Below are 230,686 nucleotides of genomic sequence, written 5' to 3'. Positions count from 1 at the left end.
TCAGCAGCGATACTTCGTGGAGCAGCAGGTCGACCGCGCGCTCCGCTTCCTTGAAGCGGCGGACCGCCTCGATCTCCTCGAGCTTCGCCTCGGCCGCGTAAACTTGGTCCAGCGCCTCGTTGTAATCCGGGTGAAAATGACCGAACCGCTCGCACTCGCTGAACTTGTCCTTGGCCTTGAGAAACTCGCGGATCCGAAGCTGCGCTTCGCCGCTGCGCTCCACGGAGCGCTTCCAGTATACGTAATTCTCCGTCAAAGCGGAGTGCTTTATCAGATCTCCCAGCTCGAAGGCGCGTGCCGCGATCGCCGTAAGGTCGGCCGCGGGATCCGGCGAATAGCCGACGGACGCCTCCGCCGCAGGGAGGGATTTAACCATGGTCAAGACTTAACCACCTGCCCCTTATGCGCTTGGGATACATAGTCTATCATATCACATATTCGCATCGAGGGGGTCAAGTGATCGGCCGGTAGATCTCGGCATGCTCCGCTTCCGGAAGCGAGATCATGAGCGTACCGATCTCTAAGGCTTCGAGGTCGACCGGGTTTTCGGCGAGCACAGGCTTGCCGCTGCCGGCCTCCCGGACGAAGGGCCGGCCCCGGACGCGCCAGCCGCCATGCTCGTCAGGCACGACGCGCTCCGGCACAAAATCTATCCAGGCGCCGTCCTTGCTCAGCCGCAATCCGGCGCGCCAGCCGATCGCCCGCTCCACGATCTCTTTGCGCGTCGATGCATGATAAGCAGCCGGCTGCCGCAGCCAGCCGGGCGGGACGCCATCCGCGCCGGGATAAAGCCTGCGGGATAGGATCGGCGCCTTCGCATCCCAGGACCTGGCTGGACCTGCTCCGTCTATACGCGCGGCCGCATCGGCGCACCCGAAGAAATCGCCGTGGGTCGCCTCGTCATGGCTTTCGTCACGCCGTACAATCGGCCGCTCCACGCTCAGTACCCGAAGCGGCGATTTATCCGGCGGCGGCGTTTCAGAAGGCCGTGCCGGCTGCCCAGCCGAGTTCGCGGGCGCTGCGTGAAACCAGTCTCGCAGCGCGATGTCGACGGCGCCGGGAAGCGGCGCGCCCGAGCCGCGCTCCAGCGCGGAGCGTGCCTGTTCGAGGCTCGTCCCGTCCGCTTGCGCCCGGCGGCAAGCGCCCGCATCGATCCGATAGACGGCCACGACGTCCTCCGACAGGCGGCGCGCCAACAACTCGAGCTCCCATCTGGCGCCGGGCGGCACCTCCGGCGGCACGATCGCCTCGAGATCGGGCATAAGCTCGTAGCGGTCGTAGCCGTCCGCCGACGCCATCAGTCGCCCGGGATTCGGCTCGATGATCCAACGCAGGGCAGCGCCTTCCGCGCCGCTCCCCGTCTCCATCCACCCGGCTGCGCGAAGGAACCGGATCCAGGCTTCGGCAGCCCCGGCGGCCTCCTTCGTCGGCAGCGCCTTCGCGATGTCCGCAGCCAAATACCAGCGCATCGGCGCCAGATCGCGCAGCGATTCCGCGGCCAGCCAGGCGCCGGGCGCTCCGGCCGCAAGCAGACTGTCCGCAGCTTGCTCGAGCAGGCGAAGCTCCGCTTCGGCGGCAGGCAGCGCGAGCCAAGCCTCTGCGGCCTTGTCCGGCTCCGCCGCGATCGCCTGTCCGCGCCGTTTCAGCATGCCGATCGAGCGGCCCAGGAGGAGCGCCAGAACTGCGGATGCGGGGAGCGCTTCCCATGCCGGCGGAACGGTAAGCGGCGGGATGTCCTCGGACGCAAGGCGCATGGCGGCCGCAAGCTTGGCGGCATCCTGCTTGCGAGGCGCTCCCTTGGCCGTGAGCGTCAGGCCTGACCTTCGGATCGCCGACCATGCGGCGACCAGCTCATGGGACAGCGGCGAAGCGGCGGCATCGCAGCTGTCCATCCACGCCCCTTCGGGCAGCGGCGTTACGCGCAGCGGGAGCAGCAGCCTGCGCCATACCGCGCACATGTCCGCGGGCACGAGGAGCAGCCTGTCTCCCCACGGACGGTCCAACGCGAATACGATGCCGTCGCGCCGAAGCAACTGGACGGCGAGCCGGAGCTCCGCCCCCGTCCAGCCGAACGGCGGCCTGCCGCCTTCCGGCGCAAGCTTTTCCTCCGGGAACGGCGCGGGACCGAAGCGTTGGACGATCAGCGCGAGCGTGTCCCGCGCGAGCGGCGGCGCCGCCTCGGCCCACTCGGCCGCGCGGGACGGATCGGCCAGCGCTTCCGCGAGGCTTCTCCCATGGGCAAGCCTACCGGCCGTCCATGGGCCTTCCCTCAGCCAAGCCAGCGCTCCCTTGGGCAGCTCGGCGACGATGTCCCGCGTCTTCATCGCGAGCTCTCCGCAGCCGGCCGATCCGCCGCGCTCCCGTCTTCCGTCCAGCGCCGCACCTCGTAGCGGTAGCCCTGCTGGACGAGAAATCGCTGCCTTCGGCGGGCGTACTCCACTTCGTCCGTGTGTTCGCTGACGAGCGAGTAGAACGAAGCGCCGCCCCCGTCCGCCTTGGGCCGCAGGATGCGCCCGAGGCGCTGCGCTTCCTCCTGCCGGGATCCGAAGCTGCCGGAGATTTGAACGGCCACGGCGGCGTCCGGCAGGTCGACCGCGAAGTTCGCGACCTTCGACAGCGCCAGCGCGCGCAGCTCGCCCCGGTTGAAGCGGTCGAACAGCGCTTGCCGCTCGCCGTGCGGCATATCGCCGGTCACGAGCGGCAGCCCGAGCTCCCGGGACACGCGGCGGAGCTGGTCGAGATATTGGCCGATCACGAGCGCCTGCTCGCCCTCGTGGCGTGCCAGCAGCGCGCGGACGACCTCGGCCTTGCGCGGATTTTCGCCCGCGATCCGGCTGCGGGCGCGCGCGGGGGCGTCCGCATACCGCTCGGCGCAGTCCGGCTCCAGCGGCACGCGCACTTCGCTGCAGGAGGCTTCGGCGATCCAGCCGGCCTCCTCCAGGCTTTTCCACGGCGCCTCGTATGCCTTCGGCCCGACGAGCGCGAACACGTCCCCCTCCCGGCCGTCCTCGCGCACGAGCGTCGCGGTCAGCCCGAGCCTCCGCGTCGCCTGCAGCTCGGCGGTCAGGCGAAACACCGGAGCCGGCAGCAAATGCACCTCGTCGTAAATAATGAGCCCCCAGTTGCGGTCTTGGAACAACGGCCAATGCGCGTTAGTCCCGCGCTCGCCGCCGCGGCTGGACAGCACCTGGTAGGTGGCGACCGTCACGGGCCGCACCTCCTTGCGGTCCCCGGTATAGGCGCCGATCTGATCGTCCCCCAGCGTTGTCGCGCGGCGCAGTTCGCGGATCCACTGGGTGACCGACACCGTGTTCGGCGTCAGAATGAGCGTCTCGCAGCCGAGACGTGCGATCGCGCCGATGCCTACCCACGTCTTGCCGGCGCCGCAGGGCAGCACGACGACCCCGCTGCCGCCCGCGGCGGCCGGAGCGGTCGATTCGGCAGTCGCTGCTCGGGCGGCTTCGCCTTCCCCGCCAAGCAGCGCGTCCACGGCCGCTTGCTGATAGTCGCGCAGTCCGGTCAATCCGCCGGAGCTACGCAGCGCCAGCGGCAGCGGCTCCCCCGCTTCGATAACCGGCATCGTCGATGACCGGGTAGCCGGCCAGCGCCAGTTCGCGCTTGAGCCAGCCTCGGGCATCGGGACGAACGACCGCGTAACCGCCGTCCTCGGACAGTCGCATCCAGCCGGACACCCCCCTTCAGGGCGGCAACTGTCGCGAGCAGCGCGGGGTCCTTCGCCAGCAGACGTAGCTCGCCGTCTTGAACGCCGAGGCGCAGCTTGCCGTACTTGGCGAACTGCGCGGCGAGATCCCGCTCCAGCGGTGCCGGCACGCCGTATCTGGACAGGGCGCGCAAGATGCCAAGGGCGCGCGGGGCGGTCCAGCCGGAAGCGGCCGCGTTCCAGACGGTGACGGGCGTGATGCGGTAAGTATGCAGATGGCCGGGGCGCTTCCGAAGCTCCGCGATCGCGCGCAGCAGCGCCTGCGCTTCGCCGAACCCCGGCAGCCGATCGTCCAGCAGCAGCGTGCCGTCCGATTGGGCGATGATCGGCGCGGCGGTCGTGCGTGACAGCGTCATAGGGCGGTCGCCTCCTTTTTATACCAAGGATGCCCCGAACCTCGTGTTTATAAGCGCTGATCCATGCAGCTCCCGCTCAACCCGAACGCAAAAACAAGCCGCCCCATTCGCTTAGCGCGAAGAAAGAGCAGCCTGTTTGTCCCGACGACGGTTGACCCGCCTCGACTTTACGCATTCGTCTATACAGGCGATCCGTCTGCCTGCCTGCATGCGCTACGCTTGCTGTACATCCGCCGCGGCATCGTCCGCCACCGCGATCAGCAGGTTGATGGCATGCCGCAGCGCGCGCTCGTCGATGTCGAAGCCCGGATGGTGATGCGGCGCGGACGATCCGTCCTCGCGGCCTGCGCCGACGAAAAAGAAGCAGCCCGGCCTTTCCTTCAAATAATAGGAAAAGTCTTCGCCGGCCATAATGCGTTCGCACTCGCGCACCTCGCCTTCGGCATGCGCCTGCGCCGCGACGCGAAGGACACGCGCCGCTTCATGCGGATCGTTGACGACCGGCGGATAGCCTTCGTAAAATTCGAACGTATAATCGACGCCGTGAAGTCCGCAGGCATGCCGAATGATGTCTTCCATCCGGCTTCGCACGAGCTCGCGCACGCGCGGATCGAAGCTCCGCACGGTGCCGCTCAGCTTGCAGCTGTCCGCGATGACATTGCGCGCAGTGCCGGCCTGGAATTGACCGATCGATAGCACCGCCGCCTCCAGCGGGTCGACGCTGCGCGAGACGACAGTCTGCAGGGCCACGACGAGATGGGCGCCCGCGACCAGCGCGTCCTTCGCTTCGTGGGGCAATCCGCCGTGGCCGCCGCGGCCGCGTATCTCGATCTCGAACTCGTCCGGTTCGGCCATGAGCGGACCCGGCCGGGTCGCGATCGTGCCGACCGGCAGCGGGGTCCACAGATGAATGCCGTAAACGACGTCCACCCCGTCCAGCGCGCCGTCCGCGATCATGCCGACCGCGCCGCCGGGAAGCACTTCTTCGCCGGGCTGGAACAAAAAAGACGCGCGTCCCCGCCGTTTCCTTTTGACGGTCCGCATAATATTTGGCCGCGGCGAGCAACTGCGCCGTATGTCCGTCATGTCCGCAGGCGTGCATGACCCCCGGCACTTGGGACGCGTACGCGACGTCCTTGGCGTCCTGGATCGGCAGCGCGTCGATGTCGGCGCGCAGGGCGACGGTCCTGCCAGGCAGCGCGCCTTTCAGCCTCGCGACGACGCCCGTACCCGATACGCCGCGCCTGACGTCAAGCCCCCACGCTTCGAGCAGATCGGCGATCATCGCCGCGGTGTTCGTTTCCTTGAACGACAGCTCGGGATGCTTGTGCAGATGCCTGCGCCATTCGACGGCTTGCCCATGCAGCGACAGTAATTGTTGTTCTTCGATGCCCATAGCGTCCGTCTCCTCTCCATGGCTCTTCATTGTTTCTTATTGTAACAGATCGTCGCCCGATCCGACACGGCGCCGAACCGTTCCGGCGCCCGCGGCAGCGCGGAAGAACGCTTGCAGAAGGTGTCCAAACCGTCTATGATGGAGGGTGGAAAGAAGCCTTGCCGCATTTTTTAAAGGAGGAACTTGGGATGTTAATCGAAAATACCGGATTGAACGGAACGCAAGTTGATCTGGCCACGTTGGACGAGTCGGCCGAAAAAGTGGGCTTCATCCGCTGGCAGTGGGAATATACGCGCGCTACATACGATCTGAAGCTTACCGATGCAGGCACGAACAGCGACTACTTCCTGCGCTTCAGCACGCGCGCGGTCGAAGGCCGGCTGGAAAATCCGGACGCGATCCTGGCGATCGAGGCGGTCTATATCGGACGCGCCACGTTTCCGCACGGCATGGAGTACGAATCGCCGGTACCTCAGCCGATCCTCAACACCGCTACCCTGCGCCTGAACGAGCTCAGACAGCTGCTCGCTTGACCTTCCGGAGCGACAGACCATGAAGACCTCCGAAGGCTCGCGGGGCGCGCCCGACTTTCTGCTGATGATTTTGACGCTGGCGCTGGTCGGTTTCGGTCTGGTCATGGTTTTCAGCGCGAGCTCCAGCATGGCGGGGGCAACGGAGAAGTTCGGCAACGACGCGTTGTACTTTACCAAGCGCCAGTTCGCTTGGGCGGGACTCGGCACGTTTCTGATGCTCGTCATCATGAACGTGCCGTACGCCAAGTTCAAGAAGCTCTTTCTGCCGCTTATGCTGTTCACGATCATGCTGCTCATCATGGTGCCGTTTTTCTCGGCGATCAACGGCGCGAGCAGCTGGATCCGCTTCGCGGGCCTCGGCATCCAGCCCACGGAGCTTGCCAAGCTCGCCGTGATCCTATACCTGGCGGCGATCATCACGAAAAAGCAGGACAAGTTCCGCGAATTCAAACGGGGCCTGCTTCCCGTCATGATCGTCGTCGGCTTTATCGTCGGACTGATCATCTTGCAGCCCGACTTCGGCTCAAGCGTCATCCTGATGCTCACGGCGGCGATCATCATCATCGCGGGCGGCGCCAACCTGAAGCAAGTGCTGTTGTCCGCCGCCGTCCTTGGCGGATTGGCCGCGCTCGTGCTCAGCATCTACTTCCTCGCTACCGGCCATGACGGCGGTTATCGGATGGAGCGGATCACCGCCTATCGCGATCCGTTCTCGGATCCGCAAGGCAACGGCCTGCAGCTGCTTCGCTCGCTCGAGGCGTTCGGGCACGGCGGCTTCTGGGGCGCCGGTCTCGGCAACAGCGTTCAGAAGCTGTTTTACTTGCCGGAGGCGTACAACGACTTTATTTTTTCGGTCATCGCGGAAGAGCTCGGCTTTTTCGGCGTGACGCTGTTTTTACTTTTTTTACATGCTGTTCCTCTGGCGCGCGCTGATCGTCTCGCTGCGCTGCCCCGACATTTACGGTACGCTCGTGGGCATCGGCCTCGTATCGCTCATCGGCATTCAGGCGCTGATCAACATGGGCGGCGTCAGCAACGCGATTCCGATGACGGGAGTCACGCTGCCGTTCATCAGCTACGGAGGCTCTTCGCTATTGTCGTTAATGATCGGGATGGGCATTCTGCTCAGCATCTCCAGAGAATACAACCGGGTCGGCGTCCAACGCCCGGAACCCGCAAAAAAAGCGCGTCGCTGCACGTATGAGCAGCAATGCGCTTTTTTTGTTGCGGTTATTTTTGTCGCCTTTATGTATGCGCCGCGTTCACTTGACCCGAACGGTGAGCGCCTCCTCTTGTTCTGTGCCGGCTTCGTCCTTGAAGGCGACGCCTTCGACCTTGACGTTCACTTCGACGACGCGAAGGCCCGTCATATTCTCGACGGCTTCGCGCACGTTCTCCTGAAGGCGGCGGCCGACTTCCTGAATCGGACTGCCGTAGAGCACGACGATACGCAGATCGATGGCGGCTTCCAGCTGGCCGACTTCGACGGATACGCCCTTCTGCGCGTTTTTGCCGCTCAGGCGCTTAGCCAGGCCCTCGGACATCCCGCCGGACATTGCGGCGACGCCGGGCGTCTCCAGCGCGGCCAGGCCGGCGATCGTCGCGACGACGTCGTCGGAGATTCGTATGAGGCCTTCCTGCATTTGTTCCGTCATCCGCGGACCACGCTCCCGTTAAGATATTGACTACATTGTAATGGAAGATGAGGATGCGTGCAACCAATTGGGTATTGTACAAGAAGGGCCGCATTGGATATATTAAGAAATGCCGGTTCGATACATATTTTTCCGACTCGAGGTGTTCAAGGTTGAAAAAGCTGTTTTTCCCGCTCTTGGCCGTTTTTTTCGTGCTGAGCGCCATTGCGCATTACGCGCACATGAACACGGTGTTCCAGTTCGTCGTATCGGCGATTGCGGTCGTGTTCGTCGCCGGATTCCTCGGCAAGTCGACCGAGGCCGTCTCCCACTATGCAGGGCAGCGGCTCGGGGGATTTCTGAACGCCACCTTCGGCAATGCGGCGGAGCTCATCATCGCCATCTTCCTCGTCAAGGAAGGCCTGTTCGAAATGGTGAAGGCAAGCCTGACCGGCTCCATCATCGGCAACCTGCTGCTCGTCCTGGGCGCCAGCGCGTTCGCCGGCGGGCTTAAGTTCAAGGAGCAAAAGTTCAACGTCCACTTGGCGGGGCAAAACGCTTCGCTGATGCTGCTCGGCGTGATCGCGCTGTTCGTCCCCGCGATCTTCGTCAAGACCGAGCATATCGGCGACACCGACGCGTTCAGGATGAGCGAGATCGTGTCCGGGCTGCTCATCGTCGCTTATGTCGGATGGCTGATCTATTCGATGATCACGCACAAAAGCTTTTTTGGAGGACCACGCGGACACGCAGGCCGATCACGGCGAAGTCCCTACCTGGTCCAAGAGCCGTTCCATCCTGTTCCTGGTCGTCGCCACCGTGATGGTCGCCTTCGTGAGCGAATGGCTGGTCGGCACGCTTCATACGTTCACTGCCGATTACGGCATGTCCGAACTGTTCGTCGGCGCGTTCATCGTCGCCATCATCGGCAACGCGGCCGAGCACAGCGCGGCGATCATGCTCGCCATGAAAAACAAGATGGGCGCCGCCGTGGAGATCGCGGTAGGCAGCAGCCTGCAGATCGCCTTGTTCGTCGCTCCCGTCCTTGTCTTCGTCAGCTTGCTGTTCACGGAGCAGATGGACTTGATCTTTACCACCGTCGAGATCGCGGCGATCGCCGTGGCGGCGCTGATCACGACCTCGGTATCCCGCGACGGCTCCACGACCTGGTACGAGGGCAAGCTGCTGCTTCTCGTCTACATCATGCTCGGCGTCGCTTTCTACTTTATCTAAGCGCAAAGAGGAAGAAAAGACCTTCGCTCGCGGCTGCTGGCCGCAAGCAAAGGTCTTTTTTTTTTGCGCGGGAGAGTCAGGCCTCGAGCTCCGCCTTCTGTGCCAACGCTTCGTATAACAGAGCCAGGTTGCGCTCCAATTGACTGATCAATTGCTTGCCTTCCGCTTCTTCTACGAGACCCGCCCGTACCGCAAAGTCGACCGCCCGAGAAAAGCCGTACATCTGAGTGTCCAGCACTTCTTCATAGAGCGGGCATTTGCGGGTGGCCAGGTTCTCCATTTGGATGGCGATCAGTTTCTCGATCTTGCCGGCGTCGTCCTGCAGGAGGCGAAGCGCCTTCTCGTTCAGATTCAACATGACATCCGATGAAGCCATTCCCACTCCCCCTGTGCCCATCATGCCGATTCAATTCATACGGCAGAGCCGCCTCTTGTACGCGATATAATGCTTCACTATTCATATTAGACGAAAAGCGGCCCAAGCACAAGGACAGGAACGAGAAAGAAGGCGGCAAGCGCGAGCGCATAACCGCCTCACCCGCTATTTCGCCGGATCGAATAACGCCGAAGAAGAAGCAGCGCTCCGCCCATGCCGACGATCAGCAGAAACGCCATCACCGCTTCGCGCTGAACGAACAACGCGCTCTCCCGCCAGTGTTCCCCGAGGAGCACGCCGAGCAGCTCGAACATACTCGTCCAGGCGAGCGCGCCCAGCGAAGCGTAGAACAGGAACGGTCTGAACGGATGCTTGCCGAGACCGATGAACAAAGCCGTCATATGCCGAACGCCCGGCACGAAGTAACCGACGAGTACGAGGACATGCCCCCATTTGGCAAAACGCTCCTCGTGCCTAGCGAGCTTGTCCGGCGTCAGGCGCAGCAGCGGCCCGAACTTCGTCAGCAGCGGGCGTCCGAGCCATCTGCCGAGCAAATAGCTCAGCGACATTCCGGTCAAGCTCCCCCGTGATCGCCGCCAGCATCGTGAAGCCGAGCTTCAGATGCCCTTGCGCCATCAAATAACCCGCCGCGGTCAGCAGCGCTTCGTCGGGCACCGGGATGCCGATCAAGCCGAGCGCCATCGCAAGAAACAATCCGACGTAGCCGTATTCGAATACGAGCCCAAGCAATGAATCGGTCATGGATCTTCTGCATCTCCTGGTGAGGGCAGCGCGGTGCCCGGATATGTATCGCGAATGCGCAAGGTCCCCTGAAGACAAACACCCCGTCCGAATGGACGGGGGAAGCCGATATGGGCAATGCCTGGCACCGTACGCCCGCAGGCGTCAGTCTACGATCGTGACGTTCAGGCTGTGCTTGGCGAACACTTCGCCGAGCTCCTTCTTCGCCTCGTCCGCATCGGGACCGTGAACGTGAAGCTCATAAGCATGTCCGCCCACAAGCGTGGTGAACAGGCCCAGGATGCTTTTCACGTCGATGTACTTGTTGTCGGCTTGAAGAACGATCGAAGAACGGAACTTGTTCGCAGTTTGTGACAATTCCACGATTGCAGCGTTGTTAGTCAAGGCAATCCCTCCAAGAATTAGGGTTCACGATTTCATTACCCATCATACTCTGTATCGCGGAACGGTGGCAAGGGGTAAACGCTTCATTTCAGGTTGTCCGGATTTAATCCTTCCAGCTCGGGCAGGACGAACAGTCCGTCTTTGCGTATCAGGACGTCGTCGAAATAGATCTCTCCGCCGCCGTATTCGGGACGTTGGATGAGGACGAGATCCCAATGGATGGCCGAGCGATTGCCGTTGTCGCAATCCTCGTAAGCCTGGCCGGGCGTGAAGTGCAGGCTGCCCGCGATTTTCTCGTCGAACAGCGTGTCCTTCATCGGGTGAAGGATGTACGGATTGAAGCCCAGGCTGAACTCGCCGATATATCGGGCGCCTTCGTCGGTGTCGAGCAGCGCGTTGATCCGCTCTTCGTCGTTCGCAGCCGCTTTTACGATTTTTCCGTTTTTGAACGTAAACGTGATATTTTCATAAGCGAATCCGTTATATACGCTTGGCGTATTGTAGGCGATCGTGCCGTTCACCGAATCTCGAATCGGACACGAGTACACCTCGCCGTCCGGTATATTGCGGGCGCCGGCGCATTTTTTCGCGCCGATGCCTCGGATCGAGAAAGTCAGCTCGGTGCCTGGCCCCGTAATCCGTACCTTGTCGGTCTTCTTCATCAGTTCGTGGAGCGGGTCCATCGCCCTGTCCATTTTGGCGTAGTCCAGATTGCAGACGTCGAAATAAAAATCTTCGAAAGCTTCGGTGGAACGTCCCGACAGCTGCGCCATGGAGGCGTTCGGATAGCGGAGCACGACCCACTTCGTATGCTTGACGCGCTGCTCCAGATGGATCGGATGACGGTGCACGCTGTCGAAAAGCGCCATTTTATCCTTCGGGACGTCGGACAGCTCGTTCACGTTGTCACCGGAACGGATGCCTATATAGCCCTGCATGCGCTTCATCCGGTCCATCTCGTAAGCGGCCCACGTCTCGACCATCTCGGGACGCGCATGGCGCAGCAGCTCGCGCGTGACGGAGCGATCCTCGATCTCCACGTGCGGATACCCGCCCCGCTTCGCGACCTCCTCGACGAGCGCCTTGAGCAGCTCGCGCTCCGGTCCGATCATCTCGATCAGCACATGTTCGCCCGGCTGCACGTTAACGGAATATCCGGCCAGGTTGGCCGCCAATTGTTGAATACGCGGGTCGCGCATCGATATGACCTCCGATTGTCTAGTCTTGTGCGTGTAAACATTGTACCACCACGGGTATCGTAATCAAAAATCCCGCCACGCAAAAAAAGGACAAGCGGAGTCACCCCTCCCTTGTCCTCGGCAAAGCATCGCGTTCAGCCGACCATTACGCAGTTGCGGCCCTGATGCTTGGCTTCGTACAGCGCCATGTCCGCGCGGTAAAACAGCGATTCGACGCTGATCCGTTCGTCGCCCGACGACCACTCGGACACGCCGCACGACACCGTGACCTTAGGCGCGGTCTCTTCCTCCACGCGGCTGCGGATCCGCCCGGCCACCTTGAGCGTCTGCTCGAGACTCAGCTGCGGCAAGTAAATGGCGAGCTCCTCGCCGCCCCAACGCGCCGCGATATCGCTCTCCCGGATCGCGCTGCGGATGATGGAGCTGACTTGGATGAGAATGGCGTCGCCGACTTGGTGGCCGTAAGTGTCGTTGATTTTTTTGAAATGGTCGATATCGACGACGATGAGCGAGCCGGATGCATCCTTCTCCTGCTTGCGCTGAATCCGCTCGTTCAAGTAGTGACGCGCATACAGTCCCGTCAGGTTGTCCGTGATGACCATCCGGCGTACCTCCGCGTGCAGCGACGAATTCGACACCGCGAGCCCGATATGCGCGGACAGCACCTGAAGCAGCTTGTAATTTTCGTAGGAAAAATGGTTCGGCTGCCGGTGCGTGACCATGATCGCGCCGATCACTTCGCCGTTCAGCAGCAGCGGCGACGCGATGAGCGAACGCGAGCGCGTCGATTCAATCAGTCTGGATCTCACGGGCGTCGCCGAGTGATAATCCGACAGGATGATCGGCTCCTTGGTCGCCAGCATGACGCCGCAAAAACCGTAATCGATCGTAAAAACGTCGTTGTTCAGTTCGGGCACGTTGGAAGAGATGACGTTGAAATGATTCGACTGCATGTCGAGCTGCAAAATAAAGCAGAAATCCGCGTTAAAGATCGTCATCAGCTCGGACGTCGCGAACTGAATCGTGTCGGACAGCCGCAAACTGCTGTTAAGACGCTGCGTCAGCTCGTTGATGAGGCGCAGCTCGCCGATCAGCACGTTCGCCTGCTCGTGCATCCGCGCCTTCTCGAAGGCCGTCCCCGCCCCGCTCGTAAGCGTCGAGACGAAGCGGAGGTCGAGATCGTCGAACGGCTCGCCCGCCAGATCGAGCTGCAGCACGCCATATACGCCTTGCTTGCCCGCGAGCGGAAAAGCGATTCGGCGAAACTCGCCCGCGCCGTCCTCGCGCCGTTCGCCGTCCATGAACGCTCTCCAGCACAAATCCATGTCCTGGTGATGAAAAGCGAGCGGCTGCACGCGCTCGTTGATGCTGCTGTAATCCTGGGACAAAAAGAGATTCGTCCTGCAGGTCGGATACATCTGTTCAAGGCTGCTGAACACTTCGGCCAGTACGTTTTCCACGTCGATGTGGTCGTTCATTCGCCGCATGATCTCCAACAGCCGGTCCTTGCGCCGGTCCTCTCGGCTCGCTTGGGTTGCCGCATGCAGCTGGTCTTCGACGAACAGATGCTCGAAGCGCCGGTACAGGCAGCTCTTGAAATGAAGGGCCGCAGCCTGCAGCAGCTTGAGCTCCCCCCGCGCCCGCCGCGCCGGCCGGCGCCGAGCATACGATCGCCGCGAACACGAACCCGGTCGAGCGGCTGAAGATCGGGACGGCCAACGTGTCCCGGCTCCTTAGCGCAGGATGCTCGTGCTCCTCCGCGCGCATGAGGGCGGGCCTGCACGATTCGAGCGCCATACCTGCCGCGGTCGGACCCGTCGATTCGCGACGCCACGAGACCGGCAGCCCTTCATTCGCAGCTGCCCCCGAGACGGCGACTTCGGTATAATCGGGATGAAGCAGCACGATCGGCCATCCGGACAGCCACGGAAATCCCTCGCTCTGCTCGATCCAATCGTCGAAGCTTGTTTCCAACAGCAAATGTATGTAAGGAAGATCGGCTTCCGTTAGATCCTGTCCCGCTATCCAAGACGGCAGGTCATCCGCAGCGCGCCTCAGCCCTGTAGCCGCACGAGGATGTCGAACCGAGTCTAAATTTTCCCTTGGCTGAACCATCCCGGACCCTCCTCGCCGCGCTTCTATTATTAACTATACAATGGACTCGTGATTTTTGCACTAGAAAGCGAGCAAATATCGGGACTTGTGTCTTGCGTCTCGACACTTATATATCTTACTTATTTTCCGAAAAAAGCAAGCCCCATTTAAGTTGTCCAGCTGTAAGCTTGCGGACCTTGACATTCGCCTAGTTTTTCTTATAATATCTATAGTTGAACATTGGGCTCATTGTTTGTGTCACCCTCACGAACGGTTCCCTCGGCGGGCAGCGGCTGAACTTCTTGCCGGGAAGAAGAATGGTAGATCCATCTCGACTTTATGGAATGCGTTCGGCGCAACGACAACCCATTTTCAAAAATTCCCTTTTGAAAAAGGAGTCACACATTCATGTCCAGATATACCGGTCCTAAATTTAAACTGAGCCGCCGCCTCGGCATTTCCCTGAGCGGAACCGGCAAAGACCTTAAGCGCGCGTTCCCTCCGGGGCAGCACGGCGCGAACCAACGCCGCAAGATCAGCGGCTACGGCCAGCAATTGCTCGAAAAGCAAAAGCTTCGCCATATGTACGGCCTGAACGAAAAGCAATTCCGCAACCTGTTCGACCGCGCTTCCAAGCTGAAGGGCAAATCGGGCGAAAACTTCATGTTCCTGCTTGAGAGCCGCCTGGACAACCTGGTCTACCGCCTCGGCTGGTCCAACTCCCGCGCAGGCGCGCGCCAACTCGTGTCGCACGGTCACGTGACCGTCAACGGCAAGAAGGTCGACATCGCTTCGTACACGGTACAAGTAGGCGACATCATCGGTCTTCGCGAGCGCAGCCGCGGCCTGAAGGCGATCAAGGAAGCTTCGGATTCCCGTCACCACATCGCCGGCTACCTGGACTTCAACCAAGCCGCTATGGAAGGCAAGTACGTTCGCCTGCCTAGCCGCGAAGAGCTGTCCCAAGATATCGACGAGCAACAAATCGTCGAATTCTACAGCCGCTAATCGTTCTGTCATCGCAAAGGATGCGCTCCGGCCCAGCCGGAGCGTTTTTTTTTAGCGTGGAACTTAGCGGAAGACGCCATGCGCGGTAAGCGCGGACGGACGCAAGGCGAAGCGAAGTCATCATTCGGGCATTCACTCAAACGCAACGAGCCCGTCCGCTGGCGCGGACGGGCTGCTTGACGTTCAAATCGACTGACGGAAAAGTACGATTAAACTTGGCTACGCGTTCGAGCCCTGCGAACCGTCGCTTGGCTGCGACAGAACGACCGGCGCGGGTGCCGGCGCACGCGTCGACGTAGCCGATCCCGGCTTGGTCAGGCGCTGGATGAGCTGTCCGATGTCGATGCCGGATACGTTCTTCAGCATCTCCGGCGCGGTCGCCATGAGCGACGTCACGTAATTGCTGACGCGCGCTGCCCCTTCGCCATGGCCGGTGTCGACGACGGTGAGCTTGTCGATCGCAGAGATCGGCTCCGCCACTTTGCCGGCAAGTTCCGGCAGCATCTTCACGATGATGTCGAGCACGGCCGCCTCTCCGAACTTCTCGAACGCTTGCGCGAGCTTTTCCTTCGCTTCGGCTTCGGCCAGACCGCGCAGCCGCACGACTTCGGCATCGGCCGTACCTTTCGCCCTTGCCGCTTCGGCCTCTGCCAAGCCATTCAGCCGCTTCTGCTCGGCGTTCGCCTTCGCCTCCGCCTCGATGCGATACTTCTGTGCGTCGGCTTCGTTAATTTGCCTGGCCTTGTCGGCTTCGGCCGCCTGAACGACCGCATAGCGGTCCGCGTCCGCCTTCTTCTTCACCTCGGCGTCATACTGCTTTTCGCGACGCAGGATCTCCTTCCCCCTCCAGATCGATCTCCCGCTCCTTGCGTACGATCTCGACCTGCATCTGCTCCTCGACGACGCTCTGCTTCGAACGCGCTTCCTGGATGGAATAGGCCTGGTCCGCTTCGGCCTTCGCCACGTCCGATTCCTTTTTAAACGAAGCGACCTTCAATTCCTTTTCCTTCGTCGCCTCGGCGACGTTCGTATCGCGCAGCAGCTCCGCCTTCTGGCCCTGCTCCTCCGCCGCGGCCTTCTGAATCCGCGAGTCGCGGATCGCTTCGGCTTCGGCGATGTCCGCGTCCCGCTTGACGGCCGCGATCCGCGGCTTGCCGAGCGCCTCCAGATAGCCGTGCTTGTCGCGGACGTCCTTGATCGTGAACGAGACGATTTGCAAGCCCATCTTCTTCAGGTCGCGCGCCGCTTGCCCTTGGACTTCCTGCGCGAAGCGCTCGCGATTACGGTATACTTCCTCGACCGTCATCGTGCCAAGTATGGCGCGCAGATGGCCCTCGAGCACCTCTTGGGCTTCGCTGCGCAGCGCTTCCGTCGGCTTGCCCATGAACTGCTCGGCCGCCGTCGCCACGTCCTCCACCGCGCCGCCGATCTTGATGATCGCGACCGCGTCGGTCAGCACCGGCACGCCTTGCTCCGTGTACACTTCCGGCGTGCTTACGTCGAGCTTGTGCGACAGCAGCGAAAGAAACTGCGCCTGCTGGAAGATCGGTAAAATGAACGCGCCTCCGCCGCGCACGATTTTGATCCGGCGGCCCGATTCGTCCACCGAGACGTTTTTGCTGCCGAGGAACGAACCGGTCACGATCATGGCCAAGTCCGGCGCGACCGTCTTGTACCGCGCCCAAAATGCGAGTCCGAGCACGAGCAGCACGGCGACGACGACGATCGGGATATAAAGCGCTTCATTAATCGATTCCATTTGCATTCTCCTCTACGCACAATAGTATGAATTCAACTTGCTAATCCAGCCGCGATACGCCGAGCACGTCGTCCTTCACCCGCACGACGACGACCTTCGTTCCTTCCGCGAGCGCCTCTTTCTCGAAGCTCTCCGCGATGTGGTTGGCGTTCCCCGCTCCGACACGTACCAGCACTTCGCCGAAGCCGGCGGCTGGAATGGACGTGATGACCTCGGCCCGCTTACCCTCCAAGTCCCGAATCGAGTACGCGACCGAATTTTCGCTGTTCTTCATCGGTCTCACGTATACGAAGTGCATCGCCAGGCCTCCGAGCGCGGCCGCCGCCGCGGCGCAAGCATAAATGCCGCCGGGCTGAAACGCCGAGTAGCGGGCCAGAAGCAGCCCCGCACCGCCGAAAATCGTGATGCCGCCGGCCAGTACGACGGGCTCGAACAGATCGTGAGGGAGAAAATCGAACGCGCCTCCGAGATCGCCGATGAACAGCGTCGCCAAAGCCATAAGTACGCCGAACGCCAAACAGCTCCAGAATAAAATCTCCACGCTTCCCTCTCCTTCTGCGTTAAAATCCGTTATCGTCGACAGTAATACATACGACAAGCATTTCCAAAAGTTTCTCGACAGGCCCCCCGATATTGTCCATCCAGAGAAATAATTGGAAGCGCTCGTCCTATTAACGTCCGCGAATATGCTCGAAAGGAGAAGCGAGAAGTCAAACAATCGCCTATTGTGGTATAATAAATCTGTTTTGTTGAAGGAGGAATACATAAGATGAGCGATACCAAGCAGCCTTCCAAGAAGCCGAAACGTAAAAAACAATCGCCATGGGTCATGGCCGCCAAATTGTTCTCATTTACCATATTGTGGCTGGTCTTCTTTGCGGTGCTGGCAGGCCTGGCAGCGGGCGGGGCTGTAGGCGGATACATCGCGGCGCTGGTCAAGGACGATCCCGTCAGGTCGAGAGCATTAATCGAAGAAAAGATAAACGAGAACAATGCAACCGGTTTCGTCTATTTCCGCGACGGAACGTTGATCGGCCAGCTTCGAACCGAAGAAGACCGGCAGCCGATCACCTACGACAAGATCCCCCCAGGTCATGATCGATTCGGTCCTGTCCATCGAGGACAAAAATTTCTACAATCATGTTGGCGTCGACACCAACGGGTTGTTCCGTGCCGTCAAGCAGCAGCTGTTGAACGAAGACGTTCAGACCGGCGGCAGCACGATCACGCAGCAGCTCGCGCGGCGCGTATTCCTGAGCCTCGACCAGACGCAAAGCCGCAAAGCCAAGGAGATCTTCCTGTCGCTGCGGCTGGAGCGATTTCTCGGCAAAGAAGAGATTCTCACCGCTTATCTGAACAAGATCCCTTACGGCAACGGCGCGTCCGGTTATCAAGTATACGGCATCAAGGCCGCCGCCAAGGGAATATTCGGCATCGAAGACCTGAGCAAGGTCAATCTGGCGCAGGCGGCTTATCTGGCCGGGCTGCCGCAGCGTCCATCCGCCTATTCCGCCTTTACGGGCAAAGGCGACTTTAACGAAGCCAACTTCAAGCGGGCGCTGGCGAGACAGAAGCTCGTCCTCCAGAAAATGCTCGAATACGGCAAAATCGACCAGCAGCAATACGACGAGGCGATCGCCTTCGACGTTTACAGCTCGCTCGCCAAACCCACGGAGAAAGCTTATAACACGTATCCGTATCTGATGCTCGAGGTCGAACGCCAGGCCGCCATGCAGCTCGTACTGCAGCAGAACCCGACGCTGACCATCGACGACCTGAAACACAAAGAAAACGCCTCTCTGATCGAAGACGCGCGCGAGCAACTCCTGCGCGGAGGCTACAAGATTACCACTACCATCGATAAAAAAGTGTACGATACGATGCATGCGGTCGCGGAGGATCCGAAAAACTTCTCGCCGGATAGCAAGACGAAGGGCGTCGAGCAAACGGCCGCCGTCATGCTGGACCATAAAACGGGCGCGATCCTCGGCATGATCGAAGGCCGCGACTTCCACATCGAGCAACTCAACTTCGCCACCCAGATGGAACGGCAGCCCGGTTCGGCCATGAAGCCAATCGGCGCCTATCTGCCGGCGATCGACAAAGGGCTCATCAGCCCGGCCAGCATTTTGGACGACGCGCCGATCATCTTGAAGAACGGCAGCGCCGGCATGCATATCCCGAAAAATTCGAACAATCGATATTCGGGTCTCGTCACGGCCCGCTACGCTTTGAACAACTCGCTCAATATTCCGGCGCTCAAGGTGTTCCTCGACAAGGTCACGATCAAGGGAGCCTGGGACTTCGCGCGGCAGCTGGGCATCACGACGCTCGTTCCGGAAGACGATTATGCGCAGACCGGCGTCATCGGCGGACTTAAGTATGGCGTGACGGTCGAGGAGCTGACCAACGCGTACGGCGCCATTGCGAACAAAGGCGTATTCAACGATGCGTACCTGATCGAAAAAATGAAAGATTCTTACGGCAACATCATCTACGAGCACAAAGCGGCGCCCAAGCGCGTCGTATCAGAGCAATCCGCCTACTTGATGACCGACATGCTGCGTACGGTCGTCACGGACGGAACGGCCAAATCGGTCAAAAACGGCTTTAAAAACTACGGCAAGATCCCGATCGTCGGCAAGACGGGAACGACGCAAAACTACGCGGACGTCTGGTTCGAGGGCTTCACGCCGGATATTACACTCGGTGTCTGGGCCGGCTACGAAAAGTCGGTTAACACGCTCTCCACCGACGGACATGCGCGCGCCAGAGAGATTTGGACCAAGGTCATGAACGAAGTGACCGAAGCCAGGCCCGAGCTTTTCCCGACCAAAGCATTCGAAAAGCCGGACGGCATCGTCTCGATGACGGTATCCAGCGTCAGCGGCAAGCTGCCGACCGAGCTGACCCGGTCCGCGGGCAAGCTCGTAACGGATATTTTCAACAAAAAGTACATTCCGACGGAGGAAGACGACGCGCTCGTCGCCGTCAAGTACATCTCCTACAACGGCGTGAACTATATACCTTCGCCGGAGACGCCGGAAGACATGCTCCGCGAATCGGTCATGACGAAGCGGGAGAAGCCGCTCGACGAGCTCATCGAGGAGCTGAAGGCCGCGCTCGACAAGGTTCCGGCTTCAAGCCGGAAGCCGCTGTCCTATTATTTGCCGAAGGATGCGTCCGGCGGCGCGCCGTCGAAGCCGGATCCGCGCGTCGACGACGGCTCGGCGCCGAGCGCGCCGGGCAATATCGCAGTCGAACAGCTCGGCGGCGGCAAAGCGCGCATCTCCTTCACCAAAAGTCCGCAAGCGGACGTCGTCGGCTACCGTCTCTACCGTTCGGTAAACGGCGGCTCGTACGTTAAGACCGGCAACTCCGTGCTGACGGGCGAAGATACCCGTTTCATCGATTATTCGTCCTCCGGCAGCGTCCGGTATGCAGTCACGGCCGTCGACGTGGCAGGCAACGAATCCAGACGCAGCGAATCCGCTTCTTCCGGAGGCGACGGAAGCGACGGAGGCGGCGATACCGCGCCACCTGATCAAGAATTCCCGCCGATGGGCGGCGGAGACGCCGGCGGCCAGACCGATCCGGTCACGGACGGCGGCGCGCCGTCGAACGATCCCGGTCAGGCGCAGCCTCCTGCGCCTGCAGCGCCGTCCGCGCCGAGCGGTCTCGCCGCTCAGCCTTCGGCCGGCGGCGCTTTGCTCAGCTGGAACGCCAATCCCGACAGCGATAAAGTCACGCGCTACGAGGTGTGGTACAGCGCCAGCGAGCAAGGCAATTACCGGCGCGTCGAGTCAACGCAGTCGACCCAATACGAGGTGTCCGGCACTAACACGGCCGGGTGGTATCGCGTGCGAGCCGTCAACGATACCGGCGCCTCCGATGCCTCGCCATCCGTAGAGGTCAAAAATAGCTGACCTTCTGCAAATTAAAAAAAGAACGCTTCGGCCTCTTCAGCTGAAGCGTTCTTTTTTCGTACATCAAATGAAAGGCCGCCCTCTCGGAGAATCGCTTCTCCGGAAGAGCAGCCGCATTGTCTTCAATCTTCGATCGTGGACAGATCGCCGGTCGGCAGATTCAGTTCCCAAGCCTTAAGGACGCGTCGCATGATCTTGCCGCTGCGGGTCTTCGGCAGCTTGTCCTTGAACTCGATCTCGCGCGGAGCGGCATGCGCGGACAGACCGACCTTGACGAACTTCGAGATGTCCGCCTTCAGTTCCTCGGAAGGCTCGAAGCCTTCGCGCAGCGAGATGAAAGCCTTGATGATCTCGCCGCGGAGCGGATCCGGCTTGCCGATAACGCCCGCTTCGGCAACGGCCGGATGCTCGACCAGCTTGCTCTCCACCTCGAACGGGCCGACGCGCTCGCCCGACGTGTTGATGACGTCGTCGATTCGGCCCTGGAACCAGAAGTAGCCCTCTTGGTCCATGTACGCGGAGTCGCCGGACACGTACCAGCCCGGAATCCGGAAGTATTCTTCGTACTTCGCCGGATTGTTCCAGATCTTGCGCATCATCGAAGGCCACGGCGTGCGAATCGCCAGGTTGCCCATCCGCATCGGCGGCAGCTCGTTGCCCTGGTCGTCGATGATAGCCGCTTGAACGCCGGGGATCGGCCGGCCCATGGATCCCGGTTTGATCTCCATGCTCGGATAATTGCAAATGAGCTGGCCGCCCGTCTCCGTCATCCACCACGTATCGTGGATGCGCTGGTTGTACACCTTGAGGCCCCAACGGACGACTTCGGGGTTCAGCGGCTCGCCGACGCTAAGCACATGGCGCAGGTTCGACAGATCGAACGGGCTGACCGCGTCGTCGCCCGCGCCCATCAGCATGCGGAAGGCGGTCGGCGCGCTGTACCACACGGTAACCTTGTACTTCTCGAGGGTGGAATACCAGTCCTGCGGGCTGAAGCGTCCGCCGCGAATAACGTTCGTCACGCCGTTCAGCCATGGCGCGAACACGCCGTAGGACGTGCCGGTAACCCAGCCCGGGTCGGCCGTACACCAGTAAACGTCGCCTTCCTTCAGGTCTAGCACGATACGTCCGGTATAATAATGCTGGATCATAGCGTTTTGCACGTGATAGACGCCCTTCGGCTTGCCCGTGGAGCCCGACGTATAATGCAGGATCATGCCGTCTTCGCGTCCAAGCCATTCGATCTCGGCCGTCTCCGACGCCTTTTCCATCTCTGCCTTGAAGTCAACGACGCCATCGCCGGCCGCGACGTCATCGCCGAACACGATCAGATGCTTCAGCTCCGGCAGCTCCGCGCGCGAGATGCGGGGCAACAACGCCGGCGTCGTCACGATCGCCACGGCGCCGCTGTCTTGCAGGCGGTCCCGGACGGCCGTCTCCATGAACGCTTCGAACAACGGTCCGACGACGGCGCCGATCTTCAGCGCGCCGAGGAGCGCGAAGTACAGCTCCGGCGTGCGCGGCATAAAGATGAAGACGCGGTCGCCCTTGGCAATGCCGAGCCCGCGAAGCACGTTCGCGAAGCGCGCGGACTGTCTCGAGAGGTCGGCGTACGTATAGCTCTCGTCCCGCTGAGCGTCGCTATAGTGCAAAGCGACCGTATCGCCCCTGCCTTCCTCGACATGGCGGTCAATCGCCTCGTACGCCATATTGACCTTCCCGGTCTTGGACCAGGAAAAATGATTTTCGATGTTCTCCCAATTAAAGTTGCGCACCGCGTCCTCATAAGAACCGAGATTTGCGGTTGTCGCCGTTACGGCCAATTTTTCATCCTGACTTAACGTCATTACCGATCACCTTCCCGTTGATTTGCTGCAAACCCGATGCTAAGTATACGAATGCGCTTACACGAAGAACAAAGCCCTTTGGGCTTGCTTTTGCCATTATACCATGCGTCCGACATACCAACGCAACCGAAGGAGGGAAATTTTCTCCAAGACGAGGGCAACAATGGCAAAAAAACGCGCGATATCGGCTTACCTGTATAATGCTGTATAATAAGAATCGTCGAAGTCCGTCGCGCAAGACGTATTCGATTCGGCAAAAGGAGCGTGCGGCATGGAACATTACAAGCGCTATCAGCGCGTCCAGAAGCCCGGGCGGACGGTTCCGCTCGTTATCGAGGGCCCGGTCGAGCCGGCGCGGCTGAAAGGCTACCGGCTCCACGACAAGCTCGACGCCTTCCGAAGGCCGCGAGAGCAGCATGAGGCGCTCGTCGAGATCGCGGGTCTGCCCGAAGGCCGGGTCATCATCGCCCGCGAGGAAGACACGATCGTAGGCTATGTCACCTTCCACTATCCCGATGAGCTCGAGCGCTGGTCCGAAGGCGGCATGGACGATCTGATCGAGCTTGGCGCTATCGAAGTGGCCGACGAGTACCGGTCGCTCGGCCTCGGCAAAGCGATGATCGTCGCGGCGTTCGCGGAGGAGCAACTGGACAACGCGATCGTGTATACGACCGAATATTATTGGCACTGGGACTTGGAAAAAAGCGGTTTAAACGTCTGGCAGTACCGCGAGATGATGGAAAAATTAATGAAGTCCGTCGGCATGGTGTGGTTCGCCACGGACGATCCCGAGATTTGCGCGCATCCGGCGAACTGCTTGATGGTGCGCATCGGCAAGGACGTGCCGCTGTCGTCGGCCGAGCAGTTCGACCGCGTGAGATTCCGTCAGCGGTTCATGTATTGACGAAAGGCAGGCGACCCCTGTGTCATCGAAAAGCGATCACGCGCGCTGGATCGACTGCAGCGCCGTACGGCGGTACTCGTTTCGCGAAGATCATCCCTTTCATCCGATCCGGCTGGCCTTGACCGAGGAGCTGCTCGAAGATTGCGGCGCGCTAGGGCCGGCAGACAAGCTCGCGCCTACCGCGGATGGCGCTGCCGAAGCCGTGGAAGCCATCCACCGGGCCGACTATATCGAGACGGCGCGCGCGCTTAGCGAAGCCGCTCCGGCCGTGTCTTATCAGGATCTGGCCGAGCAGTTCGGCCTCGAAGAAGACGGAGACACGCCCTACTTTCCCGGCATGCACGATGCCGCGCTGGCCGTCGTCCAAGGCTCGCTTACCGCGGCCGAGGCGGTCATGTCGGGGGCGACGCGGCATGCGCTTCATCTCGGTGGCGGCCTCCATCACGCCTTCCGCGAGCGGGGCGCGGGCTTCTGCGTCTACAACGACGCCGCATGCGCGATTTCCTGGATTCACCGCAAATACGATGCCAAGGTGCTGTATATCGATACCGACGTGCATCACGGAGACGGCGTCCAATGGAGCTTTTATACCGAGCCGGACATCTTTACTTATTCGATTCACGAGACGGGCAAGTTCCTCTTCCCGGGAAGCGGGTTCGCGCATGAGCGCGGCGAGGGCGGCGGCTACGGCGCCTGTCTCAACATTCCCGTGGAACCGTATACAGAGGACGAATCCTGGCTCGAGAGCTTCGAGAGCGGACTCGCGCAGGTTATGCGCGCCTTCAAGCCCGACGTCGTCGTCAGCCAGCACGGCTGCGACGCTCACGCGCTCGATCCGCTCGCGCACGTTCACTGCAGCATGCGGATCTACCGGGAGATGCCACGCCTCATTCATCGGCTCGCGCACGAGCATACGGACGGACGCTGGATTGCGCTTGGCGGAGGCGGCTACGAGCATTGGCATGTCGTACCCAGGGCGTGGAGCCTGCTGTGGCTGGAGATGAGCGACCATCCGCTGCTCGCGTCGATCGACGCGTCGCCAGACGGCGGACCGCTCCCGGCCTCATGGCCGCGTTTATCGTCCCCAAGCCGTCCCGCTGACCTGCCGCGGACCTGGCTCGACGACACGTCGTTATGGGCGCCGATGCCGCGCAGAACGGAGATAACCGCCAAAAACCGCGAAATCGCCGCGCTCGCCATGCAGCATCTGGGTTAATGGCCGCTCATATTGGTTTCGTCCTTACAAACCTATTGAAAAGCAGAGGGTGTCCCGCCGGCTTGACCGGACGGAACACCCTCTGCGCTGTCGTTCATTGTGGTTAGCCCAAATGCTGCAGCATCTCGTTAACGATCGCGAACGACCGGTTGGACGCCGTCACCGTGAACGCCGCGAAATTCACGTCCGCCGAACCGTCCGCCTTGTCCGAAATGGACCGGATGACCACGTACGGCACCTCGTTCATCGCGCATACCTGCGCGACGGAAGCACCCTCCATCTCTACGCATGAGCCGTTAAGCTCGTCCCTGAGACGGGCGACCAGGTCCCTGTCGGCGATGAATTGATCGCCCGACAATACCTTGCCCATCTTCATATGGCCGGGGAACAGCTTGTCTCCCGCCTCGCTCGCCGCCTGGACGAGCGCTGCGTCCGCCGCCCAATCCGAGGTGTCCTGATAGGGGATAACGCCCTTTGCGAAGCCAAGCGCGGTCACGTCGATATCGTGCTGCAGACTGCTCGTGGATACGACGATGTCCCCGATCTCCAGATCGGGATCGAGCGCTCCCGCCACGCCGGTAAATATCACCTTGTCCACGTTAAAGCGATCGATGAGCACTTGCGTGCAGATCGCCGCGTTCACCTTGCCGACGCCCGACTTGCATACGACGACCTTGCGGCCGTGAAGGCTCCCCCGCTACGTAGCGAATGCCTGAACGCTGCATCTCCACCGCGTCCTCCAAGGCGCCGAGCAGCAGGTCGATTTCTTCCTGCATCGCGCCGATGATGCCGATCATAAGCATATCCCCCTCGATTCGAATAAGAAGCCCCGCAGCGGGCGATGAATATCCCGCGCAGGGCGATCAACCTGGCTATGGATCGGTCCGTACCGAACAACGGCGATCAGCCGCGAGGCGCGACCGAATTGCGCACGATCAGCTCGTGATGCAGCGTTACTCTTGCCTGCTCGACGTTTTCTTTTTTCATCAGCTTGGTAAGCAAGCGCATCGAGACGGCGCCGATATCGTACATCGGCTGGGCGACGGTCGTCAGCAGCGGACGCACCATCGAAGCCAGGCGGATATTGTCCACGCCGATAACGGAAATATCGCCCGGCACCGACAGTCCGGCATCCTGGATGCCGTGAATGGCGCCGATCGCCATCTCGTCGGTAGCCGCGAACACGGCCGTCGGACGCTCCGCCAGCTCGAGGAAGTACTGGACCGCCTCGATGCCGGATTCGTACCGGTAGTTGCCGACGCGCACGAGCGACTCGTCGAACGCGATGCCGCTCTCCTCGAGCGCGCGCTTGTAGCCTTGGTAACGAGCGAAGCCGTTCGCCGGATCCTGGAGCGTACCGCTGATCATCGCGATGCGCGCATGGCCTTCGGCGATCAGCTTGCGGACCGCGTCGTAAGCCGCCGTCTCGTGGTCGATGTCGACGGACGGCATCGTACCCTTCTCGTCGGTCGTCGCGCAAAGCACGATCGGCACGTTGGACGTATTGAACGCCTGGATATGCTCGTCCGTCACGACGCCGCCCATGAACAGGAGCCCGTCCACCTGCTTTTCGAGCAGCGTGTTGATGACGCGGATCTCCTTTTCCTTGCGTTTGTCGGCGTTGCACAGAATGATGTTGTAATGATACATGTTGGCGATATCTTCGATGCCGCGAGCGACTTCGGCGAAGTTGGCGTTCGCGATATCGGGGATGACGACGCCGACCGTCGTCGTCTTCTTGCTGGCCAAGCCGCGAGCCACCGCGTTCGGCCGATAGCCGAGGCGCTCGATCGCTTCGTACACTTTTTTCCGCGTCTGCGGCTTCACGTTAGGATTATTATTGACGACGCGGGATACCGTCGCCATCGATACGCCGGCCTCGCGGGCTACGTCATAGATCGTTACCGTCACATCTCACCGCTCCATTTGCTCATGTCAGGTCTTTGTCCGATTGAAGGACCTGTCCATGGTATATTAAGGTAATGATACGACAAAAGGGGCGTTTCCGCAATGGCAAACCCCGACATCCGTCGCGCTTTTTAGCCTTCCGAACCGACGCGTTCGTTCAGAAAATCCGAGGTAATGCGCCAGTGCGATTCGTCCCATACGGGGCGCCCGTCGCGGACCAGAATCGCCTGAGGCGACTTGTGCTGCACCTGCAGCGCTTCCGCGATCGCGTTGCTCACGGGGCGCTCTTCGATAACGTGCACGATGGCGACGTCTACGGGCAATTCGCCCCGTCCGCCGACGAAGCGGTCCAGCTCGTCATGCGCGCCCGCGCTGATCGGGCAGGAGGTGCTGTGCTTGAAGACGAGCAGGGGTTTGTCCGACGAGTTCTTAAGCGCTTCTTCCCACTGTTCGACGGTCTGCAGTCTCTTCACTTCCGACATCTCATGCATCCTCCTTGAAAAAAGTTTCATTGATTTTCATGGTATCAGAAATGAAAAAGTTTCGCAAAAAAAAGAAAAGGAGCGCGATCGCTCCTTCATCGTTCAACTAGGCTATGTATTGTCCGTTAAGTTGAGAAAGCCGGCCCTCAAGCTCGCGCTTCCACGCCGCATCTTCCAGGGAAGCGGCGATCAGCAGCAGATCGAGCAATTCGTTCGTTCTTTCCTCCGTCAGCTTGGCGATTCCGGCGGCACTGAGCGGCACGCTTGCGGAGGCGGCCCGATGCAGCATGCCCGCCCACTCGTGCACTTCGTCGAAGCGAATCTCCCGCGGCAAAGGCTTGGCGCCCAGATCCGACAACAGTCGGCTCAAATCCGACTTGACGCCAGGATAAACTTCGTTGCGCGCGCAATGCCCGCAAGCGTAAACGGGCACGCCCGTAATGCTCACCGTCTTGGAATAAAAGACTTTGCGGAGACCGAGCGCCATCGCTTCCCCGCATATACACCGTTTAAACAAACTGACTCTCTCCTTACGCGCCGCGCGCGCGGTTCCAAAATCCCCCGAGAGGGACGATGAAAAAGTATATTCGCCGATCCCTCCAATAACTCCTTCTTAGCAAACGGCTGTAAATTATGGAAGCGAATCGGTATTAAAAGGATACCGGCATCCGGATGAACGCGCCGGATAATTGTGCTAGGATAGAAGATATTTATGCGCGCCAGCGCCTATGAAATGCCGACTGGGAGGAATCGAATTGACCGAAGCCAAACGCATCATCTGTCTGATCGACGACGAATTCGAAGACTTGGAATTGTGGTACCCGGTATATCGCGCCCGCGAAGAAGGAGCGGTCGTCCAGTACGCCGGTCCGGAGAAAGGACGCAAGCATATCGGCAAATACGGCGTGCCTGCCGTCGCCGACCTCTCCTACGAAGAGTTGGACGCCGAGTGCTGCGACGGCCTGCTCGTGCCGGGCGGCTGGGCGCCGGACAAGATCCGCCGCAGCGAGCGCGTGCAGGCGTTCGTGCGCGAGATCGACGCCGCGGGCAAGCCTATCGGCCAAATCTGCCACGCGGGATGGGTGTTGATCTCCGCCAAGATCCTGCAAGGCCGCAAAGTCACGTCCACGCCGGGCATCCGCGACGATATGGAAAATGCGGGCGCCCTCTGGTTCGACGAGGCCGTCGTCGTAGACGGCAACCTGATCTCCGCTCGGCGTCCGCCGGATCTGCCCGAATACGCGAAGGCGTTTTGCGACGTATTGTACGGCAGACAGTCCTAACCGCTCGATCGGCCGACAAAAAAAAGATCCGCTACCGGTGCGAGTGCCGCCCGTTTTGCGGATCTTTTTTTTGCGCGATTACAACCCCGTTCTACCGCTTGCCCGGATAAAGCCGCTCGTCATGCACGGCAGCCCCGGCGTGGAACCGCTCCAACCGCTCTTTGATCTCGGCGGCCGTGCCGAGCGCGAACAGCTCCTCCGTCACTTTTTTGCAGGCCATGGCGTTCGTGCGCAGCATCGTCGCTTTCACCGGCAGCACCGATTGGACGGACATGCTGAGCATCTGGATGCCGAGGCCGACCCAAAGCGGGATCGCGCGTACATCGCCGGCCATCTCCCCGCATACGCTGACGGGAACGCCGTTCCTGGCAGCCGACTCCGCGACGGTGCGGAGCATGCGAAGCACGGCGGGATGGTAAGGTTCGTACAGATGGTTGATCTGGTCGTTCATCCGGTCGACCGCGAGCGTAAACTGGATCAAGTCGTTGGTGCCGATACTGAGGAAGGATACTTCCTTCGCCAGCAGATCGGCGATCATGACCGCCGCGGGCACCTCGATCATCGCGCCGGTTGGCAAGCCGCCGCGGAAAGGCAGCCCCTCCGCCTCCAGCTCCCGCTGGGCTTCGGCCAGGAGCGCATTGGCCGCCCGGACTTCGTCGACCGAGGCGATCAACGGGTACATGATGCGAATGTTGCCGAAGACGGCGGCCCGTAAAATCGCGCGCAGCTGCGTCTTGAACAAGTCGCTCCGGTCCAGGCTGAAGCGGATGGCGCGGTAGCCGAGAAACGGATTGTTCTCTTCGGGCATATCGTAGTAATCCAGCTGCTTGTCTCCGCCGATGTCGAGCGTGCGGATCGTGAGCGCGGCGCTGCCCAGACGTTCAGCCGCAGCCTTGTATACCTCGAACTGCTCATCCTCCGTCGGAAAACGCGAGCGGTCCATGTACAGAAACTCGGTGCGGAACAGGCCCACGCCGTCCGCGCCTCGCGACAAAGCCGCGTCCAGCTCCTTGACCGAGCTGATGTTGGCCGCCAGGTACAGCCGCTCGCCGTCGGGCGTGACCGACGGCACCTGGACGAGCTCCTGCAGCCGCTCCTTGGCATCCAGATGCTGCTTGCGGAGCTCCGTATATCTGCCGACCGTCTCCGCGTTCGGCATCACCGCGAGCGTGCCGGCGCCTCCGTCCAAAATGAGCAGATCGCCCGTCACGATCGGCTCGGGCAGCTTGCCCTCGACGCCCATGACGAGCGGGATGCCGAACGCCCTCGCCATGATGGCCGAATGCGAGGAGGCGCTCCCGATCATCGTCACGATACCGAGGACGACGTCGGGCTTGAGATGGATGAGTTGAGACGGCGTCAGCTCCCGCACGACGAGAATAAACGGCTGGGCGTCCGTGGGCAGCGCGATCTCGGGGGCGCCGAGCAAATGCTTGAGCAGCCGGTTGCCGACGTCCTTGATGTCGAGCGCCCGCTCCTTCATGTATTCGTCGTCGAGCAGGTCGAACATCGTCACGAAGTGATCGATCGCTTCTTTTACCGCTACCTCGGCCGCTTTGTACTGGCGTTGGATGATGCCTTGAATCTCGTTCATAAAGACGGGGTCGTCCAGAATCGCCAGATGCGCGTCGAATATGCTGGCTTCCCCCCGCGCCGACCGCTTCGTCGAGATCGTTTTTCATCTGGCGGATCTCGGTCTTCGAACGCTTGACGCCCTCGTACAGCCGTTCGAATTCGAGCGCGAGGTCCAGCGCGTCGATCTTCTGTTCGGGCAGCTCCCATTCCCAGTTGGGCAGCACGAACGCCTTGCCGATGGCGATGCCCTCCGAGCCTCCGATCGCTTGGATCATAACTCCGCCCCCCCCGTTTTCTCTCTCTCTTACGACAACCGACATAACCGCGGCCTGACCCTTTTTTGACCGCCTTGAACGGCGCGAAGCGCCAGGAGCGGACGATATCCGAATTGGTGATGACCATCGGGGTCGCCAGCGACTTGGCATGCGCTTTAAGCGTGGGCAGATGAAACCGGATGAGCGGCTGTCCGGGCATGACCTCGTCGCCCTCCTTGATGAGCGCCGTGAATCCTTCCCCGTTCATCTGGGACGTGTTGATCCCGATGTGGAGCAATACCTCGAGCCCTTCCGGCGTCTCGATTCCAAGCGCGTGCTTGGTCGGGTACAGGTGAATGATCTTCCCGCGCACCGGCGCGACCAGCTCGCCTTTTTCGGGAATGAACGCCACGCCCTTGCCCACGAGCTTCTGCGCGAAAATCGGATCGTCCACTTCCTCGAGCGGGATCATGCGTCCCTGCAGCGGCGCATGGAACTGGACCTGGTGCACGTCGAGCTGCATGAGCTTGACGATCTCGCCGCGGATCAGGTCCGAATAGGTGCCGAACACGACCTGCACATGGCCGCCGCCCAGCCGGATGACGCCGGCGGCGCCCAGATGCCGCAGGCTTTTCGCGTCGACCCGCTTATCGTCGTTCAGCGTCAATCGCAGCCTGGTGATGCAGGCCTCGATCCGCGAGATGTTGTCCTTGCCGCCGAGCGCCTGCAGGACGAGCGGCGCTCGGTACGGAATATCGCCGCCCCAATCGTCAAGCCGCGTAGAGTCCTCGCGTCCGGGCGTCGACAGCTGGAACCTGCGAATGCTCCAACGGAACAGCACGTAGTAGACGACGCCGACCGCCAGGCCGATCGGGATGATCAGCCAGCCTCGCTCAGATAGCCTGAAATTGATAATATACTCGAGCGCCCCCGCGGAGAAGGTGAACCCCTCGCGGATGCCCAGCTCGTACGTGAGCCACATGATGCCGCCGGACAGCAGCGCGTGCACGATAAAAAAGATACGGCGCCACGAACAGAAAGGCGAATTCGACCGGTTCGGTCACGCCCGTGACGAATGCCGTCAGCGCCGCCACCCTGAACTGCTTGGCGGTCTTCGGCTTCAAGTCTTCGCGCGCCTCGTGGATGATCGCGAAGGCAATGGCCGGCAGGGCGAACATGATGACCGGATAGAGCCCGGTCATATAGACGCCGGCGGTCGGATCCCCGGCGAAAAATCTCGGCATGTCTCCGAAGTATACGCTGCCGTCGGGTGCCGTGTAGTCTCCGATCTGGAACCAAAACAGATGATTAAGGAGATGATGCAGGCCGAAGGCGACCAGAATGCGATGCAAGAAGCCGTATAGAAATATGCCGAAGCCGCCTGCGGAATTCACCAAGCCGCCGGTCGCGCCGATCCAGGCGAGCAGCCCTTGGCCGATCCCGATCATGAGCCACGCGAAAAAAAAGGCGAAGGCGCTCATGAAAATCGGCACGAAGCGGGTCCCGCCGAAAAACTGCAGCGATTCGGGCAGCTGGAACGATTTGAAGCGCTCGTTGGCCCAGCCGGACAGCATGCCGATGACGACGCCCGCGAACATGGAGGGCTGGACGCCGCCGGGATCGAAGGCCTGCGTCACCGCGCCGAAAATGATCATGCCGACCAGGGACGCCATGCCGGCGTGCACGGACTGGTTCGACAAGCCCAGGGCGATGCCTACTGCGAATACGTACGGGACGTAGGCGAAAATCGCCATCCCCGCCGCATGCAGCAGCGACGGCGCCGACTGCAGGCCGACGGCGTCCCAAGGCAGCCGCGACAGCATGAGGAAAATGGCGGCCGCGGGCAAAACCGTCATCGGCAGCATCATCGCCCGGCCGAGCCTTTGCAAATAGCCGATACCGAACATGCGAGGATTCCCTCCTCCTCTCCCGCGGTTGGTCAAACGATCTAACGGTCAAACGATGCCGTAAAGCTCAACGGCAAAAAGAAAGGACGGACCGACCGCAGCGCTTATGGCTTGAGGCGCGGCCCGTCCGCGAGACGCGAAGCCCGGTCAGCTTTTCCCGTGGGGAAGCAGAATCGAATCCTCGACCTTGATGCAGCGGTCCATGACGACGGTCAGGCCGCCGTCCGCAGCGATCGAAGCCGCTTCTTCGTTCACGATGCCGAGCTGGAGCCAGAGCACCTTGGCCCCCGCGGCAACGGCCTCCGCTGCGATCGGCGGGGTGTGCTCCGGACGGCGGAATACGTTGACGATATCGATCGGCTCCGGAATGTCCGCCAGCGACTTGTAGCATTTCTCGCCAAGAATCTCGGCTTCCTTGGGATTAACGGGGATGATGCGGTAACCCTTCGCCTGCATGGCGGCGGACACCATGTGGCTGGTCTTGTCCGGATCGCCCGACAGGCCGACGACGGCGATGTTTTTGGTGTCCTGCAGGATGCGTTTGATCTCGTCGCGGCTTGGATTTTCGAACGGCATGCTCATCTACCTCCGTAGGATAAGATAAACGCTTGCCCGGCGGATGTCCGGCGGTTTATTCGGTCCAGCGCACGTTGGCGCCGAGCGCGGTCAGATGGTCGAAGTAATTCGGATAAGACTTGGCCACGTGATGCGCGTCCTTGATCGTCAGCGGCGCCTTCGCGCGGAGCCCGACGACCGTGAGCGCCATGATCACGCGGTGATCGAAATGCGCGTCGATCGTCACGCCGCCTTCTACGCCCTCGGGGCGCCCGTGAACGATGATCTCGTCCCGCTTCTCCTCGACGTTCGCGCCGGCCTTGCGCAGCTCGGCCAGGTAATCGGTAATGCGGTCGCATTCCTTGAAGCGGAGATTCTCGACGTTGTAAAAGCGCGAGGTGCCTTCGGCGAACACGGCCGCGGCCACCATCGCGAGCACGCCGTCCGTAAATTCGTCGCCGTCGAATTCGACGGCGCGGAGCTTGCCGTTACCCTGGACGTGAACGACGCCGTCCTTGTGCGTAAGCGGCGTTCCCATCGCCTTCAGCACGTCGACGACGGCCCGTTCGCCCTGTTTGCTCTCTTCGAGCAGCCTGTGAACGGTGACGTCGGACTCGGTGACGGCGGCAGCCGCCAAGATCGCGGCCGATCCCGGGTAGTCGCCTTGAACGACGTATTCTTGCGCGCGGTAGCGCTGGCCGCCCGGCACCTTGAAGCGCATCAGATCTTCCGAGGCTTCGACGACGATACCCGCCTGGGCGAGCACTTCGAGCGTCTGGCCGACGACGACCTTCGACTTCAGGTCGTTCAGCACTTCGATCTCGCTGTCCTCCGCGAGCAGCGGCGTCAGGAAAAGCAAGGCGCTCAAAAATTGGGAGCTGACGCTGCCCGATACTTGAATCTTGCCGCCGCGCACCGCATCGCCGCCGCGAATCGTGATCGGCAGCTTGCCTTCGCGGTGCTCGACCGTCGCGCCCATGCGCTCGAGCGCGCGAATGAGATCGTCATGCGGACGCTTGCCGAGCGATTCCGGGTATTTGTTGACGAACGTCACCTCGGGCAGCAGCGCCGCCACGGCCATCAGGAAGCGAAGCACCGCGCCTGCGTTGCCGACGTCGAGCTCCTTGACCGGCTTCGGACGGCTGCCGAAGCCCGTTACGACGATCTTCTCGTCGTCCTCTTCGAGGACGGCGCCCAAGTCCCGCACGCAGCGGCGCAGCGCGTCGCTGTCCTCGCTGTGCGCCGGATAGCGGATGACGCTCGTGCCCTCCGCCAGCGCGGCGACGAGCAAATACCGGGTCGTATAGTTTTTGGACGATAAGGCTTGAATCTCTCCCGCGAGCCGCGGGGTCGGCGTGACGATCATATCCATTTGGCAGCGTTCTCCTTCCGTGAATGAGGGGAATCGATTATGTAGGTCGTTCATACGCCGCGCATGTTGACTGCGCCGCATGGTGTCCGTATGATGGGACTGAAGCCAATCGAGCGATGGAGGACAATCCAGATGAACACATATGATACGACGACCGTCGAGCAGTTGAAAGCGCGGCTGGATGCCGGCGAAAAGCTGAACTTGATCGACGTCCGCGAGGACGAAGAAGTCGCGGCCGGCATGATCCCCGGCGCCAAGCACATCCGTCTCGGGACGCTGCCGGACAGGCTGTCCGAGATCCCGAAGGACGAGGAAGTCATCTTCATCTGCCGAAGCGGCGGACGGAGCGGCAGAGCCTGCGAATACTTGAGCGAGCTCGGATACGGCCGCACGGTCAATATGGTCGGCGGCATGCTGGCCTGGAACGAGCTTTAAGCCGTCGGGAACATGTTGGGACGCAGGTCGCGCGGCAGCGCGGCCTGCGTCTTTTTTGTCGATTCCGGGCTTGCAAGCGAATGCCTCGCCCTTCATCATAGCATATTCGGCGCATTCCTACCCGCAGTCCGTCGCGGCCGCATATTGCAGGGACGGCCGAAGGAGTCCCGCACTAGATGGGCTCGATCGGCCGTCCTGAAAACGTCTATGCGGGCTTCGCTTTAATTATGCAGCCAGTTGTGGTGGAACGTGCCTTCCTTGTCCAGCCGCTTGAACGTATGCGCGCCGAAATAGTCGCGCTGCGCCTGAAGCAGGTTGGCCGGCAGCCGCTCGGAGCGGTAGCTGTCGTAATAAGCCAGGGCGCTCGCGAACGCCGGTACCGGAATGCCGAACTTGACGGCCGATGCGACGACTTCGCGCCATGCGTCCTGGTAGGACTCGACGATGTCCTTGAAGTACTCGTCGAGCAGCAGGTTGCGAAGGCCCGGGTCGCGATCGTAGGCGTCCTTGATGTTCTGCAGGAAGCGCGCGCGGATGATGCAGCCGCCGCGGAAGATCATCGCGATGTTGCCGTACTGCAGGTTCCAGTCGTACTCCTCGGACGCGGCGCGCATTTGGGCGAAGCCCTGCGCGTAGGAGCAGATCTTGCTCGCGAACAGCGCCTTGCGGACGCTCTCGATGAAGGCGGCGCGGTCGCCGGCGAACGCCGTCTTGGCCGGTCCCTTCAGCACCTTGCTGGCTGCGACGCGCTCTTCCTTCATCGCGGACAGGAAGCGCGAGAAGACGGATTCGGTGATGATGGACAGCGGCACGCCCAGGTCGAGCGAGCTTTGGCTCGTCCACTTGCCGGTGCCCTTCTGGCCGGCCGAGTCGAGGATGACGTCGACCATCGGCTTGCCGGTCTCCGGATCCTTTTCAGCGAAAATGTCGGTCGTGATCTCGATCAGATAGCTGTCGAGCTCGCCCTTGTTCCACTCGCCGAAAATCTCGTGAAGCTCGTCCGGCTGTACGCCTAGAACGTCCTTCAGCAGCTGGTAAGCTTCGCAGATGAGCTGCATGTCGCCGTACTCGATGCCGTTGTGGACCATCTTGACGTAGTGGCCTGCGCCGTCCGGACCGATATACGTACAGCACGGATCGCCGTTCACCTTGGCGGAGATGCCCGTCAGGATCGGTTCGACCAGCTTGTACGCTTCTTCCGGACCGCCCGGCATGATCGACGGGCCCTTAAGCGCGCCCTCTTCGCCGCCGGATACGCCGGTGCCGATGAAGTGGAAGCCGCGCTCGGTCAGATCATTGCTGCGGCGCTGCGTGTCCGGGAAATAAGCGTTGCCGCCGTCGATGATAATGTCGCCTTTATCGAGGTGCGGCACGAGCGATTCGATCGTTGCGTCCGTGCCCGAGCCGGCTTGGACCATAATCAGGATTTTGCGAGGCTTTTCGAGCGAAGCCACGAACTCCTCGACCGTGTATGTAGGCACGAGGTTCTTGCCTTTGCCGTCCGTGTTCATCAGGTCGTCCGTCTTCTCCCGCGAGCGGTTGTAGACGGCTACCGTAAAGCCGCGGCTCTCGATGTTGAGCGCCAGGTTGCGTCCCATGACGGCCATGCCGACGACGCCGATATTTGCATTAGACATGTTTCGATTCCTTTCTCCAAGCCGTTAAGCCGTTATTTTCTGCGCGTTTTCAGCCAGTCCTTATTGTACTCTTTTTGGCTGAAGATGAAAACCGGCCGCCCCGAGGCGCGAAAATCGGCGGCGCGGCGCGTTTTTCGGCGTTATTTACGCCTTTGCCTCGCCGTCCCACGAGAAATCCAGCGCGTCCAGGAACGCCTTCGCCAAAGCGATATGGCCGGTCGCGCTCGGATGGACGCGGTCCCAAGCGATCGCCGCCGGATACACATGCGCGAGGATCTTGTCGAACGCGGCCTGCGTGTCGACGAACAGCGTGCCGTGGTTTTCCGCGATCCGCTTTACGATGCCGCCGTACAGGTCCATCGTAGCGCGCATCGCGTCGCTCCGGTTCGGCTCGAGATAAAACGGCGTCATGAGCACGATTCCTTTTACGTGCGTAAGCGTCTTTTCGACCAGCTCGCTAAGCGTCTCCTCGTATTCTTCCGCGTATACGTGGGACTCCTTGATGTACGGCTGATCGTATTGCCGCCAGACGTCGTTCGTGCCGATCATGACGGATACCCAGTCCGGGGACAAATCGAGCACGTCCGTCTGCCAGCGCCCCGCCAGGTCGCGGACGGTGTGCCCGCTCGTGCCGACGTTGACGATCCGCACGGCAAGCTCCGGATAGACGCTCTGCAGCAGCCCCGCCGCTACCGAGACATACCCCGTGCCGAGCCCCGCCCCGAGTCCTTCGCCGAACGGCCGGCCCCTTCCGCAATCCGTAATCGAGTCGCCGATCATGACCAGCTTGTCATTTGAAGATAGCTTCATTCGAATATCCTCCTCCGGATTCGTCCCATGTCATCCTTATTCGCGCTCGTTGCTATGCCGCGTTCGCGACGTCATCGTAGCCATCCCACATTTTAACCCGTTGATGCGTCGCAGGACAACACCAATCAAGCAATTAAGCCGTAAAAAAGACGCTCCTCCCGGAGCGTCCTTCATCCATGCGATATCGTCCATATTAAAGTTCGAGCTGAAGGCTCTCAAGCCTCATCGAAGCGAGCTTCGCCTTGGACGCTTCGACCCCCTCCGCGTCGCCCGACTGGATCGCTTCGTGCAGCACGGCCAACTCGTAGTCGATCTCAAGCCGCAGCACGCCTGCGCGCTGCTCGGCACGCCTCGATTTGTAAGCCTGAATCATATCTTCTACCGTGATCTGAGGGCGCTTCTGGAATATAATCCGATGCTCCATGCCTGACACCTCCACGAGACGTATGATTTCGCCGAACATAATATTCTCTATCAACAAGTGACGGTCCCGAAAACGCTTGACGACGGCATGACCTCGCGAATCGTTGATCAGCTTCTCCAGCCACAGCGCGAACTTCTCGTCCTTGACCAAATAATCGCCGACCATCTTGTAGCGTCCGCTGGTTCGCTGAAAACGCAGTTTCAGCAGCTTCCTCCCCGTGCGCACGGAAACGAGAAAAAACGACTCGCTCTCGTTCCAGTACAGGGAATAGCCTTCTTGGATCAAATCCCGAATCAAACTCTGAATCTGTCCGCGATCGAATCGAAGCTCCAAATTGCAATATTCGACTTCATGGCTGCGGTTCACGGCCATCCCCCCCCTCCTGCGGTATGGGCAGCGATCGAGTTGTTGACCGAATGTTCAGACAATTTGTTCTTACCCTTATCTTATACTTCATCTTATGTTATGGCAACTTGGTTTCTTGACTATTTTCCGGTATAGTGAGGGCAAAAAGCAAAGCGAAATTTGCCTCTGAGGTGACTAGCATGTCCACACGAATAAACGCCGGATTCGCGGGTTTTACGGATTCGGACTTCGACGCCATGCGCGTCCCGGGACTCGAAGGCCGGATGGAAGCGATCATCCGTCAAGTACGGCCCAAGCTTGAGCGCCTCGGGAGCGAACTGGCTCCATATCTGGCCGAACTGTGCGCGGAACCTATGTATCCGCACGTGGCCAAGCACGCCAGGCGGTCGGTCAATCCGCCGAACGACACTTGGGTCGCGTGGTCGCGTCATCCCCGCGGCTACAAAGCGCATCCTCATTTTCAGATCGGATTGTGGTCCACGCATCTGTTCATCCAGTTCGCTATCATCTACGAAAGCGGCAACAAGACGGTATTCGCGGAACGCGCGGCGGACGAGCTCGATTCGATCCGCGCGGCGATCCCCGCTTCGTTCGTCTGGTCCAAGGACCATATGCTGCCTGACGGCGTGCCGCATGCCGAGCTCTCTGCCGAATCGATGACCGAGTGGCTGGCCAGGCTCAGAACGGTCAAGGCGGCGGAGATCACCTGCGGCCTCCATATCGCGCGCGGCGACGAACGCCTGCGAGATCCGGACAGCCTGCTGCGGACGGCCGAGGATACGTTCCGTCGGCTGCTGCCGCTGTACAAACTATCCTTCTAGCGGAAGCTTGGGCCGCCGTCCGCCATACTCATTCATACACCAAATTTCGCCAAAGCCAAACAGCCGACAACGCAAAAGCAGCCCCTCCGGGACCCGGAGGGGCTGCTTGGCGCTTGCGGCGGATTAGGCCGCGGCCGATTGGCTCGCCGCGCGCCGCTGGCGCTTCGCCTTGCGGAAGTGCAGCAGCTCGTAGACGCAAGGCACGAGCACCAGCGTCAGCAGCGTCGCGACGATCAGGCCGCCGATGACGACGATGGCGAGACTCTGCGACACGATGCTGCCGCTCTCCGACGAGCCGAACACGAGAGGCAGCATGGCGCATACGGTCGCGATGGCCGTCATGAGGATCGGACGCATCCGCGTGCCGGCCGCTTCGATCAACGCCTCGCGAATCGGCATGCTCGCTTCGTTTTTCTTGACGCGGTCGATCAGCACGATCGCGTTGGTGACGACGATGCCGATCAGCATGACGATGCCGAAGATCGCGGTGAAGTCTGGCGTCACGCCGGTGACGATCAGGCCGAGCACGGCGCCGATCGGCACGAACAGGATCGAAGCCATGATCGCGAGCGGCGCCCGCAGCGTCTTGAACGTGAACACCATGATCAAGTAGACGATGCCGATCGAGACGAGCATCATCATGAACAGGCTCGCGAAGTCCGCGTTCTGGTCGGCGGACGCGCCGCCTACGTACAGCTTCACGCCATCCGCCGGCTTGACGTCCTTCATAGCGTCCGAGATTTTGCCACCGACGATCGACAGCTGCGCCGGCTCGACCGTGGCGCTGACGCGGATATACGTCTTGCCATCCTTGTGGTAGGCTTCGGTCGGCTGGTCGCTCTTGACCCATTCGGCGATCTGGGACAGCTTCTTCGGACCTTCGTCCGTCGCGACGGTCAGATCGTTCAGCTCGGCGGAAGCGCCTGGCTTCAGCAGCGGCTCGAGCGAAACCGGCAGCAGCTGGCCTTCCTTGACGACGTTGCCGAGCGGTACCGCGTTCAGCATGCCCTGCAGCTGGGAAGCGATGTCCGATGCCTTGGCGACCGCCGGGTCGACCTGGAGCGTATAGACGGTTTTGCGCTCCTGTTGATTGCTAGCGACCTTGAGCACGTCTTCGATCGGCTTGATCTTGGCCATGACGACGTCGGCCGTCTTGGTCAGCTCATCCGGATCGTCGCCGACGATGTCGACGAATACCTGGCTGCCCCCGCCGCCGAACATCAGCGAGCCCGCGGATGCGGACAGCTCGGCGCCGGGATAGTTCGCGCGCTCGGTCTTGACCGCTTCGATGATTTTTTCCGCGTCGGCCTTCGGCTTCATCTGGATCGTGTAGTCGACCTGGGTAGGCGACTTGACGTTGCCGTACATGGCGCCGTCCGCGCTGTTGCCCATGTCCATGCTCACCCACTCTTGGCCTTCTTGCTTCAAGAGGAACGCCTCGAGCTTTTTGCCGTTCTCGAGCACGTCGCCGACCGGCGTATCCTGCGGATAAGACAGCTGTACGTTAATGTTCGATGCGTCGGACGAATCGATCGCGCCCTTCGGCAGGCTGAAGTAAGTCGCGATCGAGCCGACGAGCAGGATCAGCGCGACGAGCAGCGGCAGCCATTTGTGCTTCAGGTTCCATTCGAGGAAGCCGCCGAAGCGCTTGGAAGGCTGGTGCTCCTTGATCTCGGAACGCTTCAGCAGTCCCGCGCTCATGAGCGGGATGACGGTCAGCGCGACGAGCAGCGAGGACAGCAGCGAATAGGTGACCGTCAACGCGAAAGGCAGAAGGAACGACTGCAGGGAGCCGCGGAGCAGGCCCATCGGCAGGAATACCGCAACGGTCGTGAGCGTCGAGGCGGTGATCGCCGTGGACACTTCCTTGGTCGCGTCGATCACGAGCGAGATGGAGAACTTCTCCTTTTGGAGCCTGCGGAAAATGTTCTCGATGACGACGATGCTGTCGTCTACGAGCCGTCCGACGGCGACGGCCACGCCGCCCAGCGTCAGGATGTTGAGGCTGATGCCCGACAGGTCGAGGAGGTAGAGCGTCAGCCCGAGCGACAGCGGGATCGATACGATCGTGACGAGCGTCGCCCGCAGGTTGCGCATGAACAGCAGAATGACGACGGTGGCGAAAAGCGCGCCCATCAGCACTTCGCGCATCATGCTGTTCACGGAGTGAACGACCTGGTCAGAGGTGCTCATGATAACCTTGAGCTCCATGTTGCCGTCCTCTTTCATCAGGCGATCGGCCGTCTTCTCGACGTCCTTGCCCACGCTGACGGCATTGGCGTTCGCGCCTTTGGAGACGACGATCATAAGCGCATCCTTGCCGTCGATGCGGCTCACGCTCTCTTTGTCGTCGGATTGCGTCACGCTGGCAACATCGGACAGCTTCACGCCCGGCGCGACGGGCAGCTTCGCGACATCCTCGGCGCTGCCCAGCTCGGCGCTCACGTTCAGGTTGACGGCCTCGCCGTCAAGCACGGCCGCGCCGACCGACGCCGACGCGGTGCGTCCTTGCAATACCGCGTACAGCGCCTGTACCGGCACGCCCTTGGCAGCGAGTTTCGCGGCGTCCGGCTTGATCGCGATGCTCGGGCTCGACTTGCCCGACAGCTGGACCTGGCCTGCGCCGTCGATCGCCCGGAAGGCGTCTACCGCGCGCGCTTCGGCTTTGGCCTTCTCCGCGTCGCTTAGTCCGTCCTTGAACGTCAGCGACAGGAACGAGATCGGAATCATCGACGTGTTGTACTGGATGACGTAAGGCTTCGATACGCGTTCGGGCAGTTGCACGGCTGCCGCCGCCTTTTCGACCTCGGCCTTCGCCTCCGACATGTCGGTTTTCGCGTCGAAGTTCAAGTTGAGCTGCGAATACCCGTCTCCCGACGTCGACAGCATACTCGTCTTGCCCTTGATCGCAGACAGCGCCTGCTCGAGCGGATCCGTCACCTCCCGCTCCATCGTGGCGGTGTTGTAGCCCGGACCGATGACGCTGACGGTCACCTGCGGGTTGTCGGCTTCGGGCAGAAACTCCATGGGCAGCTTGAAGTAGCTGAAGACGCCCAGGCCCAGCGTCATCACGACCAGGATGACGACCGCCGCCTTGTTTTTGAATACGCCTTGAATGAATGAACTCACGTTAAAATAGCCCCTCTCTCCTCTTGCTTGCATCGGCTACGATCAAGCATAAAGGAGAAGGGGCTAGAGGCAACAACGGCCAGAGACCGGATCTTCTCTCAGACTTAAGTCTGAGAAGGAATCAGACCCGGGCCGCTTCCAATGTCTTCCTGAAGGCAAATGAAAACCGCCCCTTATAGAGGAGGCGGTCCGACTGAGGAGGCGGTCCGACGATTGGCGCCGTCAGGCTCGCTGCGAACGCGACGAGGCGCGATCGGAGCTCCGGTAGCCGGCGAGCAGGCCAAGCGCGCCAAGCGACAGCAGGCCGGACACGATAAAAGGAAGCCCGGCTTGCGCGGCCAAGAGCGCGGCGCCGAGCAGCGGTCCGACGATCCGGCCGAGGCTGTCCATGGAGGAGCTGAGGCCGGAGGCGACGCCCTGGGAAACGGTCGTCTTCTGCGTGATCAGCGAGGTGACGCACGGCTTGATGAGCGAATTGCCGACGCCGAAGATGCAAAGGTACACGGAAGCGGCGATCCAGTTCTGCGCCGTCAGCAGCAGGAAGAAGCCTGCCGCAGAGATGACGAGCCCGACCGCGATATAACGGCTCTCCTGCCCCTGCTTGACGCGCCGCCGCACGATCCCGCCCTGCACGAGCGCGCCGACCAGGCCGCAGAAGAAGAACATGAGGCCGATCTTGCGCGGCGTGACGTCGAACTTGTCGATGCCGTACAGCTGCAGCGTTCCTTCCAATATGGCCAGCGAGAACGTGACAAAAAAACGCGAGCACGTACAGCTGCTTAAGCGGTCCTTGAAAAGCGGTCCAGCGGGACTCGCGCTTGCGCAGCCTGGCCGCTTCGCGCTTGTCCGCCGTGAGCGATTCGGGAAGCTTGAGCCAGGCGGCCAAAAACGTGAGCAGCGACAGCGCGGCCGCGGCGAAAAACGGCGTGTTCAAGGAAAACAGATGGCTCAACTCGCCGCCGATAAACGGGCCGAACGTAAAACCCATGCCGATGCTCATGCCGACGACGGCCATTCCCTTCGTACGGTTCTCTTCGGACGTAATGTCCGCGACGTAAGCGACGATGCAAGCGGTGACCGCGCCGGAGAACAAACCGCCGAGCAGCCGCGACGCATACATGATCCACAGATTCCCGTCCGCGAGTCCGAACATCAGGAAGCTGGCGGCGAAGCCGAGCACGCCGATCATGATGACCGGCCTGCGTCCGATGCGCTCGGAGACGCCGCCCCATACGGGAGACAGCAGGAACGACACGAACGAATAGAGCGACAGCATGCCGCCCGTATGCCAGTTCGCCGATTCCGGGCTGGCATTTGTCACCAGCTGCGGCAGGATCGGGATGATGATGCCGAATCCTACGAATACGGTGAACAACATAAGTCCTACGATGATCAGCCTGCTTTTCACGTTTTTTTCTCCTTTAACCCTATTAAAGACCCGCGCCCGCATCGATCGGGAGCCGGCCTTCATCTATACCTCATATGGTAGCACAACGCCAGGGTCGTTCCAAATGAAAGCGCATGACGTTTTCGTGACAGCTTGGCGCGCGCGCCCCCGCGTACGATAGGCTCGGGCAGCCGGTCCCGGCGACGTTTTTCGGCGGTTGCAATCCCCCCGCGGTTTTGCTATACTCATGCTTGTTCGCATTCTATGTTCGGCATTGAAAGGCAGTGAGGTTAAAGTGGACCATTCCCGCACGCCCTTGTTCGATGCGCTGCTGCGCCACAAGGAACGCAATCCCGTCCAGTTCCATATCCCCGGCCACAAGAAGGGCGCGGGCATGGATCCCGAATTCCGCAGCTTCGTCGGCCAGAACGTTCTGGACATCGACCTGATCAATATCGCGCCGCTCGACGACCTTCACCAGCCGGTAAGCGTCATTCTCGAAGCGCAGCGGCTCGCCGCGGACGCCTTCGGCGCCGATGCGACTTTCTTCTCCGTCCAAGGCACCAGCACGGCGATCATGGCGATGATCCTGTCCGTCTGCGGCCACGGCGACAAGATCATCGTCCCGCGCAACGTGCACAAGTCGATCCTGTCGGCGATCATCTTCGCCGGCGCGCGGCCCGTCTTTCTGTCGCCCGCGCGCGACCGGAATCTCGGGATCGATCACGGCGTGACGACACAATCGGTACGCAGGGCGCTTGAGCGCCATCCCGACGCCTCCGCGGTACTCATCATCAACCCAACCTATTACGGCGTGTGCGCCAACCTGAAGGAGATCGTCGATCTCGTTCACGAGTACGACATCCCGGTGCTCGTCGACGAAGCGCACGGCGCGCTCATTCACTTCTCCGACGAGCTGCCGCTGTCCGCGATGGCCGCAGGCGCCGACATGGCCGCGACGAGCGTGCACAAGCTCGGCGGCTCGATGACGCAGAGCTCCGTGCTCAACGTCAAAGGCGCGCTCGTCAACATCCAGCGCGTACAGACGATTCTGAGTCTGCTGACGACGACGTCGACCTCTTACCCGCTGCTTGCCTCGCTGGACGCGGCTCGCCGTCACCTGGCGACGAACGGCAGGGAGCTGGCGGCGAACGCCGTCGCAAGAGCCTCGCAGGCCCGCGTGGTGATCAATTCGATACCGGGACTGTACTGCTTCGGCGAGGATATTCTGGGCGAGGAAGCGACCTTCGATTACGACCCGACCAAGCTGACGATCCATGTCCGACATCTGGGCATCACGGGATACGACGCGGAGAACTGGCTGCGTGACCAGTACCGCATCGAGGTCGAGCTCAGCGACATGTACAATATTTTGTGTCTCGTGACGCCGGGCGACGACGACACCTCGATGGGCATCCTGCTCACCGCGCTGCGCGAGCTGTCCGATACTTACATGGGCAAAGGCGAGATCAAGGAGCTGGTCGTCGAGATTCCGCAGATTCCGCACCTCTCCCTCACCCCGAGAGACGCCTTCTACGGAGAGACGGAGATCGTGCCGTTCCGCGCGTCGGCGGGCCGGATCATCGCCGAATTCATCTATGTTTATCCGCCGGGCATTCCGATCCTGCTGCCCGGGAGGTCATCTCCCAGGACAACATCGACTACATCGTCGACCACCTCGAGGTCGGGCTGCCCGTCAAAGGACCGGAAGACCGCAACGTCGAATTCGTCAAGGTCATCGTCGAAGAGACCGCCATCTCTTAAACGGACACAAAAAGAGCCAATCCTTCAAATGACGGCTTCGTCGCCCATTTGATCGGATTGGCTTTTTTGCGCGAGCGTTCAGTCCGCTTCCTGTGCGGCCAGCTCCTCGTACACCTTCATGACGCGTTCCCATTCTTCGTCGTCTTCGATGTTGACCAGGACTTCGTCCTCGCCGTCTTCCTCGATCCGGAAGATGACGCCGTCGTCGTCCGGGTCGTTGCGGTCGAGCAGCACCGCGTACGCTTGGTCCCCGCTCTCGAACGTATACACCAGCACCATCTCGTGCTCGTTGCCATCCTCGTCGGTCACGACGAATACGGCTTCGTCGTGCTCGTGATCGCAGTTTTCGTCATGAACATGGTCGCTCATGGGAGAACCTCCGTTCATCGGTTAAATTAGTCTTCGCCCTATCCTATCACTAACCCCGTACCGGGTCAAACGACGCGCCAAAAGCCGCGATCCAGCTTCGCGGCTCGTGCAGGGTCCCGCGCCCGGCGCGGATTATTTGGCGAATACGGTCTTCTCCGACACGACCTGATACGCGCCGCTGTCAGCCGCCTTCATCCAGAAGCGGATCGTGTACTTGCCTACGCTGCTGAAATTATAGGCGTATTCGCCGCTCGTGAACCAAAAGTTGTCCTTGTCCGTCGGAAAGTCGCTCTCCTTGCTCGTGTGCGTCTCGATCTCCTTTTCGTCGCCGTAGGGGTCCGCGATCGTCACCTTGAATGCGTTGATCGATACGGTGAGATTGTCCACCTGCGAAAACACCTTGAAGCTCTTCTTGCCGCGCTCCACGCCTCCGAACGGCTTGCTGCCGTCCATTAAAAACATGTGCACGTTCGGCTTGACGATCGATACCTTCTTCGCGGAGTCGTCCCAAATGACGAGGGCCTTCATCAGGTCGGCCAGGCTGCGGACGCCTACGTACGCTTTGCCGTCCTCAAGCATGCCCTGGTCGTCCAGCTCCTGCTTGTTAATGACGATCCGCACCTTCTGCGCGATCGTGTCCGCGTATATGGCGGAGCCGCCGACCAAAGATAGCGCTACCGTCAATATCAGAAGCCTGCGCAGCTTCATAAAAAAATCCCTCCGTTTTACCCGTGAGTTGACAAACGCCATTTTTCTTGTATGTAAACGTATATACCGCGCTCGCGCGCAAAAGTTGCGGTAAGGGGAGAGATTAAAGTTTCGGGACGATTCGACCGATAATCCGAAGTGTCGGCAAGGCGGGTCGGATCATGCGGTTGCCCGGGAAATGCTCTCCCCTTCCGTTTATTTCCCCGCTCGCTTCATCCCTTTTTGGGAAGCGTAAGGACGCAGGGAACGCCCTTGCCGAGCGCGCCCGGCTTCATCATCCTTTCGAGGTACGCGATGCCCCGCGCGCAAGGCGTCTTGCACACGGCGCATACGTCCGACAGAACGACCTTCATCTGAGGCTGGACATGCTCGGCGTGCGCTTTTTTCTTCGTCCCGCCCTTAGCGCTTTTGCTCTGGCTTGCTGGCTTGCTCATCTCGCGCTTCTCCTCCGGCGGCCCGTGTGCGGAGCGCCAGAATAATTTATGCATGCGGAAGCCCGGACGCCACTGCCGGTCCGGTACGTGAATTACATCTTCTGCAACTTTATAAATTATGGTACAGTAATTTAGAATTTACGGTCGGGGGCTCGTATGGGCTTGGTCACGGGAGGCTGCTGATGGATATTCGGATGCTGGGCTGCGGAAGCGCATTCGCCAAGGAGTTCTACAATAATAACGCCATCGTTTACGCGGGAGGCAAAAAGCTTCTGCTCGACTGCGGGACGACCGCGCACGTCGCCATGCGCAAGCTCGGCATCGCCCTGCCTGAACTCGACGGCGTGCTGATTACCCATATTCACGCGGATCATGTCGGCGGACTGGAAGAACTCGCTTTTCAAATGAAGTTCCAGTTCAAACGACGGATCCCGCTATATATCGCGGATACGTTGACCGGCATTTTGTGGGAGCATTCCCTCCGGGGCGGCCTTGAACAAGAAGGACTGCTCTCGCTGGCCGATTACTTCGACGTCCGGCCGTTGAAGGAAGGCACGCCGTTCGAGATTCTCCCGGGACTTACGGCAGAACTGGTGCGGACGCCCCATATACCTGGGAAGCTGAGCTATTCCATTCTGTTTGGACCGTCTTTCTTCTACTCGTCCGACATGATATTCGAGCCCGAGCTGCTTAAGCGGCTTGTCGCGGAACGCGGCGTGGAGACGATTTTTCACGACTGCCAGCTCGAGGCGCCGGGCGTGGTGCATACTTGCCTGCCGCAGCTGCTCACGCTGCCCGAGGATCTGCAGCGCAGGATTTACCTCATGCACTACGGCGACGCGCAGCCTGAATACGTTGGCCGCAGCGGCGCGATGAAGTTTGTCGAACAGCACCGCCTGTACAGCTTTTAACTTGCTGCGCGGTCCATGCATATCGATTCGTACATTTAGGGAGGCGAAAAACTTGACAGGCTTGTGGATCGGAGCGGCGATTATCGTAGCCGTCATCATCTGGCTGACGATATGGGTAACGAAAAAAGCCTACTCCAAGAAATGGGAAGGCGACAACGACGAATAAACGTCCTGTCCGACGGACGGCGCATAAACCGTCGTCAGCACGGGGGCCGTATCCTCGGGCTTCGGAAAAAGGCTGCAGCCGGCAAGCGTTACGGTCGCTCCGGCGATGATCAACAACTTGGCCGTACCGCGCGTGCGGTCCTGCTTGCGAACGTTCATCGGGGATTCCTCTTTCTTCTCTCGGATATCCCCAGTTTGTACCGATTGCGCCACTTCTATCCTTCGCGATCGAGCAGTCGAACGACCGCGAGCAGCACCGCGCCGATGAGACCGAACAGCAAGACGAGCCAAAGCGTTAACAACGGGATATTGTCCATTCCCGGGAAGCGCCTCCGATTCTGTCTATACTTACCTTAGATGCCGGTATTCTCAGTTTACGCGGCGATGGGCCGAATCATCCCGAACGGGCGAAAATTTCAAGAAAATCTGCTGTTGACGCGGATGGCTTATCCTGCTATTATATAAGAGTTCCTTCCGATACGATCTGATAGCTCAGCTGGGAGAGCACTACCTTGACAGGGTAGGGGTCACAGGTTCGATCCCTGTTCAGATCACCATACTTATCCATGACAGAAGCCTCGCATCGCTAGGCTTCTTTTTTATTTGCGCTTGCCCCCTCCTATCTCGTGTCGCGACCTGCGCTCGACTCGTTTTTTCCTGTCATTTCTTTTCACCCCGTTTAAAGTCATCCTCTCCTGCTCACAATAACATCCGAAGGAGGGAATTCACCATGTTAAAAACTTCTCGCCGCAACGCGCTGCTCGCAGCGACGCTGCTGCTGGCTCTTGCCTCCCCGACGATGGCGGGCAAGGCGAGTGCCGAAACGCCGGCCGGAAACGAGACTTCGGCCGCCGGGCAGGTTCAGACGCCCGCTGCAGCCGCGCCCGTGCCGAACGCAGAACGCGTTCACCGCGAAGGCTATCACCACGGCCGCAAGCATCAGCGCCGCCTGAACGATACCGCCGAGGTGCTGGGCATGACGCCGACGCAGTTGATCGACGAGCTGAAGAAGGGCAAGTCCATCGCGCAAATCGGGAAATCCAAAGGCATCGGCGAGGACCAGTTGATCGGCAAGCTGCTCGAAAAGGAACGCGTTCATCTAAAGGAACAAATCAATCGTTCCTGGACGGCCGAAGCCAAGAAAAATACGTAAAGCGATCGGGTCCGAATCGACGGGTCCGCGATCAGGCGGCTCGCCGATTTGGTCCATCTATTTTTTTCGAAAAACACTTTACACGGCGTTCATCTTCCTCTATAATCAATCAAGTCGCCACCACACATGATCTGATAGCTCAGCTGGGAGAGCACTACCTTGACAGGGTAGGGGTCACAGGTTCGATCCCTGTTCAGATCACCATACTTAACTTTCCGGAAGCCCGCGAGGGCTTCCTTTTTCGTTTGCTGCAACCTTTCCGCGCGCGCTTGCGTTTGAGTGGTTGACCGTTCGGGAAAAACAATCCATACGAGGAGGACTCGATCATGAAAAAATCGTACAAGAGCTTGTTCGTTCTACTCGCCGCCTTGCTATTCAGCCTGACCGCAAGCGGTTCCGCGTTCGCCTTCAACGATATTCAAAAAGGACGCCGGAAAAAGCTACATCGAGCAGCTTCAAAAGAAAGGCTTGATCAAAGGCGACGGCAGCGGAATGTTCAAGCCGAAAAGCGCGCTCACCGCGCAATCCGCAGTCTTGCTCATCGTAAACGGCTTCGGGCTCAACATCGACAACATTCGTTTTATTAAGGAGCCTAAGGCGAGCGACTACTATACGAAGGTCAAGGACGACGCTTATTATGCCAAAGCCTTCATCATCGCGAACCTGAACGGTCTCGAGATCCCGCGCGACATCGACCCGAACGGCAAAGTCACGCGAGAGCAATTCGCGCACTGGATCTTCAAGGCCATCAGCAAGAAGGGCGACTATGCGTGGATCGAAATGTACCAAACTTTCAAGGACGAGGATAAAGTCACGCAAGGCTACATGGACAGCGTCCAAAAGCTGTTGATCGGAAAAATCGCCTCTCTCGACAACGGGAAATTCCGTCCGAAGGATGCGATCACCCGCAGCGAAGCGGCGGTCATGCTCGCCAAAGCGCTCTCGTTCGTCAAAAACACGCAGCCCGTACCGCCGGCGCAGCCCGAGCAGCCGGTCTCTCCGCTGACCGAAGTGAAGCTGACGAGCGAGGCTTACGGCAGCGAAGCGCTGAAGGTCACCGTATCCGCCCAAGCGCCGCATCCGGGCTACGGCATCGAGATTGCGAACGTCGCGTTCAAGGATAAGCAAGCGATCGTGACGTACCGGATCGTGAAGCCTGATCCGGCCGCGCTTTATCCGCAAGTGATCACGACGGTCAAAGCGTCCGTCTACGTGAGCAACGCCTACACGCCCGTTCTTGGCGGCGAGGCCCAATAACCGAATGCACTTGCAGAAGAGCCGCCGGGGATCCCCCCCGACGGCTCTTTGTTTTAACGCAATACACCGTTCATCCCCGTCCATTCGAATCGGGTCCCTCCGCCGACGCGGCGGTCTCTTGGCGCATACGCGCTCGCTCTCCTGCCGCCAGCTCGGGCACGCACCAATCGATCGGCTTAAGGCCGGCTTGCTTCAGGTAGTCGTTCGCGCGAGAGAATGGCCGGCTGCCGAGAAATCCGTTGTGGGCGGACAACGGACTCGGATGCGCCGATACGATGACGAAATGCTTGCGTTTATCGATAAAGGACGCCTTCTTCTGCGCATGGCTGCCCCACAAGATAAACACAAGAGGATCTTCCCGCTCGTTCAGCGCCGCTACGACGGCGTCGGTGAACCGCTCCCACCCTATTCCCTTGTGAGAGTTGGCCTCGCCTTCCCGCACCGTCAGCACCGCGTTCAACAGCAGCACGCCCTGCTTCGCCCAATGCGACAAATTGCCGTGACTCGGCACCGCGCATCCGAGATCGCTCTGAAGTTCCTTGAAAATATTGCGTAGCGACGGGGGCTGGCGCACGCCGGGCAGCACGGAAAAGCTGAGGCCGTGCGCCTGTCCGGCGCCGTGATACGGATCCTGGCCCAAGATGACGACCTTAGCATCCCGACAAGAAGTCAGATGCAGCGCCTCGAAAATATGATTCATGTCCGGATAGACCGTCCGCTCGCGGTATTCGGCGGCCAATTGCGTTCTCAGCGTCTTATAGTAGGGTTTGTCCAGTTCGGGTTGTAGCAGGGGCTCCCAATCGTTTTTAAACACCGCTGGCATGAGGCACGCCTCCTGATTTATGATAGCTATGAAGCGATTCTATTATAGCAGAATCGATCTGTTCGCCCAAAGAGCAAAGGAGACGCGTCCATGACTTCGATCTATTGGCACGACAACGCATTCCTGCCCGAGGAGGAAGTGCGAATCTCGCCGCATGACCGCGGCTATAATTTCGGCGACGGCATCTACGAGGTATTCCGCGTGTATGGCGGTGAATTGTTCGAAGCCGAAGCCCACTTCGAACGACTGCGGTTGAGCGCAGAAGGACTGAAACTTGCGTTGCCCTGGGAAAACGACGGACTGCATGCGGCAATGAAGGAATTGGTGGAGCGGAACGCGCTTGCCGAAGGCACCGTCTATTTGCAGATCTCCCGCGGGACGGCGCCCCGCAACCATCTCTTCCCCGCCGATGCAGCCCCCGTCGCGCTCGCTTATACCCGCGAGGTCGGGCGCCCAGTTCAAGCGATGGATCAAGGGATATCGGTCGTCACGCTCGAAGATATCCGCTGGCTGCATTGCAATTACAAGACGCTGAACCTGCTTGCCAACGTGCTTGCGAAGCAGGAGGCGGCGGATCGCGGCGCGGCGGATGCCGTTCTGCACCGCAGCGGCATCGTCACGGAGAGCAGCGCGTCCAACGTCATGATCGTCAAAAACGGCACGCTGATCACGCATCCCGCGGACAACCTGATTTTGCACGGCGTCACGCGCGCCGTAGCGCTTCGCCTGGCGCGGGCGGCGGAGATCCCTACGGAAGAGCGGACCTTCACGCTGGACGAGCTGTACGCGGCCGACGAAGCGTTCGTGACGGGTACGACCGTCGAGATCACGCCGATCGTCGCCGTTGACGGACGCGAAGTGAACGATGGCAAGCCGGGTCCGATCACGCGCAGGCTTCAGCGCGAATTCGCAGCCGTCATCGGGCTCTAGATAGGGACAATAGAACGGCTCCGGATGCGCAACGCGCGCGACCGGAGCCGTTTCATCGTATGAATTATTCCACTTCTATGCTGAACACGACATACCGGTTCAGCTGCTTTTCTTCCTTCTCCGCCTTATCTACGACCCTATAAGAATCAGAGCCCTCTTCCTGAACGACGAAGTACGAACGATCATGCTCCCTGTACAACTTTTTGGCCAGATCGATCGCGTACTGCTTCATCATGCCGTAACACCCCATTCAGTCTTCGCTCTGCACGATGGCCAGCTTTCGATGCTTTCATTTTCAATTCAATTCAACGCCGACCGCCGGAATTCCTGCCCGAAGGCTATGTATAAACGGCCGACCGCCTGAAAAAGCAAAGCGCCGAATGCGGAGCCCGCATCGGCGCTTTGAAGTCGATCTATTTTACGGTTGCTTGCAATCCTTCGCGATGGATCTAGAGATCAGGAGCGTCCGCCTTTGCGGCCGGCCTCTTCGCGGCTCATGCCGCCGCGGTCGTCGCTTTGGCCGCGGTTGTTGCTGCCACCGCGCGCTTCGCCGCCCTTTTCGCCGATTTCCTGGTAAAACGCCTTGTCATGCGTCCTTGCCGTAGCTTCTCCACCCATGCGTCCTGCTTCCTCGCGGCTCATCTTGTTGTTGTCGTCGTTGCGTGCCATTCAGAATCACTCCTTTGGGTTTGTCGGGCTTGCCTGCCCACGGTATATGTACCCGCACCCGATGAGCGTAAACGGCAATGAGAGCTTTCTCATATCATTTACTTCTGAAGACGGTTCGACAAGCTCCGAATCTCAATGCCATAGAAAACTACATATCGTTTTGTTCTCTTAATACATGTCAAAGTTTAAGTCCTCAATGCTAGATTAGTATCGATATCTAAGAAATGGAGGATTATATGAATGAAAAAATCGCTTTATCGGCAATTCACCTTTGCAGTGATTGCGCTAATCATGGCATTTTCGAGCCTTCCACTCGCCGCGAAGCCGGCAATCGCCTCGCAAACAGAAACACCGATGTTTAAAGACGATTTCGAAGGAACGAACGCGGGGGCTTGGACAATCAACAGCGGCACTTGGGGGATCGAGGATGGCCAGAACGAACCCTTGTTCTCGGACGACTTCGAAAATGAAAACGCCACCAAGTGGACGAACAACGGAGGCTCTTGGTCTTCGGTACAGAACGGCAATTCTTACGCCTACGGGCAAACCGCAGGTGGCGCTTCAGAATTGGTCGCAGGCGACTCATCATGGACCAATTACGTATACGAGGCAGACGTCAAGCTCGTAAACGGCGCGGGAGCGATGATGGATTTCCGCTATCAAGACAGCCTGCACTTTTATTATTTGTACATGAGCGAGACCTACATCAGGCTTATGAAGCAGAACGGAAGCGCACAGGACTGGATCTCGGCATACGACGGCCCGTCGCTTCAGACTACGGCAAGCGTGCGGATTAAAGTCGAAGCGATCGGCAATCAATTCCGGATATATCGTAACGGAGAGCTTGTTCTCTCGGCATCGGACAGCTCAAATCCGTACTTAACGGGGAAAATCGGACTCGCCACATGGGCGACATCGGCGGAATACGATAACGTATCAGTGGCCAACGCAACGGCCAACCATGTTTTCGTGCAATCCGACAGCAGCGGAGGGGAAGCCACTGCGGGCGAAGACGCATGGTCTAATTATTCTGTTCAGACACGTCTCGCGCTCTCCTCGCTCAGTACGGACGGTTCCGTGGGCATTCGCCTGCGACATCAAAATTCCGGCGACGGATACAGCATGCGCTACCTATCCGAAGAAGGCGCGCTACAGATCATAAAGACGATAAACGGCGCGGACACCATTCTCGCCGAGGCGCCATTCGCCATGCAAACAGACCGCTCATACGTTTGGAAAGGCATCGCTGCTGGGAATCATTTAGACATTTACATGGATGGAAGCAAACTTCTATCCGCCGCGGATTCAACCTATGCGACCGGGAAGATCGCATTGTCGCTATCGAATGCAACAGCAAGCTATGACAATGTGATCGTCGAGCGGGTAACGGTGCCTGTCGTATCCGATGGCAATACCGTATTCTATGTAAGCTCCGGCATGGGCGACGATGAAAACGATGGATTGAGCGAAGCGACCGCTTGGAAGACTTTGAATAAAATCAACGGGGCCGCTTTTCAAGCCGGCGACAGCATCCTGTTAAAGGCCGGCGACAGCTGGAACGAACCGCTCGTTCTGAGAGGCTCGGGCTCGGCCGATCGCCCGATTACGGTCGGCGCTTACGGCACAGGCAACAAGCCCATGATCGCCTGGAATGCCCCGAACGGAGGAAGCGTCGTATCCGGAATTAACTTAAGCAACTGGGTGATTCAAGGGTTGGCCGTACGGATTATCCCCTCCTTGACCCAGTCGTGGAGCAACGTTACGGCAGGCATTCAGCTCCTTTACGATAGCTCAGACGGTCGAGGGAACGTACGGATTGACGGCAATGAGATCTACAGTTCATCTTATGACAGCAATACGAACGGGATCGTCGTCTCGGCCTCCGTTCCGGGAACGGACAACAAGGAAGTGGCAAGAGACCTGACGATCTCCAATAACACGGTTCACGATATCGGCTGGTACGCGATAACGACGACAGGCTGGGATACAAATAAGAACGAAGAATTGCGTTCGCAGCTGCTGTACGGCAACGTCAAAGTTTCCGCCAACGAAGTGTACAATACGGCCAGCCAAGGGATTGTCGTGCAGAATGCGCACAACTCGGTCATCGAACGGAACGTCGTACACGACGGAGGACTTGGCACGGATACGTGGGGGCCGGGAGGATTATGGTTTATCGCCTCTCGGGATTCGGTCATTAAGTTCAACGAGATTTATAATATGAAAGACGCCCATTCGGGGTTTGACGGGGCTGGGCTGAACATCGATTGGTACTGCGACAACATCACCGTTCAATACAACTATTCGCACGATAATAAAGGTAACGGCATCACGACGATGAGCAATTACGGCACCAAGATTATTAACAACAAAGTGGGAGGCAATAAAGCGCAGCAGTCAAACGGAAATGGCCAGATTGCGCTCGGCAACTTCACGGGGAGACCGGATCTCTCTTCCGGGCTTCACCATGTGGAGGTCGCGAACAATACGATTCTCGTGGACGTCAACGGTACTTCGGCGATCAACAGCGCATCGAATCCCTATGGAACGTGGACGGGAATAACGATTTATGACAACAACGTTGTGATCGGACGAGAAACGTCGGATACGGGCGTGTTCGACATTGCGCCGAATACGAATATAAGCGCCATCGACAGGAACCGTATTTATAGCGATTCATCCGGATTCCGTTCGATCCTGAATGGGACGGTCTATACCAGCTTAGCCTCATGGCAAGCAGGTACGGGATACGATCTGAATACGCAATTGCTTCCGACGGATCATACCATGCCATCCTCTGTCTCTAACGTTACCGCGGCATCGGACGGCTATGTGCAGCTTGCCTGGGCATCCGCCGGGGACGAAGGCTCCGGGATCGCACACTATAATATTTATCGAAGCGTGACGCCTCAGTTCGAGTTGACCTACGCCAACATGGTCGGCGAATCTGCAACCTCTTCGTTCGAGGATCGAGAGGATCTGCAGGCGAACACGACCTATTATTATCGAGTGGAAGCGGAAGACCGGAACGGCAACGTCGGGCTCGCATCGGAAACGGCCAGCGTAACGACCGGGGCAACCGTCCCGACGATCGGACAGCCGAGGCGGGTCGACTTCATGACGCCTCGCGATGGCGATATCGTCAGCGTAGCAAGTTTCCTCGCGAAGCCTTACCTGTCGGGCATCCCGAATGTTCAAAGCGTTCAATTATTCGTAGACGATCGGATGGTGCAGGAATCGACCTCGTTCCCGTACGCCTTTAATCTCCAGGGATTGAAGAACGGCAAGCATCGCTTGCAGTACAAAGTGCATGATACGAACCATGACGTCGCCGAATCGGCGCCGATCACCATCGACAAGCAAGTCGTCGCCCTCCGAAGTCTCTACGCGACAACCGCTCCGGTCATAGACGGCGATCTGTCGGATTGGGGAAATGCGGACTTCCGCATGGATCAACGCGTGCAGGTTAAAAACATCGAGAGCGGGTTCTCCGATCGTTGGACACCGGAGACGCTGAAAGCGGCAGGCTTTACGCATTGGGACGATGCGAATTTATACGTGGCCGTCTCGGTCACCGAAAACGAGCACCATCTGGCCATTGCGGACGCCGCCGATCTGTGGAAAGGCTCCAGTGTTCAGATCGCGATCGATCCCGATCGGGGGGAACGCCCCCGGCAGCAAAGGCTATACCGAGTTTGCGTTTGGCCTCTCGGACGACGGTAGGCCGCTTGCCTATCGCTACAATGCGATCGGCGGCCAATCCGCCGGCGCTTATGCTGCGGGGCAACTCTCGATTACCCGCAACGAGTCGACCAAACTGACCAACTATGAAATCGCCATCCCTTGGAACGAGATCGTTCCTGCCGGCATCCCGATCGGAGACGGCTCTTCGCTCGGCATTTCCGTGCTCGCCAATTATAGCGACGGCAGCCGATCAAATCCGGCATCCGGGGATGCGCGGAACGGTTGGATCGAATACAATAGCGGCATCGGCGCGGGGAAAGCACCCGGTTTGTTCGGCTATTTCATACTCAGCCATCATCCGCTAGCCGCCCCTGCGATCCGCGGAACGGCGATGACGGGAGGCAAGGTCTCGTTGGCCTGGACCGAAGCGGCCGGGGCAACCGGATATACGTTGAAATACGGCACGGCCAGCCGTAACTACACCGATACCGTCGAACTCGGCGATACGACATCTCTTGAGGTTGAAGGACTGTCGATCGGAACGACTTATTACTTCGCGATCGAGTCTTACGATGCATACGGAGTCAGCGAACTCTCCGACGAGCTTCTTCTTACTCCTCTTGCCGACGAAGTGGCGGTCCCGTCAGGAGCCCAAGGGAATATCCGTCCACCCGATCCGACGACTGCCAACATCCCGGTATCCGCAATCGGAGATAAGCCGCTTATGCTCGAAGTCGGACAAGCGACGATCATTTTGTCACCGTCCTTGCTGAAGACGCTGCGCGCACAGTCGGAACGGCTAGAGGGGGGCGACCATCGAATTACGGGCTCTTACCGTTTCCGATTCGACGAAGCCAAGCATTCCCGGCTCCGATGGCCGGGCCATCCTACAACCTGCAAGTCAAATAATCGATATCCGAGTAAGCCTGATCGCCTCTGATGGACGTAAGTTAGCAGTAGAACCATCCGACGGCGACATCACGCTCTCGCTTCCGTACGAAGCAGATGCGAACGAAGAATGGCTAGGCATCTATCGGTACGATGAAGCCGAGAAACGTTGGGAATATATCGGCGGCGCCACCGATCCGTTGCACCATCGCATAACCGTCGCTTTGTCGCACGCCGGGCTCTACTCCGCTATTGCGTACAAGATGACGTTCGATGACGTCCCTTCGGGGCATTGGGCAGCTCGGGCATTGCAAGCGCTAGCCGCCAAGCATATCGTAAAAGGCGTAACCGATTCGAGGTTCTATCCGGCAGAAGCAACGACCCGCGCCGAATTCGTCACGCTCCTGGTCCATGCGCTGCACCTGCAAGCATCCGGAACCGACGCCACATTCACCGACGTACGATCGGATGCCTGGTACGCGGACGCTATCGCGGCAGCCGTGAAGGCCGGCATCGTTGCAGGCAAAGACGCCAATCGATTTGCGCCGGAAGAACGAGTGACCCGCATGGAGATGGCGGCGATGATCGTCCGTGCACTGGGCCTGTCGAAGTCTAGCGGCCCCGCAACGTACGCCGACGCTGACGACATCCCGCAATGGGCAATGCCCTATATCGCTGCCGTATCGGAAGCACGCTATATGCAAGGCAGATCTGACAACCGGTTCGCGCCGAGGCAAGAGGCCACGCGCGCCGAAGCTGCTCAACTCGTATACAATTTGTTGAACGACAACCGCAAATAAACACAAAAACCCTTCTCCAACGTCGCAAGAGGCTGGAGAAGGGTTTTTGCTATCGATACTGCGTTGCCTACTCTTTTATGATCCCGCACGCCTTCAGCCAATTCATCGCCATGAGCCAATTCCCGGTCGAATTCATATGCACTTGATCGACAGTGAGCGTTTTCCCCTGCTGTTCCCCTAAATAAGACGTGAATAACCGATTCTGCGGCACGAGTATCGCCCCGAACTGCTGTGCGACCTCCCTGATCACTTGATTATACGGCAGTAAGCGCTCGTTTTTACCATCGTGCGGATTTTCCGATAGGATCGTCGTCTCCATCAGGATGAACGATGCCCCCGTTTGCTTCTTCGTCTTCTCCATCAGTTCGCAATAGGTGTCCCGATACTGAGCCACGCCGACCTCCTTCCATTCGTCGTTTATGCCGATCGACACCGATACCCAATCGGGCTGCAGTGCGATCACGTCCTCTTGCCAACGTGATTGCAGGTCGAGTATCGTTTCCCCGCTTACGCCCCTGTTCTCGATCTGCAAGGAAATCGCCGGATACGCGACCGAGAGGTAATCCCTCGCCATCCGCACATATCCGCCTCCGAGTCCTTCCGGATCCTCTTTCCGTCCGCTATCCGTAATGCTGTCTCCGATGAATAGGATCTTCTGTCCATTCTTAAAAATCACGGTCCATTCTCCTTAGCAACGATTGTTTTCGAACCTTCCGAAGGCGAAAAAACAAGGGACTATCCGCAGAGCCTTGCACCTGGAATAGTCCCTTGATGAAGCTCGTCAGCGTACGCTTAACGCCCTTCCGCTACCGCTTCCTTATTCGTTTCTTCAATCACCTTGGTGCCGCCTTTAGACAACCAATTTTCTTTGAACTTCGCGAAATCCGCATTGACATCCTGGGAGTTGACAATGAGCTTGACTATCTCTTCGTTCACGTAGTCATTCAACTGATTCGGAATGCTAGGGTCCAATGCATCCTCGCTAATGTTCAAATACGCCAGCGCATTCGGAACGGCATAATCGCCCGTAGATTTGGACAAGGCTACGATTTCCTCTTTGTTCGGCGTGTTCTCGGGCAAATAATCCGTGTTCCAAGATACGAGCGCCTTCAGGTTGAATGCCTTATCTTTGGACTTTTGTTCAGCCGACATCAGCGGAACGATCTTCTCCCCCTCTTTCTTGTAATGAACGCCTTCGACGCCGTTAAGCATCAGATTCTGGCCTTCATCCGAAAGCAAGTAATCGAGCAGCTCCAACGCTTTCTTCTGTTTTTCTTCGGAGATGCCCGCATTGATAGAGGTTTCGCACCAGAAGTTATTGAAGCCGTCCATTCGCTGATTGCCCGATTTTCCTTTTAACGTTCCGATCCAAGTGAAAATAGACTTTGGATCCGCTTCAGGCGCCGCCTTCTTGAATTTATCAAAAATATCGTTGTAGAAAGTAGCATTCGCATTGTGAATAATCATGCCGACTTTCCCCGTCACGAATTTCTCGATTTTCTTGTCGTCCGTGTTCAGCATGAATTCAGGATCGAGAATTTTCTCTTTATACATCCCGTTCAAAAACGTTACGGCATCCTTGGTTTCATCGGATATGACTTCCGGTGTCCATTGTCCGTCTTTCTTCTCCCAACGTTCCGTGCTTGTATCGAACGCATTAAAGATCGGATATTGCCACCATACGCCGCCGGAGCTGGACGTATAACCGTAAGTATCCCTCTTGCCGTTGCCGTCAGGATCGTTCTCCGAGAAGGCCTTGGCGACCGCGTAAAAATCATCGATCGTCTTCGGCACCTGCAGGTTCAGCTTGTCCAGCCAATCTTTGCGAATCAGGATGTTATGCCCGCTTACCGCGTCCTTGCCGCTGCCCGCTTCGTTGAAAATCGGCAAGGCGTATTGCTTATCTCCCGTCGTCTTGGCCAGCACTTCGAAGTTAGCTAACGAATGCTTGATATTCGGGTACTGGTCGGCATAATCGGATATCGGAAGAACCATGCCTTCCTTGATCCATTGGCGATATTGAACCGGACGGTCGATCCCATAGGAGATAAAGACATCAGGCATTTCCCCAGAGGCGATCATGACGTTCAGCTTTTCTTCCCAATCGTTCCAAGAAGCCGTAATCGGCTTGATCCGGATGTTCAGTTTGTCCTGCAGTTGTTTGTAAATAACGGAATCCGGCGCATCCGCACCCTCGAACATCCAGCTGAATACGCTCAGTTCAACCGGCGCTGACGACTCTTTATTCTTGACTTCAGGGCTGCCGCTCGCAGGTTCGGACGCGGCATTCGTTACCGAGTTTGAAGCCCCCCTCGTTATTTTTGCTGCTGCAAGCCGCGATTGCGCTTCCAAACATTAACGCCACCGACAGTGTCAATACGAATTTATTTCCTCTGTTTAACATGCCAACCAACTCCCCTACTTTAGTTAGATTACAAATTTCTCGCGAAAGGCTCAACTCTTGATCGAACCGATCATCACCCCTTTCACGAAGTGCTTCTGGATGAAGGGATAAACGACGATAATCGGAACGACAGAGACGATGACGACCGCGTTCTTAATCGTGTCGCCGAGCATGAACTCCTCGCTGACGAAGCTTCCGCCTCGGGTAAGCTCCATATTGTTATTGATCAGGATATCCCTTAAAACCATCGCAAGCGGCCATAACGCCTTATCGTTCAGGAACAACATCGGGGTATACCAGTTGTTCCATTGGCCTACCGCAATGAACAAAGCAATCGTAGCCAGCGCAGGTACGGACAAGGGAATAATGATCCGAAAAAATATTTTCATATAACCTGCGCCGTCTATTTTCGCCGACTCTTCCAGCTCAAGCGGGATGTTCTGAAAAAAAGTCTTCAGGACAATCATGTTGTACGTACTGATCGCAGCCGGCAGGATCATAACCGCGAGACTGTTGACCATCCCAAGACTCTTGATCAGCAGGTAATAAGGAATAAGCCCTCCTCCGAAAAACATGGTGAAGATGATGAATAAAAAAATAGCCGACCTTCCGGGCAGATCCTGCTTAATCAGCGGATAAGCCGTGATCGCTGTAATAAAAAGCTGATACAAGGTACCTGCGACCGTGACGAACAAGGAAACCAGCAACGACTTGATGATCGTATTCTTGGAAAATACAAAGTCGTAGGCCTCGAAAGAAATACGCTTGGGAAACAAATGCAAGGTCGATTGAATCGCCTCTTCGTAAGGAATGACGGAACCGACCAGCACGTACCAAAAGGGATACAGCGTAATCAGCGCCATTACGATCAATAAGAAGTAATTCGTAGCGTCGAACAATTTACCGGATAGACTTGTAGACTTCACCATGGTTGTTCACCCCCTTTAGTAAATGCCTTGCCCGCTCATTCTCTTCGAGACGCTATTAACGACGATAAGCAAAACGAAATTGATGACGTTCAAAAAAGAGCCCGATCGCCGTGGCGATGCTGTACTTCCCTTGCGTCAATCCGATCCGGTAAACGTACGTATCGATGATGTCGCCGCTTTCGTATACCATCGTGTTGTACAAGTTGAATACTTGGTCGAACCCGCCTGTCATCATGCTGCCGAAATTCAGAATGAGCAGAATCGAGATAATCGGGAGTAAGCTTGGCAGCGTTATGTAAACGACTTGTTTGAACCGGTTCGCTCCGTCTACGGTGGCCGCCTCGTACAAATCCGGATTAACGCCCGCCAGTGCGGCCAAATAAATGATGGTGCCCCAGCCGACTTCTTTCCATATGCCAGAGAGGATGAGAAGCGGCCGGAACATGGCGTTGCTCGTCAGAAAATTGACAGGGTCTCCGCCGAACGCCGCAATGATTTTATTGACAAGCCCTTCATTGGAGAGGAGCGAGAAAATAATGCCTGAGATCGTGACCCAGGAGATGAAATGGGGCAAATAAACGATCGTCTGGATCGATCGCTTGAACCCTTTTTTGACGAACCTCATTCAGTAAGATGGCTAAGAGGATCGGGGCCGGAAATCCAAATACGAGACGCAGCAGGTTGATCTCGATCGTATTGCGGAACACTTGCCAGAACTTATCGGTCTCGAACAGCTTCTTAAAATGATCCAGCCCCACCCAAGGGCTTCCAAATATACCTTTGGTGATCCAGAACTCCTTGAATGCGATCGTCGCCCCATACATCGGGATATAATTAAAAATGAACAAGAATACGATCGCCGGAAGCAGCATGACATATAGCATTTTGTATTTCATCATTCGCTTCAAAAGATCGCTTGACGCACGCGGATTTAGCGTCCTGGCTTCATTTGCCCCATTCCCAGCCATGTGGGCGTTCACCTGCTTTCATTGGCAAAACCGATATTGTCGCGTAAAGCGACGTTTCGGCTCGTATTCGGTTCGATATAGATATGGCTCTCCAATGTGGGAATAAGCGATAGTCTTCGGTTGTTTTCGATGTAAACTTCATTGCAGTGGCTGGCCATGAGACTGCCATGGTAATAATCGCGATTGGCGACACAATTGTCATCTCCGTCTTGCTCCGTCTTTAAAGGTCCGGCATTCGGGTTCAGCAGCACGTTGTTCCGAAGGATTACCCGCTCGCAGGAAGATACATATATCGCGAGCTGCGGACAATTCACGATCGTATTGTTCTCGATACGGACATCTTCGAAGATCGGATAATTCGTTCTACCTTGGTCTAAATAAACACCCATATAGATGACGGCCATGTTCCAATGGTTCACATCGCTGCTCTCGATCTGGTTATCGCGAATCACCAAATTGCGTATGCCGAAGCCCTCCGCCCATCGCGCTTCCGCGCCGCATTCGATTTGAATCGCGGATCCTTGATTCATATAGAAGTGGTTATGCTCCACTAGGCCGTCTCCGGCATGAAGCAAGATGCCTCTGGCCCGATTCTGATGGAAGAAATTATAGCGTACGATGTAGTGCCCGGAATCGTATCTCCGATTAAAAAGAATGGATTGTTCGGCCAGCCCGACAGGAAGCTCGCTTGCGAATTCAATCACGCATTGCTGTCGCTCTTCGTCCCATTGCACGGCGGCAACAGGGGCTGCGATTCCGGTTGGCGACAAATCCGCATGACGGAACTCAATGGGATCCCCCGGGCCAAAAGGATTGCGCCAAGCGTGCACGCGGTTTAGCCTTATCGTCCATGCATCGATCCTCTGAAAGCCATGAACGGAATTGTCGTGAATGTTCAAGCAATCGTCGCCGTTGTAGCTGAAATCGCAGTGCTCGATGATAAAATAGCCCTGCGAATTACTAATGTGGCATCCATCCGCCGTAGCCGTTATGCAGCGGGTCGTGCCGGGTCGCTTCACGATTCTGCACCGCTCTAGCTTCCAATGATGCTGATCTCCCGTTGAAACGAAGGCATGACCGGGAGCGGAATAGATCGTCAGATTAGAGAGGGTCAAGTGTGCATTGCCGTGCAGCTCGATCGCATTCGCGTCGTAGATGTAATGGCGCACGATGTAAGCTTGGCCTCGCTTCAGGAAACGAAACGATTCGGGCGTCGGGAGCTCGACGCGTACGACGTTGCCTCCCATGGAGCTCGTCTCGCCAATCTGGATACCATTGAACTCGCGCCCAAGCTCGCAACCGGGCGTGAGCGTGGCCGGGTTCATCGCGTTAAACGTCCGAAGCGGGAACGCGTCGGGAACGGCTTCGTATTCAGGGAAGGCGAGATCTACGTAACGTCCGTCGCCTGCGACTTCCCGTACGATACCGATGCTGGCAAGCGGCCCGCACTCCCAATCCCAATCGACCGTAAAATTCCGAAATTCGGATCGCGCGCAGTGCTGGATAACGAAAAAGGCTTTCACCGAGGAAAAGATAAATTCGGATCCGCCTCCGTCGAAGCGAAAATCGCTTAGTCCATCGAACGTCGGGTGGTTGCCGTCGCTGAAATAATACAGGCCTTTAGGCACGACTAGTTCCGAGATGCCTTCGTGCTTGCAATATTCGATCGCGCGTTGGAATGCCGCTCCATTGCAGCGCTTCCCCTCTGCTTGAGCTCCGAAATCCGTCACGCTGACATTCTTGTATGCCTTCCATGTCGGACTCATAATCTCGATGTCCGGTGTAACCTTACTCTCATTGATCCATTCGCCGGCAAGCTCCATGCAATCACCCCTTCTCCTTCGTCGCGTTAACCTAGTGGCTAATCCTCTGTTTTTATTGTGCCACAGCGCGTTTCGAGGTCACATGTGCTCAGTTCGGAACAATGATTGTCGTTTGTTACGAAGTTGAATAGAATGAGGGTTGCAAGCAAAAACGCCTCGCGCACGGCGAGGCGTTTCCCGACTTTCTGTTACAGCTCGATCACCTGAACGTTATCGAACAAGACGGTTGCTTGATAAGTTTCCAATCCGACCTTGCCTTTGACGAACGAAACCCCTCCGTCCGCGGCGCTTAATTGCAGATCGCCGTCGATATATAGCTCGATTTGATTCCCGCTGACGACGACTTCGGCGCGGTAGGTCGTATTGATGCCGATCGCAAAAGCTTTGGACGCCAGCTCGGTCTGAACGCCGGCAACCATTTTTTTAATGGCGATCCCCTGCGTATCGCTCAAATAAACGAAGTACTTATTGTTCGCGTCCTTTAGCCGGAAATTTAAGTTGGCGAACCCGCCCCCGCTTCCTGAGCTTGCGATCTTCACATCGCTTATCATCCTGTAATTGCTCCATGAGGCGCTCCCCGCCGTCGTTAAACCTGCTGCATTCCCGGTTTGCTTTAACTTCTGGCTGTTGCCATCGGTTACGACAGACCAGCCTCCCGTTAGAGACGACCATCTTCCTGCACTGCCGGATTCGAAATCATCATTCAGAAGATCGGTTCGTAGATACTGAACGGAAGGGTCCCATTGCACCGTATCGTACAACCCGTTTCCATTCTGGTTGGCGACGAAGCGTACCTTATCCCCCCTTGACGACGTTAAGCGTCATGTTCGGCGACAGGACGGGGGCACCGTAAATAACCGATTGCCAGCCGCTTGACGGCCATATTTGGGTGCTATTCTTCATTACTTTTACCCGTACGCCATCCGCTCCGCTACCCGAATTGACCATTTGTATAGCACTGCTCGCACTTAGCGCAATTTGACCGTCTTCAGGCGCGATCCACGTCCGAACCGCATCGCTGCCTTCCGGCGCTTGAACATTCTCTCCTACTCCCAAATACGTCGTGCCATTCCGCCACATTTTCCAAGGCGCATACGTACCCATCAGCTTCGTGTACGCGCTCCCGTCTGCCCTTTCATACTCCCATACCGGTCCTTGGGCGATGATTCCGAAATCCCTGGAAGCTTCGTACTTCCTCGGCGCGACGGATACCGTTCCGCTCGTTGCATTTGCGGCGGCGTAAACCGGACTCACGTTACCGTTTCGATCCTCGGTTTCGATTTTATAATAATAGGTCGTTTCGCTCTGAAGCTCCTGCTTGTCGTTAAAGCTTGTCGTCTCAGCTTCGCCGACCATGTAGCGATAGGAGGGAACGAAGGTTGGGCTCGTCGAACGATAGATGTTGTAGTGGCTGATCCCCGATCCCGAATCCGCCGCCCCGTTCCAACTCAGGGAGATACCGTTTAGGCCGCCGTTCCATGCTGCCGTTCCGCCTGTAGGTGCCGTCGGGGCGGTCGTATCCAGTACGCCGAGAATCGTATCCGTATCCGATCCCGTCGCGGTGCGCCAAGCCGCCAGCGAAGTATAACGCGTACCATACCGCGAAGCCTCGAAGGCGGTGCCGCTTCCGCTGTATATCCGGTTTGCGTTTATCGTATCGATCTCGGCGCCGGTGCCGATCGCATAAGTCTTTGTGCCGGCCACTCCGTTCGCCAGAACGATTTGATTATTTTGAAAGGCATTTCCCGACCAGTTATCACCCATGGAGGAGTCTATACTGTTAATTGCGCTTGTATTCACTTTGTCCACGACGATCAGATTTTTCTCTATGACCAAATTTTTTGTACCCGAGTATCTGCCCGTATCGACCGTAAAATCGCTGACGGCGATTTGGCCGACTCCGATCGAACTCCCGCCCCGATTGCCCTTCACGATGTTGTTCGTGATTCTCGAATTGATGTTCGCCATCGTTGTAATTCCGTTGCCTTTATTATCGTGAGCATAATTGTATTGCAGGTTGATGTACTCATTGGACCAATCGATATTTAATCCCGATCCGTCAAACCCTGTGTGGCTATCGGACATGTTGTATACTTCGTTGAACATGACATCCATATAAGAGCTCGCTACGGGCCAGATCCCTCCCGGTCCCCATGTCACTCCCGTTCCCGTGTACTGCCCTCCGTCGTGAACGATATTCCATTTTATCGCGCCATGATTGCCGTTACCGATCACGATCCCCTGATTGCCGAGCAGATACGCCGTATTGTTCAATACCTTCACATTGTAAAACAATGCCGAGCTCTTTAAGTTGTCGGACAGCGCCGTATCCCATCCGCCCGTGCCAATCGCTCTCCACCCCAAATTATAAATCTCGTTATCGCGAATCACGATATTCCTCGCAACCTCGCTATGCTTCTCCGTGGGATACTCCGCAGAGATTAATATTCCTTCCGAATTGCTGTTGATCCCGGGTCCGCGTACGCGATTTCCCTCGATAATCACGTTAGACCAGGTGCCCTCGCTGTTATAGGACACGACAATCCCACGGTTGATCGGCTCCGAACTAACTAACGGATTCGTCGTCGTACACTCGATATCCAAACCGGAAATCACCCATCCGCCCTCATTCTGCAAACTGACGACGGCCTGCGCGGAGGATCTGACCAATGGTTTGTTCCCGCTTCCGTAAGAAGACATCTTAATCGGCTGAAGCGCGGTCCCCGAACCGTGCAGATAAACATTTTCATTCCAGGTGTCCCCTGACTTCAATAAAATCTGGTCGCCGGGATTAAACGTATAGGTCGATACTTTGGCCAATGTCTTCCACGGCGACGCGGAGCTTGTACCGTTATTGCTGTCGTTGCCGGAAGAAGAGCTGACGTAAAATGTCGTTGCCGTCGAGGCATACGATTTCTCCGGGAGGACTAATGAACAAAAGATCAAGGCTAACGATAGGAAAAGCAATAGGGGACTTTTCAGCAACTGAACTCCTCCTTAGATGAGATCACTTCATTGCAAGCGCTTGCAAAACGTATTCTGACATACCTGCTCTCGTTTTTCGATGTGTTAATCCACCTTTGCAGCATGTCTTATTTTGCGTTGTTTGTAATCGACGGGGGGATTGTCCGACATGCTTCTTAAACAACTTGCTGAAGTGGGCATAATCGTCGTAGCCGACCATTCGCGCTACTTCATAAAGCGAGATGTCTTTCTCCAGCAATGCAATGGCCACATCAAGCCTCTTCTGAATTAAATAGTTGATGAAGCTTAATCCTTTCTCTTGCTTGAACAGATGGCTTAAATAATTCGGACTGATAAAATACTTTTGCGCCAGCTCCTTCAGCGATATTCGATGCGCATACAGACGGTCCAGTTCTCGCGTGATCTCTTCGACGATGAGATGAGCGTTCGAATCGTCCGGTTTTTTCTTTTGTTCAGCGATCATCATCGCTATATCTTCAAGAAGATCGTGCGGATTCCCGTAATGCAGAACGAATTCTTGCGCCGAATTGGAATCTATGGCGTCAACGTCGTGCAAAGACAAGTTCGCGATCGCCGACACGAAGAGATTATAGAGTTCGGCAAGACCGCTGAGGTGAATGCGGCCGGTGTCGATTCCTTTATGGACGTCGATCAACGCTAATTCTAAATGTTCCAGCCTCGACGCTTTCCCGATTCGCTCTCTCAATGCGGGGATATCGGCATTTACTTGAACACGATAACGGTACACGCCGACTTTTCCATTCAAAGCGGACGTTTCGGACATCATGTTCGATTGATGATACAATCGACTCACTTTTCCAGCCGAATCGCTACATACGCTTAAACCGACATCCCATCCGCGCGCCTTCGTTCGGCGAACGACGTCTTTGTATACGCTGCAATAGACGTTCGGGCTTAGCTCCGGAACCCCTAACAGATATCCCCATTTTGATGGACTGAATTGCCCGCTCCTGAAGGAGACCCCATATTGCAGCAACATAGATTGAAACGGTTGAAGCGCTTCGGCCGCGATCTCTGAACCGCTCTTTATAATCGCGAACATAAAGCGATGGTGCTCTTGGAACGGCAACCCGAATCCCGCGAAGCCTTCGAGCATGCGCCGAATCGTGTAATCCTTTTCGATTCCTTCCATGAACCTCATAGACTGATCGGCTACGATTCGGGCTTCAAGTTCTTTTGCCTTCTCCGCCAGACTCCGCAGACATCTTCCCAGCGTCAGCTGGAGCTCTTCTACGTTAACCGGCTTGAGCAAATAGTGGAAACATCCCCTTTCAATCGCTTGCTGCGCATAAGAGAACTCGCTATAAGCGCTCATAAACACAACTAACGTGTCGGGAGAAACCCGCTTTACGAACGACAAGAGATCAAGTCCGCTTTTCCCCGGCATTCGGATATCGCTGATCAAGACGTCTATTTGATGGCGTTTTAATAGGCTCTCGGCCGCGTATGCATCGTTAACCTTTGCTATAATACGAAAGCCAGTTTCTTCCCAATCGATTATCCTTTCCATGTCTTTTAAAATCCATGGTTCGTCGTCTACAAGCAATATGTTATAAATGGCCGTCATCCTCCCTGATGCTGAGCGGAACTTTAATCGTCACGACAGTGCCTTTGTCAATCCAACTCTTCATGGTTAATCCGTATTGCTTGCCGTAATAAATTTGAATTCTCTTATGAATGTTGACTAAACCGATTCCTTGTCCCAGATTGCCGCCATCGGATGCCGAAGACGTCGTTTCGCCCGATAGCGTGGCATGCAATCGTGCCAATTTCTCTTCGTTCATCCCCACTCCGTTATCCATCACTTTGATGAGAATTTCGTCCCTATTCGTCCTTATGGCATGGATCTTGATGATCCATCGTCCGTTTTTTCCCTCAAGACCGTGGAATAACGAATTCTCTATCAACGGCTGCAAGATCAACTTCACGATGTATTGACTCCTAAGAATCGGTTCCATCGCTATTTTGAACTGCAGCCGATCGCCAAACCTAATTTTTTGAATAGCGATATACGTGTCTAAGTGCTCGAGCTCTCTAAACAGAAGAACGTATTCGTCGGTACGGGTTATGTATCGGAAATAAGAAACGAGATTGTCGATTGCTGCAGCCACTTCTTTTTTTGGCATTGGACAATGACATCCCCCCGAATGGAATGAAGGACATTGTACAAAAAATGCGCATTGATCTGGCTTTGCAGACCATTGAGTTGAAAGAGCTGCTTGTCCATTTCGGTTTCGTGAAGCTGCTGCTGCGACTGAAGCAGATGCTCCGTCAGCTTTTTGATCTGATCCAACATGTTGTTATAGTGGTCCTGGATGACGGTGATCTCGTTCTTATAACCAAATCTCAATTTGGCGTCAAAATCGCCGCTCGCCGCGCTGTCGAAAGCATCCGCTATTTTGGTAATCGGATGCGTCAACCGGATATTAAAAGATACGACAATGAGAATGACGATAAAGATCATCAGGACGATCGCCCCAATTAAGGTATAGGGGATCACCGTCGCTCTTTCCACCAACTTATCGGTATTGATCAGGGCAATGAACTTCCAGCCCAGACTTTTGATTGGAATCGATCGATACAAGTATTTCGTTTGATCGATGCGGATGTTGGAGACGCCCTCGTCTGTCATTTTCGCCGAAAGCGATTGGATCTTCGAATAATCAAGCTGACTCGTCGAGGAACCGATCAAATCGTCGTTCTCGTTCACGATGTAAAGATACGCTTTATCCTTCCAGTTTCCCGTTTGCAAAATTTGACGTATCCAATCAATATCGAGCTGCATAACCCCAATGTATAGACCTTTCAGATAACTATTTTGCTGCACCGATTTGATTTGCCTGAAGGCAAGCAGTGCCTTCTCGTCTTTTATCGTTTCGAGAGGTGGGGATATTTGGATCTGGGACTTCACTAGATTGGCTTGCTGCTTGTTGCGAATATAATCCATCATCGTCCCGGTCATAAGTTGGCCCGTAGAGACGATTCGAAAATCTTCGGAGTTAATCATTCCGACGCCCCTGATCGTCGGATCCAATGACATGTACGCGTTTAAGTTCCGGAGCAGCGCATCCGATTCTTGCCATGATAAATTGTCGAGCATGATCTGTTGTACGTTTCGGTTATAAAAGATGGACTTGGACAACAAATCCACCCTATTAAAATACTCGTCAAAGCGGTCGTTGGTTTGAATCACGAACCGATCAACGCCGTCGAGCGCATTCTGCTTCATGATATGGATGTACGAGAAATAGCCCACCGAGCCTAACAGGATAATGGGCAATACGGCAATGCAAATATTCGTCACGATCATACGGTAACTCAATCTATATTTCTGGGTATAGGAGATGATCTGCCTGAACACCAAAGCCTCCGATTGTCGATCATGAGAGATGTTGGTTTCTGTAACCGCCTTCATCCTAACATATTTACATCGCCTCTCCCATGTATAATTTACCTGAGAAAGCTTGTCGTTTTGTGTGAATCACCTTAACGAACATAGAAACGTGTTAACTCGAAACTAAATGCCGGCGAGAATAGACGCAATTGGAGAAATGATGAAAAAAGGCTCCAGCCCTTAGGAGCTGGAACCCTTAAAATCCTTAATCGTAATGGTGCCGAGGACGGGGGTCGAACCCGTACGATGGTCACCCATCGCAGGATTTTAAGTCCTGTGCGTCTGCCAATTCCGCCACCCCGGCATGTTTTCCGCATGAACATGCGGTTTTAAACGATTCGTTTATAGCGAGGTTTCTCGCCTCAGCGTACGGGACGCCGTATAAAGATCACGTTGCCCCATCCGCAGTCGTTTTAAGCTATCTCGTTAAGTCGACGTTTTTCATTGTACTATGCGCGAGGCGACGCGTCAAACGTAAAATAAAAAAAGCACAAAAATAGCCGACTATAGGTTTGTCAGAATTCCAATGAGTATACCAAGTATCGCACAAGCTATGCCGCCAACCATTAACGAAAACCCGGCAACGTCACGTTGATATTTCTTTTTAACAACGTAACCAAGGATGACCGCGACCGCTCCGAAAAGAATCGGAACAAAGACTAACGACACCGCAGCAGCTGCCCATCCAATAATAAGGCTCGCAATTGGCGGCGATTTTTCGCGCGGCATGGCTGCGGGCTCATTAACGTTCGCATCTGTATTCAATGGATAACCCTCCCGTTTATTTCCAGTATAAACGAGAATATCGCCCTTCGACAAGATTCAACGTAAACCAACCTATAACAAAAACGCCCCTTATCATCATTTTCGACCGATTGGACGAAAAAAAACGAAAGGAGACGTAAATTACTTCGATATGTATTGCTCGCGAAGATCGGCGTACAAGCTGCTGCTAAATTCCTCGCTGTGGTGGGCCCTGAGGGACTCGAACCCCCGACCAATCGGTTATGAGCCGACAGCTCTAACCACTGAGCTAAGGGCCCTCGTCATGATCCTACGAGGAAGCTAAAATTGGTTGCGGGGGCAGGATTTGAACCTGCGGCCTTCGGGTTATGAGCCCGACGAGCTACCGGGCTGCTCCACCCCGCGTCGTTAAACGATCAAGTGTCCCTCAATGGCGACAAGAATTAATATACCGCATAAAGAGATCATCCGTCAAGGAAAAATCGCTATTCTTTTTGATTTTTTTCCGGATTTTTCAGTTGCTCCGTCTCCGAAGCGGCACCGGCTTCCTTCTCTGCCATCTCTGCGAGCTTTTGAAGCAAGATATGCTGCGGCATATGCATGAGATGCTCGATCGGCACCTTCAGGTGCGCGGCCAGCTTTTGCGCGGTATCCGCGGACAGCGGCGTTCTCCTCATTTGCTACCCCTCCAGTCCTATGAACAGGTTACATCAAGCGGATGGTAACCGCCATCCTTTGTCGACGATAACACAGCAAGAGGACCCGCCGCAACCCTCGCCTGCTACGGGTCCTCCTAAACGCGGTTATGGCATATACCTAACGCCGAATTTTCCTTTTCTCGAACGGTACACTTCGACTTCCCGCGGCATTTCGACGCCGAACAACCAGCCGTCGTTTTCGATACGGCGCACGAGGCATCCCGCCTGGAATTTGCTATCGTAGAGCCGCGACCAGTACACCCACTTCATCCCTTATCCGTCCCTCCGGAATGTGGTCGTTATGGGTATAGGATGCTCGTTTCGAAAGCGATTTAACCCCGGGCGTGCCGGCTAAGCTCCGCCGCTTATTCTCCCGCGGCAGCCCGGAGGATGTTTTTCATGCCCGATTGAGCGGCGTCCCGGTAGGGTTGCAGCTCGCCGGACAGATCCCCCCTTCGGATTCTGCTTGATCTTCTGCAGCAGCTCGTTGCCTTTGCGATCCCATTCAGCGAGCGCCTCGTCGATCGTCTTCTTTCCGTCCGCAGCCTCCTGAAACAAATAACTGCCGAGCTCCGAAATGAGATTGAGGTTCGGGCGTTCGCGGTACAGCTCCTGATCGGCTTCGCTGACCTCGTCGGTATACGCCTTCACGTTGGTAAACGCCTCGATCCGGTAGGTCGCTCCGTCCTTGGGCTGGATGAACTTTTGACGGACGCTCAGCTCGCCTTGGCTCCTTGCCTTGAACTTCGCCACTTCTTCGCTATTCAGATGCTTGATGAACGCCCATGCATCGTCCGGGTTCGCGCTCTTGGCATTGATCGACGCGAGATTGCCGAGGTACAAGCCCCCCTGAATTTCCGCCTTCGGCCTGCGGCGCCGTGACGACGTCCCAGTCGACGGCTTTGGCATCTTTCATCCTGCTTACGTTTTTGTTGTAATTGATCAGGTCGTTAACCATGTAGTAGCTGCCCACCGTCATGGCGATCTTGCCCCCCGATAAATCCGTTGCCTTGATAAGGGTTGTAGGCGGCGACGCTTCCGTCGCTCGATGCCATGGCGGCGCTAGCCTGCACGTCTTCCGCGTGCGGGATCACCTTGTCTTTGTACAGCTGAATCGGCTTGGCCCACGCGTCCGACCAGGCCTTCGTATGCACGGTCATCTTCTCGCCGGCGGCATCGAAAATGCGCATCTTCGAGGCGCCCCCGTTAGAGGCTTGCACGTCGTAGAAGCTGACTCCGCCTCCGTAGTTATTGAACGCAAATCCGTATATGGCGTCCTTATCCTTGCCGCTCTTCAAGGACTGAGCGAGCGAGAAAATCTCGTTCCAGGTCATTCCGTCGGTGGGCGGAGCGATCTTGGCGTCGGCGAACAATTGTTTATTGTAAAACAATGCGCTGCTCGAAAAGGTCGGGGCCAGCCCGTAAATTTGTCCGTCCCCTTGGGATTTGATCGTATCGATAACGGCCGGCAAAAAGTCGTCAAGGTTCATCTTGTCCTGCTTGATATAATCGTCGAGCGGCTTGAGCAGGTTTTCCGAAGACAACTTTTTCATCGAGACGATATCGGTCATGACGACGTCGGCGGGGTTGTCCCCCCGTGAGCAGCTCCTTGAATTTCGCTTGCGGGTCGATATCCTGCTTTTTGCGCTCTTCTTCGGTCGCGAACTGCATATCGGTATAGTCGATTCCGTAAACGAACTCGATGTCGATATTCCCGTGGTCTACCTCGAACATGTCGGTCATCTGCTGCCGGTAATAGGATTCGCTCTCCTTGCTCCCGTACATCATCCCGATCCGCAGCGTTCTGCGTTCCTTGTCGTTGCTCTCCGGCCCATCCGTACAGGCGCCAAGCGCGGGTATGGCTACCAGCAGCGAAGCCAGCGCGAAACCCCAGCTTTTGTTTAATTTATTCCTCATTGTTTAGTCCCCCTTCTGTTCCCTTAAGCGGCAATATATTCCGTCCATGGTCAAAAAAAAGCGCGATCAGCTCTTCGATGACTGATCGCGCAAAGTTAGTAAGTCCTGATGGAAAGCGAAAGTCGCAGCATAAAAGATGATTTTAAAAGTTCAAGTCAGTCCAGCGGTCTTACTACTCCGCCGCCGCCGTATACGTCGCCGCCGATGCCGGGATCAAACTGGCCTTTCGGGTTCAGCTTGATTTTCTGCAGCATGTCGTTTCCTTTTTCCTCGTACTCCTTGAGCGCTTCCTTTACGGAGAGCTTGCCGCTCAGCACCTGCTGGAATTCGGAGCTGCCGAGTTGGTTGATAAAGTTCAGGTTCGGACGCTCCTGCAGAAGCTTGGCGTCGGCCAGGGATTGCTGCGGCGCCGGCTTGAGCTGCGTGAAGGCGTCGATGTTGTAGCTCATGCCGTCGCGCGGCTTGATGAACGACTTGCGCGCCGTCATCTCGTAGCTGCTGCGGGACTTCAGCTTCGCCCAGTCCTCGCCGTTCATGAACTTGACGAATTCCCAGGCATCGTCAGGGTTGGCGGCCTTCGCGTTGATGCTCGTCAGCGCGCTTAGCGTGATGTTCGTGCCGATGCCGGCCGCTTCGTTGACGAATTGAGGCACCGTCACGACGTCCCAGTCGAGCTTCGTCATTTTCAACTTTTCATAGTTTTTGTTGTACGTTTCGAGATCGTTCAGCATGTAGTATTGTCCGAGCACCATCGCCATTTTGCCGGAGAAGAAAAGCTGGTTCTGGTAAGGATTGTAAACCTGACCGCCGTCGCCGCCGACGACGACGTCTTTGCTTTGCGCCTCGTAAATTTTTTGCATGTCTTCCTGCGTCGGCACGACATGCTTCTTGTACAGGTCGGCGATCGTCGTCCATACCTTTTCCCATTGCGGCGTATTGACGAGCATCTTTTCGCCCTTCTCGTCGTATACGCGCAAGCCCAGCGGCGCCGCATACTGCGTCATGTCGGAGAAGCCGTCGCTCGCTCCCCATTGGTTAAAGGAAAAGCCGAACGTCGCGTCCTTGCCGCCCTTGCCGTCGCCGAACCGCTTGGCCAGGCTGATCACTTCGTCCCAGCTCATGCCGTCGCGAGGCGGCTCGATATTGTTTTTCTGGAACAGCGTCTTGTTGTAGAACAGCGCCGAAGGCACGAAGGTCGGCGTCAGGGCGTACAGCTGATTGTCGCCGACTTCCTTGATGCCGTCGATGACCGAAGGCACGTAGTCGGTCAGATCGATCTTGTCTTCCTTAATGAGCGGATCGAGCGGTTTCAGCATGTTTTCCTGGACGAGCTGGCTCAGCATCGCCGTGGAGTCGACGATCATGACGTCGACCGGATTGGCGCCCGTCATGATTTCTTTGACCTTCGCAAGCTGGTCGACGTTTTGCTGCTTGTCGGGCGCCTCGAACTGCTGCTCCGTCCAGTCGATCGCGGGGACGAGCTCGATATCGATATTTTTATGCGTATATTCGAATAGGTCGGTATACTGCTGGCGATAGTACGATTCGTCCTGGGAGCTGCCGTACATCATCCCGATACGCAGCGTACGGCGGTTGTTCGGGTCCTCCTCGTTCTTGTCGTTGCACGCCGCCAGCAGCGGCACGAGCAAGCTCAGCGTCAGGCCGCCGGCCACGACGCGTCTTACGGTTTTCTTTCTTTGGTCCATCATGCGGATTCCCCCCTCGTTTGATTTGGGCGCGCGGATGACGATCTTGTCTCCGTCGAACTCCATCGTTGCCTTGTCTCCGATCTCGAGCTGCTTCAAATATTCCTTGGGCACCTGCAGCCGTCCGACGCGGTCGACGACGACGAACGCTTCGTGCACGTCGTCGTTCACGCCCACGCCGCTGAGCGGCGGCGCGCCGTCCAAGTTCGGATTGCGCTTGATGAACTCGGTGCTCGTCAATCCGTCGCGGATCGCGACGACGCGGTCGACCTTGCCGGCGAGCGACAGGTCGTGCGTGACGATGACGATCGTCAGGCCCATCTCGCGGTTGAACTTGCGGAAAATGTCCATGATGATGTCGGACGTCCGCGAGTCGACCGAGCCCGTAGGTTCGTCGGCGAGCAGCATCTTCGGGCGGTTGGACAGCGAGATCGCGATCGCGACCCGCTGCTGCTCCCCGCCCGACAGCTGCGTCAGCTTGTTGTGCATCCGGTCCTTGAGCCCGACCCACTCCAGCAGCTGCTTGGCATAAGCCCGGTCGACCTTGCCGTTGAACATCATCGGCATTTCTACGTTCTCGAGCGCCGACAAATACGGCAGCAGATTGCGCGCGTTGTTCTGCCAGATGAAGCCGACGGTCTCTCGCTTGTACTTCACCAGATCATGGTCGGACACCTTGAGCAAGTCCCAAGGTCCGACCCGCACCTGGCCGGCGGACGGCCGGTCCAGTCCGCCGAGGATGTTGAGCAGGGTCGACTTGCCGCTGCCGCTGTTGCCGATGATCGCCATCATCTCGCCGTCCTTGACGGACAGGTTGAGCCCCTGCAGGGCGACGACCTCCAGATCGTCGGTCTTGTAAATTTTGACGAGTCCTTCGCAATCGATCATGGATTAGCGCTCCTCTCCCAGCTTGACGGCCTGATGGACGCGCAAGCGGCGGATATGGGTAACCAGCATCAGGATGCCGATCAGCATCATGAAGGCGACCACGATATACAGGCGATAGGTGTCCGTCTGCTCGAAAATGACGCGGAACGGAGGCACCTGGCCGGCCGTATTGTCCGTGGTCTGCAGGAACGGCAGGAACAGCAGACTCGAAAGCTTGCCGATACCGATGCCGAGCCCGATCGACAGACCGGCCGTGAACACCTGCTCGAGCAGCAGCATGCCGGTCAACTGGCGCCTGGACAATCCCATCGCGCGCAGGATGCCGATCTGCACGATCCGCCCCGACAGGTTAAAGAACCAATAAAGGATGTAACCGGACAGCGTGACGATAATCGTGACCATGAAGCCGAGGCTCAGGATGCCGAACACGCCGCCCCGGGCCGGATGCTTGCTCTGCGCGATCAGATCGCTGCGGGCGTCGGAGATCGACGCGATCTCGACGCCCTTTTCTTGCAGCGCCGGGATGAGCGGCGCCGTCTTGGCGTCGGGCTCCATCTTGAGCCAGACGTCGTAAGGCATGAGCGGCATGTTGTCGTACAGGTAATCCAGATTGGCGACCAGGAACGGAGATTCGTCCGGGTACTGCGCCGGCCAGTAAGGGAGCGACGCCGCGATGATGAACGGGATCTTCTGGTCCTGCAGGATCGCGTCGATCTGGTCGCCGGGCTTCAGGTTGTATTTTTTGGCCAGGTTGCTGGAGACCAGGGCGTAGCCCGCGGACCTGCCCATGACGGCCAAGTACTTGTAAAAGCCCGCCGGGTACAAATCTTTGCGGAACCAGGCGACCCGCGCGAAGTCGACGTTGTCGATGCCGACGACGGTCGCTTGGCCGGCGGTTCGGTCGGCGACCGTGAGGCTCGCCTTCGCCTGAAGCACCCGTGCCGCATGCACGACGCCCGGCAGTTCCCGGAACGTCTCGAACGGCGGCTCGTTGTAATTGATCTTGGTCGGCAGCGGGCGCGATTGCCCGCCGCCTCCGCCGCCGGAGCCCCCGCCCGATCCCCCCGCCCGATCCGCCACCGGAACCGCCGCCGCTTCCGCCGCCCGATCCGCCGCCGGACGGCTGCGACACTTCGGCATTGCCTTCCCAGGCGGCCGAGATGACGACGTCCGCGCCGTGCTTGTAGAGGATTCTCTCCTCCGAGTTCAACCCGATCGTGCGGGCCGCGGACGCATTGTACACGCCGAGACCGAGCGTCAGGATGAGCAGAATCATGAGCGGATAATACGACTTGGCGGACCGCGACAGCTGCGTCAGCGTCAGGTAGAGCGGCACGGGCAGGAACGAACGGCCCAGCCAGCCGAATAGCGCCAGCAGCAGCGGAAACAGCCGCAGGAACACGAGACCCGCCGCGAAGATGCTGATCGCCGGCACGAAGAACAGAAACGGCTGTACGTTGAGCTGGTCGGTCGTCATGCCTGTCTTGAACGAGATCATCTGCCGCTCGTTGAACAGGTACCAGCCATAAGCCGCCACGCCTACGAGCACGACGTCGAGGAACCAGCGCTGCCAGAAGGGTCTTCGGTCGCCGCGCGCCATCTTGCGCTTGTAGTCGACGATCGACGTCCGGGTGAATACGAGCGCCGGGATGACCGCCGCGCCGATCGCGACGATGACGGCCGCCGCGCCGGCCAGCACGCTGTCTGACGAGAAGCCGACCGGGATCGACTTGCGGTTGACGAACTCGAGAAACCCGCTCGCCGAACCGATGCTCTTCGCCATGTACCAGCCGATGAACGGCCCAGTGACGAGCGCGACGACGCCGAGCAGGACGCCCTCGAGCAGGAAGAGCAGGAAAATCTGCCGCGTCCCCGCTCCCCGGCTGCGTAGCACCGCGATGTCGGAGCGCTGCTTTTCGAGCGACTGCTGCGCGTTCATCGTGATGAAGTAGAACACCATCGCGATCATCGGCGCAGCCAGCGTGAACAGCATCGTCTGAAGCTGTACGCTCTGCTTGCGGAATTCGCTCAGCATGTCGGCGAAGGAGATGATGACCTGCGTGTCCTTGAGCAGTTGATTCGCTTCGATGTCCGCCCGCGACAGCGTATGCGCGAGCGGCGTCAGCTGGCTCGTCTGGATGTTCCGCAGGTCGTAGGCCGAGTACCAGGCCGCGATCTGCAGCGGGATTTTCTGCTTCGCCACGAGATCCTCGAGCATGGCCGGCTCCGCGATGAACAGCGTGCCGAGCAGCGTATCGAGGCCTTGGTACCAGTACGCGGCCGAATCGGCCTTCGGCTTGAAGCTGCCGACGATCTCGACGCGCAGCGTCAGATTCAGGCCGCCGTAGATCGGGTAGAGTAGCACGTCGCCGACATGCAGGTCGAGGCGAAGCATCGCCTCCTCCATCATGACCGCCTGGATCGTGCCGTCCGAGCCCGCGCGGTCCGCGAACCACTGTCCGCCGGCCATCTCCACCTGATCCTTCAGGCCGCCGAAGGCCGAGATCGTCATCTTGCGCGTGCGGCTGGCGTCGACCTTGCCCGGATCCTCTGGCTGCACTTCGGCCGATTTGATCGTCAGACTCCGCTGGTCGGCTTCTTTGGGGAAGCCCACGCGCGCAGGCACGTCTTCATTAATATAGCGGTCGACCGCGGCGAAGTTCGCCGGATCGGTCTTGCCGTCGCTCGACTGGTAGCGGAAGAGCAGCGAGCCTGCCGGCAGCCCCTGGCTATTCTCCTTCAGCGAGCTTGCGACGACGCGCTTGAGCGCGCCGTCCGCGTACATCGGGATGCTCGTCGTGAAGGCGACGGCCACGAGCAGGCCCGCCAGCGTGCTGAGCGTGAGCCAGCGGGTGTTCCACATTTTGCGGAATAAAAACCGGATGAGCGCCATAGCTTAAGAGCCTACGACTTTCTGTCCCGGCGTCAGACCTGACAGCACTTCGATGTCGGTCGCCGTCTGCTGGCCGACCTCGATGTCCACCTCGCGCTTGCTGCCGTCGGCTTCGGCGACCTGCACGTACGTCCGCGCGCCCGCCGTTCGAAGCGTCGAACGCGGGATGACGACCGCATTCACCTTGCGGTCGACGACGATGGAAAAGCTGAGCGGCGTGCCGCGGGCCGCTCCCGCCGGCAGCTTCGCCACCGAGATCAGCAGGTAGTCGCTAAGATTCGTGACCTTCGGTCCCTGCGCGCCGCCGCCTCCATTCCCATTGTCTGCTTTGGGTACGGGCAGCGACTTGATCTTGCCCTTGACGGTGCCGGCGCTGTTGATATCGACGGTCGCCTCCATGCCGACCGCGACCTGCTGAAGATCGTCGGAAGCCATCTCGCCCGCGACGATCAGGCTGCTCGGATCGGCAAGGACGCACAGCGGATCGTATACTTTGATCGCCGCGCCCTCCTGGACGCTGACCGATACGACCGTACCGGAGAACGGCGCCGTCAGCACCGCGCTCGCGATGTCGGCCTCCAGGTCGCTGATTTTCTGCCGCGCCTCCTCGAACGCGATCTGCTTCTGCTCGAAGTCGATCGGGTCCATCTCGTCCTTGTCCCGCAGCGTCTGCTTCATTTGAAGCTCCTGCTGGCGGAACTGCAGCCGCTGGTCGCGCAGCTGCTTTTTCATGTCCTCGACGTCAAGCTCCGCAACGGTCTGGCCGGCCTTTACGACGTCGCCGGGCTGTATGTACAACTTTTTAAGACGCATGCCCTCCATCGCCTTGGCGGAGTAGTACAGCGTCTTCTCCTGCGTGGACAAAATTTTGCCCGAACCGGACACCGTCGTCTCGAGCGTCTTGGTCGTCACCTCGTATTCGGGCTTCTTCGAAATCTCCGGCAGTTGGATCTGCGACAGATCCTCCTCCTCGGGTTCGTCCGGCAGCAGCGAGCAGCCGGCCACGGCCGTGGACAGGGCGACGGCTGCCAGAATGCCCGCAGCGCGGCGCATGCCGCTTTTCTTTTTTAGCCTGCGACGAAGACGCCGTCCACCATTTCATAGACATGGTCTGCAACCTCCATAATCGTGGTATCGTGCGTGGTCATGCAGATCGTGACGTTTTCCGTGCGGACGATCTCCCGGAATACCGCCATGACCTGCGCCGCCATCTGCGAGTCGAGCTCCGCGGTCGGCTCGTCGGCCAGCAGCAAGCTTGGCCGATGCGCGATCGCCTTGGCGATCGCGACGCGCTGCTGCTCGCCGCCCGACATCTCGAAGGGCCGGTGATGCATCCGCTTTGCCAGCCCCACGAGCTCGAGGCAAGCGGTCACCCGGGACTTCCATTCGCTACGCGGCTTTTTTGGCCATTCGCAGGGACAGCTCGACATTCTCGTAGGCGGATAACAAAGGCATGAGGGCGTAGGCTTGGAAAATAAAGCCGATATCCTTGCGGCGGACCTCCGTCCGCTTGTCGTCGTTCCATTGGTGAAACGGCTTGCCTTGGAAAAAAATCTCTCCCTCTGTCGGCCTGTCGAGGCCCCCCATCAAATTCATCAGCGTCGTCTTCCCGGAGCCGGATCGGCCCTTCAGCATGATCAGCCGGTTCGGCTCGAGGGTCAGATTAATGCCCTTCAGCACGCGCAGCTTCTGTCCGCCGACGTCGAAGGACCGTTCCACGCCCTTGACGCTGAGGAGCGGCTGCCTCTCGGGAACATCCATTGCCTTTCCTCCCTCGGTCTTCCATCTTACAGTTCAACATTATAACGAGAGGTTTCGCGAAAAAGTTACGTCTTTAGATTAAATTTATGAGAAATCTGAAAAAATGCTGAAAGTTTTTTCGCCTTGTCGCGTTCGCGTGGCCCGCCTTCGTTTTTTTGCCCAAAGACTTTATAAGGAAGGGTATAATTGTGTATCATGAAGAAATAACCTGCAGCATAGAAAGGTCGGGTCGCCGTGGACAAAGCCGCCGAAACTAAAACATCATCTTCCAACTTCATTAAAAACATCGTCATCGACGATCTGGCAGCGGGCCGCGTCAAGGAAATCGTCACTCGCTTCCCGCCGGAGCCTAACGGCTATCTGCATATCGGCCATGCCAAGTCGATCTGCCTGAACTTCGAGCTCGCCGACGAATTCAAAGGCCGCACGAACTTGCGGTTCGACGACACGAACCCGGTCAAGGAAGACGTCGAATACGTCGAATCGATCAAGCAGGACGTCAAATGGCTCGGCTTCGATTGGGACGGCCTTTTCTTCGCGTCGGACTATTTCGGCGAAATGTACGAGCGCGCGCTCCTGCTGATCCGCAAGGGACTTGCCTACGTGGACGATCAGTCCGCCGACGAGATTCGGGAATCCCGCGGCACGCTGACCGAGCCGGGCAAGCCGAGCCCTTACCGCGATCGCTCTCCCGAGGACAATCTCGCGCTGTTCGAGCGTATGAAGAGGGGCGAGTTCGCGAACGGGGAAAAGGTGCTGCGCGCCAAGATCGACATGGCGTCGCCGAACGTCAACATGCGCGACCCGGTCATCTACCGGATCGTGCACGCGCACCATCACAATACCGGGGACGCCTGGTGCATCTATCCGATGTACGCCTTCGCGCATCCACTCGAGGATGCGATCGAGGGCGTCACCCACTCGATCTGCACGTTGGAGTTCGAGGATCAGCGGCCATTCTACGACTGGGTCGTCGCCGAGTGCGAGATGCCGAGCGTGCCGCGCCAGTATGAGTTCAACCGCCTGAACCTGACCAACACGGTCATGAGCAAGCGCAAGCTCAAGCAGCTCGTCGACGAGAAGGTCGTGGACGGCTGGGACGATCCGCGCATGCCGACCATATCGGGCCTTCGCCGCAAAGGCTATACGCCCGAAGCGATCCGCGCGTTCTGCCGCGAGATCGGCGTCGCCAAGAGCTACGGCGTCGTGGACGAGCGCATGCTCGAGCATTTTATCCGCGAGGACCTGAAGCTCAAGGCGCTGCGTACGATGGCCGTCCTTCGGCCGCTTAAGGTCGTCATCACGAACTATCCGGAAGGGCAGACCGAATGGCTTGAAGCGGAAAACAATTCGGAGAACGAAGAAATGGGCAGCCGCAGCATTCCATTTTCCCGCGAGATCTACATCGAGCAGGACGACTTCATGGAGGTCCCGCCAGCCAAGTACTTCCGCTTGTTCCCGGGCAACGAGGTTCGCCTCAAGCACGCTTACTTCATCAAATGCGAGGAAGTCGTGAAAAACGAGGCCGGCGAAGTCGTCGAGCTGCGCTGCACGTACGATCCGGAGACGAAGAGCGGCACCGGTTTCACAGGCCGCAAGGTCAAGGGCACGATTCACTGGATCGAAGCGTCGCATGCCGTGCCCGCCGATTTCCGTCTCTTCGAGCCGCTCATTCTGGACGAAACGGACGAGGACGCCGCCGAGGACAAGACCTTCCTCGAACGCATTAATCCGCAGTCGCTCGAGACGCTGTCCGGGTTCGTCGAGCCCGGCATGAAGGAAGCGGCCGCGCAGGAGAAATTCCAGTTTTTCCGTCACGGCTACTTCAACGTCGATCCGAAGGACAGCGCGCCGGGGCGGCCGGCGTTCAACCGGATCGTATCGCTCAAGAGCTCCTTCGACGCCGCCAAAGCCTGATCCGTTATGCGGTCTCTGGCCACTCCATAATCCGATTCAGCCCCTTCGCCGCCTTTGCGGCGGGGGCTTTTTCACTCCGCCTGACCTATATCAAAGGAGGTTCATTATGTCCCGCGACAAAGTCGTCCGCAGCCCGCTGTCTCTCCCGCTTCAATCGCTGCGCGCCGTAGCCATATCCGCCGCCGCGATCGCGCTTCTGGCCGGCTGCGGCGGCCCTTCCGGGTCCACCGCAGGGACCGCGCCGGCAAGCTCGTCGGTTTCCACGCCGGCGGCGACGCCCAGCGCTTCCCCGTCCGCCTCTCCCTCCGCCTCGGATTCGGCCGCGCCTTCGCCCGGCGCATCCGCTTCCGCTTCCTCCTCTCCTTCCGCGTCCGCTTCGCCTGCCGCCAATCCGACGGAGGGTTCCGCTTCTTCCGATTCGATCAAGGATCGGATCGCAAAAATGAGCCTCGAGGAGAAGATCGGACAGATGATTCTTGCCGGCTTCGAAGGCACCGCGGCGCCCGATGCCTCGACGCTGCGAATGATCCGGGAAGACCGTATCGGCGGCGTCATTCTGTACAAGGACAACATCGCCGACGCGTCGAAGACGGTCAAACTCATCAACGCGATCAAAGCAGCGAACGCCAAGGCGGGCAACGTGCCCATTTTCGTCAGCGTCGACCAGGAAGGCGGCAAGGTCAGCCGCCTGCCGTCCAGCTACAAAAAGATTCCCGAAGCGGCCGTCGTCGGGAAAACCGGCGACGAAAAGCTGGCGACGCGCATGGGCGAGCTGCTGGCGCGCGAGGTAAGCTCGGCCGGTTTCAACGTCGACTTTGCGCCGGTGCTCGATATTAACAGCAATCCGGACAACCCGGTAATCGGCACCCGCTCGTTCGGCACCACGGCCGATATCGCAACCCGGATGGGTCTGGCAGCCATGCGCGGCCTGCGCGAGGAAGGCGTCGTTTCCGTCGTCAAGCATTTTCCCGGCCACGGCGATACGGCGGTCGATTCGCATCTGGACCTGCCGGTGTTGAACAAGACCGCCGAGCAGCTGGCCAAGCTGGAGTGGGTGCCGTTTCAGGCGGCGATCGGAGAGCAGGCGGACGCCGTCATGGTCGCGCATATTTTGTTCCCGAAGATCGATCCGGACGCGCCCGCTTCGTTCTCTAAGGTGATCATCGGAGATCAGCTGCGCGGCAAGCTCGGCTACAAAGGCGTCGTCATCACCGACGATATGACGATGGGCGCGATTGCCAAGCACTACGATCTGGCGGACGCCGCCGTCAAGAGCGTGTCGGCTGGCAGCGACATCCTGCTCGTCGCGCACGGCTACGACGTCGAACGCAAAGTGTACAAGGCGCTGCTGAACGCAGTAAAGGGCGGAAAACTGACGGAGGCGCGAATCGACGAGAGCGTAACGCGTATCCTGACGCTAAAGTCGCGCTACAAATTAAGCGACGCGGCGACGGCGATGCCGGAGCTGCAAAAGCTGAACGCGGACATCGGGTCTTGGCTGGACGACGTGGCGAACGCGAACCGCTAGCAGAGGATGCCGTGCGACGGCCAAAAGTAATTTAAACAATCCGATTCGAAAAGGAGGCTCCGGCCGCATGTACCGCATCATGATCGTCGAGGACGACGAAAAAATCGGCGCACTGCTGCGGGATTACATCGGAAGGTACGGCTTTGAGACGCATGTCGCGAGCCGGTTCCGCGATCTCGCCGCCGAGTTTGAAGACGTCCGGCCTCACCTGCTGCTGCTGGACATTAACCTGCCGTACTTTGACGGCTACTACTGGTGCAGACAGATTCGCCTGCGATCGAATGTGCCGATCATTTTTCTGTCCGCGCGGTCCGGCGAGATGGACCAGGTCATGGCGATCGAAAACGGCGGCGACGACTACGTCGCGAAGCCGATCCCGCTCGATCTGCTCATGGCCAAAATCAAAAGCGCGCTGCGGCGCGCCTACGGCGAATACGCCGTCGGGCAAGCGCAGCCAGTCGGCGACACGGTCGCGGCCGGCAGCCTCGCGCTCGATATCGGCCGCAGCGAGATGTCTTGGCGCGGCGCGCGCGTGCCGCTCTCCAAAAACGAGCGGCAGCTCGCGCACGCCCTGCTTCGACAGGCCGGCCGCATCGTCTCGCGCGAGGAGCTGCTCGAGGCGCTGTGGGACGACGTCCAGTTCGTGGACGACAACACGCTCACGGTCAACGTCACCCGGCTTCGCCGAAAGCTGGAGGAGTTGGGCCTAAGAGACGCGATCGATACGATCCGGGGCCAGGGCTACCGCTTGCGGCCGGAGGCGGATTCGGACGATGAAGCCGGATCGGCGGCCGCCCATGACTGAGCGCGGCGGAGACGACTTACGGCCTTATACGTTCCGGGACTATTTGATCGACCGTCTCCCTCATATCGTCATCCTCGTCGTCGCCGTCCTGCTCGCGCTGACGTTCGTCCAGCTGTTGCTGTGGAACGTCGGCCTGCCGCTCTCCTGGGCCGACGCCGCCTACATCGCGCTGCTCGTCGCGCTCGTCGTCGCCGCTTGGCTGGCCGCCGGCTGGCTGCGTCGCAAGACGTTCGCGCGCGAGCTGGCCGAAGCCTGGCGGCAGGCGGCGGCGGGCGATGCGGCGGCTTCGCTCGCGCTCGCTTCTCCCGTTACGCGAGAGCAACGGGCGATGGCCGCGCTTATTGAGCGGCTGTACACGGTCCACGCGAACGAGCTGAGCGCCCTTCGCCGGCAGCAGGAGTTCCACCGCCATTTCACGGCGCGCTGGGTCCATCAGATGAAGACCCCGCTGTCCGTCATCGAGCTGCTCATGCAGCGGCATCCCGATCCGGACGGCGCGGCCGGACCGCGAGATACCGAACGCAGCGTCATGGAGGAGACCGACCGCCTGCGGCACGGTCTCGATATGATGCTGCACACGTCGAGGCTGGACAAGTTCGAGCTGGATGCGTCGTTTCGCGCCGTGTCCTTGTCCGACATCGCGCGCGCGACGCTCGGCGAATACAAGCGGTCTTTTATCCGGCGCTCGATTTTTCCCTCGCTCGAAGGCGACGCCGCGGTGGAGACGGATGCCAAGTGGCTCTCGTTCATTCTCGGCCAGCTCGTATCCAACGCGATCAAATACGCGAAAAAGGGCGAAAGCCCGCAGCGTCTCCTGATCCGGATCGAACAAAACCCGGACGGGTCGGCGCTTCTTCGCCTGACGGACGAGGGGATCGGCATCGCTCCCGAAGACCTGCCCCGGCTGTTCGAACCGTTTTTTACCGGGAGCAACGGCAGGCTGACCGGCGAGTCGACCGGCATGGGACTTTACCTTGCCAAGCAAGCTTGCGCGCGGCTCGGCATCGGCCTCCGCATCGACGCCGAACAGGGCGTAGGCACGACGGCTACGCTTGACTTTCGACCGTCCGGCATTCACCGCCTGACAGAAGAGCCTAACCGAACGTGACAACTTTGTAAGCTAAAGGCGCCGAAATTGAAAGCTAATTCGATGGGCCGGCCCTCCCGACGCCGCTATACTTGAGTCATACAGACAACAGGCAGGAGGGTTCACCCGCATGCAAGTGCTCAAAACGCAAGGATTGTCCAAAGTATACGGCGCCAAGGGCGGCGTCGCCTATCACGCGCTCGACCAGATCGACCTTTCCGTGGACAAAGGCGAGTTCGTCGGCATCATGGGCCCGTCGGGGAGCGGCAAAACGACGCTGCTTAACCTGCTCGCCACGATAGACAAGCCGACGTCCGGAACGCTCGAGATCGGCGGGACGAATCCCGTAAGCTTAAGCGAGCGGGATATCGCCTTGTTCCGCCGGCGCGAGCTCGGCTTCGTCTTCCAGGACTTCAACTTGCTCGATACGCTGCCGATCAAAGAAAATATCATCCTGCCGCTCGTGCTCGAAGGCGCGAAGCCGGCGGTCATCGAACAGAAGCTGCGCCCGATCGCCGAGCTGCTCGGCATCCAAAACATTTTAAGCAAGCGGACCTACGAAGTCTCCGGCGGTCAGAAGCAGCGGGCCGCAATCGCTCGCGCGATTATCCACGAACCTTCGCTGCTGCTCGCGGACGAGCTGACGGGCAACCTCGATTCCAAGTCCGCCAAGGACGTCATGAGCGCGCTTCAGGATCTGAACGATCGCCTGTCCGCGACCGTGCTGCTCGTGACGCACGATCCGTTCTCAGCGAGCTACTGCAAGCGCGTCCTGTTCATCAAGGACGGCAAGCTGTTTTCGGAGATTCGCCGCGGCGTGAACCGGCAGGCGTTTTTCCAGCAAATCTTGGATGCATTGAGCGTGCTGGGAGGGAATTTCGATGACGTTCCGTTCGCTCGCGCTTAGCAACGTCCGCGGCAATTGGCGCGCGTACAGCGCCTTTATTTTGAGCAGCGTGTTTTCCGTCCTGATCTTTTATCTCTACGCGGCATTTCTGTTTCATCCCGACGTCCAGAGCGGCGAGATCAAAGGCGCCCTTCAGGTGAAGCAAGGCATGCTGGCCTGCGAAATTCTCATTATCGTTTTCTCGTTTTTCTTTGTCCTCTACTCGAACTCGGCGTTTATGAAGACGCGCAAAAAAGGAATTCGGTCTGTTCACCCTGTTCGGCATGACGCGCAGTCAAATCCGCAAAATGGTGCTGTACGAGAGCGCGTTCATCGCGGCGGTGTCCATCGCGGCCGGCATCGGTCTGGGCATGCTATTCAGCAAACTGTTCTTCCTGGCGCTCGGCGCGCTGCTGGCCGCCGGCGAGACGATTCGCTTCGCGGTGTCCCCGGCGGCCTTATGGGTGACGGCGACCGGCTTTTTCGCCTTGTTCATGATCATCACGGCGTTGACGCTCTTCCGGGTCGGCCGCTCGGAGATCGTGGAGCTGCTGCGCGAAGCGCGCAAGCCGAAGCCGGAGCCGCGCCTTTCCGTCTGGGCTGCCGTCATTGGCTTCCTGACGCTTGGCGGCGGCTACGCGCTCGCGATGACGATGAACGCCCGCACTTTCCTCGTCCTGACGCTGCCGGTCGTCGGCCTCACCGTCGTCGGCACCTACTTCCTGTACGCCCAGGGCAGCGTCGCGATTTTGCGGCTCCTCATGAGGCGCAAACGATTTTACTATGATCGGACGAACATGCTGACCGTCTCCCAGCTCGTCTACAAAATGAAGGACAACGCGCGCCTCCTGTTCGTCATCACGGTCATGAGCGCGGTCGTCCTGTCGGCTTCCGGCACGGTCTACGTGCTGCAGCAGCTTCAAAAATCGCAAATACTCGACCATGCGCCGTTTGCCGTCGGCTACGTCGAACGCGGAGAAGGCGCGCATCAGGTTATCGATCCCGCCAAGGTAGAGCGCATTATCCGCGAGGACGGCTTGCGCGTCACCCGGCAGCAGAAGCTGTCCGGCCTGCTCGGCGAACATCTCGCGAAAGACGGCGCGACCGCCGGCAAAAGCGAACTCGAGGCGATGATCGTGTCCGAGAGCGACTACAACCGCGAGGCCAAGCTGTTCGGCCGCAAACCGGCAGACCCTGCCGGAGACAGTGCCGTGATGATTCTCCCTTATCAAGAAATGGAGAGTTATCGCCCGATTCAAAACGGCGCGGTACGCCTCACGCTGGGCCATGACACGGTCAAGCTGCAATTGACCGACCAATACGCAGGCGCCGTCACGAGCCCCGTATCCTTCGCGACCTACCTGCTAGTCGTCGACGACGCCCGCTTCGAACGACTACGCGCATCGGCGCCGGCCGCAAGCCGGCTCGTCAGCTACGGCTACGACTGGTCGAACTGGGAGCATAGCGCGTCAACGGTCGACAAAATCGCGAAGGCGATCGATCCGGACTTCGAATCGCAAGCGCAGACGTACCGCGTCCCGAGCTACGTCTCCACCAACCAGTCCATCTCGCTGACGCTGTTCATCGGCCTGTTTATTTCCCTGCTGTTTTTTATCGCGATGGGCAGCCTCATCTACTTCAAGCTGTTCACGGAGCTGCAGGACGACCAGGCGCAGTTCAAAGCGCTGTCGCGCATCGGCATGACCGCCGCCGAGATCCGGCGAATCGTCGTCACGCAGGTCGGACTCGTCTTCCTCATCCCCTGCATCGTCGGCAGCGTCCATGCCCTGTTCGCCATTCAGGCGCTGGGCAATCTGCTCGGCAGTCCGATCCTCAAGTACGCGGCCGTCGTGTTCGCGATCTATCTCGTCATGCAAGCCGCTTATTTCGCCGTCACCTGCGCCACCTACTTGCGGAGCATCCGCAACGGCGGCCGCACGGCGACGGAATAATACCGACGCCGCAGCGCCCCTCCGGATCATCGTCCGAAGGGGCGCTTTTTAATTTCGCATCGCCATCGCATTGCCGGACGCATACCGGGCGAGGCCCGCGCGGAACAGCAGCGCGCCGCAGGCGGAGAAGATCGCGGCGGCGCCGAACGAAGCGGCCGCAAAGCCCGGCTCGAAGTCGCGCATGAGACCGATCGGCATATATCCGATGAAGCCGGCTGGAACGACCGTAAATAGGATGACTTTGGCGGCGCCGCGGAAAATGCCGGTCGGATAAAGGGTCAACGATATGAAACCGCCGAACACCTGGTTTGCAATGCCTTCCGCATTGCCGATCCAAAAGGCGAGCGAACCCGCGATGACCATGACGGCGATAAAAAAGGACGCCCGAGACCAATAGCGCGCAGGCGAACAGCAAGCAGCCTCTCGGCGTGAGATCGCCAGCCCACAAAAAGACGATCAGGCCGAACGCAAAATCGCCCGCGCCCGTCACGGACATGCGGCTGGCCAGCACGTTCAGCAGCACCGGCTTCGGCTGCGACAAATACACGTCCAGCTGGCCCGAGGAGACGATCGTCGCGATGCGCGGAAAGTTGCCGAACAGCACGCTCGCCCATCCGAAGCCGCCTGCGGAGACCGCCCACAGCAGCATGACGTCGCTCATCTCCCAACCGCTCACGACCGGAAACCGGGCGAAAAACAAATACCAGAAAAACAGCCAAATCGTATTGTTGACGAACATCATGCCCGCGAGCAAAAAGAAGCTGAGCCGATATTCCAGCGCCGAAGCGAGGTTGACCTTCCAGCTCGCGAGCAGGAAGCGGAGCGTGCCCGACATTCTTTTATCCCCCGTTGACATGGAGCTTCCCCCACTCCCCCTTCTGAAAATGAAAGCGACGAGCAGCGATAGCGCGGCGATCCATGCGAGCTGAAGCGAGCAAGCCCGCAGCATCTGTTCTCCGTCGAATCGGACGCCCAGGCGAGCCGGCAGGTACAGCGCCGCTTGAAACGGCAGCCAGGCGCACACCCGCTGGAGCCATTCGGGCATGAGATCGATCGGGATCAGCAGGCCGCCAGCCGTGAACGTCAGCTTCTGCAGCACGAACTCCAGCCCGCGCGTCTCCTCTACCCAGAACGCGCACAATCCGACGGCAGCCGTCATCAAAAACGACAACGTCAATCCGAGCATGGCGAGCGGCAAATAGGCCGGCAATCCATAGCCTATCGCTGGCGGACCGACCGACAGCCAGGCGACCAGCCCGCCGGCAACCAGCAGCACGAAAAACCGCAGGGCGCCTTCTCCGAGATACGAGCCGTAATGATAGCCGACGTAGGAAAGCGGCCTCGTCAAGCGAACCGCGATGTCCCCGTTCTTCACCTCGTCCTCGATTCTTACGCCGACAGGCGGTCCGGCCATCGTGATCGCTTCCGTAAATACGAGATACCAGACGATCTGCCGGAGCGTGAAACCGCCGATCGCCCGGTCGTAGTCGCCCGCATAGGCGGCGCCGTACAGCTGCCCGAGAATGTACAGCAGAAGCAGCAGCAGACAGGCTCGGAGCAGGAAATCCGTCTTGTACGCCCATTGCTGACGCAGGGCGATCCGCACGACGGCCAGCTGCTTGCGCCCGGCGCCCGCTATCAAACCGAATGTTCGACTCAAGTCCGCTCGCCTCCCTTCGTCTTTTCCATGCCATAGATGTGCTTGATGATGTCCTCGAGCGTCGGGTCCTCCACGGTCAAATCCGCGATGCGCGCCGCTTGCGTCAGCGAGGCGAGCAGTTGGTTCATGTCCGTCCGCGCAAGGTCGACCGACAGACGAACGCGTCTCCCTTCGATCCCCGCCAGCTCGACGCCTTCGGGCAGCGGCGCCCAGGCGCGCCGGCCGAACCATTCGGCCGCCAAAGCCGGATCCTCCGTATCCGCCAGCGTAACCGTGACCGTCTTGCTGCTGAGCAGCTCCCGCCGCAGATGCGCGACCGGGCGGTCGACCAGAACGCCTCCGTGATGGATGACGATCGCCCGCGAACATAGTTCCTCTACGTCTCCCGCGTCGTGGGACGTGAGGAATACCGTCGTCTCCTCCTCGCGGTTGCGTTCGCGGATGATCTCGCGGATCCGCTCTTTGACGACGACGTCGAGACCGATCGTCGGTTCGTCGAGGAACAGAATCTCGGGACGGTGGAGAAAAGATGCGGCGATCTCGCAGCGCATGCGTTCGCCGAGCGAAAGCTTGCGCACGGGGGTATGCAAATACGGCCCGAGCTCGAACCGCTCGACCAAGCGGTCCCGGCGCTTCGCATAATCCCCGCGTTCGAGCTCGTAGACCCGGCTGATCAGCTCGAACGTATCGATGGGCGGGAGATGATACCACAGCTGAGATTTCTGCCCGAACACGGTGCCGATCCGGTAGGCCAGCTTCGTCCGCTCCCGCCAAGGCGTCAGTCCCGCCACGGTCGCCTCTCCGGCGGTCGGATGCAATATGCCGGTCAGCATTTTGATCGTCGTCGACTTGCCTGCGCCGTTCGGGCCGAGCAGCGCGACCGTTTCCCCGGCCGCCACGGATAGATCGATGCGGTCGACCGCGGTCTTTTCCTTCCATTCCGGCGCGAACAGCGACCTCAGGCTGCCGCGCAGTCCCGCCCGCTTTTCCTTTACTCTGAATGTCTTGCCGAGCGCTCTTGCCTCGAGTGCCAGTTTCATCTCGGTACCCCCCTTTTTCCGAATCGCGCATCCAGCTGTCAAAGCAAAAAAGACCCGCGGCAAATCCGCCTCGTGGCGGAACTTGCCGAAGGTCTTTTATCCCTACGGTGTAAGGAGGCTATCGCCTCTTCGGTCTCGCTCGGTTCGACCGCTCCGCTGGCTGCGAGGCGTCGGCTCCCTAGAAACCCTTCCGTTTGATGATAGATATTACCAGCGCTCCGGTTTTCAAACAACGCTTTTGGCGTTATTTTCGGATGAAGGGTATCGATGGCGGGCATCGAAAATTTTCATCGGAGCGGTCGAGACATCCGAAACGTCGGATCGGCTGCATAGCGCTGCAAAGCGCTGCATACAAAAAAACCTTCGGACATCGTCCGCTGTCGCAGCGGAAGGCCGAAGGTCTTTTACTTAAGCGGTAAACAGCAGATCCTCCATCATCGTCATCAGACGGTGACGCATCCGGATGAGCTTCTCGATCGCTTTGGTACGGAACATCTCGCTCTCGCCCATCCAGCGCAAGCTGCTGATCATCTCATGCGTCTGGTCCATCTCGATAATTTCGTCGGTGTGAACCATGTCGCGGTCGTAAATGCGTACCCGATAAAGCAGATCTTCGGTTTCGGTCAGCAATTGTTGGTAGATGTCGGTGTTCATGATTAAAATCAACCTCTCTTTGTCGTTGTTATCTATTCGTTCCAGCGTCTCGTTTGCACCGTATTGATCTTCATTAACCCGGTGAGCGCGGATTGAATCAACGAAAAGGAAAGCGGCGCATTAACAATTTGTCATCCGTGGCTGCCAGGCCCGATTGATGGCGAAAAGCCCGGCTTCTCGTCCGATCGGACGAAAGGCCGGGCTTATTTTTGCCGAGCTCGATTAAGCCCAGACGAACGCCTTCGGGTCCCGGCGCCATTCCTGCAGCAACGCCACGTCCTGCTCCCGGACCGCGCCGCGCGACAGCGCGACATCGATCAGCGCGCTGTAGCTCGACAGCGTGTCGAGCGGCACCGACTCGGCGGCGAACGCGTCCAGCGCGCTCTGGAACTGGTACGTGAAGATCGCGATGACGCCCTGCACTTCGCAGTCGGCGTCGCGCACGGCGACAGCCGCTTTGAGCGAGCTGCCGCCGGTCGAGATCAGGTCCTCGATCAAAACGACCTTTTGCCCCGGCTTGAAGTGACCTTCGATCTGGTTCGTCTTGCCGTGTCCCTTGGCTTTGTCGCGTACGTACAGCATCGGCAGGCCGAGGATGTCTGCGATCCAAGCCGCATGGGGAATGCCGCCGGTCGCGATGCCCGCGACGGCCTCGCAGTCCGGATACTTGTCGCGGATGACGGCTGCGAAGCCCTCCGCGATCGTGCGGCGGATCGCCGGGTAGGACATCGTCAGCCGGTTGTCGCAGTAGATCGGCGACTTGATGCCGCTCGTCCAGGTGAACGGGTCTTGGGGGCGCAGCGATACGGCGCCGATGTCGAGCAGCGCGCCAGCGATGACGGACGGCAGCTGCGCAAGGTTTACGGATTCGCTCATGATTCGGTCAGCTCCTTCAAAATGGATTCGAGCGCCTGCGCCGGGTCCGGCTCAGCTACGATGGGCCGGCCGATGACCAGATAATCGGTGCCGCCGTCTACCGCTTCCCGCGGCGTCGTCACGCGCGCCTGGTCGCCAAGCGCGGCGCCGGCCGGGCGAATGCCCGGCGTCACCGTCAGAAAGCCCTCGCCGCAGGCGGCTTTGATCGCCTCTACCTCGAGCGGCGAGGCGACGACGCCCTGCAGGCCGGCATGCTTCGCGAGCACGGCGTAGCGCACGACAGCCTCCTCTACGCTGCCCGCGATGCCGATCTCGCCGTTCAACGTCTCCCGGCTCGTGCTCGTCAGCTGCGTGACGGCGATGACGAGCGGCGCGGACTGCGCTTCGCCCGCTTCGACGGCGTCGTTCACGCCCTGCATGGCCGCTTGCATCATCGCGCTGCCGCCGGCCGCGTGCACGTTGAACATATCGACGCCCATGCGCGCGATGCTGCGCGCGCCGCCGCGCACCGTGTTCGGGATATCGTGCATTTTCAGGTCGAGGAAAATCTTGAAGCCAATCTTCTTCAGTTCCCGCACGATCTCGTGTCCGGCGGCGTAGAACAGCTCCATGCCGACCTTGACCCAGCAGCCCGTGCCTTCTAGCCGGCTGGCGACTTGCAATGCGGCTTCGGCGTCGGGCTTGTCCAGCCCGACCATGATCTTGGCCGCCGCTTCCTTGCGCGTCAGCGATAACGTCATCGTGTTCATCCGCCTTCCCGTTTCGGTATTGGACTCGTTTCTACGGGTTTTTCCCGCCTTTCGCCCATATAGAAGCCCGATCCGCCGCCGATGAAGCTGGCGGAAGACCGGGCATGGCGCGCTATTATTAATAGACCGGCATCGGTTCGCTGGAGAAGCGCAGCGCCTGCAGCATGTGCAGCAGCGCGCTCACCGTGTCGAGCGACGTGAGGCACACGACGCCGTTCTCGACCGCCTCGCGGCGGATGCGGAAGCCGTCGCGCTCCGGCGTCTTGCCCTTCGTCAGGGTGTTGACGACGAACTGCGCCTGGCCCGTGCGGATCAGGTCGACGATGTTCGGCGAACCCTCGCTCAGCTTGTTGCACCGCTTGACGCGCATGCCGGCCGCTTCGAGCGCGTCCGCCGTGCCGCCAGTGGCGATCAGCTTGTAGCCAAGGTTGTAGAAGCCGCGCAGGATGCCGATCGCTTCTTCCTTGTCCTTGTCGGCGACCGTCGCGATGATCGAGCCCGACTGCGGGATTTTCATGCCCGAGCCGATGAGACCCTTGAACAGCGCCTTGGCGAAGTGGCGGTCGCGGCCCATGACCTCGCCCGTCGACTTCATCTCCGGCGTCAGCGTCGGGTCGACGCGGCGCAGCTTGGCGAAGGAGAACACCGGCACCTTGACCGATACGTGCTCGTCTTCCGGCCACAGGCCGTCCTTGTAGCCCAGGTCGGCCAGCTTCTCGCCGAGGATCGCGCGGGTCGCCAGGTTCGCCATCGGGATGTTCGTGACCTTCGACAGGAACGGCACCGTACGCGACGAGCGAGGGTTGACCTCGATCACGTATACCTTATCCTGCCAGACGACGAACTGGATGTTGACCAGGCCGACCGTCTTCAGCGCCTTGGCGATGCGGATCGTGATGTCGACCGCCTGCTGCTTGATGTCTTCCGACAGCGTCTGCGGCGGATAGACCGCGATCGAGTCGCCGGAGTGGACGCCGGCGCGTTCGACGTGCTCCATGATGCCCGGGATGAGCACCGTCTCGCCGTCGCAGATCGCGTCGACTTCGATTTCCTTGCCTAGCATGTAGCGGTCGATCAAGACCGGATGCTCCGGATTGATCTTGACCGCGACCTTCATGTAGGCGAGCAGTTCTTCGTCGGAGTATACGATCTCCATCGCGCGTCCGCCAAGGACGTACGATGGACGAACGAGTACCGGGTAGCCGAGCTCCTGCGCCGTGCCGACCGCCTCGTCGACGGAAGTGACGGTGCTGCCCTTCGGCTGGGCGATCTCGAGTCCGCGCAGCAGCGCTTCGAACCGCTTGCGGTCCTCGGCTTCGTCGATGCTGTCGAGCGAGGTGCCGAGGATGCGCACGCCGGCTTTGGACAGCGGGCCCGCCAGGTTGATGGCCGTCTGGCCGCCGAATTGGACGATGACGCCGAGCGGCTGCTCCTGCTCGATGACGTTCATGACGTCTTCGAAGAAGAGCGGTTCGAAGTAGAGGCGGTCCGACGTGTTGAAGTCGGTCGATACCGTCTCGGGATTGTTATTGATGATGACGGCTTCGTAGCCCGCGTTGCGGAGCGCCCATACCGCATGCACGGTCGAGTAGTCGAACTCGATGCCCTGGCCGATGCGGATCGGGCCGGAGCCGAGGACGATGACCTTTTGCTTGTCGCTCGGAATCACTTCGTTCTCGGTCTCGTACGTCGAGTAGTAGTAAGGCGTCGTCGCCTCGAACTCGGCCGCGCATGTGTCGACCATCTTGTACACCGGCTTGAGACCCTGGGCTAGACGGTGCGCGCGGATGTCGGCTTCGACCGTCAGCGCGGCGGACGAGCCCTGGCCCTCGCGGCGCAGCTCGGCGATCGCGCGGTCCGTGAAGCCCATGCGCTTGGCCTTGTACAGCGTCTCTGGCGTCAGGCCCGGCTCGCGGCGAATGACGTCCTCGAACGAGACGATGCGCTCGATCTTGTCCAGGAACCACCAGTCGATGCTCGTCGTGTCCTGAATCTTCTGCAGCGCCCAGCCGCGACGGAACGCTTCGGCGATCAGGAACAGGCGCTCGTCGTCGGCCTTTGCCAGACGCGTCGTCAGCGTTTCTTCGTCTAGCTCGTCAGCGCCCTTCAGGAACAGACGGTGCACGCCGATCTCGAGCGAGCGGACCGCTTTGTGAATCGACTCCTCGAATGTGCGGCCGATCGCCATCACTTCGCCGGTCGCCTTCATTTGCGTGCCAAGCTTGCGGTTGGCGTCCGTGAACTTGTCGAACGGCCAGCGCGGGATCTTGCTTACGATGTAGTCCAGCGTCGGCTCGAAGCAAGCGTAGGTCTGGCCCGTGACCGGGTTGACGATCTCGTCGAGGGTATAGCCGACCGCGATCTTGGCCGCCATCTTGGCGATCGGGTAGCCGGTCGCCTTGGAGGCGAGCGCCGAGGAGCGGCTGACGCGCGGATTAACTTCGATGACGTAGTATTGATAGCTGTGCGGATCGAGCGCGAACTGCACGTTGCAGCCGCCTTCGATGTTCAGCGCGCGGATGATCTTGAGCGAAGCCGAGCGCAGCATCTGGTACTCGCGGTCGGACAGCGTCTGGCTCGGCGCCACGACGATCGAGTCGCCCGTATGGACGCCGACCGGATCGAAGTTTTCCATGTTGCAGACGACGATGCAGTTGTCGTTCGCGTCGCGCATGACTTCGTATTCGACTTCCTTCATGCCTGCGATAGACTTCTCGATCAGGCACTGGCCGATCGGGCTGTAGCGAAGGCCGTTCGCCACGATCTCGCGCAGCTCCTCTTCGCTGCCGGCGATGCCGCCGCCCGTGCCGCCCAGCGTATAGGCCGGGCGCACGATGACCGGATAGCCGATCGTGTCGGCGAATTCGACGGATCCCTGCACGGTCGTGACGATCTCGCTCTCCGGCACCGGCTGTTCCAGCTCCCGCATCAGCTCGCGGAACAGGTCGCGGTCCTCGGCTTTTTCGATCGCGGTCAGCTGGGTGCCGAGCAGCTTTACGCCTTCGGCTTCAAGCACGCCCGCGCGAGCCAGTTCGACGGCCATGTTGAGGCCAGTTTGGCCGCCGAGCGTCGGCAGCAAGCCGTCAGGACGCTCCTGGCGGATAATTTGGGAGACGAACTCGAGGTTGATCGGTTCGATGTATACCTTGTCGGCCATGTTCGTGTCGGTCATGATCGTAGCCGGGTTGCTGTTGATCAGGACGACCTCCAGGCCCTCTTCCTTCAGCGCTTGGCAAGCTTGCGTGCCGGCGTAGTCGAACTCGGCCGCTTGGCCGATGACGATCGGACCGGAGCCGATGACGAGAATCTTTTTAAGTTCATTATTTTTGGGCATACTGCAGTTCTCCTCTCAGCATCTCCGACAATTGCGCTTGCCGCGGGCGTTCGGGGTTTTTCAGCTTGTGCTCGCGGATCATGTCCAGGAACTGGTCGAACAGATAGCTGCTGTCGAACGGGCCGGGAGCGGCTTCCGGATGGTACTGGACGCTGAAGGCCGGGTGCTTGGCGTGCTTCAGGCCTTCGATCGTCTTATCGTTGTTGTTGATATGCGTCACGACGAGGTCGGTGCCCGCAACGGACTCTTCCTTGACGGTGTAGCCGTGGTTTTGCGAAGTGATGTAGCAGCGGCCGGATTCGAGCTCCTTGACCGGGTGGTTGCCGCCGCGGTGGCCGAACTTCAGCTTATCCGTGTCCGCGCCGCAAGCGAGCGCGAACAGCTGATGGCCGAGGCAGATGCCGAAGATCGGATATTCGCCGAGCAGCTGGCGGACCGTCTCGACCGACTCCGGCACGTCCTTGGGGTCGCCGGGGCCGTTGGACAGCTGGATGCCGTCCGGATGCAGTCGGCGGATCTCGTCGGCCGTCGTGTTGTGCGGCACGACGATGACATCGCAGCCGCGTTGCGTCAGCTCGCGCAGGATGCCGCTTTTCGCGCCGTAATCGATCAGCACGATGCGCTCCTTGGTGCCCGGGCTCGAAAATACGTTTTTCGTGGACGTCCAGGCGACCTGGTTGCGCGGCAGCGGCGTCGTGCCCATGCGCTCTTGCAGCTCCTCGACGCGCTCGCTTCCCGTCGTCAGAATGCCCTTCATGACGCCGTGGCGGCGAATGATCCGCGTCAGCATGCGGGTGTCGACTTCGCTGATGCCGATGATGCCGTATTCCTTGAGCAAGCGGCCGAGGGAATCCTGGGCGCGCCAGTTGCTCGGCACTTCCTCGTAGCGGCGCGTGACGAAGCCGTGGATGAACGGCCGCACCGACTCGAAGTCGTCGCGCGTGATGCCGTAGTTGCCGATAAGCGGAAACGTCATGGTGACGATTTGCCCGCAGTACGACGGATCCGAGATGACCTCTTGATATCCTGTGATGCCCGTATTAAATACGACCTCGCCGACCGACGCGCCTTCCGCGCCGAACGATTGTCCCGTAAACAGGGTGCCGTCTTCAAGTAATAGTCTCGCTTGCATCCCGATCACTCCTCGCTGCTCTTAAGTATGCCTTGCTCTTCGCTCCAGACCGTATTGCCTGCGACAATCGTCAGTGCTGGCCAGCCCGACAGCTTCCAGCCCGTGAACGGCGTGTTGCGTCCTTTTGTCAGGAAGCTCGCCGGATCGACTTCGCGTTCGCCGTCCAGATCGATCAGCGTGATGTCCGCCGGCGACCCGACTTCAAGCTTGCCCGTCTCCAGCCCGAACACCCGGGCAGGATCGCTCGTCATCCGGCTCAGCAGGAACCCCAGCGTCCAGCGTCCGGTCTTGACGAACTTCGTGTACAGCAGCGGGAACGCCGTCTCGAAGCCGACGATGCCGAACGGCGCGCGCTCCATGCCCTTCGCCTTCTCTTCCTCGCTGTGCGGCGCATGGTCGGTAACGATGATGTCGATCGTTCCGTCCTCGAGCGCTTTGATGCAGGCTTCCACGTCGCGCGGCGTGCGCAGCGGCGGGTTCATTTTCCAGTTCGCGTCCATGCTGTCCGGAATATCTTCGTCAGACAGCAGCAGGTGATGCGGACAAACCTCCGCGGTGACGTTTACGCCGACCGACTTGCCCAGCTTGATCAGCCGGATCGACTGCTCGGTGCTGACGTGGCACACGTGATAGTGCACGCCCGTCGCCTCCGACAGCAAAATGTCCCGTCCGACGTGAATCGCTTCGGATTCGTTCGGAATGCCCTTCAAGCCGTGACGCTTCGCAAACGCGCCCTCGGACACCGCGGCGCCGACGACGAGCGAATCGTCCTCGCAGTGCGCGATGATCGGCATGTCGAGCGACTTCGCCAGCGCCATCGCGTTTTTCATCATTTGCGCGTTTTGCACGCCGACGCCGTCGTCGGTGAACCCGATGGCGCCTGCGCTTTTGAGCGCCGCGAAGTCGGTGAGCTCGCGGCCAAGCTCGTTCTTAGTGATCGCCGCGTACGGGAGGACGCGCACGCCGCAAGCGGCCTCGGCTTTGTCCAACACCAGCTTCACCGTATCCGGCGTATCGATGACAGGCCGCGTGTTCGGCATGCAGGCGATCGTCGTGAAGCCGCCCTTCGCCGCCGAAGCCGTTCCGGAAGCGATCGTTTCCTTATGTTCGAAGCCCGGCTCGCGCAGGTGCACGTGCATGTCGATCAATCCGGGCGATACGAGCTTGCCGGCGGCATCGATGACTTCGGCTCCGCCGACGTCCGGCGCCGCCGATCCGTCGAGCCATTGCGCGACCAGGCCGTTCTCCAGCTTCAAGTGCTTTTTGACCGTATTTCCGGTCTCGGTATCGATCGTAAGTCCGTTAAGTATCCAGGTCGTCGTCAAAGGATTTTCTTCCTCCTTTTGCTAGTTGGGCAGCACATCCATTACGAAGTGCTTAGCCGCCCACTTCCGCTTCTCGCGGATGCTTGATCATCACCCGGTCGTCGCCGTCGATCTCCGTCAGCGACACCTCGATCTGCTCGTGCTTCGACGTCGGCACGTTTTTGCCGACGTAGTCCGGCCGGATCGGCAGCTCGCGATGCCCGCGGTCCACGAGCACGGCCAGCTGGATCGACTGCGGCCGTCCGCAATCCATGAGCGCGTCCATCGCCGCCCGGATCGTACGGCCCGTGTAGAGCACGTCGTCGAACAGGATGATGCGCTTGTCCTTCACGTCGAACGAGCGGTCCCCGTCGCTGCATACGACGCCTGCGGATACCGTATCGGCAAGCGGGCGATCGTCGCGGTAACGCGTGATGTCCAGCTCGCATGCCGCGATCGGGCTGCCTTCGATCTCGCGAATCCGCTCGGCGATCCTTCGGGCAAGGTAGACGCCCCGCGTCCGGATTCCGACGATCGCGCAGCCCTCGATCCCTTTGTTTTTCTCCAAAATCTCGTGCGCGATCCGCGTCAGCGCCCTGCGGATGGCAGCCTCGTCCATGATGATGTTCGGGGATTCCTGCACGGGTGCGCCTCCTCCTCGGTAAGACGGCATCAAAAAACCTCCTTGGCTAGCCAAGGAGGTCGGGACATACGAAGATGATGACGCTGTGAACCGGACCGCATAGCCGGTCCAAGTACGATCCGCGTCGGATCTCATCCGTAGTATTCGCGCCACCTTGCCAGTTCTCACGGGACTGAATTAAAGGTACGGTTTCATTGAGGCCTATTATCTCATTTTCGACAGGGTCTGTCAACAAAGAGCGGGAGCCTGGAGGCCCCCGCTGGAACAACGATTAAAATTCGAATTCGACGTCCGTCAGTCGGCGCTTGATCTCGCCGATGACGCGGCGTTCTTCTTCCTCGCCGGCGGCAAGGAACGTGACGGAGAAGCGGACGAACTGGCCTGCGTCATCCCACGGTACGGAGGAGATCAGCTTTTCGCGAATGAGGAACTGGGAGAAGTCCTCGCCCGTCGCGAAGCGCTGGCCGCCCTTGATGCCCTTCGGCGCTTCGACGTACAGGAAGAACGAGCCCTTCGGCTTTTCGGCCTTGAAGCCGATCTCGTTCAGCGCGGCGACCAGCAGGTCGTGACGGCGCGAATACTTCTGGGCGATCGCTTCCGTGATCGACGGATTCGCAAGGCCGTATGCGGCAGCCTTTTGAATCGCGATGAACTGGCCGGAGTCGTTGTTGTCCTTGATGTCGCTGAACGCCTTCACGATCAGGGGATTGCCCGCGACGAAGCCGATCCGCCAGCCGGTCATGTTGTAAGACTTGGACAGCGAGTGCAGCTCGACGCCGATATCCTTGGCGCCCGGTACGGACAGGAAGCTCAGCGGCTTCACGCCGTCATAGGTGAGCGCGGCATACGGTGCGTCGTGCACGACGACGACTTCGTTTTTCTTCGCCCATTCGACGACTTCCGCGAAAAACGCTGGGGTAGCGGCCGCGCCCGTCGGATTGTTCGGGTAGTTCAGGTACAGAAGCTTGGCGCGCTTCGCAATGTCGGCCGGAATGGCGGACAGGTCGGGCAGGAAATTGTTTTCCTTCGTCAGCTTGACGTTGTATACTTCGCCGCCGAGATACTTCGTATGCGTGCCGAGCACCGGATAGCCCGGTACGGTCATGATCGCGACGTCGCCCGGATTGATGAACGCCGAAGGCATCATCGCAAGCGCGGGCTTGGAGCCGATCGAGTGGACGATCTCGGTGGCCGGGTCGATGCCGTCTACCGAGAACACTTCCTTCAGGTACTTCGCGGCCGCAGCCTTGAATTCGGGAATGCCGTTGTCGGCGTAGCCACGGTTCTCCGGCTTTGCCGCTTCTTCGGCGAGCTTGGCGATGATGCCGTCGTCGGCCTTCTCGTCGGGCTCGCCGACGCCGAGGTCGATCAGCTCGATATCCGGGAACGCAGCCTTAGCCGCAGCCTTCGCGCGCTTGATTTTTTCGAACTTATAAATGTTCGTATCCTTGCCGTAGTTCGCGCCGCCGATGCGGTCCGCGAATTGCTGTTGAATGAAGGTGCCTTGATATTGTTCGACGCTCACTTGACGACACTCCTTGTCCGATGGCGGACGTGTGATGGGATCGCTTGCTATGGTACCAATATGCCTTAAAAAGGGCCCCTGCCGCCATGGACAAATCCGTCGATCATTTGCAGAAATTCTAGCGGGTGCGGAGCATGTACAGCGCATGCTCCATATCCTGGGGCAGCGGCGCCTCGAACAGGAGCCGCTCCGCGGTGCGCGGATGATCGAAGCCGAGCACGCCCGCGTGGAGCGCTTGACCCTCCATGCCGAGCGTTCGGCCGGCGCGGCCGCCGTAGAACGGGTCGCCCACGATCGTATGGCCGATGTATTTCATATGCACGCGGATCTGATGGGTGCGCCCCGTCTCGAGCTGCAGCTCGACCAGCGTGTAATCCCCGAAGCGCTCAAGCACGTTGAAATGCGTAACGGCCCGTTTCGCGCCCTTTTCCGTGACGGTGAAAAGCTTGCGGTCGCTCGTGTCGCGTCCGATCGGCGCGTCGATCGTCCCGCGATCATGCGGTACGTTGCCGTATACAAGCGCCGTATAGCGCCGCGTGACGGAGTGGTCCTTGAGCTGCTGGGCGAGCGAGGCATGCGCCAGGTCGTTTTTCGCCGCCATGAGCAGGCCGGACGTATCCTTATCGATGCGGTGCACGATGCCGGGACGCAGGCTTCCGTTGATCCCGGACAGGTCGCGGCAGTGATGCAGCAACGCGTTTACGACGGTGCCCGAAGCGTGCCCCGGGGCGGGATGAACGACGAAGCCACGCGGCTTGTCGATGACGATGACGTCTCCGTCTTCATAGACGACGTTCAGCGGGATGTCTTCCGGCTGCGCCTCGATCGGCGCCGCGTCGGGCATGTCCAAGGTCAACGCGCTGCCCGCTTGCAGCTTGGCGTTCGGCTTCACCTTGATGCCGCCTACAAGCACATGTCCGTCGCGGATCCAATCCTGGATTTGCGAACGCGATACGGACTCGCCTTCGATCGCGGCGGCCAAGAACTTGTCGACGCGCTGTCCCGCGGCTTCCTCGCCGATCTCCCAGGACAGCGTGCCCGACGCGCTCTCCTCGTCTTCTTCGGGCAGAACGGGCAGTCGCTCCCAGTTCGGGGGCGACGTCATGGTTGAATCCTCTTTTTCAGACCGGCTGGCGTTCGCTCGGTTCGTTGTGTTTTTCATTCTTGGTCTCCTGTGTCGGTGTGGGCGTGAGCAGCGAATCGAGAATGATCAGACATACGCCGACGACGATCGCTGAATCGGCGATATTAAAAATCGGGAACGTATAAGATCCGAAGTTGAATTGCAGGAAATCGACGACTTGTCCGTAAAACGCGCGATCGAGAAAGTTGCCGAGAGCGCCGCCCAAAATCAGCGACAGCGCGGCGAGCATCAGCCTTCTGTTGTTCCGGTGCGACCGGTTCAAATAGATGACGATGGCGCTGACGACGACGACGGTGATCAGCAAGAAAAACCAGCGCTGCTCCTGCAGGATGCCGAAAGCCGCTCCCCGGTTGTGAATAAACGTGATGAGGAAAAAGTTGCCGATGACCTTGATCTGCTCGTTCAATTCCAGGTTGTGCTCGATGAGCTTCTTGGATACGTAATCGATGGCGAATACGACCGCAGCCGCGAGATAGTACACCCATAAGCCGATTTGACGTCGTTGCATGTCCGGATTGCCGCCCTTCCGCGAATGATTCTGACCGCTTTGGCCGAATGCACTGATTTTAACATACCGCCGGAGCGGGCGTCCAACGTCTTTCGCCAATTCACGGCAGCGTCTCCAATACATGTTGTCCCCCGCCCGACATGATTCTTCGCCCATGCGCGCAAACTAGCTGTCGTATGGAACGCCATGAACGCTTCGCGACAAAATCAAGGAGGGATCGGCATGCATCGTACGTTGTCCGACAGCTTCATGTCCGAGCAGCGCCGGCGGCTGCTGGATCTTCGGGCCGATATCGAGCGCCGCGTCGGCGCGAACGGTCACTTCGGCCTGACGGATAGCTACCGCGACGCCACGGGCGAACTCAGCGGCATCGATAATCATCCCGCGGACGCCGGCACGGAGACGTTCGAGCGGGCCAAAGACATCGCCCTGCTTGAACGCGAAGCGCTGACGCTGGAAAAAGTAGAAGCGGCTATCCGCCGCATGGATACGGGCGAGTACGGCATTTGCGAGGCTTGCGGCAAATTCATTCCGGCCGAGCGGCTGGCGGCGATGCCGACCGCGGTGTTCTGCGTAGAGCATGAGCCGGTTCAGGCGGAAAAAGAAGGCCGGCCGGCCGAAGAGCTGTTTTTGCATCCGCCGTTCGGGCGCACCAGCATGGACGAAAGCGACGAGCAAAACGGCTTTGACGGAGAGGACGCCTGGCAAATCGTCGAATCGTGGGGCAACTCCGACAGTCCGGCCATGGCCGAAGGGAACAACAACGACGATTACGGCGCGCTCTATATCGAATCGGATGAAAACGACGGCTTCGTGGAGCCGATCGAGAGCTTTCTCGCAGCGGATATTACCGGTCGCTCGAGCGGAATCGTGCGCAACGGCGCCTATCGTAGATACCTCGAATCGCACGAAGGCGAAGGCCTGCTGGAGCCGGACATTTGGTCCGACGAACAAACGACCGATTAAGAAGACGCCTGCCTTCGGGCGGGCGTCTATTCGTATTCGTGTTCGTCGCCAGCGAATCGGCCGCCCCTATTCAATAATGTTCGATCTCCAGCTGCCGCTGGACGATCTTCACGATCTCGGCGATGTAGTCGCCGATGATCGGCAAGTTCAACGCGCCGAGGATTTGAAGCAGCCATACGATCGTAGCCGCGAAAAAGGTAAAACCAAGCGCAATGCCGATGCCTCTGGCGATGCCCGACAGCCAGTTGCGCCAAATAAGCTGCCACGGCCTGCTCATGAGATTCACGTAATCTCTTAGCTGCGCCTTTTCCATCTGCACCGCCAGCTCGTCCAGCCGCCTGGACAACCCTTCGAGTAAACGCCTCAGTGCGCTCGCTTCCTCCGCCAGCGTCTTCATCCGCGCGTCAGATCCCCCCCGGCGGGCTTGTTCTCGCTCATGAAGCTCCCCTGCCTCCCGCGCGAAAAAAGAGCCCTGCCGCCGGAACGCCTGGCCAAAAGGCCTTGCGTTCGCTTGCGGACAGGACTCGTTATCGCTTCCTGCTTTTATTCAGGTTGGCTCAAATCGCGGCGGTTCATACCCTTGCGACGCGAGACAGCCTTAGGCTGCCCGAGCTTCGCCGGTGTTTAACCGGCAACGATCGCGATGCCGATGCGAAGCTCGCCGGCCTGCACCGTCTCCGTCGCGTCGGTGCGTCCGAACGATACGTCATTGACAAGCACGTTGTCCCGCAGCACGTCGTCGAAGGCGCGCAGCGCCGCTTCGGTCTCGGCATCCGCCTCGAGCACGAGGCCGACTCTTTGCTCGATCGGCAGATCGAGCTTCTTGCGCTGGTCCTGCACGGCGCGGATCACTTCGCGCACGATGCCTTCCTGCACGAGCGCAGGCGTCAGCTCGGTGTTGAGCGCGACGGTGACGCCGCCGCCCGAGGCGGACGCGAAGCCGGGCTTCGCCTGCTTTTCGACGAGCAGTTCGTCCAGTGTCACCGCGAGCGCCTCGCCTTCCGGCGAAGTATAGGCCAGCTCGCCGGACGACACGATCTCGCGCGCTTCCTCGGCCGACAGCGACTTCAGCTTGCCCTGGATCGGACCGACGTGTTTGCCGTACTTTTTGCCGGCCAGCTTCAGGTTCAGCTTGAGCGTGTAGTCGACGAATCCGCTGTCCTCGGTCACGAGCGTGACGGCCTTCACGTTGATCTCGTCTTTGACGATCTCCTCGTATTCGGCGGCGTCAAACGGCACGCTCAGGGCGACGAGCAGCTCGGACAGCGGCTGGCGCGTCTTCAGTCCCGTTTCGTTGCGCACGTTGCGCGCGAGCTCGACGATACCGCGGGCCGTCTCCATGTCGCGCTCGAGCGCGGCGTCGATCGCGCCGGCGTCCGCTACCGGATAATCGGCCAGGTGAACGCTGCCCTTGCCGCCGAGGTTGCCGTACAGATCTTCGGCAAGGAACGGCAAGTAAGGCGCGATCAGCTTCGCCAAGGTCAGCAGCACGCCGCCGAGCGTCTGGTAAGCCGCGACTTTGTCTTCGCCGAGACCGCTTCCCCAGAAGCGGTCGCGGGAACGGCGCACGTACCAGTTGGACAGCTCGTCGACGAACGCTTCGATGCGCTTCGCCGGATTCAGGAAGTCGTTGGCGTCGAGACCTTCGACAGTCGCGCTCACGAGCGAGTTGAGCCGCGACAGGATCCAGCGGTCCAGCTTGTTGGCCGACGGCTTCGCGGCATGTTCTTCCGGCTTGTAGCCGTCGATCGTGGCGTACAGCGCGTAGAACGCATGCGTGTTCACGATCGTGTCGACGACCTTTGACTTCGCTTCTGCGACGATGCCCTTGGAAAACCGCTTGCTGTTCCAAGGCGCGCTGTCGGCGAGCAGCGCCCAGCGGAAGGCATCCGTGCCGAACTCTTCGATGATGTCCCAAGGGTCGATGACGTTGCCCTTGGATTTGCTCATCTTCTGCCCGTTCTCGTCCAGCACGTGCCCTGTCGAGATGACCGACTTGTATGGCGCCCTGCCGTTGTACAGCGTGGAGACGGCCAGCAGGCTGAAAAACCATCCGCGCGTCTGGTCGATTCCTTCGCAAATGAAATCGGCGGGGTATTGCTCCTCGAAGCGCTCCTGGTTCTCGAACGGATAATGCTGCTGCGCGAACGGCATCGAGCCGCTGTCGAACCAGACGTCGATGACCTCCGGCGTCCGGTGCATCGTGCCGCCGCATGCGCAGCGCAGTTCGATCGCGTCGACGTAAGGCTTGTGCAGCTCGATATCTTCGGCTACCTCGCCCACGGCCGCCTCGCGGAGCTCCGCGATGCTGCCCGGCGATTTTTCCGCGCCGCAGTCGTCGCAGGTCCATACGTTAAGCGGCGTGCCCCAGTAGCGGTTGCGGCTGATGTTCCAATCGACCAGGTCCTCGAGGAACTTGCCGAACCGGCCGTCGCGCAAATGCTCCGGATACCAGGCGATGCCTTTATTGTTCTCGATCAGCTGATCCTTGACCGCCGTCGTCTTGATGAACCAGCTCTCGGTCGCGTAGTATAGCAGCGGCGTCTTGCAGCGCCAGCAGAACGGATAGCTATGCTCGTGCTTCTCCTTGTGATACAGCAGGCCACGCTCCGACAGCGACTTCACGATGTCGATGTCGACCTCCGGGTCCTTGACGAAGCGTCCTGCGAAGCCCTTCACCTCGTCCGTGTAGCGGCCTTGGCCGTTCACGAGCTGCAGCATCGGCACGCCATGCTCGCGGGCGACGCGATAGTCGTCCTCGCCGTGCGCCGGCGCGATGTGGACGATGCCCGTACCGCTCGAGTCGGAGACGAACGCCGCGTCGATGACGCGATACGCGCCGTCCAGCGGACCGCCCGCATAAGGGAACAACGGCTCGTAAGCCAGGCCGACGAGCTCCTTCCCTTTTAAGGTGCCGAGCGTCTCGTACTCGCCTTTCATGACCTTTTCGGCCAGCGTGCCGGCCACGATGTACGTCTCGCCGTTTTGACTGACGCGTACGTACTCGTTATCCGGGTGCACGGCCAGCGCGACATTGGACGGCAGCGTCCATGGCGTCGTCGTCCAGGCAAGGACGAACTCGCCGCTGTCCTTCAATTTGAACTTTGCCGTCGCGGTCAAGTCTTTCACGTCTTCGTAGCCTTGCGCGACTTCGTGCGAGCTGAGCGTCGTCTGGCAGTCCGGACAATACGGGCTGACGCGGTGGCCGCGGTACAACAGCCCTTTGCCGTGAATCGTGGACAGCAGATGCCACACGCTCTCGATGTACTTGTTTTCCAACGTGATATACGGATTGTCGAGATCGGTCCAGTAGCCGATCGCCTCGGTCAGTTCTCTCCATTGGCGTTCGTACTCGAACACGCTCTCTTTGCACTTTTTGATAAAAGGCTCTACGCCGTAGTTCTCGATTTCCTGCTTGCCCGAGATGCCAAGCTGCTTTTCGACGCCGAGCTCGACGGGCAAACCGTGCGTGTCCCATCCGGCCTTGCGGGTGACGCGGTAACCGGACATCGTCTTGTAGCGGCTCACGAAGTCCTTGATGACGCGGCCGAGCACGTGGCCGATGTGCGGCTTGCCGTTCGCCGTAGGCGGGCCCTCATAGAAGACGAAGTTCGGCTTGCCGTTGCGGTTCTCGATGGACCTGCGGAACGTATCCTCGGCCTTCCATTGCTCCAACACGCGCAGCTCGCGGCTGCGGGCTTTTTCTTTAACGTCCACGCGACGCATGACCATCATTCCTTTTCTCGTAAGTTGTCGTTGCATTCGGGTCTGAAAATAAAAAAAAGCCCGTCCCCGTAAAAAGGGACGAGACATCTCTCGTGGTACCACCCTTGTTCAGCCGCAGTCCCTCGAATAGGGCAACAGCGGCGCTCAAGCCGGACGGCCGGCATGCGCAAGGCAGGCGGTCGGACCGGTATCCCGTAACGAGGGAAAGATCGGCCGGTCTTAATGATCCGGCACAGGCGCCGGACGTTCGGATCGGCGTCTCGGGGAGGATGGGCGTAGCGGCGTCCAACGTTGGCTCGCAGCAGCCGCCAACTCTCTGGGATGGTTCATCCGCACGCCGTTCCCGTCATCGACGTTAACGCGTATAACCCATTTATACGGCGAAGACGCCGATTTGTCAAATCGGCGTTCGCCCATCCTATTGCGGTTCGATATCGACTATTCGACGATCTCGCGAACCCGCTCGTTGTCCCTTGCGCGGGATTCCGGCGGTTCGAGCTTCTCCCAGCCGTCCTGCGTGAGCAGGTCGAGCTGCGTTTCGACGAGCGTGCGGAAGCGCGCGCGGTAGATCGCCGCCTGCTTCTTCAGCTCTTCCACCTCGAGCGCGTACTTGCGCGACTTGGAGAGCGATTCGTTGATGATGCGGTCGGCGTTCTTCTCCGCTTCCTTGACGATGAGCTGGGCTTCCTTCTTCGCATTGTTCTTGACCTCGTCGGCCGCTTCTTGCGCGACGATGATCGTCTTGCTCAGCGTCTCCTCGATGTTCGCGAAGTGGCCGAGCCGCTCCTGAAGGCCGGCGATTTGATTCTGGAGCTCTTTGTTGTCGCGGATCATCGCTTCGTAATCCTTGATGATCTGGTCGAGGAACTCGTTCACTTCGTCTTCGTCGTAGCCGCGCAATCTGCGCCCGAATTCCTTGTTATGAATATCCAATGGCGTTAATGGCATTGGTCGTTCCTCCCGTGCATCGTGTACTGGACTCGCGACAGACCGCAAGATCGCTATCTAAGGCAGATTCGACGCGAGACGCGGAATTCCTGCTTGATTCTACACATATTTGCCTATGCGCAGACGAACACGTCCGCTTTTAGAGACGCCTTGGGCCTCCAGCACGCGGAATCTTCCGAAACCTTTGAACGACACGATGTCTCCTTCGCGCAGCTGCACGGACGGATCCTCCACCGTTTTGAAGTTGACCCGGCAGCGCCCCGCGCGGATCGGATCCATGATCTTCGCGCGGCTGACGCGCAGCACGTCGCTCGCGATGCCGTCGAGGCGCATCGAGGCCACGGAGATCGAGCTCTCCTCGAGCTTCACCGGGACGGCAATAAGCCGTTCGAGCGGCAGTACGGAAGCCGAAGTCTCGATCCGGTGCACTTGCTTCAGATGCGAACGCAAAAAATCTCCGATCTCGGTTGCGATCAGCACGTGGCAGCCATCCTCGCGGACATGGATGTCCCCGATCTTTTCGCGCTTGATGCCGAGACCGAGCAGCGCGCCGAGATAATCGCCGTGGTCGAGCTCGGATTGACGGCGGTCGTCGCTCGCGATATCGAGCACGGCGATGCCCGCGTCCTCGTCTTCGAGCGGCCGGTAGTCCGGCGCGATCAGCGCCCTGACCCGCTCCGCGCCTTCATAGCCGCCCGCCAGACGGATCGCGGCGTCCGGGTGTCGATTCGCCAACGCATACAAAATATGCGCCTGGCGCGGATCGAGAAAATCGGTTCGCCGGAGCTCGTGCTGCTCGGCGGCCCGCTCGACCCACTCCCAGGCGCGGTCCACGAAGGACTTTTCGTCAGGAAGGAAGTGTGCGTAAATGTCGCTCTTGCTCATGCTGGTTCGATCCTTTCCGATTAGGACACGCCGACCAGGCCGGCGAGAAAACGAATGACCTCTTCAAGGCCTCTCACCAAAAATTTCAGCGCATACCAAGCGACGATCGGCGAAATGTCCAGAACGCCGCCGATTGGAGGTATAATTTTGCGAAAAGGCTTCAGATAAGGCTCTACGATCTTGCCTAGCAGCTCCCCCGATGTAGCTCTGCCTGACGTTAGGCAGCCAAGACATCAGCACGTAGATTAGGATAAGCCAGCTGTAAATGAGCTGCAAACTATACAGGTAATCAATGACCCGATCCAAAGCCGTCAATGCTGCTGTCACCTCATTTTAGTGTAATCGGCATCCTCCGCGAGAAGCTCCGAGATCGTCCCCGTGATTTCGACCGAGTCCGGCGTGCACAAGAAAATATTCGGACCGAGCTTGGAAATGTGTCCGCCGAGCGCGTAGACCGTACCGCTCAGGAAATCCACCATCCGGATCGCCTGGTCTCTGCGCACCCGCTGCAGGTTCACGACGACGGATCGTCTGGACTTCAAATGATCCGCGATTTCCTGCGCTTCGTTGTCGTACGTCCGCGGCTCCGTCAAAATGACCCGAACGTTTTTCTGGGAATGGATGCTCACGATATTATTCTTCCCCGTAGGTTTACGCGGCTCGAAGGCCGAAGTTTCAACTTCCGGCTCATCCTCGTATCCCATCGGTTCTTCCCGCTCCCGGTCCTGTTCTTGTTCGTCCTGAAGGCCGAGATAGTTCAAGAACTTGTTAACCACGCCCATCATGATCCCTCCGTTATCCGTCGTTCTCTTCGTGTCCGACTAGGACGCTGCCCAGGCGCACCCAAGTGGCGCCTTCTTCGATCGCGACTTCAAAGTCGCCGGACATGCCCATCGACAGTTCCGTCATCGGCTCGTCCAGCAAAGACAAGCCATTGAGCTCGTCCATCAGCTTGCGCAAGCCGGCGAATACGGGCCTCGTCTCCTCGGCATCGTCTGCGAGCGGCGCCATCGTCATGAGCCCGACCGGCCGAATGCCGGACAGCTTGCCGAGCGAGGCGACGAGCGCAGGAACGACTTCCGGCGCAAGACCGTGCTTGGAATCTTCGCCGGATACGTTCACCTGCAGAAAGCAAGGCACCCGGATACCTAGCGCTTCGGCACGCTTATGTATCTCCTCGGCGAGCGACAAGCGGTCGAGGGAATGAATATAGTCGAATTTGCCGACGACGTCCCTGACCTTCCTGCTCTGAAGCGAGCCGATGTAGTGAAAAACGGCCTGTCCTTCGAGCAGTCGCCACTTCTCTTCCGCCGCGGGCCAGCGATTTTCGCCGATATGCCGCATTCCGGCCTCGACCGTCCGCTTGGCCGTGCCCGCGGACACGTACTTCGTCACGGCGACGACATTCACGCTCCCGGGATTCCGGCCGCTTCTCTCGCAGGCTTGCGCAATGCGACGCTCTACGTCCTTAAGCCGCTGCTCCAACGTCATCGCGGCATCCACCTCTATTTCTTCTTACCCAGCCAGCTCATCATTCGCCCGGTTTGTCCCCGTTCCTTGCGGTGGGAGAAAAACAAATCCGTGCTGCAGCTGGTGCACCACCCAGACATTTCGATGCGGCTCGGCAATATTCCTGCTTTAATCATAAGATGCTTGTTGATTTCTTTCAAGTTTAGCCGAGATTTGCCTTCGGAAGACGGAACATGGAATCTTTCGTCATCGTGCACGATCCCTCGTACGCGGTTCATGACGATATCGTCCACTTCATAGCAGCAGGCGCCGATCGACGGACCGATCGCCGCGTACAATTCCGACGGCTTCGTGCCGAAGGCGTCCGTCATGGCGCGAATCGTCGCGGCGGCGACGTCGGCGACCGTTCCCTTCCAGCCCGCATGAGCGAGACCTAAGGCTCCATGCTCCGGATCGTAAAAATATATAGGCACGCAATCCGCGAAGTACATCGCCAGCAAAACGTCGGGCTCGTCCGTAATCAGCGCATCCGCATCTTGAATCGCGCTATCGCGCGACAGTCTCCCCAGGCCCCGCTCAGCGCTCGTAATCCGAACGACGCTGCTGCCATGCACTTGCTCGGCGCACGTCCATGCCTCGAACGGCCATCCCAGCGCTTCAGCGATCGCGAGGCGGTTGGCGATGACCGCATGCTCGTCGTCGCCCACATGGAGCGCCGTGTTCAAGCCGTCTCTCGGGGGCAGGCTGCGCCCGCCCAAGCGCGTAGAGAACCCGGCGGTCAAACCCTCGAATCGCGACCAGGGCGCGAGAGGCAACAATCCGGGGACGCGACGCCCGGCGTTCGTTGATTCGATTGTATTTGCGAATGGTTCCATATTGCTCCACCTCCGCACCAAGTTTAACATAGGGACGCCGCCTAGGCGATCTCCGTAGGCGATCTCTGTCAGCGCCCGCCGTTTTCCGCCTCGAGGCTCTTGTACGGCCTCGCCTCCTCCAGCCGGACCAGCACGACGTCGGTTCCGATCTTGACGATGCTGCGCCAAGGAATGACGACGTCTTCTCCGCCGCCGAAAATACCGAGCACGCGTCCGCCCACCGGTACCACGATCGCGTCGATGCGGCCTTGCCTGAGATCCAGCTCCAGATCGGCTACGTGGCCTAACTTTTTGCCGTCCACGATATTAATAACGTCCTTCGCCTGAAAATCCGATATTTTCATGCCGGCGCTCCCCGCTTTCCGCGGCCCGGGACGAATCAAATCGCTGGACCCGGTCAACCGCCCATAATTCAATATATGAGCCATGCCCGAAAATGTTGACCGGCGGGATATGCGCCGAGAGACGCTGGAGTAAACGTCAAAAAGACCGGAGTCGCCTCCGGTCCCGCAAGCTGCTTAGGGCTTACCATCAAGTCTTTACGTGCTTTTGCATTTGCTGGATCGCCGACTTTTCAAGCCGGGACACCTGCGCCTGCGAGATGCCGATCTCATCGGCCACTTCCATTTGCGTCTTGCCTTCGAAGAATCGCATGGACAAGATCATTTTCTCCCGGTCGTTCAGCTTGCGCATCGCTTCCCTGAGCGCGATCTCCTCGATCCATTGAATGTCCTTGTTCCGTTCGTCGCTGATCTGATCCATCACGTAGATCGGGTCGCCCCCGTCGTGATAGATCGGTTCGAAGAGCGATACGGGGTCCTGAATGGCGTCTAAGGCAAATACGATATCTTCCTTTGGAACGCCGAGCACTTGCGATATTTCCAAAATCGTCGGTTCGCGGGAATGACGGTTCGTCAATTGATCCCGGACCTGCAAGGCTTTGTAGGCAATATCGCGCAGGCTTCGGGACACGCGGATCGGATTGTTGTCCCTCAAGTATCTGCGTATCTCGCCGATGATCATAGGCACGGCGTAGGTGGAAAAACGGACGTTTTGACCTAAATCGAAGTTGTCGATGGCTTTCATCAGGCCGATGCAGCCGACCTGGAACAGATCGTCCACGTATTCGCCGCGGTTGTTGAACCGCTGAATCACGCTGAGCACGAGGCGCAGGTTGCCGTTGACGAGTTTTTCCCGGGCTTCGAGTTCACCGCGGGTTTGCAGAGCTAGGAACAGTTCCCTCATTTCGGCATTGGTGAGGACGGGCAGCTTTGAGGTGTCCACTCCACAAATCTCCACTTTGTTGCGGGTCAAGTTGTTTCCCTCCCGGGAGCAGCATTACTGTAAAGTATCTCCTGGGATGGGCTTTTTTATTCCGAAGCCCGGTCGGTTGGCAGCCGATCATACCATCTTGTTGAACTCCTTGCGGAGCCGCTTAATGATTCTTTTTTCTAAACGGGAAATGTAAGATTGCGAAATGCCGAGCAGATCGGCAACGTCTTTTTGCGTCTTTTCTTCGCCGTCGGCCAAGCCGAACCGCAGCTCCATGATCGTGCGTTCGCGATCGGCCAGCTTGTCGAGCGCTTTATGCAGCAGCTTGCGATCGACCTGCTCCTCGATATTGCGATAGATCGTATCGTTCTCGGTACCGAGCACGTCGGACAATAACAGCTCGTTGCCGTCCCAGTCGATATTAAGCGGCTCGTCGAAGGACACCTCGGTCCTGGTCTTGCTGTTGCGGCGCAGGTACATCAAAATTTCATTTTCGATGCACCGCGAGGCATAGGTGGCGAGCTTGATTTTCTTTTCCGGATCGAACGTGTTGACCGCCTTGATCAGTCCGATCGCCCCGATCGAGACGAGATCCTCGATATGGATGCCGGTGTTCTCGAACTTGCGGGCGATGTAGACGACCAACCGAAGATTGCGTTCGATCAGCATCGCGCGGATCGCTGCGTCGCCGGACGGGAGACGCTCGAGCAGGTACTCCTCCTCCTCCCGCGTCAGGGGAGGCGGGAGCGCTTCGCTGCCGCCGATATAATACACTTCTTCGCTTTTCCAGCCCAGCCAGAACAACAGGCGATAGTACGTCAGCTGATACATCAATTTCAATTTAACGGGCACTTGCACAACCTCCTGTTAAGCGGTCTGGGTCGATGATGCCGGCACCTCGGGGCTCGCGAGCGTCAGATCGGAATGGACAATCGCACGATAAGCCCCCTCCGAGGACAACGATCCCCCCATCGAGTCCGACCAGGACCCGGCGTTGGATGCAAGGCGCTTCTTTTCCGGCAGGATCCGTGATCGTGACGCTGTCCGGCTTGACGGCCAGCATCAACTTCGAGTTCCCACCGGCAGCCCTGTAGGGAACGAGGCGATACCGGTCCCTGAAGGAGGACATGCCGCCCTCGGCTTCCTCCAGTTCGCCGATAAGCCGGTCCGCGGATTCGGATCGCAAACGGTCTGCCCAGCCGTTCGGCAACTCGTCGCGCCAAAGGGACGCCTCCAGGATCATGACCGGAATGCGAGTAAGCGGGTCATAGAGACGGTTGCCCGTATCGACGAGCCCTCTGCACGACCACTCCCGATCCCCGATACGAATACTCACGTCGACGACGAGTGCCTCCAACCGTTTCCTGCTTTCCCTGCTCGCCGCCTCGCTTCTGTACAACCAGATCGCCACGCTCAAGGTCAAGGCAAGCATGACGGCCTGTACGTCAAACGACAGTACCATTCCCCCCATCGTCCGTAAAGGCGATTCCTCTCCAAGGCGACCCGGACCATTTGGCCAGCGATGAGATGCCGATCACCGCGCCGAGCGTCGCAAAGTTCACCAGGTAGAACGAGCCTATCGTCCTTGCGAACCTAAGAGGCCCACCGTAGCCGAACGTCAGATAAACCATAAAAGCGGAAATCATGAGTTTGGCGCCGAACGAATACAGATAAGGTACGGACGTCACGAACATGGCGGCCGCATATGCCGCCCCGACGCTGGCAGACAGCGCGACACGCCTTCGGCGAGGTCGAAGATGCCTCACCTTCGCCGTCGTCATCAGAATGGACGCGTCGATCGTCAGATTGGACAAAAACACCAAGTCCACATAAACCGTCAACCGCGCCACACCCTTCCATGCAAACCCATCACTAACGTTTGTCCCGAGGACGAAATGGATTGCTCTCAGTATAAGATGGCGCCTGCGAGGTGTCTGTCTAAATGCGCCGCAGGTTCGGCTGTTTTTTTTGTCGAGCAAAATCGGGCTGCGTTATTAGCAAACTGGCTCTTTCGGTGCTGTAAAATCATCCCACGTCAGCGGTACAACAAGGTTCCCGGCGCGTTTACGGCCTTATCCCGTTCGCTCACTTTGGCGTAATATGTCATTAAGCTACCCGATATCGCTTTTTTTCTCATATGGATCGGTCCTCAATTAATGCGAGAATTGAAAGAAAGGGTTAGCGTTTAGAAAAGTGAATCTGGAGCAATTGATTTTAGATGAGGTAATGCGAGGTGGTCGTGATTCATGAATCTGCCTTATCCCCTTTGCTCAATAAAAGCGAGCTCTGAGTATATACAATTAACGGGAACTGACTAACTAACTTGCCTAGTAAGCTTGCGGTACGTTATCCTATCGCTTGTCGCACATAAACGAAGCAAGTAGGGCACAACTTTCGAGTCCTTTTTTTGCAATATTAAATACGAAAGATTGATGATTTAAATAAGCCTGCAAATGCTTAGGCCCGATGCCTTGAAGCGTATGATCTAACCATCGCAGCGTATGCATCAATGCAGCCGACAAAGGCGCCAGCTTATTCATGCCAAAGTAAGGAAAGGATCTAACTGCCTTTACCTGCTCCGATACGTGAAAGTCCGAAAACGCCATCTGCGCAATGCGGCTTATTAAACGGGAGTTCCCTGCCTCACGCTTATTCAGATGTTCCATTTTAATCTCGCGGATTTCCTTGTCTCCCTCCATTGTCCCGCCAATAGCTACCGGCTGATCCATCGGCTCCATGATCAGGCTGCTGGAGGCCCTCCTCCATCCATAGATTCCGCCGGTAACCGCGACTAAGCCGGACAAATATTGCTCGTTCGCTTCTTGAGTCAATGCATCTCGAAGCTTGTGACCGATGAGCCAAGCCGTCTTGTACGTAACCCCCCAATATATCGGACAGTTCGACTGAAGTGGCTTCCTCGACGAGCCAAATCATGGCCCTAAACCACATTCGGAGCGGCGTCCGCGTCCCATGAAATACAGTGCCTGCGGTAACGGAAGTTTGATGTCGGCAAGATGAACAAACATACAGTGGATACTTGCGTGAATTTATGACCGAGTAATGCGCGCACGAACATCTTGGGCAACGGAAACCATCGGGCCAACGCGCTTTGAATAAGGCTTCCACGCATTGTTCTTCTGTCCAAGTTTCCCATTGACCTTCAGGAAGATCGAATAAACTCACATTCCAACCCCCCAAAAACAAGAACGTTTGTTCTTATTTTAAGATAGAGATTCGAACATGTCAATCTTTACCTGAAGAAAAAGTGAGCAAATGGGATAAGGTCGATAAGGCGATAAACAACACAATGAGCGAAAGGGATAAGGTTTGAAAAAGGAGATTGAGCACTGCTCGACTGCTGATAATGAGCGAAGGGGATGAGGTCAGTAAAGCAAGAAAAGAATGATATCACACAGCCCGATTGAGCGAAAGGGATAAGGTCGATAAAGGGAAAAATGAGCGGTAATATACCTTCCTTCATGCAGCAAATAAAAAAAGCCTCCGCCGTAAGCGAAGGCAAACTGCATTCACAACATGAACTTAAATGAGTTTTGGGAGCCATTCGTCCATCGACAAGAATTGGATATCTTGTTGCGACAACTCTCGAACGCGCTGCATCGTATCCGCGGGGAGCTTTATGAAGGCTTCCACGACCGCCGGACAAAATTGGGTGCCCGCAAATCGTTTTATTTCCTCGACTGCCGTCTCGTGGGATTTGGAAGCGCGATATGAACGATCGGAAGTAATGGCATCGTAGGTATCGCAAACGGCGAAAATTCTGGCGCATATGGGAATCTCTTCACCACGCAAGCCGTTTGGATAACCCAGGCCGTCCCAGCGCTCATGGTGGCAGCGGACGACGTCCAGCGCCGGCCCTAAAAATTCGATATGCGCCAGCATTCGCACGCCCATGTTGACGTGCGTTCGCATGATGGCCCATTCCATCTCGTCCAAGGGTCCATCCTTGCTCAGTATAGCGTCCGGAATGCCGATCTTGCCGACATCGTGTAGCAGCGCGCCGCGATAAAGCATTTCTAATTGTTCGCCTTCGATGCCCATTTGTCTGCCCAGTAAACAGGCGTAGGCGGTGACGCGCAGAGAATGACCTTGCGTCTCGTTGTCCCTGCTGTCCAGCGCGCTGCTCATCGCCTGCAACGACTCATCATAGGTACGGTGCACACGCTCGAGCATCTCGCTCATTTCTTTGTTCTGGCGCGCGATGACGCGCGATGAACGCAGAAAGATTAGACGCAGGCTAAAAAAAGAGCAGCGTCATCCCTGCTGCCAGCAAGACGATGATGGTCAAACTGATTTTGAGTATTTTTGCGCTCTGCGCGGACCAATCTTTGGACACTTCGGCTGCGCCGATCAAAGTCCCATCGTCAGAAGAGATCGGAAGCCACAGATTCAGGTCTGAGGACGTTTTATCCGCCAGCATCTTCCCCGCGTGCATCGCTCTATCGAATCTCTCTCGTTCGCGACCGGTTAAAGTGTTTCCTGTTTTTAAAGGATGGTAGCTAAACCCCACTCGACCGTCGAGATTCACGAAACGAACATCCTTAATTCCATAAGGATCGAAGGCCGCGCGAATGTCAGCCAATAGCCGCTCTTCTTCAGTACTGGAAGGGCCATCCTCGGCCGCGCTTCCGTCGGCTTGATCAGGGGAAGAACCATGAGGTGCAGACTGCTCGAACAGTTTCTTCGCGTCAGGCAAAGACTCGATATAGGTTACGACCGCATTGCGCGTCAGGCCGCTCGTCTCTCGGATCAGCTCATGAGAGATAAACCAATAGGAGACGGCAGAAAGAAACACGCCGAAGATGACCACGAATGCCGCCAGCATAGTTGTAAAGGAACGATATGGATTGGACATCATGTGCCTCCTGTGCGGATCCTGCTAAGCTGTGCTGAGAGAGTTCGACAGGCAAATGAAGATTACCTTCTTCGCGAAGCCAAAAAAAAGAAGACCGCATCATTAGCCGGTCCTCGACATCGCTTGGTGCTATTAAGGTCTGAATGCGCCGCGGTATCGGATTCGATCCGAATATTAACGGTCGCCGCGCGGGCGATTCCGCAAAAACGCCGGAATGTCCAACTGCTCGCTGGAAGTCGAACCGCCGCCGAACGGACGCAGATTGTGGCCGCTCGCGCGGTTGTCCTGGTGCTCGGTCTGCGAAGCCGGATTCGATTGAGGCGAAGAAGAAGTGATCGGCCGGCGAACCGGGCCCTTGTGCTCAAAGCCAGTCGCAATAACCGTGACTTTGATATCGTCCTTCATGCTGTCGTCGATGCTGGCGCCGAAGATCATGTTCACTTCGGGGTCTGAGGCCGAAATGACGATTTCTGCCGCTTCGTTGACCTCGAAGAGCGACAGATTCGAGCCGCCCGTAATGTTCATGATAATTCCGCGCGCGCCTTCGATCGACGTCTCGAGCAGCGGGCTCATGATCGCCTTGCGCGCCGCGTCCATCGCGCGGTTTTCGCCGGAGGCGACGCCGATCCCCATCAGGGCGGAGCCGCGCTCCGTCATGATCGTCTTGACATCCGCAAAGTCGAGGTTGATCAATCCGGGCACGGCGATCAGGTCGGAGATGCCCTGAACCGCCTGGCGAAGGACGTTGTCGGCTTCGCGGAACGCTTCCATCATCGGCGTCTTCTTGTCGACGATCTCCAGCAGCCGGTCGTTCGGGATGACGATCAGCGTATCAACCTTTTCCTTGAGCGCTTCGATGCCCAGCTCAGCCTGTCCGGAGCGCTTGCGTCCTTCGAACGTAAACGGCCGCGTTACGACGCCGACGGTCAGCGCGCCGCATTCCTTGGCCAGTTCGGCGATGACCGGCGCAGCGCCCGTGCCCGTGCCGCCGCCCATGCCGGCGGTAACGAATACCATGTCCGCGCCTTTGAGCGTGTTCATGATGCCGTCCCGGGATTCTTCCGCCGCTTTTTTGCCGACGTCCGGGTTCGCGCCCGCTCCGAGTCCGCGAGTCAGCTTGTCGCCGATTTGCAGCTTTTGTTCGGACTTGGTCAGGTGCAGCGCTTGCGCGTCGGTATTAACGGTAATGAACTCGACGCCCTTGACGCCGTTTTCGATCATGCGGTTAACTGCGTTGCTGCCTCCGCCACCGACCCCGATGACTTTAATTTTCGCGAGCGGTTCCATTTCAAAATCAAATTCCAACATATTTCAATACTCCTCCTCGCTTCGCTGGTGAATCTTCGTCAGTGGCGGCTTATATGAATTCCTTGAACATATTCTTAAACCACTCCATGACGCCCGTCTTGCTTGCCGGCGCGCTGGCCGCAGCCGCTTTGCTCTTCGCAGGCCGCTTGGCCGGCGGAGCTCCCCGGGTTCGCACGTACTTCATCACGTATTGGATCATGCCGACGCCGCTGCTGTACGATGGATCCCGCACTCCGATAAAATCGGGAACCGCGATCCTTACGCTTGCTTCGAGCTCGATCTGCGCGAGAGACAGGACGCTTGGCATGGATACGGAGCCGCCCGTCAGGACGTAGCCGTTGAGCTTGTCCAGATACCCAAGACGCTTGACCTCTTGACGGATCATATGGAAAATCTCCTGCATGCGCGGCTCGATGATATTGGCCAGATCAACCTGTGAAAATTCCTTTTCCACGTTGCTGCCGACCCGCATCACCTTGAAGCGGACGTCGTCCGCCGCCTCGTCTTGGCGCGCGCATCCGTACTTCAGCTTAATTTTCTCGGCGTGCTCGGTCTGCGTCTTGAGACCGTAGCAGATATCGCTCGTCACGTAGTCCCCGCCGATCGGCAGCGTCGATACCGCGGCAAGGCTGCCGCCTTCGAATACAGCGATCGTGGTGGAGCCGGCGCCGATGTCGGCCAGCACGGTCCCCATTTGCTTTTCGTCCTTCGTTAACGCCATCATGCCCGAAGCAAGCGACATCAACACGATGCCGGAAATACGCAAGCCGGCCTTCTCGACGCAGCGCATGAGGTTATGTACGGCAGCCTTCGTCCCGGTAATGATCGTGCATTCGACTTCGAGCCGCACGCCGATCATGCCGCGCGGATCCTGGATGCCCGCCAGTCCGTCTACGAGAAACTGCTTGGGCAGCAGCCCGATGATCTCCCGCTCCGGAGGCAGCGCGACGACCTTGGCCGCCTGCAGCACGCGCTCGATGTCGTCTTCCCCAATCTCCCTGTCTTCGTTCGAGACGGCCACGACGCCGTGATTGCTCTGCAGCGCGATATGGTTGCCCGCGATGCCGACATACACTTCGCCGATGGTGATGCCCACCATGCGCTCGGCATGGTCCACGGCGTTGCGGATGGATTGGACCGTCTGATCGATGTCGACGATGGCGCCTTTTCGGATGCCGTCCGAATCCGCCGATCCGACGCCGATGATATTAATCGCTCCGTTGCTTATTTCTCCGATAATCACCCGAACCTTAGAGGTTCCGATGTCCAGACTGACGATGAGGTCGTTGTTGCTCAACCGGTGGCACCTCCCGTAAATACATCAAAACTTTGCAATCCGGCCGTCCGGCCATTCGTTAGTTTGGTCGCGACTTATTGAAATCCGTTACGGAATGAGGAGTTGTTCAAGGGGTTCCGAACGAAGCCAAATCGGTACACATTCAGTACTTATTCAACGCAGACGGGATTTTCCCTCTTTTTTTCAACAAAAAATTTAGTTCCCTCATTCTAGCAATTTTGCCTGATGCGATGACTCGCTCCCGTTATGAACGCGGCGAATGCATACGAAAATTCTAGCATTAAACCGCGCGATTGAGTAGAGCCCTTTTCCTTAAGTTACGGGGCTTCTTCGTCGCCGGACGGGTCCGTTTGTGCCGAATAAGGCGAGTACGTGTCCGAATCGAGCAGGACCACCGTTCCCGGCTCCCTATTCTCCACCAGCTCGCTCAGTATCGCGATCTTGTCCTTGAGCTTGCCGACGGTCGTCAGCACGTCGAACCCGGAGCGCGTGAAAATGCGAATCCTGTCGGGATATGCGCTTGAAGGATCCGGAGAGATCTCCGAAAAGTCTTCGATCCCTTCGGCAGTCAAGCCGCCCAGCGCCTGGCACAATGCCGCCCGCTGCGGGTCGTTCTTCCTCCAGCCCGTAAGCACGGGCTTGGCCGGAAGCGCGCTGCCGGCAGCAGGCTGCACGCCGATGCCATTGGCCAGGACGACGGATAGCCCGCCTTTGCCGTCCAATTCGATCGCCACGGGCGCATACTCCTGTACCCTAACTTCGAGCTTGCCTGGAAAATGCTTTGCGACCCGGACATCCTTGATCTGAGGCAGTCGCTTAACCCGCTGAGCCAGCTTGTCCGAAGCCGGCATAAAAAAAGAATCTCCGATCCCTACGCCGAGCTGGGCGCTGACCTGGTCTTGGTTCAAATAAGTCAAGCCCTGAATCTCTATCACGCTGATGCGGGATAAAGAGGATCTGAAAAACAATACGATCAACACCGCGACGAACAAGGCAATGACGATCCACAGCAGCTTCCCCCCCCGCGTCGTCTCGTCCCCGCCTGTTCCCGCGGCAAAGCGGGAATTCGCTCTATCATCTTGCAAACGCTCTCCTCTCGACAGCCGGCGGAAACGCATAGCTTGTCCCAAGTCCGAAAAAGCAAAGGCGGCCCGCCCGGGCGGACGATCGAAAGCGAAAATCCCCGCTCCCCCCGCCGGCCCGGAAGCGGATAAGCAAAATACGCTTATCCCTCCCGGTCGATCGTCGCTTCATTTGTCTAGCTGTCGGAGACGCGAGAGATATCGCCGCCCAAGCTCCCGAACATGCGCTCGATCTCGTCGTAACCCCGGTCGATATGATGAACCTGCTCGACGGTCGTCCTGCCCTGCGCGGCAAGCCCCGCGATCACTAACGCGGCGCCGGCGCGAAGGTCCGTAGCTTCGACCGTCGTCCCGTAGAGCCTTGGCACGCCCCGGACGATCGCGGAATTCAAGTCGATGCGAATGTCGGCGCCCATGCGGCATAATTCGTCTACATGCTTGAAGCGTCCCTCGAACACCGTCTCCTTAATAACGCTGACGCCGCCCGCCAGCGACAGCAGCACCATGAGCTGCGCCTGCATATCGGTCGGAAAAGCGGGATAAGGAGAAGTGACGATGCGGTCGACCGCTCGCGGCCGGCCCTTGGCGCCGACTCTTATTATACCATCCCCGGTCTCGATGTGAACACCGGCGCGGCGCATGACGTGAATAAGAGAGATCAAATGCGCGGATTCCGCGCCTTCGAGCGTGACCTCGCCGCGTGTCGCGGCGGCCGCGACCATCGCCGTGCCGGTCACGATCCGGTCAGGAATAATCTGAAAATCGCAGCCGCCAAGGTTCTCCGTACCGTCGATCGTGATCGTGTCCGTGCCCGCGCCCCGGACCTTCGCGCCGATCGCGTTGAGAAACCGCTGCAGGTCCTGGATCTCGGGCTCGCGGGCGGCGCCGATGATCGTCGTGCGTCCGTTCGCCATAACGGCCGCCATCATAATATTTTCAGTCGCGCCGACGCTTGGAAAATCCAGGCTGATCTCCGCGCCGGTCAAGCGGACCGCTTTGCATACGATGCGGCTGCCCGTCTCTTCGATCTCCGCCCCCAACGCGGCAAGCCCGCGAAGATGAAGATCGATCTTGCGTTCGCCGATCGCGCAGCCGCCCGGCTGATAGACCTGCACCTCGCCGAATCTGGCGAGCAGCGGTCCCATCAAAAAGACGGAGGAGCGCATCAGGCGCATCAAACGCTCGGGTACGTGCGAGGAGCTCGCGACCGTGCCGTCGATCGTCACCACGTCGCCGCGGCGCAGCACGGCGCAACCGAGATCCCGCATGATGTCCAGCATGACTTCGATATCCAGCAGCTTCGGAATGTTGCGAAGAGTTACCGGCTCCTGGGCGAGCAGCGTCGCGGCCAGGATCGGCAGGGCGGCGTTCTTGGCTCCATGGATGCGGATGGTGCCCGAAAGCGGTTTGCCGCCTTCAATCACCAGTTTGTCCAAGGAATTCACCTCCGGAATTACCGCTCGCCCATCAGGAGCACCTCGGGTGCGAGTAATATTCCGAACCGTTCGTTTACGGTCCGTCTTACGCGTTCCATCAAGGCGAGCACGTCTTCGGCCGTCGCATGGTCTTCGTTAACGATGAAGTTGGCGTGCAGCTCCGACACGACGGCTCCGCCCTCCCTGGCGCCTTTCAGGCCTGCAGCCTCGATCAGTCTCGCGGCGTGGTCTCCCTCCGGATTGCGAAATACGCTGCCCGCGCAGGCAAGCTGCAGCGGCTGCGTGCGCAGTCTCCGATCCTTGTAGGAAGCCAGCATGGCGGCAATCTCCTTGCGGTCGCCGGGCTCCAGGGCGAACACCGCCTCGGTCACGATGCCCCTTTTTTCGTGCAAAATCGAATGACGGTAGCCGAAACGCATTTCCTCGTTGCCGTACGTCCCTCTCGAACCGTCTTCCCAGACGATGTCGGCCGACTTTAAGATGCGCGAAACGTCCGAATGATGCGCCCCCGCGTTCATATAAACCGCCCCGCCTACGTTGCCGGGAATGCCGCTGGCGAATTCAAGGCCGGTAAGCCCTTCTTTGCCCGCCATGACCGACAGCTTGATGAACGAATACGATCCGCCCGCGAAAACGAGGTTGCCCTCAAACCGCGCCGCGTCGAATCCGCCGCCCAGCTTGATCACCGCGCCTCGGACGCCGCGGTCGGCAACGAGCGTGTTGGAGCCGCGTCCGAGGACGGTCCAGGGGACGCCGTGCCGGCCGAGCACGGCGATGGCCGAAGCCAACTGCTCCGCGTCTGCCGGTACGAGGAACAAGTCGGCGGGGCCGCCGATTTTCCAGGTCGTATAGGGCGCCAGCGGCTCGCCTTGCTTGACGACCCCCGAATACGACCGTTCCAGGTCCGCGATCAACTGCTCCATTCAATATCTCCTCCAATTCATTCTAAGGAGCTGCGGGTTTTATACGAAGGCGCCCGGCTCATCATTGCGGACAGCCGCGACCACACCCTATCGTATGTCGCGCCGCCCGGCATGGTGACAATCGCCCAGTTTGCCGTCGACGCCGTCGCGTCAGCGGCGGCTCCGCAGTCCTTCTATGCTAGTCAAGTCCGCGCGCGGCGGACGATTCGTTGCAATTGGTCGTAAATAACGCCGGCCGCCTCGGGCATGCCGATGGACTTCGCCGCTTCCGCCATTTTGACACGGCGGGATTCGTCGCCCATGATGCCGGCGACCGCCTCGTACAGCTTGGCGCCGGTAAGCTCGCGCTCCAGGATCATCATCCCGCCGCCGACGCGGACGACGCTCTCGGCGTTGGCTTGCTGATGGTTGTTCGTCACGTTCGGTGAAGGCACGTAGATCGCCGGCACGCCGAGCGCAGCGAATTCGGCGATAAACGAAGCGCCGGCGCGGCCGACGACGAGCGACGTCGCCGCCAGCACTTCCGCCATATTGCTTATGTACGGCTTGACGTGGAGCCGGCTCGCGACGGCCGGATCCGCGATCCGGTCGATCTCCGCCTTCAGCTCCTCATAATACCGCTCGCCGGAGGCAAACACAAAATGCACGTCCGGCAAGCCGACAAGCTTGGCCGCCGCTTCACCGGCCGCCCGGTTCAGCGTTTGCGCGCCCCGGCTGCCGCCGACGATCAGCACAAACCGCGTGCCCGGCGAAAGTCCCAGCGAGGCGTAACCGCGAATGGGGTCGCCCCCGAGAATGGCCGTCGCGCAAGGATTGCCGGCGTATTCCACGCTTTTGACTCTGGCGAAATGCGGCTTGGAGTCGGCGAAGCTGACGGCGACCGCATCCGCATAGCGGCTTAAAAACTTGTTCGTCAGGCCGGGAACGACGTTTTGCTCGTGCAGCAGCGTCGGGATGCCGAGCTTCGCCGCCGCATAGACGACAGGCCCGCATACGTAGCCGCCTGTGCCGACGACCGCGTCGGGCCTGAATTCCCGCAGCAGCGATTTGGCGCGCCGCACCCCGCGGACGAACCGGAGGGCGGTGCGAACATTTTCCAGGGACAACGATCTTCGGATGCCGGTAATGTCGATGCTCTCGAAGCGCACGCCCCGCTCGGGTACGATCCGGCTCTCGAGCCCCCGCTTCGTGCCGATGTACAGCAGCTCGCTGCCCGGATCGCGCCGCTCGGCCTCGCGGCCGATGGCGAGCGCGGGATAAATATGGCCGCCGGTTCCGCCGCCGGTCAACACGATACGCATAGCGTCACCTCGCAAATCTGGATAAGTTAAGTAAAATGCCGAGCGCCGTAAGCAGCAACGTCAGCGACGAGCCGCCGTAGCTGACGAGCGGCAGCGTAATGCCCGTCACGGGCATGAGTCCGATGACAACGCCGATGTTGATCAGCACCTGGACGGCGATGATGCCCACGATGCCCGCCGCCAGGAAGCTGCCGAACGGGTCGTCGATGGCGATCGCCGTCCGCATGCCGCGCCAGATGAGCAGCAGGAACAGCACGAGCAGCAGGCTGCCCCCGATAAAGCCGAGCTCCTCGGCCAAGATGGAGAAAATAAAGTCCGTTTGCGGCTCGGGCAAATAATTGTATTTCTGCCGGCTCATGCCGAGGCCGAGCCCGACGAGTCCGCCCGGACCGATCGCGTACAGCGACTGGATCGATTGATATCCCGCGCCCAGCGGGTCCTGCCAGGGATCGAGAAAGGCCGTGATCCGCTGCAGCCGGTACGGCGCCGCGGCGATCAGGCCGACGAGTCCGACGACGCCGATCATCGCGAGCCCCCCCCGAGATGTCCGATCCGGGCGCCGGCCGCATAAATGACGAGCAGCGCGGCGCCGATCATGACGGCGCCCGTGCCGAGGTCCGGCTGCATCATGATCAGCCCGAACGCGCCGAGCAGAATGCCGAGCGGCGGCAGAAGCCCTTTCGTAAACGACACGAGCTTTTGCTGCCGTTCGGCAAGAAACCGGGCAAGGAACAAAATCATCGCCAGCTTCATGAACTCGGACGGCTGGATGCCGAAACTGCCGATGCCGAGCCAGCTGCGCGCGCCGCCGCGCACGACGCCGACGCCCGGCACGAGCACGAGCAGCAGCAAGCCGAAGCACAGCAGCAAGCCGGGCAAGGCCCAGCGCCGCAAGCGGCTGTAGTCTACGTTCATCGTGACGAACATCATAAAAATGCCGAGCGCGGCGAACAGCAGCTGCCGCTTCACGTAATAAAACTTGTCGCCGTAATCGTGGAAGGCGGCTACCGCGCTCGCGCTGTATACCATCACGATGCCGACCGCCAGAATGCCGAGCGTCGCCGCGATCATCCAAATATCGGGGGCCTTGCGGACCTTGGCCATAAACCGGACACCTCGCCAAACGAAGAAGTGGGGACGAGCCCCCTTCTTACAGCGTATGCGCCGATTGCTTAAAAATGCGCCCCCCGTACCTCGTAGGATGGGAACATGTCCCAGCTTGCGCAAGCGGGCGAGAGCAGCACGATATCTCCCGGCCCCGCCATGGCTGCGGCTTCCAGCACGGCTCTCTTCAGCGTCTCGGCGGCATCCTCTACAGGTTCGACGACCGCGACGTTCGTTAAACCGGCTTCCTCCGCGACTTTGCGAATCTTTTCACGCGTCTCCCCCGAGCGTCACGATGCCTTTAAGGCGATCGCGGAAAAGCGGGATCAGCTCGCGATAATCGGAGCCCCTGTCGAGTCCCCCCCGCGATCAGCACGAGCGGCGCAGGCAGCGAGGAAACCGACATGATCGTCGCCGTCGGATTAGTCGCTTTCGAATCGTTGTAGTAGCGCGCTTCGCGGAAAGTGCCGACGTATTCCAAGCGGTGCTCGACGCCGTTGAACCGCTCGAGCGGTTCTCGCAGCGTCGATGCCTCCGCGCCCGCGGCCAGCGCGATCGCGACAGCCGCCAAAGCGTTGGCGCAATTGTGCCGTCCGGGAATGCCGAGCTTGTCGACGGCTATAATACGCGTATCCGCGCCGCTCCCGTCGCGCGCGACGATCCAACGCTCGGCGAACTGCGTCACAGACGATTCACCATCGGCTTCCGCCGGAAAAGGAGGCTCGACAGACACGCCGACCGCAAGCCGCTTGGTGAGCGAAAACGGCCAATGGCGTCCGGCCGACGCTTGACCGATCTCCGCGCAGACGGCGTCGTCCGCGTTGAAAATGGCCGTATCCCCGTCGCTCAGATTGGCGAACAGCTTCGCCTTGGACGCGACGTAGTCTTCCATGGTGCCGTGATAGTCGAGATGCGTCTCGGCTAGATTCAACAGACAAGCGATCCGCGGATGAAAATCGGTCGTTCCCTTGAGCTGAAAGCTCGACAGCTCTGCCACGAGCCAGCCTTCGGGCCCGATCTCCTGCGCCGCGTCGACCAACGGGCGTCCGATATTGCCGGCGACGATCGGCGACAACCCCGCCGCGGTCAGCAGCTCGCCCGTCCACGTCGTCGTCGTCGTTTTCCCGTTGGAGCCCGTAATGCCGACGATCGGCGCCGGGGACAGCTGCCCCGCCACCTCGACTTCCGTCACGACCTCGACGCCGAGCGTCTCGGCCTGCCGGATCGGCGCCGCCGAGTAAGGAATGCCCGGATTTTTGACGAGCAGCGCCGTGTCCGGGGTCACCAGATCGTCCGGATGTCCGCCGCAAACAACAGAAATGCCCAAAGCCTCGAGCTCCGAGGCTTCGGGACAGGCGTCTCTTTCCTTGCGGTCGTTCGCCGTCACGACGCTGCCCGCCTGATGGAACAGCTTCGCGGCCGCGGCGCCGCTGCGGGCGAGGCCCAGCACGACGACCTTGCGGCCGCGGTAATTCGCCAGTGGCATCATAGGTTCCCAATCCCCCTTATACAGAATCAGACCGATCGCGGCAAAAACGAGCCCGGCCAGCCAAAAGGTCGTCACGACGCGCCACTCGGACCAGCCGGTAAGCTCGAAGTGATGATGGATGGGACTCATCTTGAATACCCTTTTGCCGCGCGTCTTAAACGACCCGACCTGAATGATGACCGACAGCATCTCGAGCACGAATACGCCGCCGATGACGATGAGCAGCAGTTCGGTCTTGGTCAGGATCGCGACCGCGCCGATGCCGCCCCCAAGGCCTCAGGGACCCCGAATCGCCCATGAACACTTTGGCCGGATGCGCGTTGTACACGAGGAAGCCGAGCACCGCGCCGACGACGGCCGCCGAGAAAATGGCGGATTGCTGCTGCGTCGCCTGAAGCGCCACGATGGCGAACGCGCCGAACGCGAGCGCGCTTGTCCCCGACAGCAGGCCGTCGAGGCCGTCGGTAAAGTTTACCGCGTTGGTCGCGGCGAAGAAGATGACGACGACGAGTATGTAATACGCCCAGCCGAGATCGAGCGACCAATCCGTCCCCGGCACGCCGACGGCGGTGCTAAGGTCCATCCGGTGGATGATGAAGCAGAACGCGATCGATACGACGAGCTGTCCGAAAAGCTTCTGCTTGGCCGTAAGGCCCAGCGAGCGCTTCATCGCGATCTTGATGAAGTCGTCCAGGAAACCGACGAGGCCGAAGCCGAGACTCGCGACCAGCAGCGCCCAAAACGGCCAGCCGCGGTCCGAAAATTTAAGGAATGCCACGGTCATCGCGAGCAGGATAATGATGCCGCCCATCGTCGGCGTGCCGCTCTTCTTCAGATGGGACTGCGGTCCGTCGTCCCGCACCTGCTGCCCGAACTTCAAGCGGCGGAGCATCGGAATGCATAGCGGGCCGAGCAATACCGCGAGCAGGAAGGAAACGCCGAGCGTCCATAGCGTTGATGCGTAATCCATCAGCGTAACTCCTCCTTCCCTGCCGCCAGTCGCCGCACGATCTCTTCGAGCCGCATGCCGCGCGAAGCCTTCACCAGCACGAGATCGTCCGGCTCGACGAGCGCCATTAGCGCTTCGGCCAGTTCGTTTTTGTCGGCGAAATGCCGTACCGATCCGGCCGGGAGCGCGCGCGAGGCGGCTTCCGCGGTATGGGCGGACAGCGGCCCGTACGCCAGCAGCCCGTCGGCTTGACCCTGCGACAGCTCGCGTCCGATGGATGCGTGGTATTCGGCCTCCTCGGGTCCGAGCTCGAGCATGTCGCCGAGCACGAGCCATTTGCGGCGGTAGCCCTCGAGCTGCGCGACGAGCGAGATCGCCGCGCGCACGGAAGCCGGGCTCGCATTGTACGCGTCGTTCAGGACGAGCGCGCCGTTCTTCGCTTGAACGCGCTCGATGCGCATGCCCGTCAGCTTGGCTTCGGCCAAGCCGCGGGCGATGTCCGCGTCGGCGACGCCAAGCAGGCGGGCGACCGCGATCGCAGCCAACGCGTTGACCGCGTTGTGCCGGCCGGGAATCGGCACCGCGAAGCGGGAACCCTGCGTCTCGGCCGCTTGCGCACGCGAGTTTGGAGCTGAGTCGCCGTCGCCTGGCGAGCCAGCCGAGACGCGGGACGACGCAGCGAACGTCGCGCGCTCCGCGTCCGTCGCGATATCGAGCGCGCGCAAATCGCACGCCTCGGATTCGCCGAACGTAATCGTCCCGATCGCGTTCGAGGGCAGCGCCAGCGCCGCCAGTTCCTCGCGAAGCAGCGGCTCGTCGCCGTTATAAATCAAAGTGCCGCCGTCCTTCAGCCCTTCGACGACCTCCAGCTTCGCCTGCGCGATGCCGCGCCGCGAACCGAGATGCTCCAGATGGGACTCGCCGATGTTCGTGATGACGGCGACGTCCGGCTTTGCGATGCGGGAGAGCAGCGATATCTCGCCGAAGCCGCTCATCCCCATCTCCAGCACGAGAACCTCCGTATCGCGGTCCGCCCGGAGGATCGTCAGCGGCAATCCGATATGATTGTTATAATTGCCTTCGGTTTTCGCCGTCCGGTAGACGGTGGAAAGCGCCGAAAAGATCAAGTCCTTGGTCGTCGTCTTGCCGTTGCTGCCGGTCACGCCGACGACCTTCGGCTTCCAGCTCGCCAGGTAGGACTCGGCCAGCCGCTGCAGGGCGACGAGCGTATCGTCGACGAGCAGCAGCGGCAGCCCGGCAGCGGCCGGCAGCGCGCGCTCGCGCTGCCACAGCGCGGCTACCGCTCCCGCGCTGGCAGCCGTCTCTATGTAGTCGTGTCCGTCGAACCGGTCTCCCGCGATCGGCACGAACAGTTGCCCGGTCCCGATCGACCGCGAGTCTGTCGATACGCCGGCAATCTCAGGCTCCGCGCCTGCCTGTATCCCATGAAGCTCCGCGCCGCACCATGCGGCCACTTCGCTAAGCGTCGCTCTTATCACAGCATCCTGCTCCTTATCGCGTCGCGCGCCGTCAGCCGATCGTCGAAGTCGTGCGTCACGTCGCCGATAATTTGATAGGTTTCATGCCCTTTGCCCGCTATCAATACTACATCCCCGGGGCCGGCCATTTCAACCGCTTTGTGAATGGCCGCGCCGCGGTCCGGCTCGAGCTCGTAGCGGCCCGGATCGACCGCGTCTTCCTTGAGTCCCGCCTCGATATCCCGCAGGATCGCGAGCGGATCCTCCGAACGCGGATTGTCGCTCGTCACGAGCATGACATCGGCTAGCGCCGCCGCGATCTTGCCCATGATCGGGCGCTTCGTCCGGTCCCGGTCGCCGCCGCAGCCGAACACGCAGATGACTCGGCCTTCCGCGATCTCGCGCACGGCGCGCAGCACGTTGTCGAGGCCATCCGGCGTATGCGCGTAGTCGACGACGACCGCGTACGGCTGCCCTTCGTCTACGGCTTCGACGCGTCCCGGGACGCCCGGCACCGCCTCGAGGCTCGCCACTGCCGCGTCAAGCCCGATGCCTTCGCAAAGAGCAGCCGTTAGCGATGCGAGCGCATTGTAGACGTTAAATTTGCCGACCATGCGCAGCTGCACGCTTTTGGAACCGCGGAACGTCTCCACGTCGAACGACGTGCCGCGGGACGATATGCGCACGTTCTGGGCGCTTACGTCCGCCTCCTGCTCGATGCCGTACGTGACGACTTCGGCAGCGGTCAGCTTCGCAAACTTGGCCGAGACGGGATCGTCGGCGTTCAGCACGGCGAACGAACGATCTTCGGGGCCGGCGCCGTAATCGTTGCCCAGCCTCGAAAAGAACAGCCCCTTGGCGTCGGCGTACGCCTCCATCGTCACGTGATAGTCCAGGTGATCCTGCGTCAGGTTCGTAAAAATGGCCGTCCTGAACCGGGTTCCCCAGGTCCTGCCCTGTTCCAGCGCATGCGAGCTGACCTCCATGACGGCCCGCTCCGTACCGGTCTCCGCCATAGCGCCCAGCAGACGCTGCAGCGGCAGAATATCCGGCGTCGTCCCCGACATCGGATAGCTCGCGCCCGCGTATCGCGCTTCGATCGTGCCGATGACGCCCGGCGATATGCCGGCATCGCTCAGGATCCGCTCGATCAGATACGTCGTCGTCGTTTTCCCGTTGGTGCCGGTCACGCCGATCGGACGCAGCTTATGAGACGGGTGCCCGTACCAGCTGTCGGCCAGCACGGCGAGCGCCCGCCTCACGTCGGGCACGACGAGCTGCGGCGCGGACAGCGGCAGCTCGCGCGACACGACGAGCGCCGCGGCGCCGCGTTCGAGCGCCTGCGGCGCGAAGTCGTGGCCGTCAACGGTATGCCCCGGCAAGCAGAAGAACAGCTGTCCCGCCTCCACGGCTCTCGAATCCGCCTCGATTCCTTGAATATGGACGCCGCCATCGCCGACAATCCGATGCAGCAGCAGTTCCTTGGCTAATTGATTCAATTGCATCGCATGTTCAGCTCCTTGGACTACAGCAGAGTTGCTCATCTTGCATAGAGAAGATATGAGGATTGATTGATTTTCCTATGCGTACATTATCCGCCAGGACGACTTTTCAAACAAGGGCTAGGAAACACTTGGCAGCCGGACTACAATCAATCTTCAGACAACCGGCCAATCAGGGAACGCTACGATAAAACGCCCCTTCTCGTCGTCGCCCCCCAGCTCTGTTACCCGATTATTTCGATTATCACGCCGCCCTCTACCTCGTTAACCGCTTTTGCCGCCTATAACTCGGCGCAGCTGACAACGCCACTGTCGCTTTGGTTCAATCCGCGCCTTCATCCGCGGGGGCCTGCTCCCCGTCGCTTCCCAGATAAATGCGGATGACCGAGCCCTTCTGCACCCGCTGGCCCGCTTCGGGCGCCTGGCGCAGCACCGTGTCCCCCTTGCCGGAGGCCGACAGCTGAAAGTTCATGTTCATGTCCTCGTACAGATCCGCGACCGACTTGCCAACGAGGTTCGGCACGTTCACCATCGGCAGCTCGCCGAGCTTGTATTCCTTGCCGATCTGGTCCTTGCGCGGTTCTACGCCGAGATACGGCAGCGCGTCGGCCATGATGTTGCGTACGATCGGCGCCGCGACGACGCCCCCGAACTGGATGCCCTGCGGATTGTCGACGGCGACGTAGACGATCAGCTGCGGGTCGTCCGCAGGCGCGAAGCCGATGAACGAGACGATATGCTCGCTCGCCGAGTATATGCCGTTAATGACCTTTTGCGCCGTCCCCGTCTTGCCGCCGACCCGGTAGCCGTCCAGAAACGCGTTGCCCCCCCGTACCCTGCGCCACGACGCTCTCGAGCGCTTCGCGCACCTGCTTGGACGTCTCCGGCGAGATGACCTGCCGCACGAGCTCCGGCTTGATCTCCTGCAGGGTCTCGCCCGTATCCGGGTTGACCCACGCCTTTGCGACATGCGGCTTGAACAGCTTGCCCCCGTTGATCGCGGCGGCCACCGCCGTGATCTGCTGGATCGGCGTCACCGACACGCCTTGCCCGAATGCCGTCGTAGCCAGCTCGACCGGGCCGACGTTCGCGAGCTTGAACAGGATGCCGTTTTCTTCCCCGCCGATATCGATGCCGGTTCTTTTGCCGAAACCGAAGTTTTTAATGTACTCGAAAAGCTTCTCCTTGCCCAGACGCTGTCCCAGCGCCACGAAGCCCGGGTTGCAGGAGTTTTCGACAACTTCCAGGAACGATTGGCTGCCGTGTCCGCCCTTCTTCCAGCAGCGCAGCCTCGCGCCGCCGACCTCGACGTATCCAGGGTCGTAAAACGATTCGTTTTTTAAATTGACTTTGCCTTCCTGAATGGCCGCCGACAGCGTGATGATCTTGAACGTAGAACCCGGCTCGTACGTCATCCAGATCGGCAGATTGCGATTGTACACTTCCGGCTCGGCTTCCTGATAGCGGTCCGGCTGGAACGTCGGCCGGCTGCCCATCGCCAGAATCTCTCCCGTCTTCGGGTCCATCGCGATAGCGATGACGTCCTTCGCCTGATACTTCAGCATCGCCTGATCCAGCTCGCGCTCCACGATCGACTGGACCTTCTGGTCGATCGTCAGCTGCAGGGTCAATCCGTCCCGCGGCGGCTGGTAGGCTTCGGACGAATTGGGCATCTGCCGTCCGGCCGCGTCCGTCAGAAACGAAATGTTTCCACGGGTGCCTGACAGCAATTGGTTGTATTGCTTTTCCACGCCGGTAAGGCCGCTGTCGTAGCCGGTGATGCCGAGCACCTGCGCGGCCATCGGGCCGAACGGATAAAAGCGCTTGTTGTCCTCCGCCACGTAGATGCCGGGCAATGCCAGATCCCGAATCTGCTGGGCCAGCTCCAGCGTAATCTTGCGCCCCCCCGGGACGAAGATTCACGTTGCTGGCTTTCTTTTTCAGCATCTCCAGCACTTTGTCCTGCGCCATGCCGATGAGCGGAGCCAGCTTGCCCGCGGTCCCTTCCTTGTCCTTCACCTGCGCCGGCACCGCATAAACGGTGGGCGAGCTGACGTTGTAGGCGAGCTTGATGCCGGTGCGGTCCGTGATCGTCCCTCTCTTAGCCTCGAACGGGATCTGGCGGCGCCACGATTCCTCCGCCTGTTCGGCCAGCTTGCCTCCCTTGACCAGCTGTACGTATGCGAGGCGCGCGATGAGCGCCATGAATCCGATCCCTACCGCGAGCAGCGCCAGCAGCAGGCGCCGCCTCACCGTCACTTGCGAGATTCTCACGCAGGTCAGCCCCCTCCCCGGAATATCGGTGCGTTACTCCCACCCTATTCCATGGAGAAGGGGCTTAGAACAAGCTATGCCTGTCTAGCCGGACAAAGCCTTGGCGAAAGACGCTTCAATCGCCCGCGTCCGCCACCGCGCTATTGTCCACGTCCGCTGCGCCGTCGTTCACGTCCGCCGCGCCGTCGCCGCCGTCTCCGGCTTCGACTTGATCTTGTTCGCCTGCCGATGCCTTGGCGGCAACAGATTGGACGGTCGTGCCGGCAGGCGGCGCAAGAGCCAGCGCGATCGACAGCTTGGTGCCGTCCCGGGTCGCCTGCTGTCCGGACACGTAGCCCTGTCCGCTCGCCGTGCAGGAAGCGCCGAGCAGCGAGCACATGTCGAGCGCGTCGCGGAGCGACAAGCCCTTCATGCTCGGCACGCTGCCAAGCGTTTTTTCGGTCATGAGATATACGTGCTGAGAGGTCGGAAGGACGGCGCCCGCATTAGGCAGCTGCGAGACGACTTTGTCGCCTTTGCCGAGCACGATCGCATCGAACCCGCTGTTCCCGAGCTTGCTTTTCGCCTGCGAAGCCGTCATGCCCTTCACGTCGATGACTTTGGCGGTCACCGGCGCGGGCGTCGCCGCTTCGCCATCCTTCTTCTTGGCTTCTTCCGAATCCTTCGACGGGTTCGGCAGGACGCCGAGATGAAGCAGAGACTTCTGCATAATCTCCTTAAAAATCGGCGCAGCGCCGGAACCGCCGCCGAGCGTCTTGTCTTCGGGCTCGTCGACGAGCACGTAGAGGACGATCTTCGGATCCTCGACCGGCGCATAACCGATAAACGACACGACGAATTTGTCTTCGGCATAAACGCCGTTGATTACTTTTTGCGCCGTGCCGGTCTTGCCCGCGATCCGGTAGCCGTCGATGTAGGCGTTGCGCCCCGTACCGATGACTTTGTCGCTGACGACCTGCTCGAGATACTCGCCGACCTTTTTGGACGTTTGCTCCGAGATGACCTGGCGGACGACCTTCGGCTCGGTCACGACCTTTTCGCCGGTGTTCGGGTCCGAGATCGACTTGATGATATGCGGCGTCATCAGCTTGCCGCCGTTCGCGACCGCCGCCACCGCGGCGACCTGCTGGATTGGCGTGACGGAGACCGCTTGGCCGAACGTCGCCGCCGCGTAGTCGCGCTCCCACGTCAACTGCGTCGTACCTGCGATCTCGCCCGCCAGCTCGATGCCCGTTTTTTGGCCGAAGCCGAAGTTGTCGATGTATTGCTTGAATTTGTCCTTGCCCAGCTTCTCGTAGCCAAGCTTGACGAAGGCGACGTTGCTCGAACGCTTCAAGCCTTCCAGGTAAGTGATCTCGCCCCAACCGCCGCGCTTGATATCGTTGACGGGCTTGGACTTCGGGATCGCCACGCTGCCGGACATGTATTTGTCGTTCGGGTTGAACAGCCCTTCTTGCACGGCGGCCGCAAGCGTCATGATCTTGAACGTGGAGCCCGGCTCGTAGATCGACTGCACCGCGTTGTTTTTGAACGCGGATTGATCCTTCGCATAATCCCAGTAATTATTCGGATCGAAGTCCGGCAGGCTGACCATGCCGAGAATGTCCATCGTCTTCGGATCGGCGGCGATCGCGGTCATGCTGAGCGGATGGTACTGCTCGTAGGCCGTCTTCATCGCCTGCTCCATGTAATACTGGATGTCCCTGTCGATCGTCAGCGTGACGTTTTTGCCGTCCACCGCTTGCTTGGCCTCGATCTCCCCGTCGGCGAGCTGCGTTCGCTTGCCGTCCTTCTCGTATGTAATGGAGCCTTCCTCGCCCTTCAGTTGTTCGTCGAGCGTCTTCTCAAGCCCCATTTTCGCCGCGCCCTCTTTGCTCACGTAACCGAGAATTTGCGAGGCGAGCGAGCCGTTCGGATAATAGCGCTTCTTGTCTTCGATGAGGTAAATGCCGACGTCCTTTTTGCCGGTCAGAGAGCGCAGCTGATCGCGGAAGGCGGTCAGCCGGTCGGCGACCTCCTTGTCCATTTTCCAGCCCTCGGGCTGCACCTCGCGCTGCACGTAATACACGCCTTTGTCCGTCTTGGCGTCCATGATCTTGCGGAGGTCGGCTTCCGGCTTGCCCAGGATATTGTTCACCTTCGAAGCGATCTGGTCGATCAGCTTCCACTCGGGGTTGCCGGCATCCAGCTGGTGAATGACCTTGGGGCTTAGCGCGAGCGTGTAAGCCGCGGCGTCCGAGGCCAGCACGGTGCCCGTCCGGTCGGTGATCGTCCCGCGATCCTGGACGAGCTTCTTCGTCGTGACCCAAGTATTGCGCGCCTGCTCCGCCCAGAACTCGGCATGCGCGACCTGCACCCAGTAGATTCGCCCCCATAAAGCGAGAAACAGGAGGGTGATTACCCCTCCCGCCAGCAGCGTGCGCAATTTAATTCGTTTCGTCATGTCCCTCACCTTCCGTTCAATCTCGGGCGACCGCCCTCGTTTCCATTAGTCTCCCTTAGTGGACAGCGTGATCGGCTTTTGACCGTTTGGTTGGACCAAACCTTGTTCTGCCGCGAGCTTTTCGATTCTGGCAGGATCCCGCAGCTTGTCCACTTCGCGCTGCAGCTCCTTCGATTGATCGGCGCTCGTCTCGTACTCGCTCGTAATCTTCTGTATGTTGCGGTTCATCTCGTACAACCCTGCATTGCGGTACAGGATCAATCCCGCTATGGCGACGCAGACGAAAACGGTGAGCAGATACAACAGCTTCTCCCCCACCGGTATGCTTTTGCGGCGAACCTGGGACGCCGTCTGCGGCGCCGCGGCGCGCTGTTGTTTTTTTTTGCTCCGGCTGACGCTCCTCGCGAACTGCCAAATTGCCATAGTAACGCATGTTCCTCGCTCCCCCCCGCGCTTGGATGTCTCAAGCTTGTCGATTTGAATTGCGGCATTCGATCGTTCAAGGACCTGATGCGGTTTTTCACCCGGGCTCTCCCGCTGCGTCCGGATCCAGCTTTTCGGCGATTCTCAGCTTGGCCGAGCGTGCCCGGTTGTTCAGCTCAAGCTCGGCGTCCGAAGGCACGATCGCCTTGCGGGGCGTGAGCTTCAGCCTGCCTTCTCCCCAGACCGTCACCGGGAATCCCGGCGGACTGATGTTGGCCGGCACTTCCTTGACGAACGTCTCTTTGCAAATTCGGTCCTCTAACGAATGAAACGTAATGACCGCGATGCGTCCGCCCGGGGCGGCGCAATCGATCGCTTGCTCCAGCGCGTCGCGGAACGCCTCCAGCTCGTCGTTGACCGCGATGCGGATCGCCTGAAAGGCGCGCTTCGCAGGATGGCCGCCCGTACGCCTTGCGGCGGCGGGAATCGCGGTTTTGACCAGCTCGGCGAGCTGCGCGGTCGTCTCGATGGGCGTCTTGGCCCTTGTCTCTACCAAATGGCGGGCGATTTTGCGCGCGAACTTTTCCTCGCCATAGTCGCGCAGGATACGCGACAGTTCCCGCTCGTCCCACTCGTTCACGATCTCTCGCGCGGTGAGCGGCTGCCCGCGGTCCATGCGCATGTCGAGCTCCGCGTCATGATTGTAGCTGAAGCCTCTGTCGGCTTCGTCCAGCTGCGGGCTCGATACGCCCAGATCGAACAGGATGCCGTCTACCTGAGGCACGCCGTCTTTTTCCGGTACGCCCGCTTGCCGCAGCGCGTCCGCGAGATGCCGGAAGTTGCTTTTCACCAGCGTCACGATGTCGCCGTACGGGGCCAGTCGCTCCCGCGCATGGGCGAGCGCGGTGTCGTCCTGATCCAGACCGATGAGCCTGCCCCCGGGGGCGAGACGCGAAGCGATCAACTCGCTATGCCCTGCGCCTCCCAAGGTGCAATCGACATAGATGCCGTCTTCGCGGATATTCAGACCTTCTACCGCTTCTTCTTTAAGCACGGTGATGTGGTGGAACAAAGTATGGCCTCCCGGCAACCCTCGCGGTCATGCTGTCGGTTGCTTCTGTCTATGTAGTGGTGATGTGTAAACGTACTTCACGGCTGCGCGGCGACGTCCTCTGCGATCAGAAATGAAAATCGAAATCGACCAGCTTCTCCGCGATCTCGTTGAACGATTCCTCGGAGGCATGACTGTAGGCTTCCCAAGTCGCCTTGTCCCAAATCTCCACTCTCGTGGATACGCCGATAATCGTGCATTCCTTGTCCAGCTTGGCATAGTCTCGCAGGTGGTTCGGAAGGTTGACCCTTCCCTGCTTGTCCCACTCGCCCTCGGAAGCGCCGGAGAACAGCAGCCGGGAAAAAGCTCTCGCGTTGGCCGCCATGGACGGCAGCGCGCGAAGCCGCTGCTCCAGCTGCGCCCACTCTTCGCGGGGATAAACGAACAAGCAGCTGTCGAGTCCGCGGGTGACGATAAAGTCGGTGCCCAGCGCGTCGCGGAATTTAGCGGGAATAATGATTCGGCCTTTGTCGTCGATCGAATGCTGATATTCCCCTAAAAACATGACCGCTGCACACCCCCTCCATATTCCACCACTTGGCCCCACTTTAAACCACTTATGATGACTATTCGCGCAAAAAAAAAGAAATCCTGCTTTGAAAGCAGGATTTCCTCAAAATATTTTAGGTTATTAAAAAATCGTCATTATTCGTGCCCGGCCCAGCTGTCCAGGTACGATTTTTGCTCTTCGCTCAGCGTGTCGATGGAGATGCCCAGCGACTCCAGCTTCGATCTCGCCACTTGTTCGTCCAGCGCGTAGGGCACCTTGACGACTTGCTTGCCGATGGACTCGTAATTCTCGTTGACGTAACGAAGGGAGAGCGCCTGAAGCGCGAACGTCATGTCCATGATCTCCGCAGGGTGGCCGTCCCCGGCAGCCAGGTTCACGAGACGCCCTTCGGCGAGCACGTAAATCTTGCGGCCGTCCTTCAGGCGATATTCCTCGATGTTGCGGCGCACGGTGCGCCTCGACACCGACATCGCCTCGAGCTCGACCAGGTTGACCTCTACGTCGAAGTGGCCCGCGTTGGACAGGATCGCTCCGTCTTTCATTTGCGCGATATGCGCGCCGGTGATGACGTCCTTGTTGCCCGTGACGGTGACGAAAAACTCGCCGACCTTGGCCGCTTCTTCCATCGACAGCACCGTGAATCCGTCCATATACGCTTCGACCGCTTTGATGGCGTCCACCTCGGTGACGACGACGTTCGCGCCGAGCCCCTTCGCGCGGAGCGCCACGCCTTTGCCGCACCAGCCGTAGCCGTTGACGACGACGGTCTTGCCCGCGACGACCAGATTGGTCGTCCGGTTGATGCCGTCCCATACCGATTGACCGGTGCCGTAGCGGTTGTCGAACAAGTATTTGCAAAAGGCGTCGTTGACGGCCACCATCGGGAATTGCAGGGAGCCGTCTTTTTCCATCGCCTTCAGGCGCAGGATGCCCGTCGTCGTCTCTTCGGCGCCTCCACGGATGCCCGGCAGCAGGTCGCGGCGCGTCGTGTGCAGCATCGTGACCAGGTCGCCGCCGTCGTCGATAATCAGATCCGGCTTCGTCTCGAGCGTCCGCTCGAGCAGGCCGTGATACTCTTCGGGAGACGGATTGTACTTGGCGAACACGGCGATGCCGTCCTCGACCAGCGCGGCGCACACGTCGTCCTGCGTGGAGAGCGGATTGCTGCCGGTGATCGCGACTTCGGCGCCGCCTGCCTGGACGACCTTCGCCAGATAAGCCGTCTTCGCTTCCAGGTGGAGCGAGATGGCGACCTTCAGTCCTTTGAAAGGAAGATCCTTCGCGAATTGCTCGCGGATCCGGTTCAATACCGGCATATGGGCCTCGACCCAATCGATCTTAAGCTTGCCCTCCGGGGCGAGCGACGGATCCCGGATAATGCTGGACAACGTCGTTTTCATGAACAACAAACCTCCTGATGTCGGCCGCCGGGCTCGGCCTGCTTTTGGGCCATCAGCCGATGGCCGCCCGTAACGTCGAACGGAATGCAACGGAGAGCGGAGAGCCAGCCCATGCCGTAGCGGTTAATAAAATGAACGATGCCGTACACGCGTTCTTGCGGCTGCTCGAGCGGATGCAGCGAATGCAGCATGCGGTCCCACTGCCGCAGCGAGGATTCGTGCCGCCCCGCCAGCGCGCCGGTCGTGCGCTGCTCGAGGTACGCGATCTGCTCGAGAATGAGCGTCAGGTTGCTCTCGCCCAGCTTGACGAGTCCCTTGTCCACCTGGGACACCGTCTCCAGCACCGGCGCGTACAGCTCGCCGAACCGCGCTTTGACGTCGGCGAACCGGCCGCCGATGTCCCAAGTGTCCTGCGCGGCGAGCCATTCCCGCTTCAGCCGTTCGCCGTCCGCGGCGATTTGCGCCGCGGTGACGCCGTACTTGGCCAGCAGCTTTTCGACCTGCGGCTCCAGATAAGTGAAAGACTGCCGCGGCACGATGACGGGCATCTCCAGCCCGAAGGCCGCGAAGGCCGGTCCGAGCGACGCCCAGTAGGCGATCTCGGAAGGACCGAGCACGGTGGCGAGCACGGGGAGCAAATAATCCTGCATGAGCGGTCGCGAGAGCGCGTTGTTGCTCAACTGCTCCGGACGTTCTGCGGCCATTCTCAGCAGCTCGTCCCTGTCGTATGCGAGTCCGCCCTTGCGGTCCTCGAAGCGGTCGCCTTGCCTGAAGAGCAGCAAGCGTCCCTGCTCCGCGTGCACGAACAGGTTGGCGCCGTCCGGCGCGGACTCCGCCTGGATCGGGTAACCGAGCCGCTTGACGGCCTCCTCGCCGGCGGCGAGCGCGTCGCTCAGGCGCTCGCTGCCCGCGACGAGCTCTCCGAACAAGCCGCCTTCGAGCCGGCGAATCGCGGGATCGTCCGCGTCCATGAGGACGAGGCCGTCGTCCGCGAACCACTCGGAGAGCAGGCGGGCAAACGCCAGCGTCAGCGTAGGCGCGTCGCTGGCGTGCATCCTGATTTGACGCAGCAGATTCGGTTTAAATTCGGTATCAGGGAGCGTCAGCGCAAGCTCGGTCAGCGCGACCTCCCAATCGACCGCGGAGAGCGGCGTTCTGCTCACGGCATGGCGAGGCCCTTCCGGCCGGCCCAGCTTGACCTTGCGCGGTTCGCCCTCGCCCGGGGAAACGTATAAATGATTGGCTTCTTCGAAATCATGGTCCTCGCCGGCGATCCAAAATACCGGCACGACCGTCCGGCCCAGGCTGCGCGACGCGTGCTTCGCGGCCTGAATGACGGTCAGCGCCTTGTAGGCGATCAGGAGCGGACCTCCGAACAGCCCCGCCTGCTGGCCGCCGACGACGGCGAGCGCGCCTTCGCCCGCGAGCGCTTCGATGTGCCGCAGGGCGAGCGGGCCCGGGCTCAGCCGGCGCTGATAATCCAGCAGCGCCTCGCCGAGGCGCCTTCTGTCGACGCGGCCGCCAGCGCCTTGATCGAGCCGCGCGGCCCGCTTGCTCCAAGCTTCTATATCTTTGCAGTGGGCGCTTCCGAAGAGCGCCGCGACCTGGTCGTCGCCGCGCCTATACGCTTCGGAGAGAGACTGCGCCGTCCCGTCATTAAAGGGAGTCGTATTCATCCCGGACATCCTCCCGTCCGAATGGTGTCATTCTCGATTGTACATGAAGCGGCCGGATATCGTCAAAGAAGAAGGAGGAATAAATATGCCCTTGCATTGGCGCATTCTGAACGCGGCCGGTTGGCTCGGCGTCGTCTCGGTCAACGCGGCCGCCGCAACCGGCGGACTTTTCGGCAGGTCGTCGGGTGAAATATCGGACAAGGTGCCTACGCTCGTCACTCCCGCCGGCTATGCTTTTTCGATCTGGAGCGTCATTTATTTGCTCGCGCTCGGGTACGTCGTCGCCGCCTTTTTGCCAAGCCGCCGACACGACCAGACGATGAGGGCGACGGCGCCCTGGTTTTTCGCGAGCTGCCTGTTCAACGTCGGCTGGCTCTTCGTATGGCACGCGGAGCGCTATACGGCGTCCGCGTTCGTCATATCCGGCCTGCTGCTGACGTTGATCGCCTTGTACCTCTCGTCCCGCCCCGCCGCCCGCGCGGCAGGCGACCGGTCCGGTTTCTTTTTGATCGCGCTGCCCTTCTCGATTTATCTGGGCTGGGTAACCGTCGCGACGATCGTCAATATCTCGGTCGCGCTCCGGGCGGGCGGCTGGGACGGCTGGGGCGTGCCGGACCGGACGTGGGCCGTGGCCCTGTTCGTCGTCGCAGCCGCGCTGTCCGCCGTCGCCGCGTTCAAGGACAGAGATCCTTGGTTCCCCTTGACGGTCGCCTGGGCGCTCATCGCGATCGGCGTGAAGCAGCAATCCGCCTCGCAGCTGGTCGCCGTCGCCGCCTGGACGGCTGCCAGCATCGCGATCGCTGCCGCCCTGTTCAAGCTTCGCGGCATCGCTGGCCTGAAGCCCCGGAGAATGTGACGTCGCCGCGCGAATGCGGCGCCATCTTGACGGAAGACCCGCCCCTCGCATCGGCGAGGCGGCGGGTCTTCCGTCTGCGCGCGGTTATTCCCACTCTCCGCCGGCGAGGAACCGCACGATCTCGATCAGCATGAGTAGCACGTACAAAGCCGCCAGCCCGAAAAACGACAGCCGCCAGATCGCCCTGAATAGCTTGAGGCCGTCTACCTTGCCCCGAAGCCGGTATTGCGCGTTGCCGATCAATCCCGCGCCAAGCAGCATGAATAGAAGAATCATATAAAAACCCATATGCATGCCGAACGCCCGATTGAGCAGCACGCTCACGATGCCGATGAGAAAAATCGTCGTCATGTCCATGGCGAGCCCCATCGCGCGCTTCTTGTCGCCCGTCTGCATGGCGGAGATGCCGTAGACGGCGGCGAACGGAATCACGGACCCTATGGCCAATACGGCGTAAGCGGATACTAGCGCATTCCACAAGCGCCTTCACTCACCCTTCTTTGTCGTCGCCCCGCATCGCCGACACTAGCGCGACGAGAGACTCATTATAAGGAGCATCCGCCCCATGCCGCGAGGCCAGCCTCACGACGGCGCCGTTGATCGCTTCGATCTCCGTGGGCCGGTCCGCCAGCACGTCCTGCAGCATCGACGAACGGTTGGCTGCCGTGCGGGCGCACAGTTCGAGCAGCTCGTCCCACAGGCGCGCGTCCCTCGGCAGCCCGCAGGCCTCCAGCACGGCCGAAGTCTCGTCGAACAGCGATCGCATCAGCGCCGTTCGCGCCGGCGTATGGACCAACGCTCCGTTCGGAACCCGGAGCAGCGCCGTCAGCGGATTGACGACCGCATTGCTCAGCAGTTTCCGCAGCATTCTCTCCGCCATATCATTCGACAGCGTCGCGGAAAATCCTGCCTGTTTCAGCATCGCCGCCACCGTCGCCGCATCGCGCTCCTCCCCGGCCGCAAAAGCGGTGCCGCTTCGCTCGAATAGAGGCGCGCGGCCGAGCCGAATCTCGCCTCTGCCGGTATGGCGCACGGCCGTCGCGTCGATCCGAAGCGACGCCTCCGTCGTCACGGCCGCGAATAGGGGCCTGCCGGGCAAGCGAGCCGCCAGCAGGTCGGTATGGCCGATGCCGTTGCAAAAAGCCGTTATCGACGCGCCGGGGGGGCACAGCCGCGTCCAGGAGATCCAGAAAATCCGGCGTCAGCGCCGTCTGCTTGACGGCGAGCAGCGTATCGCCCATCGGCAAGGCCGCGGCATCGTCCAACGCCGCGGCGTCTACCTCGGCGCGCACTTCCGCTTCTCCAAGTGCGGATAGCACCGTCACGCCGCCCGCCGCAAGCGCCTCCGCCTGCGCCCGCGTTCTCGTCCTCACGCAAACGCGTACGCCCGACGCCGCCAACCTACCCGCGAGCAGCAAACCGATCGCCCCGCCGCCGATAATCTGCACGTTCGCCACCGAGATTCCTCCGTTCATTTCTCAACCTTTTCTATCCGCTCTGACTTGTCTAACAAATACCATACCGCGTCCCGCGCTCTCGCACAACGGCGGCAGCGGTCGACAAACGCGAAAAAGCCGCCCCTCGCCGCGCGCGGCGGGGGACGGCTTTATATAGCGGGCGCCCGAAGACTACTCGATGCGCTCCAGGTTGCCGTTGGCATCCATCTTGAATCTCGCTTTTTCTTCCTCCGACTCCTCGGACAAGATCGCAAGCCTGCGCGCCCGGTCCATAATCCGAATCAACGCTTTATAATCGTCGTTGACGACTTGATAGTCCGTCTGCGCCGCATTGGCCTGCTTCGACAGACGATCGTTGATCTCCCGGAGCGCTTGAAGCTGTTCGTCCTTTTCTTTCAATTCCTTTTCCAGCTGCTTCACCTGTTTGCCGAGATCCTGAACGGAGCCCTTCCATTGCTTCAAGTAACGGATGACAGCCTCCAGGCTGAGCGCGTCGGAGCTGATCGGCTCGCTCTTGCCGACACCCTCTTCCTCCCCAGTGGCGAAAGGACGTTCATCGGACGTCAACGCGATGGCACCCTGCTTTTTGAGATAATTGCGCTTTTGCCGCTGTTGCTTGGAGATGCTGATCGCATCGTCGTAGCGCTTGCGAACGCAGCTGTTCCAACGGAATCCGCAGGCCGCGGCCGTCCTCGCGATCCGCTGCCCGACCTCCTCGAACGCGGCGAGCTGCGTGCTCCCGTCCCGTATGTGGCGTAGCGTGATCTCCGCCAAAATCAGATCGTCATCCGCGCTCCATGCATCTTGTCTAATAGCCGCCATGCGGTCTATTCCCTCCTCGATCGCTCGCATTACTTGCTTTCTTTTTTTTATCTTTATGCCCGTGATAGAAATCATAGAATCTATCGGATACTTCTAGGTATATCCATTTTTGCACGTCGTATACCTTCCGCCCGCGACCCCCGAAAACTTACGGACGGCCAAGCGAATAGCGGCGCTCCCGGAAGGCATACTAGGCTTGGACGAAAAGTTTGCCATTTCGTCACGAATCACCGTTTACACTGCACCCGAACCGTGGGTATAATATGCTGTAGAAAAATGGTTAGAGAAACGCTGAAGGGGGATTACCATGGCACGCATGTTCCGGATGCTCGGTTTCTGGACGCTCGCGATCGCGCTCATGTCGTTTGCAGGCGATATGTATGAAATGGCGCTTCTGTTCTTTATTCAGACGGCCGCCTTCTTCTTGCTCGGTTACCTGAAGTTCACGGAGCGCACATACGTCTTCATGTTCTGGGGCTATATGATCATCGCGTTCCTCGGCTTTACCTATTGGACCGTATTCGAGATGGGCTTGCCGGCTTAATCCAAGGCATGCCTAAGGGCCGGAGCTAACCGCTCCGGCCTTTTTTATTTTCGATCAACGGATTCTTGCGCGTTAAAAGGCTTCTTTCCCGTGCGCCCCTCTCTCTCTGGGGGGGTTCTTTTCGTCTATAATGAGGTAGGATTGCATAAGCTTGACTACTGCCGCGCCTGTCTGCCAGAGAGAAAGGAGGGCCCGATGCGGAGATTAGCGCTGTTTGCCGTCGCCGTCGTTTTTCTCATGCTGCTGCTTCCCGGAAAAATCGTGCCGACGCCGCCTCCCGTCTACGCGGAGCCGCTCTCCGAAACGACCCGGCAGCTGCTCGAGAAAGGCCTCAGCGTCGTAGAGATCGATAGGGAGATCGATCGGATCGCCGGACTTCGGGAGGAAACCGAAAAGAGCATCGCGCAAAACGAAACGAAGCTCGCGGAGCGTCAGCTCGCCATCGCGGCGCAGCGCGAAAAAGCAGGACGCGTGCTGCGAGCCTACTATATGGGTCAAAAGGAAGCGATGCTGGGCGTACTCGTCAACTTCAAATCGCTCGCCGGGCTGCTCAGAAGCTGGGACTTGATGGATACGATATTCGAAGCCGACCGGCGCACGTTAGCCGATTTTAACCGAGAATACGAAGAAATCCGGAAGGGTCAAGAACGGCTGAAGAAGGACAAGGACGAGCTGTCCCGCGTGGCGGCCGACCTCGAGAGACAACGCGACCGGGTCGCGGCGCTGCAGGCCGAGATTCAGAATGCCATCGACGGTAGCGAGGATCCCGCGCTGGCGCGCAAGCAGCTGGAGGAGATGCAATCCTGATTGGCAATCCGCGGGATTGTACGAAGTGCGACGCCACTTCAGCGCGCTGGCCAAAGCGATGAACAAGCTGCCGGACTGGATTCAGGACCACCCGGAAGCGTTGAAAACGAAAGGCTTGTCGACGACGCTAACTTTGACCGATACGCAATTGAACGAATTTCTTCGCGCGCAAAGCGAGCTCCTCAAGGACTTCACCATTGCGTTCAAGCCGAATCTGTTGTCCCTGCAAGGAAGAAGCGGCTCGATGGAGGTCGCCGTCACGGGCACCTATACGGTCGAGAACGAACCCAAAAACGCCATTATGTTCCATATGGACACCCTCGTTTTTAACGGATTGACGCTGCCCGACACGACCCGCGACGATTTGGTGCGCGACTTCGACCTCGGCTTCTATCCGCAGCAGGTGATGGCTTATTTGAAAGCCGACAGCGTGAACCTCGAGGACGGCAAGCTAGTCGTGAAGCTGAAGATCGGCAAGTAACCCGCTCCACTTTTCGGGCCAGTCCGCCAAAGCGAGCCTGTCCTGCCGCCAATCCGTCCAAAAAAGACCGATCTTCTTCATCAGCAGCGGCCAGTCGGGGCCGACCTCGGGCGCCCAGTTCGGAAATTGCTGCGCGCCCCTGCCGTTCAGATTCGGCATCGTGGGGCGATCGTCATAGGCCGACCGGTATACGGGCAAATAACCCGCCGCGTCATAGTTGTCGAGCTGGAGCTGCTTCCCGGTCATTGCCGCGATCCAGGTTTTGGCCGCGCTCTCGCCGGACGTACCCGCGCCGACGACGAACGAAGCGCCGCCGTCGAACGCATAGGCCTTGTCCCAGCCGCTGCGGTCGATGGACAGTCCGGCGGCCGAATCGGAGCCAAGGCTCGCGATGCCGGCCTCGGCGACCGATAGCCGCATGACGGCGGCCGCGTATTGCCCCGTGGCCATCGCTTGCCAGAACGCATTGCCGCGATCCGGCGCCCGCAAGCTGACGGAGCCTCGAAGCGTGTCGAGCAGCGCCGCAGCCGGCCCCGTTCCCCATTGGCCATGCGAATCGCCCAGCAGCAGATCCGGCCTAAGCCCGGCCGCCGCGCCCAGCCAAGTGAGGAGCGCCGCCGAATCGCGCTCGTCGATCGCAAGCCAGGGACGGCTCCCCTCGCTTGCCATCTCCGCGCCGAACGACGCCCAATCTTCGGTCCCGAGCGGCAGCGTCAACGCGCTGCCGTCGCGCGCTGCCGCGGACAGCCGCGCGCGATTCCAGACGACGACATAAGGATCCATATGATGCGGTACGCCCCACATGTAGCCGTTCCATTTGAGCGGGGCGGCGACCGCTTCGAACTGCTCGGACATCGCGTCGCCTTCGAACGCGGAATCCGCCGGCATCAATACGCCGGAGACGGCCAAACGCTTCACCCATAAACTCGGGACAAGCGCGACATCGGCGCTTACCGCCCCCCTCGTGCCAGTCATCGAGCAGATCCGTCACGCCCGACGGATCGACTCGCTCGAGATGGACGCGAATGTCCGGATGGCTGCGCTCGAAATCTTCCGACTGCTTCGCGAGCAGCCGGAACGTAGCCTCGTCCTGCATGATCTTGACGGTCAGGTCCGCATGCTGCTCGGCGAATACGGGCTCCTCCAAGGTCGCCTCTTGACCCTCCGGCGCCGCGTCCGGCGCGAGGTCGGGCTCCGGCGCGGAAGCCCAGGGCGAAGTAAGCAGAACCGCGAGCATGAGCAGCATGATCACGACGACATACTTCCGGCGCGTCACGGTCTAACACCTTCCTCCGTCCGCTCCCGCAGGCGCGATTCGTTTTTTACCATGATAGCAGGATTAGGACGGCTTGTCGCCTCTATCGTGCAAACGCTTTAGCTTCGATGCAGGTCAAAAAGCGGTATGAGGCATAGCGCCGGCATACAACGGGCCGGACGCTGTCGCGCGTCCGGCCCTGCCGACGATGCCGATTTCCTTGCCTACAGCTTCTCCGCGGCCAATTGGGCGAGCTTGGAGCGCTCTCCCTTCTCTAGCGTTACATGCCCGCTGATGCCCTCCGCCTTGAAGCTCTCCACCAAATACGTGAGCCCGTTGCTCTGCGCGTCCAGATAGGGATGGTCGATCTGCTCCGGGTCGCCGAGCAGCACGATCTTGCTGTGCTCGCCGACGCGCGAAACGATCGTTTTTACCTCGTGCTTGCTCAAGTTCTGGGCTTCGTCGATGATGATCAGCTGCCCCGGTATCGAACGACCGCGAATGTAAGTAAGCGCCTCGACCTGGATGCTGCCGAGCCCCATCAAAATTTTATCCAAGTCCCCCCGATTTTTTCGTATCGAACAAAAATTCCAGATTGTCGTAGATCGGCTGCATCCAAGGCCGCAGCTTCTCTTCCTTCTCCCCCGGCAAATAGCCGATATCCTTTCCCATCGGCACGACCGGACGGGCGATGAGCAGCTTTTTGTACTTGTGCTCGTCCTCGACCTTCATGAGGCCCGCGGCCAGCGTAATCAGCGTCTTGCCGGTGCCCGCCCTACCCGTCAGCGTGACGAGCGGAATATCGTCGTTCAGCAGCAGCTCGAGCGCCATGCGCTGCTGCGCGTTGCGGGCCGTAATGCCCCATACGGGCTCGTTGGACAGATGCAGCGGCTCGAGCCTCGCCCCGTCCTGGCTCACCTTCAGGAGGGCAGACTTCGACGTGCCGAGCTCGTCGCGAAGAATGACGAATTCGTTCGGGTGCAGCTTTTGCTTGAGACCCATCTGATTGATGCTTAAGAAACGGTACGTATAAAATTCATCGATCTGCGCCGGGTGTACGTGGAGCGTGACCTGGCCCGTGTAGTGGTCGGTGCCTTCGGCGATCCGGTCGGACAAATAGTCCTCGGCCGTGACGCCAAGCACGTCCGCCTTGACGCGAACCAGCACGTCCTTGCTCACGAGGATGACAGGACGCGCGGACTCCGGCTGCTCCTGTTCCTCCAGATGATAGTTCAGCGCGACCGCCAGGATGCGGTTGTCGTTGGTCATCTCCCCCGAATAGCTCCTGCACCCGCACGAAGCGGCGATGATTCATTTCCACCTTCAGCACGCCGCCGTTTTCAAGAGCAACCCCGTTGTGCAAATGCCCGATCTCCCGCATGCGGTCGAGCTCCCTGGACACGAACCGGGCGTTGCGCCCGATCTCGTCGGCCAACCTCTTCTTGGAGTCGATCTCCTCGAGCACGACCGAAGGAATGACGACTTCGTTCGCGCCGAAGGCAAACAAAGCGAGCGGATCATGGAGCAGCACGTTCGTATCGAGCACGTAAATTTTTTTCACGGCGGTTCCTCCCGGTTGAGACGGATTGTGACGTATTTACATACCGGCGCATGGGACAGGGAATCATAATGCCAGGTGGAGCTTGATTGAAGCCTTTTTCGAAGACTTCGGACATCCCCCCCTTAAAAGAATTGATACCCACGAGGACGGTGATTTCCACATGGACGTTCGCAAGCCGGCCAAAGCCGGATTAATCTTGCTGCTGGCATCGGCCCTGCTCTCCGCCGCCGGATGCGGCAATCGGACCGCCGCTCCCGCCCAGCCCGACCACAACCGCCTGCAGGCGCGCAGCGCGCCGGGAGACGGTGTCTCCGCCCGCGACGGCAACGTCGCGGTCCGGCCGAACGCCAAGGCCGTCGCAAGCCACCTCGAGCAGCTTGCCGAAGGCGTACGAGGCGTACGCCACGCCAACTGCGTTATCTTCGGCAAGTATGCCGTCGTCGGCATCGACGTCGATCCGAAGATGGAGCGTTCCAGAGTCGGGACGACCAAGTACGCCGTCGCCGAGGCGTTCCGCAAAGATCCTTACGGCGTCGATGCACTCGTGACCGCCGACATGGATATGGCCGAACGGATCCGGGAGATTCGGGCCGACGCGAAGCGCGGACGGCCGATCGCGGGCTTCGCCGAGGAAATGGCGGACATTATCGGCCGGCTCGTGCCCCAGGTACCGCGCAGCATCGTGCCTCCGGCCTCGCCGGACGGCAACGGACCGGCCGCCAAATCGCACGCGAATACGTCCGCAAATACGCAAAGAACCCAGTGAAATCACTGGGTTCTTGTCCATATTACATATAAACTCCTCACGACGGCGCGCAGGCAGCGAAGACAGGAGGCGCGAAGGCGATCCTAAGCCGCAAGAAAAGCCCGGGACAAGCCTGCCGCTCCGCAAAGAGGGCATCCGAACGCATTCGCCGAATCCGGTCGTTCTACAGCCTCTGCCTGCCATCCGCAACACTCCCTTGGCACCGTGGTTTAGAGTCTTGGCACTTTGCATTGGGGTAAGCTTAATCTCAGTATAGCATATGCCTCCAGGGGGAGGCCAAGCGATGCCTGGTCGGGGTCGCGGCTTGGCCGCATCCCGCTATTTCGCTTCGGCGTCCGTAGTGGCCGGCGTCGACGTCCGGCCTTCGGGCGACATCTCCTCGGCAAGCGCGGCCTTGGCCTCCGCTACCGAGTCTTGGTCCAGGTATACATAAGGACTTTTCCAGACGCCCGTGAGCGGGATGAAACGGATGTCCTCGCGCTTGATATCATAGTATGTTTTCAAGATGTTCGTGATCTGCGCTTTTGGAATATCCGTTACCAGATTTTTGCCGGCGACGTCGATGACCCCGCCCAGCTTGGTCAAGCCGCCGAACGACTTCATCTTGTCGACGACGGCGCCGAGTACTTGGCTCTGACGCTCGTTGCGTTCGAAGTCGCTCGATGCCGCGGTGCCGCGGTTGGACTTGCGGTAGCGTACGAAGCCGAGCGCGTCCTCGCCCTTCAGCGTCTGCTCGCCCGCCTTCAAGTCGATGTTGGTTCCGTCCGCATTGTCGACATAACGCATATCCTTGTCGACGTTGACGGCGACGCCGCCGAGCTTGTCGACGATATCGACGAAGCCTTGGAACTTTAGCACGGACGCGTACTTGATGTCGATGTCGAAAAATTGGCCGAGCATTTTCTTCATCGCGTCGCGGGCGTAAGCGTCCGCCGCATCGCCCTTGGCGTCGCTCTTGCTATGAAACCTGGCGTAAAACGCGTTGATCTTCTGCGTCGAATACCCTTCCAGCTGGAGGTCCGAATCCCGCGGAATCGTCACGACCGTCGCCGTGTTCGACTTCGGATTGAAGGCGGCCACCATAACGACGTCCGTGTTCATGCCGCCGATCTTGGGACGGTAATCCATGCCGAGCAGCATAAGCGCCAGCGGCTTGTTCTGCGCCCTCTCCGCGGCCGGAACCGTCTGCGTGGACGCGCCCGCGGAAGCGTCGTCCAGCGCGCCGTTGACCTGTCTCCATAAGGAATATGCGTAAGCGCCCAAGCCTAGAATGACAAGCAGGATCAACGTAAAAAGAACGCGAGGCCATTTCTTTTTTTTCTTTTTCGGAGGATTCGCCCTGACAGTTGCGTTCGCGGCGCCCGTACTCCGGCGCGGCGGCAGCGGCGTATTGGAACTCATCGCTTCACCTCTTCCTTGAATTAAAAAAGGCGAATCCCGGAGAGCGCGGGGCTCTCCCGGGGTTCGCCGGAGCTGCATTCGTTTCTAGGATTCCGTCCGCTTGACGGCCGCCTCGGCGCCGCCTCGCTTGGCCTTCCATTTGTCGTACATCTGGCGGCCGCGAAGCATCAGCATCATGATGACGGCGACCGACATGCACTGGATGATCGGCAGCTTGTCGAGCTGGAGCAGGAGGAGCACGAGGCACCCGATCGCCATGATGATATGCACGATGATCTCCTTCAGGATCGGCAGCTTGCCCATCCTGAAGACGGCGTTGAAGATATAGATCGTAAAAGCCAAGATCAGCAGGTACGAAACGACGGGGTGATCATGAAACCACGTTTGCACTGGCGCCCCTCCTCGTTGCTAGGCGTTCGTCCGGATCAGACGCCGGATTCGGCCATCATCTTGCGCTGCTTGTCGTAGCGGTCCCGCTCGCTCTTGTTCAGCAGCTTCTTGCGCAGGCGGATCGACTTCGGCGTGATCTCGCACAGTTCGTCGTCGTTCAGGTACTCGAGCGCTTCTTCCATCGACATCAGGCGAGGCGTCTTCAGCTTGACCGTCTCTTCCTTGTTCGCCGTACGGATGTTGTTGAGCGCCTTTTCCTTACAAATGTTGACGATGATGTCGTTGTCGCGGGTATGCTCGCCGACGATCATGCCTTCATAAATATCCGTGCCCGGCTCGACGAACATGATGCCGCGGTCTTCGACGCCCATCATGCCGTAAACCGTCGACGATCCGGATTCGCTGGCGACGAGCACGCCTTGGTGACGGCCGCCGACCTGGCCGCCGACGACCGGGCCGTAGCTGTCGAACGCGTGGTTCATAACGCCGTAGCCGCGCGTCATCGTCAAGAAGTTGGTCCGGTAGCCGATCAGTCCGCGGGCCGGAATCAAGAACTCCAGGCGAACCTGGCCGTTGCCGTTGTTGATCATGTTGACCATGTCCGCCTTGCGGGTGCCGAGGCTCTCCATGACGTTGCCCATGCTCTCCTCGGGCACGTCGATCAGCAGACGCTCGATCGGCTCGCTCTTGACGCCGTCGATCTCGCGGATGATGACTTCGGGCTTGGACACCTGCAGCTCGTAACCTTCGCGGCGCATGTTCTCGATCAGGATGCCGAGATGCAGCTCGCCGCGGCCGCTGACGACGAAGGCGTCGGGGCTGTCGGTCTCGTCGACGCGCAGCGCCACGTCCGTCTCAAGCTCCTTGAACAGGCGCTCGCGCAGCTTGCGGGAGGTGACGTGCTTGCCTTCGCGGCCTGCAAACGGGCTGTTGTTGACCAGGAAGCGCATTTGCAGCGTAGGCTCGTCGATCTTGAGCACCGGCAGCGCCTCGGGGTTCGCCGGGTCGGCGACCGTCTCGCCGATGTTGACGTCCTTGATGCCGGCGATGGCGATGATGTCGCCTGCTGCCGCTTCTTCCATCTCGACGCGCTTCAGGCCTTGGAAGCCGAACAGCTTTTCGATGCGGGCCTGACGGATCTTGCCGTCGCGGTCCAGGACGGCGACCGGCTGTCCTTGGCGAATCTTGCCGCGGTTGACGCGGCCGATCGGAATGCGGCCCAGGTATTCGTTGTAATCGAGCAGCGTGACGAGGAACTGCAGCGGCGCGTCCTGATCTTCGGTCGGGTGCGGGATCTTCTCGATGATCGTCTCGTACAGCGGCTCCATCGTCGTGCCGAGCGTACCGGCGTCGAGGCTGGCGATGCCGTTCAGGCCGGACGCGTAAACGACCGGGAATTCGAGCTGCTCGTCGTTCGCTTCGAGCTCGATGAACAGCTCGAGCACTTCGTCGATGACTTCGGCCGGGCGAGCTGCCGGACGGTCGATCTTGTTGACGACGACAATCGGGGTCAAGCCCGCTTCGAGCGCCTTGCGGAGCACGAACTTCGTCTGCGGCATGCAGCCTTCGAACGCGTCGACGACGAGCAGAACGCCGTCTACCATTTTCATGATACGTTCGACTTCGCCGCCGAAGTCCGCGTGTCCGGGCGTGTCCACGATGTTGATCAAGTGATCCTTATAACGAACGGCGGTGTTTTTCGCCAGGATCGTGATGCCGCGTTCCCGTTCGAGATCGTTGGAATCCATCGCTCTCTCCTGGACTTGCTCATTTTCGCGGAATGTGCCGGATTGGCGCAGAAGCTGGTCGACGAGCGTCGTTTTCCCGTGGTCGACGTGCGCGATAATGGCGATATTGCGGATTTGATCTTGTTGCATGGTTCCACTCCTTGTAATTTTATATCTGTATCCATTATGATCGGCAAGCCCGCTTCGACTGAAACGAACCCGCCGCCCCTAATTTACCGTGTCCAACACAAAACGCCGACGCGAGGCCGACGTTGTCTACATCCCTTCAATTATACGCTAAGCGAGCCCGATTGCCAACCCTCAGTTGTCGAACTTTCATCAGGTTCGGATTATCGGCGGCGTCTGCGCGGCTTGCGCCGGCTTAGGACAAGCCAAACGCCGAATCCGATCAAGGCGGCCGCGAGCAGATAAATCCCCCCAAGTCCACAGCAGCATGATGGCGAACAGTAGAAGCGAGAGCGCTCCGATGCCCATCGCGGCGTTCCACACCGCGCGATCCTTGCCGATGCCGAAAACGGCGTATTCGTACAAGCCGATCGCGATCGAAAGCAAAAAGAGCGGCCATATATACCGCATCGATCCCCAGCCGAACCAGTTGCCGACCATGAGCAGCAGCGACGATCCGGTCAGGATGCCGGCAGGCACGAGAATCACGGCAGGCACGATGCCGCCGAAATACAGCACGTGGAGCAAAATGCCGACGATTAAAATCAGGATCGGCCAAAACACGGCCCCGATAAATGAAAAGACGCCCAACTTGCCGAGCAAAATGATCAATCCCGCAGCCAAAATCCAGATTCCGACCGCGGCGGATTGCTTGTTCAACGCGTCTCCCCCCACTTCGCTTGTCTATTGCGAACGAACGAAATTCGTTTCTTTTATCTAACAGTTTAATGGAAGTCGGGGTAAAAAACTAGTTCGACGCCTTTAAAAAAAGACGAAAAGCCACAATGCTGTCACGAATGCACGCGGCTTCTCCGCTTCGTCCATAGCGCCGCCGACAAGAGTGCCGCCGCGGCCGCGAAGGGCAGCGCGTGCACTCCGCTCTCGCTCATAAGCGAGATTAGCGGCGCGAGTCCTTTGTCCTTCAGCGCCATCTCGCAAGCGGCATAAGCGAGAAGCGCGCCGCCCGCATACAAAAGAAAAGGATATCGGTCGAGCAAATGCATAATGAACGAGCTGCCCCAAATAATGATAGGTATGCTCATCGCGATGCCGATCAGCAGCAGCGCCGTATCCTCGCCGGCGACGGCTGCCACGGCTAGCACGTTGTCCAAGCTCATGACGAAGTCGGCGACCACGATCGTCCATACGGCGCCCGCGAGCGTGGACGCGCCCGTGCCGGCGCTAACCTCTTCCTTGTGGTCCGTCAACAGCTTGAAGGCGATGACGAACAGCAGGACGGCGCCTGCCGTCTGCAAATAAGGAATATCGAGCAGCAAAGCGGCCAGCACGGTGAGCATGCATCGCAGCAGCACGGCCGCAGCCGCCCCCCACCATACCGCGCGTCGCCGCTGCGCGGGCGGCAACCTTCTGCCGGCCATGGCGATGACGACGGCGTTGTCTCCGCTGAGCAGCAAATTGATGAGTACGATTTGCGAAAAAACGACCAATTGACCCCATAATTCCATGAAGCGCACCTCCTCCCCCAGTTATATGTACAGGCCGGTCTTAATATGAAAGGAGCCGTCGCCGCATTTTTTTGAACCCTTCTCGTCCGCCCGCCGTATAAACGTTTATCAATTCAACGCTGGAGGGTCGGAAATGGATTTTTTTGAACGCCGAATTTTTTACCGCCTTGATTACGATCGTCTTAATCGACTTGATGCTTGCGGGCGACAACGCGATCGTCATCGGCCTGGCCGCTCGGAACTTGCCGAAAAAAAGCCAGAAAAAAGCGATTCTGTGGGGAACTGCCGGCGCCGTCATCATTCGGGTGATCGCGACGCTGTTGATCGTATATTTGCTCAAAATCCCTTTTTTGCTCGCCGTCGGCGGCGTCGTGCTCGTCTGGATCGCCTACAAGCTGCTCGTCCAGGAAGAATCGCACGAGCATGTCGAAGCCGGGAGCAATCTATGGAGCGCAATCCGAACGATCGTTATCGCGGATGCCGCGATGGGTCTAGACAACGTGATCGCCGTCGCAGGAGCCGCTTCAGGCGGCAGTTCCTCCGACCACAGCACGCTTCTCGTCATCCTGGGATTGCTCATCAGCATCCCGATCGTCGTCTGGGGCAGCACGATTTTCGTCAATTTGATCAAACGATTCCCGTGGATCATCTACATCGGCTCCGCCATCCTTGCTTACACCGCGGCCAAGATGATCACGCATGAAAAGAAATTCGAAGAGCTATTCGACAACGATGCGACGAATTGGACATTCATCATCGTGATCGTCATTGCGGTAATGGCGCTCGGCATCTGGAGCAACGCCGCCAAAAATCGCAAAAACGAAGCCCGAAAGCTGAATTCCCCGAATACGCCTTAACTTTCGCCGCTCTCCAAAAGAGCCGTGACCTCGAGGGGTCCCGGCTCTTTTTTCGCATTCAAAAAAAAGCCTATCCGGCCGACATCCGGCACGGACAGGCTATTGTTCGTTCCCGCTTAAAACCAACGATCTTCTGCGGCAGCGGAAGAACGCTTTTCCTCCCGCCCCTGCGGCGTCATGACGATCGTATCCGTACCTGCCACGGCCTCGGCAACCAGACGTTCGAGCTGCTCGCCAAGCGCATGCTCGATGCCTTCGACGACACGCAAATTCGGATTCGTGGCCGGCGATTTGGGCACGAACAGCGTGCAGCAATCTTCGTAAGGCAAAATGGACGTCTCGTACGTGCCGATCCGCTCGGAGATGCGAATGATCTCCAGCTTGTCCATCATGACGAGCGGCCGGAGCAGCGGCAGCGCCGCAGCGCGTCCAATGACGTTCATGCTGCCCAGCGTCTGGCTGGCGACCTGGCCGAGACTATCTCCCGTGACGAGCGCGAGCGCCCCGGACCGCTCCGCGAGGCGCTCCGCGATGCGAAGCATCGACCGCCGCATGAGCGTGATGATAAGGTGATCCTGCTTCTGCTGCGCCAGCAACGTCTGCAGCTCGGTGAATGGCACGAGGTGAAGCTTGATGCGGCCGCCGTAGTAGGCCAGCCGCTGGGCTAAGGCGACGACTTTGTCCGTCGCCTGCTGGCTCGTGAACGGGTAGCTGTGAAAATGCACGGCTTCGATCTCAAGCCCTTTGCGCATCGCGGTCCAGCCGGCTACGGGGCTGTCGATGCCGCCGGACAGCAGCAGCATCGCCTTGCCGTTCATGCCGAGCGGGAATCCCCCTGCGCCTGGTACGACCGTACAGTAGACGAAGACGCCCTGCTGCTGGATGTCCAGTCGCAGTTCGACGTCCGGCTCGCGCACGTCGACCTTTAGCGATGGCGTGTTGCGCAGCACATGGGCGCCGACCAAATGGTTCATCTCCATCGAATCGTGAGGAAATGCCTTCCACGCGCGTTTCACGCTCATTTTAAAAGTCGAGGGCACCGGCCGATGCGCCTCCATGACGGCCAGCGCGGCGCTGCGGATGTCTTCGAGCTCATGCTTCGCCCTCAGTACCGGGCTGATCGTCCAGATTCCGAACACGTCGGTCAATCTGGAGAGGACGCGCGCGCCGTCCGCACCGTTCAGCTTAATATAAACGCGGCCGAACGAGCTCTCGTACGACAGCTCCGGGTAGTCCGTCAACGCCTGCTTGATTTTGCCCAGCATAAGCGATTCGAACTTGCCCCGGTTGCGTCCTTTAAGCGTAAGCTCGCCCAGCCGAACGAGCAAATAATCAAAATTCATCGTTTAGTCCCTTTCCAGCGGCTTCAGCTTGGCTACGGTCATCCGCAGCCGCTCGGCCAGCGTGTCGATATCTTCGGCAGCATGCTCGTCGCCGAAGCTGATCCGGATGCTCCCGGCTCCCCTCGCTTCGCCCAGCCCCATCGCCATTAAGACGCGGCTCGGCTTCAGGCTCTTGGACGAGCAGGCCGATTGCGTGGAGACGAGCACGCCGTGCTCCTCGAGCATATGAAGCAGCACCTCGGGCCGCATGCCGGGATAGGACAAGTTGACGATCTGCGGAGAAGCGAAGCGCTCGTCCTCGGGGCTGTTGAGCACAAGCTCTGGAATATCCTGTACAAGGCCTAGCAGCCTTCGCCTTAAACCGTACATCCGCGCCCGCCGCTCCGGCATCGATTCGAGCGCGAGCCGAAGCGCCTGCGCCATGCCGACGATGCCGGGCAGATTGTGCGTGCCGCTGCGCGCGTCGCTCTCCTGTCCGCCGCCCGCGAGCAGCGGACGGAGCTTCAGCCCTTCGCGCACGAGCAAATAGCCGGCGCCTCTCGGACCTCTGAATTTGTGCGCCGAAGCGCTGTACAGGTCCACGCCGGACCGCGCCCAGTCGAACGGCACTTTGCCGACCGCCTGTACGCCGTCCACATGAAACCGGATGCGCGGATGGTCCCGCAGCAGCTCGCCGATCTCTTCGATCGGCTGCAGCGCGCCTGTCTCGTTGTTCACGTGCATGACGCTCACGAGCGCCGTGTCTTCGGCGATCGCGGCAGCGACGTCCGCCGCGCCGATCCGGCCCTTTGCGTCCGGCATCAGGTAGGTGACGCGCACCCCTTCGCCCTCGAGCTGCTTGGCCGTGGCGTGCACGGAAGAATGCTCGATCGCGGTCGTGATCAGGTGCTTCCCCTTGCGGCCCGTCTGCCCCAGTATGCCCTTCATCGCCAGATTGTTGCTCTCCGTGCCGCCGGACGTGAAGACCACTTCGCCCGGCGCTGCGCCGAGCAGCGCGCCGATAGCGGTTCTGGCTCGCTCGACCAGCTTGCCCGCGTCGGTGCCGGCCCGGTGAAGCGCCGAAGGATTGGCATAATGCTCGGCCATCAGCTCGGCGACCGTACGGATTACGGATTCGTAGGGCGGCGTCGAAGCGCTATGATCGAAGTAGTAGGTTTTCAATAGTCGGATTCCCTTCTTTGCCGCAAACAAAGAAAAAGACCAGAGGCGGCACGAGGCCGCCTTGATCCCTTCTCGCGTCAGCGTTCATTAATCCAGTGAACCTTATGGCAGCGTCCATCCGCTGCGTGCCGCCAATACTTTGCCGACATAGGCCTGCGTCTCCGACGGAAGCTCGGACAGGCGAGACGCCACATCGGCGTCGGTGCGAAGGCCGATGCGATCGACGCGGCCCGGTCCCGCATTGTAAGCGGCAAGCGCGGTCATCTCGCTGCCGTCGTACTTGCGCAGCAGATAAGATAAATACCGGCTGCCACCGTCGATATTTTGCGCGGGATCGAACGAGTCCGATACGCCGAGACCGGCGGCCGTACCATCCATGAGCTGCATGAGGCCTTTGGCGCCGGCGGACGAGCCCGCGTTCGGATTAAACGAAGACTCCGTCTGTATGACGCCCTTGATCAAGGCGGGATCGAGCCCGTAGCGTTCGGCGGCGGCCTGGATCAACCCGTCGTAAGCCGACGTGGACGCGCTCGCGTCGGCCGCGAGCTCGCCCGTGCCGCCTAGGCTGCCGATCAGGCTCGTCCCGTACGACCCTGCGTTCATGGACAACAGACCGAGGCTTGCCGTCGATCCGGACGTATCGGTTGACGTGCCGTCCAGCCCCGACAAGCCGTCCAGCGCGCTCGCGCCGGCATAACCGTAGCTGTCCGTGCTGCCCATGTATTGGGAAAGCAGCTGGGTGAACAAATTGTTGTCGCCGGTACCCGACGTCACGGCGTCGGCGCTGCCTGCGAAAGGATCGACGCCTGCGGTGAGCTGCGCCAGCAAAAGCTGCTTCAACATCCGCGGGTCGACAGAACCGCCCGCGATGCCGTTAATATATGTCATCGACGAATCCGCCCTTTTATTCGACATTTTACCTTTTCCATTGTACAACACTTCGCGGCCGACGACCAGCATAACGCGGCGATTATCCCCGACAAACGCAATCGCCGCCCGTCCCGGGAAAACCCGGTGCGGACGGCGATCGGCAAAACGAATGATCAAGAATTCGGCTTGAAGGTCAGGCAGCAGGTGCTCCTCGAGCTGGCGGCCTTGTCATGGTGCTCGGCGAACGATTCGTCCGCGAACTCCTCATGCCAGCCGGCCTTGGCGTGCGCGTCGATCTCGATGGCGATCTCTTCGGCGCCGCACCGGTTGCCCTTGTCCCAGAACGCGCAATTGCTGACGCTGCAGGCTACGCCTCTAGGCATAACGGAATCACCTCCGCCGCTTAGTCTGGCCACTTCGGGTCGGCGCATGCGGGCGGCAGTCAGGGATGTGCAGGCTTGCTTGGCCTTATTTGGACTGCAGGCGGCATTGAATGAGATATTCGCTCTCGTAATAAGCGAGGTCTTCCCGAAGCTCCTCGTAGACGCGCGACACGCCCAGCACGAGATCGCGGGCCGCCCGAACGGGCTTGGCGCGGAAGCGAATCGCGTCCTGTCCGGTATAAGCGTACCGGCCGTCTTCGGAATAACCTTCGTTTTTCGGATAGAAAAAGGCATTGACGCAATAATGATAAACCTCGTAAAGGGAACGCTCGGCGGCCTTCTCGTCAAAATTCGGCCTGCGGAGCAGCGCGCCCAGCTTCTCGTACGACACCTCGGAAAATACGAGCAAGTGGCGGAGATCGGACAGCAGTCCGGCATAAAACGATTCGGTGTTATCTTCGGCAACCAACTGCGGAAGCGCGTGTCCGTTCAGGAAGGTCTCAAGTGGATCGATGGCCGCTTTGAGTTTGTCGCGGCTGGACTCGGCTAACGCCTTCAAGTTGGCGGATGGCATAAATTGCTTTCCCCTTTCCATTATGCACATGCATGGGGCGCCTCACAGAGTTCCCGAGAGACGCAATGGCTTTATCGTACCATAAATCGACCTCGAACGGTACTGCGCCGCGCGCAATTCTTCCGTATATTTTTTCCCCCTTATCAAAGCCTACAAAGGCGATAAGCCGAAACCTTCGCGTTCACCCCTACATGCCAAAGGAGTCGATCCGCCCATGCGCCGCAGATATGCGATCATCGGATTATTATTTACAGTAGCCGTGGCCATCTTCGCCGTGCCGATCATCGTGCCGGCACCCGGCGGACGGGACGTCTCTCCTCCGCCCCGGCAGGAGAGCCGGTACTCGGCCGCGGCCAAGGAAGAGCATGCCGAAAAGCTCGACACGATCAAGCGGGATATGGAGACGACCGGCATGTTGTGCCGGATCGAATGCAGCAGCGATATGCGAAAGCTGGCGGCCGCGGCTTCAAAGTCCGGTTCGGCCCCCCTTTCCGAGGCGCGAAAAAAGCGTTCATGAAGGATATGCTGGCTGCCAATCCGCACTTTGAAGCGATGGCCTGGACTTCCGGCTCTTCCGGTTCGTCAGGTTCTTCGGAGACGGCAGTCGGCGCGAAGCTGGAGCGATACGACCCGGCGGTTCGGCAGGCCTGGCAAGAAGGGATAACCGCTGTCCGTCTGGGACGCGGCTTTGAATCCGCCGCCCTCCCGGTCCATGGCGACAGCGGCTACGTGCTCGCGGTTCCGGCCGGCGAAGGCAGACAAGGCCTCGTCGCCCTGATTCACGCGGACGCCGTCGACGAAGTCGGAAAACATCAACGCCGAAACCTTCGGCTTGTTCCCTATCCCGACAACAGCCGCTTCAGAACGCAAGCGACGGAGCCGGGCAAGCTGAGAGACAAGCAGGTGACGTCGGGCGATGCCAACGGCAACGCCAGCCATTATGCCGTCGACGAAGTCGTCGTCAAACTGAGGCGCCAGCTCACGCCGCGGGAGCTGCTGCAGCTGCGCAAAACGCTGAACCTGTCCGTCGCCCGCGAGCACCGCCGGCAGACTTACGTTTTCCGCTCGAAAACGCTCCGGACCGCCCAGATGATCGACTATTTCAATAAAAACTGGAACCCGGTCTTCGCGGAACCGCATTACCTGTATTTGACCAACGACGGCAAGCCCGCCGGCCGCCTGGCGCCGCTCGGCGCGGGAAGCCCGCTCCAGACCGACGTCGTGCCCAACGACACGCTGTATGGGCAATACCAGTGGAACCTGCCCGAGATCGCCACGGAGAGCGGCTGGAATGTCACCCGAGGCAAGCAGGACATCGTCGTCGCCGTCGTCGATACCGGCGTCCAGCTGGATCATCCCGATCTAAAGGGTCGCCTCGTAGCCGGCACGAACATCGTGGATCCTTCGGCGCCGCCTGAGGACGATGTCGGGCACGGGACCCACGTAGCGGGCATTATCGCCGCCGAGGTGAACAACAACGAAGGCGTCGCGGGCATGACCTGGTACACGAAGGTGATGCCGGTCAAGGCGCTGGACAACTCCGGCGCCGGCACGACCTACTCCGTAGCCGAAGGCATCATCTGGGCGGCCGACCACGGCGCGCAGGTCATCAATCTAAGCCTGGGCAATTATGCGCAGGCCCAGTTCCTCCACGACGCGATCAAGTACGCGCACGATAAGGGCGCGCTCGTCGTCGCCGCCAGCGGCAACGACAACACGGATCGTCCCGGCTACCCGGCCGCCTACCCTGAGGTCGTCGCCGTAGGCGCGACCGGTTCGGACGAGCTGCGGGCGCCGTATTCGAATTACGGCGACTATATCGATGTGGCCGCGCCCGGCACCTCCATCGCCAGCACGTATCCCGGCAGCCGGTACGCGGCGCTGTCCGGCACGTCGATGGCTACGCCGCACGTGTCGGCGCTCGCCTCGCTCATGCTGGCGGCGGACGGGAGCCTCTCGAACGACCGGATCGCCGAGCTGCTCGGCAAGACCGCCAGAGACCTCGGCGCGGCCGGCAAAGACACGGAGTTCGGCTACGGCCAGATCGACGTGCGCGCGGCCGTGGAGGCGGCGGCGGGCAAAAGCGCCGCTCCCGCCGCTAGCAAGCAGGCTGCCGTGGCCGACACGCAAAACGCAGGCCAGGCGGACGTCGTTCAGCAGCGGCTTCTGGAAAGACTGCAAAACTTGTTGTCCAACCTGCTGGGCCACTGACGTCATTTCCCTCGTTTGCCGTCCTTCCGGCCGACATGCTGCGCTTTTCTCGCGAACGATCGGCTTGCAAACCGTTCTGCCGCGGAGCTCGGGACATTGCGCTCCCGCTCTCCGCGCGGTACGGTTTTTATTTTGCCTTCTCGAAAACTACGATTTGTCGTTTGACTCTCGGACTTCTATAATAGAGAGAAGCGCGGTTTGGAAAGATCGCCGAAATTACGATGAATATTCATCCGGAACGAAGGGGTCGAGCTCATTGGACAAGGCACAGCGAAAGAAAGAAGAACGGTTGAAAAAAGAAGAGCTGGCGCGCAAAAGACGCAAGCAATCGCGGATCTGGGTTTGGACGACGGTCGTGGCCGCCGTGGCGGTCATCGTACTTGCGATCGTATTCCGGCCCGAGCCCGAAGACTTGAATTTCGATTACGATACCCTGCCGACGATCGGCCAGGCCGATGCCCCCGTCAAACTCGTCGAATTCGGCGACTTCAAATGCACGACTTGCAAATTTTTTAACGACGAGATCTATCCGAAGCTAAAAGCGGACTTTATCGATACCGGCAAAATATCGCTCAGCTTCATGAACTTCACGATCATCAGCCCGCAAACCGACTCGAGAACGGCCGCGCTCGCCGCGCAAGCCGTCTATCATCAGAGCAACGAAGAGTTTTGGAACTTCTATCATGCCGTCTACGAAAATCAAGGCGCCGAGAGCGCGACCTGGGCGACCTCGGACTTCCTCGTCAAGCTGGCGCAGGACAAGTCGCTGAAGCTCGACTTCGACAAACTCAAGAAAGACATCGACGGCGCTACATACCAGTCCGAAGTGGACAAGCATAATAAGATCGCGCGCGACAACAACTTCTCCGGCACGCCGACGCTTATCCTAAACGGCCGGAAACTGTCCGACGCCCAGGCGCTGACCTACGACAATTTGAAAGCCGAGATCGAGAAAGCGTTGAAAGCGTCGCCGGAAACGCCGGCCGCCTCGTCCGCGTCCGCCTCCGCCTCGGCCTCCTAAGGAGGACGCTTAAGCGATGCGTTCGTTTATCCGGGCAAACTTTCTCTACTTGGCATGGGTCGTCTCGCTCGTCGCGACCGGCGGGAGCCTGTTCATGAGCGAGGTGCTGGATTACGCGCCCTGCAAGCTGTGCTGGCTTCAGCGGATCTTCATGTACCCGCTCGTGCTGCTGCTCGGCCGCGCCGCCATCCGCGGCGACCGTCGCATCGTCGGTTACGTCGCGCCGCTGATCGCGATCGGCGGATTCATCTCGCTCTATCACTACGGCGAGCAAAAGGTGCCGGGCATGGCCAGCATCCTCCCCTGTACGGTCGGCGTTCCCTGCGACGAAGATTACCTGGACTGGTTCGGTATCATTACGATTCCGCTTTTGGCGCTGACGGCTTTTATTCTGATCGGTCTGCTGCTCTGGTTCGGGAGCAGGCAGCACGGCCGCGACGGCTGGGCGGGCTTCGAATCCGATGACCCGGAATTCGAAGATCATTAAGCAGCAAAAACATAATGCAAAAAAAAAGGTTGGCCGGCAAATGCCGGTCAACCTTTTTTTTTGCGTCCGATCGTCACGCCCAATTGCCGTTTCTGAAAATAGGCACGACCGTTCCGTCCGCCTGATAGCCGTCGATGTCCATCTCGGCGGACCCGATCATGAAGTCGACGTGGGCGACGCTCGTATTGACGCCGCTCGCCGCGAGCTCTTCCGGCGTCATCGTCTTGCCGCCCTCGACGTTAAAGGCGTAGCCGCTGCCGATGGCGAAGTGATTGGACGCATTCTCGTCGAACAGCGTGTTGTAGAACAGGATGTTCGATTCCGAGATCGGCGAGCGATGCGGGACAAGCGCCATTTCCCCGAGATAATGCGAGCCTTCGTCGGTCTCGATGAGCTGCTGCAGAATCTCCTCGCCCTCCTCGGCCTCTGCCTTGACGATCCGTCCGAGCGCGAACGTCAGCTTGAAGCGGTCGATGATATTGCCCGCATAGCTGAGCGGCTTCGTGCTGCTCACGTAGCCGTTCACCCCGTCTCGCCGGGGAGCCGTGAACACTTCTTCGGTCGGCATGTTCGCCATGAAGTTGACGCCGTCCGGCGTCACGCTCGATGCGCCGACCCACAGATGGCGATCCGGCAGCTCGACCGTCAGGTCCGTGCCGGCGGCTTTGTAGTGCAGCTTGCGCAGACGCAAGCCGTTCAGCCAATCGACCTTGCCGTGCAGGACGCGGTCATGCTCGCGCCAAGCTTCGACCGGGTCGTCCGCGTGCAGCCGGACCGCGTCGAAGATCGCGAGCCAAAGCTTGCTGAGCGCGATCTCCGGCGCGTCGCCGGGGAATACCTTTTGCGCCCAATCGTTCGATGCAGCCGCCGCGACCGTCCACGCGACCTTGTCGGATTGAATCGCCCTGCGGAATTCGGCGAGACCCGCGCCGGCCGCTTTTTGATAATCGCCGATTCGCTGCGGATCGACGCCCTTCAGTACGTCCGGGCCCGACGAGACGAACGAGATGAAGCAGGCGCCCTTGTCCACGAAGCTGCCGCGTTTCAACGTCTCCCATGCGGGGAATGACCGGAATACTTCGGGGTCCGCATGATCGTATTTGAGGCGGGACATCGCGTCGTCGCTCCAATCCACATGCACGTTGGAAGCGCCCGCTTCATAGGCCGCCGCGGCGACGAGGCGCGTCAGCGGCGCCGTCTCGATCTGGCTGACGATGAACACTTCCTGGCCTTGCTGGACATTCGCGCCGACCTTGACGATCAGCTCCGCGTAACGGGCCAGCTGCTGCTCGAATGGTTCCATAGGATCATCCTCCGTATCGTTCGTTATAGGTAGGCTGCGAGAACGTCAGTTCGCCCAATTCCCGCCGCGGAATACCGGCACCTCCGTGCCGTCCGCCCGAATGCCGTCGATATCCATATCGGCCCTTCCGACCATGAAGTCGACGTGAACGACGCTCGCGTTGACGCCCGCTTCCCGCAGCGCCTCGGGCGACATCGTCTTGCCGCCTTCGAGCGTGAACGGAAAGCCGAGTCCGATCGCGAGATGGTTGGACGCGTTCTCGTCGAAGAGCGTGTTGTAAAACAAAATGTTCGCGTTCGAGATCGGCGACCGATGGGGTACGAGCGCGACTTCGCCGAGATAATGCGAACCTTCGTCGGTCTCGACGATCTGCTTCAGAATCTCCTCGCCTTCTTCGGCTTCGACCCCGACGATTCGCCCGTTCTCGAACGTCAGCTTGAAGCGGTCGATGAGCGTGCCGCTGTAGCTGAGCGGCTTCGAGCTGCTCACGTATCCGCTGGCGCCGTCGCGGTGAGGTACCGTGAACACTTCTTCGGTTGGCATGTTTTTCATAAAGCCCACGCCATCGGGCTTCGTGCCGCCGGCCGTCATCCACAGATGACCTTTCGGCAGCCCGATCGTGAGGTCCGTGCCCGGCGCGCTGTAACGCAGTTTGTCGAAACGCTGCTCGTTCAGCCAAGCGGCTCTGGCCTGCAGATTCGCATCGTGCGCGCGCCAATTTTCGACCGGATCGTCCGCATGCAGACGGATCGCATCGAAGATCGCCTGCCACAGCTTGCGGACGGACACCTCGGCGGATTCGCCGGGGAATACCTTCGCCGCCCATGCCTTGTTGGCGCTGGCCGCGATCGTCCACGCGATCTTGTCTGACGCCGTTGCCTGCCGATAGACGGCGAGCGCCTCGCCGGCCGCCTTTTGATAACTGCCGATCTTCTTAGGATCGACGCCGCTCAGCAAATCGGGGTTGGACGAGTTGAGGAAAATAAAGCAGCCGCCTCGCTCGACGACTTCGTTGCGGCGCAGCTTCTCCCACTCGGGAAACTGCGTGAACACCTCAGGCGCGGCATGGTCGTACTTCAAACGGGTGAGCGCATCGTCCGCCCAGTCCACGATCACGTTGCCGGCCCCGGCCTTGTAGGCATGCTCCGCGACCAGACGGGCCAGCGGCGCCCCCCTCGATCTGGCTGGAGACGTATACGTCCTGACCTTGCTGCACGTTGGCGCCGATCTTCACGATCAGTTCGGCGTACTTGGACAAATCATGTTCGAACTCCGACATGTCTCACGCTCCGTTTTCAGAATGCATTCGGTTTTTTATATTGTACCGAATTCGATGACCGATCACAAACTGAACTGGCCGGTCATTTTAATCGAGACAAATGGAAGACGGGCTCTTCCGGACAAGCAAAACCCCCCGGGAAGCCCGGGGTTTTTGTCGCAAACCTATAAAGCGCAGCTCTTTTTTAAGCGTTTAACGCTTTTTCGAGCGCAGCCAGATTCTGATTCATCAAGCCGATATAATCGAGTCCCTGCTTCTTGTCGTCCTTCGTGAGCCCCTCGATCGGATTCAGCACGTCGGTCCTCGCGCCCGTCTCGCTCGCGATCGTCTCGGCGACCTTCGGGTCGACGAGCTCCTCGAAAAAGATCGTCGAGATGCCGAGCGACTTGATCTCCTTCACGACGGAAGCCATCTGCGCAGGCGTCGGCTCCTGATCGGGAGACAAGCCGGAGATCGGGAGCTGCGTCAGCCCGTACTCGCGCGCCAAATAGCCGAATGCGGCATGCTGCGTCACGAACGTCTTGTTTTTCGCTTGGCCAAGCGCCCTGCGGTAGTCCGCATCAAGCTGCCGCAGCTTCGCGATATAGGTCTCGGCATTCTTTTCGTAGTCGGCGGCGTGGGCCGAATCGGCCTTAGACAGGCCGTTCCTGATGCGTTCGACTTCCCGCTGCGCAAGCACGGGACTCAGCCATACATGCGGATCCATGCCGGCCTGCTCGCGGGTGTCAGCCGCCTGTTCGCCGCCGCCCGTCTCGAGCTCGAGCCCGGAAGAAGCTTCGACGTCGACGCGATCCCCCGCTTCCTGCGCTAGAGATCGCCTGTTCGGCCCAGCCCTCTACAATGCCGTTGTACACGAAAACGTCGGCCTTGGACAACAGCGCCATATTCTTGGGCGTCGGTTCCCAATCGTGGGGCTCCACGCCGCCCGGCACCATCAACGTCACGTCGGCGAGGTCGCCCGCGACCTGCCTGGCGAATTCGTACATCGGATAAAAGCTGGCCGCCACCTGGAGCTTGCGCGGCGAGTCCCCATTCGCGACGGTACCCGCGTCGTCATTCGACCCGCCATTTCCGCACCCCGCGAGCAGCATCGATACGGCCAACGACGACAGCGCCGCTTTAGCCAGAATCGCCCTCATCCTCGCGACTCCCCCCTTCTCCGCGACGCGCGCCGTGCTGCTGAATCGCGCCGCCTCGTACGGCGAATCCGGCGCAGCGCCGGTTTGGCCGAGCCTGTTTTTGCGCTTTGCCGCGCGCAGCGCGCCCTTCTTGAGCCCGATGCCGACGAGCAGGATCGCGAGCAGGATGAGTGCGATCGTCGCGCCTGGCGGCGTGCTGAAGGCATACGAGGCAGCCAGTCCGGACCATACGCCGCCGAGGCCGAACGCCATCGAGAGACCGATCGCCATCGCGAAGCTCGAAGCGAGCCGGATGGCAAGCGCCGCAGGCAGGACGACGAGCGACGAGACGAGCAGCACGCCGACGATCGGCATCGCCGCGGCGACGATCATCCCCGTGACGACGCTGAACGCGAGCGACAGCCAGTTAACGGGCAGCCCGGACGTCTTGGCCGTATCTTCGTCGAACGTCATCTGATAGAGCGGACGGCGCATCAGGATGAAGAACAAAGCGGCCAGCACCGACACCGCGAGCATCAGGATAAGCTCGGTCCGGTTGACGGCCACGACCGAGCCGAACAAGTAAGACGAGAAGCTCTTGTTCACGCTCTGGTTCAGGTTCATGATGATGACCGCGCTGGACAGCCCGCCGACCATGATAATCGCGACGGAGATCTCGCTGTATGTCTTGTACGATCGGCGGACGTATTCGACGGCGACCGCGCCGACGATGGCGATGGCGAATCCGGTCAAGGTAGGATTCCAGTGGAGATAAGCGCCGGCCGCGATGCCCGCCAGCGAGACGTGCGAGAGCATGTCGGCCATCAGCGCCTGTCTCCGAAGCATCAGGTAGACGCCGAGCGCCGACGCGACGAGCGCTATGAGCGCGCCGGCGAGAAATGCCCTCTGCATGAAGTCGTAGTGCAGCATCTCCACTTGCCATCCTCCTTCCGTTCCAGCTCGATGATGCGATCCAAATAAGGCGACACTTCGTCCAGGCCGTGCGTGACCATGACGACGGTGCGTCCGTACTGCTCCGTCTGGTTCTTCATGAGCTCGTAAAAACCGAACCGGCTCTCCCGGTCCATGCCCGTCGTCGGTTCATCCAGCACGAGCAGGTCCGGCTCCATCGCCAGCGCCCGCGCGATGCAAATCCGCTGCTTCTGGCCGCCGGACAGCTCGCCGATCTTGCGGTGCCGCAGATGCCACATCCCCACCTGCTTGAGCGCCAGCTCCGTCTGTTCATGATCCCGGGCGTTCATTTTCCGGAGCCACGAGCCCTTCGTATAGCGTCCGGAGCGCACGAACTCCAGAATGCTGCTCGGAAAGCCGCTGTTGAACGCCGCGATCTGCTGCGGGACGTAACCGATCGTCAGCTTGCCGCCGCCGGTGCCTCGGGATGCCAGGCTGATCTTGCCCTTCCAAGGGGCCAGCAGGCCCATCATGAGTCGGAGCAGCGTCGTCTTGGATGCGCCGTTCGGTCCGGTGACGGCGACGAATTCGCCTGCGCCGATCTCCAGATTCACGTCCTCCAGGCTCGGTACGTCGTCGTACCCGAACACGACCTGCTCCATCGCTACGAGCGCCATTTCGTTCTCCTCCTCGTCCTTTATCGTAAAAGTTACGCTAATATCGCATAACGAAAGCCCGCTTCGCAGCCGGCTTTAACATACTTGTATCCTTTTATCCGTAACAATTACACTTAACCAATATAGCAGTATGCCGCATAAGCGTCAACACGATTCACGACTAGCGGGCGATCGCCTTCGCGCCTTCTTGCTGGCATTCCTCGCACACGCCGTAAATCTCGAATCGGTGGCTCAGCACGCGATAGCTGCCGGGCAGCTCCAGATCTTCCTTCATCGGGCAGTAGTCGAACGACAGGGTTTTCTCGCAGTTCGTGCAGATGAGGTGGTGATGATGGTGCTTGGCGCAGTTCGCCCTGAACTTAAGCCCGCCATCCATAAAATAAAATTGCTCCAGCACGCCCATATCGCTGAGCATCCGGAGATTGCGGTAGACGGTATTGAAGCTGACGCTCGGATACTTCACGGCTAACTGGTCGTAAACGTCCTTCGGAGACAAATAGCCTTCGGTATCGGCGAAAATGCGTGCAAGCGTCCGGCGCTGGTCGGTAATGCGCCATCCGGCCCTGCTCATCATCGACACCATCTCTTGGACGGTAGCGGCTTCGCCGTCCGAATCTCCGTCATGGCCGCATGCTTCGTTGTGTTCGTGCACGCTCATCTGTGTCGACCTCCTATCCTTTATGTAAAAAAGCAAGGACGGATTCATTAGCGCATAATCGGAAAGCGCGACGTAAGCCGGGTTCTGTACTTCCGGTGGTAAGACGGACCTGGCGGTCCTCCCACGGATGGAAGCGACAATCATCTATCGTAGGCCGTACGTTGCCGCACGGCTCAAGCGACCAACCCGAACGCGCCCCGGGCAAGGGCCGCGGCTCAAGGCCGCTGCGTTCCTCTTCGGTCTTGCTCCGGATGGGGTTTACCAGGAGCAAAGTCGCCAGTGCTCCTCGTGGTCTCTTACACCACGGTTCCACCCTTGCCTGATCCGCGACGAATCGCGGCCATCGGCGGTCCATTTCTGTGGCACTATCCTTCGGCTCGCGCCGACTGGACGTTATCCAGCATCCTGCCCTGCGGAGCCCGGACTTTCCTCTCGCGGCGCGAAGCCGCCAGCGATTGTCTGTCGAACTTTCCGATATGCACCGATAAGTATAACGAATATTGCGCTCCGGCACAATGGCAGCCGCGCCCACCGCCGCATTCGCCAAAGGAATCCTGTAGAATACTGGATCATTAATGGCCTCGGTTCAATGCCGAACGCGTTAAACTAGCTACTTCAGCCTGAACGGATCGGTGTGCACCTCAGACGCGAATACTTCCGTCGCGTAGCCCTTCTCCGAGAGCCGTTCGCGCAGCCACTGCGCGGTTTGGGGTCGCATGATCTTTTCAGCGTAATGCCCCGGGTCGACGATCGCGAGTCCGCCCGCTTCGGCATCCTGCGCCGAATGGTAGTCGATATCGCCCGTGACGAGCACGTCCGCGCCCATGAACATCGCCCGCTTGATATAGCTGCGACCGGATCCCCCAAGCACGGCGATCTTGCGCACCTGCCGCGATCCGTCGCCCACGATGCGTACGAAGGGCATGCCTAAGCGCTCCTTGACGAGCTCGGCGAATTCGTCCAGCGGCATGGCCGCCGGCAGTTTGCCGACCCGCCCGAGTCCGAACGAACGGCCCTTCTGGTCGACGCCGTACAGATCGTAGGCGACCTCCTCGTAAGGGTGCGCCTTGAGCATCGCCTGCACGACCGACTTGCGCGCGCTATCGGGGACGATGACCTCGATGCGCGTCTCCTCGGCGGTCGACAGCTTGCCCTTTTCGCCGATAAACGGATCGCTCCCCTCGCGGGGCATAAAGGTGCCGATGCCTTCTACGTTAAAGCTGCAGTGGCTGTAATTGCCGATCCAGCCGCCGCCCGCGCGGAACATCGCGTCCCGAACGGCCTCGCTATGCGTGCGCGGCACGAATACGGCCAGCTTGTACAGCTTGTCCGTGTGGACCTCCTCCAGCACGTCCCGGCCTTCGAGGCCGAGCGCCTCTGCCATCCAATCGTTGAGACCGCCCTCGGCGGTATCCAGGTTCGTATGCGACACGTAGACGGCGATATCCCGCTTGATCAGCTCAGCCGCAAGCGCGCCGGCCGGCGTATCCGTCTGCAGATGGGCGAGCGGCCGATAGATGATCGGATGATGGGCGACGATGAGCTCAGCCCCCAGTCCGGCGGCTTCCCTCACGACGTCGGGGTTGACGTCGAGCGTTACCAGCACGCGCTTGATCTCCTTGCGCAGCGAACCGACCTGCAGGCCGATCTTGTCCCCTTCGACCGCCAAGTGCTTCGGCGCGAGCCGCTCCATTAATTGGGCGATCGTCTCTCCCCTTGCAAGCATGCCAATACCTCCTCGATCTCGTCCGTCGCTCGCGTCCAGGCTTCCAGCTTGGCGCGAGTTTCCGCGGCGTCCGATTGCTTCATTCCCTGCGCGATGCGCGACCGCTTCGACAATTCGCCTTGCCACTTGGCCCTGAACGCGCCGTCCGGCGAACGGAGCAGCAGCGGACCCATCTCGTAAAGCAAATCCGTCGGCACCGCCTTGCATTCGGCGCCGAGCAGGGCCGCATCGTATAGCACCCTGTGCCTGGCTTCGGACTCCGCGGCGCTCGCGGCGCGCTCCGCCCGGAGCAGCGTGTAGATCTCGCCGTCTTCTTCGACGAGACGCTCCAGCTCGAGCACGTAGCGATGCGCCTTCAGCCAACGCCGCACCTGATCTTCGGCTACGTGCGGCGAAAGGATGAGCGTCGTCACGCCGGAAAGCGCCTCGCCCGCTTCCTCGAGCAGGCGCACCATCAGGCTGCCGCCCATGCCGGCGATGCAGACGGTATCCACTTCATTCGGCGCGAGCACCGACAGGCCGTCGCCATGACGGACCGACACGATGTCGCCGACGCCGGCAGCACGCACCTGCCGCCTGGCCGCTTCGGCCGGACCGGCGTTCACGTCGCCCGCAACCGCATACGCGATCGTGCCGGAGAGCGCCAAATGTACGGGCAGCAGCGCGTGGTCGGTGCCGATGTCCGCGAACCGCGCGCCTGGCTTCACGAACTCAGCGAGCGCGGCGAGGCGCTTCGACAGCTTTGGCGATTCAATCGTGACTTTAGAAGCTGTAATCGCAACTTTGTCTATATTTTCCTTCATAGTCATACAACCCATTCCATCCATTGTCTGCGCAGCCGGAACATGAGCGTCCCGACAAGCGCGATTTTAACCAGCAGCTCGACCTGGATCCAATCCCGGTCCACGCCGAACAGCGCGGAATACACCTCAGGCATGAACCACAGAATCAGCGCCGTCGCGAACAGCACGGCACCGGTCGCTTTGAACTTCACGTGAGAGAACCAGCTAAGCCAGGCGAACAGCAGCGCTGCCGGCACCCAGAACACTTGAACCTCCAGCCAGCTCGGATGCGGCACCTGACGAGACAGCACGGCTGCGTAGAGCGCGATGACGCCCATCCATCCGAGCCAGTGCAGCACCGCGAATCGCTCCGCGATGCCGCATATGATCCAGACGAGGGCGCTGGCGAGCAGCAGCACGAACAATCCCTGTCCGTCCGTCCAGCCATGAACGTAAAGGATCGCCGTGCCCGCGGCAGGCAGCAGCAGCATGCCGGCGCTGAGCAGCGCCAGGCCGCGCGCCGGCAGACGCTCCCTGTATCTAGAGCCTAGACCGACGAGCACGCCCGTGCCGATGACCGCGACCGCAATTTGCAATGCCAGCGGAAACGCGCTAAAATGAAGGACGACAAGGCAGATCAAGGAAAATATGCCAATGACATACATCCATTGTTTTCCGGAAGCCTGACCGATCTGACGCAGCTTTTCGCCCGCCGCGCTCTTGGGCCGGACCGTCAGATCGTCCAAATACAAATTAAGCAGGAAGTCGCAATACTGTTCGGGCAGCATTTTCGCCCGGCGCCAGGATTCGATCTCCCGCACGACCCATTTCCTCTTGTCCTCGTCCAATGGAGGCATGTCGACAGCTCCTCTCGCTACGTAGCACCCTGGATGCCAAGAGGACCTTGCAGCCCATGGATCGGCGCAAGGTCCTCTGCATGAACGCAGTCCGGCGTTCTGTTCTTATTCCAGGAAGTCCTTCAGACGCTTGCTGCGGCTCGGGTGACGAAGCTTGCGGAGCGCCTTCGCTTCGATCTGCCGGATCCGCTCGCGCGTGACGCCGAACACTTTGCCGACTTCCTCCAACGTACGCGTGCGGCCGTCATCGAGACCGAACCGCAGTCTGAGCACGTTTTCCTCGCGTTCGGTCAGCGTGTCCAGCACGTCCTCCAGTTGTTCCTTCAGCAGCTCGTACGCCGCCGCATCCGCCGGCGCCAGCGCCTCCTGATCTTCGATGAAGTCGCCCAGATGCGAGTCGTCCTCTTCGCCGATCGGCGTCTCGAGCGATACCGGCTCCTGCGCGATCTTCATGATCTCGCGAACCTTATCCACGCTGAGCTCCATCTGCTCCGCGATCTCTTCGGGCGCCGGCTCGCGTCCGAGCTCCTGCAGCAGCTGCCGCGACACGCGGATCAGCTTGTTGATCGTCTCCACCATATGGACGGGAATCCGGATCGTCCGCGCCTGGTCGGCAATCGCCCGCGTAATCGCTTGGCGAATCCACCAGGTAGCGTACGTACTGAATTTGTATCCCTTCGTATGGTCGAACTTTTCGACGGCCTTCAGCAGGCCCATATTGCCCTCTTGGATCAAGTCGAGGAACAGCATGCCTCGTCCGACGTACCGCTTCGCGATGCTGACGACGAGGCGCAGGTTCGCTTCGGCCAGACGCTTCTTCGCTTCCTCGCCGCCTTCGCCGCCGATCTCGATCTTCTTCGCAAGCTCGACCTCGTCGTCGGCGCCGAGCAGCGGCACGCGTCCGATCTCCTTCAAGTACATGCGAACCGGATCGTTGATCTTGATGCCCGGCGGGAGCGACAGATCGTCGTCGAAGTTGAACTCGTCGCGTTCGTCCTCTTCGCGTTCGCGATCGCGGCCGCCTCCGATCTCGTCGTGATCGTTAACGACCTCGATGCCGTGATCGGCCAGCTGCTCGAAGAAATCGTCGATTTGCTCGGCGTCCTGGTCGAACGGAGACAGCTTCTCCATGATGTCTTTGTAGGTCAGTCCGCCCTTTTTCTTGCCTTGTTCGATGAGCAGCGACTTGACCTGCTCCAGCGAGCTCTCCGTCTCGAGTCCGGTGTGTTGATCGTTCGCCATTTCCGACTCCCTCCTCCCTGCAGCGGCGGCTTCAGCTTTCCTTCTGCCGTCTCTCCAGGGCGATAATCTCTGTCAATATTTGCGCGGCGCGCAATGGATCACCGGTACGCTCCGCTCGGTTCATTTCTTCGTACAAGCTCTGCAAATCGTCCTTTTTCGTCACCTGGCGCTCGACCGTTCGCATGCAATCGGCAAGTTCCCGCTCTCCGAAGGGCACTTCGATCAGCGCAATGGCGCTGGTCGCGCGCTCTAACCGGTCGTCCTGCAGCGTGGCGATGAATCTTCCTATGTCAGGCTGGTTGCCCTGCGCGTAATAGGCATATAGATAAGCAGCGATTGCCGCGTGATCCTCCACATGGAAGCGATCGCCCAACCGTTCCTGGACGATCCCCGCCGTCTCGCCGTCCTGCAGCATCCACGACAGGAGGTACTGCTCGGCCTTGACATAGTCGACCGACACCTTGGGAAGCTTGGCCGAACTTCGGTTATCATTCCATTCATTATTCCACGATCCGCCCGGAATATCCCCAGCCGTTCCCAATTTCTCTTGCTGCCTGATCTTGAACACGTCCTGCTTCAAACTGTCCGTCGAAGCCCCGAATTCCTGCGCCAGCTCCTTGAGCGTCAACTCCCGCTCGGTTGCCGATTCGCGCCTGGCCACGAGCTTGATGGCGTCTTCGAGGTACCGGAGCTTCCCGTCTTCTTCTAGCAGTATATGGGATTTCCTCAAATAGATGAGCTGAAATTTGAGGGCGGACACCGCGCCTTCTACGATCTCCCGCATAAAAGCTTCGGAGCCGTATGCCGAGATGTATTCGTCCGGGTCCATCTTGCCGGGCAGCACGCCCACCCGCACTCTGAAGCCGGCGTTCTCCAGGAGCGGGATGCTCTTGCTCGCCGCGGCCATCCCCGCATCGTCCCCGTCGTAGCAAATGACCGCCTCGTCCGCATAACGCTTCAGCAAGGAAGCGTGCTCGCCGGTGAGCGCGGTCCCCATCGTCGCGACGCCGTTGTGCACGCCGGCGGACCAGGCTTTGATGACGTCCATATAGCCTTCGAGCAGCACGACCTGCCTCGTCTTGCGGATCGCGCCCTTCGCCGCGTGGAACCTGTACAGCGTCCGGCTCTTGCTGAACAGCGGCGACTCGGGCGAGTTCAAGTACTTCGGCTGGCCGTCCGACATCAGCCGCCCCGCGAAGGCGATAATCTTGCCGTCGCCGTCGTGAATCGGGAACATGACGCGGTCGCGGAAACGGTCCACGAAGCCTTCGCCTTCATGCCGCCTCGAGAGCAGTCCGCCCCGGTCCATCTCGGATAGGTCGTAGCCCTTTTTGTCCAGCGCCTGCGTCAGCGTATCCCACCGGGCAGGCGCATAGCCGAGCCCGAACTCCTCGATCAGCTTGTCCGTCATGCCCCGATCCCGGAGATAATTCATCGCACCGGTACCTGCCGCGGTGTTGCGCAGCACGGCATGATAGAACTTCGCCGCGTAGGCGTGCGCCTCCGTCATGACGGAGCGTTCCTTTTGGCGCTCGGACTGCTCGCCTTCGGGCGCCTGCCAGGAGATCGGAATGCCCGCTTCCTCGCACATGCTCCGGATCGCTTCGGGGAACGTCTCGTTTTCGATCTCCATCACGAACTTGACGACATTCCCGCCTTTGCCGCAGCCGTAGCAATGGAAGATTTGCTTTTCCGGCGTCACCGTGAAGGAAGGCGTTCGCTCGGAATGGAATGGGCAAAGCCCCTTCAAATACTTGCCGTTCCTGGACAACTGAACGTAACGACCGACGGTCTCCGCAATGTCGTACCGCCGAAGAACCTCGTCGATCGTCTCTTGTGGAATCATGCCGTTATTCATATTAAGCCATCCGCCCTGCCGTTCGATTTCGGCACGTAATACAATTCGCTAAGCGAACGAATTCTCCTGCAACCTCCGCAGCAGCAATGTCAGTTTTTGTTGAAAGCGGTCGCGATCCTCGTCCGTGAACGGCTTGGGTCCCCGCGTCCGCATCCCGCCGCGCCGCTGCTTGGCCGAAAAATGCCGTTGCGCGAGCAGCCCGTCGATATTCTCCTCGTCGATCGCCTTGCCGCGCGGCGTCAACACCGCCGCCCCGCGGGCCAGTCCTAGCGCGGCCAGTCCGTAATCGCCGGTGACGAGAATGTCCGAGCGTTTAAGCGCGTTGGCGATATACAGATCCGCCGACTGGTCGCTGGCGTCCACCGTCACGATGTCGACGCCTTCCTCGGCCTGAAGCACGTGCGCATGCGAAGACACGAGCAGGGCTCTCGTCCCCGCGGCCCTCACGCACGCGGCGATCTCCGGCTTCACCGGGCAGGCGTCCGCGTCGACGACGACCCGGACCGGATTTTGCAGCATTCGACACCCCGCTCATCGATGATGTTGTGAGTCCCTATTATATACGCTACCGGCGCGATAAATCCTTCCTGCGACCCAAAATTTCAGGCCGGGTACCCGTAAGAAAGCAACAACCAGCCGCCTTGGAGGCATGCCGGTTGTCCGTCGTGCACTTGTCGAAACGCGGCTATTTTTCCAACCGCTCCATGATCAGGCTGGCCGTCTCTTCGACCGCCTTGTTCGACACGTCGATAATGACGCAGCCAAGCTTTTTCATGATGCCGTGCGCGTATTCGAGCTCCTGTTGGATCCGCTCGGCCGTCGCGTACGAAGCCGTGTTCGGCAGGCCAAGCGCCTTGAGCCGTTCGACGCGGATCGCATTCAGCGCGTCCGGCCGGATCGTCAGTCCGAAGATCTTGGTCTTCGGCACCAGGAACAGCTCGCGGGGCGGCGTAAGCTCCGGTACGAGCGGAACGTTCGCGACCTTGTACGTCCGGTGCGCGAGCACCATGGAGAGCGGCGTCTTCGATGTCCGGGAGACGCCGGTCAGCACGATGTCCGCCTTGCTGACGCCGGTCACGTCGCGGGCGTCGTCGTACCGGACCGCGAATTCGACCGCTTCGACCTTGCGGAAATAACCGGCGTCGAGCACGTGGTTCAGCCCCGGCTCGTGGCGGGACTGACAGCCGAAGCGCTGCTCCATCTGGTCGATGAGCGGACCGAGCAGATCGATCGCCGAGATGCCCCGCCGCGCGGACTCCGACGCCATGTAAGCGCGAAGCGCGTCGATGACGAGCGTGTAGAGCACGACGGCACTTTCGCTCTGCGCCGCCTCGAGCACGGCGTCGATCGCCGCCTCCCGCTGGATGAATCCGGCCCGCCGGATCTGCACCTTGAGCGGGTGAAATTGGGCTGCGGCCGCCCGCACCGCGAGCTCTCCGGTATCGCCGGCGGAGTCGGAGACGACGTAGACGGTTACGCTTGTTGCTTCCATGGTGCATCCCTCCGTTCGATTGGCCGCGGCGCGACCTTGATCAGCCCGCGAGCTTGGCGAAGTCGGCGAAGCCGCGCACGTCGTCCGCGATCAGCCCGAGCAGCGCGAGCCGGTTGCGGCGGATCGCCTCGTCGTCGGCCATGACCATGACCGCTTCGAAAAACGCGGCGATCGGCCCGCTTAGCGCGGACAGCGCCGACAACGCCTCGGACAGTCTTGCCTCGGCCGTCGCGGTCAAAATCTTGCCGTGCGCGTTCATCCACGCTTCGTACAGCGCGCCTTCGGCAGGGTCCGCGAACAGCGACGCGTCCACCTGGCGCGAATCCCCGCCCTTGGCCGCGAGATTCGCGACGCGTCCGAACGCCTCCGCCGCGGGACGGAACGTCTCGCGGTCGTCGCCGCCTGCGGCCGCCTGCAGCGCCTGCGCGCGCAGCACCGTGCGGCGGACGTCGTCGCAGCCCGCGCCGAGTACCGCGTCGGTGACGTCGTAGCGGATCTGCTGCTCCGTCAATACGTTCTTTACCCGCAGCGCGAAAAATTCGCTCAAGTCCCGCGAGACTTCGAACGCTTCGCGCTTGCCGAGGCCGGCGGCAGCATAGACGTCGAGGGACAGCTTGAACAGGTCCGACAGCTTGAGCTCGAGCCCGTGCGCCAGCAGCGTCGACACGATGCCTGCGGCCTGGCGCCGAAGCGCGTACGGATCCTGGGAGCCCGTCGGGATGATGCCGATCAGGAAGCAGCCGACGATCGTGTCGAGCTTGTCGGCGATGCCCACGATCGCGCCAACGAGCGAAGCCGGGGGGATTGTCCGAGGCGTTGCGCGGCGAATAGTGCTCGTTGATCGCCGTGGCGACCGCAGGCGACTCGCCGAACTTCAGCGCGTAGTCTTCGCCCATGATGCCCTGCAGCTCGGGGAATTCGTACACCATCTGCGTCACCAGGTCGAACTTGCAAATGTCCGCGGCCCGAGACGCATCCGCGCGAACTTTCTCGTCCGCTCTCAGCAGCTCGGCGAGCTTGTCGGCGGTCACGCGGATGCGGCGCACCTTGTCGGCGACCGTGCCGAGCTCCTCGTGATAGACGATGCTCTCCAGCTTTTGCAGGAACGCGTCGATTTTCCCCTTCTGGTCTTCGGCGTAAAAAAACTTCGCGTCCGACAGCCGGGCGCGCAGCACCTTTTCGTTGCCCTTCGCGACGTTAGCCAGCGAAGCCGCGTCTCCGTTGCGCACCGTGACGAAGTGCGGCTGCAGCTTGCCCTGCGCGTCCAGCACCGGGAAATAGCGCTGATGCTCGCGCATCGACGTGATCAACACTTCCTGCGGGATGTCCAGGAAGGCCGGGTCGAACGAGCCCGACAGCGCGGTGGGCGTCTCGACGAGGAACAGCACCTCTTCGAGCAAATCGTCCTTGATCGCGATCTCCCAGCCGCGAGATTCGGCGAGCTCGCGAAGCTGGTGCAGAATCGCCTCTCGGCGCTCCTCGACGTCGGCGATGACATGCTGGCCGCGCAGCTTCGATACGTACTCGGACGGGTCGCAGATCTCCGCGTCGGCGCCGAGGAAGCGATGGCCGCGCGTCGTGCGGCCGGTCTCGACGTCCGTGATCGCGAACGGCACGACCGCTTCGCCGTGCAGCGCGACGAGCCAGCGGATCGGACGCACGAAGCGAAGATCGTAGTCTCCCCAGCGCATGTTCTTCGGGAAGGTCATCGACGTAACGATCGCAGGCAGCGCCTCGGGCAGCAGGCCGGCCGTCTCCACGCCGATGCTGGATTTGTTGGCGTAGACGTACTCGACGCCGCCGAGCTCCTTGAAGAACAGCACCTCGGGCTCTACCGCGTTGCTGCGGGCGAAGCCGAGCGCGGCCTTCGTCCATGCGCCGCTCTCGTCCAGCGCGATTTTGCGCGCCGGTCCTTTGACTTCCTCGCTGACGTCCTCCTGACGGTCGGCCAACCCTTTAACGATGACCGCCAGCCGGCGCGGCGTCGCGTAGGCGATCACGCCTTCGTGCGAGAGTCGGCTCGCTTCGAGCCATTTTTCAGTCTTGTCCTTGAGTTGCTCCATCGCGCCGCGCACGAACCGCGCCGGCACTTCCTCGAGGCCGATCTCGAGCAGCAGATCTTTAGGCATGGTCAAGAGCCTCCTTCTTCAGCAGCGGGAATCCGAGCCGCTCGCGCTCCTGCAGGAACGTCGCGGCGACCGAGCGCGCCAGATTGCGCACGCGGCCGATATAACCCGTACGCTCGGTGACGCTGATCGCGCCGCGGGCGTCGAGCAGGTTGAACGTATGGGAGCATTTGAGCACGTAGTCGTATGCCGGGAACACGAGGTTTTCGTCCATCGCGCGCTTCGCCTCGGCCTCGTATGTCGAGAAAAGGTTGAACAGCATCGGAACGTCGGACACCTCGAACGTGTACTTGGAATGCTCGAACTCCGGATGCTTGAACACGTCGCCGTAAGTAACCCCGTTCACCCACTCGAGATCGAATACGTTCTCTTTGTCCTGGATGTAGGAAGCGAGGCGCTCCATGCCGTACGTGATTTCGACGGCGACCGGATGACAATCGATGCCGCCGACCTGCTGGAAGTACGTGAACTGGGTAATCTCCATGCCGTCCAGCCACACTTCCCAGCCGAGGCCCCAAGCGCCGAGCGTCGGCGATTCCCAGTTGTCCTCGACGAACCGGATGTCATGCTGCAACGGGTCTATGCCGAGTCGCTTCAGGCTCTCGAGATACAGCTCCTGAATGTTGTCCGGCGAAGGCTTCATGATCACCTGGAACTGGTGATGCTGGTACAGCCGGTTCGGATTTTCGCCGTAGCGTCCGTCCGCCGGACGGCGTGAAGGCTCTACGTACGCGACGTTCCACGGCTCCGGTCCGATCGTGCGCAGGAACGTCATCGGGTTCATCGTGCCCGCGCCCTTTTCGGTGTCGTACGGCTGGACGACGATGCAATCCTGCTCCGCCCAGAATTGCTGCAGCGTCAATGTCATCTGCTGAAAATTCAAGTCCGCCACTCCTTCGTATATTGAGATCGAATCCGCCTTTTCCGCGGCGCCGGAACGCGACAAAAAAACTCCCGTCCCACGTCTGCCGCGCAGACGTAGGGACGGGAGCTCGATCCCGCGGTTCCACCCTACTTGACGCCCGAAGATGTCGCCACGAGACCCAAGTCCGCCATCGGCGGCTAGCGCTCGCGCTCCTTCGTTTGCCCGCTCTTTGATATGGCCGTTCTCTCCGGAGCGCCCTTCGCCGATTCGTCGTGCCGGGCTCCCACCGCCCCCGGCTCGCTGCAGCTGCCGACAGGCAACCGGCTACTCTCTCCTTCAACGAGACGCATGCCATCGTTATGCAACATTCTAGCCGATGGAAGCCGGGCGTGTCAAATGCCAGCGCTACTCCCGGATCGTGACCTTCACCGGCGAATACTCGGCGATGACCGTCTGGCCGTGCACCGACACGCTGCCCTCCGGCGACAGATCCTTCTCCGTCATGATGCCGAGCGCGATCGTGAAGCGGTTCATCTTCACCGGCACATCGCGCTCGCGCCGTACCTCGGCGCCGTTCAGGTAAAAGACGACCTCGTCCTCCGCGCGGTTGTACACGATCTTGTAAGTATTGAATTCGCGCGCCTTAAAGTTGGTGTCTTCCTGGAATACGCAGAAAAACCGAGTCTTGTCCGACTTCGGCACTTCGACGCCGGGGAACGGCAGCACCGCATAGACCGAAGCGTACTTGTCGTTGCCCGCGAAAAAGTCGAGCGCGGCGCCCGTCGTGAAATCGAGCAGGTTCAACGACACGTAGCCGTCGTACAGATCGCCGGGCGCCGTGCCCGTACTGCGGGCGCGAATGTCGAGCTCGAAGCTGACCTCGCCTTTTTCCGGCACGACGACTTCCTCGACCGAATAGTACATGTGCTTTGCGTTGTCTAAAATCTGAACGCGGTCGTGGCTGCGGCTGAGCGGGGCTCGTACGTAGAGGATGCCGTTGCGGACGATAACGACCGCGTCGGGTTCGCGATACTCCCAGAACGTGCCGTCAGGGAGCGGAAAACCGCCGATTTTCCACGTCTCTCCTTCCGATAAGATGCGGTGAAAATCACCGAATACCAGCTGCTTTTCCATTGAACCGGTCACTTCCATTCATTTTATTGGATGAGGCCCTGGATAATCAGACATAAGATAAGGACGGAGCCGCAGCGGTTTGCGGCCCGTACGGAGGCGCCCATGAGCGGCAAGTACGCCCGCGAGTTGTTCTGGTCTTGCAGCCGTCCATAGGTCAGGTAAAGCGGGATCGCGGTGATCAGACCGACGAGCGCATAGACCGGCAGCGCGCCGGCAATCACTGCCGCGACCAGCGACAACGCCGCAAGGCCGAGCAGAAAGCGCGAGAATTGCAAAGCGCGGCGTTCGCCCCACACGACGACCAGCGTCCGCTTGCCCGCCGCCCGGTCCGCCTGCCAGTGAAGAAAATGGTGATTGAACAAAATCAGCGTCGTGAGCAAGCCGATCGGCAGCGACAGCAGGATCGCCCTGTAATCGAACGTGGACGTCTGCACATAGTAGGAGCCCAGCACCGGCAGCACGCCGAACGCGAGCAGGATCGCGATCTCGCTATAACCTTTGCCCCTGTAGCCGAAACGGATGGGCGGCGCGACGTAGAAATAAGCGATGAGTCCGCCGAGCGCGCCGAAGACGAACGCCCATATTCCGCTCAGCAGGGCCAATGCGACGCCGCTGACGGCGGCAAGCGCGAACAAGCCCCACGTGACCGCCGCGAACGTGCGCATGCTCCATACGCCGTTCGTCAAATAGCCCGAATTGGTGCCGATGGCGTCCGCCGTATTTTTCGCCGCTTCGTCCGTGCCGTTCTTATAGTCCCAGAGATCGTTGATCATATTCGAAAACAGATGGGCCGCGCCCGAGCCGACGAGCGTGAGCAGCAGCAGCCAAACATCGAAGACGCCGTCCCATACGTAAGCGCCCAGCGCCCCCAGCGCCACGGGCATCAGCATGACCGGGATGACGCGCATGCGCGAGGCCTTCATGAACCGCTTGAATGCATCCATCGTGCCGCATCCTTTCCAGATAGATTGGGCAAATTGTGCATAAGAAAACGGCTTCGCCGACCTGCCCGAATCCAGCGAACCCGTCCAATAGCTTGAAACGCGTATGTTACTTACTATAGTATAGCACAATTTGTCGAATCAGGGTACCGGTTTGAAGAAATCTTCGCCTCTTTCCCACTGATCCAAAAAGTGCCGGGACTTCAAATTCAGCGCCAGATGGTGGTCGAACCACCTGCGCATGACCGTCGCCAGCTGCTTGGCCGTCGATTCCTTCACGGCCACGGTGCCGAGTCTGCGCATATCCATCGCCGAGAAAACGCGCAGCAGCTTCCACACGCCGTCCTCGAGCTCCATCGCACGCGGATCGCGATGGCGGCATAGCGGACAAAGGGCGCCGCCGCCCGCCGCGCTGAAGTAAAAAAGGGCCTTCCTCCCGCCCGCAGCCTGCGCAGGCGTCCAGCATCGGCGCGTAGCCCGCCGCCGCCGCGATCTTCATCTCGAACAAGCGGGCGACGATCTTCGGGTCCTTGCCTTCCGATATCGCCGTCAAGCCCGCATGCAGCTGATGATAAAGAAAAGCGCCTGCGTCCTCGTCCTGGATGGCGCGGTCGCACAACTCGACCAGGTAGGAGGCGTAGGCGGCTTGGTCCAGCCCTTCTCTAAGGCCTCTATATGAATCGATGATCTCGCCGCTATTTAAACTGCCGAGGCCGCCGCCCTTGTAAAAGGAAAAATCGCCGAGCGTAAACAGCTGGGCGAGCGAGGCGTAACGGCTTTTCGGTTTGCGGGCGCCGCGGATGACGATGCCCTGCTTGCCTAGAGAGGGCGTCATGATCGTGACGATCTTGTTGCCTTCCCCGTAATCGATACTGCGAATGACGATGCCTTCCGTCCGATAGAGCAACGGCCTCTCCCCGTTTCTGTCGCCCCTATAGGGCCGGGTCGCGCGCCGCAAGACGGTGCGCGACGAGCGCGGGCCGAAGCCGGTCAAGGTGACTTTAGGCTCCTGCTCCGCTCTCTTCCCCTTCGCCCTCTGGAACCGGTTCTTCCGACGCCAGGCCGGCGGCTCCGGGCTGAATCATTTCCTTGTAAAGCAGGTAGGCTTCGATATCGCCGGTCTGCGTAAACACGTGCCACGTGAAATCCCGCAAAGCGCTCATCCTCCCCGGTGGAAATGAAATCTTCCCAAATCGCCACCGTTAGAATGCCACCGCCGCCGTGCGGGTATGCCTGACAACATTTGTCCGGGAAGTCCGGACGCCGCAAGACCGAGAATGCCGACTGCGTTTAATCGTGCCTAAAGCCAAGCGACTTCAGCACCGACTCCCGATTGCGCCAGTCTTCCTTGACCTTGACCCAAAGTTCGAGAAAAATCTTGGAGCCGAGCAACCGCTCCATGTCATGGCGCGCGCGCTTGCCGACTTCCTTGAGCGCCGCGCCGTTTTTGCCGATGATGATCCCCTTCTGCGAAGGCCGCTCCACGTAAATGACCGCGCCGATGTTGACGACGCCGTTGTCCCCGGTGCCCATGCTCTCGATCTCGACGGCGATGGAGTGCGGGATCTCCTCGCGGGTCGTCTGCAAGATCTTCTCGCGAATGAGCTCCGCGCAAATGAACTGCTCCGGGTGATCCGTGATCTGATCGGCCGGATAGTACATCGGTCCTTCGGGAAGATAGCGGCCGATCTGCTCCAGGAGCGTCGTCACGTTGTTGCCGTCGCGGGCCGACACCGGCACGACCTCCGTGAAGGTATGCAGCTTGCTGTATTTATCAATGATCGGCAGAAGCGCTTCGGGCTGGACCTTGTCGATCTTGTTCAGCACGAGGAAGACGGGCGTATTCACCTTTTTGAGCTGTTCGATAATAAAACGGTCGCCGCCGCCCAGCTCTTCCGATACGTCGGCGAGGAAAAGGATCGCTTCGACCTCTTCGAGCGCCCCGAGCGCCGACTTCACCATGAAGTCGCCGAGCTTGGAGTTCGACTTGTGAATGCCGGGCGTATCCAGGAACACGATTTGCTTGTCCTCCGTCGTGTACACGCCGTGAATCTTATTGCGAGTCGTCTGCGGCTTGTCGCTCATGATGGCGATCTTCTGTCCGATCACCTGATTCATCAGCGTCGACTTGCCGACGTTCGGTCTGCCGACGATGGCGACGAAGCCCGACTTGAATTTGCCTTTTGGTTCGCTCATTCCGCTATCCTTCCTTCCGCCAGCTTCGCGGGCGTGAATGCGCCGGGCAGCAGCTCGGCGACCGTCATGATCGATATGTCTCCCTTAGCATTGCCCATAATGACCGGCAGATCCGGTCCGCCCAGCTCGACGAGCACCTGCCGGCAGACGCCGCACGGCGTGATCGGCGCGTCGGTCCGTCCCGTGACGGCGATCGCCCGGAAGCTGCCGGGCGCGTGGCCGTCCGCAATCGCGCGAAACAGCGCCGTGCGTTCCGCGCAATTGCCGGGACTGTATGCCGCGTTTTCGACGTTGCAGCCGTAATGGATCGCGCCCGTGCGATCGACCAGCGCGGCTCCGACCTTGAAGCCCGAATAAGGCACGTAGGCCTTCTCCATCGCCTTGGCCGCCTCGGCCAGCAGCAGCTGCGGCGTCCAGCCGAGCGTGTCTATATTGATGTCCCCCATCTGTCATCCTCCGAATCGGGCCTAGCGAGGCCCGAAGTCAATTAACCCGAGATCCGCTCCCATAAGGGAGGCAGAAGCACGATCAAGCCCACGGCCGCCGCGAATACCGAAGCGATCAGCACCGCGCCCGCCGCCGTATCCTTCGCCGCTTTGGCCAGCTCGCTCCGCTCCAGCGAAGCATGATCGACCGCGCGCTCTACGGCCGTGTTGACCAGCTCCGCGCAGAGCACGGCCGTGCACGCCGCGAGCAGCCACATCCAGTCCCCGCGCGGCAGCCCGAGCCAGGCGGCGACGATCAACACCACGGCGCTCGCCGCGAGGTGGAAGCGCATATGCGGCTCCGTACGCAGCGCGTGCGCGATCCCGAGGAGCGCCTGACGGAACGACGCCAGCTCGGACTGGTTGCGGCTCACCGCGTCAAGCCCGCCTTCGCGAGTACCGCTTCTTGCTTGGCGAACATCGTCCGCTCCTCTTCCTCCGTGCCGTGGTCGTAGCCCAGCAGGTGAAGGAAGCCGTGCACGAACAGGAAGCCGAGCTCGCGCTCGGCGCTATGGCCGTATTCGACGGCCTGTTCGTGCATCCGCGGCACCGAGATGACGATATCGCCGAGCAGCTCCTCGATGCGGCCGGCGCCCGTCTGAAGCCCGTCGTCGGCCTGCGCCTCGTCGTCGCCCGCTTCGCCATTCAAGATATCGACCGTCGTCGTCTCGTAATCGTCCTCGTACAAAATCTCGAATTCCTCCGCGCCCTGCTCCCGCATCGGGAACGACAGAACGTCCGTTGCCTTGTCCAGGCCTCTGTACGTCCGGTTCAACTCGCGGATGCCCTCGTTGTCCGTCAGCGTCAGCGTCACGATCCCGTCTGCGACGCCCTCGGCTCCGCCGGCTTCGTTCAACAGTCGCGTCAACAACGACGGCCAGCCCTCTTCGCCCGCGGAAGCTTCCTCGCGCTCGTCCACCCATTCCAGCTTCAGGCTCATGCTTCCCGCTCCTTTTTGTCGGTCTCGTTTTTTACGGCGCTTTCTTCCGGATACTTGATCCGCGAGTGGAACATGCCGATGACGGTCGTCTTCAGCGTCTCCTGAATCTGGTTCAGCTCCCGCACGGTCAGGTCGCATTCGCTCAGCTGTCCGTCGTCGAGCCGGTCCTTGATGATCTTGGCGATGATCGATTCGACCTGCTCCACAGTAGGCGCCCCTAGCGAACGGACCGCCGCTTCTACGCTGTCCGCGATGCCGACGATGGCCGCTTCCTTGGACTGCGCCTTGGGACCGGGATAACGGAAGTCGTCCTCCGTCCATTCATTGTCCACGCCGGCCTGCTCCGCCTGCTTAACCGCCTTGTAATAAAAAAACTTCAGGAAAGTCGTGCCGTGGTGCTGCTCGGCGATGTCCCGGATCTGCTTAGGCAGCTTGTGGGCCTTCAGCATCTCCGCGCCGTCGCGGGCGTGAGCGATGATGATCGAGGCGCTGACCTTCGGATCGAGCTTGTCGTGCGGATTGTCCCCGCCGTTTTGATTTTCGATAAAATAGAGCGGCCGCTTCGTCTTGCCGACGTCGTGGTAGAAGGAGCCGACCCGGCAGAGCAATCCGTTCGCGCCGACCGACTCCGCCGCCGCCTCGGACAAGTTGCCTACCATCAAGCTGTGATGATAGGTTCCCGGCGTCTCCGTCAGCAGCTTGCGAAGCAGCGGGTGGTTCGGATTGGACAGCTCCACCAGCTTGAGCGCGGACAAGATCCCGAACGTCATCTCGAAAAACGGCATGATGCCGATGACGAGGACGGCGGTCAGGAGGCCGCTCGCGAGCATGAAGCCGACCGACTGGACGAGCTGCGCCCGGTCCGGGTCCGGGCCGACCAGCGTCAGCGCGGTCACCGCGAACGAGCCGAACAGGCTGACCATGATCCCGGCCTTCAGGATGGCCGACCGTTGGCTCGCCCGGTGGATCGCCAGCACCGACGTGAACAGCACGACTGCGGCGACGAAGCCGAAGCGGAAATCGAACAGGCTCGTCTGCTCGACGTTCATGACGATGCTCGCGTGTATCGTGAACAACAGCGAGCCGACCATCGCGGTCTGCACGTCGATGAGCAGCGTCATCAGCATGCTGCCGAGCGCGAGCGGCGCGATATAGATGATATACGGCCACGCCTCGCTGTGCGCCAACGCGACCAGGTGCATGACGAGAATGTTGATGGCGAAAATGAATAAAAGCATGAGCCAGTCGACGTTCGTCCGCTTCATCGCCGGCTTGGCCGCGGAAGCCGTCAGCTCCGCGTAGCTATAGAGCGCGAGCATGAACAGCACCGCCAGCATAAGCGCGCCGAGCTGCGGCCAATAGGTCCGCTGCTCCTGCAGCAGGCCGAAGGCGTCGAGCCGCTCGTAAGTTTCCTGGTCGATGACTTGTCCGCCCTTGACGATCACGTCGCCCTGCTTGATGACGACGAGCGGCGTATTTTGCTTGGCCTGGACCTTGGCTTCTTCGGTCGCGTCCTTGTCGTAGAACTTGTTCGGCGTCAGGACGAACCTGGACAGCTCCTGCACGATCTCCCGCTGGGTCTTGAGCGCGAGCGAGCTGCCGTTGACCAGCTCCGCCACCTTCGCGCGCGCGGCTTCGGCGTCCGTGATCGGATCGGCCATCAGCCTGCGGACGACATCGCGGCCGACGGTACGCATCTCCGCGATTTGCTCGGTCGTCAGCTTCGGCAGCTTGTAAAACGTCTCTTCGGGTATCCGGTACGCCTGCGCCTGGACGGCCTTTTTCATTTCCGCGAACAAACTCGCCGAATAGACGCCGGAGCCCGAATTCGTGCTGATGAACGTATCGATGAATTGATCCACCCTGCCCGGCAGCTCGGTGCGGTAGATCTCGATCTTCTGCTCCAGCGTCACCTGGTCGTCCTGGTTGAGCTGGTCGATGCGGACGAGGATGCTGTCGATCAGATTTTCATTGTGCAGCGCCACGTACGGATAGATGGCGCCGATCTTTTCGGCCGCTTCCTCCTGGGCTTTGAGCGTCGCCTTCTCGTCGGTCGCCTGATGCGGCGCCTTGATGTCGTGCTCGCTCTTCGCGCCCAGGGTGATATCGTAAGTCTCCGGCACGAGTCGCGTCGCCAGGCTGAAATAAAACAGCAGGACGAACGCGAGCAGCAGCAGCCCCTTGACCGCCGCGCTCTGCTTCCATCCTGCAGCAGCAAAGGATGATAAAGTACCCGCCGGGCCGCTTCGTGTCCGATTCATCCGGCGCTCGCTCCTTTACGTATTTGTCTCGTCGTCCTTCTGATAAGCCACGATGATCTTCTGCACGAGCGCATGGCGGACGACGTCCTGCTCGGAGAAGTACACGAGGCCGATCTCGGGGATATCCTTCAGAATGCGCTGCGCTTCGTTCAGGCCGGACTTCTTGCCCTTGGGCAGGTCGATCTGCGTCACGTCGCCGGTGATGACCATCCGGGAGCCGAAGCCGAGGCGCGTCAAAAACATCTTCATCTGCTCGCCGGTCGTATTCTGCGCCTCGTCGAGGATGACGTACGAATCGTCGAGCGTGCGCCCGCGCATATAGGCGAGCGGCGCGATCTCGATCATGCCCCGCTCGAGCGCCTTGGCGACGCCTTCGGGGCCGAGCACGTCGTTCAGCGCGTCGTAGAGCGGTCGCAGGTAAGGGTCGACCTTCTCCTGCATGTCGCCCGGCAGGAAGCCCAGATTCTCCCCTGCTTCTACGGCGGGGCGGGTCAGCAGAATGCGCTTGACCCGCCCTTCCTTGAGCGCGGCCACGGCCGATACGACGGCCAGATACGTCTTGCCGGTGCCGGCGGGACCGATGCCGAACACGATGTCCTTTTTGCGGATCATCGTAATGTAATGGCGTTGGCCGAGCGTCTTGGGGGCGATCGGCTTGCCCCGGTACGTGGTCGTGATCTCGCCCTGGAACAGCGCGAGCAGCTGGTCTGCTTTCATCTCGCGGGCCAGCTCGAAGGTGTAGCGCATGTCGCGCTCCCCTACGGTAAGGCCGCTGCGGATCAGCTGGAGGACCGTGTCGAAAAATTGTTGAAGAGACCGCAGTTCGTCCTCCGCGCCCTCGACGGTAATCTCCGCGTCGCGGGAATGGATGACGGCTGCCGTCTCCTGTTGGATCATGCGTAGGTACTTGTCCTGCGGACCGAACAAAGCCAGTCCCTCCGCGGCGTTGCGGAGAGGAATCGTAATGAACTGCCTGCTGTCTGTCAAAAAGCCTCATTCCCCCCTGCGTCTTGGGATCGGTCGCGATCGGGCGCCGTACGGCAATCGATTGTTCGATTTCAAACAGTACGCGTATCATCACTTTACCATTCTCCGTTTGTTCATGCAAAATTTTTTCCGCCTTGATGACGGCGTCCTCGCCCGCCGCGGACAACGCTTCAGCCCGCGCTTGCGCCAGCCCGGCATCTCTCGCCGCGCCGGGCGTCAGGCGTTCGCTCCGTTTTTCGACCGCCATTTCCTTTTCCTTCAGGATGGCGAAGGGCAGCGTCCAGCTCCCCCCACTTGAACGTCCGCCAATCCGCGAACGTGTTCGATGCCGCGTACGGCTCCTGTCCGTAGCCGCTCGTCTGCAGCGCCCGGTTGCCGATGACGAGATAGGTCCGGTCCGCCGAATCGCCCGTATAATAGTTCGTGCTTCGCGCCAGCGGCGACACGATGCCGTATTCGTACCAGACGAGACCGCGCACTTCGCCCTCCGAAGCGACCAGCTTGACCCGGTCGGCTTCGCCGAGTTGTCCGGAGATCAGCGTCTCTCCCTTGCGCACGCGCGCGTTGCGCGCGACCTGCGGCTTGCCGCTCTCCGCGACGATCCGCGTCACGACGGCGTCCGCCTTCGCGATCAGGTCGCTCGGTCCGCTTTCTTTATTCACTTCGGGCTTGTTTGACCGAATGACATTAATGACGTAGCGCGTCCCGCTTTTCTCCACGCCTACCCACGCCGCGTCGGGCAGCCTGCGCGCGAGCCGGTGCGCCAGTTCCGTGGCATCCGGCAGGCGGGGAGACCATTGCAGCGGCCGAATGCCTTCCGCGGCCGCGGCCTTGCGGATCTCCGCTTCGGGCACCGTGTCGTCCGTATGAACCTGCACGTCCCACACGAGCGTCGACAGCGCAAACAACGCCGCGACGAAAAACAGCAGGCCGCCCGCGAACGTCTTGCGCCGGGACAGGCGGCCCAGCTTGAAAGGCAAGCCGCGGCGCTCCAGCACGCGCGGGCGGCTGCCCGCCATGCGGAGCAACGGGCGCAGCGAGAAAAAGTCCGGCACGGAAACCCAGAACGATAACCGCCCTTCCCGGTCGTAAGCGATCCCCCCACAGTTCGATCCGATTCGAGCCGGCGGCGTTCAAAAAGATTCGGCTGTCCCCGCCGACGAGTCTGACGCGCACGCTGCCGCGCATGAAGCTTAACCATTGACCCTTCAACGGCTTCTCCCCCTCTACAGGCTTGTCCCCCCGCATGAACGCCGGCGGCCGCCGCAGCGGCGCCCTGCAATCCGTTTATGCGCCCCGTTCCCGGTGTACCGGCCCGAACGGGCTATCGCGCCGAAGCGCTGCCGCCGCGGCTCTCAATCGCCCGGATGCAGCAGCACGCCGGTGATTTTCCCTTCGACGAACACTTCCTCGCCTCCGATGAGCCGGATGACGAGATCGCTCCCGATGATCTCCAGCTCGCCGCGGTCCATCGCGAGCCGCAGCCGATCCTGCGAAAAGTGAAGCACGCCGCGATGATTTTCCACCGTCAGCTGGAGTCCCGCGATCATCGTGATCCGCGGCACGTCCATGACGACGTCCTGCGGCAGATCGAGGACGCGGGCCGTCCATTTGCGCAGCTTGCGTCCGACACGCGGCATGACGCGTCCCCCCTCCCATACGTTCCATCTATATGCGAGGCGCGCGGAGAATATGAGAACGGCGGCAGGCGCCCCGGCGGCTGACAAGGCATATAAAAGCCGCCTTGCCGGGACGATTCCCGAGCAAGACGGCTCATACGTTCATGTTTAACAGCATCGCTATCTTCGAAAAGGCTTGCGCGAACGCGGCGGTCCCAAAATCTCTGCCCACATCACGGCGCGAGCCAGCTCGCTGTGCTTCGGCCTAGCCTGGGACACAGCGCCCTGCGGCTGCGCGGATGCGTACAGCGGCGATGCGTTCGCGTCCGCGTGATAGGCTGCGTCCTCGCGCGCGGCTTGTGCCGCGGATGCGGAGGGCACGCCTTCGCCGCCCGATTCGCCTTCGCCGGCCCACGGCACGGGCGTCGGCGGCGGACTGCCAGGGCTGCGGTAGACGATCTGCCTGTCGCCGGCAGGAGCTCCGCGCTCCTCTTCTGCCGCGTCTACGCTGCGCGGACGCGCGGGCAGCGTCACGATCGGCGGCTGCCTCCGTTCGGATGCTGCCGGTCCCTCCCGCCGCTCGATCGGCTGCTGCGCGGTCATCGGCCTGGGAGCCGGCTTCGGATCCGCTGCCGGCCGCATCGGACGCGGCAGACCGGCCCCGCCGAAGTCCGGCATGCGCCCGGATGGGCGATTGCCCGGCCTGCCGTCCGGCGGCTTTTCAAGCGGCGATTTGCGGAACAGGACGAACAGGATGCCCAGCGCCACGATGACAAAGTAAATGTTCCCGAGCAAAAAACGGATCAACTGCTCCATGGCGGTCAACGCTCCTCGCCGTTGTTAGAACCCGCCTCGCCCTTGCCGATCGAACCGCGCATTTGCGTATCCGCCTCGAGGTTTTTCAGATTCATATAATCCATGACGCCCATCTTGCCGCCGCGCAGCGCTTCGGCCATCGCGAGCGGCACGTCGGACTCGGACTCGACGACCTTCGCCCGCATCTCGACGACGCGCGCCTTCATCTCCTGCTCCTGCGCGACGGCCATCGCGCGACGCTCCTCCGCCTTGGCCTGCGCGATGCGCTTGTCGGCCTCCGCTTGCTCCGTTTGAAGATGGGCGCCGATGTTTTTGCCGATGTCGACGTCCATGATATCGATCGACAAAATCTCGAAGGCAGTCCCTGCGTCGAGACCTTTGGCAAGCACGGTCCGCGAGATGAGATCTGGATTTTCAAGCACGTCCTTGTGCGAATTAGCCGAGCCGTTCGTACTGACGATGCCTTCCCCGACGCGGGCGATGATCGTCTCTTCGCCGGCGCCGCCGACGAGCCGGTCGATATTGGCGCGCACGGTGACTCTTGCCTTGACCTTCACCTCGATGCCGTCCTTGGCGACGGCCGATACGACCGGCGTCTCGATGACGCGCGGGTTGACGCTCATTTGCACGGCCTGGAGCACGTCGCGGCCCGCCAGATCGATCGCGGCCGCCCGCTCGAACGGAAGCGGGATGTTCGCCCGCTGCGCCGCGATCAGCGCGTTGACGACGCGGTCGACGTTGCCCCCAGCGAGAAAGTGGCTTTCCAGCTGATTGATATTAAGCCCTAGCCCGGCTTTGGTCGCCTTGATCATCGGATTGACGATCCGGCTTGGCACGACGCGGCGAAGCCGCATGGCGACGAGCGTGATGATGCTGATCCGCACGCCGGAAGCGAGGGCGGATATCCAGAGCATAAACGGGAAAAAGCTGAAAAACACGGCAAGCGCGATAATAATCAGTGCGCCGATAATCAAAAGCTGTACATTCGGATCCAAACGCAATCCCTCCGTATCGAATAAATTTAGCTTACTCCGTCTGGTGCATGGCTCTGACCAAAATTCTCGTCCCGTCGACGGATACGACCTCGATCCGCTGTCCGGCGTTCAAAAACTGTCCGCTCGAAATGACGTCGACGCGTCGTCCTCCGATCTCGGCGACGCCGGACGGTCGAAGCGGCGACAGCGTCATGCCCTCGCTCCCCACGAGCAGCTCGCGATCGTCGCCGCTCGGAACGAAGCCCTGCTCGGCAGTAAGACGCTCCTGCAGGATGAACCGGTTCCATATCCCGCGCCTGCGGAAGACGTACGCGACGAAGAGAACGAGCACAAGCGCGATCAGCAAGGCGTACCCTAGAGATTCGAACGCGTTGCCCGTATCGTAGGCGGCGGTAACGACGCCGCTGACGATGCCTGCCCCGCCCAACAAGCCGAGGATGCCGAAGCTTGGGACGAACATTTCCAGGACGATAAAGACGACGCCGGCCACGAACAGCACGATCGATTCGCGTCCGGCAAACCCGGCAATCTGCTGCCCGAAAAAGTACAAGCCGAACGATAGCAATCCTAATATACCGGGAACGCCGAAGCCGGGTACGACCAGTTCGATGAGTATGCCTGCGATGCCGACGATAAGCAGCAGCGTCGATATCGCCTGACTCGTGAGCGTCTGCGAGACGCGTTCTGCAAGGGTCGGATTTTCGTGAACGACCGTGAGCTCCGCAAGCCCTTCTGCGGCGATTGCTTGATCCACCGTCTCCGCTTGCCCTTCCGCATACCCCGCCTTTAACGCCTCGTCGGCGCTCAGGGAGATGATCTCGCCCTTCGGCTTGGTCCGGTTTAGCCCCTTGATCTCGACGACCGCGTTCGGATCCACCATGCCGACGGCGATCCGTCCGTCGCGTCCGTTCATCTCGGCTGCCGAGCTCATCTGCTTGCTCCAAAAGGAAACGATCTTCGGGCTCTCGACGGCCTCGCCGGCGGCGTTCACCACCATCGCGGCGCCGATCGTGGAGCCGGGCGACATATAGAGGCGGTTCGCGTTGAGCGCGATGTAGGCGCCTGCCGACGCGGCCTTGCCTTTGACGAACGCCATCGTCGGAATCTTGGCCGAACGGATGCGCTCCCCGATCGCTTCCGCGCTGGCGAGGCTGCCTCCAGGCGTATCGATCTCCAGCACGGCGAGCGCGGCGCCGGCTTCCTCCGCCTCCGTCAACGCCCGATCCAGAAATGAGGCGAGTCCGCGTTCTACCGTCATGGTCACCGGAATGACGTACACAGAATAGCCTTTTGCGGCGGCGGGCGATGCCTTCGTTTCTGCCTTGGCGGAAGGCTCGCTTGCCGCAAACGAGAACGCCAGCAGCAACAGCGTGGCCAGCGGCCACATCAGCCGAGCGCGCGTCCGCCGCGTCTTCGCTTTCGTTTCACCTTGACGGGTCAAAAAAGCTTCTCCCCCCTCCCCCGGGAAACTCCGGTTGCGGTTATCATGCGGCATACCGCAGCCCCGTATGACTTTCAGTACGTTATGTAAGGGCTTTACGTTTCATATTTGCGCCGAGGTGTCTCCATTTATTGTACCCTTAAGCTGCCGCAAGGACGCAAAAAGCACTCCCCTGACGGAGAGTGCCTGTCGTTCTCGAGATGATCATTGCAGTAGTTGTTGGACGATCTGGTTGACGAGCTTGCCGTCCGCGCGTCCCTTCACCTTGGGCATCAGTGCACCCATTAACTTGCCCATATCCGCTTTGGAAGAAGCACCGGTCTCTTGAATGGTCTGTGTAACGAGAGTCTTGATTTCTTCTTCGCCTAGCTGTGTGGGCAGGTACTCGCTGATGATGTCGATCTCCGACGCTGCGGCCGTGGCCAGATCGTCGCGGCCCGCTTTGCCGAATTCCTGGAGGGAATCCTTGCGTTGTTTGACTTCGCGGCTCAGGATCTCGATAACTTCGTTATCCTCGAGCGGGCGGCGCAGCTCAATCTCTTGATTCTTGACCGCCGCACGAACCATGCGAATCGTGGTCAGGCGAAACTTATCCTGGGCCCTCATCGCCTGCTTCATGTCTTCGTTCAAACGGTCCGCGAGGTTCATAATGCGTTATTCCTCCTAGAACTTGCGTTTACGAGCAGCCTCGGACTTCTTCTTCCGCTTAACGCTCGGTTTCTCGTAGTGCTTGCGTTTTTTCAGTTCCGCGAGAACGCCGTCTTTAGCGATCGAACGCTTGAAGCGGCGGAGTGCAGCGTCGAGTGTTTCATTTTTGCGAACTTTCGTTTCGGACACCTGTTTTCCCTCCCTCCGGAACAGACCACAACACACGGTTATCAAACTTCATTATAGGCGATCGGGAAAGGCAGTGTCAACTTTCCCGAGGCCGAATTTGAAAGGAATTATGCTTGCGCCGGACGGGCGTTCAGCGGTCCGAGTTTTTCCCCGCCCAGCACGTGAATATGTACGTGGTACACTTCCTGCCCGCTGTCGGGATTGCAGTTGTTGATCAGGCGGTAGCCGCTCTCGGCGATGCCCGAGTCCCTGGCGACCCGCTGCGCGGCGAGCATGAGCTTGCCCAGCAGCAGCGCGTCCTCCGGCTCGGCGGCGTCCATCGTCGGGATCGGCTTTTTGGGAATGACTAACACATGAACGGGCGCTTGCGGGCGGATGTCCCTGAAGGCCAGCACGTCCTCGTCCTCGTACACGATATCGGCCGGAATCTCGCGGTTGATGATCTTGGTAAACAGCGTATCCATAGGCTCAGCCTCCAGCTAGTGTGCTTCGTATATGAATATCATACTCTACGTCCGCAGGGCTCGTCCAATCGCGGCCCGCGCTCGCGGGAAAACCGTCAACCGATCGCGGCGGCCGCTTCCTTCAGCGCTTTGACAAAGTCCTGCGCGACGGGCACCCAGTCGACGCCGGCCTGCATTTGCCTGAACCGGTCGGGACCCGTCGGCGCCGTATAGGCGCTTAGTATGCCGGACAGCTTGTCCGCGGATGCAGCCGCCGCGGTCAGGGTGGCCCGCTCTTCCGGGGTGAGCGCTTCGCCGCTTGCGCCGACCGGCTCGAGCGCGGCGCTGATCTTCTGCATCGGCTCGGAGGCGGCCAACGTGGCTTCTTCATTGCTCAGGCCCGTGCGCGTGCCGGATTCAAACAGCACGCCGACGCCGCATTCTCCGGCGGCGGTGTCAAGCTTGCCCAACATCTTTGCGGCCTGCATGCGGGCTTCTTCGTTGTCCGCTTCGAGCAGACCGGCGGAGCCATCCTTCAGTGCAGTCGCGTACAAGATGCAATAGTTGTAGCTCGACGCAAGCCGCTGGCCCCGTTCGGTCTTCAGCGATTGCCCGTCCAGAAGCACGCGGGAGAACAGCACGACGATCAAAAACGTCAGCATCGTGATGATCGCCAGCATGATCGGTACGGTGTATTTCTTTTTGCCTGACATGACCCCAGTCCTCTCATTCGAATTCAGGAGGTTATACGGCCCGGCGACCGGACCGTTGCGGATATGCGGAACTTAATAGAGCTGCACGCCGACGCCGCCCTCCACGAAGTAGATATGGCCCTCGTCGACCTTTCTCCCCATGATGCCTTCGACGGCGCGCGCGTACATCTCCATCTGGAATCGATGCTTTTCCGCTGCCGCCTGCCAGTCGCGGTCCGGGACGGCATCGGTCTTATAATCGACCAGCACGAGGCGCTCGCCATCGTCGAACAGACAATCGAGCACGCCTTGAATGAGAACCGTCTCCCCTTTCAGCTCGTCGGCGTCGGCCGAGGGATGCGCTTCAGCCGCGGGAATGCCCGCGCTGAACGGCCATTCCCGCCAGAGACGGGCGGCCCGGCCCATTCGCGCGTACAGCTCCGTTCGGAAAAAGGAGGCGATATCGACGCGTTCCGCAGCCTCTCGTTGCTCTTGCGTCAGAATCAGCTGCGCGGTCAGACGCTCGAGCAGCGCCGCCACTTCGGCTTCCGCGCGATCCGGCGATCGGCCGATCGGCAAATGCTGCATCACCAGATGCACGGCCGTGCCCCGCTCCGCCGCGCTCATCCTTCTGGCGGCCATGAACTTCGGCCGGCGCAGGCGATACGTCCAATAGCCGGAATCGGGCACTTCTTCGGGATTCCAGGCCGGGTGGCGCATTTCCTCCAGATCCGGCATTTGCGCCGAATCCTGCGGTTCCGGAAAGCCCCCGGCGCCACTGCGGTCTTGCTGCGCGTCGAGGTCGTCCGCCGGTTCAAGTGTCTTCGTCCGTTCGCCTGCCGCCGATCCGGCCGCGGGACGACCGGCGCCATCGAAGTCGCGCGCGGACTTCATCGCGGTAATCGACGTTTTGGCCGCCGCCCGCGAGGCGGCCGCGTGCGGATCCTGCCAGGAAAGCGCGGCATAAGCGGCCTCCCCAGCGGGAGATGCCGGACCGGGCAGCGGCTCGAGCCGCGTCGCGAGGTTCCAAAGCGGCTCTCCTTCCAGCGCCGACCGCTCCTGCGTTCTTGGCGATAAAAGCGCGCGGGACGGAATGACGCGGCATGTCCAGGCTGTCGGCGCAGGCAAACGCAACGTTCGATGAGCCGCGGCGTCCCCGCCCGCGGCCGCTTGAGCGGCTGCTTCGCCAGCCCCTGGCGCGTCGGACGATCCGCCGGCGAGCCAGTCCGCTCCCGTCAGGACCGAGGCCGGCCCGAGCCAGTCCAGATAACGGCCGGCCGCCGCGACGGCATGGTCCTGAAGCCGATCCGTTGCGTCAGCGGCCGTCCGACGCCATTGATCCAGGTCGCTCGCCGCGTCCTTCGTCGTGCCGATCAAGATCAGCTTTTCCTTGGGACGGGTGAGGGCGACGTACAGCACGCGCATCTCCTCCGCGAGCAGCTCCGCCTTCATTCGCCGGCGGATCGCAAGCTGCGGCAGCGTCGGGTAGGAGACGCGCGTCACCCGCTCCACCATCCGCGGACCGAAGCCCAGCTTCTTGTGCCGTAAAAACATCCCGCTTAAATCCTGCCGGTTGAACCTGCGTCCGAGGCCCGCTACGAATACGACGGGAAACTCGAGCCCTTTGCTCTTGTGAATGGAGACCACGCGCACGACGTCCTCCTGTTCGCCGACCGCCCTTGCCGCACCCAGGTCGCCGCCCGTTTCGCGCATGCGCCCCAAAAACCGCAAAAACCGGAACAACCCGCGATAGCTGGAGTTGCGTTCGTACTGCCTGGCGCGGTCGATGAGCGCTCGGAGGTTCGCTTGCCGCTGCCCGCCGCCGGGAAGCCCGCCGACGAAGTCGAAGTACCCGGTATCCCGGTACAACGCATGGAGCAGCTCGCCGAGCGGCTCCCGGCGCGCGAACGTTCTCCAGCCTTCGAGCGCCTCGACGAAGGCTGCGAGCTTGTCCCGCAGCGCCTCGTCCCCGATGCCTTCGGCGGCGGCTCGCACGGCCGACCAGAAGGAGCCGGCGCGGTCGACGATCCGAACGGCGGCGAGCTCGTCCGCGCTGAGTCCGACGATGGGGGACCGCAGCACGCCCGCCAGCGGGATATCCTGATCGGGATTGTCGATAATGTGCAGCAAGGATAACATCACGTCGACCTCGACGGCCGCGAAATAGCCGGTCGCCAAATCCGCGTACGCCGGAATCCCCGCCGCCCGCAGCTCCTCGAGCACGACGGGAGCGAGCGAAGTCGCCGCCCGAAGGAGGATGACGATGTCCCGGTAGGCCAGCGGGCGATGCAGGCCGCTTCGCCCGTCGTAGACGGCGAACGGCGGGCGCCCCGAGCCGTCCGTGCCGGTCAGCCTGGCGATCTCCGCCGCGATGCAGCGGGCTTCGAGCTGGGCGCTCTCGAGCTCCTCCTCTTCGGCTTCCGGGCCCTCGTCGGCGCCGCCTGCACCGGCGGTGTCGGCAACGCGATCCGTCGAGGCGCTCTCGGTTCTGCGAGCTCCGACGCTCCCCGCACCCGTATCGATGAGCAGCATCTCCACCGAATACGACGGCATCTCCTCTCTGCCGGACGCGTCCGCCGCCGTCTCTTCGGCCGGATAACCCTCGCCGTAGATCAACTCGGCGCGACGGTCGTAGTCCATCTCGCCGACAGGTTCGCGCATGATCAGCCTGAACACGTGGTTGACCGCGTCCAGCACGCGGCTGCGGCTGCGGAAATTGCGCGCCAGGTCGATTCTGAGCCCGGCATCCACGCCGCTTGTCCCCGACTCGCCGGCGCCGCCTTCCGCAGACTCCGGCCCCTGCGGCGTCCATATGTCGTAGGTCTTGTACTTCGCCAGGAACAGCCCGGGCTCCGCCAGCCGGAAGCCGTAAATGCTCTGCTTCACGTCGCCGACCATGAATACGTTGCCGGGATTCGTCCTCGCGATCAGGGAAACGATCGCCTCCTGCACCTCGTTCGTATCTTGATACTCGTCGAGCAGGATCTCCCTGAAGCGCTCCCGGTAGGCAAGGGCGGCATCCGATGGCCGCACCGCTTGCGGCGAGCTGTCGGCAGCGCGCAAAATCCGCAGCGCGTAATGCTCCAGATCGCCGAAGTCGAGCAGCCCCTTCGCCCGCTTCGCCGCCTCGTACTTGTCGCCGAACGCGATGACCAGCTCCGCGATCTCGCGCATTCTGGGCGCCAGCGCGGCGAGCTCCTCCGCGTATTGCGAAGGCGAGCGGACGAACCATTCTTCCGCCAGCCGGGTCACCGTCTTTTTGGCCTCGTCCCGCATTTGCTTCACCCGTTCCTGCAGCTCCGGGTCGTAGCCGTCGCCGCGGCAGGCCTTGAGCCGTCCGAACGAAGCCGACGCGAACGGCTCCCTCCACGCCGTCCAGGGCCGATTGGTCACCGTCTCGGTCAACGCCGCCACGAGCGCCGCATCCTCGGCGAGCGTGGAAGCGTATGGCTCAGGCCCGCCCGGCGCCGAAGCGAGCTCCCGGGCGGCGCGCAGCAGACCTGCGGCTCCGGACAGCGCCAGGAGCACGTCCGCGCGCATGCTCTGCACCCAAGGCGACGAGGCAAGCTCCGCTTCGCCGCGGATATCGAAGCTCGCCGCGGTAGCGCGCAGCCACGCATCCGGCCACGGGTGGCTGCGGGAAAAGTCGAACAGCTCCAGGACCAGGCGATGCAGCGGCTCGTCGGAGCGCTGGCCGCCGTACATGTCCGCCAGCGTCGCCAGCGTCCCGTCTTCTCCGAGCGCCAGCTCCTCTTCATAGCGCGCCTCGAACAGCTCGTCGAGCGTGTCCATGCGCAGCAGCTCCGCCTCGGTCTCGTTCGCGATCCGAAAGCCCGGATCGAGCCCGATCAGCGGCGCATACCGCTGCACCGTCTCCATGCAAAACGAGTGCAGCGTCGTAATCGACGCCCGCGGCAGCAGGGCAAGCTGCCGGCGAAGGTGCGCGGATCCGGGCGACTGCTCGAGCTTCAGCTCCAGCGCCGCCCGGATCCGCTCCTTCATCTCGGCGGCGGCGGCCTTCGTGAAGGTGGCGACGAGGAGCGCGTCCACGTCAAGCGGGTCGCGCTCGTCCGCGATGCGGGAGATGATCCGCTCGACGAGCACGGCGGTCTTCCCCGAGCCCGCCGCCGCGGCGACGAGCAGATCGCGGCCGCCGGCCGCGATCGCCGCCCATTGCTCCGCCGTCCAGCGGCTGCCCTCGGGCCTGGCATAGGTAGCCGCCAGCCCGTCTCCGCCATGGGCGACACCGGTCAACGCGAGCTTGCTCGCGGCTTCTGCCGTCTCCTGTCCGCCCGTCGCGGCCCCAGCTTCTATTACGGACCGTTCGTCCGTTCCGTCCGCCTGCCCGCCGGCGCCGAACAGACCGTCCCAATCAAAGGCAAGCTGTTCATCGTCCCCGTTTCCCCGCGATTCGCTCAAGATTCGTCTCCTCCTTCCCCTTCGTCTTCGCCGAGCCATTCCCAGACCTCGTCTTTGTTCGCCGGACGGCGCAGCGCATGATGGCGGTTGCCCTCGAGCTGACCGTCGAACTGGCATACCGGCCGGAACTCGCACACCGTACATGGGCTTCGCTTGCCCAGCCGGTAAGGCGCGATATCGACGTCGCCGTCCACGATCCGCTTGCCGATCTTGGATATGTTGCGGCGGACCGCCTTGCGCAGCGTCTCCCACTGCGCGCCGTCGGCCACCTGCGAACGGGCGGAGAAGCTGCCGTCCTTTTTATATTCGACGGGAACGACCGACGACTTGGCGCTGCTCTCGAGCGACTCGTCCATCAGTTGAACGGCTTCGCCGTCGGCCAGCACGAGCCCTTCCATGCGGTATTCCTTGCGGATCGCTTCCTCCGCGCCGGTCTCGTCGAGACCGTTCGCCGTGTGCAGCAGCGGATTGTGAACGTGCAAATACAACACGCCCGCCGGCTTGGCCGGCCGTCCTAGCCAATGCGGCGCATGCGTGACGACGACGTCCAGGTAGGTCAGCATTTGCAGCGAAAGGCCGTGCGCCACTTCGTCGAGCCTCAGCTTGACCGCGCTCGATTTGTAGTCGAGGATCCGCAGAAGAGTGCCGTCCTGCGACTCCGCCGCGTCGACCCGGTCGATCCGGCCGGCGACGTCCATCCATCTGCCGTCCCCCAAATACAAGCTGAGCGGCGGCATAATACCTTGCGGCCCGAAGTCCACTTCAAGGCCGACCGGGCGAAAAGCGGACAGCGCGGCATGCTCCCCGAGCATGGCGGACGTCTGCGAGACGATCCGGCTGAGCTTGCGCGCCATCGTGCGGTGCCGGTTCGAGGACAGCAAAATTTGCGATTGCACCTTCGGCAGCAGCCGCTCGACCGCGGCCGCGGCTTCGCTATGCCAAAGGCCCGCGTCTCCTGCCGACGGATCGCCCATCAACAGCTTTTCCGTCGTCTGCCGGAGGGCGGCATGGAACAGCTGGCCGATATCCGGCGCGTCCACGCGGTACATGCGCCGCTCCTTGAGCCGGAGCCCGTGCGCGGCGTAATGCCTGAACGGACAAGCGACGAACCGTTCCATCCGCGACACGCTGGCGAGCAGCCGGTCGCCGTACAGCAGGAGGCTCGTCTCCGGCCTGAGCGGTCGCTCCTCGTTGCTGAACCGCAGCGAAGAGAGCAGGACGGACAGGCGCGAACGCCACGGCTCCCGCTCGACGAGCCAACGGTACGCCGAGCGCCAGCCCGGCGACAGCGCGTCGCCCTGCCTGTGCCTGCGCAGCATGGCGACCGTATGCGTCAGCGCGCGGCCGGGCCGGACGGCGAACGACAGCTGCGCTTCGTCCGAGGATCCGGGCTGCGGCTCGGCCGACTCGGACCGGACCGGCACGCCGGGGAACCAGGACCGGATCCGGCCGATCAGGCTGGATCTGATCAGGCTCTGGCCCTCTTCGTCCGCGAGCGCGTAGCTGACCCACAGATGCCGGGACGGCGCCGTCAGCGCCAAGTACGCGAGAAATTCCTCGTCCAGCAGCCGCCGGCGGGCGCCCGGCGCCATGGCGACGCCCGCTTCGGCCAACTTGACCCGTTCCTCCTCGGTCAAAAGGCCGTCGTCCTTGATCGCTCTTGGCATTATGCCTTCATTCACGCCAAGCAGATACAGTACCGATATGCGATCCGTGCGCGTGCGCTCGGGCGTCCCGACCAAGACGCGATCGAGCGAAGGCGGCACGACCCCGAGGCGGATCGACTCGAGCCCCGCGTCGAGCATCCCCGCGAACAAGGCCGGATCCGCCGGCTCGTCCCCCATCAGCTCTACGAGCTGATCGAGCAGCCCGATCGCACCGTCCCATAGCTGACGGTGCATGCGGGCGCGCAGCGGCTCGCCTGCCAGTTCGTCGTGCCTGCTCCATAGCTCCAGGCGGTCCGGCGCAGCCGTCTCCTCCAAAAGAAGATAAAGCGCGCGGCTGAGGTCGGCTTGCGTCTTGGACCGCTTGAAGCGCGATTCCAATGTCCGGAGCGGCGCCAGCAGCGCGTCGCGGGCCGCCCGGATCGCCTGCATGGAAGGGCCGCCGCGCGCGGCGCCGTCTTCTTCGTCTTCCTCTTCCTCCAGATCGCGTGCCGACAGCGAATACCAGCTGCGGTCGTCATGCCAGCGCCAGCCGTCGATGCCGGCCGCAAGGACATAGTTCTCGAGCGCGTCGACCGACGCCCGCGCAACGGTGTTCCCTTGCGGATGAAGCAGATCCGTCTTCGCGCAGCGGAAAAACGCCTCGTATCGCCAGCCGCCGATCACGCATTCCAGCGCCGAACGAACGAACTCTACGAGCGGATGCTGCGAGGCGCTCGCTTTGCCGTCCAGGAAATACGGGATGCCGTAATCTTCGAAAACGGAAGAAAGCAGCTCGCCGTAATCTTCGAGATTGCGGGCGAATACGCTCATGTCGCGCCAGCGCATGCCGTCCTTTCGGACGCGCCGCAGCATGTCCCTCGCCGCAGCCTCGGCTTCGGCTCTCCGGCTGGCGGCCTCCCGGATCGACAAGCCGCAGCGCGGATGCTCCGGCTGCAGCTGCGCCTCTCCGCCGTCCCAGCGGCGCCTGCCGTCCATCGCCCGCTCCAGATGCGCCAGCATCGGGCAGTCCGCGAAGCGCGGCGCCACGCCGGGGCGCAGCACGACAGGAGGCTCGAGCGTGGCGCCCGCCGCCTCGGCCGTCGCGCACAGGCGCGCGGACGCGTCCGCGGTTTGATAAAACAAGTCTAGTTCGTCCGGACGCTCGCCCGCCCCGTACGGACGGTCCATGCATAGCGCGGCGGATACGCGCGCGCAGCGGCGCAGCAGCGCTTCGATGACGCCATATTCCTTCGGCGTGAAGCCGTGGAAGCCGTCGAGCCAAATCTCCGCGTCCTGAAGCAGCGTCGACGCAGGCGCGCCGCGGATCAGAAAGTCGAGCGAATCCTCCCCCGTCGAGGTAGTGGCCCGCTAACTCGCGCTCGACGTCCCCGTACAGCAGGGACAGATCGTGCAGCTTGTCCGACAGCAAGCCTTCGGCGGCAGCTGCCGCCTGCTCCGCGGCGCCTGCCGGCCCCTCGCGGTCCAAGCCGGCGGAATGTATGCCGCCGCGGCCGGCCAGCGGCACCGAGCTTATCGCGGCCGGGTCCGTGCCGTACCGCTTCCATTCCGTGAGCAGCTCGCCAATCCGCTCGGCCAAGGTAGCCCCTCCCGCGCCGCTGCGGTAAAGCTTAAGCTCCGCCTGCCGGCGGACGAGCGCTTTGTGGATCAGCATCGTTTTCCCGTCGTCCGCGATCGGCACGACGGCCGAGCCTCCGGCCTCCTGCATGACCCGAAACGCGAGACGCCTGAAACTCAATACCTGCAGGCGCATGAAACCCCGCGAGCCCGGTGCGGAGGCCAGCGCGTACTCGGTCTGGAAGGTCGCCTGCTCGGGCACGATCAGCAGAAGCGGCGGCCCTGCGGGATCCTGCGCGATCCGCTCCGCGATCTCCGACTTGATCAGATGCGATTTGCCGCTGCCCGAGCGGCCCGCGATCAATCTCAGCTTCACGGCCCACGCCCCCCTTTCCGTACAGTTGAATTTCGATCCGTCGATTCGAGCGATGCTAGTCTGTCAGTTGAACCGATTCTAGCGAACATTGTAACACACCCGCACAGACGTTCGCACCGCAAAATAAACGGACCGCCCGCCCCGCGGGTAGCGGAACGGACGGCCGGCGCGCATGCGATCACAGCTCTTTGCGGCTCCTGACTTCGAAAATGCCGAACTTCAGGTAATGCCCTTCTTCGACGCCGACCAGCTGCGGATGATCGCGTCCGGCGCCGGTCCAGACGATGCGCCGCAACACTTTGCCCGCGTCGCGCGCGGCTTCGAGCAGCGTCTCCATGAAGAGCTCCGGACGCACATGGTACGAGCAGCTCGCCGTGACCAGGTATCCGCCCTCGTTGATCAGCTTCATGGCCTGCAGATTGATGTCCTTGTAGCCGCGGATGGCGCCGGGCACGGCGCGCTTCGTCTTGGCGAACGCCGGCGGATCAAGGATGATGACGTCCCACGTGCGCCCCTGCTTGGTCAGCGGTTTAGAGGTGTCGACTTTAGCCGCTGCCTTGCCGGCTTTGGCAGCGCCCTCCGCTCCTGCGCCGGCTCTTGCCGCGCGTTCTTCGCGCCCTTTGACCTGCTCGCGCAAATACTCGAACGCATCCGCGACGACGAACTCGACGCGGTCTTCGAAGCCGTTGGTTGCTACATTGGTCCTGGCGGTATCGATACCGTGCTCCGAAATGTCCAGGCAAGTGACGCGCTTGGCGCCGTATTTGCAAGCGTGGAGCGTGAAGCTGCCGGTATGCGCGAAGCACTCCAGCACGGTGGCGCCGTCCCAGTACGGGAACGTGACGACGCTGCCGTTGGCGTTGACGGGCACGGGCCTGACGCCCTCTTCCGTCGCGCGCTCCTCTACCGATATGCCGCTCCGTTTGCCCCAGCCCTTCATCAGCGGCTCGATCGCCGCCCGATTTTCCCGCTGGTCGAAGAAGTAGCCGGTTTTCTGGCCGCCTTCGATATCGACCTGGACGGAAAGGCCGTTCTCCACGATCCGCAAGTAACGCGGACAATCGCCGTACAGGACGCCCGTGCGCTCCTCGAGCCCTTCGAGCGTGCGGACGCCGACGTCGCTGCGCTCGTACACGCCCTTCGGCGCGAACACGCGCACCAAGGCGGGCAGCCACGCTTCGCGGGCTTTGTCCATGCCCAGCGTCAGCACCTGAACGACGAGCACGCCGTCGAACCGGTCGACGACGAGGCCCGGCAGGAAGTCCGCTTCGCCGAATACGAGCCTGCACGATTCGTCGCCCGGCGCGAACCGCTCGCGGTAGTCCAGGCATGCGCGGAAGCGCGCTTCGAAGAAGGCTTCGTCCATCGCGTCCAGCGTCCCGTAAGCCACGATCCGGATCGAGATCTGCGAAGCGGGGTTCCAGTAGCCGGTCGCCAGAAATTGTCCCCGGTGGTCGCGAACCTCCAGCAGGCCGCCCGCTTCCGGCTCGCCTTCGGTGCGTTCGATCTCATTGGCGAAAATCCAAGGGTGCCCGAGCTCCAGTCTCGGGCGGCGCGAGCGGTTCAGCACGGCAAAAGGCTTGTTGTCGGTCGGCATGCGCTCAGTCCTTTCTCTATCATGTCTAGTACGATTGCCGCATACGATGGTCGAGACGGGACAGGTCGGTCCTGTCCCCCTGCCGTTCGCAGCTATGTAATCCCAAAAGGAGAATCGATCCCATGACGCTATATCTGATCTCGCTGTCGGTCGTCGGCCTCGCGCTGCTGCTCTCCGGCATGAAGGTGATGGAGGCCGCGCTCGCAAGCTGGGCCGGCGACCGCATGGCGCTCGCCGTGGCGCGCTCGACGTCGACGCCGCTTCGTGGATTCGCCCTCGGCACGGCGTCGAGCGCGCTGCTGCAAAGCGGAACCGCCGTCACGCTGCTCACGATCAGCCTCGTCAACAGCGGCATCCTGCCCTTCGCCCGCTGCTTCGGCATCCTGCTCGGCACCAACGTCGGCACCTGCCTGACGACGGAGCTCATGAGCCTGGAGCTGCACCGCTACGGCTTGCCTCTATTAGGCGCAGGAACGGGCCTGTGGCTCCTGTCGCTGATGTCCGGCGAGTGGCGGGCGCTGTCGCCGCTGCCCCGCCGCGTGCACGAAGCCTGCCGCTTCGGCGGGGCGGTGCTCGCGGGCTTCGCCCTGCTCCTCGCCGGCTTCGCGCTCCTGCGGACAATGGGGCCCCTGCTGCAACGGCAGGGCACGTTCGCGCATTTGATGGAGTTGGCCTCGCAGCAGCCCGGGCTCGGCGTGCTCGGCGGCGCCGTGCTCACCGCGCTCATCCACTCCGGCGCCGCGGTCATCGGCATGTCGATGGGCTTCGTGTCGGCGGGCGCCATGAGCCCGGACACGGCCGTCGCGATCGTGCTCGGCGCCAACGTCGGCACCTGCGCGACCGGACTCCTCGTCTCGCTTGGCGGCAGCCGCGGAGGCAAGCTCGTCGCGCTGTCGCAGGTCGCGCTTAACTTCGGCGGCGTGCTGCTGTTCTACCCGCTTCGGCACGAGCTGCTCGCGGCCGCAGCCTACGTCGCGCCCGGCAATGCCGCAGCCCAGATCGCGCACGCGCAGACGATCTTTAACGTCGCCTGTTCGCTGCTGGCGCTGCCGCTCGCTTATCTGTTCAAGCCGCCGCCCAAGCCGGCATTGCCCGCAGCCGCTTAAACGGCCGCCGCAGGCGCCTCATGTCAGTACGCGCCGGCCGCCGCCGGGTCGCCGCCGACGATGGCGATGCCCGAGCTCGTGCCGATGCGGCTCGCGCCGGCCAGCAGCATCGCTTCGGCGGTCGCCGCGTCGCGAACGCCGCCCGACGCCTTCACGCCGACATGACCGGACACGGACGAACGCATGAGCCGAATGTCCGCTTCCGTCGCCTTGCCCGGGCCGAAGCCCGTGGACGTCTTTACGTAGTCGGCGCCGGCCGCTTCGGACAGGCGGCAGGCTTCGCGCTTCAGCTCGTCCGTGAGCGCGCCCGTCTCCAGGATCACCTTGACGAGGGCGCCGCCCTGCACGGCGCGCACGACCGAGGCGATGTCGCGCTGGACCGAATCGAAGTCGCGGTCGAGCAGCTTGCCGATCGACAGCACCATGTCGATCTCGGAGGCGCCGTCCTCGACGGCCGCCGCCGCCTCGAACGCCTTGGCGCGCGTCGCGGCCGCGCCGAGCGGGAAGCCGACGACGGCGCATACTTTGACATTGGTGCCGCCGAGCCGTTCGCGGCTGAGCCGCACCCATCTGCCGTTCACGCAGACGCTGTAGAACTGATAAGCGAGCGCTTCCTGGCACAGCTGTTCGATATCCGCCGTCCGTGCCTCCGCCTTGAGCAGCGTATGGTCGATAAAGGAAGAGACCGATTGGCCCGGCGTCCAGATCGGGAAGCGGCCCGCAGCGACGACATGGCCGTCCTGCGGCTCGAAGCCGAGCTGGCGAAGCGCTTCGCGCAGCACCTCGTCGTTGTTGTCGTACCCGCCGCTGCGCTGGAGCCGCCAGCTCTCCTCCGGAGAATACCAGGCGACGCCCTTGATCTCTTCGATCTGCGCCTGCAGCGTGCCCTCGCCGGCCTCGACGAGATAATAATGAACTTCTTTTTGAACGGTCGCCCTGTCGGCCGATTCATACTGATAGCGAATGACGGATAGCGGAGAGCGGATGTCTCCCCGGATGCCCGTCTCCTCCATGATCTCCCGCAGCGCCGTTTCTTCGATCGTTTCGCCGGGCTCCATCTTGCCTTTTGCGAGCGTCGTCTTGCCGAAGCGGTCCTCGATCATCTGAATCTCGATTTTGCCGCCGTTTTGGCGGTATACGACGCCGCCTGCCGATATCTCCAACATTTCCGTATCCTCCTATTTAAGCCTGCATGGCAGGCATAAGCCCTGTCGCCGGCGCCTCGACCAGCTCGCCGCGGCATTCGTTCGCGCCGCCTTCGACGATCATCACCCGGCACAATTGGCCGACGAGGGACGGATCGCCCTTGAACACGACGTTCAAATAGTTGTCCGCATGACCGCTCATCAGGCCGCTGCCCGCCGGACCTTTTTCCCCGCGCTCCGGTATGATCTCCAGCACTTCGCCGACCCAATCCGCCGCATAATCGGCCTGCATGCGCTCGGACAGCTCGATCAGCTGCTGGACGCGCGCGTGCTTCGCCTCTTCGGCGACCTGATCCTCCATGCGCGCGGCAGGCGTGCCCGTCCGCTTGGAATACGGGAACACGTGCATCTCCGCGAAGCCGATCTCCTCCATGAAGCGGTAGCCGCGCTCGTAATGCGCGTCCGTCTCCCCCGGGAACCCGACGATGACGTCGGTCGTGATCGCCACGCCCGGCATTGCCGCCTTGATCCGCCGGATCTTGTCCGCGAACTCGGCCGTCGTGTACTTGCGCCGCATGCGCTTCAGCACTTCGTCGTCGCCCGCCTGCAATGGGATGTGGAGATGCCGGCACATTTTTTTCGAGCCGTTCAGCACCTCGATCATCGCGTCGTCGATCTGGCTGGCCTCGATCGAGCTGATGCGGATCCGCTCCAGCCCTTCTACCTGATCCAGATCGCGAAGCAGGTCGGCGAGCCGGTAATTTTCGAGATCGTCGCCGTAGCCGCCCGTGTGAATGCCCGTCAGCACGATCTCCTTGTAGCCCGACGCGACCAGCTGCCGCGCCTGGGCGAGCACGCTCTCGGGACTGCGGCTGCGCGACAGGCCCCGCGACCAAGGGATGATGCAGAAGGTGCAAAAGTTGTTGCAGCCCTCCTGGATCTTGAGGAAGGCGCGGGTATGATCGGCGAAATCGGGCACGTCGAGCTCTTCGAACTCGCGCGTCTTCATAATGTTGCGAACCGCGTTCACCGGCCTGCGTTCGGCTTGAATGTCCGCAACGTACGTCATGAGCTTGTCCCGGTCCTGCGTGCCGACGACGAGATCGACGCCTTCGATCGCCAGAATCTCCGCGGGCGACGTCTGCGCGTAGCAGCCCGTCACCGCGATGACGGCGTCCGGGTTGCGGCGCACGGCGCGCCGGATGATCTGCCGGCTCTTCTTGTCGCCGGTGTTGGTCACCGTGCACGTATTGATGACGTACACGTCGGCCGCGCGCGACTCGAAGTCCACCTGCTCATAGCCTTCTTTTTTAAAAAGCTGCCACATCGCTTCCGTATCGTAGAAGTTGACCTTGCAGCCCAGCGTATAAAATGCCACCTTAGACATGGCGAGCTTCCCCCCATCTCTCCGGATTCGTATCCGATCGCGGCCAGCGCGACGAGCGCCGCCGTCTCCGTGCGCAGAATGCGCCTGCCGAGCCCGACGCAGACCGCTCCCGCGGCCTCCGCCTGCCTGGCCTCGTCCTCGTCGAAGCCGCCTTCCGGACCGACGACGACGAGCAGCTTCGGCCGGGGCGCGCCTTCGGCGTCCCTTTGCAGCCGGCTTGCGAACGCTTCGAGCTCGGGCCTCAGCCCGGCGCCCTTGCGCCCTTCTTCCTCATAACAAAGCAGCACGCGGTCGAAGCCGCCGAAGCGAGCCAGCAGCCCCTTCCAGGAAGCGACTTCCTCGACCTCGGGCACGATGCCGCGATGCGCCTGCTCGGCCGCCTCCTTGGCGATCTTTCGCCAGCGATCGAGCCGCTTCGCTTCCTTGCGCGCGTCGTACTGAACGACGGTGCGCTTCGAAACAAAAGGCAAAAACGCGGCCGCGCCCGCCTCGGTCCCCTTCTGGATGACCGTCTCGAGCTTGTCGCCCTTGGGCAGGCTCTGGGCGACCGTGACGCGCCAAGCCATCTCCGCCTCGGACGCGCGCGCGCGCAAGACGCGCGCTTCGACGCGTCCGCCCTCTATGTTCACGATCTCGGCCAAGCACTCCCGGCCGGACCCGTCGCAGGCGATGAATTCGTCGCCGGCCTTCGCCCGCATGACGGTTGACAGATGCCTGGCATCCTCCCCCCAGCAGCACGACGGCCTCGCCGTCGATCTGGCCGGGATCGATAAAGTAACGCTGCATTCGCTTGAAGCCTCCACGATCGATTCAAGTTCCACCGTCCATCATACCTCGAAACGCGCTTAGGCGCTAGCTTCGGGCGCGGCCGCGCGACGCCGGCGGCAGGTCGGCGGCCATAGGCGGACAAATAAACAAGAACCTCCGTCCCGCGCAAGCCGCGAAACCGGAAGTTCTTTTTCCAAGATGAGGCATTAGACCTGCAAGAAAGGAGATGAGATCTGAAGCAGATTGAGGATCGCATCCGTCATCCCGTCGATGATTGGGCGGCCCAGCGAGAAAAGCGGCGTCAGCGTCACCGCCTTGAGCGGCGGCAGGAACACGAACAACAGGAATAAGAACATGCCCCACTGCTCGAACTGCATCATCTTGAGCCGAAGCCGCAGCGGCGCGAACTCCTCGACGATCCGGTAGCCGTCGAGCGGCGGCAGCGGGATCAGGTTGAACAGGAACAGCATCACGTTAATCGGCACGAAATAGCTGAAAAACGTCCATACGGTTTCCCGCGTCGCGAACTGATCGAGCGCGCCGAGCTTGACGAGCAGGAGATAAATAAACAAACCGACGAAGGCCAGCAGCAGGTTGCTGATCGGACCCGCCGCCGTGACCGCGATGCTCATCAGGCGCGGCCGCTTGAACCGGCTGCGCCGGACCGGCACCGGCTTCGCCCAGCCGAAGCCGGCCACGAGCAGGAAAAGGATGCCGAACAGATCGAGGTGCGCCATCGGGTTCAGCGTGACGCGGCCCTGCTCGTAGGCGGTCGGATCGCCGAACTTGTAAGCCGTCCATGCGTGCGCGAACTCGTGCACGGTAAACGCGACGAGCATCGTCAGCAGGACGAACGGCAGTTCGTTCAACGGGAACCAAAAAAAGCTCATTCGTCCTCACCCTTCGGTTTGCCGCAGACGAAGGCGATCCAATCGTCCTGCCGCACGCGATCGACGATCTCGAAGCCGGCCGCGAGCAATCCCGCCTCGACGTCCTCTTCTTTGTTCTTGTAAATGCCACTTGCGATATAGATCCCGCCCGGCTTTAACACGTCGAAAACATCCGCGATGAAAAGCAAAATGATCTCCGCGAGGATATTGGCGACGACCAGGTCGACGGGCGGCACGACTCTCGAAGCGGATGCGGCGGGGTTGCCGTCCGCGGCTTCTCCGTCGCGCAGCACGCCGAGCAGATCGCTCAGCCGCACTTCGATGTCGTTCTGCAGGCCGTTCAGCTTCACGTTTTCCGTCGCGCTGGACACCGCCACCGGATCCAGGTCGAGCGCAAGCACGCGCGAGGCGCCGAGCTTCATCGCGCCGATCGCGAGAATGCCGGAGCCGGTGCCGACGTCGATGACGGTGTCGCCCGCCTTGATCGCTCCTTCGAGCGTACGCAGGCAGAGCGCCGTCGTCGGATGCGTCCCGGTGCCGAACGCCATGCCCGGATCGAGCTCGATGATGAGTTCGTCCTCGCGCGGCGTATAGTCCTCCCAGGTCGGCTTAATCGTCAGCCGCTCGGATACCGGCAGCGGCTTGAAGTACTTTTTCCAGGCATGCGCCCAGTCGTCCTCGTTCACCTCGCGGGTCTGCACAGTAAAGTCCCCGGCGTCGTAGCCGAACTCCGGCAAGCCGCGCAGCAGCTCGGTCAGCTCGGCGACAAGCGTATCTCCGTAGATGTCTTCCGGGAAATAACCGGCGATGACGGCCAGCCCCGCCGGAATATCGTTCAGCGGCTTGTCGTACCACTGCCCGAGCGACGTATCCCGCGGCTTGTCGGGCGACCATGATTCCTCTATGGATACGCCGCCTGCGCCCAATTCATGCATATAATGAGCGACCATTTCTTGTGCCTGCTCGTTTGCTACGATCGTAATTTCAAACCAACGCAATTCCGTTTCCCCCCTAGACGACTCGTCGTTAGCCCCCATTATACATCTAGCCCGGAACGGGAAGCAAAACGCGAGCCGAACGACTTGCTAGACGATTTTCACCAAACTGTAGTTTTTCTTGCCCTTGCGGATGATGACGAACTTGCCGCCGATCGCGTGGCTCGCCGACACTTCCAGCTCCAGATCGCTGACGCGTTCGCCGTTCAAGTAGATCGCGCCTTTGGTGATGTCCTCGCGCGCCTGGCGCTTGGAAGGCTCGATCTTCAGATCCACCAGCCAGTCGACGATGTTTTTCGCTTCAGGCGTCGCTTCGAACGTCGGCATCTCCTTGAAGCCCTGCTCGATCTCGTCGGCGGTCAGCGCCTTGATATCGCCGCTGAACAGCGCATCCGTGATGCGCTTGGCCTGTTCAAGCAGATCGTCGCCGTGCACGAACCGCGTCATTTCCTCGGCGAGCGTTTTTTGCGCCTCTCGTTTATGCGGCTCGGTCTGCACCTTCTCGGCCAGCTCATCGATCCTTTCCTTGGACAGGAATGTGAAGTACTTGAGGTACTTGACCACGTCGCGGTCGTCGGTGTTGGCCCAGAACTGGTAAAACTCGTACGGCGTCGTCTTGTTCGGGTCCAGCCATACCGCGCCGCCCGCCGTCTTGCCGAACTTCGTGCCGTCGGCCTTCAGCATAAGCGGGATCGTCAGGCCGAACGCCTTGGCCTCCGCGCCTTCCTTTTTGCGAATCAAATCGAGACCGCTCGTGATGTTGCCCCACTGATCGGAGCCCCCGATCTGAAGCTGGACGTCCTCTTCCTTGAACAAGTGGAGGAAGTCGAGCGATTGCAGGATCTGGTACGAGAATTCGGTAAAGGAAATGCCGCTGTCGAGCCGGCTCGCCACGACGTCCTTGGCCAGCATCGAATTGATGCTAAAGTTTTTGCCGTAGTCGCGCAAAAATTCGATGACGTTGATCTTGTGCGTCCAATCGTAGTTGTTGACGATGCGCATCGGCGCTTGGCTCGTGTCTTCCGTCAGGAACAGCTTGGTGAGCTGTGCCGCCAGCGCCTCCACGTTCGCCTGGATCTGCTCCAGCGTCTGCAGCGAGCGTTCGGTCGTGCGTCCGCTCGGATCGCCGATCGTGCCGGTCGCGCCGCCGATCAGGATGACCGGACGGTGGCCGGCCAGCTGGAACCGCTTCAGCACCATGAACGGGATCAAATGCCCGATATGCATGCTGTCGCCCGTCGGATCTACGCCGCAGTACAGCGAGACCGCTTTCTGGGACGTCAATTCGCGAAGGCCTTCCGCATCCGTCTGTTGATTGATCGCGTCGCGCCATTCGAGTTCGTCGATAATGTTCATGCTCATCGCTAGTACCGCTCCCCTTGTCTGAAAATAAAAAATCGTCCCTTGTCTAAATAGACATAAGGGACGATTGGACCACCGCGTTACCACCCAAATTGCACCGATGAACGCCGCGCGAAGGCGCGCCATGGATGCCGCTCTCGGCGAGATATCGATCGCCATGCCGCCCGGCATTACCCGGGTTACTCCAGAACGTAATTCGCTGGCCAGCGTGTGTACCGGGTCTCATCGACCCCCCGGCTTTCTGAGACAGAGACGAGGCAGCTACTGATTCCTTCAACGTAAACGCATATGAGTTACAGACAGTTTATTGATATTAAGGGGCGCTGTCAACCTCAATCGTTAAGCGAGGGTGCCGCCCGTGTCTTGTATGACTCTGCGCGCCTGCTCGACGGATTCGCCGGGAATGTCCGCGGTCAGATGGATCGCGGCCGCCTTCGATGCCGCCGGGCTGTACTCCGCCGCGCCCGACCCGAGCTCTTCGGCCGCCTCTAGCTCCGCGCCGCCGTACAGCATCGCGCTGGCAACGCCGCTCGCGATCGCGTCCTTGCGGCTTGCCTTGGACCCGAAGTCCGCGCCCGCCGCCGCGCTCTCCATGCGGAAGCGGTCTCCGCGAAGCGCCGTTAGCTTGCGAACGGCGGCTTCCGCTTCCTCCTGCGAGTCGAAGCTCGCTTCAAGCGTCGTCTTGTCCACGTCCGCTCACGTCCCTTCGTACTGCTGCGCCCGGCGGTCGGCTTCCTCCGAGCGCTGCAGCGCTTCCAGATCGTCCGCGTCCGCGCGATCCGCCGCGAACTCGACGTCCTCGGCTCTGGCGACGGGTAACTGCTCGTTGCGCTTGTTCCGTTTGCCCATCGATATTGATCCTCCCGTAATGGCTATTATAAAACATGCAGTCGCCGTATAGGATGCGCCATCGGCGGCGGCTTATGCGCGGGGAGGGCAGATTGCGCGGCCATGCGGGGATCCGCGAGCACGGACGGACGGAGAAAACGCTATTTCTAGTAAGCGGCTGTATGTGACGGGCTAACGGCCTCGTCGATATCGACCCGATGAAGCGAGTCTAGCGGATCCGTGTCCGTAAAGGAATGCCGAAGGATGCGTGGGATGCGTGGAATGCGTGGAATGCGTAGCTATAAGCGCGTAGGCGCAAAAGAAGCCGACTCCCCATTTCGCGCTCATTAGCGGGGGAATCGGCTTCTCTTCCAATCGGACTAATCGCCCAAAATCGCTTTTTTCATGCGCTCGAAAATCGACTGGTGCTGCTCGTGGGTGGACTCGCCCGTCGTGGATCCGAATTCGCGAAGCAGCTCGCGCTGCGCGTCGTTCAGATTCGTCGGCGTGACGACCGTCACTTTGACGTGCTGGTCGCCTTGTCCGTAGCCCCGCAGCTTCGGCACGCCTTTGCCTTTGAGGCGGAAATACGTGCCGGTCTGCGTGCCCGCGGGAATCTTGAGCTTGACCTTCTCGGTCAGCGTCGGAATCTCGATCTCGTCGCCGAGCGCCGCCTGCGCGAACGTCAGCGGAACCTCGCAGTAAATGTCGTCGCCGTCGCGCTCGAAAAAGTCGTGCGCCTTCACGCGCAGCACGACGTACAGGTCGCCCGCAGGTCCGCCTCGCGTCCCGCCTTCGCCCTCGCCGCTCACGCGAAGCTGCGAGCCGTCGTCCACGCCCGCCGGAATTTTAACGTGAATTTTGCGCTGTTTTTTCACCTGGCCGCTGCCGGAACAAACTTTGCAGCGGTCTTTGATAATCTTGCCGCGCCCGCCGCAGGTCGAACACGTTCTGCGGTTGACGATACGTCCGAACGGCGTATTCTGCGCGACTTCCTGCTGCCCGGTGCCGCGGCAGGTCGGACAGTTGTCGACCTTGGAGCCCGGCTCGGCGCCGCTGCCGTGACAGTGGTCGCAGCTCTCGGTGCGCGGGATCGTGATGTCGAGCTCCTTGCCGAAGACGGCTTCCTTGAACTCGATCGTCATCGTGTATTGAAGATCGTTGCCGCGCTGCGGCGCATTGGGGTCGCGCCGGCCGCCGCCGCCGCCGAAAAACATATCGAAAATGTCGCCGAAGCCGCCGCCGAAGTCGCCCTGTCCGCCGCCCATGCCCGCCATCGGGTCTTCATGGCCGAACTGGTCGTACCTGGCGCGCTTCTGATCGTCGCTCAACGTATCGTACGCTTCCTTGACTTCCTTGAACTTGGCCTCCGCGTCGGCCGCCTTGTTCACGTCGGGGTGATACTTGCGGGCGAGGCCGCGGTAAGCCTTTTTGATCTCGTCCGCGGATGCGCCCTTGCCGACGCCTAGCACCTCATAAAAATCTCTTTTGTCCGCCACTATTCAACCTCCATCTCCATGACAAAGTCAAAGCGGGTTCCGCCGCGCGCCGTAGAGGCAACGCCAAGCGGAACCGGCTTTGACTACTCGCTGCCGCCGGCAGCCGGCTATCTATGCTTTATTTCTTGTCTTCGTCCACGACTTCGTAGTCGGCGTCGACGACGTTGTCCTTCTTCGCGGAAGAGGAACCTGCGTCAGCGCCGCCGGCTTCGCCTTGCGCGGCTTGGGCTTCTTGCGCCGCTTGCTCGTAAACCTTGACGGACAGCTGCTGCACGATGCCGGACAGCTCGTCGGAAGCGGCTTTGATCTCGTCGAGATTGTCGCTCTCGAGCGCCTTCTTGACCTTTTCCTTCGCCGCTTCGACGTTCGCGGTCTCGGAGGCGTCGACCTTGTCGCCGAGATCCTTGACGGCCTTGTCGGCCGCATAGATCAGCTGGTCCGCGCCGTTCTTCGCTTCGATCAGCTCGCGGCGCTTGCTGTCTTCTTCGGCGTGCAGCTCGGCTTCCTTCTGCATGCGCTCGATCTCTTCCTTGGAGAGACCGCCCGAAGACGTGATCGTGATCTTCTGGCTCTTGCCCGTGCCCTTGTCGAGCGCGGAGACGTTCACGATGCCGTTGGCGTCGATATCGAACGTCACTTCGATCTGCGGCACGCCGCGCGGCGCCAGCGGGATGTCCGTCAGGTTGAAGCGGCCGAGCGTCTTGTTGTCCTTCGCCATGGCGCGCTCGCCTTGGAGCACGTGGATCTCGACCTGCGTCTGATTGTCAGCGAAGGTGGAGAACACTTGGGACTTGCTCGTCGGGATCGTCGTGTTGCGGTCGATCATCTTCGTCAGGACGCCGCCCGCGGTCTCGATGCCGAGCGACAGCGGGGTGACGTCGAGCAGCACGACGTCCTTGACGTCGCCCGTCAGGACGCCCGCTTGGACCGCGGCGCCGAGCGCGACGACTTCGTCCGGGTTAACGCCCTTGTGCGGCTCTTTGCCGGTCAGGCGCTTGATCGCTTCCTGAACCGCCGGGATCCGCGTAGAACCGCCGACCAGCACGATCTTGTCGATTTGCGAAGCGGACAGTCCCGCGTCGGACATCGCTTGACGGGTCGGGCCCATCGTACGCTCGACGAGCGAAGACGTGATCTCGTCGAACTTGGCGCGCGTCAGGTTCATCTCCAAGTGCTGCGGCACGCCGTCGACAACGGTGATGAACGGCAGGGAGATCGTCGTTTGCAGAACGCCGGACAGTTCCTTCTTCGCCTTTTCGGCTGCGTCCTTCAGACGCTGAACGGCCGATTTGTCCTTCAGCAGATCGATGCCCTGCTCCTTCTTGAACTCGGCGGACAGCCATTCCATGACCGCTTGGTCGAAGTCGTCGCCGCCCAGGTGATTGTCCCCGCTCGTCGCTTTGACTTCGAAGAAGCCGGAGCCGAGCTCGAGGATACTGACGTCGAACGTACCGCCGCCAAGGTCGAACACGAGGATCGTCTGGTCTTCGGCTTTTTCGAGACCGTATGCAAGCGCTGCAGCCGTCGGCTCGTTGACGATACGCAGCACTTCGAGGCCCGCGATGGCGCCGGCGTCCTTCGTGGCTTGACGCTGGCTGTCGTTAAAATAGGCCGGAACGGTGATGACGGCTTGCGATACCGTCTGGCCGAGATAAGCTTCGGCGTCGGCTTTCAGCTTTTGCAGAATGATCGCGGAGATTTCTTGCGGCGAATAGTCCTTGCCGTCGATCGTCTCCTTGTGGTTCGTGCCCATGTGGCGCTTGATCGAGATGACGGTGCGGTCAGGGTTGGTGATCGCCTGGCGCTTCGCCGTATCGCCTACGATGCGCTCTCCGTCCTTCTTGAAGCCGACGACGGACGGGGTGGTGCGGTTGCCTTCCGGATTCGGGATGACGACAGCTTCGCCGCCCTCCATGACCGCTACGCAAGAGTTGGTGGTACCCAGGTCAATGCCGATAACTTTGCTCATGATTCAAGTCCTCCAGTCTTAAAATACGTGAATTTGAAATTCGGTTAAGTAAAAGTTACCCGCTAACCTTGACCATGGCGGGACGGATGACCTTGTCGCTCAGCCAATAGCCCGGTTGGACGACCTCGACGACGATGCCTTCTTCGTATTCCTCGGACTCCACCTGCATGATCGCCTGGTGAAGTTCGGGATCGAACGGCTGGCCGACCGGCTCCATCGCCTTCAGCCCTTCGGCTTCAAGCACCTGCCAGAGCTGGCGGTTGATCATATCGATGCCCTTCACGAACGAATCGCTCTCCGAGCCCTCGGACGAGGTCTGCAGCGCGCGCCCGAAGTTGTCGAGCACGGGGAGCAGGTTCGTCACAAGCTTGAGCGAAGCGTACTTCTGCAGGTCGGCCGTCTCCTTCAGCGTGCGGCGCCGATAGTTGTCGAAGTCGGCCTGCACCCGAAGCTGGCGCTGGTACGCCTCCTCTGCCTGGCGCTTAAGCTCCTCGAACCGGGCTTCCTCCGGCGCTGCCGACGCTTGTTCGTCTTGGTCCGCCTGGGCCCAGGTCGTTTCTTCCGTCTCCGGAACGGCTTGCTCCGACGCGTCCAGGTGCGGCTCCTGCTTCAAATCCTGATCCATTGCTCCGGCTCCTTCCTCATCCAGATCATTTTGCGTGATTATGCGTTATTTGTACAATCGGTTGTATAGACGGGTCAAATCCCCGGACAAATAATCCAGCAGGCCGATGACCTTGCCGTACTCCATTCGCGTCGGCCCCAAGATGCCGATCGTGCCGAGCAAATGGCCGTCCGCGGTGATCGTCGCCGTCACGAGACTGCATTGGTTGATCGCCTCTACGCCGTTTTCCGTCCCTATGCGTACCTGTATCCCTTCGGACAACGACTGAAACAGCTGCATCAAGCGCGGCGTCTCCTCGAGCACGTCCAAAATTCCTTTGACCTTGTCGACGTCCTTGAACTCCGGCTGCGTCAAGATGTTGGTCGCGCCGCTCAGGTATACCTTGGGCTCGGTCTCTTCCTTCAGCGTATCCTCGAGCAGGGTCAATATATGCTCGCAATGGTCGATGTAACTGCTAAGCTCGTTGGCCACCTCGGTATACAGCACCGTCTTCACCTTGTAAAAAAGGAACGCCGGTCAGCTTGTCGTTGAGCAGGCCTGCGATTCGGCGCATATCGTCCATGCTCACGCCCTCGGGCAGCGTGATGGTCCGATGCTCCACATGCCCCGTATTGGCGACGACGATGGCGACCGCCGTCGTATCGGTCAGCGGCAGCAGCTGGAAGTGCTTGAGGCTCGTATGAAACGAGTCCGGTCCGAGCACGATCGACGTATAATTGGTCAGCTGCGACACGATCGTCGCGGCATGACTGACGGCGCCCTCCCAGTGATTCATCTTCTCCGCGACCAGGCCGCGAAGACGCTTGACGTCCTGCTCCTTAACGCCGCCGAGCCGGATCAGATGATCCACGTAATAACGATATCCCTTAATGGAAGGAATGCGGCCGGCCGACGTATGCGGCTGCTCGAGCAGCCCAAGCTCCTCCAGATCGGCCATATCGTTGCGGATGGTGGCGGGGCTGAACGAGACATCGCTGCGCTTGGAGATGCTGCGCGAGCCGACAGGCTCGGCCGAGCGAATATAGTCGTCTACAATGGCGCTTAAAATCATACGTTGACGCTCGCTGAGCATGAATCGTTCCCCCCTCCTCGCCGTCGTTAGCACTCAACGATCATGAGTGCTAATCACTAATACAAAAATACCAAACCGCGCCTGCCGTGTCAAGACGACCGAAGCGGTTTGGCATAGATTAGGGCGAACGCCCGATTGGGCTCAGCCTGCTATTCCAATATACGTACGACCGCGATCTCGTCGCAGTTGTTGCGCTTGCTGCAGTGCACGCAGTCCGTCCATACTTTTTCCGGAAAAATCTCTTTTTTCGACGACGGTGAAGCCGTTTTTCAAAAAAGAACTTCACTTCATACGTAAGCGCCATGACCTTCGGTATATTCATGCGGCGGGCTTCGCTGATCAGCGCGTCGACGATGCGCGAGCCGATGCCCATGCCCTTGTATCCTTCGCTCATCCCGAGCGAACGGATCTCGACCAAATCAGAGCCCAGACGGAACAACGAACCGCAGCCGATCAGCTTGCCGGCATCCTCGACCACGACAAAAGAATCGATATGGCGCAGCAGGGCTTCTCTCGATCGCGGAAGCATAATGCCCTTTTCCGCATATCCCTGAATCAATTCGAAAAGCGCCTCGACGTCTTCCGGCCTCGCCTTGCGGCTCACGATCGTTGTGTTCATGGTCTCCCTACTTTCCGTCCGCGCCGATGGCGCCCGCTAATAAGATGATGTGAATAAATATACATGAATACGAATGAATTCTCAACACCATTTTTTAAGGCGAATCCGCGTCTTGCGACCGAATTGCAAATCGGGATTGACAATATATTCATTACCCCATCATAATAGCGATCAAAGAGTGGTATTTTTAAATACGACTACGGGAAAGGCGTGCTTGCCATGATCGAAAGGTTAAAACGGCTCGGTCTATCCGAGCTGGAAGCGCGCTGCTACCTGGCGCTTCACGAAGAACCGTCCCTCTCCGGCTACGAGGTGGCCAAACGCGTCTCGGTATCGCGGACCAACGTCTACGCGGCGCTTCGGTCCCTCGTGGACAAAGGCGTATGCAGAGCCGCGGACGGAGATCCGGTGATGTACGGCGCCGTGCCGATCGGCCAGGTCATCCGCATGCTGCGCTCCGAATTCGACGAGATCGCGGACGTCCTCGTCAAGGCGCTGAAGCCGAAGCCTGCGGCTGCTTCCTTTTATAATTGGGCCGGCGAAACCAACATCCGCTCGTCTCTCCGGCGCATGATCGCAAGCGCGGAACGCTCGATCGTCGTCGACATCTGGAGCGAGGACTTCGCGGAGTTCGAGCCGCTTCTGCTGGAAGCCGAAGCGAGAGGCGTCGTCGTCGTGGCGATCACGCTGGGCCAAGTCAGGTCCAAGCTGCGGCACGTGCGGACGCACAAGCGGATGGAGATGTGGCTGCCCCAAGAGGCGCGCGATTATTATGTATTGTGCGACTGGCAAGAAGGATTTATCGGCAGCTTCGGCGCCGCGGGCAAGTCGGCCGCACTCGAGACGAACCACCCCGCCGTCGCGCATGTCCTCAAGCAGGCGTTCCAACACGACGTCATGATGATGGACATCGAGCGAGACTTCGGACCCGAGCTCGAACGCGCCTACGGCGGGGACTACGAGAATCTGCTCGAACGTTATCGCGACGAATACGGACTCGAATGAAGAATAAAGGGAGAGAGCCTCGCTCATGAAAACCGCAGTCGCACGCGCGCTGCCCGTCAGCGCTACCGTTTTTCCGATCCTCTACATGATCAGCACGGTTCATTTGCTCAACGATTCGATGCAATCGACCGTCACCGCGCTGTTCCCGGTACTGCGCGAATCGCAGCACCTGAGTTACGGCCAGATCGGCCTCATCGCTTTTATGATGAATATTACCGCATCTTTTTTTGCAGCCGATCGTCGGCTGGTTCGCGGATAAAAAAGCCGCGCCCCTTCATCTTGCCGCTCGGCGTCTGCTTCACGCTGCTCGGCGTCGTCATGCTCGCGCTCGCGCCGAACTTCGCGACCATCCTGCTATCCGTCACGGCCATCGGCATCGGCTCGGCCGCGTTTCATCCCGAATCTTCGCGCGTCGCTTACCTTGCCGCGGGCAACAACCGGGGATTGGCGCAGTCGATCTTCCAGGTGGGCGGCAATATCGGCAGCTCGCTCGGTCCCGTCATGACCGCCACCATCTTCATTCCCCCTTGGACAAAAGGGGGTCCTATTGTTCATCGTCGCCGCCGCGGCGGGCATCGTGCTGCAGACGCTGGTCGCGCGCTGGTACGCCGCGGTCGGCGCGGCGCCCAAGCCGAAAAAGGCGGCGCAGCCTCTTCAATCGACCGGCAAGCTCACGGTCGGTAAAGTTCGCATGTCGGTCGGCATTCTGATCTTGCTCGTTTTCTCCAAGCATGTATACTTATCCAGCTTTACGAGCTTCTACTCGCTATACTTAATTGACGACTTCGGCGTCGGCGCGCAGGCGGCGCAATGGTATTTGTTCGCGTTCCTCGTCGCCTCCGCGGCCGGCACGTTCATCGGCGGCCCGCTCGCCGACCGGTTCGGCCGGCGCAATATCATCTGGCTGTCGATTCTCGGCACTGCGCCTTTCTCGATCGCGCTTCCTTATGCCGACCCGTTCTGGTCCGCCGTATTGTGCGTTTGCGCCGGGTTCGTGCTCTCCTCCGCCTTCTCGATCATCGTCGTCTACGCGCAGGAGCTGCTGCCGGGCAAGATCGGCCTCGTATCCGGGCTCTTCTTCGGCCTCGCGTTCGGCCTCGGCGGACTCGGCTCCGCCCTGCTCGGCGAGATCGCCGACCACACCAGCATATCGACGGTCATGCATATTTGCGCCTATCTGCCGCTGCTCGGCATATTCACGCTGCTGCTGCCAAAGGATGCGGAGCTAAGAGGGCGGTGAGTGGATAACGAAAAGAGCCCTTGCGCGCGCAAGGGCTCTTCTTGTATAGGCTATCTCGGCGCCGTCAGCCGCTCCAGCTCCGCCAAGTATGCGAACGCATCTTCGTCCCGCGCGCCGCACATCTCGGCGGACGCTTGAAGCTGTCCGCATACGGCAGGCCGTTCGGGGAGACCGAAAATCGAGCAACGGTTGTCTTTGGTAAGCTGCACGCATCGCACGCCTGCCGGCTTGCCGTCCGGCATCCCGGGGATCGGCGAAGAGATCGAGACGACGATGCAGCACGCGCCGCAGCCTGGCCTGCACTCCAAATCGATCCCCTCCTCCGCAATGTCTCAACCCTCGCGGCACCTCTCGCATCGCAGTTGGACGGTTTTTCCGGCTAACTCGGCTTCCGAAACCCAGATCGCCTTGAATTGCACGGTTTTTCCGGCTAACTCAGCTTCCGAAACCCAGTTCGCCCTGAGCTGCACGGTTTTTCCGGCTAATTCGGCTTCCGAAGCCCAGTTCGCCCTGAGCTGCACGGTTTTTCCGGCTAATTCAGCTTCCGTTCAGCCATGGCTACAGTCCCTTACGCCAAGAACGCCCCGAACACCTCGTTGCCGAGCGGCACGCCCGCTTCGCTTAGCCGGTAGCCGTCATCCTCCGGCGTTCGTTCGAGCAGCTCCTGCGCCAGCAGCTTGTCCAGCACCGGGCCGAACACGTCGATCAAGCTCGCTCCGCCGAATTGAAGCGCGAAGTCGGCATCTCGCACGCCGGCCCGCAGGCGCAGCCCCACCATCATGAAGTCTTCCATCGCTTCCTTGACAGGCACGGCGTTGCGCTCAAGACGAGGCAGCCCCTTTAACGCTGCGTCGATATATGGCTGCACGCCTTTTATATTCAGATGCCGCTCGCCCAGCGCATATCCGTGTGCGCCTGCTCCGAGCCCATAATAAGGCTCGTTGTGCCAATAAGCGGAGTTGTGCCGGCTCTCGAAACCGGGACGGGCGAAGTTGCTGATCTCGTAATGTCCGTAACCGGCCTCTGTCAGCCGGCGCCGCAAATGCGCGAACATCTCGACTTCGACGTCCTCCTCCGGCAATGGCAGCTCTCCCCCGCTCATACAGACGATGGAACAGCGTGTTCTCTTCCACTTTTAAGCTGTACAGCGAGTAATGCGGCAAGTCGAGCTCCAGAGCCCGCTCCACGCTGTCCGCCAGCTGCTGCAGCGTCTGCCGCGGCAGTCCGAACATGAGGTCGATTGACAAGTTCGTGAAGCCGGCCGCCTTGGCGTTCGCGATGCTGTTAACCACATCGTCCGCCTCGTGAATTCGGCCGATCGCTGCGAGCAGTTTATTGTCGAACGTCTGCGCGCCGAAGCTGATCCGATTGACGCCGCCCGCGCGCATCGCCGCTAGCTTGTCCGGATCGGTCGTGCCGGGGTTCGCTTCCATCGTGAACTCGGCGCCGGGCACGATCGGAAAATGACGATTTACCGATTCGAGAAAACGCGTCATCTGAACGGGATTCAGCACGGTGGGCGTGCCGCCGCCGACGAATATTTTGCCGATCGTCTCGGGCGGAAGCACCTTGACCGTATTTTCCATTTCCCGCTCCAACGCGTCCAGATAGGCGTCGATCGGCTGGCCGGCGGCCACGTAGGAGTTAAAGTCGCAGTAATAGCATTTGTTCGTGCAAAACGGAATGTGTATATAGAGCGCCCGGGGCGTCCACGCGTGAAGCGGCGGCACCGTCGCGGTTGTGGTCATAGTCAAGCTCCTCTCGGATGCGGCGATACGTGCTCAAAGGAAGCAAAAGCTCCCCCGGGACCTTGTCCTACGGAGAGCTTGCCGCAATCGTTAGTCTGTAAGGTGTTGTTTGGCTCGGACGAGGGCGTCGATGATCTCCTGCAATTCCTCCGCCCGTTCGACGTACAGGGATACGTATCGTTCCCGGTAACCCGTGCTGGACATCTCGATATGAACATGCCCTTTGGCCGGGTCCGCGCTGATCAGCATTTGTTCGCCAGCATAGATCGGCACGATGGCCATAACGCCGCGCCTCCGTTTCAAACGCTAATCGTCCAGCTTCAATACCGCCATGAACGCTTCCTGCGGCACTTCGACGTTGCCGACCTGCTTCATGCGCTTTTTGCCTTCCTTTTGCTTCTCGAGCAGCTTGCGCTTCCGCGAGATGTCGCCGCCGTAGCATTTGGCCAAGACGTTTTTGCGCATCGCCTTGATCGTCTCGCGGGAGACGATCTTCTGGCCGACGGCCGCCTGGATCGGCACCTCGAACATCTGACGCGGGATCAGGTCCTTCAGCTTCTCGCAAATAACGCGTCCGCGCTGGTAGGCGCGGTCCCGGTGAACGATGAAGGACAAAGCGTCGACCTGCTCGCCGTTGAGCAGGATATCCATCTTGACCAGGCTAGACTGACGATAGCCCGTCAGCTCGTAGTCGAAGGACGCATAGCCCTTGGTGCTAGATTTCAATTGGTCGAAAAAGTCGTAGACGATCTCCGCGAGCGGAATATCGTACTTCAGCGTGACGCGGTTCGCGTCGAGGTACTGCATGTCGATGAACTCGCCGCGCTTGCCCTGGCAGAGCTCCATGATCGCCCCGACGTAATCCTTCGGCACGATGATCGACGCTTTGACGTAAGGCTCTTCGACGAAGTCCAGCTTGCCTGCTTCCGGATACTCCGAAGGGTTCGAGATGTCCATCTGCGTGCCATTCGTCAGCGTGACTTTGTAAACGACGCCCGGCGCGGTCGTAATAAGCGGTATGTTGAACTCCCGCTCGATCCGCTCCTGGATGATCTCCATGTGAAGCATGCCGAGGAAGCCGCAGCGGAAGCCGAAGCCGAGCGCCTGCGACGTCTCGGGCTCGAATCGCAGCGAGGCGTCGTTCAGCTCGAGCTTCTCGAGCGCGTCGCGCAGGTCGTTGTAGTCCGACGACTCGATCGGGTACAGGCCGCAGAACACCATCGGGTTGATGCCGCGGTAGCCCGGGAGCGCTTCGGCCGTCGGCCGCTTGGCGTTCGTGATCGTATCGCCCACGCGCGTGTCCTTCACGTTTTTGATCGACGCCGTCACGAAGCCGACGTCGCCCGGTCCGAGCTCGTCCACGATCGTCGAGCGCGGCATGAACGTGCCGACTTCGACGACGTCGAACGTCGCGCCCGTCGCCATGAACTTGATCGGCGTGCCTGCGCGCAGCTTGCCGTCAATGACGCGGATGTAGCAGATGACGCCCTTGTACGCATCGTAATAGGAGTCGAAAATGAGCGCCTTGAGCGGCGCTTCTGGATCGCCCTGCGGCGCCGGCACCTTGTGCACGACCTGCTCGAGAATCTCCTTGATCCCGATGCCGTTTTTCGCGGACGCGAGCACCGCTTCGCTGGCGTCGAGGCCGATGACGTCCTCGACCTCCTGCTTGACGCGTTCGGGCTCTGCGCTCGGAAGGTCGATCTTGTTGATGACCGGCAGGATCTCCAGGTTGTTGTCCAACGCCAGGTACACGTTCGCCAACGTCTGGGCTTCGATCCCTTGCGCGGCGTCGACGATCAGCAGCGCGCCTTCGCAGGCGGCGAGACTCCGCGACACTTCGTACGTGAAGTCGACGTGTCCGGGCGTATCGATCAGGTGCAGCGTGTAAATCTCGCCGTCATCGGCCTTGTACTTGAGACGGACGGCCTGCAGCTTGATCGTGATGCCGCGCTCGCGCTCGAGGTCCATCGAGTCGAGCACCTGGTCCTGCATTTCGCGCGCGGTCAGCGTGCCCGTATATTCCAAAATGCGGTCGGCCAGCGTAGACTTGCCGTGGTCGATATGCGCAATGATGCAAAAATTGCGAATATGGCTTTGCTTGTGTTGGATGTCTGCCATCTTCTTTGTCCTTACCTCCACCGTTCATGCCGTTGTCCGGCTATCCCATCTATTATATCAGCAGCGCCTTGGAGCGGCAATCGCGGCGTATGGCGATGATTGAACGCGCAAAAACGGCGCATGCCCTTAGCGAACTAAGGCCGACACGCGCCGCGAGCATGAAGCTTCTTCTACTAATGCGGATCTAATCTCCGGATCCGATCAGAACGTTGGTAAGGGTACCTAGCTTCTCGATCCGGATCTCCACCTTGTCGCCGGTCTTCAAATAAACTTGGCGCTCCTCCGGATACCCCATGACTACGCCTTCTGGCGTTCCCGTCAAAATGACGTCGCCAGGCTGCAGGGTCATGTGCTTGCTGATGTAGCTGACGACTGTTTTACAATCGAAGATCATGTCGCTCGTGTTGGAGTTCTGCCGCCGCTCTCCGTTCACGAAGCTCTGGATCTCCAGCCGGTTCGGATCGCCGACTTCGTCCGCGGTGACAAGCCAAGGTCCCAGCGGGCAAAAGCCGTCGAGGCTTTTGCCGAGCAGCCATTGGGAGGTGCGAAGCTGCAAATCCCGTGCCGACAGGTCATTTGCTGCGCAGTAACCGTACACGTAGTCCAGCGCATCGTCCTCGCTCACGTTAAATGCGGTTTTCCCGATGACGATGCCCAGCTCCGCTTCGTAGTCCATCTTGGAAGTGACGTCCGGGACGCGGATCGGCGCTTCGTGGGCGGCCAGAGCGTTGGAAAATTTGTTGAAGAGGATCGGGAAGGCCGGTATCTGTGCCCCGGTTTCCTCCGCGTGCTTTCTGTAGTTCAAGCCGACGCAGATGATTTTCCCCGGCTTTGTAACGCAAGGCGCCCATCTCGTCGCTTCCAGTTTCAGCGTGGCTGCCTGAACCAGCGTCTCATCGCCGAGCGCTTCTTCGATTCGATCCGCGAGCGTCGCAAGTCCTTCGCCGCCCAAACCGATTAACTCGTCGGTCGACCGGGCGGACCAAGCCGTCTCCAATCCCGCCGTCATCCGCTCGACGTCCAGCAAGCGATCTTTTTCGACGATGCCCAGCTTAAGCGCTCCGTCCTCGTCCCAATAGTTAACCAGCTTCAAAGTCTATTCCTTCTTTCTTTAAATTAAGGCTGCAGCAAAATCTTCGCTATCGAGCCGGGACCGCCGATCAGGGTCTCGAAGCATTCGCCGCCTTGCTCGAGCGGCCGGTTTATCGTCCAAGGCAGCAGATCGACCTTGCCCTCGGCGATCCAACGCAGCGCCTGCTCGAAGTCCTGCGGATCGTAGGCAAAAGCGCCCAGCAGCTTCAGCTCCTCGCGGATGATCGTATTGACGGGCAGCGTGCTGTCGGCCTCGTGCAACCCGGTAAGGCCGATCCGCGCGCCTCTGCGCACCGAAGCGATGCAGCGCAGCCGCGTCGCCTGAAGGCCGACTGCGTCAACCGCCGCCTCGAAGCCCTCGGCCGGCTTCAGCCGCTCGATCTCGGCATCGCCAATGGCGGGAACGGCGCCGAGCTCGGCTGCGATCCGCAGCCGGTCGGCGTTCAGATCGGCGACGACGATCTCGCGCACGCCGAGCAGCCGCGCCGCCGCGACCGCGAACAAGCCGATCGGTCCGGCGCCCATCACGAGCAGCCGGTCATCCGGCCGCAGCGCGATCAGCCGGCACAGATGGACGGCGCACGCCAGCGGTTCGGCCATTGCCGCGAGGTCAAAGGACAACTCGTCCGGCATGGCGTACACGTTGGACTCGGCCACGACGGCGTATTCCGCGAACGCGCCGGGCAGATGCGCGCCGAGCAGCTTCCGATCCGGGCAAAGCTGTGCTTCGCCGCTCAGGCAATCGCTGCACCGGCCGCAAGTCTGCAGCGGATTGACCGCCACCCTGTCGCCGGTCTTGAAGCGCGACGCGCCCTCCCCCCGTCCCCGCGACCGTGCCCGCGAATTCGTGCCCCATCACGAGCGGAGGCTTGCGGAGCGAGTTATGCCCCAGGTAGCCGCTCAGCTCGGAGCCGCAAATGCCGACTCGCTCGATCTTGACCAGCACTTCTCCCGCCGCCGGCTCCGGCACCGGGAGCGTCCTCATGTTCATCAGCCGCGGTCCTTCGTAGACCAGCGCCCGCATCGTCTGCGTCATGGACATTCTCCTATTCTCCTTCTATCGGACTCTGTAACGGTTCAGCACCTTCTCGTCGATCTCGATGCCGAGTCCCGGCCGATCCGTCGGCACGGTGACGTAGCCGTCCTTGAACTCGATCTCGCGGCTTACGAGATCGCGCGCCAGCGGGGAGTTGGATACGGTGTATTCGATCATGAAGCCGTTCGGAATGGCTGCCGCGAAGTGCGTGCTGGCCGCGACGAGGATGCCCGTCTTGAAGGCATGGGGCACGACCTTCTTGTGCCGGTCGTAAGCCAGGTAAGCGATGCGCTTGCCTTCGGTCAGGCCGCCGACGCGGGCGAGATCCGGCTGAATGATATCGAGATGACCCTCGTCCAGCAGCCGCTGGAAAGCCATCCGTCCGCTCTCTTGCTCCCCGCCCGCGATCGAGATGCGGCTGCGGTCCGCCAGCGCGCGGTAGCCGGCGATATCGTTCGAGTGCACGGGCTCCTCCAGCCAGTAGACGCCGTATCGCTCGTACACCTCCGCCATGCGCAGCGCGCCCTTCAGATCCCAAGCGAGCCCCGCGTCGATCATGACGTCGACGTCGTCCCCGACGGCTTCGCGGATCGCCTTGATCTGCGCTTCGTCGAACTTGGCGTCCCGGCCGATCGGTCCCCAGCCAAACTTCATCGCCTTATAACCAAGCTTGGCATACTGTTCGGCCATGGCCGCGGCTTCGGCGATCGTCTCGGGCATCAGGGCGCTCGCATACGCTTTGAGCTTGCGGTTGAACACGCCGCCCATCATCTCGCAGACCGGGCGGTTCATCGTCTTGCCCAAAATGTCCCACAGCGCGATATCCACGCCGCTGATCGCGTGCAGCGCGGGACCGGTGCGGCCGAAGTAGATCGTGCCGCGGTACATCTTGTCCCACAGCCGCTCGATCTCAATCGGATTCTCGCCGATCAGCAGGGTGCGCAGGCCCGTCGCGATCGAATGCGAGGCAGGCGCCTCCACGACGGCCTTGGCGACCAGCGGCGACGAGTCGACCTCGCCGACGCCGACGATGCCCTCGTCCGTATGGATGCGGATGACGAGCGTATCCTGCGTACCGTCGCACTGCTCGGCGTCCAGATCGGGTATGCTCAAGTAAATCGCTTCGACTTCGGTAATTTTCATATGACCAGCTCCTCGTCTATCGTTAGCTTCCCAGCAGATCCTCGCGCAACGGCGTGAACGCTTCCAGCACCAGCGAATCTTCCAGCGCTTCGACCGAATGAGAGACGCCGCCCGGAACGACGACCTGCTCCCCCCGCCGCGACGACGATCTCGACGCCGTCCAGCAGCATCCGGATTTTCCCGGACACGACATAACCCAGTTGCTCGTGAGGATGCGCGTGCGCCGGGCCGATCCCGCCCTTTTTAAAATCGATCGCCATGCTCATCAGC

188 protein-coding genes, 5 tRNA genes, 1 other RNA gene and 36 pseudogenes (2 of these 230 cut by a window edge) are annotated in these 230,686 nt (G+C 60.3%); 41 read left to right on the top strand and 189 right to left on the bottom strand.

Features of this window, described 5'->3' with window-relative positions; genetic code table 11:
• The 5 genes and pseudogenes from OMP38_RS22930 to OMP38_RS34995 form a co-directional block, all read right to left on the bottom strand.
• A protein-coding gene (locus OMP38_RS22930) for a YlbF/YmcA family competence regulator (RefSeq protein ID WP_277567629.1) crosses the window boundary here: on the bottom strand, positions 1-376 show its 5' portion. 113 nt of this gene lie to the left of the window's left edge; the window shows 376 of its 489 coding nt (coding positions 1-376); its start codon is at positions 374-376; its stop codon lies off the left edge, out of view.
• 76 nt (positions 377-452) lie between these two features.
• A complete protein-coding gene (locus OMP38_RS22925) occupies positions 453-2,324 on the bottom strand; it encodes a hypothetical protein (protein ID WP_277567167.1) in 1,872 nt (623 codons plus the stop codon).
• A pseudogene (locus OMP38_RS22920) lies at positions 2,321-4,077 on the bottom strand (DNA repair helicase XPB). The gene OMP38_RS22925 and the pseudogene OMP38_RS22920 overlap by 4 nt, the downstream one beginning before the upstream one ends.
• A 213-nt stretch (positions 4,078-4,290) precedes the next feature.
• Entirely contained in the window at positions 4,291-5,079 is a 789-nt protein-coding gene (locus OMP38_RS22915; protein WP_338130613.1) for an amidohydrolase, read from the bottom strand.
• A 112-nt stretch (positions 5,080-5,191) separates the two neighbouring features.
• Positions 5,192-5,362 (bottom strand): annotated as a pseudogene (locus OMP38_RS34995) (amidohydrolase); the annotation flags it as partial.
• Between the two features lie 299 nt (positions 5,363-5,661).
• Between OMP38_RS34995 and OMP38_RS22910 the strand changes: the two are divergent.
• Positions 5,662-6,006, top strand: coding sequence for a YugN family protein (locus tag OMP38_RS22910; protein ID WP_090115382.1), 345 nt, complete (start codon positions 5,662-5,664; stop codon positions 6,004-6,006).
• Positions 6,007-6,025: 19 nt separating this feature from the next.
• Positions 6,026-7,199, top strand: a pseudogene (gene ftsW, locus OMP38_RS22905) (putative lipid II flippase FtsW); the annotation flags it as partial.
• Between the two features lie 69 nt (positions 7,200-7,268).
• On the opposite strand, the gene OMP38_RS22900 reads toward ftsW, so the two are convergent.
• Positions 7,269-7,661, bottom strand: a complete 393-nt coding sequence (locus tag OMP38_RS22900) for an Asp23/Gls24 family envelope stress response protein (protein WP_277567628.1) — start codon at positions 7,659-7,661, stop codon at positions 7,269-7,271.
• Between the two features lie 152 nt (positions 7,662-7,813).
• Between OMP38_RS22900 and cax the strand changes: the two are divergent.
• Positions 7,814-8,873: pseudogene (gene cax, locus OMP38_RS22895) on the top strand (calcium/proton exchanger).
• A gap of 76 nt (positions 8,874-8,949) precedes the next feature.
• On the opposite strand, the gene OMP38_RS22890 reads toward cax, so the two are convergent.
• The 7 genes from OMP38_RS22890 to OMP38_RS22860 all read right to left on the bottom strand — a co-directional run bounded on the left by OMP38_RS22890 (position 8,950) and on the right by OMP38_RS22860 (position 13,709).
• Positions 8,950-9,249, bottom strand: coding sequence for an Fpa/YlaN family protein (locus OMP38_RS22890; protein ID WP_277567166.1), 300 nt, complete (start codon positions 9,247-9,249; stop codon positions 8,950-8,952).
• A gap of 158 nt (positions 9,250-9,407) precedes the next feature.
• Entirely contained in the window at positions 9,408-9,818 is a 411-nt protein-coding gene (locus tag OMP38_RS22885) for a DedA family protein (RefSeq protein ID WP_277567165.1), read from the bottom strand.
• A complete protein-coding gene (locus OMP38_RS22880; RefSeq protein ID WP_277567164.1) occupies positions 9,724-10,011 on the bottom strand; it encodes a DedA family protein in 288 nt (95 codons plus the stop codon). Before OMP38_RS22880 ends, OMP38_RS22885 begins: the two co-directional genes overlap by 95 nt.
• Before the next feature lie 144 nt (positions 10,012-10,155).
• The gene (locus tag OMP38_RS22875; protein ID WP_271749424.1) at positions 10,156-10,395 is read right to left on the bottom strand and encodes an HPr family phosphocarrier protein; all 240 of its coding nucleotides are present in this window, start codon (positions 10,393-10,395) and stop codon (positions 10,156-10,158) included.
• Positions 10,396-10,478: 83 nt separating this feature from the next.
• Positions 10,479-11,594 carry an aminopeptidase gene (locus OMP38_RS22870; protein ID WP_277567163.1) on the bottom strand — a complete coding sequence of 372 codons (1,116 nt, stop codon included), beginning with the start codon at positions 11,592-11,594 and terminating at the stop codon, positions 10,479-10,481.
• 134 nt (positions 11,595-11,728) lie between these two features.
• Positions 11,729-13,072: a GGDEF domain-containing protein gene (locus OMP38_RS22865; protein ID WP_277567162.1), complete on the bottom strand. Its 1,344-nt coding sequence runs from the start codon at positions 13,070-13,072 to the stop codon at positions 11,729-11,731.
• A complete protein-coding gene (locus tag OMP38_RS22860) occupies positions 13,017-13,709 on the bottom strand; it encodes a hypothetical protein (RefSeq protein ID WP_277567161.1) in 693 nt (230 codons plus the stop codon). The genes OMP38_RS22865 and OMP38_RS22860 overlap by 56 nt, the downstream gene beginning before the upstream one ends.
• A 387-nt stretch (positions 13,710-14,096) precedes the next feature.
• Between OMP38_RS22860 and rpsD the strand changes: the two genes are divergently transcribed.
• Positions 14,097-14,696, top strand: a complete 600-nt coding sequence (gene rpsD, locus OMP38_RS22855) for a 30S ribosomal protein S4 (RefSeq protein WP_277567160.1) — start codon at positions 14,097-14,099, stop codon at positions 14,694-14,696.
• A gap of 219 nt (positions 14,697-14,915) precedes the next feature.
• Here the strand turns inward: rpsD and OMP38_RS22850 are convergent.
• Positions 14,916-16,455: pseudogene (locus tag OMP38_RS22850) on the bottom strand (flotillin family protein).
• A 40-nt stretch (positions 16,456-16,495) separates the two neighbouring features.
• Complete coding sequence (locus tag OMP38_RS22845; RefSeq protein ID WP_277567159.1) at positions 16,496-16,996, bottom strand: NfeD family membrane protein; 501 nt, start codon at positions 16,994-16,996, stop codon at positions 16,496-16,498.
• Between the two features lie 228 nt (positions 16,997-17,224).
• Between OMP38_RS22845 and OMP38_RS22840 the strand changes: the two are divergent.
• A pseudogene (locus tag OMP38_RS22840) lies at positions 17,225-20,381 on the top strand (transglycosylase domain-containing protein).
• A gap of 122 nt (positions 20,382-20,503) precedes the next feature.
• Here OMP38_RS22840 and acsA read toward each other — a convergent pair.
• Positions 20,504-22,228, bottom strand: coding sequence for an acetate--CoA ligase (acsA, locus tag OMP38_RS22835; protein ID WP_277567158.1), 1,725 nt, complete (start codon positions 22,226-22,228; stop codon positions 20,504-20,506).
• A gap of 271 nt (positions 22,229-22,499) precedes the next feature.
• On the opposite strand from acsA, the gene OMP38_RS22830 reads away from it, so the two are divergent.
• The gene (locus tag OMP38_RS22830) at positions 22,500-23,132 is read left to right on the top strand and encodes a GNAT family N-acetyltransferase (RefSeq protein WP_277567157.1); all 633 of its coding nucleotides are present in this window, start codon (positions 22,500-22,502) and stop codon (positions 23,130-23,132) included.
• A gap of 19 nt (positions 23,133-23,151) precedes the next feature.
• On the top strand, positions 23,152-24,348 hold the full coding sequence (locus OMP38_RS22825; RefSeq protein ID WP_277567156.1) for an acetoin utilization protein AcuC: 1,197 nt from the start codon (positions 23,152-23,154) through the stop codon (positions 24,346-24,348).
• 103 nt (positions 24,349-24,451) lie between these two features.
• Here OMP38_RS22825 and OMP38_RS22820 read toward each other — a convergent pair.
• From OMP38_RS22820 to OMP38_RS22805, 4 genes and pseudogenes are all read right to left on the bottom strand, one after another.
• Positions 24,452-25,145 (bottom strand): annotated as a pseudogene (locus OMP38_RS22820) (5'-methylthioadenosine/adenosylhomocysteine nucleosidase).
• 106 nt (positions 25,146-25,251) lie between these two features.
• Positions 25,252-26,259: a catabolite control protein A gene (gene ccpA / locus OMP38_RS22815; protein WP_277567155.1), complete on the bottom strand. Its 1,008-nt coding sequence runs from the start codon at positions 26,257-26,259 to the stop codon at positions 25,252-25,254.
• A 128-nt stretch (positions 26,260-26,387) separates the two neighbouring features.
• A complete protein-coding gene (gene ytxJ, locus OMP38_RS22810; RefSeq protein WP_277567154.1) occupies positions 26,388-26,738 on the bottom strand; it encodes a bacillithiol system redox-active protein YtxJ in 351 nt (116 codons plus the stop codon).
• A 106-nt stretch (positions 26,739-26,844) separates the two neighbouring features.
• Positions 26,845-27,255, bottom strand: coding sequence for a hypothetical protein (locus OMP38_RS22805; protein WP_277567153.1), 411 nt, complete (start codon positions 27,253-27,255; stop codon positions 26,845-26,847).
• Positions 27,256-27,466: 211 nt separating this feature from the next.
• Between OMP38_RS22805 and OMP38_RS22800 the strand changes: the two genes are divergently transcribed.
• Complete coding sequence (locus tag OMP38_RS22800; RefSeq protein ID WP_277567152.1) at positions 27,467-28,021, top strand: type 1 glutamine amidotransferase domain-containing protein; 555 nt, start codon at positions 27,467-27,469, stop codon at positions 28,019-28,021.
• Positions 28,022-28,112: 91 nt separating this feature from the next.
• On the opposite strand, the pseudogene ptsP reads toward OMP38_RS22800, so the two are convergent.
• The 4 genes and pseudogenes from ptsP to aroA all read right to left on the bottom strand — a co-directional run bounded on the left by ptsP (position 28,113) and on the right by aroA (position 33,684).
• Positions 28,113-29,871 (bottom strand): annotated as a pseudogene (gene ptsP / locus OMP38_RS36660) (phosphoenolpyruvate--protein phosphotransferase).
• A gap of 9 nt (positions 29,872-29,880) precedes the next feature.
• Positions 29,881-31,757: pseudogene (locus OMP38_RS36655) on the bottom strand (glucose PTS transporter subunit IIA); the annotation flags it as partial.
• 147 nt (positions 31,758-31,904) lie between these two features.
• The gene (locus tag OMP38_RS22785) at positions 31,905-32,333 is read right to left on the bottom strand and encodes a CoA-binding protein (RefSeq protein WP_277567151.1); all 429 of its coding nucleotides are present in this window, start codon (positions 32,331-32,333) and stop codon (positions 31,905-31,907) included.
• 55 nt (positions 32,334-32,388) lie between these two features.
• Positions 32,389-33,684, bottom strand: a complete 1,296-nt coding sequence (gene aroA / locus OMP38_RS22780; RefSeq protein ID WP_277567150.1) for a 3-phosphoshikimate 1-carboxyvinyltransferase — start codon at positions 33,682-33,684, stop codon at positions 32,389-32,391.
• 132 nt (positions 33,685-33,816) lie between these two features.
• Here aroA and OMP38_RS22775 point away from each other — a divergent pair, with 132 nt between their 5' ends.
• Positions 33,817-34,119, top strand: a complete 303-nt coding sequence (locus OMP38_RS22775) for a rhodanese-like domain-containing protein (protein ID WP_277567149.1) — start codon at positions 33,817-33,819, stop codon at positions 34,117-34,119.
• Positions 34,120-34,340: 221 nt separating this feature from the next.
• Here OMP38_RS22775 and gndA read toward each other — a convergent pair whose 3' ends face one another.
• The 3 genes from gndA to OMP38_RS22760 form a co-directional block, all read right to left on the bottom strand.
• Entirely contained in the window at positions 34,341-35,756 is a 1,416-nt protein-coding gene (gene gndA, locus OMP38_RS22770; RefSeq protein ID WP_277567148.1) for an NADP-dependent phosphogluconate dehydrogenase, read from the bottom strand.
• 144 nt (positions 35,757-35,900) lie between these two features.
• Positions 35,901-36,566, bottom strand: a complete 666-nt coding sequence (locus OMP38_RS22765; protein WP_277567147.1) for an SGNH/GDSL hydrolase family protein — start codon at positions 36,564-36,566, stop codon at positions 35,901-35,903.
• Positions 36,567-36,759: 193 nt separating this feature from the next.
• Positions 36,760-37,356 carry a hypothetical protein gene (locus OMP38_RS22760; RefSeq protein WP_277567627.1) on the bottom strand — a complete coding sequence of 199 codons (597 nt, stop codon included), beginning with the start codon at positions 37,354-37,356 and terminating at the stop codon, positions 36,760-36,762.
• 179 nt (positions 37,357-37,535) lie between these two features.
• Here OMP38_RS22760 and OMP38_RS22755 point away from each other — a divergent pair, with 179 nt between their 5' ends.
• Positions 37,536-38,177: a YktB family protein gene (locus OMP38_RS22755; RefSeq protein WP_277567146.1), complete on the top strand. Its 642-nt coding sequence runs from the start codon at positions 37,536-37,538 to the stop codon at positions 38,175-38,177.
• Positions 38,178-38,300: 123 nt separating this feature from the next.
• On the opposite strand, the gene OMP38_RS22750 is transcribed toward OMP38_RS22755, so the two are convergent.
• The 3 genes and pseudogenes from OMP38_RS22750 to OMP38_RS22740 all read right to left on the bottom strand — a co-directional run.
• A complete protein-coding gene (locus tag OMP38_RS22750; protein ID WP_277567145.1) occupies positions 38,301-41,306 on the bottom strand; it encodes an efflux RND transporter permease subunit in 3,006 nt (1,001 codons plus the stop codon).
• A 222-nt stretch (positions 41,307-41,528) separates the two neighbouring features.
• A pseudogene (locus OMP38_RS22745) lies at positions 41,529-42,098 on the bottom strand (MFS transporter); the annotation flags it as partial.
• 94 nt (positions 42,099-42,192) lie between these two features.
• A pseudogene (locus tag OMP38_RS22740) lies at positions 42,193-42,684 on the bottom strand (MFS transporter); the annotation flags it as partial.
• 304 nt (positions 42,685-42,988) lie between these two features.
• On the opposite strand from OMP38_RS22740, the pseudogene OMP38_RS22735 reads away from it, so the two are divergent.
• A pseudogene (locus OMP38_RS22735) lies at positions 42,989-44,457 on the top strand (aminotransferase class I/II-fold pyridoxal phosphate-dependent enzyme).
• 78 nt (positions 44,458-44,535) lie between these two features.
• Here OMP38_RS22735 and OMP38_RS22730 read toward each other — a convergent pair.
• From OMP38_RS22730 to OMP38_RS22720, 3 genes are all read right to left on the bottom strand, one after another.
• A complete protein-coding gene (locus OMP38_RS22730) occupies positions 44,536-44,826 on the bottom strand; it encodes a DUF1292 domain-containing protein (RefSeq protein ID WP_090115327.1) in 291 nt (96 codons plus the stop codon).
• Positions 44,827-44,958: 132 nt separating this feature from the next.
• Entirely contained in the window at positions 44,959-45,534 is a 576-nt protein-coding gene (locus tag OMP38_RS22725) for a copper amine oxidase (RefSeq protein ID WP_277567144.1), read from the bottom strand.
• A gap of 212 nt (positions 45,535-45,746) precedes the next feature.
• Positions 45,747-45,968, bottom strand: a complete 222-nt coding sequence (locus OMP38_RS22720; protein WP_277567143.1) for a hypothetical protein — start codon at positions 45,966-45,968, stop codon at positions 45,747-45,749.
• A 176-nt stretch (positions 45,969-46,144) separates the two neighbouring features.
• On the opposite strand from OMP38_RS22720, the gene OMP38_RS22715 reads away from it, so the two are divergent.
• A complete protein-coding gene (locus tag OMP38_RS22715; protein ID WP_277567626.1) occupies positions 46,145-46,879 on the top strand; it encodes an MBL fold metallo-hydrolase in 735 nt (244 codons plus the stop codon).
• Between the two features lie 129 nt (positions 46,880-47,008).
• Here OMP38_RS22715 and OMP38_RS22710 read toward each other — a convergent pair whose 3' ends face one another.
• Positions 47,009-47,203, bottom strand: coding sequence for a hypothetical protein (locus tag OMP38_RS22710; protein WP_277567142.1), 195 nt, complete (start codon positions 47,201-47,203; stop codon positions 47,009-47,011).
• A 322-nt stretch (positions 47,204-47,525) separates the two neighbouring features.
• On the opposite strand from OMP38_RS22710, the gene OMP38_RS22705 reads away from it, so the two are divergent.
• The 4 genes from OMP38_RS22705 to OMP38_RS22690 all read left to right on the top strand — a co-directional run bounded on the left by OMP38_RS22705 (position 47,526) and on the right by OMP38_RS22690 (position 49,454).
• A tRNA-Val gene (locus tag OMP38_RS22705) sits at positions 47,526-47,601 on the top strand.
• A 173-nt stretch (positions 47,602-47,774) separates the two neighbouring features.
• On the top strand, positions 47,775-48,197 hold the full coding sequence (locus OMP38_RS22700; protein ID WP_277567141.1) for a hypothetical protein: 423 nt from the start codon (positions 47,775-47,777) through the stop codon (positions 48,195-48,197).
• A gap of 128 nt (positions 48,198-48,325) precedes the next feature.
• A tRNA-Val gene (locus OMP38_RS22695) sits at positions 48,326-48,401 on the top strand.
• Positions 48,402-48,689: 288 nt separating this feature from the next.
• Positions 48,690-49,454: an S-layer homology domain-containing protein gene (locus OMP38_RS22690; RefSeq protein WP_277567140.1), complete on the top strand. Its 765-nt coding sequence runs from the start codon at positions 48,690-48,692 to the stop codon at positions 49,452-49,454.
• 70 nt (positions 49,455-49,524) lie between these two features.
• Here the strand turns inward: OMP38_RS22690 and OMP38_RS22685 are convergent, their stop codons facing one another.
• On the bottom strand, positions 49,525-50,277 hold the full coding sequence (locus OMP38_RS22685) for a uracil-DNA glycosylase (RefSeq protein ID WP_277567139.1): 753 nt from the start codon (positions 50,275-50,277) through the stop codon (positions 49,525-49,527).
• Positions 50,278-50,367: 90 nt separating this feature from the next.
• On the opposite strand from OMP38_RS22685, the gene dat reads away from it, so the two are divergent.
• Positions 50,368-51,207 carry a D-amino-acid transaminase gene (gene dat / locus OMP38_RS22680; protein ID WP_277567138.1) on the top strand — a complete coding sequence of 280 codons (840 nt, stop codon included), beginning with the start codon at positions 50,368-50,370 and terminating at the stop codon, positions 51,205-51,207.
• Positions 51,208-51,271: 64 nt separating this feature from the next.
• Here the strand turns inward: dat and OMP38_RS22675 are convergent, their stop codons facing one another.
• Both OMP38_RS22675 and OMP38_RS22670 read right to left on the bottom strand, forming a co-directional pair.
• On the bottom strand, positions 51,272-51,442 hold the full coding sequence (locus tag OMP38_RS22675) for a hypothetical protein (RefSeq protein WP_277567137.1): 171 nt from the start codon (positions 51,440-51,442) through the stop codon (positions 51,272-51,274).
• A gap of 221 nt (positions 51,443-51,663) precedes the next feature.
• Positions 51,664-51,876, bottom strand: a complete 213-nt coding sequence (locus OMP38_RS22670; RefSeq protein WP_277567136.1) for a KGG domain-containing protein — start codon at positions 51,874-51,876, stop codon at positions 51,664-51,666.
• Positions 51,877-52,230: 354 nt separating this feature from the next.
• Between OMP38_RS22670 and OMP38_RS22665 the strand changes: the two genes are divergently transcribed.
• From OMP38_RS22665 to OMP38_RS22655, 3 genes are all read left to right on the top strand, one after another.
• Entirely contained in the window at positions 52,231-55,599 is a 3,369-nt protein-coding gene (locus OMP38_RS22665) for a right-handed parallel beta-helix repeat-containing protein (protein WP_277567135.1), read from the top strand.
• Positions 55,508-56,500 carry a DOMON domain-containing protein gene (locus tag OMP38_RS22660; protein WP_277567134.1) on the top strand — a complete coding sequence of 331 codons (993 nt, stop codon included), beginning with the start codon at positions 55,508-55,510 and terminating at the stop codon, positions 56,498-56,500. Before OMP38_RS22665 ends, OMP38_RS22660 begins: the two co-directional genes overlap by 92 nt.
• Before the next feature lie 148 nt (positions 56,501-56,648).
• Positions 56,649-57,248 (top strand): S-layer homology domain-containing protein, encoded by a 600-nt coding sequence (locus tag OMP38_RS22655; protein WP_277567133.1) that lies wholly within the window; start codon positions 56,649-56,651, stop codon positions 57,246-57,248.
• Between the two features lie 67 nt (positions 57,249-57,315).
• On the opposite strand, the gene OMP38_RS22650 is transcribed toward OMP38_RS22655, so the two are convergent.
• The 25 genes and pseudogenes from OMP38_RS22650 to OMP38_RS34980 form a co-directional block, all read right to left on the bottom strand.
• Entirely contained in the window at positions 57,316-57,924 is a 609-nt protein-coding gene (locus tag OMP38_RS22650) for an SGNH/GDSL hydrolase family protein (RefSeq protein ID WP_277567132.1), read from the bottom strand.
• Between the two features lie 116 nt (positions 57,925-58,040).
• Complete coding sequence (locus OMP38_RS22645) at positions 58,041-59,600, bottom strand: extracellular solute-binding protein (RefSeq protein ID WP_277567131.1); 1,560 nt, start codon at positions 59,598-59,600, stop codon at positions 58,041-58,043.
• Positions 59,601-59,702: 102 nt separating this feature from the next.
• Complete coding sequence (locus OMP38_RS22640; protein ID WP_277567130.1) at positions 59,703-60,581, bottom strand: carbohydrate ABC transporter permease; 879 nt, start codon at positions 60,579-60,581, stop codon at positions 59,703-59,705.
• A 55-nt stretch (positions 60,582-60,636) separates the two neighbouring features.
• Positions 60,637-61,155 (bottom strand): ABC transporter permease subunit, encoded by a 519-nt coding sequence (locus tag OMP38_RS22635; RefSeq protein WP_277567129.1) that lies wholly within the window; start codon positions 61,153-61,155, stop codon positions 60,637-60,639.
• Positions 61,094-61,549 carry a hypothetical protein gene (locus OMP38_RS22630; protein ID WP_277567128.1) on the bottom strand — a complete coding sequence of 152 codons (456 nt, stop codon included), beginning with the start codon at positions 61,547-61,549 and terminating at the stop codon, positions 61,094-61,096. Before OMP38_RS22630 ends, OMP38_RS22635 begins: the two co-directional genes overlap by 62 nt.
• Before the next feature lie 8 nt (positions 61,550-61,557).
• Positions 61,558-63,372: a hypothetical protein gene (locus OMP38_RS22625; protein WP_277567127.1), complete on the bottom strand. Its 1,815-nt coding sequence runs from the start codon at positions 63,370-63,372 to the stop codon at positions 61,558-61,560.
• Positions 63,373-63,560: 188 nt separating this feature from the next.
• Positions 63,561-64,121, bottom strand: coding sequence for a 3-keto-alpha-glucoside-1,2-lyase-like domain-containing protein (locus OMP38_RS34985; RefSeq protein ID WP_338130649.1), 561 nt, complete (start codon positions 64,119-64,121; stop codon positions 63,561-63,563).
• A 46-nt stretch (positions 64,122-64,167) separates the two neighbouring features.
• A complete protein-coding gene (locus OMP38_RS22615; protein ID WP_277567125.1) occupies positions 64,168-65,763 on the bottom strand; it encodes a right-handed parallel beta-helix repeat-containing protein in 1,596 nt (531 codons plus the stop codon).
• 616 nt (positions 65,764-66,379) lie between these two features.
• Positions 66,380-67,945: a response regulator transcription factor gene (locus OMP38_RS22610; protein ID WP_277567124.1), complete on the bottom strand. Its 1,566-nt coding sequence runs from the start codon at positions 67,943-67,945 to the stop codon at positions 66,380-66,382.
• Positions 67,929-68,306 (bottom strand): sensor histidine kinase, encoded by a 378-nt coding sequence (locus OMP38_RS22605; RefSeq protein WP_277567123.1) that lies wholly within the window; start codon positions 68,304-68,306, stop codon positions 67,929-67,931. Before OMP38_RS22605 ends, OMP38_RS22610 begins: the two co-directional genes overlap by 17 nt.
• Positions 68,307-68,443: 137 nt before the next feature.
• Positions 68,444-69,793: a cache domain-containing sensor histidine kinase gene (locus OMP38_RS22600; RefSeq protein ID WP_277567122.1), complete on the bottom strand. Its 1,350-nt coding sequence runs from the start codon at positions 69,791-69,793 to the stop codon at positions 68,444-68,446.
• A 194-nt stretch (positions 69,794-69,987) separates the two neighbouring features.
• Positions 69,988-70,076 (bottom strand) — tRNA-Leu (locus OMP38_RS22595).
• A gap of 200 nt (positions 70,077-70,276) precedes the next feature.
• A complete protein-coding gene (locus OMP38_RS22590; protein WP_277567121.1) occupies positions 70,277-70,537 on the bottom strand; it encodes a hypothetical protein in 261 nt (86 codons plus the stop codon).
• Between the two features lie 202 nt (positions 70,538-70,739).
• Positions 70,740-70,815: transfer RNA gene (locus OMP38_RS22585), tRNA-Ile, on the bottom strand.
• Positions 70,816-70,844: 29 nt separating this feature from the next.
• Positions 70,845-70,921: transfer RNA gene (locus OMP38_RS22580), tRNA-Met, on the bottom strand.
• Between the two features lie 80 nt (positions 70,922-71,001).
• On the bottom strand, positions 71,002-71,193 hold the full coding sequence (locus OMP38_RS22575) for a YycC family protein (RefSeq protein ID WP_277567120.1): 192 nt from the start codon (positions 71,191-71,193) through the stop codon (positions 71,002-71,004).
• A gap of 126 nt (positions 71,194-71,319) precedes the next feature.
• Entirely contained in the window at positions 71,320-71,484 is a 165-nt protein-coding gene (locus OMP38_RS22570; RefSeq protein WP_177244241.1) for a hypothetical protein, read from the bottom strand.
• 81 nt (positions 71,485-71,565) lie between these two features.
• Positions 71,566-72,123, bottom strand: a complete 558-nt coding sequence (locus tag OMP38_RS22565; protein WP_277567119.1) for a type 2 periplasmic-binding domain-containing protein — start codon at positions 72,121-72,123, stop codon at positions 71,566-71,568.
• Positions 72,124-72,164: 41 nt separating this feature from the next.
• A complete protein-coding gene (locus OMP38_RS22560) occupies positions 72,165-72,767 on the bottom strand; it encodes an ABC transporter substrate-binding protein (protein ID WP_277567118.1) in 603 nt (200 codons plus the stop codon).
• Positions 72,694-73,131 (bottom strand): hypothetical protein, encoded by a 438-nt coding sequence (locus tag OMP38_RS22555; protein WP_277567117.1) that lies wholly within the window; start codon positions 73,129-73,131, stop codon positions 72,694-72,696. Before OMP38_RS22555 ends, OMP38_RS22560 begins: the two co-directional genes overlap by 74 nt.
• 155 nt (positions 73,132-73,286) lie before the next feature.
• Positions 73,287-74,672, bottom strand: a pseudogene (locus tag OMP38_RS22550) (extracellular solute-binding protein); the annotation flags it as partial.
• A gap of 177 nt (positions 74,673-74,849) precedes the next feature.
• Positions 74,850-75,725: pseudogene (locus OMP38_RS22545) on the bottom strand (ABC transporter ATP-binding protein); the annotation flags it as partial.
• 3 nt (positions 75,726-75,728) lie between these two features.
• Positions 75,729-78,618 (bottom strand): annotated as a pseudogene (locus OMP38_RS22540) (ABC transporter permease).
• A gap of 3 nt (positions 78,619-78,621) precedes the next feature.
• Positions 78,622-79,671 (bottom strand): efflux RND transporter periplasmic adaptor subunit, encoded by a 1,050-nt coding sequence (locus tag OMP38_RS22535; protein WP_338130611.1) that lies wholly within the window; start codon positions 79,669-79,671, stop codon positions 78,622-78,624.
• 14 nt (positions 79,672-79,685) lie between these two features.
• Positions 79,686-80,253 (bottom strand): annotated as a pseudogene (locus tag OMP38_RS34980) (ABC transporter ATP-binding protein).
• A gap of 360 nt (positions 80,254-80,613) precedes the next feature.
• Between OMP38_RS34980 and OMP38_RS22525 the strand changes: the two are divergent.
• Positions 80,614-82,296, top strand: coding sequence for a glutamine--tRNA ligase/YqeY domain fusion protein (locus OMP38_RS22525; protein ID WP_277567116.1), 1,683 nt, complete (start codon positions 80,614-80,616; stop codon positions 82,294-82,296).
• A gap of 150 nt (positions 82,297-82,446) precedes the next feature.
• Here OMP38_RS22525 and OMP38_RS22520 read toward each other — a convergent pair whose 3' ends face one another.
• Entirely contained in the window at positions 82,447-82,722 is a 276-nt protein-coding gene (locus tag OMP38_RS22520; protein ID WP_277567115.1) for a hypothetical protein, read from the bottom strand.
• 16 nt (positions 82,723-82,738) lie between these two features.
• Between OMP38_RS22520 and nagZ the strand changes: the two genes are divergently transcribed.
• From nagZ to OMP38_RS22495, 5 genes are all read left to right on the top strand, one after another.
• Positions 82,739-83,824 (top strand): beta-N-acetylhexosaminidase, encoded by a 1,086-nt coding sequence (gene nagZ / locus OMP38_RS22515; protein WP_277567114.1) that lies wholly within the window; start codon positions 82,739-82,741, stop codon positions 83,822-83,824.
• 67 nt (positions 83,825-83,891) lie between these two features.
• A complete protein-coding gene (locus OMP38_RS22510; RefSeq protein ID WP_277567113.1) occupies positions 83,892-84,629 on the top strand; it encodes a response regulator transcription factor in 738 nt (245 codons plus the stop codon).
• Positions 84,598-85,737, top strand: coding sequence for a sensor histidine kinase (locus tag OMP38_RS22505; protein WP_277567112.1), 1,140 nt, complete (start codon positions 84,598-84,600; stop codon positions 85,735-85,737). Before OMP38_RS22510 ends, OMP38_RS22505 begins: the two co-directional genes overlap by 32 nt.
• Positions 85,738-85,846: 109 nt before the next feature.
• Positions 85,847-86,623 carry an ABC transporter ATP-binding protein gene (locus tag OMP38_RS22500; protein WP_277567111.1) on the top strand — a complete coding sequence of 259 codons (777 nt, stop codon included), beginning with the start codon at positions 85,847-85,849 and terminating at the stop codon, positions 86,621-86,623.
• A gap of 263 nt (positions 86,624-86,886) precedes the next feature.
• Positions 86,887-88,554 carry an FtsX-like permease family protein gene (locus tag OMP38_RS22495; protein WP_277567110.1) on the top strand — a complete coding sequence of 556 codons (1,668 nt, stop codon included), beginning with the start codon at positions 86,887-86,889 and terminating at the stop codon, positions 88,552-88,554.
• Here the strand turns inward: OMP38_RS22495 and OMP38_RS22485 are convergent.
• From OMP38_RS22485 to lspA, 12 genes are all read right to left on the bottom strand, one after another.
• A complete protein-coding gene (locus tag OMP38_RS22485; RefSeq protein WP_477100082.1) occupies positions 88,496-90,214 on the bottom strand; it encodes an ABC-2 family transporter protein in 1,719 nt (572 codons plus the stop codon). The two genes, OMP38_RS22495 and OMP38_RS22485, sit on opposite strands and share 59 nt — an antisense overlap.
• On the bottom strand, positions 90,211-91,254 hold the full coding sequence (locus OMP38_RS22480) for an ABC transporter ATP-binding protein (protein WP_277567109.1): 1,044 nt from the start codon (positions 91,252-91,254) through the stop codon (positions 90,211-90,213). The genes OMP38_RS22485 and OMP38_RS22480 overlap by 4 nt, the downstream gene beginning before the upstream one ends.
• A gap of 408 nt (positions 91,255-91,662) precedes the next feature.
• Positions 91,663-91,908, bottom strand: coding sequence for a hypothetical protein (locus OMP38_RS22475; protein ID WP_217596865.1), 246 nt, complete (start codon positions 91,906-91,908; stop codon positions 91,663-91,665).
• A 222-nt stretch (positions 91,909-92,130) separates the two neighbouring features.
• Entirely contained in the window at positions 92,131-92,784 is a 654-nt protein-coding gene (gene pyrE, locus OMP38_RS22470) for an orotate phosphoribosyltransferase (protein WP_277567108.1), read from the bottom strand.
• Positions 92,781-93,524 (bottom strand): orotidine-5'-phosphate decarboxylase, encoded by a 744-nt coding sequence (gene pyrF, locus OMP38_RS22465; RefSeq protein ID WP_277567107.1) that lies wholly within the window; start codon positions 93,522-93,524, stop codon positions 92,781-92,783. Before pyrF ends, pyrE begins: the two co-directional genes overlap by 4 nt.
• A gap of 127 nt (positions 93,525-93,651) precedes the next feature.
• Positions 93,652-96,867: a carbamoyl-phosphate synthase large subunit gene (gene carB / locus OMP38_RS22460; RefSeq protein WP_277567106.1), complete on the bottom strand. Its 3,216-nt coding sequence runs from the start codon at positions 96,865-96,867 to the stop codon at positions 93,652-93,654.
• Complete coding sequence (carA, locus tag OMP38_RS22455; RefSeq protein WP_277567105.1) at positions 96,854-97,999, bottom strand: glutamine-hydrolyzing carbamoyl-phosphate synthase small subunit; 1,146 nt, start codon at positions 97,997-97,999, stop codon at positions 96,854-96,856. The genes carB and carA overlap by 14 nt, the downstream gene beginning before the upstream one ends.
• Positions 98,000-98,004: 5 nt before the next feature.
• Complete coding sequence (locus tag OMP38_RS22450) at positions 98,005-99,324, bottom strand: dihydroorotase (RefSeq protein WP_277567104.1); 1,320 nt, start codon at positions 99,322-99,324, stop codon at positions 98,005-98,007.
• Between the two features lie 52 nt (positions 99,325-99,376).
• Entirely contained in the window at positions 99,377-99,922 is a 546-nt protein-coding gene (gene pyrR, locus OMP38_RS22445; RefSeq protein WP_338130648.1) for a bifunctional pyr operon transcriptional regulator/uracil phosphoribosyltransferase PyrR, read from the bottom strand.
• A gap of 295 nt (positions 99,923-100,217) precedes the next feature.
• Complete coding sequence (locus OMP38_RS22440; RefSeq protein WP_277567102.1) at positions 100,218-101,471, bottom strand: LL-diaminopimelate aminotransferase; 1,254 nt, start codon at positions 101,469-101,471, stop codon at positions 100,218-100,220.
• A 118-nt stretch (positions 101,472-101,589) separates the two neighbouring features.
• The gene (locus OMP38_RS22435; RefSeq protein ID WP_277567101.1) at positions 101,590-102,576 is read right to left on the bottom strand and encodes an RluA family pseudouridine synthase; all 987 of its coding nucleotides are present in this window, start codon (positions 102,574-102,576) and stop codon (positions 101,590-101,592) included.
• Positions 102,577-102,592: 16 nt separating this feature from the next.
• Positions 102,593-103,123: a signal peptidase II gene (gene lspA / locus OMP38_RS22430; RefSeq protein ID WP_277567100.1), complete on the bottom strand. Its 531-nt coding sequence runs from the start codon at positions 103,121-103,123 to the stop codon at positions 102,593-102,595.
• A gap of 222 nt (positions 103,124-103,345) precedes the next feature.
• Here lspA and OMP38_RS22425 point away from each other — a divergent pair, with 222 nt between their 5' ends.
• Positions 103,346-104,089 carry a TraR/DksA C4-type zinc finger protein gene (locus OMP38_RS22425; RefSeq protein ID WP_277567099.1) on the top strand — a complete coding sequence of 248 codons (744 nt, stop codon included), beginning with the start codon at positions 103,346-103,348 and terminating at the stop codon, positions 104,087-104,089.
• A 70-nt stretch (positions 104,090-104,159) separates the two neighbouring features.
• Here OMP38_RS22425 and OMP38_RS22420 read toward each other — a convergent pair whose 3' ends face one another.
• The 35 genes and pseudogenes from OMP38_RS22420 to bshC form a co-directional block, all read right to left on the bottom strand.
• Positions 104,160-104,486, bottom strand: coding sequence for a DUF5665 domain-containing protein (locus OMP38_RS22420; protein WP_277567098.1), 327 nt, complete (start codon positions 104,484-104,486; stop codon positions 104,160-104,162).
• A gap of 227 nt (positions 104,487-104,713) precedes the next feature.
• On the bottom strand, positions 104,714-107,815 hold the full coding sequence (gene ileS, locus OMP38_RS22415; RefSeq protein WP_277567097.1) for an isoleucine--tRNA ligase: 3,102 nt from the start codon (positions 107,813-107,815) through the stop codon (positions 104,714-104,716).
• Between the two features lie 438 nt (positions 107,816-108,253).
• Positions 108,254-108,763 (bottom strand): DivIVA domain-containing protein, encoded by a 510-nt coding sequence (locus tag OMP38_RS22410; RefSeq protein ID WP_277567096.1) that lies wholly within the window; start codon positions 108,761-108,763, stop codon positions 108,254-108,256.
• Positions 108,764-108,862: 99 nt separating this feature from the next.
• Positions 108,863-109,648, bottom strand: coding sequence for a YlmH family RNA-binding protein (locus tag OMP38_RS22405; RefSeq protein ID WP_277567095.1), 786 nt, complete (start codon positions 109,646-109,648; stop codon positions 108,863-108,865).
• A 20-nt stretch (positions 109,649-109,668) separates the two neighbouring features.
• Positions 109,669-109,954: pseudogene (locus OMP38_RS22400) on the bottom strand (YggT family protein).
• Positions 109,955-109,971: 17 nt separating this feature from the next.
• Positions 109,972-110,430 carry a cell division protein SepF gene (locus OMP38_RS22395; protein WP_277567623.1) on the bottom strand — a complete coding sequence of 153 codons (459 nt, stop codon included), beginning with the start codon at positions 110,428-110,430 and terminating at the stop codon, positions 109,972-109,974.
• A gap of 13 nt (positions 110,431-110,443) precedes the next feature.
• On the bottom strand, positions 110,444-111,139 hold the full coding sequence (locus tag OMP38_RS22390; protein ID WP_277567094.1) for a YggS family pyridoxal phosphate-dependent enzyme: 696 nt from the start codon (positions 111,137-111,139) through the stop codon (positions 110,444-110,446).
• A 14-nt stretch (positions 111,140-111,153) separates the two neighbouring features.
• Entirely contained in the window at positions 111,154-111,993 is an 840-nt protein-coding gene (gene pgeF, locus OMP38_RS22385) for a peptidoglycan editing factor PgeF (protein ID WP_277567093.1), read from the bottom strand.
• Positions 111,994-112,061: 68 nt separating this feature from the next.
• Positions 112,062-112,337, bottom strand: a complete 276-nt coding sequence (locus tag OMP38_RS22380; protein WP_277567092.1) for a YlmC/YmxH family sporulation protein — start codon at positions 112,335-112,337, stop codon at positions 112,062-112,064.
• Between the two features lie 187 nt (positions 112,338-112,524).
• Positions 112,525-113,307 carry an RNA polymerase sporulation sigma factor SigG gene (gene sigG, locus OMP38_RS22375; protein WP_090115206.1) on the bottom strand — a complete coding sequence of 261 codons (783 nt, stop codon included), beginning with the start codon at positions 113,305-113,307 and terminating at the stop codon, positions 112,525-112,527.
• Positions 113,308-113,394: 87 nt separating this feature from the next.
• Positions 113,395-114,117: an RNA polymerase sporulation sigma factor SigE gene (gene sigE, locus OMP38_RS22370; protein ID WP_090115204.1), complete on the bottom strand. Its 723-nt coding sequence runs from the start codon at positions 114,115-114,117 to the stop codon at positions 113,395-113,397.
• Positions 114,107-114,727 (bottom strand): sigma-E processing peptidase SpoIIGA, encoded by a 621-nt coding sequence (locus OMP38_RS22365; RefSeq protein WP_277567091.1) that lies wholly within the window; start codon positions 114,725-114,727, stop codon positions 114,107-114,109. The genes sigE and OMP38_RS22365 overlap by 11 nt, the downstream gene beginning before the upstream one ends.
• On the bottom strand, positions 114,711-115,106 hold the full coding sequence (locus tag OMP38_RS22360; protein WP_277567090.1) for a sigma-E processing peptidase SpoIIGA: 396 nt from the start codon (positions 115,104-115,106) through the stop codon (positions 114,711-114,713). Before OMP38_RS22360 ends, OMP38_RS22365 begins: the two co-directional genes overlap by 17 nt.
• A 510-nt stretch (positions 115,107-115,616) precedes the next feature.
• Positions 115,617-116,096 (bottom strand): hypothetical protein, encoded by a 480-nt coding sequence (locus OMP38_RS22355; RefSeq protein WP_277567089.1) that lies wholly within the window; start codon positions 116,094-116,096, stop codon positions 115,617-115,619.
• 181 nt (positions 116,097-116,277) lie between these two features.
• Positions 116,278-116,448: pseudogene (locus OMP38_RS36155) on the bottom strand (transposase); the annotation flags it as partial.
• Positions 116,449-116,805: 357 nt separating this feature from the next.
• Positions 116,806-117,465, bottom strand: a complete 660-nt coding sequence (locus tag OMP38_RS22350; RefSeq protein ID WP_277567088.1) for an HD-GYP domain-containing protein — start codon at positions 117,463-117,465, stop codon at positions 116,806-116,808.
• 55 nt (positions 117,466-117,520) lie between these two features.
• Positions 117,521-118,138, bottom strand: coding sequence for a hypothetical protein (locus tag OMP38_RS22345; RefSeq protein WP_277567087.1), 618 nt, complete (start codon positions 118,136-118,138; stop codon positions 117,521-117,523).
• 174 nt (positions 118,139-118,312) lie between these two features.
• Positions 118,313-119,446: a cell division protein FtsZ gene (gene ftsZ, locus OMP38_RS22340; protein ID WP_277567086.1), complete on the bottom strand. Its 1,134-nt coding sequence runs from the start codon at positions 119,444-119,446 to the stop codon at positions 118,313-118,315.
• 49 nt (positions 119,447-119,495) lie between these two features.
• Positions 119,496-120,743: a cell division protein FtsA gene (ftsA, locus tag OMP38_RS22335; protein ID WP_277567085.1), complete on the bottom strand. Its 1,248-nt coding sequence runs from the start codon at positions 120,741-120,743 to the stop codon at positions 119,496-119,498.
• Between the two features lie 317 nt (positions 120,744-121,060).
• Positions 121,061-121,828, bottom strand: coding sequence for a cell division protein FtsQ/DivIB (locus OMP38_RS22330; RefSeq protein WP_277567084.1), 768 nt, complete (start codon positions 121,826-121,828; stop codon positions 121,061-121,063).
• A gap of 173 nt (positions 121,829-122,001) precedes the next feature.
• Positions 122,002-123,261 carry a UDP-N-acetylglucosamine 1-carboxyvinyltransferase gene (gene murA / locus OMP38_RS22325; RefSeq protein WP_277567083.1) on the bottom strand — a complete coding sequence of 420 codons (1,260 nt, stop codon included), beginning with the start codon at positions 123,259-123,261 and terminating at the stop codon, positions 122,002-122,004.
• Positions 123,262-123,278: 17 nt separating this feature from the next.
• Positions 123,279-124,184 (bottom strand): UDP-N-acetylmuramate dehydrogenase, encoded by a 906-nt coding sequence (murB, locus tag OMP38_RS22320; RefSeq protein ID WP_277567082.1) that lies wholly within the window; start codon positions 124,182-124,184, stop codon positions 123,279-123,281.
• 182 nt (positions 124,185-124,366) lie between these two features.
• Positions 124,367-125,485 carry an undecaprenyldiphospho-muramoylpentapeptide beta-N-acetylglucosaminyltransferase gene (gene murG / locus OMP38_RS22315; RefSeq protein WP_277567081.1) on the bottom strand — a complete coding sequence of 373 codons (1,119 nt, stop codon included), beginning with the start codon at positions 125,483-125,485 and terminating at the stop codon, positions 124,367-124,369.
• A 4-nt stretch (positions 125,486-125,489) separates the two neighbouring features.
• A pseudogene (spoVE, locus tag OMP38_RS22310) lies at positions 125,490-126,589 on the bottom strand (stage V sporulation protein E).
• A 301-nt stretch (positions 126,590-126,890) separates the two neighbouring features.
• Positions 126,891-128,075: a UDP-N-acetylmuramoyl-L-alanine--D-glutamate ligase gene (murD, locus tag OMP38_RS22305; protein WP_277567622.1), complete on the bottom strand. Its 1,185-nt coding sequence runs from the start codon at positions 128,073-128,075 to the stop codon at positions 126,891-126,893.
• 15 nt (positions 128,076-128,090) lie between these two features.
• Positions 128,091-129,048, bottom strand: a pseudogene (mraY, locus tag OMP38_RS22300) (phospho-N-acetylmuramoyl-pentapeptide-transferase); the annotation flags it as partial.
• Positions 129,048-130,526 carry a UDP-N-acetylmuramoyl-tripeptide--D-alanyl-D-alanine ligase gene (locus OMP38_RS22295; protein WP_277567080.1) on the bottom strand — a complete coding sequence of 493 codons (1,479 nt, stop codon included), beginning with the start codon at positions 130,524-130,526 and terminating at the stop codon, positions 129,048-129,050. The gene OMP38_RS22295 and the pseudogene mraY, both read right to left, overlap by 1 nt.
• Entirely contained in the window at positions 130,523-132,010 is a 1,488-nt protein-coding gene (locus OMP38_RS22290) for a UDP-N-acetylmuramoyl-L-alanyl-D-glutamate--2,6-diaminopimelate ligase (RefSeq protein WP_277567079.1), read from the bottom strand. The genes OMP38_RS22295 and OMP38_RS22290 overlap by 4 nt, the downstream gene beginning before the upstream one ends.
• 319 nt (positions 132,011-132,329) lie before the next feature.
• Positions 132,330-134,281, bottom strand: a pseudogene (locus OMP38_RS22285) (stage V sporulation protein D).
• Positions 134,282-134,396: 115 nt separating this feature from the next.
• Positions 134,397-136,724: a penicillin-binding transpeptidase domain-containing protein gene (locus tag OMP38_RS22280; protein ID WP_277567078.1), complete on the bottom strand. Its 2,328-nt coding sequence runs from the start codon at positions 136,722-136,724 to the stop codon at positions 134,397-134,399.
• A 45-nt stretch (positions 136,725-136,769) separates the two neighbouring features.
• Positions 136,770-137,147: a cell division protein FtsL gene (gene ftsL, locus OMP38_RS22275; protein WP_277567077.1), complete on the bottom strand. Its 378-nt coding sequence runs from the start codon at positions 137,145-137,147 to the stop codon at positions 136,770-136,772.
• Positions 137,148-137,244: 97 nt separating this feature from the next.
• Positions 137,245-138,219, bottom strand: a complete 975-nt coding sequence (gene rsmH, locus OMP38_RS22270) for a 16S rRNA (cytosine(1402)-N(4))-methyltransferase RsmH (protein WP_277567076.1) — start codon at positions 138,217-138,219, stop codon at positions 137,245-137,247.
• 106 nt (positions 138,220-138,325) lie between these two features.
• The gene (gene mraZ, locus OMP38_RS22265) at positions 138,326-138,763 is read right to left on the bottom strand and encodes a division/cell wall cluster transcriptional repressor MraZ (RefSeq protein ID WP_277567075.1); all 438 of its coding nucleotides are present in this window, start codon (positions 138,761-138,763) and stop codon (positions 138,326-138,328) included.
• Between the two features lie 140 nt (positions 138,764-138,903).
• Entirely contained in the window at positions 138,904-140,169 is a 1,266-nt protein-coding gene (locus OMP38_RS22260) for an adenosylhomocysteinase (RefSeq protein WP_277567074.1), read from the bottom strand.
• Positions 140,166-141,845 carry a bacillithiol biosynthesis cysteine-adding enzyme BshC gene (gene bshC / locus OMP38_RS22255; RefSeq protein WP_277567073.1) on the bottom strand — a complete coding sequence of 560 codons (1,680 nt, stop codon included), beginning with the start codon at positions 141,843-141,845 and terminating at the stop codon, positions 140,166-140,168. The genes OMP38_RS22260 and bshC overlap by 4 nt, the downstream gene beginning before the upstream one ends.
• 85 nt (positions 141,846-141,930) lie before the next feature.
• Between bshC and OMP38_RS22250 the strand changes: the two genes are divergently transcribed.
• A complete protein-coding gene (locus tag OMP38_RS22250) occupies positions 141,931-142,701 on the top strand; it encodes a TspO/MBR family protein (protein ID WP_277567072.1) in 771 nt (256 codons plus the stop codon).
• 84 nt (positions 142,702-142,785) lie between these two features.
• On the opposite strand, the gene OMP38_RS22245 is transcribed toward OMP38_RS22250, so the two are convergent.
• Positions 142,786-143,181, bottom strand: coding sequence for a DUF3397 domain-containing protein (locus OMP38_RS22245; RefSeq protein ID WP_277567071.1), 396 nt, complete (start codon positions 143,179-143,181; stop codon positions 142,786-142,788).
• Between the two features lie 10 nt (positions 143,182-143,191).
• The gene (locus OMP38_RS22240) at positions 143,192-143,815 is read right to left on the bottom strand and encodes a ketopantoate reductase family protein (protein ID WP_338130647.1); all 624 of its coding nucleotides are present in this window, start codon (positions 143,813-143,815) and stop codon (positions 143,192-143,194) included.
• A 13-nt stretch (positions 143,816-143,828) separates the two neighbouring features.
• Between OMP38_RS22240 and OMP38_RS22235 the strand changes: the two genes are divergently transcribed.
• Complete coding sequence (locus OMP38_RS22235; protein ID WP_277567070.1) at positions 143,829-144,017, top strand: hypothetical protein; 189 nt, start codon at positions 143,829-143,831, stop codon at positions 144,015-144,017.
• Here OMP38_RS22235 and OMP38_RS36150 read toward each other — a convergent pair.
• Positions 143,955-144,176, bottom strand: a pseudogene (locus OMP38_RS36150) (2-dehydropantoate 2-reductase N-terminal domain-containing protein); the annotation flags it as partial. The gene OMP38_RS22235 and the pseudogene OMP38_RS36150 sit on opposite strands and share 63 nt — an antisense overlap.
• Positions 144,177-144,329: 153 nt before the next feature.
• Positions 144,330-144,980 (bottom strand): RsfA family transcriptional regulator, encoded by a 651-nt coding sequence (locus tag OMP38_RS22230; RefSeq protein ID WP_277567069.1) that lies wholly within the window; start codon positions 144,978-144,980, stop codon positions 144,330-144,332.
• Between the two features lie 307 nt (positions 144,981-145,287).
• Between OMP38_RS22230 and OMP38_RS22225 the strand changes: the two genes are divergently transcribed.
• The 3 genes from OMP38_RS22225 (at position 145,288) to OMP38_RS22215 (ending at position 146,812) form a co-directional block, all read left to right on the top strand.
• On the top strand, positions 145,288-145,524 hold the full coding sequence (locus OMP38_RS22225; protein ID WP_277567068.1) for a DUF2626 family protein: 237 nt from the start codon (positions 145,288-145,290) through the stop codon (positions 145,522-145,524).
• Positions 145,525-145,719: 195 nt separating this feature from the next.
• Complete coding sequence (locus tag OMP38_RS22220; protein WP_277567067.1) at positions 145,720-146,331, top strand: coiled-coil domain-containing protein; 612 nt, start codon at positions 145,720-145,722, stop codon at positions 146,329-146,331.
• Between the two features lie 16 nt (positions 146,332-146,347).
• Positions 146,348-146,812, top strand: coding sequence for a hypothetical protein (locus tag OMP38_RS22215; RefSeq protein WP_277567066.1), 465 nt, complete (start codon positions 146,348-146,350; stop codon positions 146,810-146,812).
• Here the strand turns inward: OMP38_RS22215 and OMP38_RS22210 are convergent.
• Both OMP38_RS22210 and OMP38_RS22205 read right to left on the bottom strand, forming a co-directional pair.
• Positions 146,783-147,787, bottom strand: coding sequence for an extracellular solute-binding protein (locus tag OMP38_RS22210; protein WP_277567065.1), 1,005 nt, complete (start codon positions 147,785-147,787; stop codon positions 146,783-146,785). The genes OMP38_RS22215 and OMP38_RS22210 overlap by 30 nt on opposite strands.
• Positions 147,788-148,291: 504 nt before the next feature.
• Positions 148,292-149,628: pseudogene (locus OMP38_RS22205) on the bottom strand (PhoH family protein).
• Between the two features lie 160 nt (positions 149,629-149,788).
• Here OMP38_RS22205 and OMP38_RS22200 point away from each other — a divergent pair.
• On the top strand, positions 149,789-150,394 hold the full coding sequence (locus OMP38_RS22200; RefSeq protein ID WP_277567064.1) for a YhcN/YlaJ family sporulation lipoprotein: 606 nt from the start codon (positions 149,789-149,791) through the stop codon (positions 150,392-150,394).
• A gap of 318 nt (positions 150,395-150,712) precedes the next feature.
• Here the strand turns inward: OMP38_RS22200 and OMP38_RS22195 are convergent, their stop codons facing one another.
• The 5 genes from OMP38_RS22195 to OMP38_RS22175 form a co-directional block, all read right to left on the bottom strand.
• Positions 150,713-151,795: an LCP family protein gene (locus OMP38_RS22195; protein ID WP_277567063.1), complete on the bottom strand. Its 1,083-nt coding sequence runs from the start codon at positions 151,793-151,795 to the stop codon at positions 150,713-150,715.
• A gap of 84 nt (positions 151,796-151,879) precedes the next feature.
• Positions 151,880-152,185 (bottom strand): YlaH-like family protein, encoded by a 306-nt coding sequence (locus OMP38_RS22190; RefSeq protein ID WP_277567062.1) that lies wholly within the window; start codon positions 152,183-152,185, stop codon positions 151,880-151,882.
• Positions 152,186-152,220: 35 nt separating this feature from the next.
• On the bottom strand, positions 152,221-154,062 hold the full coding sequence (gene typA, locus OMP38_RS22185; protein WP_277567061.1) for a translational GTPase TypA: 1,842 nt from the start codon (positions 154,060-154,062) through the stop codon (positions 152,221-152,223).
• Positions 154,063-154,251: 189 nt separating this feature from the next.
• The gene (locus OMP38_RS22180) at positions 154,252-154,758 is read right to left on the bottom strand and encodes a hypothetical protein (RefSeq protein WP_338130610.1); all 507 of its coding nucleotides are present in this window, start codon (positions 154,756-154,758) and stop codon (positions 154,252-154,254) included.
• 131 nt (positions 154,759-154,889) lie between these two features.
• Complete coding sequence (locus tag OMP38_RS22175; RefSeq protein WP_277567060.1) at positions 154,890-155,564, bottom strand: TerC family protein; 675 nt, start codon at positions 155,562-155,564, stop codon at positions 154,890-154,892.
• 194 nt (positions 155,565-155,758) lie between these two features.
• Here OMP38_RS22175 and OMP38_RS22170 point away from each other — a divergent pair, with 194 nt between their 5' ends.
• Positions 155,759-156,421 (top strand): TerC family protein, encoded by a 663-nt coding sequence (locus OMP38_RS22170; RefSeq protein ID WP_420869740.1) that lies wholly within the window; start codon positions 155,759-155,761, stop codon positions 156,419-156,421.
• A gap of 116 nt (positions 156,422-156,537) precedes the next feature.
• On the opposite strand, the gene thiI is transcribed toward OMP38_RS22170, so the two are convergent.
• From thiI to OMP38_RS22145, 5 genes are all read right to left on the bottom strand, one after another.
• Positions 156,538-157,764: a tRNA uracil 4-sulfurtransferase ThiI gene (thiI, locus tag OMP38_RS22165; RefSeq protein WP_277567058.1), complete on the bottom strand. Its 1,227-nt coding sequence runs from the start codon at positions 157,762-157,764 to the stop codon at positions 156,538-156,540.
• A gap of 3 nt (positions 157,765-157,767) precedes the next feature.
• The gene (locus tag OMP38_RS22160) at positions 157,768-158,925 is read right to left on the bottom strand and encodes a cysteine desulfurase family protein (protein ID WP_277567057.1); all 1,158 of its coding nucleotides are present in this window, start codon (positions 158,923-158,925) and stop codon (positions 157,768-157,770) included.
• Positions 158,926-159,027: 102 nt separating this feature from the next.
• On the bottom strand, positions 159,028-159,813 hold the full coding sequence (locus OMP38_RS22155; protein WP_277567056.1) for a lytic transglycosylase domain-containing protein: 786 nt from the start codon (positions 159,811-159,813) through the stop codon (positions 159,028-159,030).
• Positions 159,814-159,968: 155 nt separating this feature from the next.
• Positions 159,969-160,178, bottom strand: a complete 210-nt coding sequence (locus OMP38_RS22150; RefSeq protein ID WP_277567055.1) for a DUF1540 domain-containing protein — start codon at positions 160,176-160,178, stop codon at positions 159,969-159,971.
• A gap of 85 nt (positions 160,179-160,263) precedes the next feature.
• Positions 160,264-160,752 (bottom strand): YpuI family protein, encoded by a 489-nt coding sequence (locus OMP38_RS22145; protein WP_277567054.1) that lies wholly within the window; start codon positions 160,750-160,752, stop codon positions 160,264-160,266.
• Between the two features lie 214 nt (positions 160,753-160,966).
• Between OMP38_RS22145 and OMP38_RS22140 the strand changes: the two genes are divergently transcribed.
• The 4 genes from OMP38_RS22140 to OMP38_RS22125 all read left to right on the top strand — a co-directional run bounded on the left by OMP38_RS22140 (position 160,967) and on the right by OMP38_RS22125 (position 164,471).
• Positions 160,967-161,269, top strand: coding sequence for a hypothetical protein (locus OMP38_RS22140; RefSeq protein ID WP_277567053.1), 303 nt, complete (start codon positions 160,967-160,969; stop codon positions 161,267-161,269).
• Complete coding sequence (locus OMP38_RS22135) at positions 161,266-162,963, top strand: S8 family peptidase (RefSeq protein WP_277567052.1); 1,698 nt, start codon at positions 161,266-161,268, stop codon at positions 162,961-162,963. Before OMP38_RS22140 ends, OMP38_RS22135 begins: the two co-directional genes overlap by 4 nt.
• Positions 162,964-163,219: 256 nt before the next feature.
• The gene (locus OMP38_RS22130) at positions 163,220-163,984 is read left to right on the top strand and encodes a DsbA family protein (protein WP_277567051.1); all 765 of its coding nucleotides are present in this window, start codon (positions 163,220-163,222) and stop codon (positions 163,982-163,984) included.
• Between the two features lie 16 nt (positions 163,985-164,000).
• Positions 164,001-164,471, top strand: coding sequence for a disulfide oxidoreductase (locus OMP38_RS22125; RefSeq protein ID WP_277567050.1), 471 nt, complete (start codon positions 164,001-164,003; stop codon positions 164,469-164,471).
• Positions 164,472-164,544: 73 nt separating this feature from the next.
• On the opposite strand, the gene OMP38_RS22120 is transcribed toward OMP38_RS22125, so the two are convergent.
• From OMP38_RS22120 to OMP38_RS21930, 40 genes and pseudogenes are all read right to left on the bottom strand, one after another.
• The gene (locus OMP38_RS22120) at positions 164,545-165,774 is read right to left on the bottom strand and encodes an aminopeptidase (RefSeq protein WP_277567049.1); all 1,230 of its coding nucleotides are present in this window, start codon (positions 165,772-165,774) and stop codon (positions 164,545-164,547) included.
• A gap of 45 nt (positions 165,775-165,819) precedes the next feature.
• Positions 165,820-167,053, bottom strand: a pseudogene (locus OMP38_RS22115) (aminopeptidase).
• Positions 167,054-167,237: 184 nt separating this feature from the next.
• Positions 167,238-168,192 (bottom strand): annotated as a pseudogene (locus OMP38_RS36145) (metal ABC transporter substrate-binding protein).
• Between the two features lie 84 nt (positions 168,193-168,276).
• Positions 168,277-169,107 (bottom strand): annotated as a pseudogene (locus tag OMP38_RS22105) (metal ABC transporter permease); the annotation flags it as partial.
• Positions 169,050-169,760, bottom strand: a complete 711-nt coding sequence (locus OMP38_RS22100) for a metal ABC transporter ATP-binding protein (RefSeq protein ID WP_277567048.1) — start codon at positions 169,758-169,760, stop codon at positions 169,050-169,052. The pseudogene OMP38_RS22105 and the gene OMP38_RS22100, both read right to left, overlap by 58 nt.
• A 160-nt stretch (positions 169,761-169,920) precedes the next feature.
• Entirely contained in the window at positions 169,921-170,418 is a 498-nt protein-coding gene (locus OMP38_RS22095) for a Fur family transcriptional regulator (protein ID WP_420869717.1), read from the bottom strand.
• Positions 170,419-170,476: 58 nt separating this feature from the next.
• Positions 170,477-170,889, bottom strand: an RNA gene (gene rnpB, locus OMP38_RS22090) — RNase P RNA component class A.
• 139 nt (positions 170,890-171,028) lie between these two features.
• Complete coding sequence (locus OMP38_RS22085) at positions 171,029-172,144, bottom strand: Nif3-like dinuclear metal center hexameric protein (protein WP_277567047.1); 1,116 nt, start codon at positions 172,142-172,144, stop codon at positions 171,029-171,031.
• Positions 172,111-172,953, bottom strand: coding sequence for a tRNA (adenine(22)-N(1))-methyltransferase (locus OMP38_RS22080; protein WP_277567046.1), 843 nt, complete (start codon positions 172,951-172,953; stop codon positions 172,111-172,113). The genes OMP38_RS22085 and OMP38_RS22080 overlap by 34 nt, the downstream gene beginning before the upstream one ends.
• Positions 172,950-173,783: a hypothetical protein gene (locus OMP38_RS22075; protein ID WP_277567045.1), complete on the bottom strand. Its 834-nt coding sequence runs from the start codon at positions 173,781-173,783 to the stop codon at positions 172,950-172,952. The genes OMP38_RS22080 and OMP38_RS22075 overlap by 4 nt, the downstream gene beginning before the upstream one ends.
• Positions 173,784-173,888: 105 nt before the next feature.
• Positions 173,889-175,025 (bottom strand): RNA polymerase sigma factor RpoD, encoded by a 1,137-nt coding sequence (gene rpoD / locus OMP38_RS22070; protein ID WP_271749295.1) that lies wholly within the window; start codon positions 175,023-175,025, stop codon positions 173,889-173,891.
• A gap of 31 nt (positions 175,026-175,056) precedes the next feature.
• Positions 175,057-176,883 carry a DNA primase gene (gene dnaG / locus OMP38_RS22065; protein WP_277567044.1) on the bottom strand — a complete coding sequence of 609 codons (1,827 nt, stop codon included), beginning with the start codon at positions 176,881-176,883 and terminating at the stop codon, positions 175,057-175,059.
• Between the two features lie 48 nt (positions 176,884-176,931).
• A complete protein-coding gene (locus tag OMP38_RS22060) occupies positions 176,932-177,402 on the bottom strand; it encodes a YaiI/YqxD family protein (protein ID WP_277567043.1) in 471 nt (156 codons plus the stop codon).
• Positions 177,403-177,568: 166 nt separating this feature from the next.
• On the bottom strand, positions 177,569-178,375 hold the full coding sequence (locus OMP38_RS22055) for a pyruvate, water dikinase regulatory protein (RefSeq protein WP_277567042.1): 807 nt from the start codon (positions 178,373-178,375) through the stop codon (positions 177,569-177,571).
• 40 nt (positions 178,376-178,415) lie between these two features.
• Positions 178,416-180,504, bottom strand: a pseudogene (gene glyS, locus OMP38_RS22050) (glycine--tRNA ligase subunit beta).
• Complete coding sequence (glyQ, locus tag OMP38_RS22045) at positions 180,497-181,384, bottom strand: glycine--tRNA ligase subunit alpha (protein WP_277567041.1); 888 nt, start codon at positions 181,382-181,384, stop codon at positions 180,497-180,499. Before glyQ ends, glyS begins: the two are co-directional and overlap by 8 nt.
• 387 nt (positions 181,385-181,771) lie before the next feature.
• The gene (locus OMP38_RS22040; protein WP_277567040.1) at positions 181,772-182,500 is read right to left on the bottom strand and encodes a DUF6081 family protein; all 729 of its coding nucleotides are present in this window, start codon (positions 182,498-182,500) and stop codon (positions 181,772-181,774) included.
• Positions 182,501-182,523: 23 nt separating this feature from the next.
• Entirely contained in the window at positions 182,524-183,444 is a 921-nt protein-coding gene (locus tag OMP38_RS22035) for a prenyltransferase (protein ID WP_277567039.1), read from the bottom strand.
• A 106-nt stretch (positions 183,445-183,550) separates the two neighbouring features.
• The gene (gene recO, locus OMP38_RS22030) at positions 183,551-184,348 is read right to left on the bottom strand and encodes a DNA repair protein RecO (protein WP_477100081.1); all 798 of its coding nucleotides are present in this window, start codon (positions 184,346-184,348) and stop codon (positions 183,551-183,553) included.
• Positions 184,349-184,442: 94 nt separating this feature from the next.
• Complete coding sequence (locus tag OMP38_RS22025) at positions 184,443-184,595, bottom strand: YqzL family protein (RefSeq protein ID WP_277535301.1); 153 nt, start codon at positions 184,593-184,595, stop codon at positions 184,443-184,445.
• A gap of 136 nt (positions 184,596-184,731) precedes the next feature.
• Complete coding sequence (gene era, locus OMP38_RS22020; RefSeq protein ID WP_277567038.1) at positions 184,732-185,637, bottom strand: GTPase Era; 906 nt, start codon at positions 185,635-185,637, stop codon at positions 184,732-184,734.
• Positions 185,634-186,083, bottom strand: a complete 450-nt coding sequence (cdd, locus tag OMP38_RS22015) for a cytidine deaminase (RefSeq protein WP_277567037.1) — start codon at positions 186,081-186,083, stop codon at positions 185,634-185,636. The genes era and cdd overlap by 4 nt, the downstream gene beginning before the upstream one ends.
• Positions 186,084-186,124: 41 nt before the next feature.
• The gene (locus tag OMP38_RS22010; RefSeq protein ID WP_277567036.1) at positions 186,125-186,496 is read right to left on the bottom strand and encodes a diacylglycerol kinase family protein; all 372 of its coding nucleotides are present in this window, start codon (positions 186,494-186,496) and stop codon (positions 186,125-186,127) included.
• Complete coding sequence (ybeY, locus tag OMP38_RS22005; protein WP_277567035.1) at positions 186,493-187,062, bottom strand: rRNA maturation RNase YbeY; 570 nt, start codon at positions 187,060-187,062, stop codon at positions 186,493-186,495. Before ybeY ends, OMP38_RS22010 begins: the two co-directional genes overlap by 4 nt.
• The gene (locus OMP38_RS22000; RefSeq protein WP_277567034.1) at positions 187,059-189,323 is read right to left on the bottom strand and encodes an HD family phosphohydrolase; all 2,265 of its coding nucleotides are present in this window, start codon (positions 189,321-189,323) and stop codon (positions 187,059-187,061) included. The genes ybeY and OMP38_RS22000 overlap by 4 nt, the downstream gene beginning before the upstream one ends.
• A gap of 15 nt (positions 189,324-189,338) precedes the next feature.
• Positions 189,339-190,310: a PhoH family protein gene (locus OMP38_RS21995; protein ID WP_277567033.1), complete on the bottom strand. Its 972-nt coding sequence runs from the start codon at positions 190,308-190,310 to the stop codon at positions 189,339-189,341.
• Between the two features lie 115 nt (positions 190,311-190,425).
• Positions 190,426-190,557, bottom strand: a pseudogene (locus OMP38_RS36140) (sporulation protein YqfD); the annotation flags it as partial.
• Between the two features lie 61 nt (positions 190,558-190,618).
• Positions 190,619-191,407 (bottom strand): annotated as a pseudogene (locus tag OMP38_RS21990) (sporulation protein YqfD); the annotation flags it as partial.
• A gap of 258 nt (positions 191,408-191,665) precedes the next feature.
• Positions 191,666-191,950, bottom strand: coding sequence for a sporulation protein YqfC (yqfC, locus tag OMP38_RS21985; RefSeq protein WP_277567032.1), 285 nt, complete (start codon positions 191,948-191,950; stop codon positions 191,666-191,668).
• 159 nt (positions 191,951-192,109) lie between these two features.
• On the bottom strand, positions 192,110-192,745 hold the full coding sequence (locus OMP38_RS21980) for a hypothetical protein (protein ID WP_277567031.1): 636 nt from the start codon (positions 192,743-192,745) through the stop codon (positions 192,110-192,112).
• Between the two features lie 5 nt (positions 192,746-192,750).
• Positions 192,751-193,740 (bottom strand): flotillin-like protein FloA, encoded by a 990-nt coding sequence (gene floA / locus OMP38_RS21975; RefSeq protein ID WP_090115067.1) that lies wholly within the window; start codon positions 193,738-193,740, stop codon positions 192,751-192,753.
• A gap of 31 nt (positions 193,741-193,771) precedes the next feature.
• Positions 193,772-195,181 (bottom strand): NfeD family protein, encoded by a 1,410-nt coding sequence (locus OMP38_RS21970; protein ID WP_277567030.1) that lies wholly within the window; start codon positions 195,179-195,181, stop codon positions 193,772-193,774.
• Positions 195,182-195,385: 204 nt separating this feature from the next.
• Complete coding sequence (locus OMP38_RS21965; RefSeq protein WP_277567029.1) at positions 195,386-195,829, bottom strand: GatB/YqeY domain-containing protein; 444 nt, start codon at positions 195,827-195,829, stop codon at positions 195,386-195,388.
• Positions 195,830-195,844: 15 nt separating this feature from the next.
• Positions 195,845-196,018 carry a 30S ribosomal protein S21 gene (rpsU, locus tag OMP38_RS21960; RefSeq protein ID WP_080840534.1) on the bottom strand — a complete coding sequence of 58 codons (174 nt, stop codon included), beginning with the start codon at positions 196,016-196,018 and terminating at the stop codon, positions 195,845-195,847.
• Between the two features lie 107 nt (positions 196,019-196,125).
• The gene (locus tag OMP38_RS21955) at positions 196,126-196,482 is read right to left on the bottom strand and encodes a histidine triad nucleotide-binding protein (RefSeq protein ID WP_277567028.1); all 357 of its coding nucleotides are present in this window, start codon (positions 196,480-196,482) and stop codon (positions 196,126-196,128) included.
• 95 nt (positions 196,483-196,577) lie between these two features.
• Positions 196,578-197,174, bottom strand: coding sequence for a hypothetical protein (locus OMP38_RS21950; protein WP_277567027.1), 597 nt, complete (start codon positions 197,172-197,174; stop codon positions 196,578-196,580).
• A 72-nt stretch (positions 197,175-197,246) separates the two neighbouring features.
• On the bottom strand, positions 197,247-201,572 hold the full coding sequence (locus OMP38_RS21945) for a UvrD-helicase domain-containing protein (RefSeq protein ID WP_338130609.1): 4,326 nt from the start codon (positions 201,570-201,572) through the stop codon (positions 197,247-197,249).
• Entirely contained in the window at positions 201,569-204,520 is a 2,952-nt protein-coding gene (gene addB / locus OMP38_RS21940; protein ID WP_277567618.1) for a helicase-exonuclease AddAB subunit AddB, read from the bottom strand. The genes OMP38_RS21945 and addB overlap by 4 nt, the downstream gene beginning before the upstream one ends.
• Positions 204,521-204,632: 112 nt before the next feature.
• Positions 204,633-205,169 (bottom strand): annotated as a pseudogene (locus tag OMP38_RS34965) (hypothetical protein); the annotation flags it as partial.
• A 178-nt stretch (positions 205,170-205,347) separates the two neighbouring features.
• The gene (locus OMP38_RS21930; RefSeq protein ID WP_277567025.1) at positions 205,348-206,766 is read right to left on the bottom strand and encodes a class I SAM-dependent rRNA methyltransferase; all 1,419 of its coding nucleotides are present in this window, start codon (positions 206,764-206,766) and stop codon (positions 205,348-205,350) included.
• 122 nt (positions 206,767-206,888) lie between these two features.
• On the opposite strand from OMP38_RS21930, the gene OMP38_RS21925 reads away from it, so the two are divergent.
• Complete coding sequence (locus OMP38_RS21925; protein WP_277567024.1) at positions 206,889-207,872, top strand: Na/Pi symporter; 984 nt, start codon at positions 206,889-206,891, stop codon at positions 207,870-207,872.
• A 23-nt stretch (positions 207,873-207,895) separates the two neighbouring features.
• On the opposite strand, the gene deoC is transcribed toward OMP38_RS21925, so the two are convergent.
• The 13 genes and pseudogenes from deoC to OMP38_RS21855 form a co-directional block, all read right to left on the bottom strand.
• A complete protein-coding gene (gene deoC / locus OMP38_RS34960) occupies positions 207,896-209,038 on the bottom strand; it encodes a deoxyribose-phosphate aldolase (RefSeq protein WP_338130608.1) in 1,143 nt (380 codons plus the stop codon).
• A 16-nt stretch (positions 209,039-209,054) separates the two neighbouring features.
• On the bottom strand, positions 209,055-210,344 hold the full coding sequence (gene mtaB, locus OMP38_RS21910) for a tRNA (N(6)-L-threonylcarbamoyladenosine(37)-C(2))-methylthiotransferase MtaB (RefSeq protein WP_338130645.1): 1,290 nt from the start codon (positions 210,342-210,344) through the stop codon (positions 209,055-209,057).
• On the bottom strand, positions 210,254-211,225 hold the full coding sequence (locus OMP38_RS21905) for an RsmE family RNA methyltransferase (protein ID WP_338130607.1): 972 nt from the start codon (positions 211,223-211,225) through the stop codon (positions 210,254-210,256). The genes mtaB and OMP38_RS21905 overlap by 91 nt, the downstream gene beginning before the upstream one ends.
• A gap of 153 nt (positions 211,226-211,378) precedes the next feature.
• Positions 211,379-212,062 (bottom strand): site-2 protease family protein, encoded by a 684-nt coding sequence (locus OMP38_RS21900; protein WP_277567022.1) that lies wholly within the window; start codon positions 212,060-212,062, stop codon positions 211,379-211,381.
• On the bottom strand, positions 212,059-213,060 hold the full coding sequence (gene prmA, locus OMP38_RS21895) for a 50S ribosomal protein L11 methyltransferase (RefSeq protein ID WP_277567021.1): 1,002 nt from the start codon (positions 213,058-213,060) through the stop codon (positions 212,059-212,061). The genes OMP38_RS21900 and prmA overlap by 4 nt, the downstream gene beginning before the upstream one ends.
• Before the next feature lie 87 nt (positions 213,061-213,147).
• Positions 213,148-214,413 (bottom strand): tyrosine--tRNA ligase, encoded by a 1,266-nt coding sequence (gene tyrS / locus OMP38_RS21890; protein WP_277567616.1) that lies wholly within the window; start codon positions 214,411-214,413, stop codon positions 213,148-213,150.
• 345 nt (positions 214,414-214,758) lie between these two features.
• Entirely contained in the window at positions 214,759-215,109 is a 351-nt protein-coding gene (locus tag OMP38_RS21885) for a hypothetical protein (protein ID WP_277567020.1), read from the bottom strand.
• 6 nt (positions 215,110-215,115) lie between these two features.
• A complete protein-coding gene (locus tag OMP38_RS21880) occupies positions 215,116-215,268 on the bottom strand; it encodes a YfhD family protein (RefSeq protein WP_277567019.1) in 153 nt (50 codons plus the stop codon).
• A 359-nt stretch (positions 215,269-215,627) separates the two neighbouring features.
• Positions 215,628-216,746, bottom strand: coding sequence for a molecular chaperone DnaJ (gene dnaJ, locus OMP38_RS21875; protein ID WP_277567018.1), 1,119 nt, complete (start codon positions 216,744-216,746; stop codon positions 215,628-215,630).
• A 118-nt stretch (positions 216,747-216,864) separates the two neighbouring features.
• Positions 216,865-218,715, bottom strand: a complete 1,851-nt coding sequence (gene dnaK, locus OMP38_RS21870; RefSeq protein ID WP_277567017.1) for a molecular chaperone DnaK — start codon at positions 218,713-218,715, stop codon at positions 216,865-216,867.
• Between the two features lie 55 nt (positions 218,716-218,770).
• The gene (gene grpE / locus OMP38_RS21865; RefSeq protein ID WP_420869738.1) at positions 218,771-219,328 is read right to left on the bottom strand and encodes a nucleotide exchange factor GrpE; all 558 of its coding nucleotides are present in this window, start codon (positions 219,326-219,328) and stop codon (positions 218,771-218,773) included.
• A gap of 57 nt (positions 219,329-219,385) precedes the next feature.
• Positions 219,386-220,412 (bottom strand): annotated as a pseudogene (gene hrcA, locus OMP38_RS21860) (heat-inducible transcriptional repressor HrcA).
• A 149-nt stretch (positions 220,413-220,561) separates the two neighbouring features.
• Positions 220,562-221,031: pseudogene (locus tag OMP38_RS21855) on the bottom strand (N-acetyltransferase).
• A gap of 219 nt (positions 221,032-221,250) precedes the next feature.
• Here OMP38_RS21855 and OMP38_RS21850 point away from each other — a divergent pair.
• Entirely contained in the window at positions 221,251-222,036 is a 786-nt protein-coding gene (locus tag OMP38_RS21850) for a TrmB family transcriptional regulator (RefSeq protein WP_277567015.1), read from the top strand.
• Between the two features lie 25 nt (positions 222,037-222,061).
• Positions 222,062-223,276: pseudogene (locus tag OMP38_RS36135) on the top strand (MFS transporter).
• A gap of 50 nt (positions 223,277-223,326) precedes the next feature.
• On the opposite strand, the gene OMP38_RS21840 reads toward OMP38_RS36135, so the two are convergent.
• From OMP38_RS21840 to OMP38_RS21795, 10 genes and pseudogenes are all read right to left on the bottom strand, one after another.
• Positions 223,327-223,584, bottom strand: a complete 258-nt coding sequence (locus OMP38_RS21840) for a YkgJ family cysteine cluster protein (RefSeq protein WP_277567014.1) — start codon at positions 223,582-223,584, stop codon at positions 223,327-223,329.
• 260 nt (positions 223,585-223,844) lie between these two features.
• A pseudogene (gene hemW / locus OMP38_RS21835) lies at positions 223,845-225,024 on the bottom strand (radical SAM family heme chaperone HemW).
• A 90-nt stretch (positions 225,025-225,114) separates the two neighbouring features.
• Positions 225,115-225,306, bottom strand: coding sequence for a hypothetical protein (locus OMP38_RS21830; protein ID WP_277567013.1), 192 nt, complete (start codon positions 225,304-225,306; stop codon positions 225,115-225,117).
• A gap of 24 nt (positions 225,307-225,330) precedes the next feature.
• Positions 225,331-227,145: a translation elongation factor 4 gene (gene lepA / locus OMP38_RS21825; RefSeq protein WP_277567012.1), complete on the bottom strand. Its 1,815-nt coding sequence runs from the start codon at positions 227,143-227,145 to the stop codon at positions 225,331-225,333.
• Between the two features lie 184 nt (positions 227,146-227,329).
• Complete coding sequence (locus OMP38_RS21820) at positions 227,330-228,238, bottom strand: fumarylacetoacetate hydrolase family protein (RefSeq protein WP_277567011.1); 909 nt, start codon at positions 228,236-228,238, stop codon at positions 227,330-227,332.
• 23 nt (positions 228,239-228,261) lie between these two features.
• Entirely contained in the window at positions 228,262-228,894 is a 633-nt protein-coding gene (locus tag OMP38_RS21815) for a zinc-dependent alcohol dehydrogenase (protein ID WP_277567615.1), read from the bottom strand.
• A gap of 27 nt (positions 228,895-228,921) precedes the next feature.
• A pseudogene (locus OMP38_RS21810) lies at positions 228,922-229,020 on the bottom strand (hypothetical protein); the annotation flags it as partial.
• Positions 229,021-229,117: 97 nt separating this feature from the next.
• Positions 229,118-229,222, bottom strand: a pseudogene (locus OMP38_RS21805) (alcohol dehydrogenase); the annotation flags it as partial.
• Between the two features lie 72 nt (positions 229,223-229,294).
• On the bottom strand, positions 229,295-230,416 hold the full coding sequence (locus tag OMP38_RS21800) for a mandelate racemase/muconate lactonizing enzyme family protein (protein WP_277567010.1): 1,122 nt from the start codon (positions 230,414-230,416) through the stop codon (positions 229,295-229,297).
• Positions 230,413-230,686: the 3' portion of a cupin domain-containing protein gene (locus tag OMP38_RS21795; protein ID WP_277567009.1), read on the bottom strand. 68 nt of this gene lie beyond the right edge of the window; only the last 274 of its 342 coding nucleotides appear in the window; its start codon lies off the right edge, out of view — the gene reads right to left on this strand; the stop codon is at positions 230,413-230,415. Before OMP38_RS21795 ends, OMP38_RS21800 begins: the two co-directional genes overlap by 4 nt.

The organism is Cohnella ginsengisoli, from assembly GCF_029525555.1.
GTDB classification, from domain to species: Bacteria; Bacillota; Bacilli; order Paenibacillales; family Paenibacillaceae; genus Cohnella; species Cohnella ginsengisoli.
This window is presented reverse-complemented; position numbering and strand designations above follow the sequence as displayed.

Bases quoted from the DNA above. Each gene is read 5' to 3' on its own strand.
- pyrR (WP_338130648.1), bottom strand. From the start codon at position 99,922: ATGGACGAGGCTGCCATCCGCAGGGCGCTGACGCGGATCGCGCACGAG.
- OMP38_RS22670 (WP_277567136.1), bottom strand. From the start codon at position 51,876: ATGGCACGCAACGACGACAACAACAAGATGAGCCGCGAGGAAGCAGGA.
- mraZ (WP_277567075.1), bottom strand. From the start codon at position 138,763: ATGTTTTTAGGGGAATATCAGCATTCGATCGACGACAAAGGCCGAATC.
- OMP38_RS21850 (WP_277567015.1), top strand. From the start codon at position 221,251: ATGATCGAAAGGTTAAAACGGCTCGGTCTATCCGAGCTGGAAGCGCGC.
- OMP38_RS22630 (WP_277567128.1), bottom strand. From the start codon at position 61,549: ATGGCTGGGAATGGGGCAAATGAAGCCAGGACGCTAAATCCGCGTGCG.
- OMP38_RS22685 (WP_277567139.1), bottom strand. From the start codon at position 50,277: ATGCCAGCGGTGTTTAAAAACGATTGGGAGCCCCTGCTACAACCCGAA.
- typA (WP_277567061.1), bottom strand. From the start codon at position 154,062: ATGCAACAAGATCAAATCCGCAATATCGCCATTATCGCGCACGTCGAC.
- OMP38_RS22535 (WP_338130611.1), bottom strand. From the start codon at position 79,671: ATGCGCCGCGCTGCGGGCATTCTGGCAGCCGTCGCCCTGTCCACGGCC.
- OMP38_RS22435 (WP_277567101.1), bottom strand. From the start codon at position 102,576: ATGACGTCGCCCCCGAACTGGGAGCGACTGCCCGTTCTGCCCGAAGAA.
- OMP38_RS22225 (WP_277567068.1), top strand. From the start codon at position 145,288: ATGGCACGCATGTTCCGGATGCTCGGTTTCTGGACGCTCGCGATCGCG.
- OMP38_RS22175 (WP_277567060.1), bottom strand. From the start codon at position 155,564: ATGGAATTATGGGGTCAATTGGTCGTTTTTTCGCAAATCGTACTCATC.
- murB (WP_277567082.1), bottom strand. From the start codon at position 124,184: ATGGAGCAGTTGATCGCGGACCTGGAACGGTCGTATTCGGGGGTCGTC.
- OMP38_RS22725 (WP_277567144.1), bottom strand. From the start codon at position 45,534: ATGAAGCTGCGCAGGCTTCTGATATTGACGGTAGCGCTATCTTTGGTC.
- thiI (WP_277567058.1), bottom strand. From the start codon at position 157,764: ATGAATTTTGATTATTTGCTCGTTCGGCTGGGCGAGCTTACGCTTAAA.
- ileS (WP_277567097.1), bottom strand. From the start codon at position 107,815: ATGCGTCGCGTGGACGTTAAAGAAAAAGCCCGCAGCCGCGAGCTGCGC.
- OMP38_RS22640 (WP_277567130.1), bottom strand. From the start codon at position 60,581: ATGGTGAAGTCTACAAGTCTATCCGGTAAATTGTTCGACGCTACGAAT.
- OMP38_RS21950 (WP_277567027.1), bottom strand. From the start codon at position 197,174: ATGTCAGGCAAAAAGAAATACACCGTACCGATCATGCTGGCGATCATC.
- lepA (WP_277567012.1), bottom strand. From the start codon at position 227,145: ATGGCAGACATCCAACACAAGCAAAGCCATATTCGCAATTTTTGCATC.
- nagZ (WP_277567114.1), top strand. From the start codon at position 82,739: ATGAGCCTCGAGGAGAAGATCGGACAGATGATTCTTGCCGGCTTCGAA.
- tyrS (WP_277567616.1), bottom strand. From the start codon at position 214,413: ATGAACATTATCGACGAACTCGAATGGCGCGACGCGATCAATCAACAG.
- OMP38_RS22570 (WP_177244241.1), bottom strand. From the start codon at position 71,484: ATGAAGTGGGTGTACTGGTCGCGGCTCTACGATAGCAAATTCCAGGCG.
- dnaK (WP_277567017.1), bottom strand. From the start codon at position 218,715: ATGAGCAAAGTTATCGGCATTGACCTGGGTACCACCAACTCTTGCGTA.
- OMP38_RS22870 (WP_277567163.1), bottom strand. From the start codon at position 11,594: ATGCGCGACCCGCGTATTCAACAATTGGCGGCCAACCTGGCCGGATAT.
- OMP38_RS22675 (WP_277567137.1), bottom strand. From the start codon at position 51,442: ATGATGAAGCAGTACGCGATCGATCTGGCCAAAAAGTTGTACAGGGAG.
- OMP38_RS21900 (WP_277567022.1), bottom strand. From the start codon at position 212,062: ATGAGCTTTTTTTGGTTCCCGTTGAACGAACTGCCGTTCGTCCTGCTG.
- OMP38_RS22220 (WP_277567067.1), top strand. From the start codon at position 145,720: ATGCGGAGATTAGCGCTGTTTGCCGTCGCCGTCGTTTTTCTCATGCTG.
- OMP38_RS22625 (WP_277567127.1), bottom strand. From the start codon at position 63,372: ATGGAGCTTGCCGGCGAATGGATCAATGAGAGTAAGGTTACACCGGAC.
- OMP38_RS22135 (WP_277567052.1), top strand. From the start codon at position 161,266: ATGAAGGATATGCTGGCTGCCAATCCGCACTTTGAAGCGATGGCCTGG.
- murD (WP_277567622.1), bottom strand. From the start codon at position 128,075: ATGCCACTGGCGAATTACCGCGGCCGCAAGGTCGTCGTGCTGGGCCTC.
- acsA (WP_277567158.1), bottom strand. From the start codon at position 22,228: ATGACGTTAAGTCAGGATGAAAAATTGGCCGTAACGGCGACAACCGCA.
- OMP38_RS22830 (WP_277567157.1), top strand. From the start codon at position 22,500: ATGGAACATTACAAGCGCTATCAGCGCGTCCAGAAGCCCGGGCGGACG.
- OMP38_RS22250 (WP_277567072.1), top strand. From the start codon at position 141,931: ATGCCCTTGCATTGGCGCATTCTGAACGCGGCCGGTTGGCTCGGCGTC.
- OMP38_RS22860 (WP_277567161.1), bottom strand. From the start codon at position 13,709: ATGGTTCAGCCAAGGGAAAATTTAGACTCGGTTCGACATCCTCGTGCG.
- lspA (WP_277567100.1), bottom strand. From the start codon at position 103,123: ATGCAACGACGTCAAATCGGCTTATGGGTGTACTATCTCGCGGCTGCG.
- OMP38_RS22350 (WP_277567088.1), bottom strand. From the start codon at position 117,465: ATGAGCGAGATGCTCGAGCGTGTGCACCGTACCTATGATGAGTCGTTG.
- OMP38_RS22100 (WP_277567048.1), bottom strand. From the start codon at position 169,760: ATGGCGCTCGTAGCGATGGAGCAGGTCGTGTTCGGGTACGACGACGTA.
- OMP38_RS21925 (WP_277567024.1), top strand. From the start codon at position 206,889: ATGACGCTATATCTGATCTCGCTGTCGGTCGTCGGCCTCGCGCTGCTG.
- OMP38_RS22890 (WP_277567166.1), bottom strand. From the start codon at position 9,249: ATGGCTTCATCGGATGTCATGTTGAATCTGAACGAGAAGGCGCTTCGC.
- OMP38_RS22405 (WP_277567095.1), bottom strand. From the start codon at position 109,648: ATGAGCAAGAGCGACATTTACGCACACTTCCTTCCTGACGAAAAGTCC.
- OMP38_RS22170 (WP_420869740.1), top strand. From the start codon at position 155,759: ATGCTTGCGGGCGACAACGCGATCGTCATCGGCCTGGCCGCTCGGAAC.
- OMP38_RS22345 (WP_277567087.1), bottom strand. From the start codon at position 118,138: ATGTCCAATCCATATCGTTCCTTTACAACTATGCTGGCGGCATTCGTG.
- OMP38_RS22765 (WP_277567147.1), bottom strand. From the start codon at position 36,566: ATGAAGCTATCTTCAAATGACAAGCTGGTCATGATCGGCGACTCGATT.
- deoC (WP_338130608.1), bottom strand. From the start codon at position 209,038: ATGTTGGAGATATCGGCAGGCGGCGTCGTATACCGCCAAAACGGCGGC.
- OMP38_RS22290 (WP_277567079.1), bottom strand. From the start codon at position 132,010: ATGCAATTGAATCAATTAGCCAAGGAACTGCTGCTGCATCGGATTGTC.
- OMP38_RS21930 (WP_277567025.1), bottom strand. From the start codon at position 206,766: ATGCCGACCGACAACAAGCCTTTTGCCGTGCTGAACCGCTCGCGCCGC.
- OMP38_RS22885 (WP_277567165.1), bottom strand. From the start codon at position 9,818: ATGTCGCTGAGCTATTTGCTCGGCAGATGGCTCGGACGCCCGCTGCTG.
- OMP38_RS22690 (WP_277567140.1), top strand. From the start codon at position 48,690: ATGTTCAAGCCGAAAAGCGCGCTCACCGCGCAATCCGCAGTCTTGCTC.
- OMP38_RS22425 (WP_277567099.1), top strand. From the start codon at position 103,346: ATGCATCGTACGTTGTCCGACAGCTTCATGTCCGAGCAGCGCCGGCGG.
- OMP38_RS22610 (WP_277567124.1), bottom strand. From the start codon at position 67,945: ATGACGGCCATTTATAACATATTGCTTGTAGACGACGAACCATGGATT.
- OMP38_RS22150 (WP_277567055.1), bottom strand. From the start codon at position 160,178: ATGCCTAGAGGCGTAGCCTGCAGCGTCAGCAATTGCGCGTTCTGGGAC.
- OMP38_RS22925 (WP_277567167.1), bottom strand. From the start codon at position 2,324: ATGAAGACGCGGGACATCGTCGCCGAGCTGCCCAAGGGAGCGCTGGCT.
- OMP38_RS22000 (WP_277567034.1), bottom strand. From the start codon at position 189,323: ATGAATCGGACACGAAGCGGCCCGGCGGGTACTTTATCATCCTTTGCT.
- OMP38_RS22600 (WP_277567122.1), bottom strand. From the start codon at position 69,793: ATGAAGGCGGTTACAGAAACCAACATCTCTCATGATCGACAATCGGAG.
- OMP38_RS22055 (WP_277567042.1), bottom strand. From the start codon at position 178,375: ATGGAAGCAACAAGCGTAACCGTCTACGTCGTCTCCGACTCCGCCGGC.
- pyrF (WP_277567107.1), bottom strand. From the start codon at position 93,524: ATGACGTTATCGCTGACGCGCAAGGAAGCGGCGGCCAAGATCATGGTC.
- OMP38_RS22700 (WP_277567141.1), top strand. From the start codon at position 47,775: ATGTTAAAAACTTCTCGCCGCAACGCGCTGCTCGCAGCGACGCTGCTG.
- OMP38_RS22420 (WP_277567098.1), bottom strand. From the start codon at position 104,486: ATGAAGACGCTGGCGGAGGAAGCGAGCGCACTGAGGCGTTTACTCGAA.
- OMP38_RS22235 (WP_277567070.1), top strand. From the start codon at position 143,829: ATGCCGTTGCAAAAAGCCGTTATCGACGCGCCGGGGGGGCACAGCCGC.
- OMP38_RS22145 (WP_277567054.1), bottom strand. From the start codon at position 160,752: ATGCCATCCGCCAACTTGAAGGCGTTAGCCGAGTCCAGCCGCGACAAA.
- OMP38_RS22085 (WP_277567047.1), bottom strand. From the start codon at position 172,144: ATGCTTGCAAGGGGAGAGACGATCGCCCAATTAATGGAGCGGCTCGCG.
- OMP38_RS22210 (WP_277567065.1), bottom strand. From the start codon at position 147,787: ATGACTGGCACGAGGGGGGCGGTAAGCGCCGATGTCGCGCTTGTCCCG.
- OMP38_RS21955 (WP_277567028.1), bottom strand. From the start codon at position 196,482: ATGGATACGCTGTTTACCAAGATCATCAACCGCGAGATTCCGGCCGAT.
- cdd (WP_277567037.1), bottom strand. From the start codon at position 186,083: ATGGGGGACATCAATATAGACACGCTCGGCTGGACGCCGCAGCTGCTG.
- era (WP_277567038.1), bottom strand. From the start codon at position 185,637: ATGAGCGAACCAAAAGGCAAATTCAAGTCGGGCTTCGTCGCCATCGTC.
- OMP38_RS22720 (WP_277567143.1), bottom strand. From the start codon at position 45,968: ATGAGCAAGCCAGCAAGCCAGAGCAAAAGCGCTAAGGGCGGGACGAAG.
- pgeF (WP_277567093.1), bottom strand. From the start codon at position 111,993: ATGGAACCATTCGCAAATACAATCGAATCAACGAACGCCGGGCGTCGC.
- OMP38_RS22665 (WP_277567135.1), top strand. From the start codon at position 52,231: ATGTTTAAAGACGATTTCGAAGGAACGAACGCGGGGGCTTGGACAATC.
- dat (WP_277567138.1), top strand. From the start codon at position 50,368: ATGACTTCGATCTATTGGCACGACAACGCATTCCTGCCCGAGGAGGAA.
- OMP38_RS22155 (WP_277567056.1), bottom strand. From the start codon at position 159,813: ATGACATATATTAACGGCATCGCGGGCGGTTCTGTCGACCCGCGGATG.
- OMP38_RS22390 (WP_277567094.1), bottom strand. From the start codon at position 111,139: ATGACGTTGGAGCAGCGGCTTAAGGACGTAGAGCGTCGCATTGCGCAA.
- OMP38_RS21830 (WP_277567013.1), bottom strand. From the start codon at position 225,306: ATGGCCATCGTGCCGATCTATGCTGGCGAACAAATGCTGATCAGCGCG.
- yqfC (WP_277567032.1), bottom strand. From the start codon at position 191,950: ATGCCGCGTGTCGGACGCAAGCTGCGCAAATGGACGGCCCGCGTCCTC.
- OMP38_RS22755 (WP_277567146.1), top strand. From the start codon at position 37,536: ATGTCCACACGAATAAACGCCGGATTCGCGGGTTTTACGGATTCGGAC.
- dnaG (WP_277567044.1), bottom strand. From the start codon at position 176,883: ATGAATAACGGCATGATTCCACAAGAGACGATCGACGAGGTTCTTCGG.
- OMP38_RS22785 (WP_277567151.1), bottom strand. From the start codon at position 32,333: ATGCCGTTCGAAAATCCAAGCCGCGACGAGATCAAACGCATCCTGCAG.
- carB (WP_277567106.1), bottom strand. From the start codon at position 96,867: ATGCCCAAAAATAATGAACTTAAAAAGATTCTCGTCATCGGCTCCGGT.
- OMP38_RS22910 (WP_090115382.1), top strand. From the start codon at position 5,662: ATGTTAATCGAAAATACCGGATTGAACGGAACGCAAGTTGATCTGGCC.
- OMP38_RS22555 (WP_277567117.1), bottom strand. From the start codon at position 73,131: ATGAGGAATAAATTAAACAAAAGCTGGGGTTTCGCGCTGGCTTCGCTG.
- carA (WP_277567105.1), bottom strand. From the start codon at position 97,999: ATGCAAGCGAGACTATTACTTGAAGACGGCACCCTGTTTACGGGACAA.
- OMP38_RS22730 (WP_090115327.1), bottom strand. From the start codon at position 44,826: ATGAGCGACCATGTTCATGACGAAAACTGCGATCACGAGCACGACGAA.
- OMP38_RS21880 (WP_277567019.1), bottom strand. From the start codon at position 215,268: ATGGGCAAACGGAACAAGCGCAACGAGCAGTTACCCGTCGCCAGAGCC.
- OMP38_RS22080 (WP_277567046.1), bottom strand. From the start codon at position 172,953: ATGACTATGAAGGAAAATATAGACAAAGTTGCGATTACAGCTTCTAAA.
- OMP38_RS22075 (WP_277567045.1), bottom strand. From the start codon at position 173,783: ATGCCTCCATTGGACGAGGACAAGAGGAAATGGGTCGTGCGGGAGATC.
- pyrE (WP_277567108.1), bottom strand. From the start codon at position 92,784: ATGAGCGAATCCGTAAACCTTGCGCAGCTGCCGTCCGTCATCGCTGGC.
- OMP38_RS22200 (WP_277567064.1), top strand. From the start codon at position 149,789: ATGGACGTTCGCAAGCCGGCCAAAGCCGGATTAATCTTGCTGCTGGCA.
- murG (WP_277567081.1), bottom strand. From the start codon at position 125,485: ATGCGTATCGTGTTGACCGGCGGCGGAACCGGCGGCCATATTTATCCC.
- ftsZ (WP_277567086.1), bottom strand. From the start codon at position 119,446: ATGTTGGAATTTGATTTTGAAATGGAACCGCTCGCGAAAATTAAAGTC.
- gndA (WP_277567148.1), bottom strand. From the start codon at position 35,756: ATGTCTAATGCAAATATCGGCGTCGTCGGCATGGCCGTCATGGGACGC.
- OMP38_RS21980 (WP_277567031.1), bottom strand. From the start codon at position 192,745: ATGGAGCAGTTGATCCGTTTTTTGCTCGGGAACATTTACTTTGTCATC.
- OMP38_RS22040 (WP_277567040.1), bottom strand. From the start codon at position 182,500: ATGGAAAAGCAGCTGGTATTCGGTGATTTTCACCGCATCTTATCGGAA.
- OMP38_RS22565 (WP_277567119.1), bottom strand. From the start codon at position 72,123: ATGCCAAAGCCGTCGACTGGGACGTCGTCACGGCGCCGCAGGCCGAAG.
- OMP38_RS22195 (WP_277567063.1), bottom strand. From the start codon at position 151,795: ATGAGTTCCAATACGCCGCTGCCGCCGCGCCGGAGTACGGGCGCCGCG.
- aroA (WP_277567150.1), bottom strand. From the start codon at position 33,684: ATGGATATGATCGTCACGCCGACCCCGCGGCTCGCGGGAGAGATTCAA.
- OMP38_RS22800 (WP_277567152.1), top strand. From the start codon at position 27,467: ATGAAATGCCGACTGGGAGGAATCGAATTGACCGAAGCCAAACGCATC.
- OMP38_RS22880 (WP_277567164.1), bottom strand. From the start codon at position 10,011: ATGACCGATTCATTGCTTGGGCTCGTATTCGAATACGGCTACGTCGGA.
- OMP38_RS22775 (WP_277567149.1), top strand. From the start codon at position 33,817: ATGAACACATATGATACGACGACCGTCGAGCAGTTGAAAGCGCGGCTG.
- OMP38_RS21965 (WP_277567029.1), bottom strand. From the start codon at position 195,829: ATGAACCTCGCGGACCGTTTGAACGAAGACATGAAGCAGGCGATGAGG.
- OMP38_RS22505 (WP_277567112.1), top strand. From the start codon at position 84,598: ATGAAGCCGGATCGGCGGCCGCCCATGACTGAGCGCGGCGGAGACGAC.
- OMP38_RS22900 (WP_277567628.1), bottom strand. From the start codon at position 7,661: ATGACGGAACAAATGCAGGAAGGCCTCATACGAATCTCCGACGACGTC.
- mtaB (WP_338130645.1), bottom strand. From the start codon at position 210,344: ATGTGGCAGCTTTTTAAAAAAGAAGGCTATGAGCAGGTGGACTTCGAG.
- OMP38_RS22560 (WP_277567118.1), bottom strand. From the start codon at position 72,767: ATGAAAAAGTTGTCTTCGGAAAACCTGCTCAAGCCGCTCGACGATTAT.
- OMP38_RS22380 (WP_277567092.1), bottom strand. From the start codon at position 112,337: ATGAAAATATCGGATTTTCAGGCGAAGGACGTTATTAATATCGTGGAC.
- OMP38_RS22410 (WP_277567096.1), bottom strand. From the start codon at position 108,763: ATGCCATTAACGCCATTGGATATTCATAACAAGGAATTCGGGCGCAGA.
- OMP38_RS22480 (WP_277567109.1), bottom strand. From the start codon at position 91,254: ATGAAACTGGCACTCGAGGCAAGAGCGCTCGGCAAGACATTCAGAGTA.
- OMP38_RS22280 (WP_277567078.1), bottom strand. From the start codon at position 136,724: ATGACGAAACGAATTAAATTGCGCACGCTGCTGGCGGGAGGGGTAATC.
- ftsL (WP_277567077.1), bottom strand. From the start codon at position 137,147: ATGGCAATTTGGCAGTTCGCGAGGAGCGTCAGCCGGAGCAAAAAAAAA.
- OMP38_RS22495 (WP_277567110.1), top strand. From the start codon at position 86,887: ATGACGCGCAGTCAAATCCGCAAAATGGTGCTGTACGAGAGCGCGTTC.
- OMP38_RS22365 (WP_277567091.1), bottom strand. From the start codon at position 114,727: ATGGTACTGTCGTTTGACGTACAGGCCGTCATGCTTGCCTTGACCTTG.
- OMP38_RS22575 (WP_277567120.1), bottom strand. From the start codon at position 71,193: ATGAGGAGAACGCCGCTGTCCGCGGATACCGCGCAAAAGCTGGCCGCG.
- rpsD (WP_277567160.1), top strand. From the start codon at position 14,097: ATGTCCAGATATACCGGTCCTAAATTTAAACTGAGCCGCCGCCTCGGC.
- OMP38_RS22260 (WP_277567074.1), bottom strand. From the start codon at position 140,169: ATGAAAACGACGTTGTCCAGCATTATCCGGGATCCGTCGCTCGCCCCG.
- OMP38_RS22500 (WP_277567111.1), top strand. From the start codon at position 85,847: ATGCAAGTGCTCAAAACGCAAGGATTGTCCAAAGTATACGGCGCCAAG.
- ytxJ (WP_277567154.1), bottom strand. From the start codon at position 26,738: ATGTCGGAAGTGAAGAGACTGCAGACCGTCGAACAGTGGGAAGAAGCG.
- OMP38_RS22395 (WP_277567623.1), bottom strand. From the start codon at position 110,430: ATGGGCGTGGTTAACAAGTTCTTGAACTATCTCGGCCTTCAGGACGAA.
- OMP38_RS22060 (WP_277567043.1), bottom strand. From the start codon at position 177,402: ATGCTGCAAAATCCGGTCCGGGTCGTCGTCGACGCGGACGCCTGCCCG.
- OMP38_RS22510 (WP_277567113.1), top strand. From the start codon at position 83,892: ATGTACCGCATCATGATCGTCGAGGACGACGAAAAAATCGGCGCACTG.
- OMP38_RS22120 (WP_277567049.1), bottom strand. From the start codon at position 165,774: ATGGAACCATTCGAGCAGCAGCTGGCCCGTTACGCGGAGCTGATCGTC.
- OMP38_RS22125 (WP_277567050.1), top strand. From the start codon at position 164,001: ATGCGTTCGTTTATCCGGGCAAACTTTCTCTACTTGGCATGGGTCGTC.
- OMP38_RS22035 (WP_277567039.1), bottom strand. From the start codon at position 183,444: ATGGATGCATTCAAGCGGTTCATGAAGGCCTCGCGCATGCGCGTCATC.
- OMP38_RS22865 (WP_277567162.1), bottom strand. From the start codon at position 13,072: ATGAACGACCACATCGACGTGGAAAACGTACTGGCCGAAGTGTTCAGC.
- OMP38_RS22140 (WP_277567053.1), top strand. From the start codon at position 160,967: ATGCGCCGCAGATATGCGATCATCGGATTATTATTTACAGTAGCCGTG.
- OMP38_RS21800 (WP_277567010.1), bottom strand. From the start codon at position 230,416: ATGAAAATTACCGAAGTCGAAGCGATTTACTTGAGCATACCCGATCTG.
- OMP38_RS22095 (WP_420869717.1), bottom strand. From the start codon at position 170,418: ATGAGCGTGCACGAACACAACGAAGCATGCGGCCATGACGGAGATTCG.
- OMP38_RS22475 (WP_217596865.1), bottom strand. From the start codon at position 91,908: ATGAACACCGACATCTACCAACAATTGCTGACCGAAACCGAAGATCTG.
- rpoD (WP_271749295.1), bottom strand. From the start codon at position 175,025: ATGGCGAACGATCAACACACCGGACTCGAGACGGAGAGCTCGCTGGAG.
- OMP38_RS22230 (WP_277567069.1), bottom strand. From the start codon at position 144,980: ATGGCGGCTATTAGACAAGATGCATGGAGCGCGGATGACGATCTGATT.
- bshC (WP_277567073.1), bottom strand. From the start codon at position 141,845: ATGAATACGACTCCCTTTAATGACGGGACGGCGCAGTCTCTCTCCGAA.
- OMP38_RS22710 (WP_277567142.1), bottom strand. From the start codon at position 47,203: ATGAACGTTCGCAAGCAGGACCGCACGCGCGGTACGGCCAAGTTGTTG.
- ybeY (WP_277567035.1), bottom strand. From the start codon at position 187,062: ATGAGCCTGAAGCTGGAATGGGTGGACGAGCGCGAGGAAGCTTCCGCG.